This window comes from Paludibaculum fermentans (genome assembly GCF_015277775.1).
GTDB classification, from domain to species: Bacteria; Acidobacteriota; Terriglobia; order Bryobacterales; family Bryobacteraceae; genus Paludibaculum; species Paludibaculum fermentans.
Genome location: NZ_CP063849.1, coordinates 7,976,089 through 8,206,774 on the forward strand (window position 1 = coordinate 7,976,089; position 230,686 = coordinate 8,206,774).

Here is a 230,686-nt window from a genome sequence, read left to right on the forward strand (position 1 = left end):
GCCGGGTAGAAGTCCGGATTCGCGACGATATACTGCTGCTGCGTCGTGCCGTTGAAGCGGAGCGACTGCAGCGTCAGGTTGTCGCCTACACGGTCGTAGAACATGCCAAAGCCGGTGCGGACCACTGTCTTGGTCTGGGCCGGAGTCTTGCCCAATCCATAGGCAATGCTGATGCGCGGGGCCAGGTCCTTGTAATCGCTGATGTTGGACTGCGTTTCGTAGCGCAGGCCGTAGCTCAGGTTCAGGTTCGGCCGCAGGCGCCAGGTATCTTCCGCGAACAGGCCGATGTCGGTTTGCGCCACGTTCGTCAGGGGTGTGCCGCCGGTGAGCGTAAACTGGCTCGCGCCGCCGCCCAAGGCCCGGATTGTGGCCGCGGGCAGTCCCAGTGACTGGAAGTACAGCGTGCGGCGGTAGCGCTCCAGCGAGGTCACCTGCACCATTGTCGGCGACCCGTCGGCGCCGTTCACAATGTTGTTCGAGCTGTCCAGCAGCGGAGCCAGCCCGCCGGCGAAGGTATAGGATCCATTGAAGTTGGAATCCGAGGTGTCACCAATGCGGTCGTAGCGCACACGGCCGCCCAACTTGATCATGTGCGTCCCGTGTGTGATGGACGTGATGTTCTGCCACTCAAAGCGGTTCTCGCGGCTGCCTGAATCCTTAATCAGCGAACCGCCGCTGTTGAACGACTCCAGAACGTTCAACGCCGGCGTGCTGTTGTCGCCCATCATCAGCGAATTGCTGCGGTTGTACTGAAACCGGGTCTCGTTTACGGCATGAGTGCCGAGAATGGCCGTTTCAGTCATCTGCAGGATGTGATCGCTGCTCTCTGAACTGGTGGCGCGCGATGGAAGTGTGAACTGGCCTAACCCCTGATTCTGGTTGTTGTTGCGCGCTTCGCTATATCGCACGACGAGAGTATTGTTCTGGCTCAACTGGTAGTCGATGCGCGGATTGATCGACCAGTGGCGCAGTGGCGTGACCACCGTCTGTTGGAACGGAGTTGCCAGGAAGTTGCTGTCCAGGACGGTGGCCGAGATCACCGCATTCTCGTCGATCTCGCGCCGGTCGACGTCGATGAACCACGAGGCCTTCTTCGAGAGCGGGCCCCCGAGGTTGAAGCCGTAATGGCGCATGTTGTACGGCGCGCGGGTCGTGGCGAACGGATTGCGCGAGTTCAGGTTCTCGTTGCCGAAGTTGAAGAACGCCTGCCCGCGTAGCTTGTCCGTGCCCGGCTTCGTCAGAATCTCAATGCGGCCGAAACCGAGGCGGTCATATTCAGCCGAGAAGGGATTCTGGTTCACCCGGACTTCACGGATGGACGACTTCGGAGGCAGCTTGCCGCCGCTGAACCCATCCACATAAATGTCACCGCCATTCGGGCCGGCCGAGGGACCTGCCAGTGCCTGCAGGTCCGAGGCCAGGTCGTCCGGATCGTCCGAAAGTACGTCCAGATCCTCGCCGCGCAGCACGATGGCGCCGGCCACGCTCGAAGTCTCCACCGAAACCGAGGTGTAGTCCGCCACGGTCACCGACTGCGTCTCTGATGCGATCGCCAGTTGGCTCTTCAACGTGATCGGCTTGCCGCCTTCCAGGTTGAGGTTGCGCACTTCCAGCGGCGTGAAGCCTGTCGCCGCGACCCGCAGCTTGTACTTGCCGGGCGGCAGCGGCTCGAACTCATAGGTACCCAATTCATTGGTGGTGACGGTCTTTGTGTAGCCCTTCCCCCCGGAGAGCGTCACCTGAGCGCCCGGAACGAACGAACCCGACGGATCATCCACTTCCCCCTTGACCACCGTCGTGCTCTGCGCAGCCGCCACCAGGGCGAACACCATCGCGAGCAGGAAGGCTGTAAACACACCACGAGCGTAGTTGTTGTTCATACGGAATTCCTCGAGAAGAAAACGAAACTGATTACTGTCCCGGCATCGACATCTCGGTGCTCCAATTACCGAGTGCCTGGTTCACTTGCGCCGCCGATGCGCGCAACAGAAAATCCACTCCTGCTACCAGCGAGATTGCATTCGGGGCCGCGTTGCCCCCTGCCTTCGCTACGGAGACGATCACTGCATCGCCGGGCTTCACGTCAGCCAGGGTTGACGCCGGCAACCGGTCGAACATCTGACCCAGGTCCGGAGTGCGACCGCCCATGGGTCCGCCTGGTCCGCCTGGTCCGCCTGGTCCGCTTGGTCCGCGGCCGCCGCCCGCCGGCATTCCGCCACCGGGGGCGCCTGGACCGCCGCCGTTCATTCCGCCCGGCCGCATCATCCCGCCGCCACCGCCGCCGAAGTTCGGCATGCGCCGGATGTTGGTTTCAGCCGTCAGGTGGATCACGACCGGCTTCTTGGTCTGTACATCCTTCATCGTCATTTCGCCGCTTTCGGCCTTCACGGAAATGACCTCTCCACCCATCGTGCGAAACGAACCGGAAACAACCTGTTCGGCGGCGATCTTCGAGGCCGCCTCGTCCTTTGTGCCCAACACGCGGATCTGGTCGCCGGCTTCAATGTCGCCAATGGGCGCCACCTGGGCGTCGGCGAACTTGATGGAACCGTTGGCATACCGCCTGAGCACCGCCGTGGCCGGCACGCTGATAGTCCATTCCTTGGCCGAGCCATTGGTGCCTGTGGAGATCAGCAACTCACCGCCCGCCGCGTTCACCGACTTCACGACGCCGCGCACGCCGCGCGCCCGCCATTCAGCCTGTTCCTTCGCATTCTTTTCGGCCAGCGAGCTCTTGCTCATCACGACCAGCGTCGTTACTGTGAGCTTCTCTTCCGCCATCGTGCCGCGCGCGATCACGCGGTCGCCCGCGGTGATGCCCGACAGTTCCATCGGCGCAGCCTTGCTCAAGTCCTTTTCACCAGGTTCGACGCGCATCAGCCGGCAATTGTCGGCGATATGGGCCGCCACTGCCTTGCCGGCATCGGTCTGAATGGTCAGCTCCCTGTCGGAGGCTGTGACCACCTTCACTGCGCCGACGACCCGCTCCTGTTGCTGGGCAACGAGCAGACCGGCAGCGGTCAATACGAGAGTTATAAATCTTCGAATCATTCCAGAAAACCGCTCCCTCACGAGACGGCTATTGATTAAGTCGCGCTTTCCTCGCCCGATGGTTACGACAGGCAGTGATTTGGAAGGTAAAGAAGTGTGAAGTCAGGCCCCCAGGGCAGCCCCTGGCATCCTTCAGTGATCAACGTGATGGTTCCTGCTATGTCTTGTTTGGTCAATAGATTAGAGGTTGAAGTCGACTGGTGGGGGTGATCGGAAGAGAGGCGCGGACTCTGCCCGGTATCCACTTTCGACCTTGTCCAAAGACAGGCAATTTGGGGCTAGTTTTTAATCGAAACAATAAGGCGATTAGCGGACGAAAAAGGCGCTCTTGTCCAGCTTGGGGTCCACTGCTACATCGAAGAAACCAATCATCATCTCTTCCCAGGACTGCTCACCGTAGCTCACTTCCTTCAATGGGTCGGGATTGAACGGATTGGCGGGGGAGTTGTCGAACCAGCCTGTAAACCGCAGGTGGGTGCCCTTGCGCAGCAACCGCGGCTGCTCCAGTACGTAATTCAGTTGCCACTGGAACGAGTAGGGCGCCACTCGCAACAGAGTCTCCGCGTGCCCGCCTTCCGCCGTGATCTCGTACTCAAACGCCTTGCCGCGCAGGTGCATGTGCGGAAACATGCTCAAAAGCAGGGCGTCATTCGGCAGCGTGCCCCCGGCCGAGACTCGATAGTTGGGATCCCCTGGCGGGATATGGAACTCCGCGTTTCCGATCTGTAAGGTCAGTACGCGCTTCGTTGGCGGTTTTGACGTGAACACCATGCCCACGCTGGTCTGGTCCATCTCAGGCGTGCCGTTGGGTGTGTAGTGGAACTGCAGCACCAGTTCCGACCCCGCCGGCAGTCTCTTCGCCATTCCTTCCGGCGCCTGGAATGGGGCTTGCCCTGGCGTGTAGATCGCCAGAATGTCGCTGGTCGTCACACCCTGTGCCCGGAAAGCCTGGTTGCGCGGAGCATCCTTCAGCCACTCCGATCCTGGCTCCCGGATGTAGGCCACTATATGATGCACCGCCGATCGCGCGCCCGGGCGGATCTCCGCCGCTGTCACCCAGTGGTCCTCCATCGTGCGCAAGGGCAGGATGACGAACTGGTAGTCGACGGTACCGCTGGCCGGCACGGCGAAGGGTCGCTGGGCTGCCACGACGAGATCAGGCGAGCGGATATTCCAGCCATTCGTCCAATGCGCCGGCTGTGGCGCTTCCCTGGCCGGGCCGCGAGGTGCACCGGCTTCCGCCCACGCCGAGATCGTCTTAATCTCCTCCGCCGTTAAGGAAGGATTGTTATGGAAGGGGCCGCCGCCGACAGCAAACCATGGCGGCATCTTCTTCAGTTCCACCGCCTGCCGCATCGCTTTGGCCCAGGGACGGGCCTGCTGGTAAGTGAGCAGCGGCATGGGGCCGATCTCGCCGGGCCGGTGGCACGACTGGCACCGGCGCTGCAGGATGGGCTCGACGTCCTGGTGAAACGTCACGCTGGCGAGCAGGAGGAACGCCGCGATCACGACAACTGGAACCGCAGTAGATTCAGTGCCGTTTGCACGGCCATCTTCCGGACGCGATTCCGGCCGCTGAAGAACCGGAACATCTTCGCCTCCACCCCTTTCGGGGAGGCCAGTCCAATCCACACCACGCCGGGGTCGATTCCAGGCGTCTGCGACTCGGGTCCCGCTTCGCCGGTGATCGAAAGCGCATAAGTAGCGCCCGTCCGGTCCCGCGCCGAGTCCGCCATCGCCTTCGCCACGACTTCACTGACCGCGCCATGCTCGTCCAGCGTCTTCTGATCCAGGCCCAGCAGCCGCGCCTTCATCTCCGGGGCATACACCTGAAAGCCGCCCAGGAACCAGGCCGAAGAGCCCGGGACATCCGTGATCCGCGCGCCCAACATGCCGCCCGTGCACGACTCCGCCACAGCGACCGTCGCATCGCGGTCGCGCAGCATATGCCCGACGACGGTCTCCAGGGGGTCTCCATTCTGTGAGTAAACCCGGTTGCCCAACGTCTCCAGGATCTTCGCGCCCAATTCTTCCACCAGCGCCTCCGCTTCGTCGGGCGTGGAACTACGGGCGCGCAAATGGATCTGCACGTCCCCTTCCGCGGCCAGAATCGTCGTCACGGGGTTCAGGTAAGGCTTGTAGACGGGTGCAATCAGCGCATCCAGATCGGACTCGCCCATGCCGGCCACCCGGAAGAAGCGTTTGCGGATGGCCATCTGCGGCAACCGGGCCACCAATTTGGGACGGCAGGTGTCGCCGAACATGGGCACCATCTCGCGCGGAGGTCCCGGCAGCAGCATCAGCATGCCGCCCGGCAGGTCGATCCACAGGCCCGGCGCCGTGCCGTTCGGATTGCTCAGCTTCTCCGCGCCCTCGATCACGAACGCCTGGCGTTTGTTGATGTCCGCCATCTGGCGTCCGGCGCCGGCGAATCGAGCCTTGATCTCGTCGCAGATCTCCTGCGAGAACAGCAGCCTGCGGTGCAGTGCCTGGGCGACAGCCTCGCGCGTGATGTCGTCTTCCGTCGGGCCTAGTCCGCCGGTCAGGATGAGCAGCGGCACCCGCTGGAGGGCCTCCGCAATGGCTGCCGACAACCGGTCGCGGTCATCCCCCAGGATGGACTTTTGGGTGACCTCGACGCCCAGTTCGTTCAATTGAGCAGTGAGCCAGAGCGAGTTTGTGTCCGAGCGCTCGGGGGTGAGCAGTTCACTGCCGACTGCGATGATTTCAGCGTTCATGGAACTCCGAGTGGATTAAGGCAGCGGCCGGCCCTGAATGCCGGCGGGTACGCGGTACAGTGCACCCGTCGTGGTGACCATTAGGTCGCCGCCCGGCGCGAACGCGCAGCCAACGATGTTCGGCCCCGAGACAAACAGTGATGCCTCGCGCTGCGGGGTGATACGGACAATGCCCTTCCGCCCCTCCAGCGACCCCGCGACGTACAGATTCTCGTCGATGTCGAAAGCCATGCCCTGCGGGCGGCCCAAACCGCGATAAAACGTCTCGACCTCGCCCGCGGGGGAAATGCGATGCACGGCGTCGAAGCTGGAAGTCGTCGGACCGGTGACGTAGAGATAGCCTTCGGCGCCGAAGGCCAGGTGGTAGGCCGAAATCGAAGCTTCCAGTGTGGCGTAGACGTAGATCTGGCGCGACGGGCTGATCTTGAAAATCGTGCCCGAGCGGTCACCCACATACAGGTTGCCCTTGCCGTCAAAGGCGATACCCGTGGCCACACCCATGCCTTCGACGTAGACACCCATCTCACCGCTGCGGGTGGCCTGATAGACCACGCCATCAAAACGCGACGAGATCAGCAGCCGGCCCTCCTCGTCAAAAGCCAGGCCGGTGGCATTCATCAGGTCTGTGAGGAACGGAGTGATCACGCCCTCGGTATCCACCCGGTACACGGCCACTGGCGTCTTCTGGCCCCGCGAGCCGCTGAAGGTGACATAGACGTTTCCGTCCTGGTCCACCGCCGGGTTGGCTACCGGATGCAGGCTGTCGGCCAGTTGTTTCCCAATCGCCACACTCGCTGGCGCGCTGTCCAACTCACCATTGCTGACGATCACTTCGCCGCGGCCCGCGGCTTCGGGTACCCGCGCAATCACAAGTGAGTTCGATCCCACGATCAGCGGAGCGGCAACCCCGCCAATGGCCACGGAAGGACGCGGCGCGGCCAGGAACGACCTGCCGCGGATTTGAAAGTCACCGCCGGCAATCGCTGCCTGGGGCGTGACCGACTCGATGATAGGACGCTCAATGGCGCTGTTCTTGAATGACATCCGGGACGAATTTAGCTTCCATCTAGAATTGAACCACGAATCGAAGCACCACAAGCACTGCCGCTCCGTAGACTCCGGCGGCCAGGTCATCCGCTACGATCCCGGTGCCCGCCGGCAGCGACTCCAGTTTGCGCACCGGCCATGGTTTGGTAATGTCGAACAACCGGAACAGCAGCAGGGCCGCCGCAACATGGGCCAAGTCCAGGGTGGACGCTCCGGCCAGGGTAATCCACTGCCCCAGGACCTCGTCCACCACCACGATCTGCGGGTCCTTCAGTTGCCGGATCTCCGCTGTCCGTGTAGACGCCCAGATGCCCAGCGGTGTCAGCGCCACGGCGAGAAGCGCGAAGTGCCAGGGCTGCACGGGCAGCCAGGCAATCAGCGGCCAGGCCACCAGCAGCGCCCCAATCGAACCCGCCGTGCCCGGACCCTTCGGCCAGAATCCACAGCCAAACCACGTGGCGATGGCCAGCGCCACCTTATTCATCTTCTTCGTCTTCTGGCTTCTGCGTGCTCTCCGCCGACGGACCAGGAATCCTGTACTCTTCGGCCGACCACATGCCCAGGTCAATCAACCGGCAGCGCTCGCTGCAGAAGGGCATCTCCGGGTCGCCCAGCTTCACTTCTTTCTTGCAGATTGGACACTTCATAAAAGATAGGGAGGGAACCGCAGCTCCCGGTAGGGCGGACCGCTGCCCCCGACTCTTCTCGAGACCCGAGACCACCCTTCGCCGACTGTCTAAACTACCCTCCAGCAACCCATCAGTATAAGGCAAACGCCGGCTAAGCCTGCCGCTGCCGCCCGTTCAGTTCGTGCTGCAGCCAGGCCTCAGCAAACCGCAAGTCCCGGCTGACCGTATTGATCGAAATATCCAGCTCCGCCGCGGTCTCTTCCATGCTCAAGCCGCCGAAATAGCGCAACTCCACCACCTGCGTCTTTCTCTCGTCCAAACGGCCCAGCGCGTCCAGGGCATCGTTTAGGGCCACGAACTGCTCAGCATTCTCCAGTGAGTAATTGGCCGCCTCCGTCAAAGGAACCGGCTTGAGCCCCTGGCCCCGCTTGGCCGTCAGGTGCCGGCGGGCGTGTTCCACCAGAACCTGCCGCATCAGCCGAGCGGCGATGCAGTAGAAGTGGCGCCGGTTCTCCCAATCCGGATGGTTGGCGCCGGCCAGACGCATCCAGGCTTCGTTCACCAGGGCGGTGGGCTGCAGCGTATGCCCGGCCCGCTCACGCCGCATGTAGCCGCCCGCAATTTGCTTCAGTTCGTTGTAGATCTGCGGCAGCAGCGCGTCCTGTGCTCCGGGCACGCCGGCCCGCCAGGCCTGCAGCCGTTGGGTGATTTCGCCGGGATCCGGGTCGCGCTCAGGACCCTGCATGTTTCCTCAGATGATCGCACAGCCGCGGCAGTGCGCTCTTATTGGTGCTGATGCTGATGGCCCGCGTTGGTGGAAATGATGGGGAACGGATTCAATACGGGTGCCGGCTCGTTCGGCGGCTCGTCGATCAGGTCGCCCACCAGGTCGTAATCGTGAGCCTGTGTGACCCGCATCATCCGGAATTGACCCGGCCGCGGCTCCACATCGCCCACATCGCTCAGGTAGCAAACCCCGTCGATATCCGGCGCCTGATTCGCCAGCCGCGCCTGCCACAGCAGTTCGCTCTCTTCTGACCGGCCTTCAATCAGCACCGGCAGTTCCTGGCCCACCAGGCCGCGGTTGAGCTTCCGTGAGATCTTGCGCTGCAGCGACATCAGCTTGCGCTTGCGGTTATAGATCGAGCGCGCGTCCACCTTGCCGTCCAGGTGGTAGCTCTTGCTGGTCTCTTCATCGGAGTAGGTAAAGACGCCCAGCCGGTCGAACCGCGCCTCTTCCACAAACTGGCACAGCTCCTCGAAGTCCTTCTCCGTTTCACCCGGAAAGCCGACGATCATCGAGGTCCGGATCGACACGCCGGGAATCCGCTTGCGGATCTTCTCGAGCGTCTTGAGGAAGATCTCACCGGAAGCCCCGCGCTTCATATTCTTCAGGACGCCGGGCGCCGCGTGCTGCAGCGGCATGTCGATGTACTTCACCAGCGACTCGTGCTCCGCAATCGTATCCAGCAGCTTGTTGGTGATGCGGTTCGGGTAGCAATAGAGGAAACGAACCCACTTCTGGTGCGGCGTTTCGATCTCCGCCAGGCGTCCCAGCAGCAACGCCAGGCCGTCCTTGATACCAAGGTCGTCGCCGTAGGCGGTCGTGTCCTGGCCGATCAGGTTGATCTCCCGCACGCCTTGCGCGAACAGCCGCTGCGCCTCGACGATCACCGACTCAAACCGCCGGCTGCGGAACGACCCGCGGAACTGCGGGATCACGCAGAACGTGCACGGATGGTCGCAGCCCTCGTTGATCTTGATATAGGCGTAGTGGCGCGGCGTGGCCAGGATGCGCGGCGTCAGATCGTGGTAGAGGTAGGGCTCGAACGGATTCGCCTGTTTTTCGCCGCCTTCGCACAGCGCAACGATGGCGTCCAGCTCATTGGTGCCCAGCACCGCATCCACGTCAGGAATCTCCTGGCGGATGTCGGAGCCGTAGCGCTCCACCAGGCAGCCCGCCACGATCAGCCGCTTGGCCCTTCCGGTCTTCTTGAACTCGGCCATTTCCAGGATGGTATCCACCGATTCCTGTTTGGCCGGTCCGATAAACGAGCACGTATTCACAACGATGGCGTCGGCGTCCTCGGGCGAGCTGGTGAGCTCGTGGCCGCGGGCGTTCAACTGGCCCATCATGACTTCGGTGTCCACAAGATTCTTGGGACAACCCAGGCTGACAAATCCGATTTTCAAGGGTGTTTCCAGAGAAGAACTGGCGTGAACTTCCAGTTTATCACGCGCTCACTCGGCTTCCACCATCCGCATGACGCCTTTGATGTAGCCCATGGCGAAGGCCATTCCGGCGTGCCAGGGCGCCGCGCAGTTCATCTGCGGCGTGTGATCGGCAATGATCACCCCGTCGAAGCCGTTCTTTTTGTAGATCCGCAGGCATCGAGCGACGTCCACATCCCCTTCATCGATAAAGACTTCGTGGTACTTCGGCACCTTGCCGCGCACGTTGCGCATGTGGACGTAGGCGATCTTGCCCTGGGCGCTGTACTGGTCGATGGCCTCGTAGAGATCCCCGTCCGTCATCTCGGCAATCGTCCCCTGGCAGAATTCCAGCGCGTTGTTATAGCTCGGCACGATATCCAGGAGCTTCTGGTAAAGCTGAGGCTGGTTCACCAGCCGTGCCGTACCCCGGATCGACGGCATCGGCGGGTCGTCCGGATGCGCGGCCAGGCGTACGCCTGCTTCCTCGGCTACCGGCACTACCGCCCTGAGGAAGTCTTCCAACCGTCCCCAAAGCTGCTCCGTGGTGACCGTCCCCACAGTACCCGGAGCCGCGTCCGGATCATAGATCATGTTCCAGACTTGGCCGTTCGGGATGGGTCGTTCCGCCGGACCGTCCGGCCCCAGGAAGCCCACCGACGGCGCTCCGCCGCGCGCGTAGGGACCTTCCACATGGCCCCACACTCCAGCAATGCTGAAGTTGTAGCCCATCACCGGAATGCCGGCCTTGCCCATGTTGCGGATGATTGTCTTGATGTCTTCGAGTTGCTGCGGCTTCTTCGGACCGTCGAGCAGAATGTCATACCAGTGCGACGGGTCGAAGTTCTCGATCGCCGCCAGTTCCAGCCCCTCGGCGTTGACCGACCGCTTCAGTTCGGATAATTCCTCATACGTCCACAACTTACCGCGATTGTCGCTGACGCCCCAGCACGTGTCGCTGTCGGTTTCCGGGATCCTCGGACCCTGGCTGAAATAGTCCACCCAGTGCGCCACAATGTGCGTCGCCCCAGCCTGTTTCGCGAACCGGAAATTGTCCGCGGTGAGCATGTGCCGATAGAGCCCGAGTCCGAGTTTCATAACCGTTCCTTAGTGTATAGCCGCCTCGTGCCACACTGGCAAGCAGGCATGGGGCTGCGCGACACCTTCAAAACACCACCCACGGGGCTGTGCGAGAGCTGTGCCTGGGTACGGCGAATTGAGAACGACCGCGGCAGCGTCTTCCTGCTTTGCCGCCGCGCCCTGACCGACTCCGGCTATCCCAAGTACCCGCGTCTCCCCGTCCTCCGCTGTCCGGGCCATGAACCGGCCCCTTCTCCCGCCGCCCCTACAGAGAAGTGAAGGAAGCGTCGATTAGGTCATTGTTATCCGGCAGTTCCCGACAGCAGCCAACATGAAGATCCGAGTCCACAACCGAACCAAAGACACGCTGGTGGCCGACGCCGCCGACGTGGCCAACACGAGCGAAACCCGGAAGGAAGGGCTCCTGAAGCGGACGGGCCTCACCCCCGGCGAAGGTCTCTGGATCACACCCTGCGAGGCGGTTCACTGTTTCTTCATGAAGTTCACCATCGACATCGTCTTCCTGAACAAGGCGAAGCAGGTGGTGAAGGTGAGTCCCTCCGTCAAGCCCTGGCGCGTTGCCGGCTCCCTCCGCGCCCATTCAGTGCTGGAATTGCCCGAAGGCCAGATCCAGGCTACGGGTACGGCCAGGGGCGATCAGCTGGAGTTCGAGAAACTGCCGGCCTGATCCCTACCCGTTCCCCGCTTCGCCAGTCACCCCCAGATCGCCGACCCCTCGCGCCCCGCCACACCTCCTCCCGCTGATCGCCCATCTTCTGATGTGTTTCCGCCTCATTTGAGAAATATTTCTTGATCACGAGAAATTTCTATGGCTCAATGAGAATCACACATTGCTGGAACCGATAGTCTCCGCATTACCAATACATCGTGGGAAGGAAAGGGAACGTATGACTCGACTCCTTGTTTGCGTGCTTCTGTTTGGCCTATTACAGGCGGCTGAGCCGACCGGCACCTTGGCGGGCACAATTCTGGATCCCGCCGGAGCGGTGGTCCCGGCGGCAAAAGTATCCGTCGTTAACACCCAGACCGGCCTGAAGCGCGAGATGCCTAGCAGCACCGACGGGAGTTTTGTGTTCCCGCTGCTTCCGGTCGGTGGCTACAAGTTATCCGTGGAGGCCGGCGGCTTCGGCCGCTACGAGCAGACTGGCATTCAACTGGGGGCGGACCAATCGGCCACGCTGTCCATTCGCCTGCAACTCGGCACGACCAGCCAATCAGTGGAAGTATCAGCGGCGGCGGCCATGGTGGAGACCCGGTCCGGCGCGCTGAGCCAGGTGGTCAACCAGCAGAAGATTACCGAACTGCCGCTGGATGGCCGCAATGCCGCGTCGCTGGTCCTGCTGGCGCCCGGCGCGGTCGATCTTCGTGCGGGAAACTCGCGTGGCAGCGGCGATACCCTGCAGACGATTTCGTCACCTTCGGCGGTCTCCATTTCCGCAAACGGCGGGCGCGCCGATACGGCCAACTACAGCCTGGACGGCGGCAGCAACCAGGACACCTACACCAACGTCAACAATCCCTTCCCGAATCCGGACGCCGTGGAAGAGTTCAGCGTCCAGACGAACAGCTTCAGCGCGGAGTATGGACGCGGCTCCGGTGCGATCGTCAACGTGGTGACGAAGTCGGGCACGAACCAGTTCCACGGCAGCCTCTTCGAATTCCTGCGCAACGGAGATATGAACGCGCGCAACTTCTTTGCCAGCGAACACGACCTGCTGAAGCGCAATCAGTTCGGCGGGAGCGTGGGCGGACCGATTATCCGCAACAAGCTCTTCTTCTTCGGGACCTACCAGGGGACTCAGCTGCGGGACGTCCAGTCCGGTCTCTCCGCCACGGTCTACACGGCCGCGCAGCGCCAGGGCGACTTCTCCTCCCTCAGCCGCCAGATTGTCGACCCTGTGACCAAAGTGCCCTTCGCGGGCAACCGGATTCCTGTCAGCCGGTTCGATCCGGCCGGCGCGAGTCTGCTAACGCACCTCCCCGTCGCCAGCTCCGCGGATGGCCTGGTCTACTTCCAGCGGCCGGACAACGAACACGAGAACCAGTTCATGGGGCGTGTCGACTACCTCGTCGGCAGCCACCGGCTGTATGCCCGCTACTTCGATAACACTTACAAGAAGGATGCGGTTTCCGACGGCGCCTATCTCCTGACGTCGGGCCGCGGTGTGGACCTTCCGACGAAGACCACCTCATTCAACGACACGATGTCCCTGGGCCCGACGCTCCTGAACAGCTTCATTGCGTCCTACACCAGGAACTCCTCGGCTGTGCTCAGCGGAGCCCCCTTCGACTATTCGGCCCTCGGCATCAAGAACGTCGCCACCACGAATCCGGCGGAACTGGTCATCGCCGTTTCCGGCTACTTCAGCATCAATACCGGGCATCCGGGCACCTTCGCACGCGATACCTTCCAATTGGCCGACAGTCTCCACTGGATCAAGGGCAAACACGAGATTGCCGTGGGCGGCGACTATCTGCGGTCGCGTTTCGACGGCACCAATACTTACCGCCAGAACGGGCAGTACCGGTTCCGCGGTACGAGCTATTCGGGCAATCCGTTGACGGATACGCTGCTCGGGTTCGCCGACCGTTTCATTCAGGGCGGAGGCGAGTACCAGACACGGCGCGGCAACATGGCGAGCCTGTTCATTCAGGACAACTACCGGGTACGGCGGGATCTGACCCTGAGCTTCGGCCTGCGTTGGGATCCGTTCTATCCGTTCACTGAGAAGGACGGAAAGGTGGAGTGCTTCGCGCCTGGATCGAAGTCGAGCCGCTTCGTAAACGCGCCGTCCGGCTACCTGTACGCCGGTGATGCCGGATGTCCGCAGGGGGGCTTCGATTCGCGCACGGCGCAGTTCGCTCCGCGAGTGGGGCTGTCCTACAACCCCGATGGCGGCAAGACCGTGATTCGCGCCGGGGCCGGCCTCTTCTACCAGCCCCCGTTCCTGGAAGCCTTCAACAACATGTCGGACAGCGCTCCGTTCAGTCCGCAGGTTCAGCTGTTCCGGGTTCCGTTCTCCAATCCCTACGCCTCGGCCACCAATCCCTTCCCGGCCCAGTTCGCGCCCACCGTGCCGGGGGCGAACGTAGCCTTCGATCTGCCGATGAGCCTGGCGGTATCCTACTCCCGCGACTGGCGCCCCTCCCGCGTGCTGAACTGGAACTTCACCGTGGAGCGGCAACTCACCACCGACCTGCTGGCGCGGATCTCCTATGTCGGATCCAAGGGCACGCACCTGAACTACAACACCGACATCAACGCTCCGCTGCCCAGCCCGACCGCGACGGCCGACAACGAGGACGACCGGCGGCCCTACTCGCAGTTCCTGCAGTTTACGCAGAACATCGCCGGCGCCAACTCCAGCTTCAACGCGCTGCAGCTCTCGTTGGAAAAGCGGTTCTCGCGCGGCTTCACGCTGAGCGCCAATTACACCTGGGGCAAGAGCATGGATCCCATGTCCTATGCCACGGATCTCGACGGCATCAATGTGATCAATCCTTACAACGTGAATGCTTACCGGGCCGTCTCCGACTACAACGTGCCCCACCGCTTTGTGCTGAATTCACTGTGGCAACTGCCTTCACCGTCCGGCGGCGTGGCTAAACTCGTTCTGGGCAATTGGCAGGCGTCGGGCATCTTCAGCTGGCAAAGCGGGTTCCCGCTCAACTTCTCGACGGCCAACGACACCTCGTTCAGCCTGCCGACCGTGGGTGACGATCAGGCGCAGTTGTCGTGCAGCCCGCAATACACCGGCGGATCGCGCGGCGACCGCATTGCGAGCTGGTTCCAGACAAAGTGTTTCGGCATCCCACAGGACAACTCGTTCGGGAACGCCGGACGCAACATCATGATCGGGCCGGGCACTGTGAACCTGGACTTCGGCGCGCACAAATCGTTCCGCATCACCGAGAAGAGCCAGCTGCAGTTCCGTGCTGAGTTCTTCAACCTCTTCAACCATCCGTTGTTGGAAAACCCGGATACCACCGTCGGGGACACCAACTTCGGCCGCATCCTGGGCGCCCGGTCGCCGAGGACCGCCCAACTGGCCCTGCGCTTCAACTTCTAAGGGGCATGGGCATGGCAGGCAATACGCGGCGATCGTTTCTGGGGGGTGCCCTGGGCGCCCCCGCCCTTCTCGCACAAGCGAATCTGGGCCGTGCGGAAGCCGGGTCGGGACAGCCGTTCCCCGGCGCCGCTTACCACCAATACTCGCGCTGCCTGCCGGACTATCTGCGTGGGCTGGCCGCCTCGGCCCGCCGGACGCGAGAAGCCGCGCTCGCGAAACTGACAACCCCCGCTGCGATCCAGCAGCGCCAGCGCTGGGTGCGGCAGACACTGGTGGAACTGATCGGATCGTTACCCGAGCGCACGAACCTGAATGCGAAGACGGTGGGTTCGTTTGAGCGGGCAGGCTACCGGGTAGAGCGGCTGGTCTACGAAAGCCGGCCGGACTTCCACATCCCCGCCAATCTCTACATTCCGGCGGGCAAACCGCCGTTTCCGGCCGTGTTGTTCCAACTGGGCCATTCCGGCAACGGCAAAGCGTACGACAGCTACCAGCGCGCCTGCCAGGGCCTGGTGAAGCTGGGATTCCTGGTGCTCTCCTTCGACCCCATGGGGCAAGGTGAGCGCATCTACTACCCCGGCGTCCCCGGTCAGCGCACGCGGCTGGAGGGCGGTGCCGATGGGGAGCACACCGTGCCGGGCCGGCAGATGCTGTTGACGGGCACCACCTCGACGCAGATGCAGCTTTGGGACGCCATCCGCAGCCTGGACTATCTGGCGAGCCATCCATTGGCGGATGCCACACGCCTGGCCTCGACGGGCCAGTCGGGCGGAGCGACGCTGACCATGCTGCTGTGCGCGGTGGACGACCGCTTGAAAACCGCCGCCGTGTTCAGCGGCAACACTGAGAACGTGGCCTGCCGGAACTTCCTGCCGCCCGGATCCACTGACGATGCGGAGCAGAACTTCGTGGGCTGCGGCCCCTTGGGTTTCGACCGCTGGGACCTGTTTTACCCCTTCGCTCCGAAGCCCCTGCTGATCTCAGTCAGCGATAAGGATAGTTTCGGTACTTACTCTCCGAACTATGTGAGCGACGGCTGGGAGGAATACCAGAAGCTGGCCGCGGTCTACAAGACCATGGGTGCGGCTGGGTCCCTAAGTTGGGCGGATACGCCGCTGCCCCACGGTCTCTCCTACGACAGCCGCCTGCAGATGTACAACTGGATGCTGCGCCACCTGAAGGGGGACCCGCAGGGCGTCACTCAGGAGCCGGCGGTTGCCCCCGAGCCCGACTCCACCCTGTGGGTAACACCGGACGCGAGCGTGATCAGCAGCTTCGGCGGCGCCACGCCGTTCAGCCTGACCAGGCAAAGGGCGGGCGCGATTGCACCTGCCCGCACGCCGGTATCCCTGGAGAAGCTGCTGCGGCTGGAGCGGCCCACGCCCTCCGCGCCGGTTTCCCTCCGCAAGGTGCCTTCCGCGCGGGGCGTGACGATTGAGGCTCTGGAAGTCCCTTGCGTGCCGGGCGTCGTGCTGCCCGTGTGGCAGTTTCATCCCAGCCAGGACGCTGGGCCGGGCCCTATCCTGCTGCTGCTTCATCCGGGTGGGCGCAATCGGGCATGGCATGAAGGTGAGCTCTGCCACAGTCTGGCGCTGGACGGCATGACGGTGTGCGCGGCGGATGTGCGCGGCATTGGGGACATGGCCCCCGAGTTCAGCCCTGGCGCGCCAGGGTATATGCGCGAGCACCAGGAGGAAGAGAACTACGCGTGGGGCTCGCTGATCCTTGGCCGTCCGTTGCTGGGGCAGAGAACCACCGACGTTCTTGCCCTGGCCCGGGCCTTGCGAACGGGCCCCGGCGGGAGAGGGAGACGCCTGGTTGTCGCCGCCTATGGTGCGATGGCCGTGCCGGCGCTCTGCGCGGCGTGTTTGGATCCAGGGATTGAGCGGCTCTACCTCGCGGGCGGTCTTTCGTCCTTCCGGAGCCTGGTCGAAACCGAGGACTACCGGCACTCCCTCGCGGACTTCGTGCCAGGAGTCCTCGGCCAGACGGATCTGCCGGAGCTTGTGGCGCAGTTGGCGCCCAGGAAAGTAGTCCTTGGCGGGATGGTGGATGCGGCCGGGAAACCGCACTCGCTCGAGGCTGGGAAGACGATCTATGCGGCGGCGCTCCAGCGCGGGCATGTGGAATTTCGCGCCGAGCCCGGGTGGAGTCTGGAGACACTGAGGGCGGTCTGCCGGTAGTGCGGAAAACGCATCCTATACTAAGAGGCGGCTTGGGTTGAAAGACTCGGAGACCATGTGGGTCAACGCAAGGAGTGAAGCGTGAAGAAGAGGCCGTCCTTTCAGGAGTTGGCGCAGAAAGCCAACGTCAGCACGGCGACAGTGTCGCGAATTGCCCGCGGGCAGGTGAACGTTGACGCAGCCATCAAGGAACGCGTGCGGCTGGCGGCGGAAGAGCTGGGCATCGATCTCGATCAGAGACGCAACGAGAAGTCCACGATCATTGCCTTCCTCCTGGCGAACAGGGACATCCTCCACAACTTTCAGGCCCGGATTCTCTTCGGAGCGGAGAACTACTGCTCGGCGCAAAGCAAGGAGCTGCTGTTCCTGACCCTTCGCTACTCGCCCACTGTGCCATCCCGCGACCTGCACCTGCCGCGCATCCTGAACCAGCGTGCCCTGGTGCGCGCGGTCATTCTGGGTGGCACCAATTCGCCCAACATGCTGGATGCGCTGCGGGAGCGGGAAATTCCGTTCTCCGTACTCGGCAACAACGTTCTGGGCGAGTGGGCATCGAGCGAATTCGACGCCGTCTATTCCGACGACACACAGGGCGCCTTCGATCTCACCGGCCATCTGATCACGGAAGGGCATCGGGACATCTGGTTTATCGGCGATAACGATCTGCCCTGGTATGCGCGTTGCGCGACCGGCTATCGCGAGCGCATGACCAAGTCCGGACTAATGCCCAGGTTCAGCGAGATTCACTCCGACGACCGCCAGTTGGGCTACCTGGCGATGAGGTCGATCCTCTCGCGCCGCGAGCCCGTGACGGCCGTCATCGCCGGTTCAGATCAGATCGCGCGCGGTGTCTATGAAGCGCTGCAGCAGGCCGGGCTGCGCATCCCGGCTGATATCAGTGTGGCGGGCTTCAACGACAGTGAGGCGGCGCTGATGGATCCGCCGTTGACCAGTGTCCGCGAGTTTCCTGAGGAGTTGGGCAAACACCTGGCGGAGTTCGTCCTGCGCAGGGTCCAGGAGCCCGATCGCGAAACTCAACAACTGACGATCCCCACCCGCGTCGTGGTGCGTGCCTCCACGCGTGCCATCTGGTCGGATAAGCCGGTCCCCGAGAGCAACGGAGCCGGGCTCACTTCGAACGTATAAATCCATGAATCGCGACGGCAGGCAATGACACAGCAGATTGAGGCGGCTCCTCCGGAGCCGGTGGCGGCCAGTCCGTCCGGGCGGCGCTGGTGGATCGTATGGGCCCTCTTCGGCTCGACGGTCCTGAACTACTTCAACCGGCAGACGCTATCGGTGCTGGCGCCGTTGATATCGCAGCAGCTTCACCTGAGTCACAGTGAGCTCTCGCGCATCTTCGCGGCGTTTCAAGTCTCCTACGCCTTGATGTGGCTGCTGGGCGGGATTGCGCTCGACATCGTGGGGACGCGGCTCGGGCTGTCGCTCGCGGTGATCTGGTGGTCCGTGGTGAGTCTGGCGACCTCGTTCGCGAACTCCGTGGCTTCGTTTGGCGTGCTGCGATTCCTGCTGGGCATTGGCGAAGGGTTCAATTGGCCGGGCGCCAGTAAGACGGTCGCCGAAGTGTTTCCTCCGCAGGAGCGCGGGCTGGCCGTCGCGATCTTCGACAGCGGGTCGAGCGTCGGTGGCGCGCTGGCGGCCTTCTGCATCCCGTGGATTGCGCTCCGGTTCGGTTGGCGATCGGCCTTCGCATTCTCCGGGATTCTGGGCTTTGCCTGGCTCGCCTGGTGGCTGCTCGTCTATCCCCGGCCGGTGAAGACACTGCAATCGGGGGCAGGCGGCGAACAGGCGTTTCTGCGTTCGATGCGGCTCTGGCTTCCTACCTTGAAGCGGCGGGAGACGTGGGCCGTGGTGCTGGGCCGTTCACTCACTGATCCTGTGTGGTGGTTCTACGTCTTCTGGCTGCCGCAGTATCTGAGTGACGCGCGCGGCTTCAGCCTCGAACGGATCGCTCTGTTCGCCTGGATCCCGTTTGTTGCCGCCGATGCCGGCAACTTCGCGGCCGGCCTGGTTTCCGGCTGGCTGATCCGGCGCAAGATGCCAGTGATGCGAGCCCGCAAGCTGGTCTGCGTCGTAAGCTGCATCCCCATGTTGGCCGGCATTCCAGCGGCGTCGGTGCACAGTCCCTTCTGGGCGCTGGCCCTGATCTGCCTGGCGCTGTTTGGCTACGCGAGTTGGTCGACGATGGGCCTGACCTTGCCTTCGGATCTATTCCCGCCGGAGGTGGTGGGCTCCGTGACGGGCCTCAGCGGACTGGGCGCCGGTGCGGTTTCCACGCTCTTCACTCTGTTGATTGGCGCACTGGTCGATCGGTTTTCCTACAGCCCGGCCTTTGTTGCGGCAGGACTCATGCCCTTGTTGGCGACGTTCATCATCCTTGTCTTGATCCGGCCGGACCAGGCGGCCAGCGCGGAACGTACTTCCGCATAGTCATCGAACTCCAGGGAGGCTTCCTATGAGCAATACAGTGACGAGAAGAGGATTTGTCGCGGCGGCGGTCGCGGCGCTGCCCTCCACTGCTCTGTCCTATTCGCGCATTCCCGGCGCGAACGACCGCATCCAGATCGGCGCGATTGGTTGCGGCCACCGCGCGTCCGGTCATCGCAAGATGCTGAAGAAGTCGCTGGCCACCGATCCGAAATTCGACTTCCGCAGCGTGTGCGACCTGTGGTCGGTCAATCGGGAACGCGCAGCTGACAGCGCGAAGCAGTTGTTTGGCGCGCGGCCCAAAACCTATAAGTACTCCGAGGAGATGCTGGCCGACCCCGAGTTGGATGCCGTCATGATCGGGACAGGCGACCACCAGCACGCCCGGATCCTGGCCGAGGTGGTGCGGGCGGGCAAGGACTGCTACTGCGAGAAGCCGATGGCGAACACACTGGAGGACGCCATGCTCGCGCGTGAGGCCGTGCTCAGCAGCAAGCGCGTCGTGCAGATGGGCTCGCAATGGCTGAGCGACCCCTACCAGCAGCAGGTGCGCGACATCGTGCGCAGCGGCAAGCTGGGCAAGATCGTTTCGGTCGACCAGAGTTGGAACTTCAGCGGGCCGCGCTGGCATGTGCCAAAGAATCCCGACGTCGCGGCGCTGAAGGAACAGGACACCGATTGGAAGCGGTGGCTTCTGGGCCGGCCCGATCGGCCGTTCGACCCGCGCGTCTACTTCGAGTTCCGCATCTTCAAGGATTTCTCGGGCGGCATTACGGATCAATGGTACAGCCACGGTTCCGGGCTGGCTCACTTCTATCTCGACACCTTCATTCCTGACGACACGATGGCCAATGGAGGCATCTTCGCCTGGCACGACGTGCGGGAGAACCCCGACACGCTGCAGATGGCCTCGACCTTTAAGGAAAAGCAGGTGCTCTACACCTACAGCACCACCTTCGGCAGCAGTTATGGCGATCACACGATCATCCGCGGCACGCGCGGGTCGCTCTATTCTCCGGGTGGAGAAGGCAGCCCGCAGTGGTGGTACATCGAGGAGAATCGCAGTGCCTGGGGTTCGAACGTCGTGTTCGATCTGCACAACGGCAAGGCGAAGCCTCAATTAGTGACGATTCCGGGCAGCACCGACACGCCGCCTGTCGACCAGGACGACGACCTGAAGTACCACACGGACAACTGGCTGCAGTGCATGCGCAGCCGGAAAACCCCGAACGGCAGCATCGAGACGGGCTTTGCTCACGCGGTGGCTGTCGTCATGGCGAATCGCAGCTACCGCGAGGGCCGCAAGATGTACTGGGATCGAAAGAACGAAAAGATCCTCGATCATCCGCCCGCCGCCTGAGTCCGCGGGAGAAGTTCTATGTCCAGAGAATACAGCACCATCGCTAGAAGTGTGCCCCGGGTTGAGACACGCTTTCGCAGAATCATCACGGAGTTCCCGGTTCCGGAATCGCTACCCGTCCTGGAGCGGCTGCATGAGTATGAACCCGTGGCCATGCGCGGCCAGCCGCCCGTGGTCTGGGACCATGCCGAAGGCTTCCAGGTTTACGATGCCTGGGGCAACCAGTGGATTGACTGGTCCTCGGGCGTCCTGATCGCCAACGCGGGCCATGCCCGTCCCGAGATCGTGGATGCGGTCGTGCGGCAGGCATCCTCCCATCTGCTCACCAACTACTGCTTCCCCAGCGCAAGCCGGGCTCGCCTGGTGGAGACTCTCGCGCAAGTACTGCCCGCCCCTTTGAAGAAGGTCTTCCTGCTGACGACCGGGTCCGAGGCCGTCGAATGCGCCATCAAGCTGTGCCGTACCTACGGACGCAGCAAGGGTGGCGGGCGGAAGAGTGTCATTGTCTCGTTCGACAAGGCGTTCCACGGCCGCACGCTGGGCGCGCAGCAGGCCGGCGGCATCCCGGTGCTAAAGGAGTGGATCGGTCACCTCGATCCGGGGTTTGTGCAGGTTCCCTTTCCTGACGGATTTCGCACGGAGGACAGCTCCTTTGCGGGCTTCACCCAGGCGCTCGAAGCAAACGGAGTGGCGCCACGCGATGTCGCCGGCGTGCTGATGGAGACCTACCAGGGCGGCTCCGCGTGCTTCGCGCCCCCTGAATACATGCAGTCGCTGCGGCGCTGGTGCACGGAACACGACGCGCTGCTGGTATGCGATGAAGTGCAGGCGGGCTTCGGGCGGACCGGGCGGCTGTGGGGCTTCGAGCATTACGGAATTGTCCCGGACCTGGCTCTGTTTGGAAAGGGCATCTCGAGTTCACTGCCCATCTCGGCCGTGGCCGGACGGCCGGACGTGCTGGACCTGCCGGCCGCGGGCAGCATGACCTCCACCCACACAGGCAACCCGCTTTGCTGTGCGGCTGCGCTCGCGTCCCTCGAATTGGTCCTCCGGGAAGATCTGGCGGGCAATGCGATGAGGATGGGCGCGATTCTGCACGGAAAGCTGCAAGCCCTGCAGGCTCGGTTCCCGCAGATCGGACAGATTGCCGGGAAGGGCCTGGTCGCCGGCGTCGCCTGCGTTCACCCGGGCACGAAGGAGCCAGACGGCGACTTTGCCTGGAACGTGGTGGAGCGCTGTGTCGAGCAAGGCGTGCTGATGTTCAGCCCCGTCGGCTTCGGCGGTGCGACGGTCAAGATCTCCCCGCCGCTCGTCATCCACGAGGAGGCGCTGCTGGAGGGACTCACCGTGCTGGAAGGGGTGTTCTCCGAGCTCTCCAGCCGCACTGAATGAAGACCCGTCGAAGATTTCCGGGGCCGCTGCTGGAGACGCCGCGGCCCCCAATGCTATATTGAGAGTCGGCCCTGCCTACACTTCAGCCGGAGTGGCGGAACTGGCAGACGCACGGGACTCAAAATCCCGCGACCTTTACTGGTCATGTGGGTTCGACCCCCACCTCCGGCACCACCGCCCAGCCAATCGTGTACCCGCCCGGCTAGTCAAACTCCAGCGGTTTCGCCAGCTCCGGCATTGTCAGCGCCCAGTGGGTGTGGATGATCTTCCACTGGCCGTTCTTCCGCCGGTAGACCTCGGTCGTGTTCCAGCGCGTGATATGCCCTTTGACGTGGCTGGCGAAGTTGAAGGTCAGCACGCCCATGTCGCCCGAGACGATCACCCTGGGATTGATCATCTCCCAGCTATCAACCTGTACTTTCCCCTGCGACTTGCTATAGAGCGCGCGCAGCGCGGGCAGCCCAACCAACCGGGTCTCGAGAAACGGATCGAAGTAATCGACCTCCGGATCCGATGCCTCCAGGAATCCGTCCAGGTCGCCCTTCGCCCAGCGGTCGAAGGCGGCGCGCTCCACGGCCAGGATCGCCTGTGCATCCTTGTCTGCCTGCGTGGCGGGTGCGCCGGAACCGCCGCCATCACCGGCCTCGGCGCAGATGAAGAGCAAAGGGAGCATTGCAAATCGAGTCATAGAAAGTTCTCCATACCTGTTGTGACTCCAGCCGGAGCGGCAGTGTGACAATCCGGCGTTCAATTCGGCGGATCCAGCGAGACGCTGGCCAGAGCCCGGCGCACCAACTCCCGCGGCGGCTCGACGAACGGTTGATCCTGATACAGCGCGGCATACAGGCGGTCTGAAGCCTCAATCAGCTCACCGCCCCGGCTGGAGGCCACCTCGCGCACCTTGCGGAGATGCCCGGTCGCGAACTGCAGCTTGTCCGGTTTCAGGTAGCCGCGCTCCATGAAGCCCCGTATCTTCTTCGGGCAGCGGCACGGATTTGATTCCTTGACCAGTCCGCATTTGCCATCCAGGAACGTGTAGAGATCCCGCCTGGCGCGTGCCAGGATCTGGCGGAAGTTGGCCGGCGTGATGCCCACCACCTCGGCACCGACTGAATCGCTCACCCCAAAGATTTCGCCCAGCGTGTACACCAGCCGCTGGCGCCCGTCCAGGCACAACAGCATCGCCGCCGTACACGACATCTTGGCTTCTTCAATCAGGATCTCCACCGGAACCGGCACGGTCCGTGGATCGGGAATTTCGGACAGTCCTACGGCGTCCAGATCTCCAGCGAACCATTCGAATGAGTAACAGGGGTCGGCTGCGGCCCACTTCTTCTTGAAGCTGAGAATGTGGTTCGTGGCCAACCGGTAGAGCCATGTGCGGAACTTGCTCTCCCCGTGGAAGGTGTGGATACCCCGCACCACCCGCATCAGGATCTCCTGCGTTGCGTCTTCCGCATTCTCCGCAGAGTACAGCATTCGCACCGCGATATTGTAGATCCAGGGTTGGTGGCGTATCACCAACTCCTCCAGCGACTGCCGGTCGCCGGTCTGCGCTCGCGCTACCAGTTCACGGTCTGCATCTTCCAAGTAATCGTCAGAAAGAGGCCTGGATATCACGTTATCCAGACTTTAGCACGAGGTGCCTGGAGGTGGAGATGGCCGCGCCACTCCACCCAGGATGAGGCTATTGCCTGGTTACTCTCCCGCCGGCGGCAGCGGCAGAAACTTCGTGGTCGCCTTCGCGCTCCAACGGGCTCCTGTCGCCGGTGAGAAACCGCTCAGCTCGATGTAGCGGTCCGCCTGCGAGGGTTGCAGATTCGCCTTGATCGTCGCCTGAATTGACCCGTTCGCGGCCAGGTCCGTGCTGCCCAGCAGGTCCTTGATGTGGTCCGAGTAGATCACCCCATCGATCTTCAGGGAACTGATCCGCACGGCGAAGCCGGCTTTCTCCTCCACCTTCAACTGGAACTCGAAGTTCGTTCCGTCCCGGCCCGGGGTATGCGCCACCACCGGATTCGGCAGCACGGCGGCGGTCACCACCGGCTTGCGCGAGGTTACGGTCACCGTGGCGGCGACAGATACCGGAGTCACCGGCAGCGAGGCCACTGTCACCGGGCCCATCGCCACCGTGGCGGTTGTGCTGAAGGTCCCGGGCACGGGCAGAGCCGGCGGAGCCGCCATGAACTCCACCGTCACCGGCTGATCCGCGCTCACAGTGCCCGTCCACACCGAGGGTGTCAGCCACGGAGCACCCGTGCTGATCTGGAATCCACGTGGCGTCGCTGAATCCGTCGTGATCACAACAGATTGCCGCGACGGCTCCTGGGCTACACCGTCCGCCACCGCGAAGCTCAGTTTCGCTTTGCTGGCCTTCAACGCCGGCGCCGGCACTTCCTCCAGAAACTCCCGGATCGTCGGGTAGATCAGCGAGAACTTGCCATACGCCGAGGCGCCTGGGATATCGCAGTAGCTGCCGCCATCGGCTGGGATCAAGCCATACGACAGGACGCCCACTACCTGCTGGTTTTCGTTTAGTAGCGGTGAGCCCGATGAACCCTGCTGAACCCGGCCGCCCGTCTCGGCGAACTGCAGGAAATTGTCTAAGGGGAACAACTGGCTGTCCAAGTACATCGCCCCCTTCTGATCCGAGTCGCGCGTACCGAACGCAATCCGCTTCCAATTGTTCGGCGGCGGCCCCGGGTGATGGATCGCCGTTACCTTTGAGCCGACGGCCGGATCCGTGGCGCTCCATCCCAGGAGATACGCGCCGGCTGGGGCTTTGGGCAGCTGAATCAGGGTAAAGTCCCCGCCGATGGCGGCATAGCTCAGGAGCATCGTCCCGCCGCTGATTTGAGTCGACGCCGCCCGGTCCGGCACCGGAGCCTCGCACTTGGAAGTCTGATAGTTCCAGTAGGTCACCATCGACCGGACTTCGGTCTCCGTGCTCATGCAATGGTTCGCCGTCAGGAACAGCGGCGCAAAGGCCGACCTCTTCGAGTTGACCAGTTCGCCCGAGCAGATGTAGACTCCGCCGTCGTCGGCCACAAAGTCCAGATTCGCCACGGCTTTTGCGGCATTCGAGAACTCCGAGTAGCACGAAACATCCAGTTGGCAGTACATCGGATCGTCGCTGCTCGCCGCCATGGGCCATTGGTGCGACACACGGTCAATGCGGAATGCCGGCTGGTCGTCCTGTTCGCCCACCCATTCCACCTGCAGTTCCGCCCCTTCGGCCGGATCCGACCAGAAGTCGCCGTCCCCGTAAGGACCTTTCCCTGTATAAGGACCCCCTGCGACCGTTCCATCCCCCCGCCGCAGCCACACCTCGCCCTGTCCGGCGTCAAAGTTCGCGAAATGCACACGCAACTTCACCGCGCCGGCCGACTCCACCAGCAACCGGCCATCCTGCCTGCCGTCGGCGAGTACCGTCCAGTCCAGTTTCGCCGGATCCAGGCCGTCCACGGCCCGCACTACGCCGGATTGGCGCGCAAATCCGCGTGGCTTCAGCGCCTGCTCCTTGGCTGAAAGGATGTTCAACCGCAACGCACTGCGCTCCGCCGGAGGCGCCGCCAAAGCAGCCGGAGCCGCCGCCGCCTGGGCCTGGCGTGTCCCGCCGGCCTTCTCGGACACCGGGGCGCCCGGCATACTCTGCCCGCAAAGCAGGGAGGCCGTTCCGCATGCAACAGACATCAGGGCAAAATGGAAAACCCGCATGTCTGTCCATCGACCAGACCCGGCCTGTGCTCCACGGACGCCGATACAATTCCAGCCCGGATCAGGTGTTTGCCTGAGGCGCCAGGGACGCCCTACCCTGCCGGGCGCGCCCTGGCGTCACAAATCGGTTACTTCACTCTTCTGGCCAGAAACTCGCCCTCCAGCCGCCAGGTCTCTCCATCAGGCTGTAGCGCCTCCCCCAGCCAGTGGAAGGACTCCTGCGTGATCTCTGTAAACCGCCAGCGCGTCACCGTACCATCCGGCCGGATCCCGAACTGCACCACGTCCCGGCCGCTCCGCCGCCCAATCTGCTCCTGGAAGTGATCCTGCATCGGATTCTTCCACGAGATGCGCCACGCCTGGATGGAAGCGTCCCACACCCGCAGCGTTGTCCCGTACATGTTGTTCACCCGGTCCGCTGAGGCCCGCTCACCCGGGCCCGGCATGATCCACACATCCTGGATGGCCCGCCCCTCCAGCACCCACCCGAAGTGCGCTTCGCCTGGAATGGACACGGGCACGCCTCGGTAGTGCCGACATTCCAGGTTCCAACTGCCCACCAGCCACCCGTAGGCATCGGCCTCCTCGGGGATCTCGGGCGACCGGCCTTGCGCACGCAACAGACTCAGGAAGTTGTTTCCCCGTTCGACTGCCGTTGTCATAGGTGCCTGCTAACTCCGCGATGCGGGTGGCACCACTCCGGCCAGCCGCGCATACACCGCCAATTGTCCATAGTGCTCGCAGATATGCTCGACGATCCCCTGGGCCTGGGCCGCCTTTTCCGCATCCAGGCCACCATTCAGGTCACGCAGCGCCGCCACCGCGTCACTCGTGCTCTCCGTCAGGCCTCGGATCGCCAGCGTCTTTGTCCCGTACTGAGACTTCGGCAGCTCATTCGCCGATCCGTCTGCCTTCTTGCCCCGGACCGTCTCCGCCAGGTAGAGATTCCAAAACGCCACGTGACGCAGCACGTCTCCAAACGTACGAGTCCCAGCGGCCGGCACGGTCTCGAATTTGCCTTCCGGATACTCCCGGGCCAACGCGGCCAGCTTCTCTCCTGACTCGGCCAACCGGTTGGTCAGTATCACGGCAATCGCCTGTTTTTCGGTGTTTTTGGCTGTCATACTAGTGTTGTAAGGCGGCAGAGGGAGCCGGATCTTGGCGAAAATTGCGGTGAAATCCAATCCCGGTGTCACCCCACCCCAGGCGCAGGTGCTGGCCCGCGGCGACGGCTGGTCTGTCTCCGAAGTCGTCTGCACGCTCGGCCCGCGCGACCGCCCCTTCGAGGAGCGCCACTCGTCCGTCTCCATCGCGATCGTCGCTGCCGGCAGCTTCCTCTATCGCTCCCACGCGGGCCGCGAACTGCTGACCCCTGGATCGTTAATGCTCGGCAGCGCGGAACGCAGTTTCGAGTGCAGTCACGAACACGGCACAGGCGACCGCTGCATCTCGTTCTCTTATTCGCCCGATCGCTTCGACCGTCTCGACGCCGCACCGCGGTTCCGGGCCATGCGCCTGCCTCCGGTCCGTCCACTCTCCCCGCTCATCGCCCAGGCCTCCGCCGTTCTCGCCGGAGCCGCTGGCCCTTCCTGGGAAGAACTCGGGGTCGAACTCGCGGCCCGCGCCGTCCAGTTGGATCGTGGCCAGTCCGGTCCGCCCGCCAGCGCCGGGCCGGGCGCGATCGCGCGAGTGGCCCGCGTCCTCCGGACCATGGAAAGCGACCCCGGCGCGCCGCACCACCTCACCACCCTGGCCGGAGAGGCGCGGCTGAGCCCGTTCCACTTCCTGAGAACTTTTCAGGAGGTCACAGGAGTGACTCCCCACCAGTTCGTGCTCCGGCAGCGCCTGCGCCGTGCGGCCCTCCGCCTCAGCACCGAGCCCGCCAAGGTCGTCGACATCGCCCTCGAATGCGGCTTCGGCGACGTCTCGAACTTCAATCGCAACTTCCGGGCCGAGTTCGGGCTCAGCCCCCGGGCCTGGCGCAAGTTCGGCCGCACGGTCTCTCGAACTGCCTGACAGTTTGGAGGCTGTGCCGGCCTATCGTTTCCGGAATGCCGCGGTCAATAGGGCAAACAGGCAGAGCGGGAGGCCGGCCGCCAGGCACAGGATGGCACCCAGCAACGGTATGGAGAACAGCAGGTTGTTCGCAATCGCGCCCACTCCGCCATTGGGGTCGCGGTTCAAATTCGCTATTGCCCAGATCAGGAGAATGGAGCCCGGGACCACCAGGTACAGCCCGACGCGGAACAGCACCGATTCGCGGAAGGCCGCCAGAAGCCGTTGACGCACAGTACGCAATACCCTCCTGGCCTCCGAGTTTACCGAGGTTGGCCCGGATCGAGCATCCTGCTCCGCCCCTGTCAGCGGTAGATCCGAATTATACGTATCCGCGACGGCCTTCCATTGCCCTTTGAGCTGCTACTTTCAGACCTCCAGCAGCCTACTGTTCAGCAACGGACACGTCATGGAGAGGACCTCCCAGTCTGGCCGATCATCCTACCATGACGTGCTCGCCTCACGCCGTTCGCGCGGCCCTACCGCGCCACTTCCACCGGCCGCCACGGAGCTACGGCCATCTCATACTCCGTCGGGCAGCCGAATCCTTCCACCTTCACGCCCAGGTCCCGCAGGATGCCCAGCGCCGACAGTCTCCGGTACGTGTTGAAGGTGATTACATGCGCGAACATGCCACCAAACGTAAACGTCTCCGCCGGTTCGCACAGGGCATCGATGAAGGTATCGTCCCATCCGCCCCGGCTCCGCACTTCCGCCAGGGCTCTCAGGAAGTTGCCGTCCGCCTTCTCAAACCGCGCCAGCAGCGCCGCCGGAGTCAGGTCCTCCGCACTCTTCTTCTCCTCCGGAAACTCCCCGCCCAGCAGCGCGGCCGCCCAGACCTCCTTGGTGTACACCAGCCGCTCCAATACCGCCCGCAGGCTCTCCGGCTCTTTCTCCCACGGCAGCAGCTTCGCCGGGTGTCCCAGCCGCTTGTCCAACTGTGCATCCGTCAACGTCGCCGCCGCCTCCAGCAGCCTCTTCGTATGCCATGTATCTGTACCCGAGAATCGATCGAACAGGTCCATTGCCAATGCTCCTTCAGATTTGGATCCCGGCGCCCAGAAATGGAATCCATTCGGCGCCGGCAGGTGAATCGGTTGCGCCCCCATCCGCCGGTACAGACTTGGCGAGATGCGGAACGCTTTGCGAAAGGCCCGGGTGAACGCCTCCAGCGAGCCGTAGCCGGCTTCCAGGGCGATCTCCGTCACTGAGAGCGTCGTACGGCTCAACTGCCAGGCCGCCCGCTCCAGCAGCAGCCGCCGTCTCATCGCCTCCGGAGTCTCTTCGATCAGCGCCCGGAATAGACGATAAAACTGTGTTCTGCTGCGAAGCGCGCGCCGCGGCAACTGGCCTCGGACGCTCTCTTCGTCCAGGGACTCCAGGACGACGGCGGACAGACGTTCCGCTTCGCGTTTGTCTCTCTCTGCCATCTCTGCAAGTCCCTCTCTGAGGAGAAATCTAGCATCCAGGGTAACTGCAAAACCTGATCGCCAGTCCCATTCTTGTGGAGGATTTTGCGCGGATGCCGCCGCTAGCGCGCCGGACCCGGGGCCCGCCCAAACCACTTCCTCAGCATCAGGTGCGTCGGCCACCACACCAGCACCGGCAGCCCGATCATCAGCAGCGCAAACCACGCCGGCTCTGGCATCCACGTCTGAGCCTTCGTCTCGCTGGGCCCGTAGACGTAATTGATGTTCACCGGAGTCAGCGGCGTCGGCAGCGGATCCCCTGGCTTCGGCATCACGAAATAGCACAGCAGCATCAGCGCCCAGGCCAGGGAACACCAGTAGGGCAGGGCCTTCGGGTGATAGCCCAGCCGGTAAACCAGATAGACCAGCAGAAACGGCAGCCACCCGTGGAACAGCGACAGGCCTCGCAGGAACAATGAATGGCCCGCGTCGAACATGTAATCCGTCATGCCCACCAGGGAGAGACCTACCAGATGGCCCGCGAAATCGGCCACCCATACTACCTGCGGAAGCAGGATCCCCACCGTCGGGATGCTGACCAGGAGCGCGTTTTCCAGCCACATGCCTGCCAGGGTCATGAACAGACACATGTCGCAGAAGTAGAGGAAGTTCGTGGGGCCGTAGTCGTGCCAGTAGACGGGCACCAGCACGGCCATGAAGGCCGTATACACGAGCTTCAGCCACATCGGAATCCGCGCCTGGCTCGCAGTCGGGAAGGATAATGTTGCAGTCGTCATTGGAAGCCCCAAACTCGGCCCGCAAGGCCTATGGAATGGGATCAATCATAGCAGCACCAGTGTCGATTGCTCTCTACGCTCTGCGAGCCCATTCCAAACTTCTCAAAACCTCAGAACCCGAGCGTGTCCCCCCAGCCCCCACCCGCACACTTCGCTCCTTCGCGTCGAACTCCGCATACTCGGCCGTGGCGCGCTCCCGGTTGACCGCCACAATCACTCCGCCCTCAGCCAAAACCCCAGCAACAGGCCGCGCATGGAGCATGGAGCAATCGGGTTTCACAACCATATCTCCTGCACCATCCCAGTAAACGTCCACGTCCAGCCGGATGGCAACTTCCTGCAATCGGCTTCTGTGCGGCCTTCCAGGGATCCGGTCCACCATCCGCTTTCACCGCTCCAATCCCGCGCTTGACAGCGCGTGGCCCAGTCGCAATACTAACGGCAGCGTGCGACAGGGCACCACCGGCCCGCGGCAAGGGAATCACTCCCACCTGCTTCCGATTCAGCCTGAGTGCGTTGAATCTTCTTTCAGCCTGTATCAGCGGGTCACAGGCGCAGATGAAAGGAGATTGCCATGTCCACCTTCAAGCTTCCAGCCCGCCCCTCGCTGGAATCCCTGCGCAAACAAGCCAAAAAACTCACCCGCGACATCGCCGCCGGCGATCCGGTAGCAATCGCCCGGGCGCAGGCCCAGGTGCCTCATCCTCAATTCCCTCTATCCCAGCGTACTGCCCAGTTGGTGCTCGCCCGCGAGTACGGCTTCGCAGGCTGGAAGGACTTACTTGAGGAGGTAAACCAGCGCCTCGGCGGAGGGCTCGAATGGGCCGCAACCGAAGCCCGCCGCATCATTCACGACAACGACCTCGAAGCTCTGCGCCGGTTGTTGTCGGAGCACCCTGCCCTCTTGTCCTGGACGACGGAGGAGGACGAAGGCGGTCTCCTCGGCATGGCGGCCGGCTCCTATGGCGACAGCCTGGATCCGGTCAGCGAGGAGCACTTCACGCGTCTCGCCTGCGCCGAAGTCCTGCTCGATGCCGGCGCAGTCGTCGCGCCCTCGGTCTGCGATGGCCTCATCAGTTCCCGCGCAATCAGGATGATCGACCTCTTCCAGCGCAGGGGCCTGTTTCCACGAACGCTCAAGTTCCTCGCGGCCCTCGGCGACGTCGAGGGTGTCCGCTCAGCTCTGGTCCTGAATACCGAGGGACCGGCCGCGGTGAACGAAGCCTTTAAGTACGCATGTCATCTGCGGCACCCCGGCTCCGCGCTGCTGCTGTTGGATCGCGCCATTGCTCTCGACGCGGAGTTGGGCCGGCAGATCGATAGCGGCCCGGGACGATCCGCCTTTGTTCAGTACTTCATCGAGAATAAACCCGAAGTCCACTCCACCGATCCTTTCGAGCCGTGGAAGGATTTTGTCCGGCAACAGGTGGAGCACGCGATGCGCGACGGCGACACGTCAACCTTCCTGGAGATTCTGAGGCGTGAACCGTGGCTGCTCTCCTCCGCGAACCTGAAATGCCAGGCGCGCTGGATCGAGGTGGCCGTACTGAACGACCGCGCCGCGATCCTGAACGAGCTGTTTGACCTCAATCCCGCGATACTGCACGCGCGGGTGCCGCCGCCCTCGCAAGTCATCGAATTCGCCTTCACCTATGTCAAGACGCACCTGCTCCCACTGCTGCTACGAATCTGGCCGCTGCCCGGCGATCTGCCGCACGCCGCCGGCAATGGCGATCTGGATCGAGTGAAACGCTGGTTCGACGCGGAGGGTAAACTCGCCCTAGGCAACCTCACTGACCATTTCCCCGCGAACACCAGCCGCTATCGAAGAGACCTTCGCTCCTGGTTCGGCAGGAGCGAGCCCGACGCGCAGAGGATTCTCGACACCGCGCTCGCCTGGGCGGTCCTCAACAATCACTTCGACGTGGCGGACTTTCTCCTCGCGCACGGAGCCGACATCAACACGAACTGGTGCTCCCACGAGCCTGCCAGCATCCTCCACGAGCTGGTCTGGCACAAGAACTACGAAGCCATGCAGTTCCTCATCGATCGCGGCATCGACATGACCATCCGCGATTTCCGCTGGAACGCCACCGCCGAAGGTTGGGCCGCCTTTGCCGCCAACGACGAGCAACTGGCTCAATGGCTGCGCGACGCCAGGCAGCAGCGTGAACGGGGGTCGGCCTCGTAACCGGGAGTGGCTGTGTATTCGCCTTCCCGGCACAGCGGAGTTCCAGTTCTGCCAATGGGAAGGCTGGACATTGCAGGGGTATCCGGCCTGCATCGCGTTCTTACGAGAAGTGCTGCCTCCGGCTCACTGCCCCTTCGCGCCCAGTAGGATGGGGTCAGTCTCCAGAAGCTTGAGAGACTTCACCATGCCCTGCGTGGCCACCTTGTACTTCTTGAAATGCGGAGTCTCCAAGTGCGCCTGGTAGGCTCCGGCATGCGCGTATGTCTCGAGGATTCTCACCTGGTTGGGGTGATCCTTAAGCGCGACCGCGTACAGCGTCAAAACGCCCGGCTCCAGGCGAATGGAAGCCTCTATCTCTTCACGCAGGGCGGCCTTGTAATTCTCGATTTGGGCTGGGTCGATCTCCAGTTCCGCCAGTCGGACGATGCGGCGTTGCAGCCCTTCCTGGGCCGCGGCGCGCCAGCCCGGACTCAGCAGAAAAATCATCAACACCGCCGTTGTGAGGGTGAAGACGCGGCAAAGTTTCACGTGGACGTCTTCCTTTCTTTGGTCCCAGTCTAGCGGCGTCAGGAAGGCATTGGGATCAGGTGCTGCAAATCCGCGGTCACCCTGTGCGGATTCCTCTCTTCCGGCCGCGCAGCTTCCTGGCCCAGGATCGTTGCGACTCCTCCATGAGCCGGCGGATCCTGGAGCCGAACGTGGGCCGGCTGGGCTGCCGGGTTTTCGCCACAACCTGTGCGCGGGCAAACAGCTCACCCACGCGCGCCCGGGCCAGCGAATCACCGCTGCCAGGCCAACTCCTGACCGACCCCAACGAGCCGTTCGCTAACATTGAACAATGGCATTCAGTGATCGGAGCGGGCACACAGCAGGCGATGCCGGTTCGGTCGAATCCTGGCTGATCTCGGCGGGACGGGACCGGCGTCCGGGTTCGCCGCTCAACGTACAGCCTTGTCCGGCGTCGAACTTCGTTCTGGGCGATCATCGCGCCTATGCTCGCGATGACGGCACGCCGGGCTGGGAGGCGCTGGAAGAGATCACCGGTGGCCTCGAGGGCGGAGCCTCCGTCGCCTTCGCCTCCGGTATGGCCGGGATTGCCGCGATCTTCGATCAACTCCCAACCGGCTCGGTCGTGGCGTTGCCGGACGACTGTTACCAGGGCGTTGCGGCACTTGCCCAGGCAGGCCAGGGCCGGGGCCGGTGGACCGTTTGTCGAGTCGGTGTAGCCGACACCGCCGGCTGGATCGAAATGTGCGCCGTGGCCGACTTGATTTGGATCGAGTCGCCTTCCAACCCGCTGCTGGCGGTTGCGGACCTCGTCTCCATCTGCGCCGCGCCGCGCAAGCCTGGCGCGATTCTGGGCGTCGACAACACCTTCGCAACTCCTCTCAACCAGCGTCCCCTTTCGCTCGGTGCGGACATGTCCGTGCAGTCGGTGACCAAGTTCATCGGCGGACACTCAGATCTGCTGGGTGGCGTCGTCACCGTGCGTGACCCGAACCATTTCGCTGCCCTGCGGCACGCCCGGGAGCTCTTAGGCGCCACACCTGGCACCCTCGAGATGTTTCTCGCCGTGCGCGGAGCCAGGACTCTCGCCGTCCGGTTGGAGCGTGCGCAGAACAATGCGATGACACTGGCCCAGCGTCTGGCCCGCCATTCAGGTGTCACACTGACCCGCTATCCCGGCCTGCCCAGCCACCCGACGCACGAAATCGCACGAAGCCAACTCAAGGGATTCGGCACGATCATCTCGTTCGATGTGCGGGGGAACGCCGCCGATGCCGAGGCCGTTTGCGCCGGCCTGCAACTCATCCAGCACGCCACCAGCCTGGGCGCGGTCGAATCCACCCTGGAACGGCGGGCCGGCATTCCCGGGCAGGAGCACCTGCCGCCAACGCTCCTGCGGCTAAGCGTGGGCATCGAAGCCGTCGAGGATCTTTGGGCCGATCTGGATCGGGCTCTGCGCGATGGAACCGCGGTGTAGTCGAGGATGCTGGGCCGTTCGATTGGGCATCCTCGCGCCCGCAGAGTGAATGAGGAGTCTCTCAAGCAGAAAGGCAGGGAAGGATGAAGACGGACTTGCTGCGATTCGACGGCTCTGTCGAGCGGGAGCCCGCCATCGAAGAGTGGTTCGGCGAACATGCGGGTGAATTGGGAACCTTGGCGCGGCAGTGGTTCGAAGTGATGCGCCATTGCGGGGACGAGGTCCGGGAGTTGGTGCACGACGGCTGCCCGGTTGCCTGTCTGGGGGATGTGCCCTTCGCCTACGTCAATGTCTTCACGGCGCACGTCAACGTCGGGTTCTTTCAAGGCGCGTCGCTGCCGGATCCGGACCGCATGCTGCAAGGCACTGGCAAGTTCATGCGCCACGTGAAGCTGAGGCCGGGCTCACCCACAAACGAGGCGGCCCTGAACAGGCTCATCGAACTGGCTTGGTCGGACATCAAGGCACGCGTCGAACACGGTTAGTTGAGCGGCTGGAAATGTCCATGCGGCTGCGGAACCGTCCGGCCGCTCAGCGCCGCCGACAAACCCCACCGTCGGCCGGCATCTCTCACTGCTCTCGCAGCACAGTCATTGGATCGATCCCGGTGGCCCGCCGCGCAGGCAGGTAGCATGCCAGCATCGCGAGGCTGGCCAGCACGAACGGCCCCCCGGCCACCAGAAGTGGATCGCTGCCGCTTTGGCCGAAACTCCTCGCCAACAAGTCACTATATGCGGCGAAGAGACGCTCCAGGACAAGCGCGCCGCTGACGCCGAGCACTAGGCCGCCCGCCACCAGCACCGTCCCTTCTCTTAGCACCAGCCCCTGCACTTGGCGGGCCCGTGCACCCAGTGCCATTCGGATGCCAATCTCTTTGCGCCGCTGCGCCACCGCATACGCCGTGACTCCGCCCATGCCGATGCAGGCAAGCAACAAGGCGAAAACGCCCAGGATCACGTACATTGCCGAAGTCCATTGGGCGAGCGAGTTGAGCCGGCCAAGATCCTCCTGCATGGTGTGCACGTCGAATACGGTCAGGCCGGGATGAAGCGACGCCATCCGCTCGCGCACAGCCGCCATGGTGTCCCGTCCCGCCGTACCGCGCACCAGGACCGTGACCTGCTGCACCGGACTCTTGCCCAACCAATCGGAGCTAAGCGGCAGAAACACCGTGGCCATCGGTTTCGTCGTCAGGAAGCCAACCCGCATGTCGCGAACCAGCCCGGCTACCCGGTAGTCCCGGTCCTCGATGTGAAGGCGGCGGCCGATCGGATCCTCCACGCCAAAAAATGCTTGCGCGGCAGTCTGGGTCAGGATCGCGGGTCCATCCTGTTCCCGGTCGCGCTGGTCGAACTCCCGTCCGCGCGCCAGCGGCAAGCCCAGTGTGGCGAAGTAGTTTGCCCCGACGCGCTCACGGTAGGCCGTCTTCAGCACACTGCCGGTTCGCCCGTCGGCTGCTGGAATCGAGACGCTGGTTGCATCCGCGTGCGAGGGCAAAGCGCTGCCGGTCAGCGCGACGGCGCGAACCCCGTCCACGCGCGACAACTCGTCCGGCAACTCTGCAAACAGTTTCGCGACAGCCTCCCTGGCAAAGCCGTCACGGACAGGATCGAGTGAAAACAGGTGGAGATGGGCGACTTCGGCGCCGGTGTCGAGACGGGCCGCGCGCAGGAAGGCCAGGGTCACGAACCAGGTGACCAACAGCAGCATCAGCGAAGCCGCCATCTGGACCACCACAAAGACATTGCGGATGCCGAAGCGGCGATAACCGCGCAGAGGTGCCTGCGCGCCCTCCTTCAAAGTGGCGCCAAAGTTGACGCGGGTCAAAGACAGGGCCGGCGCCAGGCCGAAGCCGATACCCGCCGCCAGTGCAGCGGCCAGGGTAATGGCGAGTACATGCAGATCGATCTGGCAGTTGAACTCAAGCGGGATCTGCAAGGGGAGGGGCAGCGACGATATTGCATGTGTGATCCAGTAGGCCAGCAGGATGCCGGCCAGGCCGCCGGCGCAGGACAGCAGCACGCTTTCAGTAAGGAACTGCCGGACCAGGCGCGCCCGGCTGGCGCCCACCGAGAGACGGATGGCGATTTCCCGCCGTCTTTGGCTGCCGCGCGCCAGCAGCAGGCTGGCCAGGTTCGCGCACACCAGCAGCAGGACCAGCGCCCAAAGGACAACGTTGAAGGTCTCAACCAGCGCGCGCTGCTCCGGCCTGGCGTAGCCCACGGTGCCGGCCGGCATCAACCGCACCACCCGGCCTTGCGGATTGCGGCCTTGGTTGACTCCCGTCTCCTGGTCGAGCAGGCGCGTCATGCCGTCGAGAGCCTCCTCCGCCGCGGGCAGGGTCACTCCGGGTGCCAGCCGGAACACTACGCGGAAGATCGCCCGGTCGACCCGATGGAGCGGATCTCCGCTCAGTTCGGGGGCCAACACCGCGCCACAGGTCACGGGCACAAACAAGTCCGCCGGACTCTGCGGCCAGATCCCGAGAAAGGCCTTGGGACCGATGCCCACAATGGTGGCCAACGCACCATTCAGCCGCAGGCTGCGGCCCACGGCGTTTGGGTCCGCGCCAAGGTGCGTGCGCCAGAAACGGTCGCTGACGACCACCACCGGCGCCATCCCAGGCCTCTCGGTCTCCGGTCCGAAGACACGGCCCGCGGCCGGCGTCACACCCAGGGTGGTGAAATATTCCGGCGAAACCAGATGGCCGGAAACTCGCTCTGTCTGGGTTCCCCTCTCGCCCCCGAGCGTCACGGCGATGGGTACCGGCCCAATCAGGGCCGCAGCCGCGGACACCGTGCGGTGGGCATCCCGGTAGCGCTCGAAATACGGATAGGGAACTTGCCGCCAGATGAACGTTGCCAGCGTGCCAGGGTCGCGCAAGCCCGGAGCCGGCCCGATGATGGCCCGGCATTCGCTCAGCACCGCGCAGCAGATTCCGATTCCGACACCCAGGGAAAGCACCGCCACCAGGGCGAAGCCCGGCGCTTTGGCGAACACCCGCAACGCATACATCACGTCCTGGCGGAACTCGGCCAGATACTCGCCAGGGAGTCGTACGGCAATGTCGGCCAGCAGCCGCACGAGGCCGGTCAACCCGTAACGCCGCCATGCTTCCGGAACGGCGTCTTCCCCCTGCCTGTCCAGGTCGACTCCGTACAGCATGCGAAACTCCTGCGGATACGCGCTCGCCAGGCGTCGATAGATCGACAGGCAGAGGCTGACCCTTGGGTTCATTCGTAGGCCTCCTGCCGGCGCTTTCGCTGCATCATCCGAACCATCCCCTGCAGCCGCTCACACTCCAGCTCCAGTACGGTTCGTCCCAGTGGCGTGAGGCGGTAGTAGCGTCGTCGCGCGTCGTCGAGTTCCTCCACCGGCCGCTCATCGGACTCCTCAATCAGCCCGTCGGCGATGAGGCGTTTTAAGGAGCCATAGAGGGTGGCGGGCCAGATGCGGACCGCCCCATCCGTCCGCTCCAGGACCTCATGCATGATGCCGTAACCGTGCTGCTCGCTGCCCACCAGGGACAACAGGATGTGGAACCAGTTCTGGTGCAGCGGGAGGAAACGGCTGGGATCTTTTTCCTTCATCCTCCATGTATATATGCCTGCATATATATCTGTGTCAAGCCCTAGCCGCACCGCAAGCCCGCGCCGGCCTTCTCGGGCCGCATCCGCCTGGACGCCGGGATTCCCAATGAACCTCCGGCCCAAGGGGCTACGTTTGGAGCGGGGGCACGAGCCTTCCAGGTACGTCGGGATCCCCGCGCTCCGCAGATACCGCCCGTCCGTGCCGCCTAGCGCCATGCTGGGCACCGGAATCACACCCGGCCACATCGTGTCCGTAATACTACATTGGCCTTGGTTGGAATGGCGCCGGCAGCCGCGTCCAACCCCGCGCCGCTGCTCGATTCACCCAATGGTCACGCCGCTTTGAATCCTTGGTAACCTTCGTTTGGTAGCCTCCGGGAAAAGGTCTCACCCAACAAATGAAAAAGAATGCACTCCTGCTGGTAGTGTCGCTACTGGCCTGCTTCACCCCAGCGTGGCCGCAAACCGCAACGGGGACCATCATTGGCACTGTCACCGACGGCAGCGGCGCCGTGGTTGCGAACGCGAACGTTACAGTCACCAACGTCGGCACCAGTTCGAAATTGGAAGTCGTCACGAACGCGGAAGGCGACTACACCGCCCCGCTCCTTCCGCCCGGCAACTACGCGGTTGCGGTTGCCGCTCCCGGCTTCAAAGCTTTCTCCCAGACCGGCATTCGGGTCCAGATTCAGCAGCAGGCCCGCGTGGACGTGGCCCTGCAGGTGGGCGCGGTCAGTGAGAGCGTCCAGGTAAAAGGCGATGCCGCCGTGGTCGAGGCCACTTCCTCCTCCGTCGGCAAAGTCGTCGACAACAAGCGCATCGCTGACCTGCCCCTCAACACCCGCAACGTCTACAGCCTCGTCAATCTCACGCCAGGCTTGGCCGGCAGCATCGGCAATGCTCACAACGGCGTCAGCTTTAGCGTGAACGGCGCGCGGGGCGGAACCTTCGACGTGCTGGTGGACGGCTCCAGCGCGGCCTTCCCCACCGTGAACGGCTTCGCCGGCGTCTCCGTTTTCCCTTCCGTCGACGCAGTCGCGGAGTTCAAATTACAAGCCCAGAATTTCCCCGCCGAATTCGGCCGCAGCATGACCGCCGTCCTCAATCTCGTCTACAAATCAGGCGGCAACAACTTCCACGGCGGAGCCTTCGAGTTCCTCCGCAACTCCGTGCTCGACGCCAACAACTACTACGCCAACCAGCGCGGCGTAGGCCTCTCGAGCTTCAAGCGGAATCAGTTTGGCGGCAACCTTGGCGGGCCCATCCTGCGCAACAAGCTCTTCTTCCTCACCGCCTTCGAAGGCCTGCGCGAACGCAGCTTCTCTGACCGTCTCACCACCGTGCCCACAGCACTGGAGCGCGCCGGCGACTTCTCCCAGACCCGCGCCACCGCCACCCAGGGCATCACCATCTTCGATCCCTTCACCACCCGTTCCAACCCGTCCGGCTCCGGTTCCATCCGCGACGCCTTCCCCGGCAACCTCATCCCCTCCAATCGCTGGGACGCCGTCGCCCGCAACGTGATCAAGTATTACCCCACTCCGAACCTGGCCGGCGACTCCATCGGACGCAACAACTTCTACGGCACCGGCTCGGCGCAGTTCAACACCGACAACTTCGACGTACGTGTTGACCACAACCTCACAGACCGCCAGCGCCTCTTCGGCCGCTTCTCCTATCGCCGCTACTTCAACGGACCGCCCCAACTCTTCCCCGGTGCGACGGGCATCGCCGAAGGCCGCATCAACAACAACGACTTCGGACGCAACGTCGTCGTGGATTACACCAACACCGTCACCCCCACGGCCCTCCTCAACCTCCGCGTGTCCTTTGCCCGCAATCGCTTTCTCTACGACAACCAGGGCCTCGACTTCGTGCCCTCCAGCCTGGGCTTGCCCACCGCGCTCGATTCCGCGGTGGACCGCCTGATGTTCCCCCGCTTCGACGTCAGCACTCAAACCTCCCTCGGCGGCGGCGACCACCGCCAGAGCGGCTTCAATAACTACGGCCTGGCCGGCAGCTTCACCAAACTCTCCGGCAACCACACCCTCAAGGCCGGTTATGAAGGACGCATGCTCCGCATCAACGTCTGGGAAGCACGCGCCGCCGGTACCTTCGGCTTCACCGCGGCCATGACGCAGGGACCCAATCCCGCGGTCAGCAGCTCCTCCGCCGGCTTCGGCTTCGCCTCGTTCCTGCTCGGCGCCGGCACCAGCGGCAACTTCTACCAGAACTGGAAAAACGTCGCCGCCAACAGCTTCTACCACGCGTTCTACGTCCAGGACGACTGGCGCATCACTCGCAAGCTCACCCTCAATCTCGGCCTTCGCTACGACTTCGACACCCCGCGTACGGAACGCTTCAACCGCATGAGCTGGTTCGACCCATCCCTGGCCTCTCCTCTCGCCAATGTGAATGGCTACGCCAATCTCACCGGAGCGCTCCGCTTCGTCGGAGCCGGCGGCAACGGCCGCTCGCAGTACTCCGGCGACTACAACAACTTCGCGCCCCGCCTCGGCGTGGCCTACCAGATCAACAACAAAACGGCGGTCCGCGCCGGCTTCGCCCAACTCTTTGGACCCAGCACCCTGGCCGCCCAGGGCACTGTCGGCCCCTACGGCTTCCGGGTCGAGACCACCTGGATCACCAGTCTTGATGGCTTCACCCCGCTGAATCTGCTCAATAACCCGTTCCCGGGCGGCTTCCCGCCGGTCCCGGGCTCCTCCCTCGGCGCCAGGACGGCCCTGGGCAGCAACCTGGACGCGCCCCTCAGCAACACCAACACCCCTTACACGCTGCAGTACAACCTCACCGTGCAACACGAACTCCCCGGAGCCGTTCTCCTCGAAGTCGCCTACGTCGGCAACCGCGGCCGCCAGCTCTCGCGCGGCGGCGAAGGCGGCTTCACCCTGAACCAGCTCAACCCGTCCTACCTGAGCCTGGGCTCGCAACTGAATCAGCTCGTCGACAACCCGTTCTTCGGCCAGCCGAATGTCGGTGGAGTCATCGCGAACCGCCAGGTCGCCCGGGCCCAGCTTCTCCGGCCTTACCCGCAGTACGGCAGCATCTACCCGTTGTTCTCGCAAGGCGCCACCTCCGACTACAACGCCATGCAGGCAACCTTCAGCAAGCGTTACTCGAAGGGCGTCACGTTCGAAGGCAGCTACACGTGGGCCAAGGCCATGGACACCGGCACCAGCTATCAGAACAGCTATGACGTGCTCGGCAGCCGCAGCATTTCGAGCGTCGACGTCCCCCACCGCCTGGTCTTCGGCGGAGTCTACGAACTGCCGGTCGGGCGCGGCCGCCGCTTCGGCACGGGTATGTCCCGCGCGTTCGATGCCGTCATCGGCGGATGGCAGGTGAACGGCATCTACACCCTGCAATCAGGCAATCCGCTGGGCATCAGCGCCAACGGCACCGCGGCCCTGTTCAGCGAGGCGGCTCGGGCGAACAACAATGGCCAGCGCGCGTCCCTCAGTGGCGACGCCCATGCCCGCCTCGACCGTTGGTTCGACACCAGCGTCTTCAGCCAGCCGGCGCCCTACACCCTCGGCAACCTGAGCCCGCTCATCGCCGACCTCCGCAACCACCACACTAACAACCTCGATCTCTCCGTCTTTAAGCAATTCAAGCTGACGGAGAAGTTCTCCCTGCAATTCCGCGCGGAGGCGTTCAACTCCCTCAACCGCGTCCGCTTCGCCAGCCCGAACACCAACGTGAACGGCGGTGCGAACTTCGGCAAGGTCACGGCCCAGGCCAACGACCCCAGGCAACTGCAGTTCGGACTCAAGCTGCTCTTCTAGCAACTCAGCCAATCCACCGTAGGAGAAGGGAGCAGCCCGGTCTGCTCCCTTTTCCACGCCCCTTATCTCCGTCAAACGCATCCGAGCACTACGAACCACAACCGTAAGGGAGTGGTCCCCACCGCGCTGCGAACCGCGCCTGGCAAGGAGTCCCGCATGGCCATCCTGGCCGCCAGTGCTGAGGGAAGCTCCGCTGGACCGGAACACGTGGGACGGCGGACCCCCTGGTCGGCGGGCGACCCCCTGGTCGGCCCCGTGGAGGCTCATCGCCACCCACCCGCCTGACTTTCAACGGGGCGGGCCGCGGACACCCACGCGTCCACAAGGGAGCCCCCATGCCCCCACGGACCGCCAAAGCGGAGGAACCCCCAAACGGAGCCGCGAATGTAAATGAGCGGATAGCCCACCGGAAAGCGCCAATCAACAGCGCGACACTCTACCCGCCCGCCGTCAGTGGAGCAACCCCGCCCACTCGCATTACAGTAGAGGGATGCCCAAGATCCTGATCGTCACCGGCGACGCCGGCGAGTCCTACGAAGCACTCTATGCCGTGCACCGGTTCCAGGAAGAGAACTGGGACGCGGTGGTCGCCGCGCCCTCGAAGCGCCGCCTCCACCTCGTCATGCACGACTTCGAACCCGGCTGGGATACCTACGTCGAACGTCCCGGCTACGGCCTGGAGTCTGACCTGACCTTCGGCGAGGTCCGCGTCTCCGACTACGCCGCCATCCTTCTCCTCGGCGGCCGGGCGCCGGAGTACCTCCGCAACGACGCGAAGCTCCTCGACATCGTTCGGGAATTCGACGCACAGGGCAAGTGGATCTTCTCCATCTGCCACGGCATCCAGATCCTGGTCGCGGCCGGCCTGGCGCAAGGCAAACGCCTCACCTGCTACGAGCACGTCCGCTACGAAGCCGAGCAGGGCGGCGGAACCTTCGTCAATCAGCAGGCCGTTCGCGACGGCCGCATCATCTCCGCCCAGACCTGGCAATCCCACCCCGATTTCTACCGCGAGATCTTTGCGCAGTTATCCGCCAAGCCCGATGCCGCTCGATCCTGAAGTCGCGGCCCTGCTGGAACGCCAAAAGGGCCAGCCGCCTCGCTCTTCGCTCAGCGTCGCCGAGACGCGCCAACGGCTGCGGGATGCCGGAGCCCTGGCCGGCCCGCCGCCCCCGCTTGCCCTCGTGGAAGACCTCCACTTGTCCGGCCTGCCGCCGGTCCGGCACTACAGCCCCACGAAGGAGGCTGGCCAGCCCGTCGTCATCTTCTTCCACGGCGGCCGCTTCTTCAGCGGCGATCTCGAAAGCCACGACACCGTGTGCCGCCTCCTGGCAATCGCCGCGGCCTGCCGCGTCATCGCGGTCGATTACCGCCTCGCCCCCGAGCACCCCTTTCCCGCCGCCGCCGAAGACGCCTGCCGCACCCTAGAGTGGGTTTCCACTCAGGGCGTACCGGTCGCCATCGCCGGTGACAGCGCCGGAGCCAATCTGGCCGCGGTCGCTGCCTTGACCCACCGCACCCCGGCCCTGCGCTGTCAGGTCTTGATTTATCCCATGCTCGACCCGGAATGCAGTTCACCTTCCTACGCCGAGTACGCCGAAGGCTACGGCCCCGGAGCCATCGACATGCAGCGCGGCTGGTCCCTCTACCTGCCCCCCGCAACGGATCCGCGCGACCCCCTGGCGTCCCCACTCCATGCCCCGGACACATCAGCCCAGCCGCCGGCATTCATCCTCACCGCCGAATACGACACCCTGCGCGACGAAGGCGAGGCCTATGCCCGCAAGCTGATCGAATCCGGAAACAGCGTGCAACTGCGCCGCTACCCGGGCGCCATCCACGGTTTCTTCACGATGCCCGGAACCCTCAGCGTCGCCCGCGACGCGCTCTCCAACGTCGCCGCCTTCCTCCGTCTCCACCTCGGCCAGGCGCGCTGAGAGCCGCGGTCTGTCTTTCCATCGCCCGTCTCGACGCCCCCATCCCTTCCACAGCTTGCTCAGCGAGCGGTTCCAGTACATCAGGCAGCCCGTGACCGCCAGCAGCGGCAGCATCAACCCCAGCACGGCCCACAGGATCTTCACCGTCATGCCCAAATAGACTCCGAAGTGAAGCGGCCCCATCAGGGAGACGATGCAATCGCCCGGCCTCCAGTGAACCCGTCCGTTTCGAAGGGATCAGGCTGGCGGAGCCTTTGCCAACCGGCGGTCCCTCAGCGAGGGCCGTATCATCCCCGCCGATGTGTGGGTGCCCCTTCCCTCGTCCCATCCCGAGAGATCCTTGTGTCGGTCGCCAGTAAGGCGGATGTTGCTCGATTATCTAGCCGCCTCCAGGAGCCGACGCGGGCGACCCCTTCGCCCTCCTCCTCGCCGCTAAAAACGAAACCCTGCGCGATGAGGGCGAAGCCTGTCCCCGCAAGCGGCCCGAGTCTGGAAACCAGGTGTATCCGCCCCATTGCCCGGGTGACATCAGTAGCTCCTTCACCATGACCGGAACCCGAAATGTCGATCGACAGGCAATCGACAACGACGCCGCATTCCCCGTCGCCACCTAGCCTCGGTTCGGTGAGTGCCGCCAGAGGGCCTTGCGGGCCTCCTTGCCCGCCGGTGCCGGCCTGGGCCGGTCGGGTCAACAGTCATTGAGGCGCAGCTCAATCGGATCGGGAAGTCCGCAAGACAAAGACCTGCTGCTGGTTTCGATTTAATGAATAGTTCGTATGGATTGAGTCGGCTGGCAGCGTAAAGGCCAACAGGCCATCGGCCTGCTTTAGGATTCGATTGAAGAATCATTTCTCCATTGGATTCATTGAATTGGAGTCTGTCGACGGAATGCCGTGGAGCAGAGGTGTTGTATTGCTGTCTGCTGGCGTGATAGTTTCTGCCCATGCCTTCGCCGCACCTACGCCTCTGGACTTATGGAGCATTTCTATCGCTTCTACTCGGATTCTCTCCCCCGACGCACGCTCAATCCAGAATTCTCGGGCGTAAGGTGATCGCCGTCGTGCCCTTGGTAGGCAAGGGGACGCCTGACGACCCGCGGCGTCCGAAGTTCGTCGCGAGCCCTGCTGACAAGGTGCAGCGCGAAGTGCTGGACTACGAGTTTGTCGTGAGCGACGACGGGAAATGGGCCATCGCCGTCTTCAGTACCAGCTGGCCAACGGCCGCCGCATTGAAGCTTCTGGATGAGATCGAGTCCTCTCGTGAAGACGGGGCGGTTTCATTCGATACAGGAAAGTCCAATAAAACGGATCTGGAAACGGAGATCCGAAAGAAGAAAGCGGATTTCGATCTGGATGAGTTTCTCGGATTGTCAAAAGCGCGGGGGAAGAACCAATGAGGCGCCTCGCGTTGTTGGCCCTCCTCGCCGTGCCCGCATGGGCATATACGTACTACTATTCCGAGGTCTTTAACAATCCCAGTGGAGTCAATACTTCCTACTGGACCGTCGCCGGCTCGACCAGCACCTCGCAAGGCTGGCTGACAACCCCCTCGCCGGGTTTCGTGTTCGTGATGCTGGCCCCGGCAAGTCCAAACGAAGTCCACTCCACTCTGAAGTTGACGGCAAGCGACAGTATATATACACCGGGTGTTTACAGCCATCTGCACAGAGCATCGACTGACACTTCCCTGAACCAGTACAACCCACAGGGATCGTTCATCCAGGTTGCCCTGACCAACGTGGTGTTCAGCGGCAGCAACTGCTCGGCCACCATTGTGGTGAAGTCGTGAGATCAAGGCGTTCTCACGCAGCATGCCGCCAAATCGGTTGGCTGCCATGACGGCATGCAGATGAGGTCGGTAACAACGCAATCCGGGGTTCTGGTGTATCTGGACAATGTGTTGAAAGTGGGCCCGATCACCACGCCATTCCCGAATTATTACAACTCCGGGTTGGGGATTGACGGCATGGCCGGAACGGGCAATGGTTTCTACAGCGTCGATTTGGGTGCATTGGATGTCACAGCCCCGAATCCGGTGAGCGGCGCTTCGATTGTCGTCAGCGCACAGCCGACGTCCGTAGGGCTTTCGTGGGCTGGCGCGTCCGACTCCGGTACCGGAACGGCGCGCTACGTTCTCTATCGGAATGGTGCCTACCTGTCGGAGACACCGAGTACCTCCCTCACTGACACGACCGTTACGCCGACTGCCACCTACACCTACACGATCTATTCCGTCGACTTCCACAACAACTGGAGTACCGGAACCAGCAAGAGCGTCACCGTCCCAACGAACAGCGGACCCGAGTGGATGCGGCGCGGCCTGCGACCGACGAGTTCCTATTGGGGTGGCGAAGGCGAGAATATCGGACTGTTCAGCGGGAACCTGAACTTTTCCCTGCCTCTGATAACCGCCGTGGGCCGCAACGGCTGGAAACTGCCGTTGGGGCTGAGCTACAACTCCCAGAACTGGAAGCAGGACCAGTCAGGCACATACAACTCAGGCCAGGACATCGGTTACGGCTACGGTTGGATCATGACGCCCGGCAAGATCAAGCCGAGCTACAGCGACTCGGTGACGATCCACCACTACACCTACACCGACCCGAGCGGAGCGGAGTACCACCTCGATGTGAACGAAAGCGGGAAGTGGCGCACCAAGGAGGGCCCCCTGGTTCGATTTGAAGCGTCCACCCAGAAGCTCTGGTTTCCGGATGGCAGCTATTGGTGCTTCTATGGGCTGTCGGCCGGCAATGAGGCCGATGCGGGCACGATGTATCCCACGGATCTCTATGACCGCAATGGAAACCTGACGAAGATCCAGTACATGCAGGGGAGCCAGGCGCCAGCGGGTTCCACCAGCGGCAGGATTTCCACGATCGCTGATATTCGGGCCGCTCAGGACTTAGGCGCGGTCTTCCAGTTCGAATACAACACCGACGCGGTGCCGCACCTGATCCGCATCACGAACCTGATCGCCCCGGATCAGAAGTTCGAGTTCACTTACTCGACCGGGCAGACGCTCAAGTCGCCCTTCTCGCCCTATGGAACCTTCGGGACGACCACCCTGCTAACCACTGTGACCCACGTCGGGCTGGGCTTGAACCACACGTTTGCCTACGCCACGAACAACTCCGGCGAACTGGACAACGTGACGATGCCGCGTGGCGGCCGCCTGCGTTGGAGCTATACGGATATTCTCTACGGGAACCAACAGCGGTTCCGCGAAGTAAACAACCGCTGGCTGCGGATGTGCACGAGCTGCAGCGAATACTCGTATGAGATTTCCGCCCCAGGCTCGGTCCCGACAGCCGGCCACCTGTCGCGGACCATTGTGGATCCCGGCAACAGCCGCGCGAACGACCACGTCTGGTACTTCGACAATAGCGTCGCTTCTGCCTACTTCGGATTCACGACGAAGGAAGAGGAGCGGGTCCTGACCCCGTCGCAGCGGGCATTGGTCCGCTGGGATACCACCTGGACGGTGAATTCGAACCAGAACCCGTATGCCGGTGTGGTCACCACCAAACTCGACCCGGACACCGCCAACGAGAAAGTGTCCAAGGTGGAGTTCACTCGCGACGGGTATTTGAATGCCACCGAAGAGCGGCAATACGACTACGAAGATCTGACGACGCCGGCCCGGCGCGCCTGGAAGGTGATGGATACCACCATGGCGAGCCAGGGCATGTATGACCGGGTGTCTAGTGTGGGCGTGACCGCTGGGTCGCAAACGGTGACGACTGCTCAATTTAAGTACGACGGAGCCGCCAGCGCGGATTGCGGCAGTTCCAGCGTAGCTTTGACCGACGCTCCGAACATAACTTTCCATGACTCGGCCTTCGGAACATCAAAGACCGATCGTGGTCTGCCGACTTGGGTCTCCCAACTGGGCAAGCCCAATGTCTGCATGAGTTACGACATTGCCGGCAACGTGATCAAGTCGCGAGAACCGTTGACCTCGAAAGAGGTGGCGGTCACACTGAACGAGGCGACGAAGTACACCGTCCCGTCCATGACGACTCCGAACGGCAATTCCAACCTGGCGACCTCCTACCAGTGGAACCAGATGCTCGGTTTGACACAGACCACAGGGGCCAACGGCGCGACTTCGTCCTTTACGTACGATTCGATCCAGCGGCCGGCCACTACCACGAATGCCCACGGCGGGATGAGCACCTACAGCTATTGGACGAACTCCACGGCTGTGGCCACGGATGCCGGATCTCAGGTGACGGATTTCGACGGCTTCGGACGAACCGTTCAATCGCGAGTCGGCTCTCCGAGTGCTACCTTGTCGATCACCGACACCCAGTATGCGCCCTGCGCCTGCTCACCCACCGGCAAACTGAAGCGCGTGTCCAGGCCCTATGCGCTGGGTGGGACCCCAAAGTACACCGAATATACGTATGACGGCCGTGGCCGCACAACGAACGTGGCTCTCCCTGACGCGATGGGGCAGACCACGTATCTGTACGAAGGGAATACAGTAACAGTAACGTCGCCAGTTCGGGACTCAACGCGGCCGATTTGGAAAAAATACATAATGGACGCGTTTGGCAATCTGGCCCACGTGATCGAACCGAACCCGGCATACAAGGTGGGCGGCAGCGAGCCACCGGAAGTCATCACGGACTACACCTATAATCTCTTCAATCAACTGCGGACTGTGACGATGACTCGCGGGACGACGACGCAGACCCGCACCTTCAATTACAACTCTCTCTTCCAGTTGACAAGCGTGGTTCAGCCCGAATCCGGCACAACCTCCTACACTTACTGGACGGATGGACAGATCCGCACCAAGACCGATGCGAAGGGCAATGTAACCACTTACGTGAGGGATGGCTACGGACGGCTGGGCGCCATCTATCGCAAACCGTCAGGGGCGACGGTGGATGACCCTACCCAAACGACAACGTACGGCTACGATACGGGCGTGAATGCCCAAGGTCGACTGAGCAGCGTGGCTGTCGGAGCGGCCACCGAGACCTATGAGTACACAGTGGGTGGCCTCGTAAGCAAGAAGAGTGTGGCATTCCCGAATAACGACACTCCTCTGGAGGCAGTGTATACATATGACACTCTGGGCCGGATGATCTCGTTGAAGTACCCGGATGTCTACAACAGCAGTGGCGCCGTGGCCGAGGTGGGGCGGACGCTCGGGTACCAATACGTCGATCCGATGGGCCCGCAGAAGTTGACGGATTCCACATACGCCTCGCCTGGTTGGCGGGTGACGGCGCAAAGGAATGCCGCCGGCCAGTTAACCCAAATGGTGGTGTATCAGCCCAATGGGACCTCCGACACGGAGACGTTTTCCTATAACGGGCTCGGGCAACTGACGCAAGCATCAGGCCGCGGTTCGAACATCGAGTATCGCTACTCGACAACGGGCAACGACGGCCGGATTACGTCGAGAAAGGACAACATCAGCGGCGAGGAGGTTTCATACACCTACGATCAACTCGGAAGACTGATAGAGGCAGCAACCACCGGGCCGGAGTGGGGCCTGACGTGGGCTTACGATGGCTTCGGCAATCGCCTGAGGCAGGAAGTGACGAAAGGCGGGCGTGCCGCGGTGTTCAGCGTAGATCCGGCCACCAACCGGTTGAGCGGGGGCGGAGTAACGTATGATGCAAATGGCAGCATCGAGTCTTTCGGGACGGGTGCGGGCACGGCGGCTTACGACGTGGACAACCGCATGGTGTCGATGTCGCTGGATGCGAACAATGTCGAGAGGTATGCGTACTCGGCGGCGAATCAACGGATCCAGGTCACGCGGTCGAATGGAACGGTAGAGACCTTCTTCTATGGCTTGGCCGGCGAACTTCTGGGTGTATACCAACGAGGGACGAAGGCGAACGGGCATAAGTACTTTTCGTCTGCGTCGATTCGAGTGTGGTTCGGGGGGCGCCTGATCGGCAGTGGAGCGAACTCGGTGGTGACCGACCGATTGGGGAGCGTGGTGAAAGATGGGACGGAGGCACTGAGGTACTTCCCCTATGGGGATCAGAATCCGGCGAGCACTGCTGAGAATCGGGAGAAGTTCGCGACGTATACTCGGGACGGGTTTAGTGGGTTGGATTATGCTCAGAACCGGTATTACTCACCGCAGTTCGGGCGGTTTACCAGTGCGGATCCATATATGGCGAGCGGAGGCACCATGGATCCAGCGAGTTGGAACCGGTATGCGTACGTGGAGAATAATCCGGTTAGTTATGTTGATCCATCAGGATTGATGTTGCGGGCACCCAATAGCTTTCCTTGCGGCAACAATTGGATGTGGGATGCGTCGCTCTCGGGTCCCTGCTCCTCCTATGGGTGGGGCGACGAGTGGGGTGGCGGCGGCGGCGGTGGCGGTGGTGGCGGACGTTTTGTTGCGCGAGGACCGGAGGGAACTGGACCGTGGCTGTCACCCGCGCAGCGGGCCGCCAACGTGGCAATGCTGCAGTTACTTGGTATGGCGGCATCGGCGTTCGCGCAACGTGATGGAACGCCAAGTGTTGCATATCTTCTATTGGTCGGTGACTGCATAACGATGAAGAATTCCCGAACTGGAGCGCCAAGTCGTGACCGTACTTATCAAGCATATGATCAAAACAACAATGCGATCGGAGCAACGATCACAGAGCGTGTTCTAACATCGGAAGGGAATCTTGATTATGCATATGTTGATAACCCAGTGAGCAGCGGTAGTGGGGGCGTATTTAATGATCAGAATGGACTTGCCTCAACTCAGGTTGGGCTGAGAAAAGCGTACCAGTACTTTGTAACTTCACTGCCTGGAGGATACTGGACAAATGTTCCAACATTTGTGAGGACATCAAGTGGTGACTATATGGTGTTTTCGATCGATATTTCTGCGCAGTGGATTAACGGGAGGAAAATATATGATGTCTCATACAATGGAGATGCTGGTATGTGGAATCCTGATGGATCGCCGAGGCTCCCCTTATGCAATCAGTAGCTACCACATTCCTCTCTGTGGCGTGTATCTGTCTATCCGGCTGTCTTCCTCGGGTTGGGCTGGCACCGCCAGACTTTCAAATGAGGACGCTCGATCTGCCAATCGACGTCCAATTGGCGGATATCGTTGTCTTGGGGACGGTAACAGGTCGGCAAGATCTGGCGAGATTTTCTGCGGAATTTGAATGGAGGCCAGAACCGCTCAGAATTGTTGAAACAGAGGTGACGTTGCAGGTCGTGAGGATTATCAAAGGCGAATATGGCTTTCGTGAACTAAGGTTCCGTCACTATGATTCATATGGATACTCCGCGTCGGGGCCGCCATCTGGACCGTCTGGGCCACTGAGGACGATGGGCATCTATTTCATTCGTAGAGGAAGTGAGGGTGTGTTCCGTTCTACTGTAGATTTGTATCGTCCAGATCTACCTACCCCATGGCTCACTGAGGCGCCGAAATCACGTCTGTGTAGCAGACCTGCAGACTGTATAGCTCAGTTGTTGCTTCATTTTGAGCCCGGTTATGATGTCGATTCTTTCGCCGCGAGATTGCTCGCAAATACAGCAAATGCCCGTCAGCTTGTAGGGGTGACACATGCGTTTGTTCTTCTTCGGCAAATTACGTATCCCAATACACCCGACAAAGTAAAGCATGGCGCATGCAGGGAGCTGTCGAAGTGGTATGTGTTGGAGATGCCGGACGTATGCAAGAGTGTGCTTGTCGAGGAGCTTGGCCAGGAATACTCCATGCGAGTCACAAATCTAAGAAACGAGCTGCGGAATAAAGGGCTAAGCTGGATTTTTGATAGAATCAATTCAAAAGACGAAACGGATGTGATTGCGTACTGTGAAATCCTTAAGGCATCGGCTGACCCCGAGACACGTCAGTTAGCGAAGGGCCTACGAGGGTTGCTTCGCGCAGATGGGACGTTTCCGGCGCGCAAACAATGATGCAGGCACTGGGGCATCGCGGGAGCGGGGGGAGCGGGACAGTCTGACGTGCCCCCTTCCATATGATTATGAAAACAAGGAGCTTACGAATCGCTTTGGGGGTCTTCACTCGTAAGCGTCTCACCACCCCACCTTGACAAGCCCGCGGACGCGGGCCTATCTCCGCTTGGCAGCCCAGGCAATCGGTGTCAGTTCCGGCATCTTCTGGATGCTTACGTCGTTCAAGCCCGGTAGTACGGCAGCGAGGTATTCTCGGATCGGCACGCCCAGCCGCCTGCAGGTTTCTACCACCGACAGAATCGCCGCTACCTTTGGCCCCGCCGTAAGCGTCTCACCAACCCATCTTCGAATCCGTCCATCTGCATGATCCAGTAGGTTCATGCAAGACCAGCCACTGGTCGGACGAACGAGGCGTCGACGGACTCAGCCACATTCGCACCGCCACCGGTACCAGAATGGCAGCTCACGTGCAATTTCGAAGCCGCTCCGAAGAGAGTCGCCTTTTTCTGGGAGGAAGGCGGCGGCGGAGCGAACCCAAAGGGCGACAAGGGGTTGTGGCCCATGGCAGTGTCGAGCCGACCTCCGAGTGGCCGGCACTAGTTCGGCCGGCTCCTCGCGCCCTGGGCTCGCAAGCCCTTGCCGCGCGGCTAGCGGGACTTCCGCCAAAGACTGCTACCCGAAGTGATGCAGTGTGTGCACGGCCGGTACGCGCAGTATTTGAACGCTCGCCGGGGTCATTGTGGGCACCTTTGGCAGAACTGTTTCAATGCATGTCCGTTGGGCGCATCGCATCTTTGGGCGGCCTTGCGCTATGTGGAATTGAACCCGGTCCGGGCCGGACTGGTGACAGACCCTTGGTGCTATGAATGGTCCAGCGCTGAGGCTCATCTGTCGGGGGAAGATCGAGCGCGGATTGCGGACCTGTCGTTCTGGCGCGCGGCGGGTGCCGCTCCTGCTTGGGCGCGCCTGTTGAATGAGCCGGAAGTGGATATCGAGCTTAAAGCGCTACGCCGTGCGACACACTCTGGTCAGCCGTTTGGGGATCAGGCGTTTACGAAGGAAATGCACGCGCAACGGGCTGACCTGTGGGCAAAGGTGGCGGGAGAGTTGGCTCCAGCGAGAGAGGTCGAGGTACTCAGAGCCAGAGGGTGAATGAGGCGGAGCCACGGTGATCGGAAGTGGTCCCTTTGAGTAGAATACTGGACTGTATGGTCCGGAAAGATATATAGGAAAATCGAGAGTGACAGTCCAGGACGTCCGTGCGCCGGGATAAACCGGCATGCAGTAGGGAATGAAAGAGTCCCACAGGAAAGGAATAGCGAACCACCTGGCCTCGAGTCTTGCGGGGCGTGTCGTGAGGCGCGAGTCGAAGCGTAGACAGAGGTATCAGTGGGCTGGGTATTGAGCTTCGAGAATGAATTCTGGGATGCCGACCCTGTGGACGTTAGGGGAAGGCTACACGCCGGCAGTCGATAGCGCGAGACCTCCGGTGATCCCACGTAGTCGTAGACCCCAGGCACGCTGAGAAACTGCATGCACGAGAACCGGGAGACCTCGTCGCTGGCTGCACGGCAACGGAGCAGTCCGGCCGGTGAAGGCAATAGCCGCAAGACCGGCATGAACGGCGATGAGGAGTCGGATTGCGCCGTAGTATCGATGAACCCCTCGAACAAAGCAACGGAGCAACAGGCCGAAGCCGCGGAGAGGGAGGAGAAAAGGGCGCGAACCAAGGAGAACACTGACCCAGCCCACACACCACCGGCACAGGACGGGAGAGGCGTGTCACAGGGCTTGGCCGGTGTGCGCAAAGTAGCGAAGGAAAGGAAGCAGGAGCAGTTCACCACGCTGCTGCACCATCTGACGCATGATCTGCTACGGACGAGTTTTTACGCGTTAAAGAAGAACGCGGCGCCCGGAGTCGACGGGGTCACGTGGCAGCAGTACGAGGAAGGGCTGGAAGGTCGGCTTGCCGATCTGAAAGACCGGATTCACCGGGGAGCGTACCGGGCGCAGGCTTCAAGACGGATCTACATACCGAAGGCGGACGGGCGGAAACGTCCGATCGGCATAGCGGCGCTGGAGGACAAGATCGTTCAACAGTCCGTCGTGACCATTCTCAATGAAATATATGAGGTGGACTTTCGGGGATTCAGCTATGGGTTTCGGCCCGGTCGGAGCCCGCATCAGGCGCTCGACGCCTTGAGTGTGGGCATCCGCCGGAAGAAGGTGAACTGGGTTCTGGATGCGGACATTCGCGGGTTCTTCGACCAAATGAGCCACGAATGGACGATCAAATTCATCCAACACCGAGTCGCCGATACGCGCATTCTGCGCCTGATCCAGAAATGGTTGAAGGCTGGAGTGAGCGAGGAGGGCGAGTGGTCGGAAACGAAGGTAGGCACTCCGCAAGGGGCGGTGATCTCGCCGCTGCTGGCGAACGTGTACCTGCACTACGTGTTCGATCTGTGGGTGGAGGCATGGCGCAAGAAGGAGGCGGAAGGCGACGTTGTCGTCGTCCGCTACGCGGACGATCTTGTGGTGGGGTTTCAGAGTCGGGAGGAAGCCGAGCGATTTCTGGAGGACTTCCAGACAAGGCTGGCCAAATTCGGGCTGGAATTGCACCCGGAAAAGACGCGACTGATCGAGTTTGGCAGATTCGCTCAGAACAACCGGCAGCAGCGCGGTGAAGGCGAACCGGAGAGCTTCACGTTTCTGGGGTTCACGCACCAGTGCGGGAGCAACAGTCTCGGGCGATTCACTATCTGGCGGCGCACGGCGAGGAAACGCTTGGAGGCAAAGCTGCAGCAAGTTAAGCAGACGCTTCGCGAGCGGATGCACGAGCCGGTGCTGAAAGTGGGGGAGTGGCTCGGGCGAGTTCTCAACGGTTTCTACCAATACCATGCAGTGCCGGGCAACTGGGCGAGCCTGGACCGATTCCGCGAGCGCATCGGACGTTATTGGTGGCGCGTATTAAAACGGCGCAGCCAGAAAGCCCGAGTGAGCGCGGCGCGGGCAACTCGACTCTTCGAGCGCTGGCTGCCGCGCCCCCGGCTACTGCATCCACATCCAGCAGTGCGCTTTGACGCCAGATATCCAAGGTGGGAGCCGTATGCGTGAGCAGCGCCAGTACGGATCTGTGCGGGGGGCGACCAGCGATGGCCGTCCCTACCGCGACCCTTTTCCGGGAAGGCACATCCCGGAGACACACTTGAGGCGTACAAGAAGTACAATACTGATATCTTGAATGGATGCTTTAAATGAATGCGATGCGCGCTCTTTGCGTAATGTTCTCCTTTTTGATTGGCTTATCCGGTGCGGATTTCTGTTCGCTTAGGGTTGTTGTGACCTCGTCGGGCGGCGGAGAGCCCGATGTGCCGGTAATTGTCGAGCTGTCTAGTGGACGAGTTATAAAAAAACGATATCAATCAGGAGGCGTGGAGTTTTGTGACTTAGGCATCAGGCCTGTAAAGCTAGTCATTGGCAACGAGTGCAATAAAGTGACGCTTAGCAACGTTGTGTTGACTTGGGGTGAATTGAGAACGGTTCGGGCGATTTACGATTTCTGTCCGGTTCGAGAGCGGATGCCAGGCACAGCATGCGAGATCTTGTTGACGGCTCGGGGCGAGTCTGGAGAGCCCCTAGGCGGTGCGAAGATCCACTTCACTCAACCGGTCCCTGTTACGTACACCGCCGATAAGTATGGCCGGATTCTTACCGGGTTTGGGTTCGGCAAAGGAGTAGAGGGCGAAGTGTCAATAGATGGGCATGCTCCCGGAGTGTTTGCATTTCGATGCACACAAGAGAAGCCAACAATTGAGACCGAAATCCTTCTGAAGCGGCTTCCTTGAGATAGAACGCTGGAAAGGAACGGGGACCGCCTGGAACGGGGACATCAATGATAAGTAGTTGTCAAGGGAAAACACACTAATCCCTGCGCTCCCGTTGGTGGAACTTCCTTCGCCCTGCCGATCTCCCTGTCGACGTCCCCAGCTTCAGGTTGGACCATCGCCGAATGCCGGCGTGGACAGACATCCATTGGCCGCATCCGTGCCCGTCTCGGGCCTTCGCGGAAGTTTGAGTTTGGACTACCGGCCGGCCTCAAACAGCCCGTGTGGCGCATCCGAACCTTGCGGCCCATTGCGCAGTCCCGAGTTCCGGGAGGAACGGCCGGTGCTGGCTCTCATCTACAGGAGATTCTTTGTTCGTTCTTCAAGGGGTGTTATTGCGCGGGCATCTCAACCTGCTCCTCCGGCAGTCTGTGGCGGAAGTCCCGCTAGCCGTGCGGCAAGGGCTTGCGAGCCCAGGGCGCGAAGAGCCGGCCGAACTAGTGCCGGCCACTCGGAGGCCGGCTCGACACTGCCATGGGCCGCAACCCCTTGTCGCCCTTAGGGTTCGCTCCGGCGCCGGCCTTCCTCCCAGGAGAGGGCGGCTCTCTTCGGAGCGGCTTCGATATTGTACTGGAGCTGCCACTCAGGTACCGGCGGCGGTGCGAACACGGCTGCGCGACTTCCGCCACAGGCTGCCAGGCATCCGGTTTCTTTCTCCGCGATCGCGCGCGGCTGGAACTCCTGGCCGCTGCGATCCACCGCCAACAGGTAGGCCACCAGCTTCCGAGCCACGGCCAACGGGGCTCGGTTGGGATTGCCCCGGCCTTTTTCCCGTTCGTGCACCTGTTTGAGCTGTGGGTTCCACAGCGGGGCCATCTTGGCGGCCTCAATCAAAATCGTTAGTATTCGTTGGAAAGAGACAGCCTGACGTACGCCTTTGCGCAACCCGCTGAAAAACAAAGCCTTACCTCTCAGTTCGTCTTACAACGCTCCCCGCAGAACCTCGGAATACCACGCCCGCCGATCCCCTCCCCGTCTCGTAACCACCTCGGATGCAGCAACACCGCGACATTACCCCATCTCTCCTCCCGTCGCGGCGTACTCCAAAGTACGCATTCAATCAACCAAAACGGCCACAGCAACGGACCATCACCCGGGGCCCATCACAGGGAGTCCTCGATTCCCCAGCGTAGGCCGCCATCTTCGCCAGTCCCGACCGGACCACCGATTCGCTCCGCCCCTCCCTTGTTCCACTCCCGCACAGACCCCCTCCAAACCCGCATTAAGACTTTTTAGTTCACGGTTTCAAAATAAATCGGTGACCATAGAATCAGCGACTTGCGGGGATTCCACGCTCCTGGGCTACCAGCCGCCTCCCTATACTGGTATTAGCGAGCCGCCGGCCAACCGGCGGTTTTTTTATGCCCAAAACCCCGCTCTCCCCCAGGCGTCTGGCCGCGAATCGTGCCAACGCCCAGAAGTCCACCGGTCCTCGGACGGTGGAAGGAAAACGCAAAGTCTCCGCGAACGCCTGCCGCACCCACGCCTTCGCCCGCAAGCACCGCCTCTCCGCTCGCCTGGAGGAGCACATCCGCAACCAGGCCCTCCAGCACTCCGCCGCCATTGCGGATCCCCAACTCCGCGAACTCATGTTCAACTGGTGGATCTTTCAGGGCCACCTTGAGGTCTTCGAAGCCCGCGAACGCGCCCTCTTCAATGCGGCCTACGAGTACGCCGATGGCAACGAGGAAAAGGCCATCGAGTGGGTGAAACGCCAGGGGAGCTATCTTGAGTCGTTGCGCCGCTATGACGGCTGGATCCAGGCCCGTACCCGCGAAGCCGAGACCGCCATAGCCCGCTTCTACTATTCTGATCCGCCGCGCAACCCAGCCGAAGCCATAGCCATGCGCACCCTAGCACTGTCCGCCGCGCTCGAAGGAAGACTCACCCTCGCCAACCCTACCTCCGCCCCCGAGCCAGTCGCCGCCGATTCCGTTCCTGAGCCGCTCCAACCCGAATCCAGTGCCGAACAAACCCACCAAGGTCCGGGCCCCCGCCAGGGCGAAGGCCCCCTACCCAACCCCTTCGATCCCGCTGGCGAGCGCCAGCGACACGACCCATTTCCATGCACCAGTGCTGAACAAACCCACCAACACGCCGAGGAAGCCCGTGGAGACGCGACCCCCCGCACCCCCTTCGCTCTTTCCAAGGCGCCCCAGCGGCGCGACTCGCTTCCATTAGCCAGTGCCGAACAAACCCAAGCCCCCAGTGAGCCATCTCCGACCCCGACCCCCCCAACATCAGTGGAAGTCACGCCCGAGTCTCCCGCCCAGCATCCCCAGGCGCCAACGAACTACGACCGTAAGGGAGTCCCCATGGCCGTGCCGGCCGCCAAACCCGAGGAAGCCGCGAACGGAGCCGCGAACGTGAGTGAGCGGATAGCCACTGAAAGGCTCCACTCTGGCAGTATCGCGACCCTTTGCCAGCGCGTCGTCAACGGAGTCCCCATGGCCGTGCCGGCCGCCAAAGGCGATGAAGACGCGCCCTTGCTGACCTTTAGAATCAGTAACTTGGACCGCATCTTCAACGGAGTGGGCCCCACCGCGCAACCAACCGCAGCGGAGAAGGAGTCCTCCAAGGCCCCACGGTCCGCCAAAGCGAGGGACACCGCGTTCGGAGCCGCGACTAAAAGGAGCGGGGGAGCAATAGCAAGCCTCCAACCAACCAGCGAAAAGGGCCGAACCCCAAGTCGCGCGTCTTCAACGGCGCGGGCCACGGCCCCGCCAGCGTCTTCAAAGCACTCCTGCCCCGCCCAAAAGCGCCCCCAACCCGGCGAAGCCACCCACCCCGCCCCAGTCCCGGACCGTCAGCCGCGGGCGATCAAAGCGTCTCCGATGGACCCGAGGCGCTCCCGGAAAACCCCGCCGCCCTCACCAGATCCCGCCGGCCTCCTGCACAATCCAGGAGAAATCCAGCCGCGGCCTCCCCTCCACCCGCCGCCGGCCCACCCCGCTTTGTACACTGAAAGGAGACTGCCTCCACGCGCGACACCGCCGTCCGGCGGCGTTTGTCCCCCTTGGTTCCCGATGATCTCTTTCTCCAACGTCAATAAACAGTACGGCAAGCAACTCATCTTCGTTGAGGCCTCCTACCAGCTCAACCCCGGCGAAAAGGTCGGCCTCGTCGGCCCGAACGGCTCCGGCAAGACCACCCTCTTCCGCATGATCGTCGGCGAGGAGTTCCCCGACGAGGGCGAACTCTCCGTACCCAAAAAGCTCACCGTCGGCTACTTCCGCCAGGACGTCGAGGAGATGAACGGCCGCTCCGTCCTCGACGAGGCCATCGCCGGCAGCGGCCGCGTCGGCGACCTCCACCACGAACTCGAAGCCCTCAACCACGCCCTGGGTGACCCCGATCAGGCCGACGACATGGACCGTATCCTCAGCCGCTTCGGCGAGGTCCAGGAAGAGTATGAACACCTCGGCGGCTATACCATCGAAGCCCAGGCCCGCGAAGTCCTCAGCGGACTCGGCTTCTCCGAAGAGCAGATCGACGGCGATGTCGGAGCCCTCTCCGGCGGTTGGAAGATGCGCGTCGCCCTCGCCCGCGTCCTCCTCGGCCGGCCCGACATCCTGCTCATGGACGAGCCCACCAACCACCTCGACATCGAGTCCATCATCTGGCTCGAACAGTTCCTCAAGTCGCTCCCCGGCACCCTCCTGATGACCTCGCACGACCGCGAGTTCATGAACCGCATCGTCACCAAGATCGTCGAGATCGACGCCGGCGAAATCGTCTCCTACTCCGGCAACTACGACTTCTACGAGCGCGAACGCGCCATCCGCGAGGCCAACCAGCAGGCCGCCTTCACCCGCCAGCAGGCCATGCTCGCCAAGCAGCAGCGCTTCATCGAACGCTTCAAGACCCACGCCGCCAAAGCCGCCCAGGTCCAGAGCCGCATCAAGTCTCTCGACAAGATCGAACGCATCGAGCTCCCCAAGAAGCGTCAGGTCGTGAAGTTCGAGTTCCGCGTCCCGCCGCGCTCCGGCGATCAGGTGGCCGTCATCGAGAACCTTCACAAGAGCTACGGCTCGCGCACCATCTACCAGGGCCTCAACTTCACCGTCCGCCGTGGCGAACGCTGGGCCGTCATGGGCCGCAACGGGGCGGGGAAGACCACCCTCCTCAAGATGATCGCCGGAGCCCTCCAGCCCGACGAAGGCACCGTCCGCCTCGGAGCCAGCCTCAAGATGGGCTACTTCGCCCAGCAGTCCCTCGACGTGCTCGACTACGACCTCACCGTCCTCGAGCAGTTGCAGCGCGACTTCCCCCTCGACGGCATCGGCTCGCTCCGCACCCTCGCCGGGGCCTTCCAGTTCACCGGCGACGACGTCGAGAAGCCCATCCGCGCCCTCTCCGGCGGCGAGAAGTCCCGCCTCGCCATGGCCCGCATGCTCTACGATCCGCCAAACTTCCTGGTCCTCGACGAGCCCACCAACCACCTCGACCTGGCCACCAAGGAGATGCTCGTCGACGCCCTCAAGGAGTTCGAAGGCACCATGATCTTCGTCTCCCACGACCGCACCTTTCTGCGCGGCCTGGGCTCCCGCGTTCTGGAGCTCAGCGGCGACGAGAGCGACCGCAACCCGCACATCTATCCCGGCTCCTACATCGAGTACGTGGCCCGCACCGGCCACGAAGCGCCGGGCATCCACTCCTGATCCGCCGTGCCATGGCAGGGACAAACGACATGTGGAAACGCGCCGCCCCCCTCCTGCTGGCCATGAGCGCCTTCGCCCAGCCGTCGCTGCTCTCGCCGGTCCCGGCCCCCTGTGAGCCCGTCAACCCCAATGCCACGCCGGAGGCCCGCTCCCTCCTGCGGACCCTCTGCGCCCTCTCCGGCAAGTCCATCCTCTCGGGCCAGCACAACTTCCCCAACCACCGCTCCCAGCACAGCGACCAGTTGGCCGCCAAGGTCGGCAAATACCCCTACATCTGGGGCTCCGACTTCGGCTTCACCGGCGGCGGCGACAAGGACTCCATCGCTGGCCGCGACGCTATGATCGAGGAGGCCAGGAAGCAGTACGCCGCCGGCTCCATCATCACCCTGATGTGGCATGCCGTCCGCCCCATCGACGACGAGCCCGTCTCCGCCGGCAGCGGCTGGCGCGGCAGTGTCCAGGCCAAGCTGACCGACGATCAGTGGGCGGCCCTCACCACACCCGGCACGGAGCTCAACCGCCGCTGGCTGGCCCAACTCGACGTCGTGGCCGGCCACCTGAAGAAGCTCCGGGATGCCAGGATCCCCGTCCTCTGGCGCCCTTATCACGAGAACAACGGCACCTGGTTCTGGTGGGGCGGCCGCAAGGGCGAGACCGGCTACATCGCCCTCTACCGCATGACCTACGAGCGCCTGGTGAACTTCCACCGCCTCGACAACCTCATCTGGGTCTGGAACGAGAACGCCCACACCGGCCGCGCCACCAGCCCCTACTACGACTTCTTCCCGGGCCTCCAGTACGTCGATGTCCTGGCCACCGACGTCTACGGCGAGTTCAAGCAAAGCTACTACGACGACCTCGTCGCCCTCGCCGCCGGCAAACCCGTGGCGCTCGGGGAAGTGGGCCAGCCGCCTTCCGCCGAAGTGCTCAACAGCCAGCCGCGCTGGGTCTGGTTCATGGGCTGGTCCGGCATCTTCGACCGCCGGGCCGGCGATGCCCTTAAGGCTCTCTTCGACGACCCGCGCACCCTGTCGCGCGGTGCCCCCCTGCCTACGCCTTAGTTCCGCGCCATCAGCGTCTGCATCCGGGTGCGCAGCCCGCTGTGCATCTGCGACACCTGCGCCGGCGTGAAGCCCATCTGCCCCCGGCACATGGAGACATACTCGCTCCGCGCCCAACCCGCCTTCATGACGCCCGGCCCGTGCTCCAGGTTCTTCAGCAGCAGGTGGCCCAGCTCATGCGCGATGGCGTAGCCCAGCAGGGCCGCCGTGCCCGGGATATCCACATAGGAGTCGGCGAACTGCTTCAAGCGCGGGAAGAGGATCGCGGCATGCGTGCCCGCGCCCAGCATCGGGAAGGCAAAGCCCATCGCGCCCGAGCTGCCGGCTTCCCTTCTGTCCTTCGTCAGGATGTTCAGCACCAGCACCATCGGGTCACCCGTCTCCTTGCAGTGGCCGTCACCGGCCTGAAACTCGGGCCGGGCGCAATCGATCCACGTGACGCTGATTCCGGCGTCCTCGAACACCCGGCCGGCCACTCGTTGCGCCTCGGTTAGCATGGCGGCCGGGACGTGCGCCTGGTTGGACAGCATCACGGTGATCCCCGTCTGCGCGGCCGCCGCGCTCGCCATCCAGATCATCATTCCGGCCAAGGTGCCCAGTTTCATCGTCTTGTCCTCCCGGGCAGCGCTTCCAAATCGCTGCTCGCCGGACAAGGCGGGAACCTCGCGGGAAAACTCTAACGGGGGCGGCAAACTATTTTGGCCGTGCTACAATCGGCACTCCTGGGACGCGACATGGAGCCCTCAATCAACGTCACCGGCCTGCTCAACGCCTGGCGAGCCGGCGATCAGGCGGCGCTCGACCGGCTCATGCCTATGCTCTACGAAGAGCTGCGGCGCACCGCCCGCCACTACATGCGGCTGGAGCGCGCCGGCCATTCGTTCCAGACCAACGACCTGGTCAATGAGGCCTATCTCCGCCTGCTCGGTACGCACCAGATGGAGTATCAGGACCGCGTCCACTTCTTCGCCCTCGCCGCCCAGATGATGCGCCGCGTCCTGGTCGACCACGCCCGCTCGCGCGGCTACCAGAAGCGCGGCGGCGGCGTGAAACGCATCCCGCTGGAAGAGTCGATGGTCATGGCGCCCGGCCGCGAGTCGGAGGTCGTCCAGCTCGACGACGCCCTCACTGAGCTCGCTAAGCAGGATGCCCGCAAGGCCCGCATCGTCGAGCTGCGCTTCTTCGCCGGACTCAGCGTCGAGGAAACCGCCACCGTGCTGCAGGTCTCCACCCAGACCGTCCTGCGCGATTGGAAGCTCGCCAAGGCCTGGCTGCTGCGCCACATGAGCCAGGCGGACGATGAGTGACTCCGATCGCTGGCGCCGCGTGGAGCTTCTGTTCCACGCCGCCCTCGATGGCCCGCCCGGGCAGCGCGCTGCGTACTTGAAAGAGGCCTGCGCCGGCGACGACAGCCTCCTGCGCGAGGTCCAGTCGCTGCTGGGCTACGAGGGCCAGCGGGACTCGCTCCTCGAGGTCCCGGCCTGGGCCAATCTCACCGGCGGGGAGCCCCCGCCCTCCGCGGTCCTCGCGCCAGGTGACAAGCTCGGCTACTACACCATCGTGAAAACGCTGGGCGCCGGCGGCATGGGGCAGGTCTACCAGGCGCGCGATGAGCGCCTCGCCCGCGATGTTGCCCTGAAGCTGCTGCACCCCGCCCTGGCCGCGGATCCAGCCTATATGGCCCGCTTCCGCCGCGAGGCTCGCCTGCTCGCCCTGTTGAACCATCCCAACATCGCCGCCCTCTATGCCTACGAGATCCATGGCGACACCGTGACCTTGGTGCTGGAGTTCGTCCAGGGCCGTTGCCTGGCCGAATACCTCGGGCGAAGCGAACCGGACGAGGCCGAGGTGTTCCGCCTCGCCCTCCAGATTGCCTCAGCGCTGGAAGCGGCTCATGCCCGGGGCATCGTCCATCGCGATCTCAAGCCCGGCAACATTATGGTGCTGCCCGAGGTCAAGGTGAAGCTGCTCGACTTCGGCCTGGCGCGCCGCGACCTCAGCGATCTGGACGAGACACGCACCCGTTCCGGCCTGTCCCTGCGGACCACGGAAGGCGCCATCCTAGGCAGCATCCCCTACATGGCGCCGGAGCAGGCGGAAGGACGCACGGCCACGGCCCGGTCCGACATCTTCTCGCTGGGCGTCGTCCTCTACGAGATGCTCTCCGGCCGCCAGGCCTTCCGGCGCGAAACGGCCCTGCGCAGTCTCACTGCGCTCATTCGGGAGGAGCCGCCGCCGCTCGACTCCCTCCGGCCCGGCCTGACTCCGGGCTTGTCCGCCTTCGTGGCAGCCTGTCTGTCAAAGGCGCCGCAGCAGCGCCCCCAGACCATGACCGAAGTGGTCGAGACCCTGCACCGGCTCCAGCGGTGGCGTCACGAAGTGCCTTACCCGCGCATCATTCCGGGTCCGCCGCACCGCAAGCCGTGGTGGCCCTGGTTGCTCGCGCTTCTTCTGGTGGCGGGCGCCGGAGGCTTCTATCTCTCGAATCGCCACGGCCCGGTGGCGGCCTTCTCCGCTTACCCTGGCATCGAGACGGCCCCTGCCGTCTCACCAGACGGCGCAACCGTGGCGTTCGCCTGGAATGGAGGTGGCGACAGCCGTTTCCACATCTACCTCCAACCGTCAGCCGGTGGAGGCCCGCGGCGGCTGACGCAGCGCCCGGAATCAGAGACGAATCCTGTCTGGTCACCCGACGGCAAACGGCTCGCCTTCGACCAGTCGGAGTCCGGCATCTCCATCGCTGAGGTCACTGGCGCGGCCCGGGCACTCGTGTCCGGCTATTCCAGCGAGCTCCATCCGGCGTGGTCCCCGGACGGCTCCTCGCTCTACTTCACGACGGAGCAGAACGGCCAGCCCGCTATCTGGCGCGTCTCTGCCCAGGGCGGCACACCGGAACTCGTCCTGGAGCAGGCCGGCTATCGCGTCCGCTTCTCCCCCGACGGCCGTTTCCTCTACTACCTTAAGAGCCGGCAGGCGGGACAGTTGTGGCGTAGGCCCGCAGCCGGCGGACCCGCCGAACTCGTCCATCCGGATATCCGCAATCCCAACTTCGTGGTGCTCAACGGCGGCCTGCTGCTCCTCGACGCAACCAGCGACCCCAGCGCCCCGCCGCACTCCGCCCAGCTCTGCCTGTTCCGCCTCGATACCCGGGCGATGGAGTTCCTGCCGGTTCCGGAGGCTCCGGCCGTGCTGCGCGACGGCATCTCCCTAAGCCCCGATGGCCGGTCTCTGTTCTACAGCAAGGGCGGCGACCTCGTCCGCTCCGCTCTCCCCGCCAGGGCGTTGCCGCTACAATCAGGCAAGTGACCCGCCGCTCCGCTCTTCTTCTCCTCACCGCCGCCCGGGCGACACCTGCCCCCTTGTTTGATGGCGCCAGCTTCCGTAACTTCCGGACCCCCTCCGGCCTGACCGGTCCCGAGGTGAGCTGGCGCATCGAGAAGGGCGTGCTGGAGACCATCGCCGACGCCCGCCGCCAATGCGATCTGTGGACCGCCGCCGAGTACGATAACTTCGACCTGACCTTTGAATGGAAGGTCGCGCCCGGCGCCAATACCGGCATCAAATACCTGATCCAGGCCACGGCGACCGACAAGCTCCACGACGCACAGGGCGAGTTCCTGCACGAGACCTCGCTGGGCTTCGAGTTCCAGTTGGTGGACGATGCCTCGACCGCCGGCTCAGATCAGGCTGCGCATGCCTCCGGCGCGCTCTACAACTACCTGCCGCCGACTGAGCGTGCGGCCAGGCCGGCGGGAGAATGGAACACGGGCCGCCTGAAGGTCCAGGGCGAGAACGTGGAGCACTGGCTCAACGGCAGGCGCGTGCTGGCGTATTCGTTCCACTCGCCCGAATTGAAGGCCGCCCTGGCCGCGAAGAAGCTGAATAGCGCCCGCATGCTGGAGCGGCTGGAACACCGCAAGACCGCCATCGCCTTCCAGCACCACGAGTCTTCCGCCAGCTTCCGGTCCATCGACATCCAGGTGCTGCCGCCGGTGCGAAACTAGGGCATGATCCACGCCGAGAACACAGCATTGGTACTGCTCGACGCCGAGACCGCTGGGCAGGTGTTTCGTCCCGGCTTCGCCCGCAAGATCATCCGCACGAACGACCTCATGACCGTGGTCATCGACATCGAAGGTGGCCCATGGCCGGAGCCCGACCCGATGCACTTCCACTCGCACGAGCAGATCAGCTACGTCGCCGCGGGCGAGGTCCTCTTCCTGTGCGGCGGCCAACCGCCCCGCAAACTCGGCGCCGGAGACCTCTTCGCCGTCGCCTCCGGAGTGCCGCACTCCATCCAGCTCCTCTCGCCTACGGCGCGCCTGGTCGACACCTTCCACCCCATCCGCGAGGACTTCCTCTAGGAAGAAATGTCCGGCCCAGGGGTAACCGAACCGCCTCGAAATCCGCTACTAACTCCATGGCGGGTCTTCGTAACCCGCCGAGAGGGCTCAAATAAGGAGTAACGATGACGACTAAGACCTTATTGGTCAAAGGCTCCAGGGGATTTCTGTTCGTGGCGTGTCTGGCCGCCGCGAGCCTCTATGCGCAGCCTCCGGCACCGTCGAACCTGCAGGTGCTACCGAAAGATATCCCGCGGCCGCAGCTGATGAACACCATGCGCGCGTTCAACCAGGCGCTGGGGGTCCAGTGCGACTTCTGCCACGTGGCCCGCGAGTTCGCCAAGGACGACAAGGAAGAAAAGGTAGTCGCCCGAGCCATGCTGAAGATGGTGATGAACGTCCGCGAGAACGCGGATAAGTTCGCGCCCGGTGGCCGCGCCGAAAAGGTCGCCTGCTGGACCTGCCACCGTGGCCAGGCGGAAATCACGCTGCCGGAACCGCCCGCCCAGGGCCCGCCGCGCGGCGCTCCTCCGGCCAAGCAGTAGGCTTTCCCAGGGAAACGGTCCTCAGCGGCCGTTTCCCTCCACCTCATAGCCGTCCTTGATCCACCACTCCAACCCGCCGATCATCTCCTTCACCCGGAAACCCAGTGCCGCGAACCGCAGGGCGCCCTTCGTCGATCCATTGCAGCCCGGCCCGTCACAGTAGGTAATCACCACGGTCTCCTTGGAGATTCCGGCGGTGGTGTCCTCGCGCAGCGTCCGGTGGGGTAGGTTCAGCGCGCCCGGCACATGCCCTTCGGCGTAGCGCTCCGGGCTGCGCACATCGACGACCACAAAGCCCTGGACCCCTTTTGCCATATCGGCAAAGACGTCCGATGGATCGGTCTCCAAAGACAACTTGGCAGCGAAGTGACGGCGCGCCGTCTCGGGATCGGCCGCCGGGGTCTCGAGGACAGAGGAGAATCTGGGCGCGGTGGAGGTGCTCATGGGTATTTCCCAATCTAGCCCTGGAACCGCGCAATGAACAGAGCCACTTTGTACAGAATGAAGGGCCGGTGCGTGCGCAGATGGGGGTCGAAAGACGGTAGATTGGGTACTGATCTTGGGAGAACCCCCTATGAAACTCCACCATACCCTTCTGCTGGGCGCCTGCCTGGCCACGATCCTGTCCGCGCAGCAAACCGGCAGCAGCGGCATCGATCGTTCCAACCTCGACACGACCTGTAAGCCTTGCGACGACTTCTGGCGGTACGCCAACGGCGGCTGGCTCGATAAGAACCCGATTCCTGGCCGTTACCCGTCGTGGGGCACGATGTCGGTGATGAGTGAAGGGAACCGGGAGCGGCTCCGGACGATTCTGGAAGCGGCGGCGGCCAACAAGAGCGCCCCGGCCAGCTCGAACGAGCGCAAGATCGGCGACTTCTATGCCAGTTGCATGGACACGGCGGCCATCGAGTCGCGCGGCCTGAAGCCGATCCAGCCGCAACTCGACCGCATCGCGGCCGTGAAGGACGTAGCCGGTATGACCGCGGCCTTGAACGACTTCCAGCAGATGACGCCGATCGGGCCGTACTTCGTCATGAGCGGCCAGGACCTGAAGAGCTCCAAGGACGTCATCGCGAATATTGGGGTGGGCGGCATCTCCCTGCCGGACCGCGACTACTACTTCAAGACCGACCCGAGGTCGGTGAAGATCCGAGAAGAGTTTGTGACGCATGTCACCAAGATGATGGAGTTGCTGGGCGACAAGCCGGAAGTGGCGGCCGCCGAAGCGAAGGCTGTGCTTGAGTTCGAGACCGCCCTGGCCAGCTCGATGATGACCAACGTGCAGCGGCGCGATCCGGATGCCCGCTACCACAAGATGGACATGGCGGGACTGAAGGCGTTGGCGCCCGGGCTGGACTGGACGGGCCTGTTCAAGCAGTTCCACATTGCCGAGTCGACGGCAATCAACGTGGGCGAGCCGGAGACGCTCAAAAAGCTCAATGCGCAGCTGACCGCGGCTTCGCTGGCCGACTGGAAGACCTGGACCCGCTGGCGCACCGTGAGCACCGCGGCCGACATGCTGCCCAAGGCGTTTGAGGACGAGGATTTCCGCTTCAGCCGCACGGTGCTTTCCGGAGTGAAAGAGCAGCAGCCGCGCTGGCAGACCTGCACCAACGCCGTCGACCGCAACCTGGGCGAGGCGCTGGGCGAGGTCTTCGTGAAGAAGCATTTCCCGCCCGAAGCCAAGCGCCGGATGAACGAACTGGTGGAGAACCTGCGGATTTCGTTGCGTGAGCAGCTGCAGGCAGCCGACTGGCTGACCCCCGAGACCCGCAAAAACGCGGTGGCCAAGCTGAATGCGTTCGTGCCGAAAGTGGGTTATCCCGACAAGTGGCGCGACTACTCGGCCGTCAAGGTGGATCCCAAGGCCTACTTCGAGAATACGCGGGTGGCCAGCCTGAACAACCGCCTCTATCAATTGTCGAAGATCGGCAAGCCGGTGAACCGCAACGACTGGGGCATGACGCCGCCGACGGTGAATGCCTACTACAGCCCGCTGATGAACGAGATCGTGTTCCCGGCCGGCATCCTGCAGTCTCCGATGTTCGACCTGCAGGCCGATGACGCGGTGAACTACGGCGCGATTGCGGCTGTGATCGGGCACGAAATGGGCCATGGCTTTGACGACCAGGGTTCGAAGTTCGACGCGGAAGGCAATCGCAAGGACTGGTGGACGGTGGAAGACCGCCAGAAGTTCGACGCGAAGGCCGGTTGCGTGATCCACCAGTTCGACACGATGGATGTGGGCGAAGGCCTGCACCACACCGGCAAGCTGGTGGTGGGCGAGGCGATGGGCGACCTGGGCGGTTTGACGCTGGCCTACGAGGCGTACAAGCGTACCCTGAAGGGCAAGCCCGGTCCGGTGATCGACGGCTTCACGGCGGATCAGCGGTTCTTCCTGGCCTTTGCAAGAGTGTGGGGTTCGCAGTACCGGCCCGAGGCCATGCGGCTGCAGCTCAACACCAATCCGCACCCTCTGGCGAAGTTCCGCGCGAATGGGACGGTGATGAACATGCCCGCTTTCTACGAGGCGTTCCACTGCAAGCAGGGCGACCCCATGGTGCGCCCGGTCGAGCAGCAGTGTAAGCTCTGGTAATTGTCATAAAAACCGCCGGCGCCAAACGGGGGCGCCGGCGGATTTGACGCCAGCCCTCAGCAAGTGATAAACCCGTCCTTCATGCGCCATGTCGCCGCGCAGGAATGCAAGGAGATTCTGGGATGAATCTTGAAGATGTCGCACAGCGAGCTGGAGTCTCAACGGCCACCGTCTCCCGTGTGCTGAACAATATCGGAGTGGTGCGGGATGCCACTCGCGAGCGCGTGCTGAAGGCCGTCGAAGAGCTGAAGTACTATCCCAATATGCATGCCCGAGCCTTGGCCGCGGGCAGCAACCGGACCATCGGCATCATCGTTTCCAACCTGGAAAATCCATTCTTTCTCGACGTATTCCGCAGTTTGGAAGCCGAGGCGAATCGCAATGGCTATGAAGTCCTGGTGGCGAATACCGACTATCAGGTGGACCGCCTGAAGGCGAGCGTCCGGCTGATGATCGGGCGAAGATTGGGCGGCCTGGCGCTGGTTGTTTCGGAGATGGACGAAGCGCTGCTGGAAGAGTTGGCCGAACGCAAGGTGCCCACCGTGGTCTACGACGTCGGCACGCCGCGCGAGAGCATCATCAGCATCAAGATCAATTACCGGACCGCGGTGCAGCAGATCGCGCAGTACCTGTTTGAACTGGGCCACCGGCGGTTTGCGTTCATCGGCCACCACACCACGTTGGGACCGCTCAACGACAGGCGCCAGACCTTTGTCGAGGTGATGGAGCACTTCGCGCCGCAGGTGGAGTTCCGGACGGTGGCCGATCTGGACGGCCTGGCCGGCGGACGCAGCGCGGTGCGGCAGATCTATCAATCCGGCTTCCGGCCGACGGCCATCGTGTGCGTGAACGACTTCATGGCGCTGGGCGTCTTACGGCAATTGAAGGACCTGGGGCTGAGGGTGCCCGATGATGTGTCGGTGACGGGCTTTGACGGCCTGGATCTGGCGGATGTGGTTTCGCCGGCGCTGACGACGGCGCGCATCGCGCGGGATCTGATCGGACACCGCATCTTCGAGAGCTTTACAGCGGATGCGGCCCGCCTGGAGGAGATCAGGGAGACTCTGATCCAGCCCGAATTGATCATCCGCGAATCGAGCGGCGCCGTGCCCGTTCTGACGAACGTACACTGACAACGCCTAAACCTGAATTTGTAGTACTGATTCCAGCTACACTCACAGCATGTCCAGGCGCACGAAGTGGATCGTAGGGTCCGCGGTGGCGGCAGGCCTGATTCTGGCCGGGTTGTTTGTGGCTGGAATGATCCTGTCGCGCCGGTTTGAGCCGTTCCTGCGGGAGCAGACCATTGCGTACCTGGAGACGCGGTTCCGCGCCAGCGTCGCTTTGAAGACCATCCACATCGACCTTCCCTTGAAGTCGCCGCTGGACCTCCTGTTCCACAAGGGCAAGATGATCAAGGTGCGCGTCAACGGGGAAGACCTGGAAGTGCGGCTGAAGAGCATGCCTGCCGCGCCCTCCATCCTGAAGATGAGGAAGTTCCTGTTCGAGGTGGATCTCGACGCGATCTTGAATGGCAAGGCGCTGGTGCACCGCGTCAACCTGGAAGGTTTCGAGATCAACATCCCGCCGAAGGCAGACCGGCCCAAGCTGGCGAATAGCCTGCAGGCGCCCGAGCCGCAGGATGAGGCAGGGAAGCCGCAAAAGGTGGACGTGCTGATCGAAGAAGTGCTGGCCAGCGGCAGTACGTTAACGATTCTGCCAAAGGATGCCACCAAGGCTCCGCTGGTGTTCCGGATCCATACTTTGCGCCTGGAATCGGCTGGAACCGGCACGGCGATGAAGTATCAGGCGCAACTGACGAATGCCAAGCCGCCGGGGCTGATCCAGTGCACCGGAACATTTGGACCCTGGGTGGCGGATAGCCCCTCGGACACGCCGCTGACCGGCAAGTACACGTTCGACAACGCGGATCTGGGCGTCTTCAAGGGAATCGCCGGACTGCTCTACTCCACCGGCGATTTCAGCGGCACGCTGGACGAGATTACCGTGGATGGCGAGACACGAGTGCCCGAGTTCCGGCTGACCATGAGCGGCAACCGCCTGCCCCTGACGACGAAATATCACGCGATTGTGGACGGCACGAACGGCAATACGCGGCTGGAGCCGGTGCAGGGGGTGCTGGGCTCCACGGCATTCACAGTGCGCGGCAGCGTGGTGCGGAACGTGGGCGCTAAGGGCAAGACGGTGGACCTGAAGGCCGTGATGCCCAAGGGGCGGCTGCAGGACGTACTGATGCTGGCGATGAAGGGCGATAAGCCGTTCATGAAAGGCGGGATCAATCTCGACTTCCGGGTGGTGCTGCCGCCGGGCCAGGGCGAGATCGCCGACCGGCTGCGGCTGAAAGGGGCGTTCCAACTGGTGGATGCGCTGTTCAGCCGCGCCGACGTACAGGAAGGCCTTGATTCGCTCAGCCGGCGGGCGCAGGGGCAGCCGCAGAACGAGGAGCTCGGCGAGATTCCGTCGCAGATGTCCGGCGAGTTCGAAATGGGCGGAGGGCGGATCGACTTTTCGAAGCTGGGATTCGAGATTCCCGGCGCGGAGGTGGAGCTGACCGGCAACTATGTCTTCCACTCGCAGGAGCTGGATTTCCACGGCACGGCCCGCATGCAGGCGCGGCTCTCGCAGATGATGAAGTCGAGGTGGAAGAGGCTGGCGCTGAAGCCGGTGGATCCGTTCTTTGCGAAAGACGGCTACGGGGTGGTGGCGAAGATCAAGATTACAGGGACGCGGGAGAAGCCCTCGTTTGGCCTGGACCGGGGCAAGAAGTAGGGAAAAGGGCAGCCCTGGCGAGCTGCCCCTTTGTTTCCAGTCCTGAGCGGCGGCCTATTCGAGGCCGAGGATGCGGCGGTTGCGCTTGGCGTCGGAGGCGCCGCCGGCGAAGTCGTCGAAGGCCTTCTTGGGGACGTCGATGAGGTGGGCTTCGATGAACGGAGCGCCTTCGGCCGCGCCCTGGGCGGCGTCCTTGAAGCAGCATTCCCATTCGAGGACGGCCCAGCTCTTGTAGCCGGCCGCGGTGAGGCGCGAGAAGACCTGGCCGAAGTCGACCTGGCCGTCGCCCAGGGAGCGGAAGCGGCCCGGACGGTTCTTCCAGTCGGCATAGCCGCCGTACACGCCGGCCTTGGCGGACGGCACGAACTCGGCATCCTTCACGTGGAACGCCTTGATGTAGGGGCCGTAGGCGTCGATGAAGCCGACGTAGTCCATGCACTGCAGGACGAAGTGCGACGGATCGTAATTGATGCCGAGGCGGGGGTGGTTGCCGGTGGCTTCCAGCAGGCGCTCGAAGGTGAGGCCGTCGTGGAGGTCCTCACCCGGGTGCAGTTCGAACGCAAAATCGACCCCATGCTTGTCGGCGAAGTCGAAGATGGGCTTCCAGCGCTTGGCGAGTTCCTTGAAGGCTTCCTCGACCAGGCCGGCGGGCCGCTGCGGCCAGGGGTAGACGGTGGGCCAGAGCAGGGCGCCGGTGAAGGAAGGCGTGACGCTGAGGCCGAGGTTCTTGGAGGCCTTGATGACGAGTTTGAGCTGCTCGACGGCCCACTTGGCGCGGGCTTTGGGATTGCCGCGCACCTCCGGGGCGGCGAAACCATCGAAGAGTTCGTCGTAAGCGGGATGGACGGCCACGAGCTGGCCCTGCAGGTGCGAAGCGAGTTCCGTGATCTCCAGGCCGTTCATCTGGCCCTTCAGGTCCTGGCAGTAGGTCTTCGATTCGGCGGCCTTCTTCAGGTCGATCACCCGGCTGTCCCACGACGGAATCTGGACGCCGATATAGCCGAGTTCCTTGGCCCAGGCAGTGATATTGGGCAGGCTATTGAACGGCTCTTCGTCGCCCATGAACTGGGCCAGGAAAATGGCGGGTCCTTTTATTTGTGACATGATCGCCTCTCAGAGAGTAGTTGGTATCAACCCTCAACATCGTATGCCATCCGTGAGGATGTTGCACCATTCCAGGCGTTCCGGCGGAATCCCGCGCGGCAGCGGTGTCATCCATTGAACAGAAAGTATGAACTGGATCTGTTCGACCTGCGGAGCGCAGCAGGAAGCCAGTGAGCAGGCGCCGGAGTGCTGCCCTATTTGCGAGGATGCCCGGCAGTATGTCGGCTGGGCCGGCCAGCAGTGGACGACGCTGGAGGAGCTTAAGGGCCGGCACCGGAACGTGATCACCGAGGAAGAGCCGGGTGTCTGGTCGATTGTCACCGAGCCTACATTCGGCATTGGGCAGCGCGCGTTTCTCATTCGCACCGAAGAGGGCAATATCCTGTGGGACTGCATTGCCCTTCTGGACGACCAGACGGTGCGGGCCGTAGAGGAACTGGGCGGCATCGGCTGCATTGCGATCTCGCACCCGCACTACTACTCATCGATGATCGAGTGGAGCGATGCCTTCGGCGGAGCGCCGGTTTGGATCCACGAGGACGAGCGGGACTGGTTGCAGCGGCGCAGCGGCGCGGTCCGGCTATGGGTGGGTGATACGGCCAGCCTGCCGGGCGGGGCGACCCTGATCCGCTGCGGCGGGCACTTCAACGGCTACCAGGTGCTGCACCGGGCAGTCGCCTTGTTCGCCGGTGACCAGCCCCAGGTGGCGATGGATCGGCGCTGGACTAGCTTCCTGTACAGCTATCCGAACATGGTGCCGCTGGGGGCCGAGGCGGTGCAGCGCATCGTGGCCGCGCTGGAGCCGTTTGAGTTCGAGCGATTGTACGGCGCATTCCCGGGCAAGACGATCCGCGAGGATGCGAAGGGCGCGGTGCGGCGTTCGGCCGAGCGCTATCTGCAGGCGATCGGCTCGTCGCTGACCGACTTCACGGAGAGTCCGCAGCAACTGGTGGTGGAGCTGTACGTGCGCGATGTGCGCGCGTCGACGGAGTTCTACCAGCGGCTCGGCTTCCAGGTGGAGCGGGCGGAAGAGCACTTCGTGGCGTTGAACTGGGAGCGGTCGAGACTGCTGCTGGAAGAGATTCCAGGACAGCCGGAGCCGCCTTCGACCGTGGTGGCGAACATGCGGATCCTGGTGCCCGACGTGAATCATTACTGGACGTTGTGCCAGGAGCTGGGGCTACGCGTGATCAAGCCCGTGGACGACCGCTACTATGGCCTGCGCGACTTCACGGTCGTCTCGCCGGACGGGCTGGGGTTGCGCTTCGCCACGCCGATCTAGGCCCGCCACGGCAGGAAGATGGTCTTGCCGTTCTTCTCCATATTGCCGCCGAACGCGTGGAGCGTGAACGCGCCGCCCGCCTTGCTGAGGCGGCTTTCCACCCAGCCCACCGGCTCCGTGTCGTTGAAGTTGTAGCCGACGGCGGGCAGGTTGAGCAGATGGATGCCTTCCCACGCTTCGTACTTGTAGGCGTGCGAGTGGCCATAGAGCACGGCCTTCACTTTGCGGTGGGGTTTGAGAATCTCGAAGAAGCGCGGTGCGTCGAGCAGCGAGGTGTCGCCGTCGTCCAGCGTGTGGTGGACGAAGAGGATGGTGGGCAGGTCGCTGGACGTCTTGAGGAACTCGGAGAGCCACGTGCGCTGAGCCTTGCCGAGCAGGCCTGGCGTCGAGTTGGCCTCAATGAGGGAATCGAGCACGATGACGCGCACGGCGGGCCCTTCCACCACCAGCACATGCTTCTCCTGGACGCTCTGGATGCCGGCCTGTTGCTTGCCGAAGACGCCGAGGAAGTTCTTGCGGTGGTCGTGGTTGCCCAGGGCCATGGCGACCGGCACCTTCGAGGAGAGCGGCTTAAGCAGGCCCTGGACCGCCTGGTAATCCGCGGGCAGGCCCTGGAGCCGGGCGACATCGCCGCAATGCAGAACCGCCTCGGGCTGGGCCGCCTCGACCTCCGCGACTACACGCTTGAGATTGGCCACGGGATTGAAGCCACGATAGGTCTCCGAGGCGTCGGCGGGGATGTGGGTATCCGAGATCAGCGCCCAGTGCATCTCCGGTTCGGCGGAGCGCAGCAGCGAGACACCCGCGCCGGCCATGGCGAGGGCGAAGGTGCGGCGGGAGAGGGAAGGGATCGAGGCGTACGGCATCTTACCCCACAGTGTACCCAGCGCCCGGCATGGCGCGCTGTCTCAGTGAGCGGCGGGTTTCGCGTCCAGCGCCGCGACGGCGGCCGACTGCTCGCGGCCATAGGTGAAGCGGTCGATGTCGCTGACACCGGATTTGGCGTAGTCGCGGGCCGTCTTGCCGTCGCTGTTGCGGACCTTTGGATCGGCGCCGTACTTCAGCAGGGAGCGGACAATGCCGTCATAGCCATAGCCGGCCGCCATCATGAGCGGAGTCATTTTGCCGTGGGCGAGATTGGGGTCGGCTCCTTTGGCCAGCAGCAGGTCGACGGCTTGCGGCTGGTTCTTGTGGATGGCGTGCTGGAGGACGGTCCAGTTGTTGACTCCGGCCGACTGGTTGACGCCGGCGCCCTGATCCAGTTGCTTGTTCATGGCGGCGAGGTCGCCTTCCCGGGCAGCGCCGATCAGGGTGGAGGTATCGTGGGCACCGCCGCAGCCTGCGAGCACGGTAGCGGTCAAGAGGAGGAGAAGGAGGCCGCGGCGATGCTTCATGCAATGATTGTACGAAGAGTACTTTGAATTGTAAAGTACAAACTGATTACTGGCTCCAGCGGCCGGCTTTGGCGGACTGCTCCAGCAGCGCGGCCGGTTTCCAGAACGGGCCGAACTCGTCGTAGAGGGCGCGCATGCGGTCGGCCACCCGCTGCAGGCCGAGGGTCTCGGCGTAGTGCATGGGGCCGCCGCGCCAGGCTGGGAAGCCGTAGCCGTTTACGTAGACGATGTCGATGTCGACAGGACGCAGGGCGACGCCCTCCTCCAACAGCCGGGCGCCTTCGTTGATGAGGGCGAAGAGTGTGCGCTCGAGGATCTCCGTGTGGGCGAAGGTTCGCTGGGGGATGGCCTGGCAGGCGGCGTATTCGCGGACGAGGCGCTCGACTTCGGGGTCGGGTGAAGGTGCGCGATTCGCGTCGTAGAGATACCAACCGGCGCCGGACTTCTGGCCGTAGCGGCCACGGGTGTAGAGTTCGTCCTCAAACGACGCCGGCTGGATGTGCGGGATCCCCAGGCGGATGGCCTCCTGGCGCACCCGCCAGGCCACGTCGACGCCGGCGAGATCACCGACGGCCAGGGGGCCCATGGCCATGCCCCAATCCGTCAGGGCCTGGTCGACCTGCCCGACGGAGGCGCCCTCCTCCACGAGCCGGATGGCTTCGTGGCGGTAAGGGCCGAACATGCGGTTGCCGATGAAGCCGAAAGCGTTGCCGGACAGGACGCCCACCTTCTTGAGGGTTTTGCCCAGCTCCATTGCCGTGGCGATCACCGCCGGCGATGTTGCTTTGCCCCGGACCACCTCCAGCAGCCGCATGACATTGGCGGGGCTGAAGAAGTGGGTGCCGACGACCCACTCCGGCCGGTTGGTGGCCGAGGCGATCTCGTCGATGTCGAGTGTCGAGGTGTTGGTGGAGAGGATGGCTCCGTCGCGCACGACCGCGTCGAGGTCGGAGAAGACGTGCTTCTTGAGGGCCAGTTCCTCGAAGACGGCTTCGACGACGATATCTGCTTCGTCGAAACCCTCGTAGCGCAGGACGGGCTTGATCAGGTCGAGGCGCTGCGCGGCGGTTTCGGCGGAGAGGCGGCCGCGTTTCACCGAGTTTTCGTAGTTGCGGCGGATGGAGTTGAGGCCGTGATCCAGGGCGCTCTGGGTCGTTTCCTTCAGGACCACCGGGATCCCCGCATTGGCGAAGCACATGGCGATGCCGCCGCCCATGGTGCCCGCGCCCACGACCGCCGCCCGGCGCAGCGGCAAGGGTTGAACTTCCTTGGGCAGGCCAGGGATGCGCGCGACGGCGCGTTCGCCGAAGAAGACGTGGATGAGGGCTTTGGACTGTGTGCCGAACAGGCATTCGCTGAAGAGTTTGGCTTCGTACTCGAGGCCGGCATCGAAATCGAAGCGGGCGGTGGCGGCGATGGACTCGAGTGCGGCCAGCGGAGCGGTCTGGCCCTTGAGCTTCCTGCGGCAGGAGTCCTGGAACAGTGCCTTGAGCGATTCCGCGGCGACCGCGCCGACGAGCTTGGCGGAGAGGTCGCGGGTGCGGCGGACCGGCGGATGCTCGTTGGCAAAGGCGATGGCGCCGGTGAGCAGGTCGCCCTCGATGAGACGGTCGACGATGCCGCTACCCAGGGCCTCGGAGGCGCTGACGGGCTCGCCGAAGGCGCACATCTGCATGGCTGTTTCGACGCCTGCGAGCCGGGGCAGCCGCTGCGTACCGCCGCGCCCGGGATGAGTCCGAGCTTCACTTCGGGCTGGCCGACCTTGGCCGACGGCACGGCGACACGGTAGTGGCCCGCCATGGCGGTCTCCAGTCCGCCGCCGAGCGCGGTGCCGTGGATGGCCATGATCACCGGCTTCGGCGAGTCCTCGATTTCCGAGAGGATCCCGTTCAGGTTCAGGGGCGGCGCTTCGCCGGAGACGATGCGGCCGAATTCACGGATATCGGCGCCGGCGATGAACGTGCGGCCCGCGCCGATGACGACCACGGCATGGATCGTGTCGTCGGAGGCGGCGGAACGGACCGCGGCGGCGATGCCCTCAGGCACTCCGGGACTCAATGCATTCACGGGCGGATTGTTGATGGTGACTACCAGGACGGAGCCCTGCCGGGAGGTCGTAACGAGATCGCTCATAGAGTTGTCCTACACTGAAATTTGAAGCCCCAGCCTCTGAACGCCAAAGAGCTCAACGAGCTCATCCTCAAGATGCCATTCAATCACCATTTGGGCCTGCGTGTGACGCGTGTGTACAAAGATGGGCTGACGCTGGAGTGCGAGGTGCGGCCCGAGATGACAAATGGGCTGGGCACGCTGCACGGCGGAGTGACGGCTTCGCTGGTGGATGCAGCGGTCGGCATTGCCGTCATTGGCGCCCGCGGCGGAGCGCCGGCGACGACGGTGGAGATGAAGCTGAACTACCTGCGTCCGGCAACGCACGGAAAGGTGCGGGCGCGGGCGCGGCTGTTGAAGGTGGGCCGGACACTGGCGGTAGGCAGCGTGGACGTACACGACTCACATGGGCACGCCATTGCGACGGCCCTGCTGACGTACATGCTGCTGTAGGGCGCCTGAAAGCGCTTAGTTATAGAACGAGAGGTCGGTGCTCGCCTTGCCGGCGATGCTGGCCACCTGGCTGAAGGTCTGGCCGTTCAGGACGATGGTGCGTCGGATGGAGATGACGGATTCTCCGGTACGGTCCTGGTAGCGGCAGTAGGAGTTGGGAATCGCCTGGGGCAGGCGTTCGAGGACCGCGCGGTCGTGGATGACGAGCGTGGCGACTTCGAACTCGGAGATGGTCGTCTGGCCTCCGCTCTCCAGGACTTCCTGTACGCGCACCTGATCGAGAGTGGTGCAGTCCTCCGACAGGGTGCCGGACATGTAGATGGACCGGCTGCGGCCGCCGTTGCCGCGGATGCGGCCGCTGACGGTGAAGGTACGGCCGCTCCACTCGACCGGCAGCGCGGGCGCGGTGTGGTCGGTGGCCATGCTGTTGATGTGGATACTGGGCGACTCCCGCTCTTTGCGGTTCTGTCCATTGGCATCTTTGAGGGATGGGAATTCGACGACCAGTCTGGCGGAGACACTAGCGGCGATCGACTTCACACTTCGGAAGAAGGCCATGGGATCGGCCTTGGTGGTCAACTGCAACGGGGACTCCTCTGTGGGTTCCATGGGTGGCTGGCCGCGGGTGGGGCACCGGCGGGTGAAAACGCAAAGCACGCGGGCTCCCCCGAGGAAACCCGCGCGCTCCCTTCTACTGAGGTGATTTGGATGTCAGGTTAGGCGCTACGCACCTCCAGGGCTTCCAGTTTTCCATCGCTGCGGAGCACCGCGACGATTTTCACTTCCATGCCGGGCTTCAGACTTTTGAAGCTCAGTCCCCGCGAGTAGCGGGTGGAGGAGGTGGCCACGATCGGCACACTGGTGCCTTGAACCTGGACCACACTTTGGTCCTCGTCCACGGCCTCAATCTTGCCGGTCACCTCCTGCTTCTCCGCTGCTTGGGCTTCCTGGTGAGTGGGCCGGGCACCCCCCTCCGATTGAGCACCAATGGTGCCCACTGGGGTGTTCCCAATTGCCAAAGCACTCACCAGGAGAACTGAGGCCGCGGATCCTAATGTCAGGCTTAGTTTCATCGGCTTGCTCCTGTTCTTCTGTGTGCCGCCACCGCACCGGTTCCCGCCGGCGGGGCACTTTCCAAGCGGTTTGCCGAGAAGGAGAGCCGGGCGCAATGTCGGTTCTCCGGGTGATTTCCGCTCATGCCGAATAGGTTGCAGGAAGGCGGCCAAATCGCTAAGTGATAGAAAACAAGCGCATCTGGATCGTGTTACAGGTCTGCGGGGCCGGTAGCATCTACGCAAACGCGCGGCTGCGTGGGTACTTTTTTCCGTGGAGCTTTCTTTGGATGGAATAAAAGACGAAGAAAATGGCCGAAATCTTCGCGAAGATTTTGCCGAACAATCCCATCCGCTCTTCGTTATAGAGTGCATGCGCCTTCAGGCGCGTCCGAGAGAGAGGGATGCCCATGCTCGAAGACCTGCGGTTTGCCATCAGGATGATCCGGAAGTCACCCGGCTTCGCGTCGATCGCCATCTTCACCCTGGCTTTGGCCATCGGAGCGAACAGCGCGATTTTCAGTGTCGTGAACGGGGTCCTGTTGAAGCCGCTGCCCTACAGCGAAACCGAGCGCCTGGTCGGCGTTTGGCACACCGCGCCGGGCCTGAACTTTCCGCTGTTGAACGCGTCGCCTTCCACCTATTTCACTTACCGTGAGGAGGGCCGCGTTTTTGAGCAGATCGGGCTCTACGACAACGACTCGTTGACGGTGACAGGGCTGGGCGAACCCGAGCAGGTGGACGCCATGGAATGGACCGAGGGCGTGCTGCAGGTGCTGCGGGTTGCTCCGGCGCTGGGGCGGGCGTTCACCGCGAAGGATATGCAGGTGGGCAGTCCGGATACGGTGATGATGTCCTACTCATACTGGCAGCGCCGCTTCGGTGGTGCGGCGGATACGGTGGGCCGGACATTGACTGTGAACGGGCGGCCCTTTGAGATCATCGGCATCCTGCCGCAGAACTTCCGCTTTCTGGACGAGCGGGCCGATCTGTTCACCCCGTTGCAGTTCAAGCGCGAGGCGCTTTTCGTGGGCAACTTCAGTTATGAGTCGCTGGCGCGGCTGAAGCCCGGCGTGACCCTGGAGCAGGCGAATGCCGACGTGGCGCGCATGCTGCCGCTAATGATGGAGAAGTTTCCCATGGCTCCGGGCATCTCCAAGCAGATGTTCATTGACGCGAAGTTCGGACCGAAGGTCCGGCCGCTGAAAGAGGACGTCGTGGGTGACGCCGGCAATGTCCTGTGGGTGCTGATGGGCGTGGCCGGCGTGGTGCTGGCGATTGCCTGCGCCAATGTGGCCAATCTGCTGCTGGTGCGGGCCGAAGGACGCCAGCAGGAACTCGCATTGCGGACCGCGCTGGGCGCGCACTGGACGCAGATCGCCCGCAAACTGCTGGTGGAGAGCATGACGCTCGGCATCATCGGCGGAGTGCTGGGCCTGGCAGTCGCGTGGGGCGGCGTGAAACTGCTGGTCAGCAAAGGTCCGGCCAACCTCCCGCGGCTCGATCAGATCTCCATCGATGGGTACGTGCTGCTCTATACGCTGGGGATCGCGCTGCTGTCGGGGCTGCTGTTCGGGTTGATTCCCGTCTTCAAGTACGCCACGCCGCACCTTTCGCTCGCCCTGCGCGATGGCGGACGAGGTTCCAGCGAGGGCCGCGAGCATCATCGGACGCGCAAGATCCTGGTGGTTTCCCAGGTCGCGCTGGCGCTGGTCTTGCTGATCAGTTCCGGCCTGATGATCCGGACGTTCCAGAGCATGCGGGAAGTCCAGCCCGGCTTCCAGAACCCGGCCCAGGTGCTGACGATGCGGATCACTATTCCGGAAGCGCAGGTGAAAGACCCGGTGCAGGTGCTGCAACTGCAAGAACGGCTGATCCAGGGGATCCAGGGCGTACCGGGTGTCGTGTCGGCCAGCATGTCGAACAGCGTCACCATGGACGGGAGCAACAGCAACGATCCAATCTTTGTGGAGGACTTCCCGTCGGCGGAAGGGAAGCTGCCGCCCATCCGGCGCTTCAAGCACATCGCGCCGGAGGCCTTCAAGACGATGGGCAATCCGCTCATCGCCGGGCGGGATCTCACCTGGAGCGACATGTACCGGATGGTTCCGGTGGTGATGATCAACGAGGCGCTGGCGCGCGAGTACTGGAAGGACCCGGCCAAGGCGCTGGGGCGTCGGATCCGCGAAACGCCCACCTCCGCGTGGCGCGAAATCATCGGAGTGGTGGGCAACGAGTACGACAACGGAGTCCACAAAGAGGCGCCGAAGATTGTGTACTGGCCCAGCCTGATCCCGCAATTCTGGGGCGAGAAGATGAACGTGCGGCGCTCGATGACCTTCATCGTCCGTAGCCCGCGGGTGGGTTCGGCGGCCTTCCTGAAGGAAGTGCAGGCCGCGGTCTGGGCCGTCAACCCGTCGCTGCCCACGGCCAATGTCAGAACGCTGCAGGCGATCTACGACCGGTCGATGGTGCGCACCACGTTTACACTGTTGATGCTTGCCCTGGCGGGCGGTGTGGCGCTGATCCTGGGCGTGGTGGGCATCTACGGCGTGATCGCCTATGCGGTGTCGAGAAGGACGCGTGAGATCGGCATCCGCATCGCTCTCGGAGCGCAGCAGGGACAGGTGCAGGGGTTGTTTCTCCGCGACGGGGCGGTGCTCATCGCGATTGGGCTTGTCCTGGGGCTGGCCGCTTCGGCCGGTGTCACCCGCACGCTGTCGACTTTGCTTTTTGGCGTGAAGCCGATGGATGCCGGGACGTACGCGGTCGTGTCCGCTGGCCTGGCCGCCGCGGCCCTGCTGGCGTGTTACCTGCCCGCGCGGCGGGCGACGTCGGTGGATCCGGCCAGCGCGCTGCGCAGCGAGTAGCGGCGCCAGCGGAGTTGCAACTCCAGAAATCCCTTTGGGATACTCGCTGCCAGGACCGCCGGCCCGTGGCGGCGGCCTGGAGCCACTCATGTCCATCGACCCTTCCGGCCTCGCGCCGGCCAAGATTGACGCAGCACAATCGCGAGGACGGGTGGGCGTATTCGGCATCGGGCTGGCTGCCTACTGGCCGCAGTTTCCGGGCCTGCGTGAGCGCTTGTGCGGCTACCAGGCAGAGGTGGAAGCGCACGTCGCCGGGCTCGGCCTGGAGGTGGTCTCGGCCGGGTTGGTGGATTCGGCCACAGGCGCACAGGACGCGGCGCGGCTGTTCGCGGCATCCGATCTGGACCTGATCCTGTGCTACGTCGGCACCTATGCGACGTCCTCGCAGGTGCTGCCCGTGGTGCAGCGGGCCAAACTGCCGGTGCTGGTGCTGAACCTGCAGCCTGTGCAGGCGCTCGACTACGAGAACGTCGACACGGGCGAGTGGCTGGCCAACTGCTCCACCTGCTGCGTGCCGGAGATCTCGAACGCGTTCGCCCGGGCGCGGGTCCAGTTTCGAGTGGTGTCGGGCACGCTGCGTGACGACCCCGAAGCCTGGGGCGCAATCGAGGAGTGGTGCCTGGCGGCGCGCGCGGCGGCGGCGCTGCGGTCGAGCCGCATCGGATTCCTCGGCCACACGTACCCAGGCATGCTCGACATGTATTCCGACTTCACGATGGTCAGCGCGCAGACTGGGGCGCATATCGAGATCCTTGAGATGTGCGACCTCGACCGCTGCGTGCGCGAAGCAGCCGCGGAAGAGGTGGCGGATAAATCGAGGGTCGCGCGAGAGATGTTCACGCTGGAGAACGTGTCCGAGGGCGATCTCGAATGGGCGGCGCGCGTGGCGGCGGGGCTCGACCGCCTGGTGGCGGGCTTCTCGCTGAACGGTCTCACCTATTACTACCGCGGCCTGGACGGCAATCCGTACGAGCGGCTGGGCGCGGGCGTGATTCTCGGGAATTCGCTGCTGACCGCGCGCGGCATTCCGGCCAGCGGCGAAGGCGACCTCAAGACTTGTCTCGCGATGATGATTCTCGACCGCCTGGGCGCCGGCGGCTCGTTCACCGAGTTTTACGCGATGGACTTTCGCGAGAACTTCGTTCTGATGGGGCACGACGGGCCGGGCCACCTGGCGATCACTGACCGGAAGCCGGTGCTGCGCGGGTTGGTTCTCTATCACGGCAAGCGCGGCAGCGGCGTCAGTGTCGAGTTCAACGTGAAGACGGGGCCGGTGACGCTGCTGGCGATGACGCAGACGGCTGAGGGTTCGTTGAAGATGATCACGGCGCAGGGCGTCTCGGAGCCCGGCCCGACGATGAGAATCGGCAACACGAATTCACGGCTCCGCTTCCCGCTGGGACCGCGTGAATTCGTGAATCGATGGTGCGCCGAGGGTCCGACACACCACTGCGCGCTGGGCGTCGGCCACGTGGAACGGACCATCGCAAAACTAGGTGAACTGCTGCAGATTCCCGTGGTCAGTGTGTGCTGAACGGCCCGCGCCCGCCCGGCCTCGACTTGAGATAAGCTTACGAGGCAAGAAGCGAGGAATCGCCATGAGTGAAAACCAAACAGACACCACTTCCCGCCGCCAGTTTCTGAGCAACACCGGCCGCACTGCCGGCGTTTCCGCCCTGGCCGGCATCGCGCTGCCGCACGTACATGCGGCGGAGAACAACACGATTTCCGTGGCCCTGGTTGGCTGCGGCGGCCGTGGCACAGGAGCCGCGGTGAATGCCCTGTCGGTGACCAACGGCCCCGTCAAGCTCGTGGCCATGGCCGATGTCGTGCCAAAGAAGATGAGCGACAGCTACGACAAGCTGAAGACTCAGTTCGCGGGCCAGGTGGACGTTCCGCCGGAGCGGCGCTTCCTGGGCTTCGACGCCTACAGACAAGCGATGGATGCCATGAAGCCGGGCGATGTGGTGATCCTCGGGACGCCCCCCGCGTTCCGCTGGGTTCAGTTCACGCACGCCATTGACCGCGGGCTCCACACGTTCATGGAGAAGCCTGTGACGGTGGATGGCCCCACGACGAAGCGCATGTTGAAGCTGGGCGAGCAGGCCAGCCAGAAGAACCTCAAGGTGGGTGTCGGCCTGATGGTGCGCCACTGCCGCGCTCGGCAGGAACTGCTCGACCGCATCAAACAGGGGCAGATCGGCGAAATCGTGGCGATGCGCGCATACCGCATGGGCCAGGGCGGCGGCACGGCTCCGCCGAAGCCGGAAGGCATCAGCGAGCTTACATACCAGATCTCCCGTTTCCACGCGTTTCTCTGGGCGAGCGGCGGCGTCTTCAGCGACTACTACATCCACCAGATCGACGAATGCAGTTGGATGAAGGGCGCCTGGCCGGTAGAGGCGCATGCCGTCGGCGGACGCCACTACCGCGGCGATTCGCTCGATCAGAACTTCGACGTTTACTCCGTCCAATACACCTTCCCTGACGGCACGAAGCTGTTCTTCGATGGCCGGAACATGGCGGGCGCCCGTGACGAGTTCGCCAGTTATGCCCACGGCTCGAAGGGCTCGGCGGTGATCTCCACCATGTCGCATACACCCGGCATGACAAGGATTTACAAGGGTCAGAAGATCCCGACAGTCACTTCCAAGAAGGATCTGCCGCTGCCGGAAGATCCCAATCTGGTGTGGGCCTATCCGCAGCCGGAAAAGAGCCCGTATCAGTATGAGTGGGACGACCTGATGGAAGCGATCCGGAAGGACAAGCCCTACAACGAAGTGAAGCGCGGCGCTGAAGCGAGCCTGGTGGCGTCGATGGGCCGCATGGCCGCGCACACGGGCCAGATCATCACCTTCGACCAGATGATGAACTGCCCGCACGAGTTCGCTCCGGATGTAGACAAACTGACAATGGACGGGCCGCCTCCGCTGCGGCTGGGACCGGACGGCAAGTATCCGGTGCCGGAACCCGGTATCAAGAAGGACCGGGAATACTAGATCGCGGCGGCGTCCGCCAGCAAAAAAGCTCGAAATTGCTGATGGACTACCAATTCAGTGGGGAGTAGACTTCCGAACTGAGATAGCCTGGATATCTCAATTCTTGACATGAAAGTGTTGGAAGGCAGCTCCCCCATACCTGCCTCAAGTTGGGGGCATACAAGGCCGGCGGAGCGCTGGGTGGCTCCGGCGGCCGGCCCTGCGTCAGTTCATTCGTGGATCCTGGCGCTCCTGCTGGTTGCCGGCGCGATGGCTGCCTTCGCGCAGGACCCGCCGCTCTCCACCGACTACGTTGTCAGCAACTGGCAGACGGAACAGGGCTTGCCCGAGAATTCCGCCACTTCCCTTGTCCACACCCCCGATGGTCACCTCTGGTTCGGCACGTTCCGCGGGCTGGTGCGCTTTGACGGGCATAAGTTCACGGTCTTCGACCAAAGCCGGATCCCGGCACTGCCCGATCCGGGCATTGTGAACCTGCATCTTGACCGTGCGGGCGAACTCTGGATCAGTACCGTATCCGGGCTGGCCCATGGGCATGAGGGGGCGTGGACCGTATTCGGCCCGCAACAGGGCTGGACCGGAACGTATATCCGGCACTTTGCCGACGCGGCTGACGGCTCAGTCTTCCTGATCACTTTCAAGCAGGAGATCTTCCGCTTTGCCGGCGGCCGGTTCACCCAACTCTCCGCTCCACCGGGACGATTGGATCCGACATTTATCTTTGCGGACAAGGGCGGCCAGGTGCGAGCGGTGAACCGCGATTTCAGCAGTGTGTGGACATCCGGCGGGTGGCAGAGCGTTCCGCTGCCGAAGGAGATCGGGCAGGGCGCCCTCCCCTGGTGGGGTGTAGCCCAGGACGGGCTGCTGTGGGTTCTGAAGCACGACACTCTGTACAAACTGGATGGTGGCCGGATTGTGTCGAAGGTGCACCTGAATCAGCCCATCGTCGACCTGTGGTCCCTGACGGAGGACAGTACCGGTTGGTTGTGGGGCTGCTCCTCGCGGTTGGGGTTATACCGGATCAGCGCAGATGGGCAGGTGAACCGCTATTCCACAGCCACCGGACTGCCCAGCAACGGGGTTCGCTTTGTCTATGAGGACCACCGCGGCAACCGCTGGATTGGGACGGATGGCGGCGGCCTGGTGCGCATCCGGGAGAAGCGGCTGAAGACCATCAGCACGGAGAGCGGGCTGCCGGACTTTCCCGTGAAGGCCGCAGCGCCCGCGCGCGATGGCCGCGTCTTCATCGCAACCTTCGGGGCGGGCCTCTATCAGTTCAAGGACAACCATCTGACACGGCTTACCGTGCCGGATGACACGGAACTTTATCCGCAGACCCTGCTGGTCGACCACTCGGACACGCTCTGGTTGGGCGCCTTTGATCGTGGGCTTTACCAGTGGCGGAGCGGGCGCATCCGTCAGGTGCTGAAGCCCGCCGACGGGTACCAGAACATCGAGAGTATCTTCGAGGATTCGCAGGGACGGGTGTGGGTCTCTGAGACGCACGGCCGGACGGCGCGGTTCAGCGGCGAAACTGTCACCGAGTATGCCGCGCCGGCTCAACGCAGGGGCATTCCTATCCGATGTGTCGCGCAGGACCGGGTTACCGGGGCGATCTGGGCCGCCGGCGATTCCGGCCTGTTTCAGTTCGTGGACGGGCAGGGCTTTCAGCCCGTCAGGGACGCGCAAGGCAAACCGCTGCCGCCGCTGGTGACGATCTTCCCCCTGGACGGGCAGGGCGTGTGGGCGGCCCCCTCCACTGGCGGACTGCTGCTGTGGAAGGACGGCAAGGCGGTACCGCTGGATTCCGGCCAGATGCCCGCGGCGATCGTCGGGGGCATGCTGGAGCAGGGCGGTCATATCTGGATGGCTACCAATCGCGGCGTCTGGCGCTTTCGCAAGGCCGATCTCCTGCTGGCCGCCAACGGCGGCACGAAGCCCTGCGAGTGGCAGCAGTTTGATCGCGACGATGGCCTGCCCAGCCTCGAATGCTCCTTCGACCATCAGCCAGCCATCCAGTCTGACGGGCAGGGCCGCATCTGGGTACCTACCCTGAAAGGCGTCGCCATCCTGGATCCCCTGCGGCTGCGATTGCGGACGGATCCCATACCTGCCCGGATCGAGGAGGTCGTCTATCTGACGAGGGACGGCGCGCAGCATCGCATCCCCGTAACGGGCGTGGAGCCGGTGCGCATCCCGCCCGGCAGCCTGGATGTCCATGTGTTGTACACCGCCCTGGATCTCTCCAACCAGGACAAGATCCGCTTTGCCTATGCTCTCTCGCAGGATGGCACCGAGGTGGCTTCCGGCGAGCGCACTGAGCGGGAAATCGTCTTCGCCAAGCTGCCGCCGGGTGAGTATCGCTTTGGCTTACGGGTGCGGAACTCCGACGGCTATTGGAATCCCAACGCGGTGGAGATCCGGTTGATCCGGGAGCCTTTCCATTGGGAAACCGGGTGGTTCCGCGCCCTAATTGCCCTGTTCTCCTTTACGACTGTCATCGGAGTCGTCCTTTTTGGAGCCCGGCGGCAGTCCGTCAAGCAGTTGCGGCGGCTGTCGAAGGAGAAACTGCGCGCCGAGACAGAGGCGCGGTTGCTGCACTCCACTCGCATGGAGAGCATCGGACGCCTCGCGGGCGGCGTGGCCCACGATTTCAACAATCTGCTCACCATCGTCAACGGCTATTCCGAAATGCTGCTGCTCGAAGTGGCTGGGGACGAGGGGAAGCTGGCCAAGGTGCAGAGCATCCGGGCGGCCGGCCAGCGCGCGGCCGAGTTGACGCAGCAGTTGCTGGCTTTCAGCCGGAGCCAGGCCGAAAACCTGGTCCCCCTGGAGCTCAACGCCGTGGTCCGTGATACCGCCAAGCTGCTGCAACGGCTTGTCGGCGAAAGTGTCCGGTTGGAGCTGCAGTTGGAAGAAGGGCTGGGTTCCATCAACGGGGACAGGACGCAACTGGGCCAGATACTGCTGAACCTGGTCGTGAATGCCCGTGATGCCATGCCCGACGGCGGCGCCGTGGTGATCCGGACGAACCGGGAACTGGTGGCGGCCGGCTCTTCCTCCACAAATCCTGGATTGGAGCCCGGGCCCTATGCCGTGCTCAGCGTGGAAGACACCGGGGTAGGCATGGATCTCGAGACGATCCGGCACGCGTTCGAACCCTTCTTCACGACGAAGCCTCCCGGCAAAGGAACCGGCATGGGGCTGGCGATTGTCTACGGCGTCGTGAAGCGGGCCGGAGGACGGATCGACGTGGAGAGCAGCGTGGGCCGGGGATCGCGGTTTGTGATTCACTTCCCGGTGGTCAGCACGGCTGCCGCCGAACCTGAACCCGAACCGGAGCCCGAAGCCGCACAACCCGATTGCCGCTATGCGACGATCCTTCTTGTGGAAGACGATCCCGGGGTGCGGAGCGTCGCTTCGCGGATTCTCAGCTCCAACGGATATCGCGTGCTGGAGGCCGCCGGAGGGGCTGAGGCGCTGGCTTTGCTGGAAGGGCAGGCCCCCGCGCCGGACCTGATGCTTTCCGATATCATCATGCCGGGGATGTCGGGCTATGTCCTGGCTGACCGCGTGGCCTTGCTCCGGCCGGAACTCAAGGTGATCTTCGTCTCAGGCTACTCGGGTCCGGCTACCGAAGGGGCAACCGCGAAGCAGGATGAAACACCCACGCTGCGTAAGCCGTTCACCAGCGCCGCGCTGCTGGCCTCGGTGCGGCAGGCGCTTGCCAGCAACGAGACGCTGAGCGGGGACTAGGCAAAGAGCCCGTCGACCGCGTGGCCCTTGGCATCCTTGGTCACGTAGAAAGGCCGCTTCTCAAAGACTTCGGCGTAGTCGTGGGGAATGCCCAGCGACTTGTAGATGCTGGCGTGCAGGTCCTCGATGGTGACCGGATCCCTGACCACCTTGCAGGGCCGCTCCTCTGCTGTCTCTCCATACACGGAACCTTTCTTCATCCCGCCGCCGAAGAGCAGGACGCTGGATGCTTCAGTGAAATGCCGGTGCATGCCGTAGTGCTTCGGCTCCGTCATCAGGTCGGGCTGTTTCACCTGGTCCTGCACCGTGTTGCCGGGCTTGCCCTCAGTGACCATGTCGCGGCCGAACTCGCTGGCCAGCACGATGAGCGTGCGATCCAGCAGGCCGCGCTCTTCCAGGTCGAGGATGAGCTGAGATACGGGCCGGTCGATGGTCTCCTTCATGCCCTGTGCGCGGGTGTGGCCGTTCTCATGCGTGTCCCAGTAGCGGAAGGGGATGTACTCGGTGGACACTTCGACGAAGCGCACACCGGCCTCCACCAGGCGGCGCGCCAGCAGGCAGCCCTGGCCGAAGCGGCTGGTGTTGTAGATGTCGTACTTGGCCTTCGGCTCCAGGTCGAGGTCGAAGGCCTTCGCGGCCGGCGACATCAGCAGGCGGTGGGCGTTCTCGACGGAACGCAGCAGCGATTCCTTCTGCGCATCGCTGCCGGAGGCCATGAGGCCATTGCTTCGCATCAGGTGCTGGTAAGTCTCGAAGCGGCGCTTGAAACGCAGTTCGCTGAACTCCTTGGGCGGGCGCACGGCTGAGACCGCGTCAGACGGGTCCGGGATGTTGAAGGGAGCGAACTCGCTGCCCAGGAAACCCGAGGTCGTATACGCCTTCACAGAATCGCTCTCGGCCCCGATCTCCAGGTTCTGGCCGATGTTGACGAAGGCCGGCACGTCCGGCTTGCGCGGGCCCAGGATCTTCGCGATCCACGAACCCATGTGCGGCACGGGTACGGGCTGAGGCGGAGCATAGCCGGTGTGCCAGTGGTACTGATGCTTGGAGTGCAGGATGAAGCCCAGGTCGCCCACGCGGTGCGACCGCAGCAGCGTGCCGCGATCCATCACCTTGGCGAGGCGCTCCAGCCCTTCCGAGATCCGCACGCCATCCACGCTGGTGGGGATCGAGCCGAAGGTGCTCAGCACTTCGCTCGACGGGCGGCCGGGTTCAAACTCCGTCTTCCGCTTGGGATCGAAGGTCTCGGTCTGCGCCATGCCGCCCGCCATCCAGAGCAGGATCATGCAGTCCGCTTTGGCCGGCAGCAGCTTGTTGCCGCCTTGTCCGAACGCCGGAGTGACCGCGGCGGCGGCCGCGCTTGCCAACAGTTCTCGTCGCGTCATCATGGTGGAGCCCCTAACGGATGAACTGAAACTCGGGTGAAAGCAGCACGGTCCAGAGCAGGTCCTGCAGTCCTTCGCGATCCACCCGGCCGCTTTTGGCGACGAGCTCGGCGGCGATGCGCAGTTCCTCTGGCGCGGGCTGGCGGCTGAGCGCGTGTTCGTACACCTGCCCCACCAGGCCCTCGGGCGTCCGGGCGGCCTTGGGGCGGGGCAATGGCGGTTCACCGGTGGCCGCCACCAGTTTGCGCGGATTGGGGGCCTCGTCGAAAACGAACCCGCGGACGGCGGGCGAGATGTCCGATTGATTCGAGCTGGGATCCACAGTCAGCAGGGCCTGGAACCGCGTATAGCCCTTGCCCTTGAGGTCCAGCAGCGTCTCTTTGCCCAGCACAACATCGCCCGGGACCGGCGCCGCCCCGCCCGGTCCGATGAGTTGGGCGTCCCGCCAAACCAGCTTCACACGGGACGGATCGTAGGAATCGACGTCGGTGACCAGCAGATGCAGCTCGTTTCGGCCGGTAATGTCGATGTCCACCTTGGCCTTGCCGTTGCTGCGCAGGGTGCCGCTGTCGAACAGGCTCGCCGGGGCCGGATCCGGCTGATCGGTCAGCCGTTTGGCGCCGTCGCTCAGCCAGTCGTTCAGGACGCGCCCGTTGGTCAGTTCCAGCGCCTGCAGGGTGGTGGAATCGGTCTGGCGCTCCGTCACCGCGCCGTCGCGGGTCGGGCGGCCCAGCGCCCGGGTCATCGAATTGGCTTTGAACCGCCACTCCCTGGCATACTGGCCCGGCGTTGGGCGGTTGTCCACGCGGGTGCGCCACTCGCCGGTGAGGGTAGCGATCGCGTCGGCAAACTGCTCGGCGGTCATGCGCCGCGGCCAGGGGCCTTGGAACACGTAGCTTGCGTCGCGCAGGTTGCCGCCCGCCACGCTCGGGCTCTGGTAGGCCTTCGAGAGCATCAGCGTGCGCAGCAGGTGCTTCATGTCATAGCCGTGCGCGACGAAATCCGCGGCCAGCCACTCCATCAGTTCTGGATTCCAGGCAGGTCCTTCCATCTCATCGATGGGCTCCACCAGTCCGCGGCCGAACAGTTGCCGCCAGATGCGGTTGACGATCGTCCGGGCGAACAGGCCGTTGTCTTTGGAAGTGAACATGCGCGCCGCGGCCGCCCGCTTCTCTTCCACGGCCGCTTTGGCGTCGATCCCGCCCAGTTCCGGGAACAGGAAGGTCGTCTCGGCCATCTTGCCCGTCGCCATGTCGCACTTCACGATCTCCAGCGGTTCGTTGGTGAAGAAACTGGCCAGCGCATAGGCCTCGCGCAACTTCCAGTGGCTGATGAAGCTGTCGTGGCAGGAATTGCACTTCAGGTTGATCCCCAGGAACACCTGTGCGGAGTTCTGGGCGGCCTGCATGGCCGGAGTCTGCGACGCGTTCACCGTCCCGCGCCAGGTGACGCCGCGCACAAACCCGGCCGGACCATCCTTGCCGGCGGGTGCGAGCAGCGTACGGACGAACTCGTCGTAGGGTTTGTTCTCCTCCAGCGACTTCAGCAGCCACGGAGAGATGGAGGCGCGGTCGCCGTGATAGATGACGCCTTCGTCGTTGTGCAGCAGGTCGTTCCAGAAGCTGATCCAGTTCTCGGCGTAGTTGCGCTGGTTGGCCAGCAGTTCCTCCACCAGCCGGGCGCGCTTATCGGGCCGAGTGTCGGCCAGGAAGCGGCGCTGCTCTTCGGGTGAGGGCAGCAAACCCCAAAGGTCCAGATAGACGCGGCGGGCGAATACGGCATCCGGAACAACGCCGGGCGCAGCCGCCTTGTGGGCGCGGTAGTAGGCGTCCATCAGGGTGTCGATTCCGCCGGCGGCAGGCGGCTTCAGGGCCAGTGAGAACTTCGCGACGGGCGCCGAGGCCACCTCGCCGCGCGCTCCTTCGTCCACCCAGCGGCGGATCGTGGCGATCTCGCGTTCAGACAGTGGCGCGCCGCCCATGGGCATGCGCGGGCCTTTGGTTCCGTCGATCCGCTGCAGCAGCAGCGACTTGGCGCTTTCTCCGGGGACAATCGCCGCGCCGCTGGTTCCGCCGCGCAGGATGTCAGACCGCATGGCCAGCGACAGGCCGCCCTGTCCGCGAGCACCGTTGTGGCAAGGCAGGCACTTCTCCGCAAAAACAGGGTGCACCTGTCGAGCAAAGTCGACGGTTTGCGCGGAGAGCGCACAGCACATGCCCAGTCCCAGAACAGCCCAGCTGTACAGCATGAAGTGCATTTTAGTACGTCGCGGGTCCGGGGGTGGGCGAAAGCGCGTTCGCCTCGCCGCTGCGCGTACCATGAAGACATGCCCTGGTCCGCAATCGCATCCCTTCTGCTCGCCCTGGCCGTCGCGCTGGGCGCCTTTGGAGCCCATGGGCTCAAGGACCGCCTCGACGCCTACAGCCTGGGGATCTGGGAGAAGGCCGTTTTCTACCACTTCCTCCACGCCCTGGCGCTCCTGATCGTGCCGCTGTTCACGAAAGTGGGCTCCCTGCCGGAACCCGCCGCCAACCGGATCAGCCTGCTGCTCGTGGCCGGGATCCTGCTCTTCAGTGGCAGCCTCTATATCCTGGCCCTGACAGGAGTTAGGACCCTCGGTGCGGTGACACCCCTGGGCGGAGTGGCTTTCATCGCTGCCTGGCTCTATCTCTGCGTAGCGCTCTTCCAGGCCCGCTGATTCGGACCATCCGATAGAATCGACGCGAATTTGTCAGGATTCCTACGATAAGAACCCTTTCCGCATGATCACACGAAGACACCTGCTCCGCGGCGCGTTGGCGGCCATTCCGGCGGGTGGCTGCTACCCCGTCCTGGTGGAGCCGCGCTGGCTGGAGGTCACTCACACCAAGGTGAAGGTGAAGACGCCGGTCCGGCAGCCCTTGAAGATTCTGCAACTGACAGACCTGCATTGGTCCTGGTGTGTGCCCACCTCGCTGATTGAGGACGCGATCGAGCGCGGCCTGGCGAACAATCCCGATATCGTCTGCCTGACGGGCGATTTCATTACGCGGGAGAACGACGTCGACCAGGCCGCCTATTTGCAGCGTCTCCGCCGCCTGGCCCTGGCCCGCCCCACGTTTGCGGTGCTTGGCAATCACGACAGCGGAACCGTCGGGCCGCTCAGGTCGGGCTTCACGAGCCATCGTTTCGTGGAGCGGCTGCTGGAGGACGCGGGCATCCATCTGCTCCACAATCGTTCCCAGTCCATCGACATCCGTGGGCAAAAATGGTGTCTCGCCGGCATCGGCGACCTCTGGTCGGGCGAAGCGGAGCCGGAAAACGCATTCCAGGGTGCCGGCCAGGACATGCCGAGGGTCTTGCTGGCGCACAACCCCGACAGCAAGGTGGTGGTGCAGCCCTACCGGTGGGATCTGATGATCTGCGGCCACACGCACGGCGGCCAGGTGATGGTGCCTTTCGAGGGGCCGCGCTACGCGCCTGTCCGCGACAAGCGGTTTGTTGCCGGACTCCGCCCGTGGGACACACGGCAGATCTATGTGTCCCGGGGCGTCGGCAATCTTGGCGGAATTCGCTGGATGTGCCGGCCGGAAGTCACCCTGCTGGAACTCAGCCAGGGTTGACGGGCCGGTACGGCGGGCAGGTCTAAGCTACCGCGGCTTGGCGGAGCGGCTGAGGCGCAATTCGCTGGTTCCTGGCTGCTTGCTCCCGCATGACGAGCTGGACAAATGCGGGTGCCTTGCTCTGACAGTTGGAGTCTGGATACATGGCCGCGAACAACTGGCGAATCATACCGCTATCAAGGGATCCGGCGATTTGAACTAAATCTCGTCCGGATTGGGAAATACAGGTCTGGCACGACAGCGACACTTCCCGACAGTGTGCTAGTTGCTGGTCGGCCCTCGGTCTCCCCACAGGCATCGGCTATCTCTCCCCAAATGCATTCAACAGCTCTGCACGCTCTTTGTCGTGCTTGGCTTTTCGTCTGCCGCTTTTGTAAACGGGACTCTCTAACCTTACGTGAGGAAAGGCCTTACAAACAGCCGACAGGCGAGGGGGGTGACAAGGTCATGTGAGGGGGGTATCGTACCCCTACTATGAGGGGGTACCAGGGTAGTACTTCCCAGCATCAGGACAGCTCATACAACAAAGGCACATGGACTGGCGAAATTGCCAGCCATGTGCCTGAAAATAAAGGGATATCGTATAAGTTAAGCGAGATGGTTCTGAATCGCGGCGAATACTTCGTCCGGGGCGCCCAGACCCTCGACTTTGTAGTACGTACTGGTACTGTAATGATCGATCAAGGGGGCGGTGCTCCGCACGTAGGCGGAAAGCCGGTTCTTTACCGTATCCTCGCAGTCATCGGCACGTTGCTGAAGGTCGATATGGCAGTTGTCACACTTGCCCGGTTCGGCCGGCGGGTGACTTTGGATGTTATAGATGCTGGAGCACTGCGGGCAGTAGCGGCGATTGCAGGTGCGGGCAATGAGATGCTCGGCCGGCACGTCGATGTGCACCACAGTCGGTTGGGGGTAGCCCAGTTCTTCCAGCAGGCCAGCGAGGTATTTGGCCTGTTCCACGGTCCGCGGGTAGCCATCCAGCATGAAGCCGCCCTTGCAGTCTTCCTGGCCAAGGCGCGAGCGGACGATCTTGTTCACCAGGTCGTCGCTGAGCAGGCCGCCCGTGATGGTCACGCCCGCGGCGATGCGGCCCAGTTCTGAGCCGGCGCGGATCTCGGCCCGGATCATCTCGCCGGTGGAAATGGACGGGATTCCGAAGTGCTTCGCGAGACGCTCCGCCTGTGTGCCCTTGCCGCATCCGGGCGGTCCCAACAGGAGAAGAATACGGGTGGTGGCTGGGGCCTGGATGTGGGGTTCGGTTGCGGTAGTCATTACTGCCTCTAAAGGCAGTCTATCGCCTAGTTTCTGTTTAAGTCAATAAGGTCCCAATATACCGGTAAGGCGCTGCAAGGCGATCTGGAATGCGTCTGGATCGGGCAGCAGGCTGGCCACCAGGAAGCCCTCGCGCTGGAAGTCGTAGAAGTATCCTGGCTGCAGCCAGATGGAGTGGTTTTCCAGCAGCATGAGAGCCCATTCCTCGTCGCTGTGAATGCGCGGCACTTCCAGCATGGCGCACCAGCCGCCTTCCGGTGTCCGGACGCGGCAACTGCTGCCGGCGCTGACCGCCGCCTGGAGGCTGGCCAGGTTTTCAGCCGTGCGGGTCCGGATGGAATGCTGGATTTGCGGGGTCAACTCCAGCCACCGCGCGGCCGCATGCTGGATGGGCGCGCTGACGGGTAGGTAGCTGTCCGCGATCCATTCCAGCCGTTCCAGCGCTTCCGACCTCAACTGGCCCGGTCCAGCCACATGGATCCAGCCGAGCTTCATCTGCGGCAGGCCTGAGATCTTCGACAACCCGCTGAGCGTGAATGTCAGGGCCAGATGCGGCCCTTGCAAGGAGGAGACCCGGCGCGGATCCGCCCTCCAGGCATAGTCGAAGAAGACCTCGTCGGAGATGATCGCCAGGCTGCGGTAAGCTGCGAACTCCTGCAATCTCAACCAGATGTCGTGCTTTATGTAGGTACCGGTGGGATTGTTGGGATTGACCAGGATGATCGCCCGCGTCTCCGGCCGCACCAGGCGGTCCAGTTCGGAGAGGTCGAGCCCCCATGCCAGTTCTTCGACCAGGGGATACTGCACGACGCGTACGGAGTCCAGTTCGGCCAGGCATTCGAACAGGGGATACGAAGGCCGTGGAACCAGCACCGCGTCGCCCGGTTCGCACAATAGCTTGAACAGCCAGCCGTAGGCCTCGCTGGTGCTGCCCGCCAGGATCAGGCTGCCGGGATCCGCCGTCGCGCCCTGGCCGGCGTGCCATTCCGCGATGGCCTCGCGCGCCTCCAGCAACCCGCGCGCGGTGGGCTCGTATGTCAGGGATCGCGCATCCTGCAGGGCGGCCAGGATCTCTTCCCGCGGGTACGCAATGCCTTCGCGCGTCGGATTCGAAACGGTGAGGTCGAGAATGGGCGCACCAGCCGCCTTCAACTCCGCCAAAGCACGGGTGAGGCGATTGGGCGAGAGGCTGGCAGGGGTGCGCCCGGAGAACAACTCTAGCCTTCCGCGACCACAGGATTCCGGAGCGAACCCAATCCCTGCACGGTGACCACCGTTTCGTCGCCTGCCTTCAGCCAGCGCGGCGGCTTGTGGCCGAAGCCGACGCCGGCCGGAGTTCCGGTGGTGACGATGTCACCCGGCTCCAGCGTGAAGACACTGGACAGGTATTCGATGAGTTGCGGGATGTTGAAGATCAGGTTGCTGGTATTGGAGTTCTGCAGCGTTTCCCCGTTGATCTCCATGCGGATGTCCAGGTTGTGCGGGTCTTCGATTTCGTCAGCGGTCGTCAGCCACGGTCCGGTGGGGGCGAAGGAGTCGAACGTCTTGCCCATCAGCCATTGCGAGGTCGCCATCTGGAAGTCGCGGGCGCTGACGTCGTTTACGCACATGTAGCCGTAGACATGGTCGCGCCACTGGGCCGCCGGAATGTGCCGGCCGCCGACGCCGATCACAAAGGCGAACTCCGCCTCGTAGTCCGGCTTCACCGAGTTCTTGGGGAGAATCACCGGCGCCCCGGGTCCGATGATGCAGTTGGAGAACTTGCTGAAGATCGTTGGGACGGAGGGGATCTCCATCTTCGATTCCGCGGCATGGTCGCGATAGTTCAAGCCCACGCAGATGAACTTGGGCGGGCGCGGCACCGGAGCCAGCAGGACCACGTCGGCCAGCGGCTTTCCGGCGTTGGCCGGCAGCGACTTGAGGTAGCCGTCAATGGCTGCGCGGGCGGCGGCTCCGCCCGCAATCACGCTCAAAACACTGGTAAATCCCAGCGGCTGCAGGCTGATCACCTGTTCCCCGGCCACGACGCCGGCCAGCGCCACTTCGCCGGGGCTCATATAGGTCACAAGACGCATGGACTCTCCTTACCACGAGTGTAGCTAAGCCTACCGGCGGCGGCTCAGAATCTCCAGTATTCTGGACGCTTCGAGGAAGTTGGGCCGCGGGCTTCGGCCGGCGGCCCGTGCCGCTCTAGAACAGCCCGGCGGCCTTCAGGTCGATCAGGGCGATCACCTGCTTGGTATGGCCGGTGTTGAAGAGAACATGGCGGCCCGAGTGGTCGAACGACGCGTGGGCGTGGCTCGGCCTGACCCCTTCGCGCAAACCCGAGGCCAGCAGGCGGCGGTTGTCCGTGGCCGATTCGATCAGCCACAGGTTGCCTTTGTTGTCGTCCGCTACAAGGAACTTCCCGTCGGGCCGGGCGTGCACGTGCCAGTAGTCGCCCGGCAGCAGGCGACTCTTCCCGTCGACATCGACAATGACGATTCCGACTTTGTCCATGATCATGGTCATTTCGCCGGTCTGCGGGACCCACGACTCGTGCGTCATCCATTCCTTCAAAGGGGTGACCCACTGCTTGGGATCGGTCGACGCATAGAACGGGCGGTTGGCGGAGCCGTCGTCGTTCACCAGCCAGCTGCGCTGCGGGGCGTAGCCGCCCGTCTCCCAGACATAGAAGATCAGCGGCAGGGTGGGGTGATGCTGGATGTGGCCGATGCGGAAGCCCTGGGTAATCACGGTCTTATAGCTGCCGGTGGCGATGTCCATCAGGCCGATCTCCCACGTCTTGGCGTCGCGCATCTTGCTGACGACCAATGACTTGAGGTCTGCCGTGAAGCTGGGCTGCTGATGCCCGCCCACATGCGGCATCGGGATGTCGCCGACGCGCCGCTCGCGGTTGGCGGCCAGGTCGAGCTCGGTCACCTGGGATCCGCGCATGTAATAGAGAAGATTGGCGTTCTTGGGATGAGGGCAGGCGGTATAGGGGGAAACGCCGTCGCCGGTGGTGACCTGGTGGACGGTGCGGGTCTTCATTTCCAGGCGGAAAATCTGGCTGCCGCCGGCGAAGATGACGTTGGAGTCGTCGGCCGTGAAGTTGGAAAAATGATAGTAGAGATTCATCGAGAGGACGCCGGGCGCGGCGAATTCGAAGATCTCCAGGGAGCTCCTTGGATCCTTATAAGTCTGTGCAGATAATAGGGTTGAGGTCGCTAGCAGGGCGACGATTAGAGTGCGCGTTGGCATAACGGGTCTTATCAGTGTATAATTCTTGGAAGGGATTCCCTGCATTCCCCGCCACATCGTAATCGGAGATCGAAATGTCCAAGTATTGCCCTGTCACAGGTAAGAAGCCCGTCAGTGGGAACAGGGTGTCTCACGCCAACAACAAGACGAAGCGTGTGTTCGAACCGAACATGCACGAGAAGCGCCTTTGGTCGCCGGCTTTGGGCCGGTTCATCCGGCTTCGCGTAAGCGCCCGCGGTCTGAGAACCATCGACAAGCTCGGCGTGGACACCGTTCTGGCCAACATGAAGAGCCAGGGCATCAAGTTCTAGGAGAATCCCATGGCGCGCATCATCATCAAGCTCGTATCCACGGCTGGCACGGGTAGCTTCTACACCACCACGAAGAACCCGAAGACCAAGACCGAGAAGATGCTCATCAAAAAGTTCGACCCCAAGATCCGCAAGCACGTTGACTTTAAGGAAGCCAAAGTCTAGCTGGCTTTCTTCGACGTTTCCTCCGCAACCAAAAAGGCCGCCCCGGTGGGCGGCCTTTTCGTATCTGGCCCCCCTGTCCAACTGCCCGCGCGGGCATTGCCCCTTCGCAAGACCTAGAATGAGGGTGTAATGTACTGTTCGCCTCCACTGCTCGCCGTGCTGCTGTGTTCCGTCTGCCTGGCGCAGGACTCCGCCAGCCCGCGGGACCAGATGCAGGCTCACTTGGACGCCGGCCGCTACCCGCAGGCGATTCGGGTGATCCAGGCCGCCATCGCCAAGGATCCAAACAGCATCGGCTGGCAGTTCAATCTGGCCTACGCGCTCACCATGAATGGCCAGGACAGCGAAGCCATCGCAGCCTATAAACGCGTCCTCACCATGAACGATCCGCCCAAAGTGGATCTCTCGCCCGCCCGGGCGAACCTGGCGCAGTTGCTGGTGAAGACCGGAGCCTTTCAGGAAGCCTTGCCGCTGCTGGAAGAGATGAGCCAGAAGCGGCCCACCGATCCGAAGCCGTTCTATCTGCTGGGCCGGGCCTACGCCGGGCTCGGCGACTGGGCGAAATCCACACCGGCCTTCGAGAAGGCGATCGAACTGGATCCCAAAGACACGGCCACCATGCTGGAACTGGCCGACGTCTACGAACGTTCGAAGCAGCTCGAGAAAGCCGCGGCGATCTATGCCAAGCTGCCGGACGACCCGGCGGCGCAGGAGCGGCGCGGCGTCCTCCTGCTGCAGGCCGGCGACCTGCCGGGCGCGATCCAGAGCCTGGAGGCGGCCCGCGCGAAAAGCCCAACCACGGCCGTCCAGTATGCCCTGGCCACCGCCTACCTGCGCGCCAAACAGCCGGAGAAGAGCCTCCCGCTGGCGGAGCAGATCGTGGCAGCCGAGCCCAATAACTTCGACATGCGCATGTTCTATGGCCGGTTGCTGCGCGACCAGAAACGCTATGACGATGCCGTGAAGCAGTTCTATGTTGCGGTGAACGCGAAGAAAGATTCCCTCGAAGCCTGGAACGAATTCACCGCGATGCTCATCCTTCTGAAGAAGTACGATGCGGCGTTGACTGCGCTGGAGCAGGTGAAAGCCATGAACGGCGAGACACCGGCGTATTATTACTTCCGGGCCACCATGTTCGACGCAATGGCGCAGCACAAGCCGGCTTTGGAGAACTATCTGAAGTTTCTGTCGATCAGTGAGGGCAAGTTCCCGGACGAGGAATGGAAGGCCCGGCAGCGGGCCGATGCGCTCAAAAGGGTGGTGAATCGATGAGAGGGCGGTTGTGGTTGACGGCCATTCTGTTGGTGGGGTCCTCGCTTTTGCGGGCCGATGTGGAGGAGCTCAAAAAGGAGCCCGACCTGATCAAACGGTTTGATCGCTCGATCGAACTGGCTGAAGCCGAGGCAAAGACCGCGAATACGCTGGTGAAGGAAAACGGCAGCCGGACCGAACTGATGCGTGCGCTCACCGAGATCGGGGCCGCTACGAAGCTGGCGCTGGAGTCCCTGCGGGAGACCGGCAAGAAACCGGCCAAGCTGACCAAGCAGTATAAGAAAGGTGAGCTCAAGACGCAGGCGGTGATGCGGCAATTGAAGGATTTGGTGCTGGCGCTCGGCTTCGAAGACCGGCCGGCCGCCGAGAAGATCCGCGACGAAGTGACGGTGACGCACGAAGAGTTCCTGCTCGGCGTCATGACCGGGAAATGAGGAGGGACGAGGCATGCGATTCCTATTGGCCCTGCTGCTGTTGGCCGCGCCGCTGGCGGCTCAAAAGGACTTTCTGACCGCCGATGAGACGGACCAGGTCCGCATCGTGCAGGATCCCGACGAACGCCTGGCGCTGTATGTGAAGTTCGCCCAGCAACGGATCTCGCTCTTGGACCAGCTCTTCGCGAAGCAGAAGGCGGGCCGCAGCGGCCTGATCCACGACACGCTAGAGCAGTACACCGAGATCATGGACGCCATCGACTCCTACATCGACAACAGCATCCACAAGCAGAAGCCCCCGACGTCCATGGGCCTGGTCGCCAAGGCTCAAAAGGAGATGGTCGCCCAGCTCGAGAAGTTTGCTGAGCTCGATCCGCCGGACAAGGGCCGCTATCAGTTCGCGCTCGATCAGGCGATTGAAACCACCAAGGACAGCGTGGAGATCAATGAGCAGGATCTGAAGACCCGCACCCACGATGTGGAGATGCGCGAAGCCGAACTGAAGAAGCAGCGCGAAGAGTTGCTCACTCCGCAGGGCAAGGAAGAGGCGCAGAAGCAGCAGACGCGCATCGCCTCGGAGAAGGAGGGCGTCGCTCCGGGCAAGAAGAAGCCGTCGCTGCTCAAGCCGGGCGAGAAGCTGGGCGAAAGCATCCCCGATCCCAAGAGCTCGAAGGACGACAAGGACGGCAAGAAGAAGTAGCCCCGCCCGGCTACGGTTCGACGTTCTTGAGGATGTGCTCCGTCAGCAGCCGGTCGCTCAACTGGTGCGACCCGCGCACGCCGAAATTCGTGGTGGTGATGACCACGACCATGTCGAGGGAGGGGAAGACCGCGACCTTGTTTCCGCCGTTGCCCTGCATCAGGAACGCGCCATATTTCTTCGTGCCCACCGGGAATGCCTTCACCCACCAGAGATAGCCATACTCGGTGTCGTCGTCCACCTCGGCATGAGGTTTGGTGGAGGCGGTCACCCACTCTTTGGAGACGATCTGCCGGCCGTTGGCCTGGCCCCCATGCAGGTACAGCAGCCCGAGCTGCAACAGGTCGCGGCTCCTCAGTTCCAGCCCGCCGCCGGTCTGCGCAATGCCCATCGGTGAAAACTGCCACTCCGCCTTCTTGATGCCCAGCGGAGCGAACAGATTGGCCTCCGCAAAGGCGGGTACAGTGGAGCGCGTCGCCCGCTCAATCACGCCGCCCAGCGTTGTCACCCCCGCCGTGCAGTAGCTGAAACTGCGGCCATACGGCGAGTCCTTGGGCTTCTTCACCCAGGCCGGGAAGCCGCGCACCGGCAGGTCGAGCGTAAACTTGATCCAGTCTTCGATCAGGTACATGCGCTCCTCGTTGCCGCGGGAATACTGATTCTCGTCACTGCACTCCAGCAGCGAACTCATCGTGAGCAGATCTTCCACCGTGATCTTCTCCTTGCGCGGATCGGGGTTGGCCACCGGGTGTTTATCGGGGAAGAACGCGAACACCGGCGCGTCCACGCCCGAGAGCAGCTTCCTGTCGATGGCGATGCCGATCAGCATGCTGGCGACCGTCTTGGTGGCCGACCGCGTATTCCGCAGCGCCTCCGGTCCGCCTTTGTCGAAGTACTCTTCATAGACGATGGAGCCGTGCCGGGCGACCACCACGCTGGTGATCTCCTTGAACTCGCCGGCCCGGATGGCCTGCGTCATGGGGGCGAGCGCCTGGGCCGATGCGATTCCAGCGGCGGCCAGCACGAGTAGGAAGCTGCGAAGCATGTCCTGAGTATTGGCCGGAAGGGCGGGTTCTGTCTTGTACCAGCGGAGCGGATTGGTCAGCGGGCAACATGCGCGCGGCGGTATTCGCTCGGCGACACGGCGAACGCCTTGCGAAAGGCCTTGGAGAAGTGGCTTTGGTCCGCGAAGCCCGCGTCCAGGGCAATCTCCGCGATGGGCTGTGCGTGACGCCGCAGCAGCCCGGCCGCGTGCTCCAGCCGGCAGTGCCGCAGATAGTCGCCAGGCGTGCACTGGTAGAACTCCCGGAACGTCCGGGCCAGGTGGACGGGATGAACACCCACGGCCTGGGCGATCTCCGAGACGCCGATGTTCTCGGCACAACGATCGTGGATCAGGTCTCGCGCGGTCTTCAGCCACGAGGGTGGTTGACGGTGCGGGCGGTCCGCCGCCCGCGCCATCTCCGCCATCAGCTCCAGGCACAGTCCTTCGGCGGCCAGCGGAGAAACCTGGTCCCACTGGCGGCACTCGTGGAACAAACGCTGCGCCAGTTGCAGCGGCGGACCTGACCGGAAGGCGGTGGGCTGGTCCAGGGGCTCCAGGAACTGCCGGATCCGCTGCAGGCTCTCGCCGGATACCGAGATCGTCAGAAAGCGCCCGTCCAGCGCGTGGAAGCGGTCCCGGTGCGTGGTCCCAGGCGGATTGTAGATCAGCAGCGGCGGCCGGCAGAGGGGCGGGGCCTTGGCCGCGGTGGAGATATACGTGCCATCCAGCAGCAGCACGAGATGCGCGTCTTCATGGGTATGCCGTGCGACCTCTTCCGCCGGCACGGTGGGCGTCAGTTCAGAGAGCGCGAACCCGCCAGCCTCTCGCTTCGAGGCACAGGCGCCAAGAAACTGGCCATGCGGCAGGACGAACGCGGCTCGTGGATCCATGAAGGGTATACGCGCCCGCGGACGGCGTGGTTCAACCCGCGCTAAGCCTGTTTGATCTCGAGCTCGACCATCGGCTGCGTATACTCCTCGCGCAGCATGCGGAAGACGGCGATGGCGACGGAGAAAATCACCGGTCCGGCGAACAGGCCGATGAAACCGAAGGCTTGCAATCCGCCCATCAGGGCGAAGAAAACGACCAGGGTATTCATGTCCGTGCGCCCGCTCAGCACCATGGGCCGCACGATGTTATCGGACATGCTGATGGCCAGGATGCCCCACAGCAGCATGAACAGCGCCTTGCCCCATGCGCCGTGGGCCAGCAGGATCAGCGCGGCCGGCGCCCAGACGATGGCGGTACCGGCCAGCGGCAGCAGCGAGCAGATGGCCGCAACGGAACCCCACAGGAACGGCGCGTGCAATCCGGTAAACCAGAACGCCAGGCCCGTGAGCACGCCCTGGACGACGCCAACGGCCACGAATCCATAGACGTTCGCCACGATGGCGTCCGAGATCGTCTGCAACAGCTCTCTGGTCCGCGATTCCGGCAGGGGCATCCATCGAAGAATCCCAGCCCAGATCGCATTTCCTTCCAGGAACAGAAAGAACATGACGAAGATGCTCAGCACCAGGTCGCCCAGCGTGCTGGTCAGGTTGCCCAGCAGCGAGCCGCTCCATTGCAGCAGCGAGGAGCTCATGGTTTGCATGCGCTGCAGGACCGCCGCCTGCACGTTGGGTGCCGGCATGCCCGTCTTCGCCGCCACCCACTGCACCGGCGGATCCAGCAGATCGTTAAGATACTGGCCCCAGCCGCCCTTTTCCGCGCTCTGCTGGGCCAGTTGATTGTAGGTCGTGCCCGCCTCGTTGATGATGGTGACGGTCAGCATGGCCAAGGGCACCAGAACGGCTGTGATCATCAGGAACGTGGTGAGAATCGCCGAAAGGGCAGGCCGCTTCAACCGCGACGAGATGGCGTGGTACAGGGGTTGAGCGGCGATCGCCAGCACGAGCGCGAAGAAAATGGGATGCAGGAACGGCAGCAGCAGCACATATACGAGAGCCGCGGCGGCAACCGCCAGAGCGGTCAGGGCGATCAGCGATCGACTCGGGCCGGAAGACTCAGTCATCTGCTTCAGGGTAGCTCAGTGACCGTCAGGACACGCGTTTCTTCCTCGATGGCCTCGATCCGGATCTCGATCCGTTCCGCCGGCAACAGGGCCGGGAAGCGCTCCGCCCATTCCAGCAGGACGACCGCCCGGCGCGAGAAGATCTCCTCCAGGCCGAGCGTCTCCACCTCCTCCATCGTGTCCAGGCGGTACAGGTCGATGTGATAGAGATCCCCCTCCTCGCCGTATTCGTGGATCAGCGGAAACGTCGGGCTCGAGACGTCGTCCGCCCTGGCGGAGCCCAGCCCTTCGGCAATGCCCTTGGCCAGTGTGGTCTTGCCCGCCCCCAGATTGCCGATCAGCAGGACGATGCACGGCCGGGGCCAGCGGGCGGCCAGCACGCGGCCCAGTTCAATGGTCTCTTCCTCGTTCGCGGTGGTGTAGCGTGTGCTGGTCATGCCTGTGTTTCGCGGATGGCGGCCGGCAGATACCGGATCAGGTCCGTCGCCGTCAACGACTGTTCAGTCAGCGCCGCCGCGCCCAACTCGCCGGATCGCCCGTGCAGCCACACCGCGGCCAGCACGGCCTGTTCCCGCCGGTCGGGCCACTGCGCCATCAGGCCGGCAATCAGGCCGGTGAGGATGTCCCCGCTGCCTGCCGTGGCCATGGCGGGCGTACCGCTGGGGTTGAGGAAGGCCCGTCCATCGGGGAAGGCCACCACCGTGCGCTGGCCCTTCAGCACCAGCACCACATTCCTTTCCATCGCGAACTTGCGCGCGACGCCCACGCGATCTGCCTGGATGTCCGTCGTCTTGCAGCCGGCCAGCCGCGACATCTCACCCGGATGCGGCGTCAGCACGCGCCACGGTCCCGGCCCATGAAACGCAGTGCCGGCCAGCGCATTGAGTCCATCCGCGTCGATCACCAGCGGCAGCGCGGATTGTGCGAACAAACGCTGCGCGACCCCCGCCAGATCCGGTTCCTGGCCCAGGCCCGGCCCAATCGCGAGCACGTCCTTACCGCCCGGATCCTGCCCGATCGACTGGGTCATCAGTTCCGGAGCCAGCGCCGTCACCGTCCGCCGCTCTTCTTCCGCCGTTGCCACGGTCACCAGCCCCGCGCCGATCTTCAAAGCAGCCAGGCCGGACATCGCCGCCGCGCCGCCTTTGCCCGGGGCGCCCCCAATCACCAGAACATGCCCGAAATCACCCTTATGCGAACCAGCAGGCCGCGGCTCGAACAGCCGCCGGAACTGACGCGGCTCCACGACATTCAGCCAGTACTCCGGACTCTTGTCCATCAGCGACAGAGGAGTGCCAATCTGCACCACATGCAGCCGGCCCACCCGGTCGCAGGTGGGTGGCACCACCTGTTCCAGCTTGGGCGCCGTAAATGTGACCGTATCCGCGGCCCGCACCGATTCACCGCCGTCGAACAAACCCGAAGGCACGTCCACGCTCACCACCGTGGCGCCCGGGAAGCCGCCGTTGATCTCGCGAATCCACTCCAGCGCCGGACTGCGCGCCGGACCCTGCAGGCCAGTGCCCAGCAGCGCGTCGATGACCAGCGTCGCCGCGCGCATCCGCGGCTCCAGCGTCCGTGTCACGCGCGTGCCCGTCACCTGCAGCATTTTCCAGTTGGTGGCCGAGTCGTCCTTGAACTCCGTCGGCGGATAGGCCAGGATCACGTCCAGCGAACGCGGCTTGAAGCGGATGCTCAACTGCCGGGCAATCACCAGCCCGTCACCGCCATTGTTGCCCTTGCCGCACACCACCACGATGCGATGCTGGTCCAGCGGGCCGTAGTTCCGTTCCAGGAACTCCACAAAGCGGCAGCCCGCGTTCTCCATCAGCACAAGACCGGGAATGCCCGCTTCCATCGTGAGACGGTCGATCTCACGCATCTGTGCGCCGGTGAGTACTTTCATGGTGTCCTCAGCCTTACGAGGCAGCCCCCGTCACACGGCTCTCCAAACGCCGCAGCGGCTCGTTCTCGCCCATCACGATGAGGTAGTCCTGCACCTCGATCAGCGCGTCCGCGGGGGGATTGAACACCATCTTACCGTCCGCGCGGCGGATTGCCAGCACAATCACCTTCAGTTCACTGCGGATCCGCAGGTCGGCCAGCGACTTGCCCACCAGGTCGCTGCCCGTTCCCACTTCCAACTGTTCAATGCCGACATCGAGCCCGATATTGGTGGTGGCGAAGTCGAGAAACTGGCGGACGTGCGGCTTCAGCAGCGACTGCGCCAGGCGCGTGCCGGTCATAACGTACGGCGCGAAAACAGCGTCCGCGCCCACCTGCCGCATCTTCCGCTCCGCCTCTTCTTCCGCCGCGCGCGCAGCCACGCGGATCTTTGGATTCAGCGTCTTGGCCGAAATCACGGCAAACAGGTTGTCGGCGTCCGTCGCCAGGGCTGCGATCAGGCCACGCGCGTGCGTCACCCGGACCTCGTAGAGCGTCTCGTCGCGCGTGGAATCGCCCAGGCACGCCAGGTAGCCCGCGCGCATCGCCCAGTCCACACGGTCTTCCCTGCGGTCGATGATGACGAGCGGTACGCCGGCCTGCCGCAGTTCCGCCGCCGAGCCCCGCCCCACACGGCCAAAGCCGCAGATGATGTAGTGATTCTCCAGCTTGTCGATCATCTTCTTTGCGCGCCTCTTCACCAACAGGTTGCCGAACTGCAGTTCGATGATGGTCTGCGTCATCACGCCCAGGGCCAGCAGCAGCATGCTGACGCTCAGCAGCATGTAGCCCGTATTGAACACCCGCGCCGCCTGGCTCAGCGGCCGGATCTCGCCATAGCCCACCGTGGTCATGGTCATGACGGCCATGTAGATGGCGTCCAGCACCGGGTAATCGGCGATGAAGATATACCCCAGCGTGCCCACGGTCACCGTGCCGGCGATGGCGGCGGCGACAAACCAGATGCGGCGAAACTGCGGGGTCACGATCTCAGACCTTTCGCGCCAGCAACAACGTCATATCGTCCTGCAACTCCGACGAAGCCGTCCACTTCGTGACTTCCTCCACGATCCTGGCCGCGATCTCGGCCCCGTCTTTGTCGGCATGCGCCAGCAGCAGCGCGATCAGGCGATCCTCGCCAAACATCTCGCCGTATGCGTTCTCCGGCTCCGTGATGCCGTCCGTGTAGCACACCAACAGATCGCCCGCTTCCAGCTTGACCCGGCTCTCGCTATATTCCGCAAACGGAAACGCACCCACCACCAGGCCGTTCGAATCCAGCAGCGTCGCCTTGCCGTCACGGACCAGGATGGGCGACAGGTGGCCGCCGTTCGTATAGCTCAGCGTGCTGGACACTTCGTCATAGACGCTGAAGAAGAACGTGGCGTACTTTTCCGGAGCCGTCGACAGATAGAGGTGCTGGTTCAGGTTCGACACCAACTGCGAAGGAGACACCCTCGGGGCCGCATAGCCCTCGCCCATCCCCACCGCGGCCGCGGTGGCCATCTCGGTGGAGTGGCGCAGTTCGCACCGCAGCGCCGATTGCAGCGTCGCCATCAGCAGCGCCGCCGAGATGCCTTTGCCCGCGACATCCCCGATCACCAGCGCGAGCTGGCTGTCGCTGATGGTCTGGTAGTCGAAATAGTCGCCCGACACCATGCGCGCCGCCGTGCAGAAGGACGTCACCCGCAGCGAACCCAAGCCCGACATCGGCTTGGGATGCAGTTGATCCTGCACCTCGCGCGCGATCTCCAGCTCCGCCTGCATCTTCTGCCGCTCCTTCTCAGACTGCAGCAGCCGTTCCAGATTCCCCGCCATGATGTTGAATGACGTACCCAGTTCCGCCAACTGGTCGTTCCCATTCACCTGGATCCGGTGCGTCAGGTCGCCTTCGCGGATGTGCACCGTGGCTTCGTAGAGCTCGTGCACCGCCAGCGTCATCGTGCGCGACAGCGAGACGCCGATGTAGAACGAGATCACCTCCACCACCAGGAAGACGATGCCGCAGAAGGTGAAGAACACCAGCAGCGAAGGCACGTCTGTCCCGGTATCGGCGCTGAAAACGATCTTCATCGGCCCGGAGATGCGCGTCACCACCCCCAGGAAATTGGTCCGGCTGACACCCGGCTTCTCCCACACCGGCACGCCCAGCCGCACGCCCCATTTCAGGCGGAAGTCGAGGAAGCTGGTGGGACTCGGGACGCCCGTCGCCGCGACGGTGGCCGCATTGACTGCCTCCTCCGGCACCGGTGGATGCAGGCGGTAGTCGAGTTCCCGCGCCTCTTCCGCGGTCAGGCCGATCGGCGCCAGTTGGATATCGCCCAATTGCGGCACCAGTGACTGCAGAAACGTCCGCGTCACCGGCACCAGGATGACGACCTCCGTCTTCGGCCCACCGGTATGCGCCCACAGGAAGAACGTTTTGTCCCGCACCACCAGCCCGGCCGATTCCAGGTGGCCCGGCGGCGGCACTTCGAGTCTGGCGTCCTCCGGATAACGGACTTCTTTCCCGTCCTGGTCGTGGACCAGAATCTGCAAGCCGGGATAGCGGTCGTGGAAGATGAACCCGGATCGCTTCACGGCCTCCGCCCTCGATTGGGCCGAGACTCTCGCCAGCGAGACCGCCGTCTGCCGCAGCGAGTTCACCCGCCGGTCCATCTCCATGTTCAATAGATAGGCCGCAATCTGGCCCGAGATCATCCAGGCGCCCGTAATCGTCAGCACGGCCAGCAGCAGGATCGGGACCACCGCGATGAACAGATAAGCGACAATCAGCCGGTTGCGCAGCCGCCAGATGGCCCGCCGCACCAGCCGGACGCCTACTCTCCAAATCGTGGCGAACCCGAAAAAGACCGTAACGAGCAGCAGCAAAAGGCCCGGCAGCGAATCGAGACCACCCCGCCAATATAGGATGGCGGAGAGCGTAAAAAATACGGCAAAGAGCCTCTCGATCCAGCCAAGCGAACGGATGGGATTCAGCCAGCCTGAAAAGGCCATTCGGGTATCAGATTACTAGATTTCGGGCCTGTGGTCTTTGTGCTAGGCAACTGAGCCTGGATTCCACTCAAATGCGCGACTTCGCGATATCCGGCATCTCCTCCAGCGCGCGCACCTGGTGCGGCTGCAGGTAGTTCCGGCTCAGGAAGTCCTTCAGATGGTCCAGGGCGGTGTGCGGATCGTCCACGAAGTCCATTAGCTTCATGTCTTCCGGAGCAATGACACCGTACTTGGCCAGCGCGTCGAAGTTGATCACTTCCTTCCAGAACTCGGTGCCGTACATGATGATCATGATCTTCTTCTCGAGCTTCTGGGTCTGGACCAGGGTGAGGATTTCAGTCAGCTCGTCCAACGTTCCGAAGCCGCCCGGGAACACCACCAGCGCCTTGGCCAGGTAGGCGAACCAGAACTTGCGCATGAAAAAGTAGTTGAACTGGAAGTTCAGCTCGGGCGAAAGATAAGGATTCGGGTACTGCTCGTGCGGCAGCGCAATGTTCAGGCCGATCGTTTTTCCGCCGGCATCGCGCGCCCCCCGGTTGGCCGCCTCCATGATGCCCGGGCCCCCGCCCGTACAAACGACGAAACGGCGCGTCGGCGGCTCCATCGCGTCCGACCATTGCGTGATCAGCCGCGCGAATTCCCTGGCGTCCTTGTAATACTTGGCCAGCGGACCCTCTTCCTGGATCCGCGCCGACCCGAAGAACACCACCGTGTCCCGGATCTTCTCCTGGCTGAAGCGGTCGAGCGGCTCCAGATACTCCGACAGGATTCGCAGGGAACGTCCGTTCCAGCTATCCAGGAATGCCTCGTTCTTGTAGGCGAACGGAGCCCGGTTTTGATGTGCGCTTTTCTTCATTCCGACTTTCCGGTCAGCGTGGATTCCAGTTCCTTGACGCGTTTCTCCAATTGTCTCACCGTCTTGAGGAGCTCCGGCAGTTTCGGGTAGGCCGTGATCGCGCGGCGCCAGTCGCCCGCATCGAACGCCGGCGAGCCCGACACAATGCTGCCCGCCGGTACATCGTGCCCAATGCCGCTCTGCGCGTACACAATCGCGTTGTCGTGAATCGTCAGGTGGCCCGATATCCCCACCTGCCCGGCCAGCAGCACGTTCTTCTTGAGGATGGTCGACCCGGCCAGGCCCGTCTGCGAGCAGATGATGTTGTCCTCGCCCACTTCACAGGCGTGCCCGATCTGCACCAGTGAATCGATCTTCGCCCCGCGCCGCACCCGTGTCTCCCCCACCGTCGCTCGGTCCACAGAGGTCAGCGTCTGGATCTCGACATCGTCCTCAATCACCACCGGACCCGACTGCACGATCTTGAAATGCGTTCCATCCTTGCGCTTCGCAAAGCCAAACCCGTCGCCGCCGATGATCACCCCGTTCTGCAGGATTACCCGGTTGCCGATCCGGCAGTGCTCCCGCACCACGCAATGCGCATGTCCAAGAAAATCATCGCCGATCTCCGCGCCTTCATAGATGACTACCAGCGGGTGGATCACCGCGTTACGCCCGATCTTCACGTGCTCGCCGATCACCGCTCCGGCCCCGATGGAGGCGTTCTCCCCAATCGTCGCCGTCGCTGCGATCACAGCCGCCGAATGAATGCCCACGGACGGCTTCGGCGGCTGATAAAACAACGCCAGGGCGCGCGCGAAGTCGAGATAAGGGTTGTCGCTCACCACCACGGGGATGGGCAGTTCCGGCACCGACGCCGCCGCAATGATCGCCGCGGCCTGCGTATTCTTCACCTTGTGCGCGTACTTCGGATTCGCCAGAAACGTGATCTGCGACGGGGACGCATACTCCATGCCGGCTACGCCGCTGATCTCCACACTGCCGTCTCCGCGCAGGTCGCAGCCTAACTGTTCCGCCAGTTCCTGTAACTTCATTCAGCCTCAGGGTAGCGCAATGGGCAGCGTGCCAGCGTTCCAGGATGGGCTACGATTTGAATGTTGGCATTTGAAATAACTTTACATCGAAAAGTACTTTACAACGAGGCGAACAGCGGGCATACTGGTCCCATCATGTTCAAACGCCTGGCCGCCATCGGCTTCATCTTCATCTGCACCTCCATTGCGTGGGCCATCCTCGCCGCCACCATCTACAGCCGCAGCAGCGCCTCCGGCTCCAGCCTGCGTGGCCGCGTGCAATCCGTCTGGGGCTCGGAACTCACGCAGCAGCCGCCCGTCGCCTCCGTCGATTCCGTCAACTCCACCGGCGGCGTCGAGACCCACGTCCTGCCCCTGGAGCGCAGTGACCTGCGCGTCAAACTGGCCCTCCAGCCGCGCCAGAAAGGGCTGCTCTGGTTCAGCACCTACACCGTGAACTTTGAGGGCGTTTATGCCCTGACGAACGATACCGGCCGCGCCGTCCGGGCCAAGCTCACCTTCCCCCTGCCCGCCCGCCAGGCCGTCTACGATGGCCTCACCCTGCTGCGGGACGGCCAGCCGCTGGCAACCGAAAACCGCGACGGCGCCCTCTTGACCCATGTGGAACTCGAGCCCGGCCAAGCACTCAACCTCCAGGTGGCCTACCGTTCCCAGGGGCTCGACAGCTGGCAATACCGTTTTGGCGAGGCCACCGGCCAGATCCGCAACTTCCAGTGCAAGGTGACGACGGATTTCCGCGACATCGACTTCCCCGACAACACCCTTGCGCCGACAGCAAAACGGGATGCCCCGGCCGGTTGGGATCTCCAGTGGAACTACTCCAGCCTCGTTTCCGGCGTGCCCATTGCCGTGACAATGCCCGTCAAAGCTCAGCCTGGCCCCCTGGCCGGCGAAATCAGCGCCTTCGCCCCGGTTTCGCTCTTCTTTTTCTTTTTTCTCATGCTGGTCATCACGACGATGAAGCGCATCGACCTGCATCCCATGAACTACTTCTTCCTGGCCTGTGCCTTCTTTGCTTTCCACCTGCTGCTGGCCTATCTCGTCGATCACATCTCCATCCACGCGGCGTTCTTCATCAGCTCCGCCGTCTCCGTCCTGCTGGTCGTCAGCTACTTGCGCACCGTGGTCGGCCTGCGCTTCGCCCTGGTCGAAGCCGGACTCGCGCAATTCGCCTACCTGGTGCTCTTCTCGTATGCGTTCTTCTTCCCCGGCTACACCGGCCTCGCCATCACCATCGGCTCCATCTGCACGCTTTTCGCGGTGATGCAATGGACCGGCCGCGTCAAATGGTCGGAGCGTTTCACGCCGGCCCCAATTCAGCCCGCCGCGTAGTAGTAACGTAAAGAAATCATGTTGTACCGCCGAGCGTTCCTCTGCTCATTCGGACTGGGTTTGTGCGCCTTTCCCGTGGAAGAAACACCTGATTTTCGGGGTACCACATTAAAAGGCGAGAAGTTCACCAAATCCTCGCTGAAGGGCACTCCGGTCCTGATCCAGTTCTGGGCCACCTGGTGCGGAGTCTGCCGCCGCGACCAGCCCGCCGTCGATGCATTGGTCGAAGAATACGGCGATCGCCTGACAGTTCTCGCCGTCAGCGTGAACGAATCGGAACGAGTTGTACGCAAATACCTGGCGAACAGCCCGCGTAAGGGCCGGATTGTCCTGGGCGGATCCACCAACCTCCCAGCTATCTTTGGAGCCAACGCCTTTCCCCACTATGTCCTGCTGGATGCCGAATCCCGGTTGAAAGCAGACGTGGAAGGCGGCATCGGTGACGCCGGCCTGCATCAACTGCTGAAACGAGTGAATCTGTGAGGAAGCGTCCAGCACGGTAAACTGGTATTTGGTACTTAGACGGAACAGTTCGTGGATGGCCGCTCTAATTGCGTCCGCAGCCGTGCTGCAAGGCCAGAACGCGCCGCCCGCCAAACCCGCCAGCGAACTCCAGCGGGCCGTCGAGGAGTTCAAGGTCCTGTCCCGCGACCTCGGCTTCCGCGAGGACAGTCCCAAGAAAGCCTCGAAGAGCGGCGCCAGCCGGCCGCAGTTCCACGGCCGCCTCTCTGAGAACTTCCGCAACGACGTCCTCGACGCCGTCCCCCACGAAATCGCCCAGCGCGGCGGCGACAAAAACCTGCTGCGCCGCAATCAATGGGGCTTCAACGTCAGTGGACCCGTCATCATCCCCAAGCTCTACAACGGGGGCCGCAAAACCTTTTTCTCTCTCAGCTACGAAGGCGTCCGCGAACGCATCGGCCGCAGCTCCCTGCGCACCGTCCCCATCCTGAGTGAGCGTGAGGGCGACTACAGCCAGGTGGTCGACAGCGCCGGCGAACCGCAGGAGATCTACGACCCCTCCACCACGCGCCTCAACCCCAACTACGACTCCTCGCAGGCCGTCTCGCGCGACAACCTGCAATACATCAAGGATCCCTACCCCAACAACCGCATCCCGGTCGACCGCCAGGACCCCATCGCCCGCAAGATCCTTGCCTTCTACCCCAAGCCCAACTCCGATGCCGGCCCGTTCTTCCGCAATAACTACTTCGCCGTCGCGCCCGAAACCAATACAGCCAGCGGCATGATCGCCAAGGTCGATCACTCCTTCCTCGAGAAACACCGCCTCGCCGTCAGCTACGCCTTCACCAACGGCTTTGCCGGCAGTGCGACCTTCATTCCCAATGCCGCCGACTCCGCCGCGCCCGACCGCAATTACGTCAACCGCCGCGGCTCCATCGAATACGTCTACACCGCTTCGCCGCAGAGCGTGAACACGCTCACCCTGGAAGCGCACAGCGACATCAACGAGAACGTCAGCGATACCGCCGACTGGCCGTCCCAACTGGGTCTCACGGGCGTGCCCGGCAAGGCTTTCCCGCGCATCGAGCTAGGCAGCTACCTGGCCATGGGCCGCAACAGTCCCCAGGCGCGCAACGCCCGCAATACGTTCGTCCTCACCGACGCCCACTCGCTGCGTGTCGGCAAGCACAATCTCCGCATGGTCGGCCAGTTCGTCCGCTACCAGGTGAATACGTTCAACCCCGGCCTGCCTTCGGGCGGCTACTACTTCTCGTCTTCGCTCACCAGCCTGCCCGGCATCGTGAATACGGGCCAGAGCTTCGCCAGCTTCCTGCTGGGCGGTGTCGACACGTCGGACTACAGCGACGTGCCTTCGCCCTCCTACTTCCGCAACTGGACCTTGATCACCGCGCTCCAGGACACCTGGGAGTACCGCCAGGGGCTCACCTTCAGCTTCGGCCTGAACATGCAGACCTCCGCCCCGCGCACTGAGCGCTACAACCGCCAATCCACCGTCGACCTCTCTGTCATCAATCCTTCCAATGGCCGCCTCGGCGCGCTGGTCTTCGCAGGAAAAGGCGGCTACGGTGCCGCCTTCCAGCCCGTGGCCATCAAGCCTCAACCCAACTTCTCCCTGGCCTGGAACCCGCGGGGCAATCGCAAAGCCGTGCTTCGGCTCTCTTACGCCATGAGCTACCAGGCGTATCCCATCTACAACGGCCAGTGGGGCACGCGCGGCTTCACCGGGCACCCCAACTACTACGCCGCCAACTCGCAACTCGTGCCGGCCTTCACGCTCAGCCAGGGCGTGCCGCCCGCGTCCAAGCCCATACCCGACCTCACGCCCACCGCCGCCGACGATACCAACGCCACCATCCTCGAAACCGGCGGCCACCTGCCGCGCTATCAGTCCGTCGGCGCCAGCTATGAGAGGGAACTCACCGGCGGCTTTGTGCTGACCGGTTCTCTCGGCGTCTCCTGGGGCAAGGACCTCTTCGTCGGCAACTACGCCGTGAATCCCGATGCGCTGCGGCCGGAGATGATGTCCTATCGCGACCAGTTGAACGACCAGGCCTTCAACCGCTCGCTCCGCCCCTACCCGCAGTTCATCGCCACCGACGTCTTCAGCCAGTGGCCCGACGGCCGCTACCGCCGCGAAGCTGCCTCCGCCCGCGTCGAAAAGCGCACCGCCCAGGGCCTCTCGCTCACCGGGACTTACGAATACTCCCGCCAATACGACGACTACTCCGGCCCCTACGGCAAGCAGGACTTCTTCAATCGTCACAATGAGTGGGGGCTCACCGCCGGCAACAATCCGCACCGCCTCTCGCTCACCTACATGTACGAGCTCCCCATCGGCACCAGCAAGCCCTACCTCGTCTTCCCGGACTGGCGTCGCTACCTCACCGATGGCTGGTCCATCAGCGGCATCTCCTCCGTCTCCAGCGGCGACCCGCTCTCCCTCCGCGCCCAGTTCAACAACACCGGCGGCGTCCTCCAGACCGTCCGCGTCAATGTCGTGCAGGGCGTGGATCCCCTCCCCTCCAAACAGGGCCCGGACATGTGGTTCAATCCCGCCGCCTTCAGCCATCCCGATGATTTCCAGATGGGCAGCGGCCCCCGCACCCACCCCACCCTGCGCAACCCCATGACCCAGAACCACGACCTCTCCGTGAGCAAGCGCTTCGCCATCGACCAGGAGCGCAGCATGGAGTTCACCGCCTCCGGCTTCAACTTCATCAACAACGCCAACTGGAACCTGCCCGACACCGTCATCGGCACCGAGAGCTCGCCCAACGTGAATGCCGGCAAGATCATCGGCTCGCGCGGCGGACGCGTGGTCCAGCTAGGCTTGAGGTTTAGCTTCTGAGCCCGGGGATTAGGCACTCAGGATGATGCGCCGGTTTTCCATACCCGTGTTGGCCGCGCTCGTGGCGGCACAGCTCTTCGCCAGCACCACGGCCGCGCCGGCGGTCCACGTGCGCCGGGTCACCGCCTGGTCCTCCACTCCCGAGTTGAAGGATCTCAAGGCGAAAGCGGAAGGCAAGGACGCCCGCATCACCCGCATCAAAGGACCCGAAGACGGCCTGATCCTGCTCGTCGTGCTCGACGTCACCGGCGACCTCACGCTGGTCGACGCCGCCCGCGCAGCCATGGCCACGGAGATCGAGAAACTGCCGCCGAACATCTGGCTCGGCGTGCTGCGCTCGCAGGACGGCCTGCGCGTCGTCACCGATCCCACGGCCGATCGCCCCTCCGTCACCACCACCATTCAACAGTCGCCCGTCTCCGGACGCGCCGGCCTGCTCGAGACCATCGAACCCGCTGAACGCCTGGCCACCAGCCTGCTGCGCAAAACCCCCGTCCGCACGGCCATCCTCTACATCACCGACTCGAACATCTACAACTACCGCGAAGACTACACGAATCCGGTCATCAATATGAGCGACTCCCGCGACCTCAGCCGCCGCTTTCCCGAGGCGCTCATCCGGGAAAAGACGGCGAAACTCAGCGCCACCCTGGCCGAGGCCGACGCTCCTGTCTTCGTCACCCACCTCGCCTTCCTGCGCGATCGCCTCAACGACGCCTATCAGACCGGGCTCCAGCAGATGGCCGAGGCCACCGGCGGCCAGGCCATGTTCTGCCGCACCCAGACCGACATCGCCATCACGATTACACAGGCCTTTGAGAAGATCCGCTCCATGTGGGCGGTCGATGTCGAAATCCCGCAGGGGACCCCGAAGAACTTCACCATGCACCTTTCCGCCGAAGGTGCTGATCTGCAATACCGGACGCGCTTCTCCATGCGGGCCGGCGGAAAGGAGTAAGATCCCGTCATGCACAATCGCGTACAAGCCGTGTTGCTGGTTCTGCTGGTGCTCTCCCTGGGGCTCAGTGGATGGCTGTATGTCAGCCAGCAGCGGAGTGGACCGGCATTACAGGCACGCGTGGGTGAACTGGAGAAGTCGAACCAGGCCGCCGCGGACAAAGCCACGGCACTGGCCAAGGAAAACGAAGCGCTCCGGGCGCAACTGGCGGAACGGGGTATCGAACCCGCTGCCGCCGCGCCTGCGCATAAGTCCGAAGGCGACGGCCGCCGTCTCGACGCGATCCGCGACCTCGCACAGGCCCAAACCCGGCTGGCCGCGGCCACGGCCACAAATGCCGACCTGCAGAACAGGGTCCGCGACCTCGAGTCAGCCCGCGAGACCCTCTCGCTCGAAAACAAGAAGCTGGCGGCCACTGAAGCCGGTGTCCGCGACGATTTCGAATCCACCCGCCGCGTCGTGCAGGCCATGGAAGCCGAGCTCAAAACGAAGAACGAACGCCTCTCGCAGTTGGAAACGAACCTGCGCCATTCGCGCGACGAACTCGCCGGCCTGCAGAAGAAATTCGGCACATCCGGCGATACGGCCAACAGCCTGCTGGAAGTGAACCGGCGCCGGGAGACTGTGGTGAACAGTCTCCAGCGCCGCTATCGCGAACTGACAGACCAATTGCGGGCTTTGGCCGTCCGGCTCGATACCCAACGCGACAGTCCGGTGACGGCTGCGCCCGACATCTCCAGGATCCAGACGGCGGTGCAGTCCGCGGAAGACGACCTGCGCCAGCTCCTCAGCCTGAATACGCAGGCTCAGTCGCTGACGCAGAAACTGGGACAGAAATAACGGTCAGTTGGCCGATTCCAGCACGCTGACGGGCTCAGTATCCTCTACCCGCGTGGCGCCCTTCGACAGCAGGTTCTTGCCGAAGCCGAAGCCGTTCTCGAATGCATCCAGGTTCAGCTTCCTGAACTTCTCCGGCACGCTGTCGACCACCGCCTTCTTGCACGCATCGTAGCTGACGGCCTCCGTAATGGCGCAGAAGAAGCCCACCATCACCACATTCAGCACCATCTTCTTGCCCAGCTCTTCGGCAATGCGGGTGGCCGGAATGCTATAGACCCGGATGTGCTGCGGCACATTCTCCATGCGGACCAGGTCTTCTTCCACAATCAGCACGCCGCCCTCTTTGAGGTCGGGCGTGTAGCGTGTGAACGCTTCCTGCGACATCACGACGAGAATCTCGGGATTGGATACGTAGGGGAACAGCACCGGCTGATCACTGATCACCAGCGCCGCACTGGCCGCCCCGCCGCGCGCCTCAGGACCGTAGTTCTGGGTCATCGTCGCAAAGCCGCCCTCGTGAATGGAGACGGCCCGGCCCAGAATGTGCGCGGCCAGAATGACGCCCTGCCCGCCGAAACCTGCAATACGAATCTCTTTCAGCATGATGAGCAGCACCCCTCCTGTTCTTCTTCCTCGGGCTGCGGCGGCAGTTCACTATAGTTCGTGCCAAGCTGGCGGCGCATGCGGGTCAGGTAGTCTTCCCGCTCGCGGTCGACAAACTCGCCCACGACGATCTCCCCGCCGGGCACCAGCGCTACTTCGTACGTCGGCGCGCCGTTCTTGATCTTGCTGCGGTTCTTGTAGTCGACCATCGCCGCCAGGCCGTCGCCCATGTTGTTCCGCCGCTGGTACAGCGTCGGGCACGGCGTCAGCACCTCGATGAACCGGAAGCCCTTCTTCTTGAGCGCCTTCGACATCGTGCGCTCCAGTTGCTTCACGTGGTACGCCGTCCAGCGCGCCACAAACACCGCCCCCGCCGCATCCACCAGTTGAGGCAGGCAGATCTCGGGTTCGAAACTGCCGAACGGGCTCGTGGTCGTGATCGAGTTGCCCGGCGTCGTCGCGGCCGCCTGGCCTCCGGTCATGGCGTAAATCATGTTGTTCACGCAGACCACCATGATGTCCATGTTGCGCCGCGCCGCATGGATCAGGTGGTTGCCGCCGATGGACGTCAGGTCGCCGTCACCGGAGTAGACAATGACAGTGAGCTCCGGATTCGCCAGCTTCAACCCCGTGGCGAAGGGGATCGCCCGGCCGTGCGTGGTGTGGAACGAATCCAGCGCCATGTAGCCGCTCACTCGACCGGAGCACCCGATGCCGCTCACGATCACCGTCTTCTTTAAATCGATGTTCTGGCCCAGCAGCGCCGCCGCGAAGCTGTTCACCGTCGTTCCGATGCCGCAGCCTGGGCACCAGATGGTGGGGATGCGCTCTTTGCGCAGTACGTCCTCCACCGGATTGTGGATGTGCAGGTCCGCCGCCGTGCTCATTCCGCACCTCTTTCAATTGCCGCCAGGATGTCCGCCGGTTTGTGTACCGTGCCGCCCGGATGGGGCACGCTGATTACCTTGCATTGGCCGCCGGCGCAACGCTCCAGTTCAATCACCACCTGGCCCATGTTGAGTTCCGGCATGACCAGGGCCTTCACCTTCGGCGCCAGCTCCCTGATCAGCTTCTCGGGGAACGGCCATACGCAGATCAGCCGCAGCTTGCCCACCTTCAGGCCCTTATCCCGGGCCATCTCGATCGCCCGCTGCGCTACCCGCGACGTGATGCCGTAGCTCACCACCACTACATCGGCGCCTTCCAGACCCTCGGCCTCTACAATTGTCAGTTCATCGGCCGCCCGGCTGATCTTCTCGAACAGCCGCGGGATCAGCTCCTTCTGCGAAGCCGGATTCATCAGCGGATACCCGCGCTTGTCGTGCGTCAGGCCCGTGACATACACCTTGTAGCCCTCGCCGGCATGCGCGATCTCGGGCACCAGGTCCTCACCCGGCTCGAACAGGACAAACTCGCCCGGCGGCTTGGAGGCGTGCCGGCGCGGGGTGACTTCAATCTCTTTCGCGTCGGGGATGACCACCTTCTCCGTCATATGCCCCACGCACTCGTCCATCATGAACATCACCGGAACCCGGAACTGCTCCGCCAGGTTGAATGCCTTCACCGTCAGGCTGAAGCACTCCTGCGGCGAGTTCGGCACCAGCGAGATCGTGGAATAGTCACCATGCGACCCAAACCGCGCCTGCATCATGTCGCCCTGCGCCGGCAGCGTGGGCAGTCCGGTGGAGGGTCCGCCGCGCTGGACATTCACGAACACGCAAGGGGTTTCGGTCATCGCCGCGAAGCCGATATGCTCCATCATCAGCGAGTAGCCCGGTCCGGAGGTCACGGTAAACGACTTCGCCCCCGCCCAGACCATCCCCTGCAGGGCGATCGACGCGGCCAACTCGTCTTCCATCTGGATGAAGATGCCCCCCACCTTGGGGACACGGGCGGCAAACCGCTCGACTACCTCAGTGGAAGGAGTGATGGGGTAGCCTGCGGCAAATCGCGCACCTGCGGCAAGCGCACCCTCGCAGCAGGCGGCGTCGCCATTCATGAAGTGTGTGCCCGTCAGGACACAGTTGGGATCGGCGTGCATCATGCTTCCTTCTTCTGGCTCTTCGCGTCCGGGAACCGGTAGCCGAAGATGGCGAAGTCTGGACAATACATGCCGCACAGGTTGCAACCCGAGCATTTCTCGGCATTTATCATGTGCGGCGGGTGGTAGCCTTTGGCGTTAAAGGCATTCGAGAGTTCCAGCACGTGAGTGGGGCAGAACTCTACACAGAAGCCACACCCTTTACAGCGTTCGGCCGTGACGGCAACGGAGCCTTTTGGCATCGAGCCCCTCCTTGACCAAATGGTGTATGCAATTGCGCGGCCAATTTCAGATGTTGAACTCTTCTACACTTTGGCCCGAATCCGGCGTCCAACCGTGTTACACCGAGCCCCGCCCTCCCAACTTCACTCAACGGTCGATTGAGCCCTGCGGGATTCTACGCACCCCTGCATCGCCAGCCCGCCAAACCGCTACTATCATGGGAAGGCCCATGAACCCGACCCTCACCACCGGCGCCTTCGGTCTGCGCGTACCCCGCGGATTCTTCACCCGCCTGTGGCTGCTGGTCGCCCTGCTGGCGGCCCTCGTGAATGCCGGCAGCATGGTGAGTATCGACCCCGTCCGCCGCCTGCAGCAGACCCGTGCCCTCTGGACCTCCGAGCCCGAAATCCGCCCGGAGGAAGCCAATCTCTTTGGAACCCTCGCCTATGACGGCAAGCGGCACGCTTACTTCGGGCTCGGCCAGCCGCTCGTCTTCCTCCCCTTCGACATCGCTGTCACCACCACCCTCGATCCCGCCCGCCGGCACGTACCCGTCTCATCCCAAGTCCTCGACGCCCTCCGCCTCATCCTCATCGCCTTCTTCTCCCAGACCCTGGTCTGCGGCTTGGCGGCCTGCTTCGCTTACCTGCTGCTCCGCCAGCTTAAGTTCGCGCACGCCCCGGCCGCCCTCGGGACCCTCAGCCTGCTGCTGGCCACGACGTTCCTCCACTACATCCAGAACTGCCAGGAAAACAGCTTGATGCTGGCCATGGCGCTGGCCGGAGGCTTCTTCACCCTGCGCTGGTTCGACCACCGCCAGTGGCGCGACGCTGTCTGGGCGGGCGCGGCCTTCGGCTTCAGTTTCCTCACCCGCCTCACAACCCTGGCCGATGCGGCCGGCATCGTGCTCTGCCTGCTCCTGCTGCTGCTTTGGGACACCCGGAACATGAAGACCACGGCAGCCGCCCTGCTCGCCTACGCCAAGGCCTTCACGCCTGCCTTCGCCGTGTTCCTACTCATCGAACGCCTCTACCAGTACCACCGCTTCTGGACCTTCCGGGGCACCTACTACACCCCGTTCCTGGAGCCGCCGCCCTCCACCGACAGCAGCGGCAACATGTTCAACAATCCCCTGCTGGCCGGCGTCAAAGAGGCGCTCTGGACCCCGCAGAACTCCATCTTTCTCTTCGACCCCCTGCTGGTGATCACGCTCCTCGCCCTGGGCGTGCTCTGGCGCCAACTGGAGCCTCGGGTTCGAGCCTTCGCCCTGGGCGCCGCAGCCACCCTGACCGTCTACATCTACTTCTACGCCACCTACATGTCCCCCACCGGCGAGATCTCCTGGGGCGACCGCTACACCGAAACCCCCGTCCTCCTCCTCTGCCTCCTCGCCGTCCCCCTCCTCTGGACCAGCCGCCATCGGATCTCCACGGCCTGGCGCGGCCTCGCCATCGCCGTCATCTCCTGGAGCGTCATCCTGCAGATCGCCTCTATCCTGCTCATCCCGTCCATTGAAGTCCTCCAGTGGCGCCGCCTCAACCTGCCCTGGAGCATCCCCCGCCGTTTCATCAACATCTGGCTGGCCATCAGCGGCCAGGGCCCCAGCATCCCCTACCACGGACCCCTGCCGCCGGAATGGCAGCAATTGAGCCTCCTGCCCTTTCAACTGGGCCTTCGCTTTGGAGCCCTCCAGCCCTACGCCGTCGGAGCCTGGTGCGTCCTGCTGATAATTGCTTTAGTCCTTCTGGGGCAAATCGTGCATCAATGTCTCCGGGAGGACCGGGCATGGGCAACGCACTGACGCTTGTGGAATTGCTCGCCATGAGCCTTTGGTTGGGCGGCCTGGTCCATGGCCTGTTCACGCGCACGCCGGGTGGCCGCTGGCAGTGGGCATGTGTCGGCTGCAGTCTCGCGCTGGCCGCGGTGCAAACCGCGCGAGGTCTGCTCTGGACTTGGGACGGCATGACCCGCCCGGCCCTCATCCTCTTCAGCACCCTGGCTGTGGTCTGTGCCCTCAGCCGGCGCGCCGCGGCCAGCGCCGTGATCCTGCTGCCGCTGGCCGGCTATCTCTACTGGGTCTCGATGCGCGGGTTCTGATCAGCAGCACTTCGCGCGCTGGTACTTCTGCCGCATGCGCTCTTCCGAGAACGTCCGCCACTCCGCGCCGCAGTGCGTCCGGCCGTGCGCCGCCAGGTGCCGCTGATACGCGCTCTCGTCGCCGATCTCCCGCAGGATCCCCATCAGGATCCGGTACAGCGATTTCAAGCCCCTCATAGCTCCTCCGCCTGAAGCTGGGTCAATACGAACGGAGCCTCACTGCTCTTCGCCGTCTTCGATCCATTCATAATGCCCACCCAGTTCCAGATCGAATCCACCAGGATCGTCGTCACCAGCACCAGGAAGATGCCGCACAGCGCCGCATCCAGCCGGTTATTGAAGATCAGCTGTTTGGTCGCCACGGTCGCCGGAGCCGCCTCCAACTGCGTCGCCTGCGCCAGGAACCCAATCCGCGGAGCGTCGCTGAAGATCTTCTGCCACGCCGCCGTATACGTCACAATCACCAGCCACGACAGCGGCAGCAGCGTGATCCACGCATACCTCATGCGGTGCATCTTGATCAGGATCGTCGTCGCCACGCACAACGCCACCGCCGCCAATAGCTGGTTTGCGATCCCGAACAGCGGCCACAGCGAGTTGATGCCGCCCAGCGGATCCAGCACGCCCTGGATCAGGAAATACCCCCAGGCGCCCACCACCAGGATGCTCGTGAACAATACCCCCGGCATCCACGACGTCCGCCCTAACGGTTTATACAGATGCCCCAGGAAATCCTGCAGCATGAACCGCCCCACGCGCGTCCCGGCGTCAATCACCGTCAATATGAACAGCGCCTCGAACATGATCGCGAAGTGATACCAGAACCGCAGCACCGTCTCGTTGCCGGCGATCCGCGAAAAGATCCCCGCCATGCCCAAAGCCAGCGAAGGAGCCCCACCCGTCCGGTAGAACAGCGACTCCTCGCCCACATGCTTCGCCAGCGTGGCCATCTCACCCGGAGTGACTGGGAACCCCCACGACGAGATCGTCGCCGTCGCCGCCGCCGGAGTCGTGCCCACAATCCCGGCCGGCGAATTCACGGCGAAGAACACGCCCGGAGGCAGCGCGCAGGCCGCCACCATCGCCATCATCGCCACGAAACTCTCCAGCAGCATCGACCCGTACCCGACCGGCAGAATATGCCCCTCGCTCGCAATCATCTTCGGAGTCGTGCCCGACGAGATCAAAGCGTGGAACCCGGAAATCGCGCCGCACGCAATCGTGATGAAGCAGAACGGGAAGATCTTGCCCGCGAAGATGGGACCCGTGCCATCCACAAACCGCGTAAACGCCGGCATGTGCAATTCCGGCCGCACAAACAGAATCCCCACGCCCAGCATCAGCACCACGCCCAGCTTCACAAACGTGCTCAGGTAATCCCGCGGAGCCAGCAACAGCCACACCGGCAGCGCACTCGCCAGGAACCCGTAGATGATCACCGCGATCGCCAGCGCCATCCCGCCCAGCGTGAACATCGGCCCGAACGTGGCATGATGCGCCACCCACTCGCCGCCGAAGATGCTCGCCACCACCAGCAGGAATCCGATCACCGAAACTTCCAGCACCCGGCCCGGCCGCCAATACCGCAGGTACAATCCCATGAACACCGCAATCGGCATCGTCGCCGCGATCGTGAACGTGCCCCACGGGCTGCCCTTCAACGCATTCACCACCACCAGCCCGATCACCGCCAGCAGGATCACCATGATCAGCAGCACCGTGATCAGCGCCGTGCCGCCGCCGATCTTGCCGATCTCTTCCCTTGCCATCTGGCCCAGCGACTTGCCGTCCCGCCGCACGCTGCAGAACAGGATGATGAAATCCTGCACCGCCCCGCCCAGCACCACGCCCAAGATGATCCACAGCGTTCCGGGCAGATACCCAAACTGCGCCGCCAGCGTCGGTCCCACCAGCGGGCCCGGGCCCGCAATCGCCGCGAAATGATGCCCGAATAAAATCCACTTGTTCGTCGGTTCGAAATCGTGGCCGTTGCGCAACCGCTCGGCCGGAGTCGCCCTGCGCTCATCCAGCGCCATCACCTTGGCCGCGATGAATGCGCCATAGAGCCGGTAGGCCGCCAGGTAACTGCACACCGCGGCAGTCACCAGCCACGCACTGTTGATCGACTCCCCTTGCTTCAGCGCGATCCCGCCCAGGCAGAACGCGCCCACCACGCCAAGTACAATCCCGGGCAAAACTCCGAACCGTTTGCTCATAGTGAAAGATTGTATCGGTTCGCGGGGGTCATACAATAAATCACGCGGGCCGCCCGATGTTGTATAGTCGCCGCCGCATCCCGCCGCACTGCCTGTGACCAGCCTGATCCACGCCCTGGCGCTCGTCTTCGGAACCGCGCTCTACGTGTATCTCTTCGCCGTCCTCAGCTCCCAACGCCGCGCCGGACCGCCCGGCCGCATGCTGCTCGCCCTAGTCGCTTCCTCCGGACTCTGGTACCTCGGCTGGCTCTCCGTCTTCTATCTCCGCCTCACCATCGGCTCAGGCGATTCCGCCCTCGTCACAGCCGTCGCCGTCCTGGCTCATGCCGGAGGCTGGGCCTCCTGGCCCGCCGGCATCGCCGTCGCCTGGTTCGCTTACAGGCAAGGCGAACTCCACTTCTACTGGTCGCTCCTCGCCGCTGGAGCCATCTCCGGCATCGCCTCCGGCGTCTGGACTCTCGGCAGCCTCCAGATTGTCCTGGCCACTCTCCCCGTCCCGTTGGTCATCATCTTCTTCCTCTATCGCGAACAGATCTTCGGCCTCCTCCTGCCGCGCAGCGCCCTGCTGGCCGCCGCCCTGGGCGGAGGCGCGGCCCTCTATGTCCTCGCCGTCCCGCTGGCCGCCGCACTCCTGGAATCCAGCTTCGGAGCCATGCCCGAAGGCGTGCGCTCCCTCCTGCTGCTCGGCGGCGTCATCGCCTTCCTGCCCCTCTACAACGCCGTCCTCGCCTATGAAGACCGCCGCCAGGCCGGCCGCCGGGAGTGGGTCCGCGAAATCGCCCGCGATGCCGCCGGCCTTTTCGAATGGGAGCACCGCGCCCGCTACTTCGAACAACGCACCGCGGCCCACCTCGGTCTGAGGTCCGTCCACATCGCCCTCGAAGGCAGCGTCGAGCCCAACTCCTTCACCCACCGCTGGCCGCTCGAATCCGAAGGCCGCATCTGGGGCTGGCTGTTGATCGACGCCACACCCCGCCGCCGCCTCGACGACGACGCCCAACTCCTGGAATCGCTCGCCCAGGAGATCGCCCACTCCCTCAGCACCCTCCGCCTGCTCGACGACAAACTCGGCCTTGAACGTGAACTCGTCCGGCAGGAACATCTGGCCAGCCTCGGCAAAGTCGCGGCCGCCGTCGCCCACGAGATCCGCAACCCCCTCAGCGCCATCAAGAGCATCACCCAGGTCATGCTCGAGGACGAGGAGATCTCCGGCATCCACCAGCGGGACCTCCGCTACATCCTCTCTGAAACCGAGCGTCTCGCCTCCTCGGTCAAACAGCTCCTGGGCTACTCCAAACCCGTCGAAGCCCTCGAAACCGGCGTCGACGTGTCCACACTCATCGAAGCCGCCATGGCCGGCCTCCAGCATCAGGCCACCGGCATGCAACTGCGCCTCACCGTCAAAGTCGAGCCCGGCTGGCGTCTCCCCAAAAGCAACCCGGACCTCCTTTCCCAGGTCGTCCTCAACCTCGTGTTGAACGCCTTACAGTCCGCTCCGCCCGGCAGCGAAGTCGTCGTCGAACTGCTCGCCCTCGGCACGGAGCTCCTCTTTACCGTCACCGACAGTGGCCCCGGCATCCCGCCCGACATGCACGAGCGCATCTTCGAGCCCTTCTTCACCACCAAGGCCAAAGGCACCGGCCTCGGCCTCTCCATCGTGCGCAAGGCCGTCCACCACCTCCACGGCGCCGTGCGCGTCGAAAGTCCGGCTGGCGCCGCCGGTGGAGCCCGCTTTCTGGTCACCTTGCCCGGAGCGGAGCGGGCCTCATGAAGCTCGGCGCCCTGTTCCTGCTCCCTCTAGCCTGCTTCGCCCTCGACCCCGGCCTGCGCCTCTCCCAGTACCACAAGAAGGTGTGGCAGATCGAGGACGGCCTCCCGCACAACTACGTCAACGCCATCCAATACGCGCCCGACGGCTACCTGCTGGTCGGCACGGGCGAGGGTCTGGCCCGCTTCGACGGAGTCCGCTTCACTCCGCTCGCCGGCGCCGCTTCCATCGAGCGCCAATGGATCAGCGCCCTCGCCCCAGCGCCCGGCGGCGCTTACTGGATCAGCACCTACTACCAGGACCTCTACCGCCTGGAAAACCGCAAGCTGCGCCGCATGCTGCACGGCCAGGCCAGCATGATGGGCCTCTTCACGGACTCCACCGGAGCCCTCTGGATCAGCGCCAACGGCATCCTCCGTCTCGATGCCAAGCGCGCCGCGCCGGTAGGCATCGGCAGCTCGGCCGGCAACTCCTGGCACGTCTTCGCCGAGGACACGCGGCATCGCATCTGGATCACGGCCGGGGGCGGACTGCACTGCTACGAGAACGGCAAGGCGCGCCTGGTCGTCAAGGACGGCGGCCCGCACGGCAGCATGCTCAGCGTCATGGCCGGACCCGATGGCGTCATCTGGGCTGGAGCCTCCAACGGCCTCTACCGGGTGCGCGAGTCCGGCGCCACAGTCACCCTCGAACGCCAACCCGGCGTCAACGGACCCGTCGTCAAAATCCTGCGCGACAAGGACGGCATCCTCTGGGCCGGAACCTGGGGCCAGGGCCTCTACCGCGTCACGCCCACAGGCGCCGAACACTGGTCCACCCGCGACGGCCTCTCCGACGACTTCATCCGCACTCTCTTCGAGGACCACGACGGCAACCTCTGGATCGGCTCCCGTAGCGGCGGCCTCAGCCGTTGGAAGAATCCGCTGGTCGAGCCCTTCGGCGTACCGGAAGGACTGGGCGGCAACTTCGCCTCGGCCGTCATGGAAGCCGAGGGCGGCGGCCTCTGGATGGGCACCTGGCGCAGCGGCCTCTTCCGCCTCCAGGGCGGCGTCTTCCAACCCATGCCGACGCCCCTGCCAGCCCTCGACCTCGGCATCCGCTCGCTAGCCGGCGACGGCCGCGGCGGCCTCTGGCTGGGCACCTGGGAAGGCCTCCATCACTTTGACGGAAAGACCTACGATCCGCGCATCTTCCTCCGAGGCTCCGTCTCCGCCATCCTGCGCGACCGCAAGGGCGGCCTCTGGGTAGCCGGAGCATCGCTTCGCTACTTCCCCACCGGCAACCCAACAGCCGCCATCGGAGCCGCGTTCGGAGCCGCGTTCAGAGCCGCCGCAAATAGAGCCGCGAACGTAAGTGAGCGGATAACCCCCCGTAACGCCCCAACCAACCCACCAGCGCGGCCCGCCGCGTTCGGAGCCGCGTTCAAAGCCGCGACCGCAAGCAGCGGGGGAGCCCCCGATACTCTCCAACCTGCCAGTGGACCCGTGCGTCAACCGAGCGCGCCCTCCCCCGACCCCGGCCAACTCCTCCTCCCCGCCACCAATACCAACTGCCTCCTGCAGGACCGCCAGGGCCGCGTCTGGGCCGGCACGGACTCCGGCGTGGCCGTCTTCGAGAATGGCCATCTCACCTGGATCCGCCGCGAACAGGGCCTCGCCGACGACTACATCACCTCCCTGACAGAGGACACCCAGGGCCGCATCTGGGCCTCCACCCGCGGTGGCTACCTCGCTTACCTGCACGGCGCCCGCGCCACCTCCCTGGGCCCCCGCGAAGGCTTGCCCGGCCACTCCCTCTTCAAACTCCTGGACGACCAGTCCGGCAGCCACTGGATCAGTTCTTCCCGAGGCATCCTCCGCATCCCGTCCACCCAACTCGACGACCTCCTCGCCGGACGCCGCCCGTCCCTCGACGTCACCCTCTACGAGCAGGAGGACGGCCTCCGCACCATCGAATGCCATGGCATCTCCCAGCCCTCTGGCTGGCGCGACTCCGAAGGCAGTCTCTGGTTCCCCACGGCCAAGGGCTTCGTCCGCATCCGGCCCGGACGCACGGCCAGTCCACCCGCGCCGCCGGTCCGCATCGAGGAGATCCTCGCCGGCTCACAGCCTCTGTCCGCACCGGTCGAACTCCAGCCCGGAGCCCGCGACCTCGAAGTCCGCTTCACCGCCCTGCGCTTCTCCTCCCCCACCCACCTCCGCTTCCGCTACCGCCTCGAAGGCAACGATCCCGGCTGGGTCGAGCGCAACGCTGAACGCTCCGCCCGCTACACCACCGTCCCGCTCGGCCTCCACCGCCTGCTCGTCGAGGCGCGCGAACCCGGCGGCCCCTGGAGCCAGCCCGTCTCCGTCACCATCCGCCAGTTGCCCCGCTTCTACCAGACCGCCTGGTTCTTCACCGCCGTCCTGCTCGCGCTCGCGGCCCTCGGCTACGCCTTCTACCGCTGGCGCATGTATGTCCTGCGCGGCCGCTACAAAGCGGTGCTGGCCGAACGCAACCGCATCTCACGCGAATGGCACGACACCCTGCTGGCCGGCTTCTCCGCCATCTCCTGGCAGCTCGACGCCACACTCACTCGTCTCAAGGAACAGCCCGCCCGAGCCGCTGAGGCCGTCGACGTCGCCCGCCAGATGGTGCATCACTACCGCGCCGAAGCCCGCCGCGTCATCTGGGACCTGCGCGAAAACGACCCCGTCTCGGAAAGCCTGCAGGACGCCGTCGCCCGCACCATGGAACAGATCACCGCCGGCACCGGAGTCGCCACCAAACTGGAAGTCAGCGGCTCGCCCGGCGTCATGTCCAGCGACCTGCGCCAGAACGCCCTCCGCATCTGCCAGGAAGCCACGGCCAACGCCGTCCGCCACGGCAAGGCGGCGAACGTGCTGGTGGGCATCCAGTACACCAGCGAAGCGGTGAAATTGCGCATCCGCGACGACGGCGCCGGCTTCGATCCCAAGCGCACCCTCAGCACGCCCAGCGGCCACTTCGGCCTCATCGTGATGCAGGAGCGCGCCCGCCGCTTCGGCGGAGCCCTCCATATCGACAGCGCGCCCGGCAATGGTACGATCGTCGAAGCAGACCTTCCGCTTCAGACGTCGAAGCCCGCATGACAGACCCGATTCGCATACTTCTGGTTGAAGATCAGTACTTCGCCCGCCTTGCCCTGCACACCGTTATCGAGGCCATCCTGCATTGGGCACTCCGCCTGCCTTACCACGATGGACGGGGCAGCACACACAAGTGATCGCGTGATTGTACCCAAACCGTCCGCGCCTCGCCGTCTGCCTGCCGCCGCAACTGAGTTCGTCGACCCACATGGGATCCACATTGGATGCTCTGGAGATCTTCCGTCTCCGAAAAGGGCTGGCGCATTGGCCCCGTCATTGGAGTCGGTGGTGTAAGGCAATCACTAGATGCATTGCGAAGTTCTCATGATTCTGCCGGGAATAGCTGGAGAAGCCGCCAAAAAGCTGAGATGGCTAACTGAACTAAAGAGCCATGTTTGTGGAGGATCTGCTCACTACAGGATGCCTGGCTGTCTGTGGCAGGATTTCCACTCCGCGTCTTCTGTTGCAGGTTGTTAGGGGGGGCATTGCGGAGTTTGCGGCGCGTCAGTCTAGTGCTTTTTCGTGCGGTATGGTGATGGGTTGGGCTTAGTACTCGCATTTGAGAGGTACTCATCGTTGCATTAAAACGAAAGAAACCGTCGCACGCTTCTGGCGTTTATGTGGGAAATGAAGTTGTATTTTTCTTGGTGTATGGCGGCGACTCGCTTATACTCGCTATCAGTACTGAGGTCTTCAGTCGAGGATATTGGCGCAATAGCAGTATCGGTGTCTGTCCTGCTCCCACCTAGGTGTGGGTAGGAGTCGATCTGCCGAGAGGTCGCGCCGTTAGCGAGGACGCACATGAAATCAGGGTTCTGTCCTGGTCAAAAACCACGCGCAGCATGTGCTGCGATGGCCGCCTGGATTCTAGTTGGCTTGTCTATCTCCCCGTCGCTTGCTGGTTCACAGACGGATGCTCAGCGGCGCGATAGCCCGAGCCGTCGCTTCGTGCATTCTTCACTTAAAAGGACGCCATTGCCCGCCGGTTTCCCTCGGAGAGTGAATCGCAATGCCGCCGTGCAGTCGGCCAGTGGCACCTGTCACACGTCGACTGACACGTTGATCTCTACTGATCTCTCGCTTGCACGTCCATCGGGCGCTGGCTCGTGGACGTGTTATGACATACTCGTGGTACCCGAGGGTGTGCCGTACGCAGCGGTCTACTTTCTCGTCACTCCGGCGACTGTGCTACCGACCTGCGTGAGCAGTTGGTCCACTTCGATCGTATCTTCGTCTCATGGGCTCTTGTTTTCTGATGGAGGCCAGTGGCTAATATCAGAACAGTCCGATTCCTACGTGATGGAGCTGCCGCCAGGCCAAGGTCAGTTCGAGATTACCGTGACAACCACAATCGCCGGACCTGATGCTGTATCGGGCCAAATTTGTGGGGGCGCTCAGAATGGCGCGATTCAGGCAGGGGCCTCCTTTGGTGCTGTCCTTCGATTGACCGGAACGCCTTATTCGTATCGTCCAATGGACGGGTACGACAGCGCTTCAGGATGTTCGAATGCGAATCCGTCCTCGTCAGGGCAGGGCTGTCATAGGAGCTACACGGCGACCTTGATACCGGCTGCACTCGCTGGCAAACCGGATCTCTTCGGTTACAGTACAGGGAGTCCTGCAAGAACTATTTTCCGGCTGCAAGACGTTTCAAGTCATCCCGGACGGTCTACAAACCAATGCTCTTCCCCAGCCTGCAACTCGGCCCAGGACACTGGACCTGACTACATCTTCGATGCTACACGACAAGTGCAAAGTAGCTCGCTTTCTAGCCCGGAAGATGAAGGACGCAGTATCGCCACAATTCCAGGGACTACAAATGCAACTGTTGTTGTCTCGTCCCGTGATTATGGGGGCAGTGCATCGCTTCAGGCCGTCTTGCAGTTTCAGCTGGAGGATGGAACGTGGAGCGATGCATTCTACTCGTCAGAGGTCGATGAAGTTGGTCGTTTTACCGGATCGGCTTCGACTGGACTCCCGCTCGACGGCAACCAAAATGGGATCGCCGATAGTTGGGAGGCCCAATACAGTGCGAATGGGGACCCGATAGATCCAGACTCTGATCTCGACTGTATGTCGGGCTGCGGCACGATGAAGACCGGCGACGGCTTCACTGCGTTTGAAGAATACCGGGGGTTTCACTATGTCGATCGTACGAATGGCTATCAGATCAAGTGGCGCTCCACAGATCCTGCGCGCAAGCGAGATCTGTTTGTCTATGATTATTCTGGACTATTTGCCGGCGATCTTCAGTTCTTTCGCGGGCAATTTCCTGATATTGAGTTGCGAGAGGTAGATCAGCAGACAGCGGAGTTGGACGACGATGCGGCACCAATTGAAATCAAGCGCCTAAATGTGAACAGTCTCTCTTCAATAGATGTATTCCCGTTGCTGCTATTGAATGCTAGCCTCCCGGGAAATTGCGATCCAAGCCATGGTCCGATCGACGCCGAACTTGGCCATGCTCCGGATGAACCCGCAGCGACGGGGCCCGATAGTCGTGCGATTATGCTCGACAACGCGAAGATTGTTGAGTGTGGCCAGCAGTTGGGGTTTCCCTTAGCGGACTGGCGTCAGATTTTGGTCGCCCACGAAATCGGACATAATTTGAACTTACGCCACCCAACTCAACTTCGAGGCTTCGCTCCAGTGGCGTATACAAATAATCCGTTACTGCTGCAAGCGTTGCCCCTCGACAAGTACACATACGACCATTCTCCAAGTAGCGAGATATTTACCTGGCTAATGGAATATAACTACTCGGCCCCTGCGCAAGGACTGTCTTCATTGTGGAGATTGGAGAGAGTGTATCCAGGATTAGGCGTGTTAGGATCTGTGAAAAGCGTGACCGTCAGCTCTCCATATTACACGAATTCTGGAGCCCCTCAGCGGAGTTTGCGCAAAATTGAATTTGAAAATGAGATCACGGCGCAAAACGTGCTGGTGGTCTTGAGTTGGCTGTGGAATGCAGGTCCGAGCGGCGCTTTAGCGAACGTTATGAATTGGACCCCGCGCTTTGACCCGCAGTATCAATCTGTCAGTGCCTACTCCTTTAGTGATACGGATAAGCAGACTGCCTGTACGAAGAAAGTGTGTAATTAAAGTAGGTGATAAATATGTACACAAAAGTCATATTGGTTGGGCTATTGTACGCGGGCTGTCTCGCAGGTCAGCCACCAATGATGCCAGGCGAGGATGAGTATCGGCGTATTGTTCGAGGGATGAAAGCGTCATTGCGAAGCAATGTGGCCCTCGACCGCCGTGAATACTTGCCGGGCGAACGCATCTGCGCCACCGTGACCGTCGAAAACTCGTCGAGCCATGCTGTGATGGCATTTGCTCCTTTCCATTCGAAAGAGAGCAAGTTCACCTTGTGGGCTTTGAACAAAAGTGGCGAATGGGAGCCTACGTCCGACTGGACGCCAAGGGTCGTTTCGGAACCGACGAATCTCATGGCGGATCGGCGGTTGGAGACCTTTGTTGCCGGGGAAAAGCGATCGGCGTCGATATGTCTCACCGAAAACGATCTGGTGGGCAACCCGATTCGTCATAGGGCGGCTTGGATCTTTCCACCTGGGCAGTATAAAGCGCGATTCGATTTTCTCCAGTCCGCGGAAGCGGAGTTCACAATCCTGCCAATCGACGAGGTCGCGGCCATGGTGGCCCGGCCACTGCCAGAAGCCGAACTTTATCGAAAAGATGGAGGCAGGATTAGGCCGGGCTGTCTAGGTATGGTTGCGGCTGCGTTTCGAAGCGGGGAGCGCACAATCCTCGTTCGTTCCATGTCCGGGATGAGGGATACGTGCTCACGACTCACCACACAGGATGCATTGGTGCGGACGATGCACCCTTCAATTCGCATCGCGGAATCTGCTGGGGCTGTGGAGTCATTCGATCTGACGCCACTCGCCGATGGTTCTGTGGAGGCGACATGGTCCAGTGCCGGAGGGCCGCATCGGGAAAGGATCGCCCGGCCGGTGTTCCCCGATCGACGAGAACGATGAGCCGACTGGCTTCCCTTCTGGGGTGCCCGCACGGAGTCGCGAGGAGCCGGCGCACCCCATGGCTCACCAGCCGCCAGAAAGGTGGAATAACCTTCGTTGCCCATGGCGGAGGGACAGCGCCAGGCGAACTGTGTCGGCAGTGCTCTGCATCTGGAGCGCGCCCGGCAATGGTACGATCGTCGAAGCAGACCTTCCGCTTCAGACGTCGAAGCCCGCATGACAGACCCGATTCGCATACTTCTGGTTGAAGATCAGTACTTCGCCCGCCTCGCCCTGCACACCGTCATCGATGCGCGGGAAGACATGCAGATCGTCGCCGAGACCGACAAGGGCGCCGAAGCCATCGGCCTCTACCGCGAACACCAGCCGGACGTCACCATCATGGATCTGCGCCTGCCCGGCATCTCCGGTTTCGACGCCATCGCCGCCATCCGCAAGAGCGACCCCAAGGCCCGCATCGTCGTCCTCACCAACTACGAAGGCAGCGAGGACGTCCACCGCGCCCTCCAGGCCGGAGCCATGGCCTACCTGCTCAAGGACTCCAGCGCCGACGATCTGTTAACTGCCATACTCACGGTCAAGTCCGGCAAACGCTACCTCCCACCGGTGATCTGCGGCCTCCTCTCCGAGCGCATGTCCGGCTCCGAACTCACCGATCGCGAGCTCGATGTTCTCCGTCTCATCACCGAAGGTCTCAGCAATCGCGAAATCGCAGACCGCCTCCACATCGCCGAGAAGACCGCCAAAATCCACGTCAGCCATCTCCTCGACAAACTCGGAGTCGTCGACCGCACTCAGGCCGCCATCACCGCCATTCAACGCGGCATAGTCCATTTAGACTAGATTCCTCTAGGCCCTACGACCTACAAATAATCAATCCAAATGGCAGACGCGCCCAGGCAACGAAAAGGCGCATAACTAACATGGTCCCTGGCGGACCGGACTACGATGTCATTTTCCCGACGCTCTCTTCTCTCCCTGGTGGCCGGCTCCGCTGGCGCCTCTTTTGCCCAGTCCCTGACGCCGGCTTCGGCGAACATTGGATTCAAGGCCGACACCATCCCTGAACGTTCTGAATGCGGCATCGGCGCCCTCATGCCCTGGGCCGATTCGCTCTGGGCCATCACCTACAACAGCCACATGCAGGGCACCGGCTACGGCCTCGGGCTCTATCGCATCGACGAGCAGTTGAAGAGCGAACGCGTCCACGTTCACGACGGCACTCACGCCAACCGCCTCATCCACAAGGAATCGAACCAGTGTTTCATCGGCCCCTACGTCATCGACGCCAAGGGCAACTGGAAGCACATCCCCGAGTTCGACAAGCACCGCATCACGTCCACCATGCGCCATCTGACGGATCCGGCCAACCGGGTCTACTTCCAGACTATGGAAGGCGTCTTCGGCGAGATGGATGTCAAGGATCTCAAGCCCCGCCCGCTGTTCGACCTCGTGAAGCAGATGGGCCTGGCCAAGCGGCCCCACTTCAAGGGCGGCTTCACCGCGCAGGGCCGCGTCGTGGTCGCCAACAATGGCTTCTATGAGTACGGCGAAGACAGCGCCGGCCTCTTCGAGTTCGACGGCAAGGCCTGGAACCGGCTCTCCGGCAAGCCGCACATGGACGTGGCCGCCCGTCAGGATATGGGCTCCGTCATGTTCGCGACGGGTTGGGACGAAGCGTCGGTCCTCTTCTGGGCGCTCGTGCAGGGCAAGTGGCAGCGCTTCCGCCTGCCCAAGGCCAGCCACTCCTTCGAGCAGGCCTGGCAGACCGAATGGATGCGCATCCGCGAGGTGGAAACCGAACACTACCTCATGGACATCCAGGGCATGTTCTACGAACTCCAGCCCATCGCCTTCACCGGCCATATCTGGGGCGTCAAGCCCATCTGCCAGCACCTGCGCATCATCCCCGACTACTGCGCCTTCCGCGGCCTCTTCGCCGTGGGCGGCAATCAGACCACACCCAACCGCGACAACAACGCCGTGGCCGGACAGCCGCAATCCGGCCTCTGGTTCGGCAAAACCGACGATCTCTGGAGTTGGGGGAAACCCGCCGGTTGGGGCGGACCCTGGTGGAACTCCCAGATCAAAAAGGACGAAACGTCCGACCCGTATCTCATGACCGGCTTCGACCGCAAAATGCTCCACGTCAGTGCCGACAAGCCCGTGGTCATCGAGATCGAGATCGACTTTATGGGCACAGGCGCCTGGATGCCCTATGGACGCGTCAGTGTGGGAGCTGACGGCTATCAGAAGCACATCTTCCCGGATGGCTTCTCGGCGCATTGGGTGCGGTTGAAGTCGCAGGCGGATTGCCGCGCTACGGCTGCATTCTTTTATTCATGATCAGGGGCTGCCCCGTCGCAAAAGGTCTTTTGAGGTGATTCCATGTTGAGATTCGCTTTGGTTTTTCTGCTTTCCCTGGCCCTTCCGCTGGTTGCCCAGCAGGGCCGCGGAACCGTAATAGGAACGGTGACGGATGTCTCCGGCGCGGCTGTGCCCGCCGCCGAGATACGCGTCATCAACACCGGCACCAATGCCGCTTTCACTGCAACCACGAATGAGGAAGGGCAGTTCACGGCGCCCTCCTTGCCCGTCGGTTCCTACACCGTCACCGCTGAGAAGCAGGGCTTCAAGAAGGGTGTCCGCAGCGGCATCACCCTGCTCGTCGATCAGCGCGCCGAGGTCAATATCCGCATGGAGGTCGGCCAGACCTCCGAATCCATCGAAGTCGTCGGTGAAGCCTCCCTGGTGGACACCAGCAGCGCCACCGTCGGTAAAGTGGTCGAGAACCGCCGCATCGCCGACCTGCCGTTGAACGGCAGAAACGCCCTCGCGCTCGTCATGCTGACGCCTGGCGTCAAGTCCCAGGCCGGCCCCACCAACAGCGGCTTTGTCGATCGCGGCACCGCGCTCTCGGCCATCAGCATCAACGGCGGCCCCAGCTCGATGAACAGCTTCATCGTCGACGGCGGCAACAACAACAGCGCCTTCCTCGCTGACATCAACGTCAACCCCACGGTCGACGCCGTCCAGGAATTCAAGGTGCAGTCCAACGTCATGTCCGCTGAATTCGGCTTCACCGCCGGCGGCGTCGTGAACATCGTCACCAAGTCGGGCACCAACGATCCCCACGGGTCGCTCTACTACTTCGCCCGCAACGACGCCTTCGACGCCCGCAACGCCTTCGCCGCCACCAAGTCGCCCTTCCGCTACCACCAGTACGGCGGCACCATCGGCGGGCCCGTGGTTCTGCCCAAGATCTACAACGGCAAGGACAAGACGTTCTTCTTCTTTAACTACGAAGGCTGGCAGAACCGCCGCTTCGCGTCTAACATCCTCAGCGTGCCCATCGAAGAGCAGCGCAACGGCAACTTCTCCAACCTGCGAGACGCTTCCGGCAAGCTCATCCAGCTCTACGATCCCAGCACGACGAAGCAGAACCCGAACGGTTCCGGCTTTGTCCGCGATCCCCTGCCCAACAACATCATCCCCACCAATCGGCTCGACCCCGTGTCGCTCAAGATGATGCAGTTCTACCCGCTGCCCAACCGCACCCCCACCAACGCCTACACCTTCGCCAATAACTGGATCGGTCAGGTACAGGAAGAGCGTCACATGAATCAGTGGACCGCCAAGGGCGATCACCGCTTCAACGACAAAAACACGCTCTCCGGCCGCTGGGCTTACTACAAGCACTTCAACAACAACGGCTTCGCGGGCTCGCTGCCCGACCCCAACGTCCGCCAGCGTCTCGACAACTACCTCAACTACAACGGCGTCATCAGCGACACGCACAGCTTTACGCCGACCATGCTGAACGAATTCCGCATCAGCGCCGCCCGCCAGGCCTTCCCCTTTACCGCTTACAGCTATGGTCAGGGCTGGCCCGCCAAGCTCGGCCTGCCCTCCAGCGTTCCCGGCGACACCCTGCCTCGCGTCGACAACGGCCTGCCCGGCTTCGGCGCCTTCACAGTCGGCCTCCGCGGCTCTACCACCTGGCAGTTCGTCGATTCGCTCACCAAGATCGCCGGCAGCCACACCATGAAGTTCGGCGTGGACTTCCGCCTGCAGCAGGCCAACAACTACCAGCGCGAAGTGCCCTCGGGGCAGTTCAACTTCTCCGCCGGCCTCACCCAGAACCCGCAGACGCCTGTCGGCACCGGCAGCTCCTTCGCGACCTTCCTCCTGGGCAGCGTGAGCAGCGCCTCCCTCATCCGCTACGGCGGCGAGTCCGAGAAGGCTTATTCCACCAGCTTCTTCTTCCAGGACGATTGGAAGATGTCGCGCAAGTTCACCGTGAACCTCGGCCTTCGCTACGACTACCAGCAGTGGCCGCGCGAGCGCAACAACGGCACGTCTAATTTCGATCCCTTCGCCGTCAACTCGCTCACGGGCCTCCCTGGCCGCATCGAGTACGCCAACATCGACTACGGCAAGACGTTCACGGATCCGATCTACACGAACTTCGGACCCCGCGTCGGCTTCGCCTATGACGTGTTCGGAACCGGCAAGACCGTCCTGCGCGGCGGGTACGCCATCTTCTATCCGCAGACGTTCTACCGCGATTCGTTCGGCAACACCGCCGGCTTCGCCAATACGTCCACCGCTTACAATCCCCCCAACAACAACACCAACCTGGCGGCCTTTCAGTTCAAGGATGGCTTCCCGACTCCGGCCATCGAACCCCTCGGTCCGAAGCTCGGCCCCAGCGCCTTTCTCGGCCAGGGCGTGAGCTGGGATCAGGGCGGCCAGAAGGTCCCCATGTCCCAGCAGTGGACCCTCTCGCTGCAGCAGCAACTGCCCGGCAAGTGGATGGTCGATGCCGCCTACACGGCCAACAAGGGCACCAACTACTACGCCAGCTCCTTCGACTACAACCAGCTCGACCCGCAGTACAACGCGCTCGGTCTGAGCCTGCAGGATCAGGTCCCGAACCCCTACGTGGGCAAGGTAACCGGCTCTCTCGGCGGGTCCACCATCGCCCGCTCCCAGTCGTTGAAGCCCTACCCTTACTACACCGCCGTCACCGTCCGCCTGCCTCACCTGGGCGGCTCGAACTATCACGCCCTGCTCGCGACCGCCGAACGCCGGCTCGACAATGGCTTCGCCATCCTCGCGTCCTACACCTTCGGCAAGGTCATCAGCGACAGCGAAGTCGTTCCCTCCAACTTCGGCGCGGTCGAAGTCGGCGCCGACAACGGCTACCAGAACGGCAAGTACAACCGCAAGGCTGAACGCTCGCTGGATCCCACCGATGTCTCGCAGCGCCTCGTGCTCAGCGGCATCTACGAACTGCCCTTCGGCAAAGGCAAGCGCTTTGCCTCCAACAACGGCTTCACTGACCGCATCATGGGCGGCTGGCAGTTGAACGTCATCTCCACCCTGCAGGGCGGCTTGCCGCTGGCCGTGCGCGGAGCGAACAACTTCCTCGCCAACCGGCCCAATTCGACCGGCGTCAGCGCCAAGCTCGACAACCGGACGTCGGACAAATGGTTCGACACCACGGCGTTCATCAACCCGCCCAACTTCACCTACGGCAACGTCAGCCGGACCTTGCCCGACGTTCGCGGACCTGGCATCGTCAACTTCGATCTGTCGATGATCAAGGACACCCGCATCGCCGAACGAGTCCGGCTTCAGTTTCGCGCTGAGGCTTTCAACTTCGTCAACCACCGCAATCTCGGCAATCCGAACGTCAGCTTCTCTCCGGGCACCAACGGCCTGAACATCAGCTCGACCTTCGGCATCATCACTTCAGCCCGCGACCCGCGCATCATGCAGTTCGGGATGAAGTTGATGTTCTAATTTGACGGTGTTTGGCACACTAAAATTACTTGACTCCGTCAAGTAATTTAGTTGCTTCGGTCAAATAACCGCTCACCCATGGCTCTTGTCCTTCGGAAGGGCAGGAGCCAGGTGGGCGGCGGTCTTCGCCGCTTCTTCGATCGCCCTCGCCAGCACGGACCGGATCTTCCCGTCTTCCAGCATCAGCAATCCCGCAATCGTACACCCCGCCGGAGTCGTCACATCGTCCCGCAAGGCCGCCGGATGCCGCCCCGTCACCTGGACCATGCGTGCGGCTCCCAGCATGGTTTGAGCCACCAAAGTGAGTGCCAGTTGGCGTGGCAATCCGACCCTAACCCCTGCATCCGCAAGGGCTTCCATGACCAGATAGAGATAGGCCGGACCGCTGCCGCTCAGCGCCGTGATGGCATTGAAGTGGTTCTCGTCCACGGTGACGCAGCGCCCGACTGCCTCGAAAATCCGCTGTGCCCGGGCGAGATCGACGTCGGTGGAATGTGTGCCGCCGCATACAACGGTCATCCCCTCGCGAACGACGCACGGAGTGTTGGGCATCGCCCGTATCCACGGGTTCGCGGTGCCCAGCATGGCTTCCAGTTGAGGGGTGCCCACCCCCGCCATGATCGACACAAGAAGTGTTTCCGGCCTTACACCAGACTGGCGAATCTTGTCGAGCACCTTGCCCGACTGCGCCGGCTTCACGCAGAGCAGCAGCAGGTCCGCCCCGGGGACGCGAGCCGAGTAGTCCATCTCCACAGGAATGCCCAATTCGGCCGAGACTTTGGCGCAACTGGCCTGTGTTTTCGCCGAGGCCCAGATGCGATCGCGTTCAATGACGCCGCTCTCGACCAAGCCCTGAATCAGGGTGCGGCCCATGACTCCGGCGCCAATCACACCCAGTGTGCGGCCCTTGGCCACGATGCCCTTTTTGTAGTCCGTGCTCATGCTGCCTCAACTTTAACTCAGCCGGTCATCCTCGACTCATTCACTTTATCGATATAGTTACTACATGGCGACGCGCATGAAGGACATTGCAGTGGACCTGGGCGTCTCGCTGATGACAGTTTCCAAGGCGCTGCGGAACCACAGCGATATCAGCGAGGAGACCCGGGCCCGGGTGCTGAAGCGTGCCCGGGAGCTCAACTACGAGCCCAATTGGATCGCCCGCAGCCTCGCTACGCGGCGGACATACATGGTCGGAGTGGTGATCCCGGACCTGATGCACTCGTTCTTCGCCGAGGTGGCCAAGGGCATTGCGCGGCACCTCGATCCCCTGGGTTATCAGGTGGTCATTTCGAATACAGACGAGAACCCGGCTGCCGAGCGGCGGCAGGTGGATCTGCTCGTCGCGCGCCATATTGACGGCCTGATCATCGCCACCGCGCTGCCTAGCTGGAAGCTGAATGCTCACCCCGCCTTTGAGTCCAGGGCCACGCCCTACGTGTTGATCGATCGCCTGCCGGCGGGGCTGGAGGCCAACTATGTTGGGGTGCGCGATGAGGAGTTAGGCGAAATGGCAACGGCCCATCTGCTGGCCCAGGGGTGCCGGCGCGTGGCGCATTTGCGTGGGCCGGCCACGGCCAACAGCGCGGGCCGGGTGCGCGGCTACAAACGCGCTTTGAGCAGGGCGGGCGTCGAGTTTCACCCAGAATATGTGGTGCAGGCAGGCGGCGGCGACATGTCGGGCTTCACCGCAATGCAGCATCTGTTGTCGCTGCCGAGCCGGCCGGATGCGGTGTTTTGTTATAACGATCCCGTAGCGGCGGGGGCGATTCAGGCGGTGCTGGAATCGGGCTTGCAGGTGCCCGCGGATGTGGCGATTATCGGGGCGGGCAATGTCCACTATTCCGATCAACTCCGGGTGCCGTTGTCGACCATCGACCAGAGCAGCGGGCTGCTGGGCGAGGAAGCCGCCGGCCTGCTGGTGCAGTGCATCGAAGCGAAAACACCCGCCAAACACAGCCACATCCTGATTCCGCCGCGGCTGATCGTGCGGGACTCCAGCCGCAGGGCCGCATTACGAACGTAATACAGGTTCTTCGCTATAATTGCGGGCTTGGTATGCGGCTATCCGCAACAAACATGACGTTTGGCGAGGCCTTTTCATCCTTCCATGCCAGTTACTGATTCGCCCCTCCACGATGAGACAAACCAGGTGGATGCGGCCGCGCAATCGGCCCGCTCGCGCTATGTGGCGCGGATCGCTTCCACCGCCGCCCAGGATCCCTGGTGGGACGCGGTGGTGGTCACCGCGGGCTCTGCCCGGCAGGCGGAAAAATACTCAGAGGAGATCGTGCGGCGGCGCATGGAAGGCCGGCTCCCCGCCGGGGTGCTGTATCTCACTGCGCCCGATCTGGATGACAGCCGATTGGGGAGCGGCGGCGCCACATTGAATGCGCTGCGGATCCTGGCGGAAGCGACGCTGGTGCAGGAGCAGCCGTGGAAGGATTCGTTGGAATCGTGGTGGGGCCGGCGGCGGGTTCTGATCATCCAGGGCGGAGGCGACCCACGCCGGCTGCCGCAGTATGCGCTGTCGGGACGCCTGTTTGCGCCGCTGCCGGCGCATACGCCGTGGGGCGGACCGAGCACCGCGTTTGACGAAATCCTCGCTTCGTCGACGGCCTGGGCGGCACGAATTCGCAGCGGCCTGGTGGTGTGCGCGGGCGATGTGCTGATCGATCTCGACGACAGCGCGCTGTCGTGGGACCGGCCAGGGATCAGGGGCGCCGCAATCATTCAACCCGCGGAGCGGGCGGCTGAACATGGCGTCTATTCCATTGACGAATCCGGGCGGGTGTACGCCTTCCTGAGCAAGCCGACGCGGGCGGAGATGGCGGCGGCCGGCGCACTTACGCCGGACGGACAAGCCGCGATCGATACCGGCCTGCTGGCTTTCGACGCGGCGGCCTGCGCCCGGTTGAGCGAGTTGGCGGGCGTCCGGTACAGTTTCGGGCGCTGGCTGGCGGATCAGGGTATTCTCACGGCGATTGGCGGAGAGCGGCCGTTCATTGATCTGTACCAGCACGTGACCACGTCGCTGACGGGGCAGTGGGCTCCGGCAGCCAACGCTCCGGCCGCGTTGCGCCACCTGGCGCTCGCGTTGCAGGGTTTGCCATTTCACTGCTCGCTGGTGCCGGGGCGGCTGCAGCACATCGGTTCCGATGGCGCGCTGCAGGGGGTGGCGCTGCGGGATGCCGGGCTGGCGGGCGTTTACTCCGGGCAGCGGCGCACGGGTTCGATTGCTGCGTCGGGTGTCGAGTCGGCGGGTGTCGTGGTGGACAGTGTGTTCAGCGCCGGGTGCCGGCTGGATTCGGGCGCGATGGCGATCGAGTGCAACCTGGATGTGCCGGTGCGGGCTGCGCAGGGTGCGGTGTTGCGAGGGTTGACCGGGCTGAGTTCGGCGATCGAAATCCCTGAAGGCGTCATTGTCCACCAGATCCCGGTGACGCGTGCGGGCGGGGCTTCGTGCGTTGTCTTTCAGGTTTACGGCGTGGCCGATCATCCGGAGCGGCTGATCACGAATGGGTCGGCGACCTGGTTTGGGCGACCGATGGGGCAGGTGCTGGCGGACCTGGAGCTGGACACGGAGCTGGTGTGGGCTGATGTGCCCGTGGGGGCTCGGAGTTTGTGGAATGCGGGGCTGTTCGGCTGCTCGGACCTGGAGTCCGCCTGGACGTGCGCGCAGTGGCTGATGGGCCTGCATCCGCCGGGGTTCTCGGCTGTCGGGTGGAAGGCGATGGCGAAGCTGTCGCTCGAAGCCAGCGAGCAGCGGGCCGATGCCGCCGCGCTGGCCGAGGCGCGGGTGGCGCGCATGCAGACGGGCTGGCGGCGCACGGCGATGGAGCTGGCGCGCGATGGTTCGGACATCCGGCCCATGCTGGCGCTATCGCCAGGGATTCCCGCTTTGGCCGCGACGGGCCGCGCGCTGTGTGCCGATGCGCTGTCGCTGGAAGACGGGAAACTGACCGAGGCGGCGAGCCGGCACTTCCAGGCGAGCCTGTTCCTGGGGCAGGCGGGCTTGGCGGAAGAGGCGGGGCAGGCGCATGCGGCGGCGTTCCGGTGCGTGCGGTCGGCCGTGGAAGCGGCGACTCCGGCGGGGGGCGTTCCGCTGTTGACCGATGTCGAGCCGCGGTATCGAGAGGTGCGGGTGGCGGCGCCGCCGCGGATCGATCTGGGCGGCGGCTGGTCAGACACGCCTCCGTTCTGCTTTGACTGGGGCGGGACTGTGCTGAACATGTCGCTGGCGCTGGACGGCAGGTATCCGATCCGCACGTCGGTGCGCGTGCTGGATGAGCCCGTGGTGCGGTGTTTTGCCGATGGGGCCCTCGTCGAGTACCAGAGCGTGGATGAGGTGCGGCAGCCGCCGGCTCCGGGGGATCCGTTTTCGATTCCGCGTGTAGCGCTGCGGATGCTGGGGTGGAACGGGCTGGGTCTGGAGATTCGCACATCGGTTGATTTGCCGATGGGGTCGGGGTTGGGGACGAGCAGCATTCTCGCCGCGACCGTGCTGCGCGCGTTGGCCGAGTTGGCCGGGCACACACCCAGCGATGCGGAGTTGAGCGACCAGGTGATGACGCTGGAGCAGCGGATGACGACGGGTGGCGGCTGGCAGGACCAGGCCGGCGGGATTTTTCCCGGCGCAAAGCTGATCAGTACCGGGCCGGGGTTGCGGCAGAGGTTGCGGGTTCAGCCGGTGGGGTGGAGTGCTGAGCGGCAGCAGGAGTTTCAGCGGCGGTTTGTGCTGCATTATACGGGGATCCGCAGGATTGCGAAGGGGCTGCTCACGCAGGTGGTGGGCGGGTATCTGGCGCGAGAGGTGGCGGTGGTCCAGGTGCTGCACAGTATCAAGACGCTGGCCGTGGAGATGGCGTATGCGCTGCGGGAGGGCGAGTGGGGGTATCTGGGCGAGCTGATGCAACGGCACTGGCTGCTGAACCAGCAGTTGGATCCGCATACGACGAATGCTCCGATCAATCAGATGCTGGGTGAGTTGCAGCCGTATCTGGCGGGGGCGAAGCTGGCGGGGGCCGGCGGCGGAGGGTTCCTGATGCTGCTGGCGAAGGATGAAGAGGCGGCCGGGCAGGTGCGGGCGTTGCTGGGTGGGGTCGGCGGGCGGGTGTATGAGTATGAGATTGCGGAGGAAGGGTTGCGGGTGGAGAGGGGGTAGCGTGTCCGGGTTCGCCCGGCTCGCTTGGTGGTTGGGTGGGGCTCGCTGGAGGGATTCCGGGTTGGCGCTGGTAGTGCCTGGTGTTGGCGGGAGAGTTTTGGATGGTGCCCGCTCCCTTACGGTCGCGGCTCAATTCGCTGTTGGCGGTTCGGTTCGGGGGTAGGCTGAGAAGATGTTGCGACGCACTTTCACCGCGGGGTTGCCGGCTGCTGCTGCTGCTGCCCCGGCTGCTGCGGGGGGTGGGCTGAAGTTTGCCGTTTTGATTTCCGCTAACGCGGAGTGGGGGCCGGTGCGGCGCTTTTTTCCCCAGGCTCCGGTTGCGAAATCGCCTTTTGGCGAGTTCTTTTCCGCTAGGGTGGGGGCTCATGCTCCGCTGTTTGTGCATGGGGGGTGGGGGAAGATCGACGCGGCGGCGTCGGCGCAGTACGTCATCGATCGGTGGGCGCCCCGGTTGCTGCTGAATCTCGGGACTTGCGGCGGGATGCAGGGGGCCGTGGAACGGGATCAGATCGTTCTGGCCGAGCGGACCGTGGTCTATGACATTGTCGAGCTGATGGGCGATGCCGAGGAGGCGATCTCGGATTACACGACCCGGATTGACCTGGGGTGGCTGGGCTCGAAGCACCCCGGTCCGGTGGTGCGGTCCACGCTCGTTTCCGCGGATCGGGATCTGGCCGTTGCCGATATTGCGCGGTTGCGGGCCAAGTATGGCGCGGTGGCGGCGGATTGGGAGTCCGGCGCGATTGCCCGGGTGGCCGCGCGGAATGGGCAGAAAGTGCTGATCTTGCGGGCAGTCAGCGATCTGGTGGGCTCCGGCGGCGGGGAAGCGTATGGGCAGCCGGGCTTCTTTGAGCGACGGTCGGAGGAGATTATGCAGGGGCTGCTGCGGTCGTTGCCGCTGTGGCTCGACCATTGCGTTGGGCGGCTCAGTTAGCTCGCGGGCTATCATTAAAAATACCGCCCGCATGAGCAAAACATCCCTGGACAAGAGCAGAATCAAGATCCTGTTGCTGGAGGGCCTGCACCCCAGCGCCGAGGCCGCCATCCGCGCCGATGGGTACTCGTGGATCGAATCGCACCCCAAGTCGCTTGCGCCGCAGGATCTGGCTGCGGCCATGAGTGACGCCTACTTCGTGGGCATCCGCTCGGCTACTCAGCTTACGCGCGAGGTGATCGAGCAGGCACCCCGCCTGACCGGCATCGGCTGCTTCTGTATCGGCACGAACCAGGTGGACCTGGAAGCCGCGCTGGAGCGTGGGATTCCGGTGTTCAACGCTCCGTTCTCGAATACGCGCAGCGTGGCGGAACTGGTGATGGCGGAGGTCGTGCTGCTGATGAGGGGCATTCCTTCGCGAAACGCGGCTGCGCATCGCGGGGAATGGATCAAGACGGCCACGGGCTCGAATGAAGTCCGCGGGAAGACGTTGGGCATCATCGGATACGGGCACATCGGGACGCAGGTGGGCCTGCTGGCCGAGGCGCTGGGCATGCGGGTGCTCTACTACGACATCGAGACGAAGCTGGCTTTGGGGAATGCCCGGCCGGTGTCCACGCTTGAGATGTTGCTGCAGGCTTCCGATGTGGTGACACTGCATGTGCCGGAGACTCCGCAGACGATGGGGATGTTCGGGGCCGCGCAGATCGCGGCGATGAAGCCGGGCTCGAAGCTGATCAACAACGCGCGCGGGACGGTGGTGGATATCGATGCGCTTGTAGTGGCATTGCAAAGCGGCCATATCGGCGGGGCTGCGATCGATGTGTTTCCGGAAGAGCCGAAGACGGCGGGCGAAGAGTTCCGGTCGCCGCTGCGCGGCTTGGATAATGTGCTGCTGACGCCGCATGTGGGCGGGAGCACGGCGGAGGCCCAGGAGAACATTGGGATCGAAGTGGCGGAGAAGCTGATTAAGTACAGCAACAACGGGTCGACGCTGAGCGCCGTGAATTTTCCGGAGGTTGCGCTGCCGGAGCATCCGGGGTTGCACCGGTTGCTGCATATTCACCGGAATCAGCCGGGCGTGCTGTCGGCAATCAATGCCGTGTTCTCGAAACAGGAGATCAATATCGCCGGCCAGTATCTGCAGACGAATCCTCGGATGGGGTACGTCGTGATCGATGTGGAGTCGGATGAGAAGGCCGAGACGCTGCAGTTGAAGCAGCTGCTGGATGAGGTGCCGGGGACGATCCGGACTCGGGTGCTGTACTAGGGCGGTGGGGATGAAGGGATGCGCTGGATGGCGGCGCGGCGTTGAAGAGGCGACGGCAAAGGGTTGCGATCCTGCCTGAGTGGAGGCTTTCGGGTGCTATCCGCTCATCTAGATTCGCGGCTCTATTTGCGGGCTGAGTACGGGGTGGCGACCACTCCGTTGAAGACGCCCGCGTAGCCCGTCGCTGCGCTCCGGGACTGGGGTTGTGGGGGCGGCTTCGGGCGCGTGGGCGGCACGTGGGGCCATACTGGGACTCCCTTACGGTCGTGGTTCGTTGTGGGGGGCGCGGGTTAGTCCATGCGTAGGGCTGACATCGGGTCCAGACGGCCGGCTCGACGGGCTGGGAGATAGGCCGCCAGGAGCGCTACCGCGAGCAGGACCGCCGGGACCACCGCGAAGGTGGCCGGGTCGCGCGGCTCCACTCCGTATAAGAGGCCTTGCAGCAGGCCCGCTAAGGCCAGGGCTCCCGCTATGCCGGCCAGGGTTCCGGCTAGAACGAAGCGGGCACCGGCGGCTACGATTTGCGCCGTGATCTTGGCCGGGCCCGCGCCCAAGGCGAGGCGGAGGCCGATTTCGCGGGTTCGCTCAGTGACGGAGTAGGCCAGGACTCCGTAGACTCCTACCGCTGCCAGGAGCAGCGAGAGGATCGAGAAGCCCACCAGCAGCAGCGCGCTGAAGCGCTGGCGCGCGAGGGTTTCGCCCAGGACTTCGTCCATGGTGCGGGCTTCGGCGATGGGCTGCGCGGGGTCGAGTTCCTGGACGATGCGGCGGGCGGGCTCGATGAGGGTGCGCGGGTCCGACTGCGTCTTCAGCAGGAGGGTCATGCCCGGGTAGTTCAGGCGGGCGTGCGGATAGTAGATCGTGGGCTCGGCCGGTTTGTCGAGCGCGCCTTCCCTGACATCTCCGACGACGCCCACGATCTGGCCGTAGGGATTTGTCGCATCCATCAATGCGTTGATGGAGGTGCTGAGGGCTGGGGTGCCTGCGAGGAACTTCTTCGCGTACGCCTCATTGACGATGAAGCGCATGGGCGATTTTTCTTCGTTGTCGGCGGCCGTGAAGTCGCGGCCCTGCTGCACGGGGATGCCCATGGTCTGGAAATAGCCGGGCATCACGGTACGGATGACGGCGAGCAGTTCCTCGCCTGGGCGCGGAGCGGGCCGGCCTTGGATTGCGGTGTAAGTGCCGGCCGCGTCGCCGTCGAAGGGGAGATAGCTGACGGCGCTGGCGGACTGCACACCGGGCAGTTGACCGAGGCGGGCGAGCGCCTGTGTAAAGAAGCGGGTGCGCCGGTACTCGGGCTTATACTTCGCGGCCGGGAGTGAGACGCGAAACGTCAGCAGGTTGGCCGGGTTGAGGCCGGAGGAGACGGATTGCAGGCCGGTGAGGCTTTGGAAGAGGAGTCCGGCACCTGTCAGGAGGATGACGGAAAGGGCGACTTCGGCGCCAACGAGCCAGGCGCGCAGGGATCCGCGCCGCGAGACTGTGCCACCGCTCTGCCGCATCACTTCGAAGAGGTTGAAACGGGTGGCGGTCCAGGCGGGGGCGAAGCCGAAGAGCAGGCCGCTGAGTGTAGACAAGCCGACAGCGAAGACGATGATGCGCAGGTCGATGCGGATATCGGCCATGCCGGTGAGCGCTTTGGGGGCAAGGATGAGGAGGCCGAGGACGAGCCAGCGGGCCAGCAGGATGCCGGAGGCGCCGCCGATTAACGACAGGACAACGCTTTCCGTGAGCAATTGCCGCATGACTCGCCAGCGTCCGGCGCCCATGGAAGCACGCACGGCCATTTCCCGGCGGCGCGACGCGCAGCGCGCCAGCATGAGGTTGGCAACGTTTGCGCAGGCGACGAGCAGGAGCAGGCCGACGGAGCCGAGCAGCACGAGCAGGGAGGAGCGTGTATTGCCCACGAGTGAATCGCGTAAGGATTCGACGTTCACGGTCCAGTTCTTGTTGAAGCCGGGATTGGCGGCCTCCAGTTGGCTCGCAATGGCGGTCATCTCGGCGTGGGCCTGGTCGCGTGTGACTCCGGGGTTGAGGCGGCCGGCGACCATGATGTAGCGGCCGGAGGTCTGGCGGTAGTTTCTGGCCGGATCGATGCCGAACGGCTCCCACAGATCCGTTTCGCGATTGCGGAAGTAGAAGCCGGGGGGCATGACGCCGATGATGGTGCGCGGGGTGGAGTTGATCATCACCTTGCGCCCCAGGATGGACTCGTCACCGCCGAACCAGGACTGCCAAAGGCGGTGGCTGATGAGGATGACGGTGTCGCGGCCTGGGCGGTCTTCCTCCTCGGTGAAGAAGCGGCCGCGGTAGGGCTGGACTCCGAGCATGGGGAGCAGGTTGGCCGTCATGGCCTGTTTTTTCAGCTCTTCGGCGCGATGGCCGTCGGAGAGGACGGAGTTCAGGTAGCGGAAGGCGGCGATCTGCTGGAAGGTGCGGGTGCGGGCTCTCCAGTCGAGGTAGTTGCCGGGCGACACCACGTTCTGAGTGGAATCGACATGTTTGTGGTTTGCCTCCCAGATCATCATCAGGCGGGCGGGGTCCCGGTAGGGCAGCGGCCGGAGGAGCACGCCATCGGCGACGGTGAAGATGGAGACGCTGGCACCGATGCCGAGGGCGATGGAGAGGGCGGCGGTGGTGGAGTAACCGGGATTGCGGCGCAGGCTGCGGAGGCTGTAGCGGAGGTCCTGCCCCCAGGTCTCGAGCCAGGCGAGGGTCCAGCGATCGCGCATGGATTCCTTCAGGGGTTCGACGCCGCCGAGCTTGAGCAGCGCCTCGCGGCGGGCTTCGGCTTCGGTCATGCCGGCGCGGAGGTTATCGTCGATGTGCATCTGGAGGTGGGCTTCGAGCTCCTCCTGGAATTCGCGCTCACGCCGGGATTGGCCGAGGAAGTTGCCGAGACGGAGGAGAAGGACTCGAAGAGCTCTCACAGAGTTTCGCCTCCGGGTTCGAAGAAGCGGGCAATGATGTCGGTGGTCTCCTGCCACTCGCGCTGTTCGCGGGCGACCTGGCGTTTGCCGGCGGCGGTGAGCTTGTAGAACTTCGCCTTGCGGTTGTTCTCGGAGACGCCCCATTCCGAGGCGATGTAGCCTTCCTGCTCAAGCTTGAGGAGGGCCGGATAGATGGTGCCGTAGTTGAGCACCAGGCGGTCGCCGCTGGTCTGCTCAATGCGGCGGGCCACGCCGTAGCCGTGGAGTGGGCCCAGGCCCTGCAGGGTCCTGAGGATCATGAGGGCCAGGGTGCCCTGCCAGACTTCGCTTTTCGCTGGTTTCCTGCCCATATGGGATGCCAATACAAAGGTACGGCAGGACCTATGGCCTGGCAATAGGAAGAGGCGAAGTTTACATGCCGGACAAGCAAAACCGCGCCGGACCCGGGTGGGGTGCGGCGCGGTTTTGCGGTTGGGCGGAGGGTTAGTTGGGGATCTGGAGGGTGAAGGGGTCGGCTCCGATGGTGCCCACGAGTTCCTCCAGGTATTCGGGGGCGCTGACGCGGGCCAGTTGGACGCGGGCCTCGGCGAGGCGGGCGTCCACGTCGAACTGCTGGGCGACGGCGCGGGGCAGGAAGGCTTCGAGCTCCTGGACATGGCGTGTCCAGAGGGCGACGTCGCGCTGCTGCTTCACGGCGAGGCGCTGGTGATACCAATCGCTGGCCAGGAGGGACTCGCGCGTGAAGAGGGCGCGCAGGCGGGGATCCTGGATGGTCATGCCTTCGAAGTGGCCGTGGACCAGGACGTGGAGGAGGGCCTTGAGCGGAGGGCAGGCGGCGTCGACGCTGCCGTCCTCGAAGTAGTTGAGGGCGACGCGCTGCTGGGCTTCGACGATGGCGTGGATGCCGGCGGCGAAGTCTTCCGGCCCCTGTTTTTCGGGGCGCAGGAGCTCCTCGGTGAAGACGGCGTCGGGGGTCTCGAAGATGCGGCCGAGGAAGCGGTCGACGAAGAGGGAGGTGACGCGGTAGCCGAGGCGGCTGGCGAGGACGACGCGGCCGTCGTGCTCGAAGTCCTCGAGCTTTTCCAGGTAGCCGTTGTCGATGAGGAATTTCGGATCGCGCTCGTCGACGCGGATGCGGCACCAGACCTCGGGCACGAGCATGCTGACGTCGTGGTCGACCTTGTATTTGGGGCCGACATAGCCGGCGGCGGTGGTGAAGCCGGCGTACTCGGTGAGGATGAAGGAGACGAGGGCGTTGTTGAGATCGACGACCGGCCAGACGGCGTTGAAGGGTCCTTTGGTGAGCGCGCCTTCACTGCCGAAGCCCGTGGTGGAGGGCGATTTGCCGGTGAGGCTGCAGATGAAGTCCATGAACAGCTCGGGCAGTTCCTGGTAGTGGATGGGGTTGTAGACGGCCAGGGGCGGGACTCCGATTTTGGGATCGGAGGGATTGCCGCGGCGGCCGGCGAGGACGGCGTTCACGGGGAAGTGGACGGGCTCGGTCGAAGGCACGGTGCGGTTGAGGCGGGCGCAGACTTCGGCGAGATAGGCGTCGCGCGGATCCACACGGTTGGGCACCTGCTGGAGGTAGCGCGGGTTCTTCGACGGTTTGCCGTCGATGACGCGGGCGTGGGCGGAGGAGACGATGAAGCTGCCTTCCTTGCTGTTGACGAAGTCAAACAGGAGGCGCTTCATGGGCAGGGTGTACTTGTCGAATTGGACAACGTGATCGACGAGTTCGCGGGCTTGGCCGCGGGTGATGGGCTCGAAGTTGGAGATGAAGGTGTTGGGGGTGGCGAGGTCGGCTTCGGCCTGGGCGTCGAAGCCGCGGATGACGGCGTCGTCGGGGCGCTGGAAGAGGAACGACTCGCAGTTGGTGACGAGCTTGGCGCTCTGGTTGGGGTACTTGGTGTCGAAGTCGGGCAGGGAGTTGCGCGGGACGACGACGGAGGCGGTGATGTCGTCTTCCACCTGCACCTTGTCGGCGGGGTGGAAGTCCGGGCGGAGTTTATAGATGCGCCAGGAGCCGTCGGGATCGAAGCCGACGCGGAGGTAGTTGCCGACTAATTTCTGGTTGCGGTATTTGAGTTCGTGGCCGAGGAAGCCGTTGATGCGGTCGACGGTGAAGAACTCGCGCCAATTGGAACCCCACTCCTGGCGGTAGTAGCGTTTGACGGTGAAGACGAGCTGGCGGATGGTCTGGGGCAGGCCGCGGAGCCAGGCGTTGTGCGCGTCGCTGTATTCGGAGGAAGGCGTGAGGAGGCGGATGACGGAGCCGAGCGAACGCTCCGGGCTGAGGATGGGGCGGTTGGCGCGGCTGTCGGGCTGGGGCAGGGCGAAGATGTTGGAGAAGTCCATGGCGAGGATGCGCTCGACTTCGTCCATGTCGTGGTGGTAGTCGCGGACGAAGACGGGTCCTTCGAGCTGGGCGTTGGCGATGGACTTCGAGATCTCCGATTTGCCGCCGCCGGAGACGGTGCAGGGCTTGTGGCAGAGGGTGCCGTGGGCGACGACGCCGACGAGGCGCCAGGCTGCGCCTTTTAACTGCTTCTCGAGGCGCAGGCGGTAGCCGGAGGGGAGGACGTAGGTTTCGCCGACGCGCAGGGTGAGACGGTGTTCGCCGTCGTCGCGGATCCATTTGACGTAACCGCCCTGGACGTTGAACTCGGCGTGCTCGGGCAGATAGAGGATTTCGGGGTAGCGGACGTCGACAGCGTAGCCTTCGGGCATGGCGCGGGCGCGGCCGTCGAGCAGGCGGAGCACGTCGTCGATGGTGCTCTTTTTGAGTTGGACGGCGCGGTCTTCGCTGAACTCCTGGCCGACGACGTAGGCGGGGAAGGCGATGGCGCCGCCGGCGTGTTCTTCCTCGGCGAGGCCGTAGAGGTTGGCGGCGAAGCTGACCTGGGTTTTGACTTCCTTCTTGCAGTAGCCGAAGTAGTTGTCGGCGATGATGGTGACCATGACGCCGCGGTGGTCGCGGCAGGCGATCTTGAAGGCGCGGCCGCCGTTGTAGGGCTCGTCTTCGGCGCGCCAGCACATCTCATCGCGGCGCTGGCGATCGGTGGCCTGGTCGTAGTGGGGCAGGCCGAGGTACTTCTTGCTGAGGCCGACGAGGTGTGGGGCGAGGATGACGCAGCCGGAGTGGCCGGTCCAATGATGGACGTCGAGGGCGGCGTTGTTCTCGGGCAGATAGGGGTCGCCGGCGTTGCCGAAGATGCTTTCGACGAAGTCGAGGTTGCTGACCAGGCTGGCGGGCGCGAAGAAGCGGATCTCCATCGACTTCTGGGGATCGCGTCCGGTGGCGGGGCAGACGATGGGGCGGAGCAGCAGGGAGACGAAGAGGCGGTCCTTATCGTCCTGGTTCGCGGTGAAGGGCAGTTCCAGGACTTCGGACGGGGGGCGGAGGGCTTCGCGCAACAGAGTGGCAAAGGCCTGTTTTGGGGCTTCCAACTTGTCGGCGGGCACGGGCAGGCCGCCTTCGACGATCTGGAAGAGGCCCTGGGTGGTGCGGCGGTCGCTGCGCGGGTTGTGGAGAACGCCCTGGGCGATACGGTAGGACTGCAGGTAGGGGGACGAGAAGGAGTCCGCGTCGACGGGCAGGGACATGGCGCGCGCGAGTCCGGGGCGGTCGAGGACAAAGGTGTTGGCCGGCAGCTTAGGCGCGCCACCTGGGCAGATCTCGGATAAGTAGGAATCGAGGAACGCCTGGATGCGGGTGTCGGCCTGGCAGAGCTGCCCGCCGAGGAGCTGATCCTTCTGATAGTAGTTTCTGAGCAGGGGGCCCGCGAGTTCGAGGAAGTAGGGGTCCGCTGCGGATTTACTGGTGGGCTGGCCCAACGCTGCCAGCTTGAGATTGATATACCGGATTAACTCGACGTCCACTCTCTGTTGGGATCGATCAGATTGACTTACATCGCTACCAGAAAAAGGCATTATGCCAGTTGTAGCATGACGGGGGTATGGTTCAGCGGGGCCTGCGGCTGTGGGTGTAACCGCTCTCAGTCACCCTGCATACTCTGCCGGGTCTCCAGGTCACATTGGAGGACGACGTCATGGGTGGCGGTCTCGTAGAGATCGCCGAGGGTGGGGTAGTTGAAGCAGGCGCGCTCCAGCAGTTCGGCGCCGCCGTCAGCGAGCATCACCATCATGCCGGTGTGGGCGAGTTCCGAGGCGAGTTCGCCGATGACGTGTACGCCGAGGAGCTTCAGGTCGGACTTGCGGAACAGGAGCTTGAGGAAGCCTTTGCAGTCGCCGATGATCTGGCCACGGGCGTTCTCTGAATAGTTGGCGCGGCCGACGAGGTACTCGATGCTCTTCGCCTTGAGGGTCTCCTCGGTTTCGCCGACCATGCTGATTTCGGGGATCGTGTAGATGCCGGTGGGCAGCAGGGCGGCCATGCGCGACCTCTCGAGAAAGCCGAACGCATGGCCCATGGCGAGACGGCCCTGGGCGGCGCTGGTGGAAGAGAGGGCAGGGAAGCCGACGACGTCTCCGGCGGCGTAGATGTGGGGAATGTTGGTCTGGTATTGCTCGTTCACGGGGATGATGCCGCGCTTGCCGAGGGTGACGCCCGCCGCCTCGAGATTCAAGCTGGCGGTGTTGCTGCTGCGTCCGGCGGCGACGAGCACCTGGTCCACTGAGAGCTTCAGGCCCGACGCGCATCCCAGATGGATCTGGCCGGGCTGCTCCGAGTCGCAGCACTTCACCATTTCGTTTTTGTGGAATTGGATGCGCAGGTCCAGGGAGAGGGCCTTTTCCAGCGCGAGCGAGATTTCGCGGTCGAGAAAGGGCAGGAGTGAATCGCGACCGTCCAGCAGATGTACGTCGCAGCCGAGGGCCGCGAAGGTGCAGGCGTACTCGGTGCCGATGACGCCGGCGCCGATGACTGCGAGCGACTTGGGGATCGACTCGATCTCCAGCAGTTCGTCGGAGTCGTGGATGCGGTCGTCTTCGAACTTGAACTCCGGCGGACGGAAGGGGGAGGAGCCGGTAGCGATGAGGATCTTTTCGGCGCGCAGTTGGATGCGGCCGGTTTCGATGGTGTTGGCGTCGAGGAAGCGGGCGGCTCCGGCATAGAGGTCGACGCCGCGCTGGCGGATGTTGTCGAGGACGCGGGCACGTTCGCGCGCCTTCACCTGGGTCTCGTGATACATGACGTCGCGGATGTTGGCCTCGCGACGCAGCGAGAGGTCGACGCCGTAGAGGTTGCGGGCGCGCATGCCGGTCAAGGCGAGTGCCGTTTCCCGCAGCGTCTTGCTAGGCAGGGTTCCGGTGTTGGTGGAAGCGCCACCGAGGGCCGTGTTTTTCTCGATCATGGCGACACGCTTGCCTAGCGCCGCCGCGGTGGCCGCTCCTTTTTCCCCAGCCGGACCCGAGCCAATTACGATCGCGTCGTACTCTTGCATCCTCAGTCTCTCCTTTGGCCCGAGCGCCTGATCCCCGGCGGGCCGCTTTTTCGAGTGTAGCGGGAACTGCCTCTTGGCACGGCGCTGCGCTCGGAGGATAGGCCTTTACGGGTCGAGCGGTTCGGTGTTATCTGCCTGCAGGGAGTCGGTCAGGGGGAGGAACTCGAGGTCGAAGCGCGAGACGCGTTTGATGACCCGGTGGGGGACGTAGCCAAGTTCCAGCTTGCAGCGGGCCGTGAAAACAGGGCTTTCGATGGAAGCGCTCTGGAACTCATCGGTGGTGATGAGAGCCGGTTTTCCAAACGGGATGCCGTAGCGGTACATGAGGCGGGCCGCGTTGCGAAGGTTGGTGGTGGTGTGACGCGCGTGCGGATCGATGAGGATTGCGCCGGCGGGGATGTGGAGTTCCTCCACCAGCAGGCGCTTCATCTCGATCGCTTCGGCCCACGGGGTCTGGTTGGGGTGGACATAGCCGCCGGAGACCAGGATGAGCGGGGCTTTGTGGTCGAGGTAGCGTTTGGCCGCGAGTTCGCAACGCATGCGGCCCGCGGGGGACATGCGGACGCTGACGCTCTCAGTGCCGGAGCCGGGCACGACGATGACGGTCCAGGGGTACTTCGCCCAGGGGATGGTGCGGATACGGGCGAGGGCAGCGCGGTTCTCGCCGAGGTCAAGAGGCTCGTGCCGGCCGGCCTCGTCGCGGCGGTGGAGGCGGAGGACCTCGAGGGCGAAGTCGAGCGAGGGTTGGAAGAACAGTTTCGACTCGGGCAGGCGGTCTTCGATGACCAGGGAGGCGGCGGTTTGGATGAGGCGGCCGAAGGCGGCGGACTTGACGTCGTAGGCAGCGGAGTCGATCTGGGCATAACGCGGTTTCTGGCCCAGGGCGTAGAGGTCGAGCATGCGGTTGATGCCCTGGGCGCAGTCCTGCCAGGCGGAGGCGAGCATGTCGGGTCCGGGGTTGGATTGATACTTCTGGTAGAGGCCGCTGCGGCGCAGGGTGGTGCCGGTGAAGAAGCGGAGATATGGGTTGGCGGCGTAGAGGGCGCGTAACGCGGTGGAAACCTGGTCGATCTCAGCGGGGGGCCACCGCATCGGCTGGGCGTAGCATTCGGCGGCCGCGGTGGGGGTGGCGGGGCAGGCCTTGTCCGCGGCCCGGAGCGCCTGCTGTTTGCTGTCCAGCAGTTGTTTGAGGACAGGGTCAGCGGCTATGGCCTCGCGAGTACGGGCGTCCCTTTCGAGGGCGGAGAGCAGCCAGAAGTTTTTGTCGCGGACGGGATCGGCGCCCATGGCGAGCGGAGTCTTGGCGGCGGTGACGGGCTCCAGCGCGTAGAGCGGAAGGCAGCCGAGGATCAGGCCAAAGATCAGGGATCTGGGTTGCACGCGACTCATTCTCGCACGGCAGGCAGTTGGAAACTCGTGAGCTGAAAAGCAGAACGCCCGCCGGCCCGGTTGGGGCTCGGCGGGCGTTCGAATGAACAGGACTGGCCAGAGTCTAGAACACATACCGCAGCGACAGGATGGCGCGGCGGCTGTTGTACTGCGTGCCCTGGATGGTGCCGAAGGCGGAGTTGGTGTTGACGCCGGTGGTGTAGTTGCGGGTGATGGTCATGTTCGGGTTGGCCGGATTGAAGTGATTCAAGGCGTTGATCGTCTCGATCTTGAATTCCAAGCGCTTTGCTTCGGAGAAGCGGAATTCCTTCAACAGGGACAGGTTGAACAGTTCGAGGCCCGGGCCGTAGGTCAGCGTTGGGGGCATGTTGCCCTGGATGCCGCGGCCGGCGAAGGTGGAGTTGATGGTGGGCAACACGAAGTTGTTGACGTTCATCGGGTACCACAGCTTGGGATCCGCGGTGGAGCCCACATCAGACGGCTTGGCGCCGCTGGGCAGCCAGACGCCGTTCATGGTGGCATCCGTCATCTGGCAGCGGAACAGGACGCCGCCGGTGGGCGTGCCGTTGGGCCAGCCGACAGGGTTGGCGGTGTAGCCGCAACTGGGCGCCATGGCGGCTCCGGAGAAGATCTGCGCGGTGCCGGTGAAGCGCCAGCCATCGGTGATCTGCTTCACCAGCCGGCTGGCGCTGGGCAGGGTGGGCAGCGAATAGCCGAAGTTGGCGTTGAAGGCGTGAGGGCGGTTGCTGGTGACGTTCTTGGTGAGTGCGTCGTCAGTGAACTGCTGGTGCGCATAGAGCAGTGTCTTGGACCAGGTGTAGTTCGTACTGAAGGTCAGTTTGCGGCCGATGCGGCGGTTGACCTGCAGTTGCAGCGAATTGTAGTTCGAAGCGCCGACGTTCATGAAGACCGGAACCTGGCCCACGCCCTTCAGGCCGGTCATGGAGCGGATGAGGTTCGTGCTGTAGAGAGCTCCACTGGAGCTCGTCGGATCGACGAACGTCTTGTTGGTGCCGCCCTGCGGAGTCCAGGTGGTGAAGGGCCGAACTGCGTTCAGGTCTTCCCAGTTGTAGTTGTAGCCGTGGTGGTAGGAGTTGCCTACATAGGCGACGTCAAGAATCAAGCCCCAGCCGATATCCTGCTGGATGCCGAAGCTCCAGTTGTAGGTGGTCGGCGGCAGGTGATCGGGGGAGCCGCCCTGGATGTTCTGCGGCGTGAAGAGGCTCTGTTGCCCCTGCATGGCTGAGAAGGTGGTGTTCAACAGGATGGGGGCGAGGAAGTCGGGCGGAGCGGCCAGTGGGCCGGTGCCGACGCCCTGGGCGCCAATGTAGTCGACGGTGTAGGCACGGTCGTAGAAGATACCGAAGCCGCCACGGACCGCCATCTTGCCGTTGCCGAACACGTCGTAGGCGAAGCCGACGCGCGGGCCCAGCGTGATGGGCGGCGTATTCCAGAAGCTGCCTTTGTAATCCTTAACGCCACTGAATGGAGACCCGGAGAAGCTCTTCGGATCGAAGGTGCCTTGCAGCACGTAGGGGTAAACCGCGCCGGTGGACGGGTTGATGGAGACCTTCTTGCCGTCCTGCATCGCCGGGTAGAGGGGCTGGCCCGCTTTGGCCGCGCTGTAGACGGAGGTGTCGAACAAGCCCAGGCGCTGGCCGTCGGTGTGGAGGGCCCCCATCCGCTGGAAGCGCATGCCGAGATCGAAGGTCAGGCGGGAGGAGACCTTCCAGCTATCCTGAATGAACCAGTCCACCTGGGTATAGCGGGAGTGGTTGACCTGCTTCACGCTGTCTTCGCCGTATGCGAAGAAGGCGCCGGTGGCCATGTTGGAGTACGGATAGTTGGTATCCACTGGGCTCGCCGTGTCGGAGCCGAAGTAGTAGGTGCCGGCGATGTTGTACGTCGAGTAGACGCTGACATTGCGCGACATCCGTTCGAGGTAGATGCCCATCTTCAGGTTGTGGCGGCCCTTGACCCAGGTGAGGTTGTTGCTGATGGTCTGCAACTGGTCAGTGCCGTCGAACGGCCAGCGGCTGTCGAACCCGTACTGCGGACCGTTGGTAATCGCGAGGCCGGCCGACTGCGCATTGAAGGAGTTCGGGAAGCCCAGGTTGATGGCGGGCCGCAGGTTGAGGTAGTTCGAAGCCGACAACCGCGTGAGCGGGATGGTGCCCGCGGCATCAGTGAACGGGAGTTGGCTGTTCTTGTAGAGTTCCGGATCGGTCGGCGTATTCATCTGGTGGCCGCGGTTGATGCCCCAGCTGGTTTCGTTGATCAGATTCGGACGGAAGGTGTGAATGATGGCGGCCACGGCGCCAGCCGACGGGATGTCGTAGCCGTGTGGGAACTGCCGCCAGCCATCGCCCAGGGCGCCGAGAATCTGGCCGTAGCCGTCGTTGCCAGTGTAGTCCTGCAACAGACGGACATAGGACGTGGTCTTGGAGCTGATGGGATAATCGACGCGCAGGATGCGATCGTGCCGCGGCTGGGTGAAGGGGTTGACGAACTCCGCGTTGTACTGGCGCTGTCCGGTGGGATCCGTGGTGTTCGGCAGCGGGAAGAGATTCATCATCGCTAGACCGGTGCGGTCGAGACGCGAGGAAGGAATCTTGTTGCCGGGGAACTGTGCGCCGGAGAGCGGGTCCTTAATGGGGATGACCGTGCCTGTGGTGGTGGTGGTAGCGGAGAAGTCGCCTGTGCGTTCCAGGGCCGTAGGCATCGTATAGCGGTTGGGTGCCGTGACGTTCTTGGTGTGCAGGTAGTCGTAGGAGAAGAACCAGAAGAGTTTATTGTGGTCCTTATTGAAATTCGTGCCCGGGATGATGAACGGTCCGCCGATGGTGCCGCCGACGTTCTGATAGCGGTAACGTGGGCGGGCGACGCCGGTCTTATTGTTAAAGAACTCGTTGGCGTTCAGTTTTTCATGCCGCAGGAAGGCGTAGCCTGTGCCGTGGAATGAGTTGGTGCCGCTCTTGATCATGACGTTCATCTGACCGCCGGAGCGCGCGCCGTACTCGGCATTGAAGTTCGCCGTCAGCACCTGGACTTCGCCGATGGCGTCGACGCTGGGTGCGATGTAGCCGAAGTCACGGTTGCCCGAATCCTGGGCCGCCGCGCCGTCGAGCGTCAACATCTTCTGGCCGGACTGTCCGCCCATGATGGTCGGACTGCCGGTGCCCCATCCGCGTGAGTCATTCTGGTTCAGATCCTGGACGCCGGGCAAAGTGCCCATCAGCGCCATGTAGTTTCTGCCCTTGGTGACCGTATCTTCAATCTGGGTGGTGGTTACGCTGACACGGCGATCGGAACTGTCGGTTGCCACGTGAACCGCCTGGGCCTGCACTTCCACCGACGTGCTGACATCGCCCACTTGCAGTGCGATCTCCGGCAGCGCGACCCTTTCCAGGCCGGCCACGTTGAGGCCCTTCTGCTCGTAGGTTTTGAAGCCGGGCTGGGCTACACGCAGACTGTAGTTGCCCGGTACGACGTTGGTAAAGATGAAAGTGCCGTTCGAATCAGTGCTGAACTCACGCACTTGTTTTGTCAGGTCGTTGGCGAGCTGAACTTTTGCGCCGATGATGACCGAACCGCCCGCATCCACCAGGCGGCCAGTGATCTGACCTGTGATCGTTTGGGAGTATGCGAATGGCAACACTGCCATAAGCAAGAACGCTACTAACGCCACAACACGATAAGACTTCATGAGGTACCCCTGTTTGTCCGTATTCTCGGACTGACTCATTGCATACCGGTCGGATTTGGGGCGGCGGTTGTGTTGTCCCGTCGACTGACGATGAAGGAAGCAATCGAACGTAGCTTGATCCAACTTCCCAACCTCAGGACCCGCTCATCCCCCAGACCCGTAACTCGCCAGAGCATAGTAGTACAGCGTTTTAAGGATTTCAAGGCAAAAAGGACTGCAGAGAAGAGCGGCTCGCCACTGGTGGCCAACTGCCCCGGCGAGCCTTCGAAAGCCGCAATTTTAAAGGGTTCCGGGCATGAGCCAAGCCCCAGGGAGGAATTGGCTATCCTCCGTCGCAATATTCCGACATGCGGAATATGCAGCAATGCGAGTGTGCGTAGTGCTATTGGTCTGACATGCGACAGCTCGAGTGTAAGCGCTTTCGGCGCTGCATGTTCGGGTGGGCAGCCGTTATTAGCGCCTGGACTAATTAAGGGTATGATTGTCCACAATAAACAGGAGGGACGAAGAGAAAGAGAATAAGATACCGGCAGCTTTCGGGTAGCCTGCTACTGGCCGCCGCAATCGGGAAACATGATCTGCGCGGTTTGGTGGAGGTAGCGCCGCCAGTTGGCCCATTCGTGGCCGCCGGAGCTGAGCACCCAGAAGTTGCGAATTCCGTTCTGGTTGAAGAGCGCCATCACCTTCTGGCCGTTTTTGAGGGCGATGTCGGTCTCGCCGGCGGCCATGTAGTACGGCACGCGGAACAGGTCGTTGGTGGCCGGATCCTTCAGGACCGGCGCGAAGTTGTCCTCGAACTGTTTGAGGGTGGACTCGTTGATGTGGCCGGAGCTGTAGACATAGAGTTCGCTGAAGGTGTCGAGGTGCGGCATGCCTGTGTGCAATACCACGAAGCCGCCCATGGAGAGGCCGGCCAAGGCACGGCTGGCACGGTGGGCGCGGGTGCGGTAGCGGGCGTCGATCATCGGAATAATGTCCTTCAGGAACTCCTGGGTGCAGGCGTCGTCTTTGCCGGGGGCCGATGGAGTGGCGCTGGCGCAGCCCCGGGTGCTGGGCATCACGACGAGCATTGGTTTTGCCTTGCCCGCTGCAATAAGATTGTCGAGGATGAGATGGGCACTGCCGCCGCTTGCTCCGGTGGCGGACCATTTGGAGTCGTCGCCGCCGCCGCCGTGGTTCAGGTAGAGGACGGGGTAGCGCGTTGTCGGGTTCTGCTCGTAGCCGGGCGGCAGGTAGACGTGCAGGCGTTTGTCGGCGGCGGCGAAGTTCTTGTACTGCACTTGCTCCACCTTGCCGTGGGGCACATCCTTCTGCGCATAGAACGAGGCGTCGTCCATGGCAGGCAACGCCGGGAGGATAGGCAGGGGGCAGACTCCTGCTTTCGGTGGCGCCATGCGGACGGGCGGCACTGTCTGGCCCGGCACCGCCGGCGTCTGTGCGGACGCCATCATCGAAGCTGCCGCCAGGGCGGAAGCGAGCCAACCGGAGATCCTGCGCATACAACTGACTCCAGCGCCCCGCTCGGGCCGGGGCAAACCGCCTCCTATTCTATTGAAAAGGGAGGCGGGCGGTGAGGCCGCTTTGCCGGGTGCCGGCCCAACCGGGTCAGGCCGAAGGCCAGCCGGCGCCTGCCTCAGCCTGACCCGGCTTCCTCTCTACCCCGGTGGACTTCTTCAGCACGGCGGTGAACGTCCCTGACGGAACTTCACTCGCCATGGTGCCGCGCATGCGGTTGGCGGCCCCCAGCGTGCCCTCATAGCGGACCGTCACCTCAGGATGCTTCGGCGGACTGAGTGAGAACTGGATCCTGCCGCATCGCGTTGTAGGCGGCGCAGCTCCAACGGATCATCGGATTCATCAGCGCGGCTCCGCGGTCCGGAGGCTCATCGACCTCGTTTTCGCCAAGGAGGCCGCCATGCGGTCCAACTCCAAGCGGAGGGCCGCGCTGCCGTCCGTTGTGACCCGGTGGTAGCGCCTGCGGCTGTCGGCGTCGTCGGGACCTTCCACCTCCTCAGTCAGGCTGTGCTCCAGCAGCCGCTGAATGGTGGTGTAGAGCGTGGCCGGCACAGGGTTGGCATCGAGTATCTGGGCGAGACGAGATGTTACAGTCTCTGCCCGGAAGGCCGCAGATTTCGATTGATCCAAAACAAACAGACGTAGTAGTATAACAAGCAGAATTAGTAGGAAGCATGCCGTCGCCAAAACTCACCAAGCTGGAACTTCGAATCATGGAAGCGCTCTGGAGACTCGGGCCTGTCTCCATTCGCGAGATTCAGGAAGACTTCCCGGAAGATGACCGGCCCGCTTACACGACCATCCAGACTACGGTCTACCGCATGGAAGACAAGCAGGCCCTGCGGCGTGTCCGGAAGATCGGCAACGCGCATATCTTCGAGCCGATGGTGGAGCGCAAGTCGGCCCAGAAGAACCTGATCGACGAGTTGCTGAGACTGTTTGGCGGGCGGAGCCAGCTCATCATGTCGCACCTTATCGAATCGGGGAACCTGACGCTGGAAGACGTACACGAGGCGGAGAAGACGTTACTGAAGCTGGCAAAGAAGGACAAGACGAGATGATCAGCGAAGTCCTGAACCTGACGAAGGGTGCGGCCTGGCCGGCCCTGGCGCATCACCTGTGGCAGTCGACGGCTTGCCTGGGACTGGCTGTGCTGCTGACTTCCGCGCTACGGCGGAATCGGGCTTACATCCGGTATTGGGTATGGCTGGCGGCCTCCGCGAAGTTTCTCCTGCCGTTCTCGGCGCTGGTCTATCTCGGAGAACGGCTGGGCTGGAGGTTGACTCCGGTGAGCTCGCCGTTGATCTACTGGTTCCTCGAAGAGAGCTCCGCTGGTGCCTCCTCGATGGTGCCGGCATTGCCGCCCGCGCTGCAGGGGGCTGGTGCGCCGATCCTGCCGCTTGTGTTCACAGGGATCTGGCTGCTGGGCGCGGTCTGCGTGCTTGCCCGGTGGCGGTCTGAGTGGAGGCGGAGCCGGATGGTTGTTCGAGAGGCAGTCCTGTTGCGGACAGGGTCCGAGTGGGATGCCCTGCAGCGGTGCCGCTGCCTCACCTCCATGTCGCGGTCGGTTGAGCTCGCGATCAGCCGGTCGGCCATCGAGCCGGGCGTCTTTGGAATCCTGCGTCCAACGATCATCCTGCCGGAGGCGATTCTGCGGCGTCTGACGGTGGAGCAACTGGAGGCGATTCTCTCTCACGAGTTGGCGCACATCCGGCGCCGCGACAACCTGCTGGCCGCGATGCATCTGTCGGTGGAAGCGGTGTTCTGGTTCCACCCGCTGCTCTGGTGGGTGCGGACCAGGCTGCTGGTGGAGCGGGAACGCGCGTGTGACGAAGCGGTGCTGCAGTCCGGCCGCGATCCGCAGGCCTATGCCGAGGCGATCCTTGTGGTCTGCCGGTTCTGCCTGGCTGCTCCGGCCGCCTGTGTGGCCGGCGTGACAAATGCCGATATCCGCCATCGCGTGGAGAGAATCATGAGCAACACGATTGGGGAAGGCTTGAACCTGGCCAGGAGGGCGATGCTCACGGCGACGGCTGCCGTTACGCTCCTTGCGCCGATCGTCATTGGGCTGCTCACCGCACCACACAGCCGCGCTCAATTGCTGGCGGCCGATGCCTCCATCCTGCCTGCCTTTTCGTTCGCGACCATCAAGCCAAGCGGCCCGGAAACTCGCCTGAAAGTGGATTTCGGACCCGGCGGGCGGCTGGTGATCAGCCATGCCACGCTACGCTTCCTGATGAAGATCGCCTACGACGTGGGCGACAACCAGATTCTCGGCGGGCCGAAATGGCTGGAGTCGCGCAGGTTCGATCTGGAAGCCAAGCCGGTGCCGGCCCTTGGTGGGGATCCTCGCAACATGACGGAGGATGAGCGCCGGGCCATGCACGAGCAGGTGCGGCTGAGGTTGCAGCGCCTGCTCTCAGATCGCTTTCATCTGCGGGTCAGGACCGAGGCGAAGGAGATGCCGATCTTCGCCCTGGTGGCGGCCAAGAGCGGTGCGAAGCTACGCGAGAGCCAGTCTGCCGGGCAGCCGGAGATGAAGTCCGGCCACGGGCAGTATACGGGCATGCGGGTGAGTCTGGAGCAGTTTGCGCGGTTTCTGAGCGAAGGACAGACGGGCCGGCCGGTTGTCGACATGACGGACCTGAAAGGTGTGTTCGACATTCACCTGCAGTGGTCTCCCGATCCCGGGCAGTCGCTGTCTGCCCTGGATGCAACGAATGCCACGCCGCCGCCGGCCGATAGTGGCGGGGTCACCATTTTCACGGCCCTGCAGCAGCAGTTGGGCCTGAAGCTGGAAGGCCGGAAGAGCCCGTCGGACTGCCTCTTCGTCGTCAGTGCCGATCTGCCATCCGAAAACTAGACCGCTCTTCAATTGAACGGCCAGCATCCAGGAGTCCTCGCTTCCCATGCCACACGTGTCGTTGCGCTATTGCCATTGCCTGGCGGGGCTGCTGGCGGCCTCATTGGAGCTCTTTGCCGGCGAGCACCGCGGGGTGGTTCGCATCGGCGGCACGGCAGTTCCAGGTGCGCAGGTGGTCCTCAGCCGCGACGGCCGAAGGGCAGTGGCTATGACGAACCTGAAAGGCGAGTACACCGTTGCCGATATCGGGGATGGGGTCTGGCTGGGGCGGGTCGAGATGCGCGGATTTGTGCTGCTGGAGCGCGAGGTGCGCGTGGCGGCGAATCAGGAGGCGAGCGTCTGGAGTCTCGAAATGTTGCCGCTCGCCGCGATTGTCGGCAAGCCAGTATCGCTTGTTGTTGCGGCGCCTGCGGCCGTTGCGGCGGATCCGGACAACGGCGGTACGACGGATGCGCCGTCTCCCATGGCTGCTGACCTGCTGATCACCGGTAGTGTCAACAACGGGGCCGCTTCGCAGTTCGGACAGTCCGCTGCCTTCGGCAATCACCGGTCGACGTTGCGTGCCGCGTATAACGGCAGCCTTGGACTCATCGCCGGGCATTCCGCCTTGGACGCCCGTCCTTTCTCGTTGACTGGGCAGGAAACGCCCATGCCCGCCTACAGTCACTGGAAAGGCATGGCTGCCTTCGGTGGTCCACTGAGGATCCCCCATCTGTTGTGGCAGAACGGCCCCAACTTCACGCTGAACTACCAATGGACGCGGGACAGAAGCGCCGATGTTCAGGCGGCGCGCGTGCCCAATCTGGCGGAACGGGCCGGCGACCTCTCTGGTTTGACGGACCGACCCTTCGACCCGGCCAATGGTGCGCCTTTTCCCGGTGGTGTCATTCCGGCGACCCGCCTCAGCCCGCAGGCGCAGTCGTTGTTGCGCCTGTACCCCGAACCAAGCTCCGCGTCAGGCGCACGATACAACTTTCAGACGTTGACTCCCGGCGGGATGCAGGAAGACTCGTGGCAGTCTCGATTCACACAGTCCTTGAATCGCTCAAATCAGCTCGTGGGCTCCTTCTCCGGACAAAGCACGCGGGCCACTGCATCGAATCTTTTCGGATTCCAGGATGGGACCGGCACGCTGGGGCTCAATGCCAGTGCAGCCTGGCGGCATCTCGTTTCCACGCGCCTCTCGATCGTGCTCGGGTATCAATATAGCCGGCTGTCCGCCCGGACCACGCCGTTCTTTGCGGGGCGCTCGAATGTCTCAGGAGACGCCGGCATTTCGGGCAACAACCAGGACGCCGCAAACTGGGGGCCGCCCAAGCTGAATTTCTCCGGAGCCACGCCCTCGCTGGTAGACGTGAACGCCTCGTTCACACGTAATCAGACCAGCGGCGCATCGTTCAGCGGACTCTGGAACCGCGAGCGGCACAACTTCGCGTTCGGCGGAGACGTGCGCCGCCAGCAGTTCAACCTGCTCGCCCAGCAGGATGCGCGCGGCACGTTCGGCTTCACGGGTGCGGTGGCAGGGTCTGACCTGGCCGGGTTTCTACTGGGTTTGCCGGATACCAGTTCCATCGCGTTCGGCAACGCCGACAAGTACCTTCGCGCCGGCCTGTACGACTGGTTCTTCACCGACGACTTTCGTGTCTCACCTGGCTTCACTCTGAATGTCGGCGTGCGCTGGGATTACGGTTCGCCCATCACCGAGAAGTACGGCCGGTTGGTGAACATGGAGGTGAGCCCTGGCTTCGGGTCCGGTGCGCCTGTGGTCTCTTCCAGGCCCGTCGGCTCGCTCACCGGGCGGAACTTTGGTGACTCGCTGCTTCGTCCTGACTATGCCGGGCTGCAATCGCGATTGGGTCTCTCCTGGCGGCCAGTAGCGGCATCCTCGCTGGTGATCCGCGCCGGATCTGGAGTTTACGACAACACGGCGGTGTATCTGCCCATCGCCTCTGCCCTGAGCCAGCAGCCGCCGCTTTCGACGAACTTCAGCGTTCAGAGCACTCCCAGCGCGCCGCTGACCCTGGCTGACGGATTCCATGCTCCGGCTGGGGTGGCATCGAATACCTATGCCGCCGATCCGGATCTCCGCGTTGGCTACGCTCACGTCTGGAACATATCTCTGCAGCGGGATCTGCCGGCAGGGCTTGCGATGACCGCATCCTACCGGGGCATCAAAGGGACTCGAGGGCTGCAGCAGATCCTGCCGAATACCGTGCCCACGGGAGCCGCCAGCCCATGCCCTGGCTGCCCGGTTGGATTCGTGTACCTGGAATCGAACGGAAACTCGTCGCGGCATGCGGGCCAGTTTGAGTTGCGCCGGCGGTTCCACGATGGACTCACTGCGCAACTGCAGTATGTCTACTCGAAGTCGCTCGACAACTCCGGGCTCGCCGGCGGTTTCCAAGGCGGCCAATCGATCGCGCAAAACTGGCTCGACCTGAAGTCGGAGCGCGGGCTCTCCAGTTTCGATCAGCGTCATCTGCTGAACCTGTCGGGCCAGTACACCACGGGCATGCGCAAGAGGCGCGCCGCCTGGCTGCCGGCGTGGGGCGATGCGCTGGCCAACGATTGGAATCTGGCGGCGCAGTTGAGTGCCGGCAGCGGGCTGCCCCAGACGCCAATCTACTTCGCGGCGGTCCAGGGCACCGGCGTAACCGGCAGCCTGCGGCCCGACTTCACAGGAATCCCCGCGACTCAGGCGGCGCCTGGCTTGTTCCTGAATCCCTCCTCGTTTCGTACGCCTGCCATTGGGCGATGGGGCAACGCCGGGAGGAACTCGATCACCGGCCCCGTGCAGTTCAGTATGAACGCGTCGCTTGGCCGGACCTTCCGCGTGGGCGAACGACTAAGTCTCGACCTGCGCATTGAGGCCGTGAACGCCCTCAATCACGTCACCTTCACTGGTTGGAACACCACGGTGACCAGCCCGCAGTTCGGTTTGCCGTTGGCCGCCAATCCCATGCGCGCGGTCCAGACGACACTGCGGCTCAGGTTCTAGGACACGGAAGGACGCCCGATGACACAGTTCCGCACCGGCCTTTGCCTCCTGCTGATGAGTTGCACCCTGGGCGCGCAGCAGTCGCCGGATGCAGCACCCACCTTCACCAGCAGCGCGCAGCTTGTCGTGCGGACGGTCTTCGTCAAAGACAAGGCGGGCCGGCCGGTGCAGGGGCTCACCGCGAAAGACTTCACGATCACGGAAGACGGTAAGCTTCAAACCGTGAGCCTATGTGAGTTCCAGACTCTTAGCGGCCCACCCGCGGGGACGGAGCCGGCGGCGCTGCCGCAACCCCGCCCGGGCGCCGCACACAGCGCGTTTTCGCAGCCCGCCGGATACTACCGAAACCGGCGGCTGCTGGCGATGTACTTCGACATGACGGCCATGTCCGTAGCCGATCAACTGCGCGCCCTGACAGCGGCCCGCAAGTTCGTGGAATCCGGGATGGACCGCGCCGACCTAGTCGCTCTCATGAGCTTCGCCGGCGGCGCGGTGCGGATTGAGCAGGACTTCACGGACGACCGAGGGGTTTTGCTCAAGTCCATTCAATCCCTGGTCGTTGGGGAAGGGCAGGGCTTCCAGGGGGATCCAAACGATGCCAGTTCGCCGGCCTCCGGCGCGGCCTTCGGGCAGAACGACGGCGAGTTCAACATCTTCAATACAGACCGGCAGTTGGCGGCGCTCCAGACAGTCACTTCGCTCATGGCGCACCTGCGCGAGCGGAAGTCGCTGCTGTATTTCGCTGGCGGGATCCGCATGGACGGCGTGAACAACCAGGCTCAACTCACGGCTACGATCAACGCGGCCGTGCGGGCCGGCGTCGCGTTCTGGCCGATTGATGCGCGGGGCCTGCTCGCCCAGGCGCCGCTGGGGGATGCCTCAACGGCGGCGCCAGGCGGGACGGCGGTGTACACGGGAGCGGCCGCCCAGGCGGTTGCGGCCAACTTCGATCGCTCGCAAGACACGCTTTGGTCCCTGGCCGCCGATACTGGCGGTCAGGCGCTTCTTAACTACAACGACCTCTCGCGCGGAATCATTCAGGTCCAGCAAGCCATGTCGAGCTACTACGTTCTCGGCTACTACACCGCGAATCAGGCTCGGGATGGACGCTACCGGCGCGTTAGGATCGCAGTTGCTGCGCCTGCCGTGGCGAAAGTGGAATACGAGCCCGGCTACTATGCCGGCAAGGAATACAGGAATTTCACGCTGGCTGATAAGGAGCGCCAACTGGAGGAGGCCCTGATGGAGGCCGATCCGGTGACGGAACTTACTATGGCGCTGGAGGTGAACTTCTTCCAGTTGAATCGCGCGGAGTACTTTATCCCGGTCACGGCCAAGCTGCCCGTGCAGGAACTAGCCGCGGGGCGCGGCAGCGGTTCCAGCCGCCTGCTCATCGACTTCATCGGCGAGGTCCGCGACGAGTTCGGGGCGACGATTGCGAATCTGCGCGACAAGGTGGAAGTGCGGCTGGCCGGCAGGGATGCGCCGGAGTTGGCCAATCGCTCGGTCAACTATGATGCGGGCTTCACGTTATTCCCTGGCCGGTACACGATCAAGATCCTGGCACGAGATGCTACCAGCGGCCGTATTGGAACCTATCAGACGAAGTTCCTGGTGCCCGACCTCAACCAACCCGGTCCTGGAGTTCCCATCAGTTCCGTTGTGCTCAGCAGTCAATTGGCTGAGTTGGGCAGCGCCGCGTTCAATGCGAAAAAGGGCTCCAGTCCGGCTGCGGATCCGCTAGTGCAGGGTACGCGGAAACTCATCCCGAGTGTGACCCGCGTGTTCCATCGGCAGAGCCCGTTCTATGTCTATCTGCAGGCCTATGCGCGCCCAAGTGGGAACCTGCACCCTTTGGCCGGCTTCGTGACGCTTTATCGCGACCAGGCGAAGGTCTTCGAATCCAGCGCGATTGCGGCCTCCGAAGTCTCGACAGCGAACGGAAGGGCGATCCCCCTGCGCTTCGATCTGGCACTGGGCGCGCTTTCGCCGGGCCAGTACGACTGCCAGGTGACGGTGCTGGATCCCAGCCAGGGGACTGCTGCTTTCTGGCGGGCGCCCGTAATACTCGGGCCTTAGCCGCCCTGCGACGCTGTTTGCCAACCCACAACGGCCATTCTCGACAGCCTGCTGCTTCCTCCTCATCGACGCACGGTCAGTTCGCAGCATTTCCGGTGTCAACTAATGCAGGATGAGGAACGACGTGGCGCTGATCACCGATCCGAGGGCGGCACTCGTGATGCCCGAATACCAGAAGAGATGCTTCCTGGTGAGAATCGCCAGCGATGAGAAGACGATCGCCATCTCCAGGAAGATTTCGCCGATGTGGAGGCGCAACGCGCGGCGGCCGGACAGGGCACTCTCCTTGCTCAACTCCTGCGCCTTGTCCTTGATCTCTTCTCCCTCCTTCTCATAGCGGGTCAAATTGGATTCGTATTTGGCCGCCTCCGCCACTGCCCGGTCGCCCGGCGTCGCCTTCAAAATGTCCCGGGCAACCTCCGACTGATACCTCCGCAGGGACTTCGCCTGGAAGAACGCCCACTGGTCGGACGCTTTCTGCTGGGCCAACAGTTCCTCGGTCGTCATCAGGTGACCGTAGACCGCGACCACAGCCAGCAGTGCGGCGATGATCGCCATGCCCGCGCCTGCCTTGCGGCTGAAATCGTCGTGCGCGTGCTCGGCGTGCTCGCGGAGTTCTTCGTTGACTGACATATCTAGTTGGATGCGCCACACGGTGCAGCGTTGCGGCGCGGGTACCGCTCTTTCGCCTTGTATATTGGGCGGCCCACTTACGGAACGAGGGGCCGGTGAGGAGCCGCGTCGAGGGATAGCTATCGAGGGTCCACGAATGTCCTGCGTCAGATGTTACAAGGTAGTCGCGGCTTTCTGTGGTGTTGCCACAGGAGTTATGACATTCTCATGTGTGAATACCACATGAGTGCCAAGCAACCCGACCGGCTAGGCCTGCTCCAGGGCACCCTGGATGTGATGGTCCGAGTGTTGATCCATGCCGCGGAGGAAGGAAAGTGATGCAGACGTTGCACGAGCTCATCGCACGCATCCGATCGGTTCTCCAACGGCGCAGCAGGGATGAAGACTTCGACGCGGAGCTGAATCAGCATCTGGAACTGGCGATCGAGGACAACGTGCGTCAGGGAATGCCGCCTGATGAGGCGCGCCGGCTGGCACTGGTGCGACTGGGTGGCCTCCAGCAAACGCGGGAGCTGCATCGGGAAAGCCGCGGACTGCCGCTGTTGGAGACTGTGCTACGGGACCTCCGCTACGCGCTTAGAACCATGCGGCGCGATGCGGCTCTCACGACGTTCGCCATCCTCATCGTGGGCCTTGGCGTAGGGGCCAGCTCCACCGTTTTCTCGGTACTCGACACGCTGCTCCTGCGCCCGCTGCCCTTTTCCGATGCCGGACGCCTTGTCTGGATCGCCAATGGAGAATCCGCAAATCTTTCGGCTCAAACAGTTCAGGTGGACAACCTGCAGGATCTGCAGGCACAAACCCAGTCGCTCTCCGATGTGGCCGCCTACTCGCCCTTCTACGGCGCAGGCGACCTGCAACTGACGGGCGTGGGCGAACCGGAGCGCCTGACAGGTGTGCCCGTGACGGAAGACTTCTTCCGGTTGCTGGGCGTGCGGCCTCGGATGGGCCGGTCGTTCACGGCGGAGGAGTGCCGTTGGAATGTAGCTAAAACCGTTGTCCTGAGCCACGCTCTGTGGAAGCGCCGGTTCGCGACAGACCCGCATGTGGTCGGGCGCGCGATCACACTGGACGGGGCGCCTGCCACCATCGTGGGCGTGCTGCCGAGTACCTTCGATTTCGCCGCAACCTTCGCGCCGGGCACCCGCGCCGATCTGTTTGTGCCTTTCCCGCTGAGTCCGGAAACGAACCGGCGGGGTAATACGCTTGCGTTGATTGGACGTTTGAAGCCAGGAGTGGACCTGCGGACCGCACAGGCGGAGGCGGCCCTGATTGCAGAGCGCCTGATGGCGGGGCGTTCCAAAGATTCCCGCCGGAATGGCTTCCAGCCGCGCTTGAGCATGTTGCGCGACCACATCAGCGGCCGGTTCCGCTACGCCCTGTTGGTGCTGGCTGGATCCGTGGGCTTCCTGATGCTGCTGGTCTGCGCCAACCTCTCCAACCTGCTGCTGGCGCGTGCGTCGGCCCGGCGGAAGGAGATGGCAATTCGAACGGCCCTGGGCGCGGGCCGCGGACACCTGATCCGGCAACTGCTGATCGAAAGTGTTGTGCTTTCCTGCTGCGGGGCGGTATTGGGTCTTATACTGGCTGTCGCCGGAACGAGCCTGATTGCGCAGGTGGAAGGCACCAGCATCCCCTTGCTGCAGGCCATCCGGGTGGACGCCGCCGCGCTGTCCTTCACTGCCGCGATGGCGGGATTGACCGGACTGCTGTTCGGGCTCGCTCCGGCGCTTCAGGCTTCCGCGCCGGCCCCGCAGAGTGCCTTGAAGGAGACCGGACGTGGAGCCACCGGAGGCCGGGAGCGCGGCTGGCTGCGAGATTCCCTGGTTGTGTGCGAAGTGGCGCTGGCGTGTGTCCTTCTGACCGGTGCCGGCCTGCTGGTGCGCAGCTTCGTGCGTGTGCTCGACGTGGAGCTCGGATTCGAAACGAACAACGTGCTGGCATTGCGGATCGATCCTGGCCGCGCCTACGAGACCTATCAGCGGAAGCTGAACTACTTCGACGGCGTGCTGGAGCGCGTGCGTTCCCTGCCTGGCGTCGAACAGGTGGGCCTCACGGATGCGTTGCCGCTGGGCGACAACTATGGCTGGCGCTTGTGGGGCGTGGGCGATGCCGCGCGCACCTACCAGATGGGCGAGCGGCCGACTGCGCTGGTCCGCATTGTCGATGATGGCTACCTGCCGGCGATGAAGATCGCTCTTCGTTCGGGGCGGGCCTTCACGGCTTCCGACAATTCCTCTTCGGAACAGGTGATCCTCATCAATGAAATGCTGGCGAGAACGCTCTGGCCGGGCCAGGATCCCGTCGGACGGCAGGTTCGAACTTTGGGGCCGAATCCCTGGCGAGTGATCGGGGTGGTGGGTGGCGTGCGGTACTTCGGACTCGAGACGGAGTTCGCCTCCGAGATGTACCTGCCCATCCGGCAGACAGGGGACTTCAGCTCAGTGGATCTTGTGGTGAGGGGATCGCGCTCGCCGGCGGAGCTCGCGCCGGAAGTGCGCAGGGCGCTGAGGGCTTTCGATCCCAGGATGCCGGCGGCGGAGTTCCGGACCATGCAGCAGTTGGTCGATCACTCGGTCTTCTCCCGGCGGTTCGTGGTGTTGCTGCTGGTGGGCTTCGCGGTGTTCGGATTGGTTCTGGCGTCGCTTGGCATTTACGGGGTGATTTCGTATTCGATCAGCCAGCGGCGGCAGGAGATTGGCATCCGGATGGCGCTGGGTGCCTCCGCCGGTAACTTGCAGTTGAGCATTCTGTGGCAGACCGTCAGGCTGGCGCTGGTGGGGCTGGCAATGGGGGTGCCGCTGTCCTGGGCGGCTGCTCGCACGATGCGAGGGCTGCTATTCGGAGTACCATTTGCGGATCCGCTCACATTTGGAGCGGTTCTTGTGTTGCTGGCCGCCGTAGCGGCCCTGGCGGGATATGGGCCTGCTCGAAGAGTTTCCAGACTAGATCCGAGTTGCGCGTTGCGGAGCGAATAGCCGAGCGGGCAGGATAGCCGGTTCCTTCGTGCGGAGCCCCTTCGCAACGAGACTGGAAGTGCGTCCATTCGGTCAACTGAGGGGGAGGGTCCTGGCCTGAGGTGTCAATGCACCGATGACCATTAGCGGTCAGATGACCGCGGCCCGTCTCATCCCAGCGCCAGCCCGCCGCTGTTACCGGGCGATCCATCCCAGCGAGTGACCTTCGAGTGGCTCCCGGCGGCCGCAATTGCGGACGAGCCCTGACTTCACTTGGGTTTGGCACGCCGAGTGCACGAGAGAGGGGAGGCCAGCGGAAAACCCGATGGCCGAAGGAGCAACCAGGACCATGATGGAAACAGCATCGCCTCTCGGCGGGAAACTACAGGACACGCTGGAGCAGGTTGGTTCGCTGCGCCGTGCGGCGGGCAGGAAGTTCACGGACGCCCGGCGCGAAACGGCGAACGCGATCAAAGACTCGGCATCTTCCGTTCGGGAAGCTGGAGAAGCCCTGGATGAACTGGCTGAGCAGGCAGCTGCCCGGCTCGACCGCAGCGCAGCCTATGTCCGCAATTACGATCTGAACGGCTTGGTTCCGAACCTGCGGCAGGCCATTCGCCGCCATCCGGCCGGCTTCGTGGCCGGGGCCATCGCGGGCGGACTACTCATCGGGTTGGTGATCCGGGGGAAGGCCGGCAGTTGCAGTATCTGTGGGAAACAGCGGGATGCGGCCGGCCGCAAGTTTGCCGAGGAAGTCGAGGCATAGAGAGTGCTTCGAGATGATGCGGCTGGCGTTCAGATTCAGCAGTGTCCAGACTGAGCCCGGAATCGAAGCCGCCAGCGTATTCACGCGGGGCTCGCGCTCGGAGCCACCTGGCTTTCCAAGTCCTCCATGAGATGCTTCCGGCAAGTGTACAGCCTCCCCTCGGGGGAACTCGCAGCCCTGATTGGGGCAACCTTCCGTAGTTGGCAGGAAGACCGCGCCCCGCGGATGGGCGCGGCCCTTGCCTACTACCTGGCCATTTCCCTCGCCCCGACGGTGGTCATCATCCTGGCGGTCGCCGGCTGGGCGTTTGGATCGCAGGCCGCGGAAGGCCGCCTGGTGTGGCAAATACAAGATCTGGTGGGGCTGGAGGGCGCCAAGGTCATTCAATCGATGATCGATGGAGCTCACCAGCCGCTACGCGGGGTGACGGCCTCCCTGCTTGGACTCATCACCCTTTTCTTCGGAGCCACGGCCGTCGTCAGTGAACTGCGGGATTCCCTCAATACCATCTGGAAAGTGCCCGACGATGCCACCTTCAGCACAGGCCGCACGTTGCTGGAGTTCCTGAAAGCGCGCATGGTCTCGTTTGTCATGGTTCTGGGGGCCGGACTCTTTTTGCTGGCGTCCCTGATCCTGAACGTCTGGATCTCCTTCGCCGGTGAGTATCTGCGTTCCGTCGCCGCGCCGCCTCCGGCGCTGATTCGAATCGCCGACTGGGTTATCAGCTTCACCGTGATCACTGCGCTGCTGGCTTTCATTTTCAAGGTGCTGCCGAATGTGCAGTTGGAATGGTCCGATGTCGCCGTCGGCGCGGTGCTGACGTCGCTGCTTTTCGCCGCGGGGCGTTTCCTCTTGAGCGTCTACCTGACCAAGGCGGGCTTCAAGGACAGTTATGGAGCCGCCGGGTCGCTGGTGGTCCTGCTCGTCTGGGTTTACTACTCCGCCCAGGTGCTCTACCTGGGAGCAGAGTTCACTCGCGCCTACGCTCGCCGCTATGGGTCGATGGTGGTCACGGGTTTCCAATCCTGAACAGCGCGGTTCGTTGGAATGGCCCCTCCCCTCGCTTCCCGCCTCACTCTGACCTCTCCGCCTCCGTGGGATATCATCACCCAATGCCGATTTCCCGCCGCCATCTGCTTTCCTCTGCCGGTCTGCTCGCCTTCGCCGGCTCCACTTCCGCGCAAACACGCATTGGCACGGCGCGGCGGGCCGCCGAGTGGCAGTTCTCTTCCGGTAAACAGTACCTGGATCCCTTCCCGGTCGATGTCGATGTGGTCTTCGTGGACAAGGCAGGCAAGCAATCTGTGGTGCCCGCGTTCTGGTCTGGTGACCAGACGTGGCGTGTTCGTTTCGCGGCTCCCAGTGAGGGCCGTTACCAATGGCGCACGGTCTGTTCCGATACCGCTGACCAGGATCTGCATGGTGTACGCGGCACCCTCGACGTCGAGCCGTATCGCGGCGGCAATGCGTTGTTGAAACACGGCGCCATTGGCGTCGGGCCCGACCGCAAGCACCTCCAGCACGCCGACGGCACGCCCTTCTTCTGGCTCGGCGACACCTGGTGGATGGGGCTCACCAGCCGCCTGCGCTACCCCGAGGATTTCCAGGCTCTCGCCGTTGACCGGCGCCAGAAGGGGTTCAATGTCGTCCAGATCGTCGCCGGCCTCTATCCCGACATGCCGAGCTTCGACCCACGCGGATTCAACGAGGCCGGCTCCGCCTGGGAGCCCGAGTTTCGTTCCATCCGCCCCGCCTACTTCGACATGGCGGACGTCCGCATCCAGCACCTGGTGGACTCAGGGATCGTGCCCTGCATCGTTGGCTGCTGGGGCTACTTCCTGCCGCAGATGGGCATGCAGAAGATGAAGCAGCATTGGCGCTACCTGGTTGCCCGCTGGGGTGCGCTGCCTGTCGTCTGGTGTCTCGCCGGCGAAGGGACGATGCCCTATTACCTTTCAAAGACGCCCAAAGAGGATACGGTCGCGCAACGGTCCGGCTGGACCGAGATCGCGCGGTATGTCCGCCAGGTCGACCCGTATCACCGCATGGTGACCATTCATCCCAGTTCCACCGCGCGCAACTCCGTCGACGACCCGGCGGTGCTCGATTTCGACATGCTGCAGACCGGACATGGTGATCGAGACAGCATTCCGAACACCGTGGATAAAGTGACGGAGTCGGTCGCCCGCACGCCTCTGATGCCTGTGATCAATGGCGAGGTCTGCTACGAGGGGATATTGGAAGCGAGCCGGCAGGAGATCCAGCGCTTCATGTTCTGGAGTTACGTCCTCAGCGGCGCGGCGGGACACACGTACGGCGCGAACGGCGTCTGGCAGGTGAATACGCGCGAGACGCCCTACGGGCCCTCGCCGCATGGCCGTTCCTGGGGTGATACGCCCTGGGATGTCGCTGCTCAACTTCCGGGCTCGCGGCAACTCGGCCTGAGCAAGCAGTTCCTGATGCAGTACCCGTGGCATCGCCTGGAGCCGCACCAGGAGTGGGTGGAGCCGCACTCGGCCAAACCGAACTACATGCGGCCGTACGCGGCGGGCATTCCCGGTGAGCTGCGCATCGTCTTCATGCCGCCCATGTGGAACCCGCCGAAGGTGAAGCTGCTGGAATCCGGCAAGGCGTACAGCGCGCTCTTCTTCAATCCCAGCGATGGCCGTGTGCACAAGCTGGGCGAAGTGAAGCCTTCCGCGGAGGGGGAATGGCCGGTGCCCAATCCGCCCACCTTCCAGGATTGGGTGCTGGTGCTGCAGGCGGTGTGAGCGGCTTGGCTGCTACGTCCGCCCGCCGCCTCTGGAGATATTGAGGTAAAGGCGGGTTTGAAGGCGCGAAAGGGTTTCTGGTTTCAGGCCTTCGCCGCACGGGGTTACGGGGAAATACGGATCGACTGCCGGGGTTGCAGCCGGAATATAATTCTGGCAGATGCATCGTGGGAGTGCGAAATCAATGCTGAGAAGAATGGCAGAGGGTGCCCTTCTGCTCGCATTCGCTGCCGGGACGGGTTCCTGCTTCGCGGGGAGCCTCGCGATCTCCTTGATCGATCAGTCGGGCGCTTCGATTGCGGACGCAATTGTGCTCCTGCAGTCGGAATCGGACTCGAGCCGCCGGTACCTCGGCCGGACAAATGGAGTTGGAACCTACAAATTCCTCAATCTCCCGGAGGATACCTATCGGCTTGATACGATCACCAGCATGTTCCGAGACCGGCCCATTCGCGCCCTCCACATTTCTGCCGAAGAAGAGAGGGCACTGGCGCCCCTTGAGTTGGAGGCTGGACTATCCGCTGGCTGCGATGCTCTCTCGCTCGATCTGCGGGATGGAATCCTTCTGGCCGCCGGAACGGAGGCCGGAGCTCTCGCCGGTGCAGTCGTGAACAGAAAAGACAAACCCATCGCAAACGTTGCCGTTGAACTGTCATGCGAGGAAGATCGGATCTGTGGACAGACGAGGACGAATGCCAAAGGGGAGTTTCTCTTTCGCGGCCTCAAACCCGGCCACTACTCTGTGATCGCGAAAGGGGCCCGCCATTACTCATTGACCAAGGAAGGCTTTGTAGTCCGGGCCGGTCTGCGGTTGGTCTACGGCTCCATCGAACTGGAGTCGTGTGGATGGGGTGACTGCAATCCGGCTCACCGGCGCAAGGACCCGAAGTTCCTGGGGCAAATCTGCGAAGACTGAAAAGATTCCCATCCTGGCGCCGGTGCTTGCGGAAGGATGGCCCATGGCGGTCGAAGCCTGACGGCGTCGATCCCGCGGCGCGATGTCGGAGGATTCCGGTTCCAGCGGCTGCCCGCGCGTTGTGAAGGAATACGAGCGATTCATCCTCAGATCCACTGACATCCAATTGGTAAAACTTTCCGGTTGCCTGAAAAGAGTTCCGATATTCCGGGCCGGCCCGGGGTTCAAGCCGGCCGGAGATGGTGTTGCTCCAGGGGGCCAAGCTCCAGCCGCGGCCCCTGGTGCACCCCCACTGGCATTCACGCCTTTGGCCCCGGTACTGCTTTCGTTGCGGAGCTGGTTGCCGACTCGCTGGTGAACTCGTGCCAGGCATCGGCCTGGGTCAAAAGGCGAAAGTCAGGGCGAGAGTGTGTCAACACTGGCATTTCCCGCCAGTGGAAGCCCAAATGCAGCCCAAGTGGTCACAATGTCCACCGAAAAGGTTGCAGCCGAATCAACCAGCGAGCAAATCCACTTGCTCATCCGGAAAGCCGCCGCTCTCCGCATCGACTCTGTCCGGGCTACTACCGCCGCGGGCAGCGGCCATCCCACAAGTTGCGCCTCGGCCGCCGAAATCGTTTCCACGCTCTTCTTCGCGGTCATGCGGTTCGATCCCAAAAACCCGCAGGCCGAGCAGAACGACGTCTTCATCCTCTCGAAAGGTCATGCCGCACCGCTGCTGTATGCGGCTTGGGCTGAGGCCGGCGCATTCCCTCGGGAGCGGCTGTGGACGTTGCGCAAGTTTGGTTCTGAACTCGAAGGCCATCCGACGCCGCGTCTCCCCTTTGTGCCGGTGGCTACCGGTTCCCTCGGCCAGGGACTGCCCGCCGCCGCCGGCATCGCCTACAACGCAAAACATCTGGAGCAGACGGGTCAACGAATCTACGTCCTGTTGGGTGACGGTGAGGCGGCTGAGGGCTCCGTCTGGGAGGCTGCTGCATGGTCGGCCTTCCACCAGTTGGACAACCTCTGTGTCACGGTCGACGTAAACTGCCTGGGCCAAAGCCAGCCGACGATGCTGCGGCACAACATGGATGCGCACGCGGCACGCTGGTCCGCCTTCGGGTGGCACGTGGCGGTGGTCGATGGGCACAGCCCCAGCCAGCTTCTGGGCGCGTACCGGGCGGCGCTCAAAACCCGAGGCCGTCCCACGGTGGTGCTGGCTCGCACCATCAAAGGTAAAGGCCTACCGGGTATCGAGGGTGACGAGCATTGGCATGGACGCGCACTCGACTCTGCCAGGGCGGAGAAGGTGATCCACGAACTCACCCGCCAGATGGGCGACTCATTGGCTGAGTGGGAGCCCAGCATCCGGATTGAGGCGCAAGCCACCGTGCCGCCACCTGTCCGCACCCTCCGGCCGGACGTGTACACGCCGCCTTACGATCCGAGACTTGACTCTGTCTCCACGCGCCAGGGTTTCGGCAGCGCGCTGGCCGCCATCGGCGCGCGGAACAAAGCGATCGTCGTGGTCGATGGAGACGTCAAGAACTCCACGTACACAGAGGAGTTCGAGAAGCTGGCGCAGCTCCGCTTTCTGCAGGGTTACATCGCGGAGCAGAACATGGTTGGCATCGCGATGGGCCTGGCCGCCCGCCGCAAGGTTCCGTTTGTGGCGACATTCGCCTGTTTCCTGACACGCGCGTTTGACTTCATACGCATGGCCGCGATCAGCGGCCTCAATATCAAAATTGTCGGCACCCATGCGGGCGTTTCCATTGGAGAGGATGGCCCCTCCCAGATGGGCCTGGAGGACCTGGCCATGATGTGCGCGGAGCCTGGTTTCACCGTCCTCTATCCTTCTGACGCCACCAGCGCCTGGCGGGCGACCGCTTTGATTGCCGCCCATGACGGACCGTGCTACCTGCGGCTGGGCCGTCCGGCTGTCCCCGTTCTCTATGGTGAACAAGAGCCTTTTGCCATCGGACGGTGCAAGGTCCTGAGGAAGAGTGATCAGGACCGTGCGTTGATTGTGGCGGCGGGCATCACTGTTTTCGAGGCCCTGGCCGCCTATGAGCAGCTTCAGGCAGAGGGCCTCATCGTCCGCGTCATCGATCTCTTCAGCATCCATCCCATTGACGGGGAGGAACTCGTCGCGTCGGCCAGGGATTCAGGTGGAATTGTCGTTACAGTGGAGGACCACTACCGCCATGGTGGGCTCGGCGACGCAGTGCTTTCCGCGTTGGCACGCCATGAAATGCGCGTCTGCAAGCTGGCTGTGTCGGAGATCCCGCGCAGTGGCACCAGCCGGGAACTCCTGGCCGAAGCCGGCATCTCGGCTGGCGATATCCGTGATGCGGTTAGATCGGCGCTCAATGAGTTCCACTCGCATGATGCCCAATGAGAATAGTGTGCACCCCGCCTTCCGGGCTCAAACCGGGCCGCAAGACTCAGTGCCGCCCTGTAGGCACACTCGCCGTTCAGCGGCGAGCGATACCCAGGCCGCCAACGGTTCCAAGGGCGACAGTTGGCAGTCCACCTGAGCGACTGCTTCGCCAAACTACCAGCAGCGGGAGTTCCGGCCCAGGGGCGCGGAAATGGAGCCTGCGCGTGGTTCGCGGCCGGGCGAGTTCTCCCACCAACCGGCCCATATGCCTCGTCACCATCGCCTCCGTGTTCGAGAGGAGAGACAGGGGCCAACTGGCACTGGCATTCAATGCCAGGATGGGCGGCTCCGTTGCTCGATCAGGACACCCAGCTGTTTGCAGGCATCTCCGTTAGCTGCCCTTCACATGGCACTTGTTGTTGGTGCAGTTGCCCTCGGATGCAAACGCGGCGCCATCAGCCCGGTGGCAGGCTCCGCAGGACGCTTTGGCATCCTCGCGTTTTTTGTGAGGTGACGAGAACTCGATGGGCGCCTTTCGATCTCGGGTGAACAGCCTGGGATGACAGATGAGGCAAGCATTCATCTCCCGCTTTGCGTGCCCGGCGTGGTCGTAATTGACATCTCCCGCCGTCGTTTGAATCACCAGTCTGGATGGCGGTTTCTTATCCTCGCCCAATAGCAGGCTCGACCCCAAGAGCGAGAAGAGAAGCAAACCAAAAAGAGGTTGTCGCATCTCAATACCCTAATACAAAATTGTCTGCGATGCAGCGGTCTGCCCTGCCCGGATGGGACTGTGAGTTTGCCTAAGCGACAAGGAGTTGGGCCTTAAGTTACACGGTGGAAACTGCTGTTTTGCACCCGCCCGGCCGATCAGGAATCGCGGAGCGGAAATACTAGTTTTGAGATGGAACAAAGAAGAGAGGAGGCCCTTCTTGTGATTCCAGAGGGTCCGGATGGGCGATTGTACTGTGCGAGTCAGTAGTTGAGCATGGACCCGAGCTTCACAACATGGCTCATGCAGGCCGGGCGATCTGGGCGGCCGGGACTGCTGCGGATACGGGTTTGGCGCGCGCCCGGGCCATCCTCAGTCCTGCCGGCCAACCGTTCTCCGCAGTGCGATTGGCAGGAGAGATTGAACTGTCGTGGCCATCGCCATCTGCTGAGAAGTGTGTATCCGAATGAGCTTCTGAATCCGCCAGCATTGAAGAGCCGCCAGCCGGATTCATAAAAGATCCTTAACAGAGCGTATACTTCGCTCTGTCGAATATCGATGTAGATTCTTTCATTTATTTCCGAAGAACCGACTGGCTGAGGCTGCACGTGCGATGATGCTGCCAGATTAAGAGATCATCATGATCGAAGAGGTTTCCGTCGCTTTCCGGGCGCGCGCAACTCCGAATATCAAGTCCCGCCATTTAGTCTTACCTGTCGGGCTGTCAATTAGGCGGGGAGGATGATAGGGTTCCACTGAGCTGACACGGCGGGTGATCGCAACGTGATTTAGGCTGGCCGCGGTGCGCGCGGCCAGCCCTCAGGCCACCAGCCACTTCTGCGCCAGCTCTTGCGGATCCGCGCTTAGGTCCACAGGCTCCGTACAGACCTCTTCGCCACCCTCTACCCACACAGCTTGGATGCCATCGGCTTCCGGACGTAACTCCAGCCGCCGTCCCTTTGCCTCCAGCACCAGCGTCGTTCCAGACCAGCGGAAGTCCACAAAGGTTCGCTGCCCGTGCCCGATTGTCCGGCAAGCCGTCAGGAATTTCTGCGTGTAGGGACTCGTTTTCAGCGCGTCCGCATGCGGAGCCGCCCTCAGCGCAGCCTCCCGCTCCGCCGCTTTGGCGTCCAGTTCCCGTTTGATCTTCTCCGGATCCCGCTCTTCCCGCGACTCCAGCGCTTTGAGATTATTCTCCAGATTGTCCAGATAGCTCATTCCCTCCAGGATAGCGGAGCCTCGCTCTATCAGGCCCGCGGGCTGGCCGTTGTATAATTGCCCTCATCTGGATGGCGCGATCCTGCGCCCGTGTTCGCTGGGGCGATGCAATGAAACTATGGGCCTTTCTGGCCGTCGCTGGACTCCTGGCCGCCGCCGAATACCACGGCGACACCGACAAGGACCGCGCGCGCATCCTCGCCCGCCGCAACTGGTGGTCGTTCCAGAAAGTGGTCCGCCCGGATCCGCCCAAACTCAATAATCCCTGGGTCCGCACGCCCATCGACGCATTCCTCCTGGAGGCGCTCCAGGCCAAGTCCCTTAAGCCCTCGCCCGAAGAGAGCAAACTGCGCCTGCTGCGCCGCGTCACGCTGGATGTTACCGGCCTGCCGCCCAAGCCTGAAGAGGCTGCCGCCTTCCTGAATGACAAACGGGCCGACGCCTACGACCGCCTGGTCGACCGCCTCATGGCCTCCACTCAATACGGCGAACGCTGGGCCCAACGCTGGCTCGATGTCGCCCGCTACGCCGACACCAACGGCTTCGAGCACGATCTGGAGCGGACCCATGCCTGGCGCTACCGCGATTACGTGGTCCGCAGCTTCAATGCAGGCAAGCCGTACGACGTTTTTCTAAAGGAACAGATTGCTGGTGACGAGCTCTGGCCCGGCCAGCCGGACCCGGTGATTGCCGTTGGCTTCAACCGCGCAGGTCCGGAGCACCTCACCGGCGGCAACCAGGACGTCGAGCTGAACCGGCAGGAGGTTCTGGTGGAGATGACCGCGGGCGTCAGCAACGTCTTCCTCGGTCTGACCATGAACTGTGCGCGCTGCCACAACCACAAGTTCGACCCCATCCTGCAGACCGACTACTACCGGCTGCAGGCCGTGTTCGGCGGTACTGAGGGCAAGGACGTGCCGCTCGCCAGCGCCGACGAAAAAGCCCGCTACGATGCGGCTCGCAAGGCGTACGAAGCGCGGCTGAAACCCGTTCAGGACCAGATCACGGCCATCGAGAAGCCCTACAAAGAGGCCCTCATCGCCGAGCGCCGCGCCAAGCTGGAGCCGGCTGTCCAGGCTCTGCTCGATGTCCCCAAGGACAAGCTCTCCGAAGCCGACCGCGAGAAGCAGAAGAACGCCAAGGACCAGATTTCGCCTTCCTGGGATGAAGTGCTGGCTCGCGTCCCCAAGCCCGAATTGGAGCGCCGCTCGGGCCTCCGCCGCCAGTTGCACGCCATTGAACTGGACGAGCCCGCCCCGCCCGCCGCGGCTTACGCGGTGGTGAATCGCGAGAAGCCCGAAGACACTAACGTCCTCAAGGTCGGCGACCATCGCATGAAGCTCGGCACGGTGCCGCCGGGCCTGCCGCTGGTGCTCACGGCCAACACGGCCAGGCCGGTTCCGCTGGAAGCCGCCGGCCGCCGCACGGTGCTGGCCGAGTGGCTCGCCCAACCAGAGCACCCGCTCACCGCGCGCGTCATGGTCAATCGCATCTGGCAGTTCCGCATGGGGCGCGGCATCGTCGGGACGCCCAACGATTTCGGTATGATGGGCGAACGGCCCACGCATCCCAAACTCCTCGACTGGCTGGCCGCGGAATTCGTCTCGAGTGGTTGGAACGTCAAGGCCATCGACCGGCTGATCCTGACCTCCAGTGCTTACCGCCAGGCCTCCGCCCGCGATGCGGCCGGCGAAGCCGTGGATCCAGAGAACAAGCTCTACTGGCGCATGAACCGCCGCCGGCTGGAAGGCGAGGCGATCCGCGACTCCGTCCTGTCGGTCAGCGGCATGCTGAACCTGGAAGTGGGCGGGCCGCCCATCCGGGTCCCCATCGAGAAGGAAGTCTACGACTCCATCTTTACCGAGTATGAGAACGACAACCTGTGGCCGCTGCCCAAGGATCGCGCCCAGATCTATCGCCGCTCCCTGTACCTGCTGAACAAGCGCACGGTGCGGCTGCCGATGCTGGCGAACTTCGACCAGCCCGACGCGATGACCTCCTGCGCTTACCGTCCTGTCTCCACGCATGCGCTGCAGGCGCTCTCGCTCATCAATAGCGACTTCATGGCCGAGCAGTCGGCCGCGTTTGCCAGGCGCGTCGAACAGGCTGGAACGGGCGTTCCTGTCCGCGTCCAGCGTGCGTATCAGCTCGCGCTGGCCCGTCCGCCGAAGCCCGCCGAAATCACCATGGCCCGGGACTTTTTCACCAAGGGAGGCACGCTCCAGGAATTCTGCCTGGCGCTGTTGAACCGCAATGAGTTCATCTACATCCCCTGATCCTCGCGGTCATATCCCTGTCGCGCGAACGCGCCGCAACGTGCTGCTCGACGCGGCCCATGGCTTCGGCGCGATCGCCTTGCAGAGCCTGCTTGCCCGCGAAGGGAAGGCCGCGCCGCGCATCAATCCGCTAGCGGCCAAGCCGCCGCACTTTCCCGCGAAGGCTAAGTCCGTCATTTTCCTGTTCATGGTGGGCGCGCCCAGCCAGATCGATACCTTTGATCCCAAGCCGGGCTTGAAGAAGTACGATGGCCAGCGGCTGCCCGAGAGTTACGGCAAGATCCAAAGCCAGTTCACCGATGGCAGCACGCCGCTGCTCTCGTCGCCTTGGGCCTTTCAACAGCATGGCCAGTCCGGCGCGTGGGTCTCGACCCTGATGCCGAACCTCGCGCGCTGCGTCGACGACCTGTGCTTCGTGCGCAGCTTTCATACCGACAGCGTCGTGCACGCGCCGGCGATGTATCACGTGCACTCCGGCCGTATCCTGATGGGCTACCCGTCCCTGGGCGCGTGGGTCACTTATGGGTTGGGCACCGAGTCCGACAACCTGCCTGCCTATGTCGTGCTGCCGCAGCCTGAGGGTACTCCCGAAGGTGGGACGCCCTGCTGGGGCGCCGGCTTCCTGCCGGCCGTGCACCAGGGGACCGTACTGCGGCCGGGCGCGACGCCCATTCTGAATCTGCAGCCTCCCCCGGGCGTCACCCAGCAACGTCAGCGCGCCACGCTCGATCTGCTGCAGAAGATGAACGACCTGGATACAGATCCGACTGATTCGGAAATGGGCGCCCGAATCGCCTCTTATGAGCTGGCGTTCCGCATGCAGCGCTACGCGCCGGAGGCGGTGGATCTCTCGAAGGAGCCCGAACATGTGCGCAAGCTCTACGGGCTGGATCAGAAGCGCACCGCCGACTTTGGTTCCCGCTGCCTGCTGGCCCGCCGCATGGTGGAGCGCGGTGTCCGGTTCGTCCAGCTCTACTCCGGCGGGGGCCCCGTTTCCACGCAGTGGGACGCGCACAAGGATCTGGTCGAGAATCACGAGAAGATGTGCGGCATGACGGACCAGCCTATTGCCGCCCTGCTCACCGATCTCAAACAGCGCGGGTTGCTGGATTCCACCCTGGTCATCTGGGGTAGCGAATTCGGGCGTCTGCCCATGACGCAATCCGGCAACGGCCGCGATCACAATCCGCACGGCTTCACCATGTGGTTTGCCGGCGGGGGCGTGAAGGCCGGGCGCACCATTGGTTCGACCGACGAATTCGGGTTGCGCGCGCAGGACGACCCGTATTCCATGCGCGACTTCCACGCCACGATCCTCCACCTGTTGGGCCTCGACCAGAATCAGCTCTGGTATCTCCACAACGGGCGTCAGGAGAAGTTGACCGACTTCGGCGGCAACGTCATCCAGCGCGTGGTGGCGTGATCAGGCATACCCGCCCGTGGCGCGATGCGCCCGCAGCAGTTCATCCAGCACCGACTCCGGCGAGCCCGTGAAACCGGGTGGCAGTTCATTGGACGCCTGGACCTTCAAGAAAATCTGGTGCGCCATCTGACTGCGCAGGTCGGCTGGCAGGTCGGAACGCCGCGCCACAAACGTCTCGATGAGGGTGGCGTGGGTCGGTGACAGGCGGTATCCGGCGAAGGCGCCGCCCGCCGGAGCGGACTCCTCGATCTCCTGCCACATCGACTCCTGCTTCCGTTCCCTGATTACGATGGACCCGGCCACAAAGTCGCCCAGCCGCTTGCTCTGCGCATTGAACAGTGCGGTGAGGATGCCCACGGCGTAGATGCCCGGCAGTTGATCCACAATCCGCAGAAGGTTCCGTCCGATCGTCTCCGCCGGTGCCAACGGCCGCCCGCTCTCTTTGATCACACGGATCCCGATGATGCGCTTGCCCGGAGTCTGGCCGCGCCAGGCGATCTCGAAGATTGTGAAGTAGCCGTAGTACAGGACGAAATTGAAGCCGATCACTACGGCGGTCCACCACTGCTGGGGCACAAAAGCAAACACCATAAACAGCCGCGCCCCGGTGACGGCTAAAATAAGGAGCCCGGCCAGGAACGCCACAAATTGGATTGTGGTATCGATGGCCAGGGCCAGAAAACGGCTCCCGATGCCGGCGAGCTGGAAATGAAGGCGCGTCTGTTCCGGCGTCTCGATGGAATGCACGTCGATCAGCGCGGGAGCCGGCGGCATCGGATTGGATGGAGTGGGCGACATGGTTTCTACTGCCTGGATCAAAAAGCGGCAACCTCACTGGAAACGGCTGGAACGGCTTGTCGAAGTTGCATCGGGCGGACTCTCCAAACTCAATCATGCCGAACTGCGGGAATTCGGGCTGCTTTACCGGCAAACCGCGGCTGACCTCTCGACCGTAGTCGAAGATGCCTCCAGCTCGCAACTATCCAATTATCTCAACCATCTGCTGGGGCGAGGCCACAATCTTCTCTACATGGGGCAGCGGCCGAAGATCTCGGGTATTTTTGACTTTTTTTCGTCGACCTACCCTTCCATCTTCCGCCAGACCCTGCCCATGACCGCCCTCGCCACGGCCATTTTCTGCCTGGCGGCGATTGTGGGCTGGGTGGTCACCGCGTACGACCCTTCCTTTGCGCACAGGATTCTCGGACCGCAGATGATGGTCAGCATCGAGCGCCATGAGATGTGGACTCATTCCGTGGTGGCCATGAAGCCGGTGGCCGCCTCGGAGATCACTACGAACAATCTCAGTGTGGCGTTCGCTGCCTGTGCCGGCGGCATCACCGTGCTGGGGCCGGTCTACCTGATGGTCTTTAACGGTTTGCTGCTGGGCGTGGTTGGCGCTGCCACGCAGGCCGCCGGAATGGCCCTGCCGCTGTGGAGCTTCGTGGCGCCGCACGGCGTGCTGGAACTCCCGGCCATCTTCATCGCCGGAGGAGCCGGGCTGGAGATCACGCGCGGGCTGCTCTTTCCAGGGTTGCTGCCACGCCGCGCCTCGTTAGCCCAGGCCGGCGCACGTGCGATTCGACTGATGTTGGGGGCGGTGCCGATGCTTCTGGTGGCCGGGTCCATCGAAGGGTTCTTCTCGGCTACCAGCACACCCGTCGCGATGAAGTTCCTACTGGCCGGTGTGCTGTTTGCCTGCCTGCTTGTCTATCTGTTCGGCTCCTGGTCTACAAAAGGCTCCGGTCCTTCACCCGCAAATACTCGTTGAGCAGGGACGTCGACAGATTGCCCGGATGGAGGTCCAGCGCCAGGATTCCCCGTTGACGCAGTGAGCGCATCATCACCTCACGCCGCTGTACGATTTCGAGCGCCGCGGTGTGGCGGTACATCTCCTGTCTGGTCTGGGGCGTCTGCGCCGCCAGCATGGCGAGGTCGGGCTGGCTGAGCGCGGCGAACACGACCAGGTGCCGCTGGCTGAGCTGGATCGCATGCTCGATGACGTCGGGCGTGCCGGGTGTCTCAGCGAAGTCTGTGATCCAGACGACCAGCGAGCGGCGGCTCTGGGCCTTCAACAAGGCGCGGGCCGCGCGGCCGTGCTGGGCTTCCAGCGCTTCGGCTCGGACTTCGGCGATGGATTCCACCAGCGCGCGCAAGTGCAAGGGGCCCCGGCTGGGCGCGATGGATTTCTGCACGGTGCGGCCGTAGGCGAGCAGCCCCACTTTGTCGCCGCACTGGCTGGCGAGTACGGCCAAAGTGAGGGCGGCGTTGGCCGCATGGTCTAGTTTTGTCAGCCGCAATGAGGTGCCCGGCTGCTCCACCAGGGTTCTTGATAACCGCCCTGCGTCGAGCACCAGCCAGATCGTTTGGCTGCGCTCCGCTGTATAGGTGCGTGTCACCAGATGATGCCGGCGGGCCGTGGCCGTCCAGCAGATATCGCGCAGGTCGTCGCCTTGCCGGTATTCGCGCAGGGTCTCGAACTCCCGCCCGAGCCCGCGCAACTGGCGGCGGCGCTGCTCGACTTCCACCTGCTTGTGGCGGATCACGATGAGGGCTTCGGAGCGCGCCAGGGGCAGGTCCGGCAGCACCCGCACAGTCTGCGTCAGAGGAGCCGCGGCCCAGCGTTCGGCGAGTCCGAGCGGCGATTGGTAGCGAAGGTAGACATCGCCGGCTGCGTGGTCGCCGCGAGCCCGGCCCACGACACCGTATTCCGCCGAGGCAGTCCGCGCCGGCGCGGTTTCGATCTCGAATCGCGAGACGTCTTCCGCCAGGCCGGGCGGCACGACATCCACGAGTTTTGCCCGCACCGTGCAGTTGCTGGTGTTCTCCAATGTTATGGTGACCTTGGCGCCGTGGGCGAGGAAGAGCGGGCCCTCCCAGGAGCGGGTGAGCCGCAGTTGTCCGGGCGCTGGCAGCCGCAGGAGATCGTAGAGCCACGCGGCCACGATCAGGGCGTCCCAGATCCAGAGTCCGGCCACGGCGCCGGGCCAACGCCATGCGGGCACCAGCCAGAGCAGGCCCGGCAACAGGGCCAGGAAGAAGCGTTGGCCGAAGCCGAAAGGCAGGCGCCGCCGCGGCTCTGCTGGAGCCTGGATGGCCGGCGGTGCAAGCGAGCCTGTCATTTCTTATAGACCTGGGGGATGTCGACGGATGAGAGCACCTGCTGAACCACCAGATCCGGGGTGAGCCCGTCGAGGGTGGCGTCCGGCTTCAGCATCAGCCTGTGCCGGAGCACCGGCAGTGCCGCAGTCTTGATGTCATCCGGCAGCATGTAATCGCGGCCGTCCATGGCCGCCAGGGCGCGGGCCACGAAGAAGAGCCCGATCGCGGCGCGGGGACTCGCGCCTAAGGCAATGGCCGGCCAGTCGCGTGTGCGGCGAACGATGGAGACCGCGTAGGAGCACAGCGTTGGTTCGACTTTCACTTCCGCCACCTCGGCGCGCGCCGCCGATAGCAACCCTTCCGGCAGCACTTCCAGCGGCATCGACTGCAGGCGCCGCGGATCGAAGCCCTGGTCGTAGCGCGAGAGGATCTCGACCTCCTGCGCCTCGGACGGGTATTGAATGCGGATCTTGAGCAGGAAGCGGTCGAGCTGCGCTTCGGGCAGAGGGTAAGTGCCCTCGAACTCGATCGGGTTCTGCGTAGCCAGCACGGTGAAGCTGGGCGGCAGGTGGTGGCAGACGCCATCGATGCTGGCCTGGCCCTCTTCCATGGCTTCGAGCAGCGCGGACTGTGTCCTGGGCGGGGTACGGTTGATCTCGTCCACCAGGAGGAGATCCGTAAAGATGGGCCCCCTGTGCAGGTCGAAGCTGTTGGTGCCGAGGTTGAACACGTTGGTTCCGGTGATGTCGGCCGGCATGAGATCGGGCGTGCATTGCACACGGCGGAACTCCAGGCCGCAAACGCGCGCCAGCGCCTTCACCGCGAGGGTCTTGGCGAGGCCCGGCTCGCCTTCGATCAAAGCGTGACCGCTGCAGGCCAGTACGAGGAGCAGTTGGTCGACCACTTCCGCCTGGCCGATCAGGACTTTGGACAGTTCGCCGCGGACATGGGTGCAGAGATTGGAAAAGTGCTGCAAGGCTATCGGGCCTCCAAAGTAAGTTTCGTACGGGCGCTGAGGCGCCGGCTGTAATCTTCCAGTTGCTGGACCAGTGCCAGCGCTTCGCGCGGCTCCAGGCGCTCGATGTGCCGCGTCTCGGCGGCATGCCGCAACGCCGCGGCCAATTCCGACTGGCTCCAGCCCAGGCGTCGCGCGGCGGCTTCCGCCAGGCGGGCATCCTCGATGGTGCCCGGCAAGGCCAGCCGCTGGGTGAGTTGCAGGCGCAGTTGCCGGTAGGCGGCGCCGACACCGAGCGAAGCCGCGCCCGCGCGTTCGTACAGCGCACCGAGGGTGTCGACGAACTCCAGCGGAGAAAGCCTGGATTCGATGATGGGCTGCACCACCGGACCCGAGCGGCGGCTGAAGGCGAGCAGGGCGACGAGGGCCGCAAACGCACACTGCCAGAGCACCCAGCGGGCCGGGGTGCGTTCCACATAGCTCCAGAGCGACCCGTGCTGGCCATGGAAATACTCGTCCCAATAAATGCGTGGTTTGCCGGTGCCATCGGACGGCGCGACGGCGTTCAGGAACACGCGCAGGTTGGAGGCTCTGAGGATGCCGTCGTTCGTCAGTGGTGTGGCGGCGGACCACCAGACAATCTCTCCGCGCCCGGCGCGCCACGCTACGGCGACAGGCTCCTGTGCCGATCCATACAAGACGACGACCGGCTTGTCGAGCGCCTCGAGTTTTGCCCGCCGTTCCAGTTCGACGGTGGGTGCGCCTTGCGTGTAGCGGCCTGGCCAGGCGGCGTGAAAAGGGCGTGGGACCAGGGACCAGTCGAGCTTGGTTGCGGGCGCGCCTGGGAGGAAGCCTTCCGCGCCGCGTCCGCAGAAGAGAACGCGTCCGCCGGTTTCAACGAATCGGGCGAGCGCCGCGCGGTCGGCAGCGGTGGGCGTCTCGGAGGGTTCCGCCAGGATAAGGACGGAGCCCTCTCCCGGCGCCTGGAGACGTTCCAAGGGCTCTTCCCTTCGCTCGACGCGATGGCCGAGATCCTGCAGTAGCAGGTAGGCCGCCTGGGCACCGCCGGGCAAGGTGGAATAGGTGGTTGGGATGGCGCTGCTGCCTTGTGCTTCCTGCGGTTCCAGGATGGAGATGGCGATGGTTGACACCACCGCGATGACGCCGCAGGCGATGAGCAGGCGGCGGTCCGTCCGGCTTAATCCACTGCGCATCCGAGTTCCTTCAGGGCGCCAAAGCAGGTGGTGAGATCCTGATCGTCAGGCGTGGCGCGGGCGTACCAGCAGCGCTCCAGGCGAGTGCAGAGGATACTCAGCGCGGCCCTCAACTCCTGCTGGCCGGCCAGCAAACGGAGGTGTTCGCGCGGTGTGTGGGCGAAGTGCGGCGGCAGGGTCCCCGCCTCCTGCAGGTGTGTAACGCCCGCCCAATAGCAGCACTGGATGGACCCTGCGATGTCGCCCTTGCGCCGGGCGGATTGGGCGGCGGCGATCCACGCTTCTGAGTTCAGGGAGGGATCCGGCAGTCGTCCCGGAGAGAGGGGGCTCGCCCGCGTTTCGTGGCGCCACGTGTGCATCAGCAGGTAGACGAGCACGCCGCTGGCGCCGACCAGCAGGGCCCACAGAAACAGTTGGATGCTGCCGGGGTGCCTGCCGGTAAAGCCGAAGAGTTTGTCCAGGAGTGCTTCGACCCAACGTCCAAATTCCTTCCAGAACAGCTCCCACTCGCTGGGCGGATTGGGCGGCCGGAATTCGGGGCGTGCGAGGATGCGTTTCAGCTTGACGGCGGCGGAAGGGTCGGACTCGGCCGTTGTGCCGGAGTCCAGGGAGGCCGCCAACAGCTCGAGCCACGCGCGAACCTCCGCGCCCTGCTGCTTCTTGGGTCCGGACTGGAAGTATGCTCTCAGCGGCGCCGTGGAGATGGTAAATGTCTCGTCCGAGACGTCAACCGACCACTCCGCCGGAAGGGTAGCCGCGTCGACGGTTGTGCCTGCTTCCATCGTGGCGCTCCACCGCCGTAGCTCGGCCGCGAGATCGGCCGGCCTCTGCTGGGCCGGCAGTACCGTCACAGCAAGCAGCAACCAGAGGTGGGACCACGGCCGCATCTAAGGAAGAAGGGAGAGTCCGCGATCGGATGGGGTGGACCGCTCGCTGTCGGGATTCATCATGAATTGCAGGTCGAAGCCTTCCTTGCGGACTCGCAGGTCGAAATAGAAAACAGAAATGGCAATCGCCAGGATGGGCGTTGCGATGGATCCAATCACGAAGCCGCCCAATTGGAGCAGAATTGTCGCCAACCGCATGGTGGCCGGATCCTTGCTGACCAGGCCCGGCCCGGCGGCAACCAGAATCGCCATGCCGATCCAGAGGCTATAAGTAATGACGATGTAGAGCAGCAGAATGATGAAGCTCCGGCCGGCGAAGCCGCTGGTGAGGTTCTTGCTGCGGGTGATGGAGTCGCCTGGACCTCGCTTCTCGATCAGGCCCGCCGGCAGGCAAACGAGCAACCGGCAGGCGAAATAGATCCCCGGAATTACCAGAAGAACCACGCCCAGTAAGACCGCCAGGCCATTCAGCCACACAATGCCGACGACACTCCAAAACTCGGAGAGTACGTGCCTGACAGATTGAGCCATGGAAGTGGCGCGGCCGAGATGAAGATCCGCGACGGCATAGACGATGCCGGCCATGGCAACGGTGTAAGACAGGGACGACAGGACGTAGGAGACGAACGCCGAGAGTCCCCACATTGCTGCCGCAAGAGGCGACTGCGCAACGGTCGCGCCGGCCACGAATGGGTTGGGTAATAGCACCGATCGCGCCAGCTCAAAGACCAGGACGATCGCGCTGGGAATGGCCGAAATGCCCGCAAAGAGCAGAAACTGCCGCCGGTAGAGGGAAAAGGTCCGATCGAGAATCTCCCCTAGCGAGAGCGGCCGCAATTCCAATCCGTTCACAATAAACCCCAAAAGAGCTGAGAAATAACCGGTAAGCCCGCAATCATAGCAGACCTGCATGGAGGATGGATGAAAGCCGCGGCGGCGGCTCGCCCTGGAAAGGCAATGCCGAAGACTTGCAGCGCCTCCAACTGATATGATCCGGACGATTGAGCAGGCCGGGCGCCTGCCTGGAGGCTTCATCCATGACTCAGCGCACCCCATTTCTATTGATGTTCGCTTGTCTCGCCCTATCGCAGGCTCATGCCCAGAGCATCGTAATTCAAGTGGATGCGGGCAAGCCGGCAGGGCCTCTGAAGCCTGTGTGGAGCTTCCTGGGTTACGACGAACCGAACTACACCTACATGAAGGACGGCCGGAAGTTGCTGTCGGAGTTTGCCGCCGCCAGTTCAGTGCCGGTTTATGTGCGCGCTCACAGCTTGCTGGTGACCGGCGATGGCGTGGCCGCGCTGAAGTGGGGTTCCACGAACGCTTATACAGAGGATGCCAACGGCAAGCCCGTCTACGATTGGACGATTGTCGACCGCATCATCGACACCTACCTGGAACGCAAGATGAAGCCGCTGGTGCAGATCGGCTTCATGCCGCAGGCGCTCTCCACCAGGCCGGAGCCGTACAAGCACAACTGGAAGCCGGGCGATAACTACAACGACATCTATCTGGGTTGGGCTTATCCCCCGAAAGACTATGCCAAGTGGGCGGAGTTGGTCTATCAGTGGGTGCGGCACTCCGTGCAGAAGTACGGCAAGTCCGAAGTCGATACCTGGCTGTGGGAGGTGTGGAACGAGCCTGACATCAGCTACTGGAAGGGCACGCCGGAGGAGTATCACAAGCTCTATGACTATTCGGCCGATGCCGTGAAGCGCGCGTTGCCCAGCGCCAGGATCGGCGGCGCCGATTCCACTGGGCCTGGCAATGATCGGGCCAGCAAGTGGATGCGCGACTTCCTGACGCACGTGGTCCACGGCAAGAACTATTTCACCGGCAAGGTGGGTTCACCCATCGACTTCCTCAGCTTTCACGCGAAGGGCCGCCCCAGGTTCGTGGAGGGCGGCGTGGTGATGGGGATCGAGAATCAACTGCGAGACCTGGACAAGGGCTTCGAGATTATTGCCTCCTTTCCTGAGTTGAAGGGCAAGCCGATCGTGATCGGCGAGTCGGACCCGGAAGGCTGCGCCGCGTGCTCTTCGCGCGTATATGCAAACAACTCATACAGGAATGGTGTGATGTATTCGAGCTACACGGCAACGGTGATGCCGCGGCACCTCGAGTTGGCCGCCAAGCACGGCGTCAACCTGTTGGGCGCCGTGACGTGGGCCTTCGAGTTCGAGGATCAACCCTATTTTGACGGGTTCCGCGATCTGGCTACGAACGGCATCGACAAGCCGGTGCTGAATGTCTTCCGGATGCTGGGCATGATGACGGGGCAACGAGTCGCCGTCACGAATCCGGCGGCGGCCTCGTTGGCTTCGATGCTGGCCAGCGGCGTGAAGACCACGCCCGACGTGCATGCCTTTGCCAGCCGGGACACGAACTCGGTCACCATCCTGGTCTCGAACTATCACGACTCCGAGAAACCCGGTCCGGCGGCGCAGATCGACTTGAATATCACGGGTCTGCCTGCCGGACGCATCCAGATGCAGCACTACCGTGTGGACGACGAGTTCAGTAATTCGTTCGAGGCCTGGAAGAAGATGGGGTCTCCACAGCAGCCGACCCCGGAGCAGTACACGAAACTGGAGCGGTCAGGACAACTGCACTTACTGGAGTCGCCGAAGTGGATCCAGGCGAAGGCGGGCAAAGCGCAGCTGGAATTTGGCCTCCCACTGCACGGCGTCTCTCTGATCCGGCTCACCTGGTAGTGGCGAGGCAGATTTCCAGTGCCGGTGCAGGAGGTCCGTATCCAACCGAACCTGTGGCGGATCGCGCTGCTGATTGCGGTGGCGATCGCCATCAGCTATTTGGATCGTCAGACGCTACCGGTGGCAATCGCCGCCATCCAGCGGGATATTCCCATCTCGAATACGCAGTTCTCGCAACTGCAGGCCGCGTTTCTTGTGGCCTACGCAGTGATGTATGCGGGTGGCGGCAAGCTGATCGATGTGCTGGGCACGCGGCGCGGCTTCGTCTGGATCATGACGACATGGTCCCTCGCCTGCGCGAGCCACGGCTTTGCGACGGGCTTCCGGTCGCTGGCGGTCAGCCGGTTCCTGCTCGGGCTGGGCGAAGGCGGTGGGTTTCCGGCTGCTACCAAGGCGATTGCCGAGCGTTTCCCGGTGGCGCAGCGATCGACGGCTATGGGCATTATCAACTCCGGCACGGCCGTGGGTGCAATGGTCGCTCCGCCGGCGATTGCGGCGATTCTCGGGGCGACGTCGTGGCGCTGGGTCTTCTTTGTCACCAGTCTCCTGGGCCTCCTTTGGACGCTGTGGTGGCTGCGGGACTATACGCCGGTTGGGGCGGTGCAACACGGTCCGGCGGAGCCTCCGATCCCGTGGTTGAGGCTGCTGACGTTTCGCGAAACATGGGGGCTGGTGATGGCCAAGTTCATCAGCGACGCCGCCTGGTATTTCTATCTGTTCTGGCTGCCGAAGTACCTCTACGATGTGCGCGGGTTCGATACGAAGAGCGTGGGCTACTATGCCTGGATCCCCTATGCGCTGGCGGGTGTGGGGAGTCTGACAGGCGGATGGTTTTCCAGCCGGTTGTTGACGGCCGGCAAGTCGTTGAATTTCTCGCGTAAGCTTACGCTCGGCTTGAGCGCGGCACTGATGCCGATTGTCGCCCTGGTGAGCAGTTCCCCGGTGGAGATGGCGATCGCGCTGTTCAGCGTGGCGTTCTTCGGGCAGCAGTCGTGGTCGACGCTGGTGATGATCCTGCCGGCGGACCTGTTCCCGCGTGGCGCTGTGGGTTCGGTGGCGGGGCTGGTGGGCTTCGGTGGATCCATGGGCGGAGTGGTCTTCAACCTGGCTACCGGATTCCTGTTGGATCACGGCTTCGGATACGGCTTCGTGCTTGGACTGGTGAGCACGTTCCACATTGTGGCGTTCCTGATTATCCTGCTGACCGTTCGCGATGTGAAACCGCTGGCTGTCGAGCGAAAGCACTGATGCGGCGAAGGGTTTGGGGTTGATGATGGAGAAGCACTCGCACAAGTTATGGGAGGTGATGGAGTGAGCATTCGACTGGTGCAATTGGAATCGGGCGGCGGCCGTTGTGTCGCGCTGGTGGAGGGAAACCACCTTCAGGTATTGCGGGGCTTCGCCTCGGTCTACGAACTGGCCCAGGCCGCCATCGGGCGCGGAATGCGGCTGGGCGCGCTGGCTGCGGAGAGCGTCTCCGGGCGGACTGAAGACTATGATGCCGTTTACGCTGGGCGCTCGGACTGGCGGTTGCTGCCCGCGGGCGATCATCCCACGGAACCGGCGCGCTGCCTGGTTTCGGGGACTGGACTGACGCACCTGGCGAGCGCGAGCCGCCGGGATGCGATGCACGCAAATACGGCGCAACTCACCGACAGCATGCGCATGTATCTGTGGGGCGAGGAGGGTGGACGGCCAACAGCGGGTCAAGCGGGCGTGGCTCCGGAGTGGTTCTACAAAGGCAATGGCACCATTCTCAGGGCGCACAACCAGCCGCTGCTGGTGCCGCGATTTGGCGAGGATGGCGGCGAAGAGCCGGAAATCGCGGGTGTCTATCTCATCGATGCGGAGGGTGTGCCCCGCCGGCTCGGTCTGACGATGGGCAACGAATTCTCCGATCACAAGCATGAGCGGCGCAACTATCTGTACCTCGCTTCGTCGAAGCTGCGGACCTGTTCCATCGGGCCGGAACTGGTGGTGGATGCTGAATTTGGAGCGGTGGCGGGTCAGGTGTCGATTCTGCGCGGGGATCAAGTTTTGTGGCGGCACGACATCGGCTCGGGTGAGGCGCGGATGTCGCACACGCTGGCTAACCTGGAGCACCATCACTTCAAGTACGAGCAACATCGCCGGCCGGGCGACGTGCATATCCATTATTTCGGAGCGGATGCCTTCAGCTTTGGCGATGGCCTTGAACTGGCGGAGGGCGACGTGATGCAGGTTCAATTTGAGGGATTCGGGCGGCCGTTGCGAAATCCGGTTCACATCGACCGGTCCCCGGACGCACTGGTGGCGGTAATGCCTTGCTAGGCCGGCACTGCGGCAAGTCGAAGAAGGATTTGAATGCGTGCGGGCCGCGCGGACAGGCTACGGTTTGGCGGGCTTGCGGGCCGACCTGGCTTTGCCCTGGCCACCGAACTCCACAGGCGCCTGCTCGAGAGCGTCGTTCAGGGCGGCTGTGATTTTTGGATCTCCGGGCGCTAGTTTCAACGCCTCGCGCAACTGGTCGAGCCCTTCCACCCAGCGTCCCAGGCGGAGCGCAGCGACCGCGTAGTTGACGCGAATGCCGACGTGGCTGGGGTCCAGGGCCACCGCCGCCTGGTACTTGCTCACTGCTTCGGGAAGCTTTCCGGACTTTTCCAGCTCGGCGCCCTCATTGTTGAGGCGCAGCGCATTGAAGGCGTTCTGGCTCTCCCCGTCGATGCCGTGCAGCACCTCGGTCAGGCGCTGCTTGACGCGCTGGGCTTCTTCGGCCTGGCCGTCCTGGCGCAGGGCCAGTTGCAAGCTGTTCAAGGTCGCCTGGTCGTTCGGCTTGAGCCGGTCAGCTATTTTAAGAGGCGCGACCGCTTCGTGCGGGTGGCCTTGCCGCAGGTACTCTGAGCCGAGGCGGAGCTGGGCGATCGCGTTCTCCGAGTCGATGGCGACAGATTTCTGGAAGGCAGCCAGGGCGCCGGGCTCGTCCAGCAGCGTCTTGCGGGTCTGGCCGAGGTCGGACCACGCTTCAGCGAATTGCGGCTGCAGGGCGACCGCCTCCTGCAGCAGCGCCGCGGCTTTCTGCGTCTCGGTGTTCTCGGTGTGGATCTTGGCGCGCAGGTAGCGAGGGAAGGCGGAATCGGGCTTACGGCCCAGCAGCACGATCGCCCGGTCGAGGTGGACCGCGGCGCCCTTGAAGTCGTTGGACTCCAATAAGACAAGGCCGAGGTCGATGCGGGCCTGGGCGAAGTTGGGGTTGAGCGTGACGGCCCGCAGAAACTCGACCCGCGCTGGTTCCGGCTGGCCGAAGTTCTTCAGCGCCTCGCCCAGGGCATGATGGGCTTCCGCGGATTGGGGCCGGAGTTTCACCCCCTGCCGGAGATGCTCGAGCGCTTCAGCCGGCTTGCCCTCCTCAGCGAGCAGGCTGCCTAGCATCAGGTGGGCGTCCGCATTGGCGGGGGTCGACTTCAGAACTGCTTCGAGGATACGGGTGGCGCCGGCCCTGTCGCCTTTGGCGATGAGATCCCAGGCCTGATCCAGCGGCTGGCGCTGCGCGAACAGCAGCGAGGAGAGGACCAGAAGTGGAAGCAGTTTCGACATGGATCAGCCTTGCTTGAACTTCTGGGTACGAGTGATGCCTGAGCCCTCGGTGACGTGGATCAGTTGGTCGCAGGGCACGGCGGCGAGCTTCTCTACGAGGCCGAGCGGCCAGCGAATCTCAAGGTCCACGGTCTGCGCCGGGCCGAGTCCGAAATGAAGCCTCGTGTCATTCACAGACAGGTAGGACGATTGGCTCAGCACCTCCTGCACCTGGACCTTGCCTCCATAGCGGGCCGTCACCCGGGCTCCGATCGCGCTGCGGTTCGACTTCACGCCCGTCAGCTTCACCTTCAACCAATGATGGCCGCTGGTGACGTCGTTGCGAAGCAGGGACGGCGGCTCGTTCTGATTGACGATCAGGATGTCCATGTCGCCGTCGTTGTCGAAATCCCCGAAAGCGCAGCCGCGGCTGGCGTGAAGGGCGGCGACCCCGGGTCCCGCTTCCGCGAAGAGTTCCTCGAACTGGCCCTGGCCGAGGTTGCGGAAGAGGACTCGCGGGGTCTTCAGCGGTACGTTCGGGAACTTCTTTTCGACTTCGGGATAGATGCTGCCGGTCACCCAGAAAATGTCGGGCAGGCCGTCGTTGTCGAAGTCGACCAGGCCCGTGCCCCAACTGACGTATTGCGTCTCGACACCAAGTCCGGCTTTCAGCGTGACATCGCGGAAGTTGCCCTTGCCGTCGTTCTGGTAAAGAGCGGGCGTGTCCTCGCGAAAGTGCATCTTGAGGATGTCGAGATGGCCGTCCAGGTTGTAGTCGCCGATGCCGAGGCCCATGCCGGCCTGTTCCATGCCGTCCTCGCTGAGGGCGGCTCCGCAGTCGAGGCCCTGTTCGGTGAAGGTGCCGTCGTGGTTGTTGCGGAACAGCAGGCTGGGCGTGGAGTCGCAGGCGACGTAGATGTCGGGCCAGCCGTCGTTGTCGAAGTCCGCCGCGACCACGGTCAGGCCGAAGCCCCCGGCCACCTTCGAGATTCCGGCCTCCGCTGTGACGTCTGTGAACGTGCCGTCGCCGTTGTTGCGATAGAGCAGGTGATGGCCATAAGGCAGCCCTCGAGGGCCGCAGTTCACGGCAACATTCATGTAGTTGCAGGCGCCGGTGTCGGTGGGGCGCGGCACGGTCTTCATGTCGAATTCGAGGTAGTTGGCGACAAAGAGGTCCAGGCGGCCGTCCCGGTTATAGTCGACAAAGGCGCAGCCCGAGCCGAAGCGGGGCGTGGGGCTCAGCAGCCCGGCTTCCTTTGTGACATCCGTGAACGTGCCGTCCCCATTGTTGCGGTAGAGGACATTCTGGCCGTAGTAGGTGAGGAAGAGATCCTCGAAGCCATCGTTGTTGTAGTCGCCGACAGTGACGCCTTGCGCGTAGCCTGTGCGCAGCAGACCGGCCTTCTCGGTGACATCGGTGAAGGTGCCGTTGCGGTTGTTCCTGTAGAGGCGATTGGAGGCGGCTGGCGGCGGGTCTGCGGTTCGGGATCCGCAAAGGACCAGGATGTCGAGCCAACCATCGTTGTCGTAGTCGAAAAACGCGCAGCCGGCGCTCATCACCTCCACAATATAGTCGGCGCGGTCGCGGTGGCCCGCGACGGTGATGTGCGTGAGTCCGGCCTGGGGTGCAACGTCAGTAAATCGGGCAGGGAAGGGGAGGCCGGAGGGTTTCCGCCGCGGCGAGGCTTTGACGCCGCGGGAGGCCATGCCCTGGATCTGGGCGCGTACATTGGAGGCGGACAGCGAGAGCAGGCTCAAGGCGGCCCGGCGGGTGAGAGAGGCCATGTCGGGTGCTAGCTGTGATCCAGTATATCGGTGGCGGGCAGGAAAAACCCGCGCGGAGTGCCGAAGTTGAGCTTCGACACCCTGCGCGGGACAGGGGGCCAATGGAATTGGCGTGAGAGGGCTAGAAGATGATCTTCAAGCCGACTTCCACCTGGCGGCCGGACACGTTGCCGAGTTCCTGGGTCTGGGGTCCGAACTGTGCCGCGGGGGTGCCTTGGTACAGAGCCTGGCCAAACTGCGAGCTGGTGACATCCGTGTTGGGGTTGCCGAGGTTCAGGCGGTTGATGGCGTTATAGGCGGCCATCTTGAGCTGCACACGGACGCGCTCAGTGATGTTGACGTCCTTGGTGAGGGTGGCGTCCAACATGTAGTACGCGGGACCGGTGAGGTTGTCGAACTGCAGCGGATTGGCCCGGATCACGTAGGTGCCGGACGGAATCGCTGAGAAGGCCGAGGTATTGAACCACTTGTTCATGCCCGGATTCGAGATCGTCGGATCCGTGCCGTTGTAGTTCATCTTGCCGAAGCGCAGGATGGCGCCGGTGGAGTAGGTGGAGATGCCCGTCAACTTCCAGCCGCCTGCGATGTAGTTGCCGATCTTGCTCTCGCCCAGGAAGGGCTTGCCCTTGCCGAAAGGCAGGTCATAGCTGCCGGCCATCGTGACGCGATGGCGCGGCTGATTGCTGTTCTGGTAAGTCAGGCTGTTTGTGAATGTGTCGAGTTCATTGAACAGCTGCTCGGTCTTTTCACGAATGAACACATAGGCGAACAGGAAGTGGTAGCCGTGGCTGTAAGCTTTCTGGGCCTTCAGTTCGAGGGAGTGATAACGTTCGGCTGCGCCGCGCGTGCCCACTTCGTAGAGCCCGCCGTACTGCGGGTAGGGCGCGAGGAGGCTGGACAGTGTCACAGTCTTCTGATTCCGGAGCGAACCCGGGAAGAGGGTCGGCGTGAGGTAGTTGTAGAACGGGTTGTCCACGTTCACGTTGATAGCGCCCTGCTGGGCGACCTGGATGCGGGGATCCCAATTGTTGAGAGCCTTGGTGTAGTGCTGGTTGCCAAGGTTCAGGAAGTAGGTGGCCGAAACCATGACCTGACCAGGCATCTGGCGCTGGAAGTTGACGTTGAAACGGTCGTTGTAGGCCTTTTCGAACTTCCGGGGGTACCAGAGCAATGACGTGCCGCCACGGCCCAGGTTGGTGCCATATGCTTTACCGTTGATCGGCAGCAAGGGGTTGCTGGCCGGATAGGGATCGGAAATCGTCTGCTGCGGGATGCCCTGCAGCAGGCCGGCCGTATTCTGGTAGCCCTTGACGCCGAAGTAAGGCGGCTCCAGGAAGCTGACCGTTTCAAAGCCGGACACGGGAGCCTGGCTGAGGTTCATTTCCGTCGGGATGACGTAGCGGGCGTAGCCGACACGAAGTACGGTGAGGTCGTCGATCTTGAAGGCGGCGCCGGCGCGAGGTGCGAGGGCGAGCTTCGGTGCATCCCACATGCCGGGATGATCGCTGGAGGTCCAGAGCCACTGGCCTTTGTTCTGGTAGTAGTTATTCCCCACCAGGGCGAGAGCGGAGGCCGGCATGGCGGCCGGGCTGGCTACCATTTCCGGTACGGGAGCTGACATGTCCAGGCCCTGCGACATGAAGTGATTCGGGTCCGACCAGGCAGACTCGTACTCATTGCGGAGGCCAAGGTTGAGGGTGAGGCGGCGGCTGACCTTCCAGTCATCCTGGAAGTACATGCCCCAGAACTGGACATGCGGATCGGGGGCGGGACCGCCGATCATCTGGGAGGAGCCGTCCAGTGAGCCAAGCAGGAAAGTAGCAAAGCCGTTGCCATAGTGCTTGGTGTCCGGGTTGTTATAGGTCTCAGCCGTGACGTTGGCCGGGAAGTAGAAGTTCGAGGTGTTGCCCACGAACGACACGCCATAACCGCGACGGGTTTCGACGCCGGCCTTCAGGTAGTGAGAGCCGCGCTGCTGGGCGATCTTGGCGCTGTACGCCATGCCTTCGGGGCGCTGATCCCAATAGAAGCCGCGGCCGCCGAAGCCGTTGCCGCCGATGTTCAGGCCGGGGAAGTAGACGGGCACTCCGGGGGAGGCGTCCATATAGGTCTTGTACCAGGAGTTGCCGGGCCAGAGCTTGCCCCAGCCTTCCGAACCCATGCTCGTGGAGACGTAGGCGTCAATTACCTTGTGCCAGTCGCCGTGGAAGTTGACCACGGTGGTTGGGGTAGCGGTCCAGATGGCGTCGCCGGAGAGCTGATGAGCGGCTCTCAGTGTGCCGGTGGGGGTATAGAGCTGCGACTGGTTCGGGGTGGCGTTCGGCGAAAGGTCGTCGGTGTGATACCGGCCGAAGCGGCCATAGACCTTCCACTTGTCGTTGATGTTGTAGTCGACGCGGTCAGAGAAGTTGTAATACGTGTAGTTCTCGACGTAGCCGGCCTTGAAGTTGTTGACACCAGTGATGTTGTCACCACCGCTGTTCGCATCCCAGAAGTTGCCCATCAGGCTGGAGGCCAGGGGGTCGAAGCGGCTTTTGGGGATGACGTTGCCGGCGAAGGGCGTGCGGGTCACGACACCCGCTGCATTCTGGACCGTGGTGTAGGGATCGAAAACGGTACGCAGGCCGCCGTCGATATTGAGCGATTTGGAGAAGTCGCCGCCGCGTTCCAATGCCGTCGGGACAGTGGTGGTGTAGCTGCTGGGGTAGCCGACCTTCCAATACTCGAGAGAGAAGAAGTTGAACAACTTGTTCTTAATGATCGCGTTGCCGAGCGTGCCGCCCAGCATGTGCTGGCGGGTGGCGTTCTTGGTGAAACGGGTGCGGTCTGCTTCCGCGTTCAGCCAAGGGTAGCGGCCCAGGTAGAAACCAGTGCCGTGATACTCGTTGGTGCCCGACTTCAGCGTCATGGAGATGAGGCCGCCGGCGCTGTGGCCGGATTCCGCGTCCACGCTGTTCTGCGAGACGACGACTTCCTGCACCGCGTCGGTGTTCGGGGGATAGCTGTTCTTCTGCCCCATGCCGATGGGGCTGCCGTCGACCTGGAGGTCATTCTTCAGGTTCGTGCCGCCGCCGAGGTCGACGCTGTTCGCGGCCCAGGAGTGATAGGGGGCCATCTCACCGCGTGTGTTAACGGCCGAGGGAGCGAGGAGGGTTAACTTGAATGGGTTGCGGTCGATACGGGGGATGTCCGCGGTCAGCTTAGAGTCCAGCGTGAAGTCCTTGTTACTGGAGTTAAACTGGACGGCCACGGGTGTTTCCGAGACTGTGATGCTCTCCTGGACGGCGCCGGGCTTGAGGCTGGCGTCGATAGTCACGTCGCCGCGCATCTGGACCGTGATGTTTTCCTGGCTGTATTTGCCGAAGCCAGCCGCTTCGACGGAGATCGTGTAGGTGCCAGGATCCACTAAATCAAAGAGATAAAGACCTGTATCGCTGGTTTTGCGAGTTGCCTTGACGCCGGTGGCGACATTCAGCAGGGTAACGCTGGCACCCGCGATGACAGCCTGGGTCTGATCGGTCACTACGCCTTGGACTCGGCCGCGATAGCTCTGGGCAAAGGCGCTAAAACAAAGGATTGAAATCAACAGGAACGCTGTTGCGATGCGGATCGCAGATCGGTGCAATCTCATTCATGAACCTCCCAACAATATGACTACTAGCGAGACGTTGAACGGGGTTGGCTGCAGGCAGAGAAGTCACCGGGCTGGGGACGGCCCGCGCGAGCGGGACCGGGATTTGCCTGGTGTTCGCCGAGGGTGTCCGATCTGGCCGATCTATCGCGGCTTGTGGATCAGGACAACCGCCCTGCAGTTCCCTTAGGACCTAGGACTCCTTACGGCGCAAACACCGGTGGGATCACGCGGGATTCCGGCGCGCCAGTTCATCCATGCTTTGATATACTACCGGTCGGTGAACTTGATTAATATTGTCCGACTACCGTACTAGGAGATCAAGGTAAGTCATAGTGAATTCACTCGCCGGTTCACTAGTGAACGAGTGAAAGTAACACACTCGGTCGAGTATGAGCGAAAGTCACTCCATGCTGGTGGCGGCTAACGAAAAGCAACTCGCAGGCGATGCTCGCTGGGCTCTGGCCCTGCGGGTTGCGAGCAGCAAAGGGTTCGCGAAAGCGGCCCACCTGCGGGAACTGCTGCTCTACCTGGTGAAGCGCACCCTCACGGCGCCCGGTGTCGAAATTACCGAGCAGGAAATTGGCTGCCAGGTGCTGGGGCGCCGGCAGGATTACGATACCCAATCGGACAATATAGTAAGGGTTCAAATCCGCCACCTTCGGCAGAAATTGGAAGAGTATTTCGCGACCGAAGGCGGCACCGAGCCGCTGGTGCTCACGGTGCCCAAAGGCAGCCGGGTTCCCCACTTCGAGATACGTTCGGAACCCGAAGTAAAGACAGTCCATTCCGATCCCGCGGTGGTGGTGGAGACGGCGCCGGCCAGAAGCCTGCGATCCCGCATCCCACGGTTCGTCCAGGTGGCGTTGCCAGGGTCTGTACTGGTGCTTGCGGCCTTCCTGATAGGGCGGGTTTCGGTCCGTCAGGATGCCGCGAACCAGGCCCTGGCAAATCCAGGCTCCAACAGTCCGCTGTGGAGCCGCCTGTTTACCCCAGCCGAACTGACGACCATCGTGATCGCCGACAGCAGCTTCGCCCTGCTTCAGGACACGCTGCGCAGTGCTTTGACTCTGGACGAGTACACAAAGGGTGGATTACGGAAGCTGATCGAGGCGGAGCCGGACGAGCGGCTCAAGACTATACTGCGGGATATGTCGACCCGGCAGCACACCAGCCTCGCGGACGCCACAATCTCCAGCAAGCTAAGGGTGATCGGGAAGCAGGCCGGCGGCAGGGTTACCGTGCGTTACTCCCGCCACATGGGCGTGAGGGACTTTGCAGCGGGTAACTTCATTATCATTGGTAGCAAGCGCGGAGTGCCGTGGGTGGAGCTGTTCGAGCAGGATCTCAATTTCCGCCTGAAGCACATTGGACCGGATTGGCGGTTCGGGTTCGCCAACCTGAACCCGCAGGCTGGCGAAAGTGCCAGCTACTCCACCATGGTGCCCCCCAACACGCCCACTGAAAGCTACGCGACGGTCGCCTTTGTTCCGAATACGGCTCGGACAGGTGATGTGCTGCTGCTCGACGGGCTGATGATGGAAGCGACCGAGGCCGCCGGCGAGTTCTGCATGGGCGGCGGTCTGAACAGACTGCTGGCTGAGAAACTGCACTTCACTACGAGCGACAAGCTTCCGTACTTTGAGGTCCTGCTTAAGATCCGGGTCGTCTCCGGCGCGCCGCACAACGTGGAAGTCGTGGCCTGGCGCCGGCCGGCGATCCTTTAATCGTCCAACCTTCTGTTCTTTGAGCCGGTATGCCTGCCGCCCGATGCATGAGAAAAGGAGCGCCGGGCCCAACCGGGAAGGCCGCCGCTTGCCTGTCACGGCCGGCGAGGTAGAATCCGCCCGCCAACGCGCTGGCGCCTGAGTCGTGCGAGCACTGCCCGGCGCTCACCCGCGCGGCCCGCGATCAGGAGCCAGGCATTGCTGTTCTGTAGCGAGTGATGAGTCAGCGGGCTGCATCCCTGATTGCGAAACGAAATCAGCCAGGTACCCTGCATAACTATCGGCGGATGGACGCCGCGAAGAGATAGCGAGATTAGTGATGGTTCATGAAGATTCGTTAAACATTATCATTCTTGAAAGTTTATTATCCAGCGGACAGCCATAATGAAATTCTTACGGTTTTGGTACCATTAGGGCCAGATACATAAAGAGCGCCCGCCTCCATGGTTGCCTTTCAAAATCGATTGACCCCTTGGCGGTCACTACTGCTGGCGTTCTTCTCTATCTCCCTGTCCGCGCAAACCGGCCCAAGCTGGCGATTCTGGTCCTCACTGGACGGAATGCCCGAATCGTGGAGCTTTGACGTGACCCGCGGGCCTTCCGGTCGAATTATTGTCACGCACGGAGATGTTAAGAATCTTTCAGTTCTTGATGGGTACAAATTCCAGCAGTTGCCATCTCCCGGCGTAAATCTAACCGTTCGTGAAAGTCCAGACTTACGCCTTTGGGCATTATTGCCTTCGCTCGACGGGTTTCAGCGCCTGGAAAAAAATGGCTGGGTCGCTTATCCGCTGCGCGGCGTAAGTATTCTGGCCGACCATGATCATCGCAGCTATTTTCTCCCCTGGACCTCCGCGCAGATAGTCTTTCTGGCCCGTGATGGACTATATGAATATGACGCGGATCGAGCCGCGGCCCGCGTACTGAAGCGGGACGCCGACGCCGGGTTGGGGCCGCTGACGGTGCTGGTGCCCTCTAGCAATGGAGGCGCGTGGGTATGCGGACGGGAGGGCGTGGGGCGAGTCAGCAGAGTCTCGTCGGGATCAATCGATTGGTCGGTTCTGCGTTTTCCCCAGTCGGCCGGTGAATGCCGGTCGGTGCTGGAAGGCGAGCACGGCGAGTTGTTTGTGTCCACGCTGGCCGGCACCACCGGGGGGCAGCGGCTGTTGCACTACGACGGGGCGGCTTGGACGACCTTGGCCACTTCCGAGTCGGGTCGTTCCCTGGTTGGATGGCCGGCCGGTGACGGCAGCGCCTGGGTGGCCGAGATCAGCCGCACTACTTTTGAATTGAGATCGGGCACCGGCAGCCGCGAGAGCCGGTCTAGAGCGCTGTCCGGACGGTTCCTATCTGTTCTCTATGAGGGCAGGGGTTGCTTCTGGGTGGCAACCTCTCTAGGGCTGGCACGGTTTGCGCCGCCCGTTTGGAGAACGCCCGGGGCGCTATTGGACAAAACCGGCCAGGCGTCTGCCATTCTGCGCACCAGGGCGGGCGGCCTTTACCTGATCCACGGCAGTGAGTTGCTGGAGAGAAAAGGCGGTCGCTGGTCCACATTCCTGCTGCCTGGAGGATTTGACCCCGATCCGTCAACCCACTCCCTCGTGGAGTTGCCGGACGGGCGATTAGCCCTGGCCAGCGGCCCGGGCCTGCTTGTATTCGATCCCATCCGGTCGTCGTTTACCACCATCCGGCACCCGGACGGCAGGAATGTCTCCGTGCTCGGCCCGGGCCGGAATGGCACGGCTTGGGTTCTGGCCTCGAAGGATGGCCGGAGCCACCGTCTGGAACGGTTCGATGGCAACTCCTTCTCCATTCAGTACGACGCCGCCGAACGTTGGGGCGAGACAATTCCCCGGGCTGTCCAGGAGACAGGCGACGGGACGCTATACATCGTTCCACAGCCGCAGGGGATTGGCGTCCTGAAAGACGGGCACTACCACTCATTGGGTGCTGAGCAGGGCTATCCGGGCCGGAGCCCGCTGGCCGTGGCGGAAGTGGCTCCGGGTAAGCTATGGTTCGGCGACCGCAACAGTGTCGTGGAGTATGACGGCCGCGGTTTTGTGACGATTCGGGACAATCTGCAGACCGTCCGCTCCATTCTAAAGGCGGGCGACGGTTCCATCTGGGTGGCTTCCGGCCGGGGCCTCAGCCGGTTTTGGAACGGAGAGTGGATCAACATTGCCAACACCGAGGGGCTGCCGGATGCCGCCGTGTACGGAGTTGCGGAAGATGCCGAGGGCCGCATCTGGGCTACTACCACCGCGGGGATCTCCCGAAGCGACCCTGGCGCCGACACGGAGCCCCCTCAAACCCTGCTCGACATGGACGCCAATCCGCGCCACGTTCCGCCGTCCGGAGAGGCGCGCTTCGTCTTCTCCGGCATGGATAAGTGGAAGTACACGCCGGAAGCCCGTCTCCTCTATTCGTGGCGGCTGGATGGCGGGCCATGGTCCAGGTTCGCCGCGTCGGATTCGGCCGAGTTCCAGCATCTGGAGCGTGGAAAGAGCCACGTTCTGGAAGTGCGCGCGGTCGACCGGAACGGGAATGTGGATCCCGATCCTTCCTCGCTTGCCTTTGACGTTCTGCTTCCGTGGTACCTGGAGCCCGGGTTCCTGGCCTCCTGTTTTCTGGGTTTGTTCGCATTGACCGGGGCCGGAGTGCTGACGCTGGTGCGGCAGAGGCAATTGGCCACACTGGTGGAACGGAGAACGTCGGCGCTGGCCGCCCGCAACAAGCAGTTCCAACAGGTTGCGGCCGCCGTGCCGGGCGTCCTCTACTCTTTCCGAATGACGCCCGAGGGGCAGTTCTCCGTCCCGTATGCCAATCAGCGAATCTTCGAAATGGCCGGCGTCAGAGCCGAGGATCTCGTGGCGGAGGCCGGACCGCTGTTTGACACGATTCATCCTGACGACATGAGGAGGGTGAGTGAATCGATTGCCGCGTCAGCCGCCTCGCTGACCCTGTGGCATGACGAATTCCGTGTGGTGCGGGCGGGGCAGCCGGTTGTCTGGATCGAAGGACGCTCCATCCCCTCAAGGGAACCGGGCGGAAGCATCCTGTGGCACGGCTTCATGTCGGATGTCACGGAGAGGAAGCGGTTGGAGGAGGCGGCGCGCCGGGAGACGGAACGAGAGATGGTTCTCCTGCAGACCCTGGTTGCGGAGGCGCCCTACGGCTTGGCCATGCTCGATCGCGGATTGCGCCAGATCCAGGCCAGCGAGCGTTGGCTGGCCGGTATTGGGCTCAGCCGCGAACAGTCGAGCGGACGCACGATCAGCGAACTGCTCCCCACGCTGGAGGATCGTTGGATGGATGCCTGCCGGCGCGGCCTCAGGGGTGAAGTTGTGTCCGAACAGGATGATCATTTCACGCGTGCGGACGGTTCCGAACGCTGGGTCAACTGGACGGTTTGTCCGTGGGGCGACTCGGGTGAGGAGACCGGTGGCATCATCATCTATACAGAAGACATAACTGAGAGGAAGCAGGCGGAAGAATCGGCCAGGGAGACGGAGATCCGGTTCAGCGAACTCTTCGTACACATGAGTGAAGTGCTGATCTATGGCCGCATGCTGTATGCAGACGGTGTCCCGTACGACTTTGAGTACCTTGCCGTAAACGAAAGTTACCGGCGATTGAATCCTGCGCGCCCTGCGGTGGTGGGGAAGCTTGTCTCCGAGGTTCTTCCGGGCCTGCGGCAATCGGATCCCGCTGTACTTGAGTTCTACGGGCGGGTGGCTTCGACGGGCAAACCGGAAAGCACTGAGCTGTTCGTCCAGGCAACGAAATCGTGGTACTCCATCTCCTCCTACAGCCCCAAGCCCGGCGAATTTGTCGGCATCTTCAGTGTGATTACTGGCCGCAAGCGGGCGGAAGAGGAGTTGCGGCGCAGCCAGGCGATGCTGCATTCCATCATTAACTCCGCGCTCGACGGACTCATCGCCATCGACGGCGAAGGCCGGACTGTTCTGTGGAACCCTGCAGCGGAACGGATTTTCGGATACACTGCCGCAGAGGTGGCGTCGGAGCCGCTGCACAAGCTGATCGGGTCTACAGGCATCAGTGAACTGTTCTCGCAGGGGTTCGAACTGATCGGGGCATCTGGCCAGACACCGTTCGTCGGCCGGACAGTGGAGATGACGGCCGTGCGCAAGGACGGGACGGAGTTCCCGGTGGAACTGAGCGTGGCGCCCGTCCACATGTCGGATTCGTTCCGCGCCGTTGGCGTCGTACGGGATGTGACGGCCCGCAAGTTGGCGGAAGCTGAAAGGGAGCGGCTGCAGAATCAGTTCCTGCAGGCGCAGAAAATGGAGACGGTCGGCCGGCTGGCCGGCGGGATCGCCCACGACTTCAACAACCTCCTGACCGTGATCGGCGGCTATTCCCAGATGGCGATCGATCAGTTGCCGAAGGAGAGCCCGGCCCGTCCCAAAATCGATGAGGTTGTCAGGGCGGGCGAACGTGCCACGGGGCTGGTCCGTCAATTACTCGTATTCAGCCGCAAGGAGGTTCCCAGATTGGAGGTAGTAGATGTCAACTCAACTATTGCCGAGATGGAAAAGACGATCTTCTACCTGGTTGGGGAGGACATCAGTATCGTTACCAGCCTGGCGTCTGAGCGCGTGTTGGTGGCGGCAGACCGGCACCAGTTCGGCCAGGTGCTGATGAACCTCATAGTCAACGCGCGCGATGCGATGCCGGGAGGCGGATCCATCACGATCACCACCCGTGTCGCGGACGCCGGTGATGCGGCCGCGGTGAGTGCCGGCATTCCGCCGGACATTGGCACCGTTTGCGTGAGTGTTTCGGACACCGGTACTGGCATGGACGAGGAGACCAAGCAGCATCTGTTTGAGCCATTCTTTACCACCAAGCCGGCGGGGAAGGGCACCGGCCTGGGCCTGTCGGTGGTTCACGGCATCGTTTCGTCGTGTGGCGGCCGGGTGGCGGTTGAGACTGTGCCGGGCTCCGGCTCGGCGTTTCACGTCTACCTGCCGGCGGTCACGGCGGAGGTGCCCGGAGACACGCCGGCCGCCCGGCGGGTGTCTGGCGGGTTGGAGACAGTCCTGCTCGCTGAGGATGAGCCTGAGGTCCGGCGCTATGTTTCCGCCGTCCTGGCTCACTTCCACTACCAGGTTATTGAATGTCAGGATGCCGAGGACGCCCTGGAGATGCTCAAGACCCAGAGGGTGGATCTATTGTTGACCGACGTTATCATGCCGCGCATGAGCGGCCGGGAACTGGTGCTGCGCGCCCGGACTTTGAATCCTGATTTGAGGGTGCTCTTTATGTCGGGCTATCCGGGTGACGCCCTGGATGGACTGGAGGACATCATCGGAACCAGCGCTTTCATCCAGAAGCCGTTCAGCCCGAAAGACCTGGCTGCCCGGATCCGTGAATTGCTGAGCAAGCCGGGCCGGTCCTAAGGGCGAGGCTGCGCAATCGCTGTGGCGGTGCCGGAAACGCCAGGGGATGAAATGTGATCCCCCTGGCGTGGATCGGATTGCGGCGTATAAGGCACAATACATGGAGAGTCGACTGGGGCCGCCGGTAGTTGGGCGGGAATCCTTGCGAACTTCGAGGGGAAGATGCCCGGAAACCGCGAGTTTGCCGCAAGATTCTACAACTGTGGCCGCCTGCCGCCTGAGCTCTGCGGAATAGCGGAGGGTGCGCGGTGACGGCTGAACGCTGGGCGCGGGTGAAGGCCATTTTCGGACACGCCCTGGAGATACCGCCGGCTGAGCGGAGCGCCTACATCGAGGAGTCGAGCGAGGACCCCGAAATCCGCGAGGAGGTCGAGTCCCTGCTGGCTGCAGCGGACGAAGCCGGCGCCTTCATCGAGCAACCCGCGCTGGCGCCGCCGGCGGCATCCGCAACGGAATTCCCGGCTCCGGGTGATCGGGTGGGCATCTATTCCATTATCCAGAAGGTCGGCGAAGGCGGCATGGGCTCGGTCTTCCAGGCCCTGCGTGACGACGGTGAGTTCCGCCGCCTGGTGGCGGTGAAGATCCTCAAGCGCGGCATGGACACTGACCATGTGCTGCGCCGCTTTGAGAACGAGAAGCAGATTCTCGCCCACTTCGACCATCCGCACATTGCAAAGGTGCTGGATGCGGGTGTTACCCCCGATCAGCGGCCGTTCTTTGTGATGGAGTTCTATGCGGCGCAGCCCATCGACACCTACTGCCACGAGAAGCGGCTCTCCATCGATCAAAGGCTGGAACTCTTTCAAAAGGTCTGCGGCGCGGTGGAGTACGCCCATCGCAACCTGATCGTCCATCGCGACCTGAAGCCGGGCAACATCCTGGTGACCGCCGAGGGCGAGCCGCGGCTGCTGGACTTCGGCATCGCCAAGGTTCTCACCGACGAGGGCAAGATGACACGGGCCGGCGTTCACCTGATGACGCCGGAATATGCCAGTCCCGAGCAGATTAAGGGCGATCCGGTAAACACGGCCACTGATATCTACTCTCTCGGCGTGATGCTGTATGAGATTCTGACCGGCGCCCATCCGTTCCCGGGACGGCGCAATGGGACCTTCCCGCTTGCCCCGGCCGATTTGGACCAGCCGCCCAGGGCGCCCAGTACGAGAGTGAAGACCCATGCCGGCCGGGCACACGACGAACAGGCCGAACCGCCGGCGCTGCCCGGAGGCATGTCTTCGATCCAGCGTTGGAGCGGCTCGCTTCGAGGGGATCTCGACAACATAGTTCTTAAAGCGCTGGATCCGGATGTTTCGCGCCGCTACCCTTCGGTAGAGCAGCTTTCGGCCGATATCGACCGCTATCTGCACGGCCTACCGGTGAGCGCCGCCGGCGACAGCTTCCTGTATCTGATGCGGAAATTCGCGCGGCGGAACTGGCTGGCGGTGAGCTCGGCGGCACTGGTCGTGCTGGCGCTCGCCATCGGCCTGACCGTGGCCAGCTATCAGGCCCGTGTGGCCCGTCGGGAGAGGGCTCGGGCCGAGCAACGGGAAGGGGAAGTCCGCCAGCTTGCCCAGACGCTCATCTTCGATTTGCACGACGCCATCAGGAACCTGCCCGGCGCGACGCCCGTCCGGCAGGAGCTGCTGAAGAAGGCGACGCGCGCCCTGGACAGCCTGGCCAAGGGCGCGACGAACAGCCTGGATCTGCGGCTGGAGCTGTCGGATGCTTACGTGCGGCTGGGTAGTGTGGAAGGCTCGCCCAGCGAGTCCAACCTCGGCGATAGCCGCGCGGCGCTGCAAGGCTACCTCAAAGCCAAGGAACTGCTGGATGCGATCCCGGAGAAGGACCGCAACCCCGAAGTGCTGGGCCGGCTGGCCGATGTCTACGACCGCATTGGCGAGGTATTGCGGAATGTAGGTGAGCGGGCGAACGGAAATGATCACTCGGCCCGCTCGATCGCTTTTCGGGAGAAGGCAGCGGCGCTGCAGCCCACCAGCATTCCGGCGCAGCGCTCCCTGGCCATCGCCTACTTCACCGGCAGCCGGCTGGCCGTCGACACAGGTCAATACGAGGAAGCCGAACGCCTCGCCCAACAGGCCCTCAAGACATTTCAGGTGGTCTACGATTCCAACCGCGCCAGCGAGCGGGGCCGTTACAATCTGGCCTTGTCGCTGAAGTCGCTGGCCGCGCTACGGTCGCACGCCCAGAATCCCCAGGGCGCGCTGGAGCTCTCTAAACGCGCGATCGAGCTGGATAAGTTGCAGGTGCAGGCCAAACCAAACGACTTGTCGGCGAAGCTGGACCTGGCGATCGACTATAGCGAACTGGCCGAGGCGGAGGCCAAGCTGGGACAGAACGAGCAGGCCGTGCGCGACTACGAGCAGTCGCGGACCCTCCGCGAAGAGCTGCTGAAGCGCGATGTGAAGAACGCCCGCCTCAAGGACCGGACCGCGTTCATCAACAGGCAGGAAGGGCTGCTCCTCATCGATCTCAATCGGCGGCCCGAGGCCTTCAAACTGCTGCAGCGGGCGCTGGCCTTGCAGTTGGAACTGATGGCGACTTCGAACGATGTGGAGGGCCGCACCCGGCTGGCCGAGTCCAGGGGCGCTCTCGGCATGTGGTACTGCGCCGATGGCCAGAAGGCAGAGGGCCTGCCGATGCTGAAGGGCGCTGTAGCGGAGTTCCAGGCGGTGGACCAGTCGCAGCAACTCTCCTCGCCCGATCAAGCCATGCGGCGCCATCTGGAGGAGCGGCTGGCCAACTGCTCCAAATCCGGCAAATAGCCGTCAGGCGGATGGTAGTTTGTCGGGATTGGCGACGATGTAGATCTCCGAGATGAGATCCCCTTCCAGCCGCACCTGCGCCATGTAGACCAGCTGGTCTCCGGCATAGCCCAGGACGGCGGGCTGCCCATTCACACTCTTGATGCGGACGGTCACGCCGGGCTGCCCCTTCCCTCTAACCCCCAGGAAGAACCGGCTGATGGCATCCGCTCCGTGAATAGGGTTCAATGCCGCGCGCACCTTGCCGCCTCCGTCACTGTACATTTTTGCGTCGCGCACCAGCATGGCCGAAATGGAGTGGAGATCGCCGTCCGCGCAGGCCTGGGCGAACGAGCTGAGAAGGGCCTGGTGGCGCTGCTCGGGGATCGGGAAACGCGGCCGCCGCGCGTCGATATGGGTTCGCGCGCGCTTCAATAACTGGCGGCAATTGGCCTCGGTAGTCTCCAGCATGCCAGCGATGTCGACGTACTCGTAGTCGAAGACTTCGCGCAGCAGGAAGACGGCGCGCTCCGCCGGAGAGAGGGTCTCCAGGACGACCAGGAAGGCGAACGAGAGGGATTCCGCCTCGATGGCAGTGTCGGCAGGAGTGGAGGTGAGGACGGGTTCCGGCAGCCAGGGTCCGGCGTACTCTTCACGCCGGACCCTGGCCGATTTCAGTGTGTCCAGGCACAACCTGGCCGTGATCGTCATCAGGTAGGGTTTGAGCGACAGGATAGGCGCGGTCTCCTCGGCATAGCGCAGGTAGGCCTCCTGCACGATGTCTTCCGCCTCATGCGCCGAGCCCAGCATCCGGTAAGCCAGGCCGAAGAGTGCGGACCGGTGCTGCTCGAAATCAGACGCCGGGTGCATGTACCGATGATTGTACCCGGGCCGGCAGCAGGCAGTAAGCGCCCTCGCTGAAGCCCTGCGGCTCCAGTTCCAGTGCGTGGTTGAAGCGCGCGCGGTTGTTCTCCCAGGCGATCGCCGCGGTCAACTCCACGATCTGGGCCGGCTTGAAGTGCCGGCGCACGGCGGCGAAGACCTCGCCGGTCACCCGGATCGGCGTCGAACACATGGCCACGCTGTAGCGGATGGCGGCGCGTTCCACATCGCTGAACGCCGTGCTGGTCTCGAAATCCATCAGCTCCAGGATCTGGCGTTCCGGCACGCCCTGAAGGCGGGCGACGGCCGGGCCAATGTCGATGCAGTAGGCGCAGCCGATGGTGCGCGCCGCGGCCATGGAAGCCAGGCACTTCAGGTTCTGCGGCACAGACCGGCAGGACGAAAGCGCCTGCTCCATTCCGGCGGTGCCGAATAGGAGTTTGGGCTGCAGGGCCGCCACGGTAATGGGCTCCGGCAGGACGGCGGAGCCGGTGATCTTGCCAGTGATCTTCACCGCCAGGCGGTAGATGAGGCGCAGGAAGAATCCGGCGCGTTGGGGGGCAATGCCTTCGATTCTGCTCATGGTGTTCACTCGCCCGGTGAGACGAGGCAGCGAGCCACCCTGTGACAGCCGGTGTAAACAAACTGTCTTTCGTTGGGATTGATCCGCTTTTCCGGATTGCTGCGCGTGAAGTGAGTGAAGGAAGAGGAAACACCATGAAAACCTGGACCAGGATCGTCTCAGCAATCGCCTCGGTGTCCGCCGTCGTGGCGGGTACAACCGCGCTTTACTATGGACTCTATCTGCCGCGCAGCACGCAGCCGCGCGCCGGCAGCGTTACGATGAGTGCCGACCGCATCGCCCGCGGCAAGTATCTCTTTGAAGTGGTTGCCGACTGCGACGGCTGCCACTCTGAGCGCGACTATTCGCGGTTCGGCGGGCCCGTCGTTGTGTCAGGCCGGGGCAAGGGGCAGATTATCCCGGAGAAGGGTCCGGTGAGTCCGCTGGTCACCGCCAACATTACGCCCGACAAGGAGACGGGACTCGGCAACTGGACGGACGGGGAAAAGATCCGCGCCATCCGCGAAGGCATCAGCCGCGACGGCCGGACTCTGTTCCCCATGATGCCGTACAAGAACTTCAGCAAAATGAGCGACTACGACGTCGAGTCCCTGGTGGCTTACATGAATACGCTCGCTCCGGTGAAGAGCAACCTGCCAAAGATGAAGATCCCGTTCCCCATCAACGTCCTGATGAAGACCTATCCGGAGCCGGTGGCGAGGGTGCAGTCACCCGACCGCGGGCGCAATGCCGAGTACGGAGCCTATCTGGCGACCCTGGGCCATTGCATGGATTGCCACACGCCCGCCGACGGGCATAATTTGGACGAAAGCATGAAGTTTGCAGGCGGACGCGTCTTCGATACGCCGCTGGGCAAGGTGGTGAGCGCCAACATCACGCCGGACCCGGATACCGGAATCGGCCGCTGGTCGGAAGACTACTTCGTCCAGCGTTTCACGCTGCAGCGCACCTACGCCGTCAACGGAGCCCCCAAGTTGCAGCCGGGCCAGTTCACGCTGATGCCCTGGCTGAACCTCTCACAGATGGATCCTGACGATCTTTCGGCGATCTACCGCTACCTGCAGACACAGTCCACCATCCCTAATAAGGTGGACAAGCATCCCGGCGCGACGCAGACGGCGGGCTTCTGATGGGCTGGTTTTCTCTCAACAAGGCGGAAGACTGCCGGGGCGTTCGCTTCGCCCGGGCCGTCTTCCTCGGCGCCGGCATCTGGGGTCTGCTGCTGCTCACCCCGATGTACTTCACCGAACTGCTGGTGAGTCCGGCGGAATCGCCGGCCCAGAGTCATCCGGAGTTCTTTTACGGGTTTGTCGGCGTCGGGCTGGCCTGGCAGGTGGCGTTTCTGGTCATCTCGCGTGATCCGAAGCGCTACCGGGCGCTTATTCCGGCGGCGCTCATCGAGAAGTTCTCCTTCGGGCTGGCGGTGTTGGTTCTGGGCGTGTACGGGCGTGTGCCGGCCTCGGCGATCGGATTCGGGTTGATTGACCTCTTGCTGGGCGTTTTGTTCGCGATCAGCTACCAGGGGTTATAGCCGTCCGGCGGACGCATGGCGGCGGGATGGGATAAGCTTGCCTAGTAGGCAGAAAGTCTGCCGGATGGCGATGGGGCGGCGAGCCGCGACGCAAATGGACGGCCAAACGCGCGGTTCGGATGCGGAACTGGCCGTGCCCGCTCCAAAAAAACTCTCCGGCTAGAGTAAATTCTGGAACTTAACCCAAGTCCGACCGTTATAAAAATAGATGAAGGTTCTACACGCTCGCGGTGAGGCCCCACGCCTCCTCTCAGTATTCCTGTGCGCATCGCTGCTTGTCGCCCAATCCGCTACGGCCCAGACGGCAGTGAGAATCGACCCTGCCACTGGACGATTCGGGCGGCTCATGGATCCATACCGGACCCGCGATGTGCCCGCCATCAACTTGGCGAATTCGTCCAGGTTGGACAGCCTGGTGCGGGCGGGGAACCTCTACCTCACGGCGCAGGACGTAGTCGCGCTGGCGATCGAAAACAATATTGACGTGGAAGTACAGCGCTACGCGCCGCTTCTGGCACGGGAAGTCCTGAAGCGCGCCCAGGGCGGCGGCGTTCTCCGCGCGGTGGGTTCGGGCGTGGCGGCGGGACCGCAGAGCGTAAGCCTGCAGGGCGTCAGCCTGACCGGTGGAAGTGCCGGATCGGCCGGCAGCGGCGTCAGTTCCGGCGGCGGCATCCTCACCCAGTTGGGGCCGAGCATCCCGACCCTGGACCCGACCATCTCTGCTTTCGCAAACTTCCAACACACGACGTCTCCCCAGAGCAATACAGTTCTCACTGGTACGAATGCCTTCGTTGCTGACACGCGGACCTACCAGGCCTCCTACTCGCAGAACTGGCTGTTTGGCCTGGGTGCCACCATGAGCTACTCCAGCCAGTACACCAAGGTGAACAGCAACTTCTACACCTTGAATCCTTACACCTCCGGCAATCTGGATCTGCAGTTAACTCAGAACCTGCTGCAAGGGTTCGGTTCCGCGGTGAACGGACGCAACATCCGCGTCCAGAAGAACAATCTAAAGGTCACAGACCTGCAATTCAAGCTGCAGCTCATCACCACCATCTCGGCGGTGCTGAACCTGTATTGGGACCTGGTCAGCTTCCAGCAGGACGTCCAGGCGCGCGAGCAGGCGGTGAAGACGGCCCAGCAGTTGTACGACGACAACAAGCGGATGGTCGAAGTCGGCACGCTGGCTGAGATCGAAGTGACGCGCGCGGAATCGCAACTCTATGCCGCCAAGCAGGATCTCGTGATCTCCCGCACCAACCTGCTGCAACAGGAGACGGTGTTGAAGAACGCACTCAGCCGCTCCGGCGTAGCGAGTGCGGAGCTGGCCTCGGTTCATATCGTTGCTCTCGACCGCATCGCGCCGCCTGACGCGGCTGAGATCGGGGAACTCGAGAAGCTGGTTGCCGAAGCCGCGGAAAAGCGGCCCGAGATTCAGCAGAGCCGGATCAACCTGGAGAGCAACAACCTGAACCTGGTGGGCATCAAGAATTCGCTCAAACCCACACTGCAGGCTTTTGCCGAGCTGACCAACAACGGCTTGACCGGCGACCTGACGGCGCTCGGGCTGGCGGCCGGTGCCGCCGGTTCACCCCTGGTGGGCGGTTACGGCAACCTGTTGGGCCAGATCGCGCGGCGCAACTATCCTAACTACTCGGCCGGGTTCTCCCTGAACATTCCGTTGCGCAATCGTGCCGCCCAGTCGGATTACGTCACCAGCCTTATTGAAATCCGCCAGAACGAGCTGAACCTGCAGAAGACCCTGAATCAGGTGCGGGTGGATGTCCAGAACGCCATGATCGGTCTCGAACAGGCCAAGGCCCGCTACGATGCGGCCAGGACGTCGCGTACGCTGGCGTTGCAGACGCTGGAAGCCGATCAGAAGAAGTTCTCGCTGGGCGCCTCCACTTCCTTCCAGGTAGTGCAGGACCAGCGCGACCTCGCCAACGCGCAGAGTTCGGAAGTGCAGGCGATGGCGAACTACACGCACGCCCGCATCTCTCTCGAGCAGGCGTTGGGCCGCACCCTGGATGTCAATCACGTGTCGGTGGAAGAAGCCATGCGCGGCAACGGCGGGCCGGCTTCCAAAGGGCCCGATGCGGGGCAGGTGAAGCAATGAACGCTCGCATGGCCGGCAGATTCTTCGCGATCCGCCGCTACCTGGCGGCGGGCTTGTGTGTCCTTTCCCCGGTGACGCCCATGCTGGCGCAGCAGCCCATTGCGCCGGTCCGGTCGACGGCGGCCTGGGGCATCCGTACCTATTCCACTCCAACCGTGCCTCCGGTGCGGCTCAGCAATTCCGACCGCCTGGCCAGCATGGTGCGCGCCGGCAAGCTCTATCTGACGGTGCAGGACGCCATCGCCCTCGCCCTCGAAAACAGCATCGATCTGGAAGTGGCCCGCTATGGCCCACTCATGGCGGAGTGGCAGTTGAACCGCGCGAAAGCCGGCGGAACGCTGCCGGGTGTCCCCAGCGGTGCGTCTCAGTCGCAGTCCGTGGCGAGCGGCCAGGGTGTCCTGGGCAGCCAGGCGGCGGCCGGCGTCAGCGGCGGCAACAGTGGAGCCACCAGTCGCGGCGGCGGCAACGCCACCATCAGCCAGGTGGGCCCGGTCACGCAGAACCTCGATCCGACGATCAAGGGCGCCTTCACCTACAGCCACCGCTCCATACCGCAGCCCAACAGCGTTCAGAGCATCACGTCGGTGCTCGTCCAGGATCAGCGCGTCTACAACGCGTCGATCCAGCAGGGCCTGCTCAGCGGCGGCAGCGTCACACTGAGCTACAACAGCAACTACCTGAATGAGAACTCGCCCAGCAACGTCCTGAACCCGTCCGTGGCGCCGCGCCTGGCGCTGCAGTTCCAGCACAACCTGCTGCGTGGTTTTGGAGTCGCGGTGAACTCGCGCAATATCACCGTGGCCCAGAACGGCGTGAAGAACTCCTCTCTCACGTTCCGGAGCCAGGTGACGGCAGTCGTGGTCCGGGTGTTGAATTCCTACTACGCCCTGGTGGGCAATCACGAGACACTCAAGTCGACAACGGCCGCCCTGGATGTGGCCGAACGGCTGGTCACCGACGGCAAACGCAAGATCGAAGTCGGAACCTTGTCGGAAGGCGACCTGATTCCGGTGCAGGCGCAGGCCGCCACCGCCCGCCTCGACCTGGTGAACGCGCAGACTGCGCTGCAGCAGCAGGAGTTGCAGTTGAAGAGCCTGCTCAGCCGCAACGGCGTCCGGGATCCGATTCTGGCCTCCGCGCAAATCATCCCCGTCGACAGGCTGGTCGCGCCCGATCAGGCTGCCCTGCCGCCGCTCCAGGAAATGGTGGAGAAGGCGATCGCCCAGCGCCCGGATATCGCGCTGGAGAAGGCGAATCTGGTCAACTCGGAAATCAACAACCTGGGTACGAAGAATGGGGTGCTCCCGTCGCTCCAGGTGTTCGGCAGCACGACGAACTCCGGCTTGGCCGGTACGGCCCGCAATGTTCCGGGCAGCGCTCCGCCTGACGCATATTTCGAAGGCGGCCTGGGGACAGCCGTGGGCCAGGTGTTCCGGCGGAACTTCCCTTCGCAGGCTATCGGCGCCTTCGTTCAGTTGCCCATCTACAACCGGCAGGCTCAGGCCGATTCCAACATCGGCAATCTGCAGATCCGGCAGAGCCAGCTGGCGCTGCAGAAGGACGTGAAGCAGTTGCAGGTGGACATCATGAACGCCACGGTGGCGCTGGAGCAGTCCAAGGCCCGCTATGAAGCAGCCCTGAAGAGCAAGTCCCTGGCGGAAGAGCTGCTGAAAGGCGAACAGCGCAAGTTCGAGTTGGGCGCTTCGACACCCACCGACGTGGTCCGCCAGCAACGGGATCTGACCACGGCCCAGACGGCCGAGGTTTCCTCGCTGATCAACTACACCAACGCCCGCGTGCTGATGGACCAGACGTTGGGCTCGGTGCTCGAGGCCAACCACGTGCAGTTGGCGGAGGTCAGTGCCGGCAAGTTGACCGCGGCGCCGTCCGTGCCGCCGGTCTCCTCGGATCAGAAATAGGGCCGCTTCCCAGTCCCCGGCTTAGTCGTTCTCTGAGTTGTACAGCACTTCCTCGCCGAAGCCGCCGTTGTGCGTAGGCTCGTGGTTCACCGAGGCGGGGGAGCGCAGGACGCGGATGGGCCGCGCTCCGGCCTGGATCGAATCGCGAATGTCGCCATCGGAGTCGCCGTAGCTCACCTGCGCCTTGATGTCCTTGAACGCCTTGGTCTTCGGCTGGCGGCTGGTGAAGATCACGGCCGGAGAGTCGGCGGGCAAGCCGAATTCGCTGCGCAGCAGACCGGTCAGCTTCTCGCTGCCGGTGTAGATCCGCTTCGTGACGAAATAGATCCTGTCCCCGCGCGACTTGTGCAAGGCGATCAACTCGCTCGCGATCCACTTCTTCACGCTGTACTGGTCGAGCTCGTTGTTCATCTTCGTCCAGAACTCGCGGTACTTGCGGCGGTCTTCATCGGACGGCAGGTCTTCCTCGCGTACTGAGACGCCGGCCGAGACGATCTGCGGGCCGTAGGTGCGGGAACCCCACTGGAACCCCGGCGAGGTGAAGAGCACCGTATCATCGACGTCGAAAACGACGTTGATGGGCTCCTTGGGCAGGCTGCGGGCCAGCTCCTCCAACGTAATGGTGCGCGGCGTTTCCGCCAGTGCGCACGGTGCGAGGCACGAAACAAGCAGGGCGGAAACGGTCAGGGCAAATCGGGAGATGCGGTGGATGTGCATAGGGGGTCTGTAGTCAGGGGGCTTCTGGTTCTTCGTGAGGGCGTAACTGGCCCCAACTGATTAAGGCGCAATTTGGTCCTGAATACGATCACCGGCTGCGATCGATGACCAGTTACGGCTCCGCATCTCCGCCGATGAGGCCCTTGGAGAAGAACTCCGCTTTCAGCTTCTCTGCTTCCACAATCGCGCTTCGCAACTCCGTCAACAGTGGGTTCCCGTCGCCTGGGTAGGACTTCCACAGGTTGAGCCCATGGATGCTGAAGAAATAGACATCCTCACGGTCGGTCATCTCTTCGACCAGGCCGGGTAGCAGGTCCTGCGGAATCAGCCCGCCGCCGCGCCCCTGGTTGTTCTGCCACCAGTACTTGTTTTGAATGAACTTGAAACTAGTGAGCGGGCCCTTCAGTTCAAACGCGCCATCCGGCATGCGCATATGGTTGACCGGCAGCACCAGTTGGAACTGCTGCGGCCGGCCGTTGTCGATGGTGTAGCGCCAGGTGCCGTGGCGGGTCCATTGGCCCACAGTGGCGGGCGGAAACCCGAGTTCCTTCAGCGCGGCCGACAGGAGTTCCAGGTTGCGGGCCGCCTCGGCAGTCCGGCTGTTCGTCTTGTAATCCCGCAGCTTCTCGAAGTACGCGGCCCGCGTCGGCGCAACTGTGATAGTGCTTCGCAGGTACTTCAGGTTGGCCCGCGCCTGCTCGACGGTGTACTGCTTCTGGTAGCCGAGCCAGGTGATGACGATCCCGGCCTCCGCGTCGGTAAGCCGCAGGTAGTGCGCCGGTTCCTTCACGGGGTCGCGTTCGTAGACCGTCTGGAAGATCTCCCATTGCAGCGGCCCTTCCGTGCTGGTCGCCCCGGTGCCTGACGCCTTCGTCACATCGAAGAGGCCTTGCCGGCGTTGGGCCTCGAAGGTCGCGCGGTCCAGGTCCGGCGCGGCGATGGTGATCACCATCGTCTCCGCGTACGAGGTCTGGCCGTTCAGGTGGGTGTCATTGACGCGCCGGAACTGGAATTGCGCCGTATCTCCGCTGCGTTGCACGGGTTCGGCGTCGTAGCGCAGGTCGCTTGGGACTTTCACGGTGGCCAGGCCGTCGAGGTCGACGGTGGTCTGTTTCAGGTCCGCCCAGTTGCGCGCTTTGCGAAACAGAAAACACGCCGAGGTTCCCAATGCGACGGCGAAGATAAGGCTAACCAGGAGAGCTGGTTTCATGCAATTTTTCGATTATCGCAGAGAGATCCTCTGTTCGCCTCTTTCGGTTCCCGAAAAACGCGCTGGATCCAGAGGGTTGGAGATTTCCCGCACACCGCGGGCTCAGGACCCGGCGTTCCGGAGTAAGCTCGGAACTGAGATGCGGCAAATTACCTGTGCGGTGATCGTCCTCGCGGCCGGTTTGGCGGTCCGGGGACAGGAGTGGCGGCAGTGGTCGCCGCGGCCCGAAGTGGCTCCGAAGTACAGCCGGACCGGCGCGGAACTCACCTTGGAAGGGGCAGGGAACCCCGGAGTCTTCGGCGGCTGGGAGCAGGTGCTGCCCGCTATTCAGCCCGGCCAATGGTACCGGCTCACCGGCCAATACCGCGCCGCCGGATTGGGTTACGAGCCTCTGCAGGTGCCCGTGAAGTTGGACTGGCAGAACGCCCAGGGCCATAGGGCCGGCCAGCCGGACTACGCCTGGCGTGTCGAAAGTTCAGGTGAATGGCGGTCGGTTTCGCTGGAAGCTCCGGCTCCGGAAGGCGCCGTGTCCGCCCGGCTCCAACTGCTGCTGCAGAATGCCCCACAGGGGCGCGTGTCCTGGAAAGACTGGAAGCTCGAACCCATCGCCGCGCCCAAGGCCAGGCCGGTCAAAGTGGTGGCGGTTCGCCTGAAACCGCGCGGGCCGGACCCGGTCGCGCGTTTCGTGGAGATGTCCGGCGCAAAGGCTCCGGCGGGGACCGACGTGATCCTGCTGCCCGAAGGCATCACCGTGGTCGGCACGGGCAAGACCTACGCAGACGTGGCGGAGCCGGTGCCGGGTCCGACCACGAAACGGCTGGGCGAACTGGCGAAACGCAAAAGTTCCTGGGTCGTGGCCGGCCTCTACGAGCGGGAAGGCGCCCTCATCTACAACACGGCAGTGCTGATCGACCGCACCGGCAAATACGTCGGCCGCTACCGTAAGGTCTACATCCCCCGTGAAGAACTGGAAGGCGGCATCACGCCCGGCAGCGACTTCCCCGTCTTCCAGGCCGACTTCGGCAAGGTCGGCATGATGATCTGCTGGGACGTGCAATACGCCGATCCGGCGCGCGGCCTGGCGCTGCGCGGAGCGGAACTGATCCTCATGCCCATCTGGGGCGGCAATGAGACCCTGGCCAAGGCCCGCGCGATCGAGAACCACCTCTTCCTCGCGTCCTCGGGCTACGATTTTCCCTCGCTGATCATCGACCCGGCCGGCGAAACCCTGGCGCGTACTGAGGACGACGGCACCGTGGCCCTGTCCACCATCGACCTGAACCGCCGCTATCTCGATCCCTGGCTGGGCGACATGAAAGCGCGCTATTTCCGCGAGTTGCGCGGCGATGTGACCGTCGATCCCGTGGGCCGCAAGTAGCGCGCCCGCGCCGTGCTGTATGCTCGGTGAAGCGAGCACTTATGTACGATCCCTCACAGACCAACCGGCGAGCCTTCCTGCGCCAGGCCGCTGCCGGCTTAACGGCTCCATTTTTCATCCCTAACCTCCTTTCCGCTCCGCGCGACGGCCTCCGCCTGGCCAGTTTCGGAGCGGCCAACATGGCTTTCGCCACTCTGGATGGCATAGCCACGCACCCCAAGGTCAAACTCGTCTGTGTTGCCGAGGTGGATTCCGCCCTTCTGGGCGGCGTGAAGAAGAAGTATCCCGATGCCAAGGTCTATGTGGACTGGCGCGAGATGCTCGACAAAGAGCACAAGAACCTGGACGCCGTCTGCGTCGGCACGCCCGACCACATGCATGCGCCCATGGCCGTCAGCTCCATGCAGCACGGCTTGCATGTCTACGGGCAGAAGCCGCTGGCCCACGACCTCTATGAAGTCCGCAAGATGACCGAAATGGCGCGCAAGAAGAAACTGGTGACCCAAATGGGCATCCAGATTCACTCCGCCACCGAATACAAAACGGCCGTGCAACTGATCCAGGGCGGCACCATCGGCAAGGTCAAGGAAGTCTACGCCTGGAGCGGCAAGAAGTGGGGCGATCCCGAGCCCCGGCCCGACCGCACCGATCAGGTTCCATCCACGCTGAATTGGGATCAGTGGCTCGGCGTGTCGGCCGAACGCCCCTATCTGAAGGGCTACTACCATCCCGGCGAGTGGCGCAAACGCATCGATTTCGGCACCGCCACCTTCGGCGACATGGGCTGCCATATCTACGACCCCATCTTCTCGGCCCTGCAACTGACGTCGCCCATCTCCGTCCGGTCGGAAGGCGCGGCGCCCAACGCCCACAACTGGTCCGTCAACGCGGTCATCCACTACGTCTTCCCGGGGACCCGCTTTACCAGCGACAAGACCGTCAACGTGACGTGGTACGACGGCGACGAACGTCCTCCGCGGGAGATTCAGGCCATGGTCGGCGGCCAGCGGCTGCCCGGCACCGGCTGTATCTTCATCGGGACCAACGGCGTGATGCTGCTGCCGCACATCAAGATGCCTCTGCTGTTCCCGCAGGCTCAGTTCAAAGACTTCCAGATGACCAAGGTCGAGGGCGTGGATCACTACCACGAGTGGGTGGACGCGATCCTCGGCAAGGGCAGCACCTCGACGCCCTTCAGTTACTCCGGACCTCTCACCGAAGCGGTCCTGCTCGGTCCCCTGGCCACGTTCTTCCCCAAGACGACGCTGGAGTGGAATGCGAAGAAGCTGAAGTTCAAGAACTCCCCCGAGGCGAATGGCCATGTGCGGCGGGCCTATCGCGCGGGTTGGAAAGTGAAGGGCCTCAGCTAAACGCCCGGAGCTCGGGCAATCAGGCCAGCGGCTTCCCGCCCGTCCAAAGTGAGGTCGGGCGGGAGGTCAGCGGGTTGGAACATCCAGGAGCGCTCCACGATCAGGCCGGAATTCGTGGCCGCGCGCGCCAGAATCTGATCGTCCAGCAGGTGGACCGCGGGTGGCATCTGGCCCAGTTTACGGTGCTGGGAGTAGACGCTCACCTTGGGAATCCAGCCCGGCCACCTTACCCCCTCCTGCAGCCGCCTCTCATACTCCGTCCGGAACAATTGGAACGGCGCCAGGTAGGGCGTCACGACTTGAGCGAAAAGCCGGCCGCCTGGTTTCAGCCAGCGGGCAATGGCCCGCAGGCCGCGCTCCAGTTCGCGCCCACTCAGAAAATGCAGGACGTTGCAGGCATGCACGGCGCTCAGGCTTTGATCCGGGAAGTGGATGACGCGGGGAAAGTGGCCCGCCCGCAGGGTTAACCGGTGCCGGTCTTCCGGCCGGGCTGACGCTTCCGCTTCGTCGAGATGACGCTGGTCCAGATCGTTCAGGATCACCCACGCGCCGGCCTGCAACGCCGCGAGACCCACCAGTCCGTACGCCGCGCCCAGGTCCAGCACCGGCGCGTCCGCCCCGCCGATCGAACCGCTGCGGCACTCCTCCACAAACAGGGCGCTCACATTGTGCACTTCGATCGCCGCCCAGCCCATTCGATTGCGGGTGAGCAGGCGGCGCCGGACCGGTTTGGGCTTCGCTTCCATGTGGATCTGTCAGGGCCTGACGGGCAGCGGTTCCGCCTCGGCCAGGGTCTCCACGTGGATCGGTCGGACTTCACCGTCCACCCCGCCAATCGTCTGCGCCGTGTGCTGGTACGCGATCACGTCGCCCGTGACCAAATGCAGGATCCCCCCGATGCCCGGCAGTTCCGGATCCTCGATATCCCCGATCGCCGCGGCGACCGTGGCGGCCACCGCCTGTGCGCTGGAGATCACATTTACCGACGGGCCCAGCGTTTGCTCAATGATCGGCCGCAGCACCGGGTAGTGGGTACAGCCGAGGATGAGCGTATCGATCTCCGGCCGGTCGGCGAAGTAGTGGCGCGTGAGCAGCGCGGCTTCCTCGGAATCGGACAGGTTCTCTTCCACCAGGTGGACGAACATGGGGCAGGCGCGGGCCCACACGCGCAGCCCCAGTGCTTCCAGACGGCGCTGGTACGCTCCGCTGGCGATCGCGCCGCGCGTCCCGATCACGCCCACCGAGCCCGTCTTCGAAGCCTCAAACGCCGCGCGGACACCGGGCTCGATCACGCCCCACACGGGTACCGGCAGCTCCTCGGCCAACGCCGGCAGCGCCGCGGCAGTGGCAGTATTGCAGGCGACGACGATGGCCTCGACATTCTGGGCCAGCAGGAAGGCCGCGATCTCGCGGGCGAATCCAGCGACCATGGAGCTCGGCTTGCGGCCATAAGGCACGCGAGCGGTATCGCCGACATAGAGAAAGTCGGCCTGCGGCATCGTCCGGCGCATGGCCTTCAGCACGGTGAGGCCGCCGACCCCGGAGTCGAAAACGCCGATCCGGCGGCGGACGCCGGGCCGGTGGGCGGGAGGAACAGGCGCGAAGCGAGGGAGTTGCATGAAGCAGTGGCCGGAGGCGTCGGAACGCAACCGGCTACTACCAGTTTAGGCGAGCGGCTCCGGGCCGGTCCTGGGCGGGGCAAAATTGCGCCGGCAGGGCGAAACAACGTAAATTGGAGGAGGAGGAATGGCCGAGTGGTTGAAGGCGGCGGTCTTGAAAACCGTTAGCGGGGTGACTCGCTCGGGGGTTCGAATCCCTCTTCCTCCGCCAGTATTTCCAGTTGATTCCGCGTGGGCGTCCTGACGAATCACTTCGCCTGGTAACGACGCCCACTCGCAACCCTCCCGGCTGACGCTCCCGATCGATTGCACTTTCCGTCTACGCGGCTCGCCAAGCAGCTCTCCAGGTCGTTCGTTCGACCTTCAATGCTCTCTCGACTTGGGCACCACCAAGCTCGCGTCAGGAGTGACCTGCCTTTGAGCGACGAAAACCTGCCTCATCCGGTCAAACTCAACCTGCTCGTGAATAGCGCAATCGCAGCCGTGTCCAGGCTTCCAGGTATAATCCCATTTGCCAGGGCGAACGGGTTGAGCGTGGAAGATCTTGGGAGCCCACCAGGCGAGTTCGGGCTTCTTGCCTTCTTCGATGATCTCCACCTGATACTGAGCCGCCTGATCTCTCCTGCTGCTGTATCCGAACACGCTGGTTCCTGTGATGCCGCATGCCATAAAACTCGCCAGCACGAACTGTCCCGCGACACCCTCTCCCGTCAAGTCCCTCAGGCTCAGGATGAGCGGCGCTCCTTCCCCCTGGCGGTCAACGCGAGGAACCTCATATGCGACTTTCGAGACGAGGAAGGGGATGGCAAATGCATCACCTGATTCACCGTCGGTCATCAGTAGATCCTGCACTTCAATGGTGTTAATCAGGGACTTGCGCCCTGCATCCAACAGGCTCAGCCTGGTTGGTCCATACCAGTGGTCTCCGTACACATCATCGATACAGGTCAAGTCTTCCCTGTCTCTTCTAATCTTCGTCGGGTGCAACATCCACAAGACGAGGCTTCTTGGCTGTCCTTTGCTCGTCTTCACGTCGGCGGTCTCGATGATTCGGGCCTCGGGCGGCAGGAGTCGCTGAATCCACTTCGCCTGCGCCGAAGGTTGAGCATGTATGCAGGCTGAAAAGACAAACCATGCCAACATGCCCAACGGCCCGCGGAGTCTGATCATATCGTGATTATATTGATGAAATGAGAGGCCCCAACGTCAACCGGCCCATCTATAGGCCCGACACCGTTTGCTTTCAATGACGGTTCTGAGGCCTTGGAACTGTCCGCTCTCATTGAAGACAGGAGGCAACGCCCGAGCGTGCGCCCCTGCCAGCCAGGCACATCTCCCGCCTCCGCCCTATCGAACGCGGTCAGAAAATGATGGGGTTTCCAGTCGCCACGCTTGCTTCGGCAAGTTCGATCAGGTCGACCGCAAACTCCTTCACGCAAGGGTCGGATGCGCTTTCGAGCAACAGCCGAATTTCTTTCGCCAATATTGCGGCGTCTCCAGGCGAAATTGAATCACCACAGTGCGTTCCGGAGTAGACCACTCTCTCCCGAAGGAGGGGGAAATAAGTGGGGGGCAGTAGCTCGATGTACGCCCTGACGTGCGCGATAGAACTGACATTTCCGAGACGCTTCGACACAATGTAACCATCCACGTGCGGACAGGCAGCTTTGCACCACTGGTCGTGCATCGCCCACTGCGATTCGCTGATGCCTTGCTCCGACGCCAGGTGCGGTTCACCGTCTTCGTCAAATCGCAAGAGTTCGGGGAGAGGATGACACGCTGCGCGGCCCTCTTGTATGCAATTACATCGAACACAAGCGTCCAAGCCCATTACAGAATAACGCCGTCCTTCGCCGAGAGTAGAATTGTCTTCCTGGCTCCTCCCAGCTCTTCCTCCACTTCGATGGTCAAAAGACCTTTTGCACACTGAGTCAGTTGGGCATCATAGCCACCAAGATCGCTTTGGGTCCAGATCTGGCGCCTGTCCTTCCCGAAAGCAAGAATACTCGTCGAGGTGGCAACGAAGCGCATCCCGTGTTCCTCCTCCAGAATAATGTCGTCAACTAGATTTTGCGAATCGAGAGTAACATAGCTGTCCGGACGGCCTGCGTCCACAAGGTAAAAGCTATCCATTGCGAGGACGGCAATAGAACCGGCTTCCGGCCAAAGCGCGACCTTTGCGCTCCAGTCCTGTAAACCCTGGAAGTTGCCCACCCATGAACTTCCATCGGCTTTCCAGAATCGCACGACCAAGCCCTCGGCCAAAGGTGATGGGTGCCTGGGATGGAAGTGGCAGGGAATTGGGCCGTCCCCCGGCAGTCCCTTCAAGACTTCCCAACGAACGGCCATGCTCGTGCTGCTTTCGTTCACTCGAGTTGAGCATAGCAACCGTTCTCATTGCGATGAAGTGCCGGGCAGGTTTTACAGACTGCGCCGTAGAACCTGGCGGCGCGACGCTCGGTACGCGGAGTATGATGACGGACGTGATCGGATCCCACACGATCGCCGCCCTTTGCTTCGCCTTGCTGCCGGTCGCCTCCCTCGCCCAGTCCACACCCAGTAGTCCGGCTCGCCCCATTCCTGACACGACCAACAACAACGTGAAGCCCCTCACGGTCTGCGAAGCCCTGGCCAATTGGAAGCAGCTCATCGGCAAGCCCGTCGCCATCGTGGGCCGCATCGATTGTGGAGCCAGTCTCATCGACCACAATTGTTTCCTGGTGGAAGATCGATGCGACCGGCCTGTATCCTCTGAAGGCGGCGTTTGGCCGAACCAGGTGTACATCATGAATGCCTGGGAGGAGGGGATGCTCAAGCCGCCTTCCTCATGGCCAAAGTTCGACGAGGCTGTACTCGCGCAGAAGTTGTCGCTGATCGGCGGGAGTACTACCCTCGGCATGCACAGATCACCACGCTTCAAAACGGATGGCAGCGGACTCAAGTACGCCGGATCTGTCGAGGTGAAGGACGAATGGGGCATTGCCTACGGCACTTTCTTCACCGCAACCCGCTTGCGAAAGCCTGGATGCGATGAGGAAGTCGGATGCGGCGGTTTTATTGGAGCGCCAGCGGCCCTCATCACCCTGCCGCGGGGTCTACTCCCGATCACACGCGACGGAAAGGTAGCCGGGAAATGATCGCCGCCGAAGCGGACCTGCTGTGTAGGTTCTGGGTTCGTTACTACCGCTGAGACTGGCCGTCCCGCGCGCAGTTCCGCTCCGATCCCCGTTACAATGACGATGAATCCCGGCCATCGTGACGGGAGTCCCGTACCGAAACCATGCAGGCAGCAAAGCTTCTATGACGCACCACAGGCGAGGCGCTTGGACCGCCGTCAGACGCTCGTGGGGCATGCCGTTCGAGCCCTTTGCGCCCTGCCGCCAGCACCCGTGAAACACGACGCGCCCGCCTTCCTGCAGTTCTGCCTCCGGCTCTACTCCCACGCCGGCATGCGCGAGGTCTGCCTCCACCTGCAGAACTCCGCCGGAGCCAACGTCAACTGCCTCCTGCTGGCTGCCTGGGCCGCTCGCGCCGGCTACTCCATCGACTCCGCCCTTTGGGCCGACCTCCAGCAGCACACCGCCACCATTCGCGAAACCGCCGTTCAGCCCATCCGCGCCCTGCGCAAGCAGATCAGCAAGGAGCCCCGGCTGAACGAAGACCTGCGCGGTCCCATCAAGCGCCTCCTGCTCTACGCCGAACTACGGGCCGAACAGGCCGAGGAACACGCCTTGCACAACCGCATGGCCGGCCTCGCTGCCCGCGCTCCGGCCGGCGAGGCGCTGTTCCGCCAGAACTTGGACGCCCTCGCCATCGACGCACCCCAGGTAGAGTCGTTCTACCACCTCACCCTCGAATCCGGCCTGCTGAACCCGCGCTCCTGACAGAATCCGTCAGGCCTTGCGCGCCAGTTCCATCTCGGCCAGGTGCGAATTCCAGTACCAGTCCAACTTCAGCCCCGTAGCCTCCACCAGCGGCGCAAAGCGCGGAGCGGCATAATTCCCCGTGACAAACTGGGCCCCATGATTCGGCAGCGTATAGCCGCCCGGCACGGTGGAACAGTCCAGCGTGAACAGGCAGCCGCCGCCCTCAGCCATCCGCAGGCACAGGGCAAACTCCTCGCGGGTGCTCACAAAGGGGCGAACATCCGGGAAACGCACATTGTGCAGCGC

The 230,686-nt window shown here is 63.3% G+C and carries 170 protein-coding genes, 2 tRNA genes and 2 pseudogenes (2 of these 174 running past the window's edge); 89 read left to right on the plus strand and 85 right to left on the minus strand.

Annotation, left to right across the window (positions count from 1 at the left end; translation table 11 throughout):
• The 10 genes from IRI77_RS31655 to IRI77_RS31700 all read right to left on the minus strand — a co-directional run.
• A protein-coding gene (locus IRI77_RS31655) for a TonB-dependent receptor (protein WP_194448945.1) crosses the window boundary here: on the minus strand, nucleotides 1-1,880 show its 5' portion. The gene continues 1,111 nt to the left of window position 1, outside the view; 1,880 of the gene's 2,991 nt are visible here — the first part of the coding sequence; it begins with the start codon at nucleotides 1,878-1,880; its stop codon lies off the left edge, out of view.
• Nucleotides 1,881-1,911: 31 nt separating this feature from the next.
• Nucleotides 1,912-3,051, minus strand: a complete 1,140-nt coding sequence (locus tag IRI77_RS31660) for a hypothetical protein (RefSeq protein WP_194448946.1) — start codon at nucleotides 3,049-3,051, stop codon at nucleotides 1,912-1,914.
• Between the two features lie 306 nt (nucleotides 3,052-3,357).
• Nucleotides 3,358-4,560, minus strand: coding sequence for a cytochrome c (locus IRI77_RS31665; RefSeq protein ID WP_228486423.1), 1,203 nt, complete (start codon nucleotides 4,558-4,560; stop codon nucleotides 3,358-3,360).
• Nucleotides 4,557-5,789, minus strand: a complete 1,233-nt coding sequence (locus tag IRI77_RS31670) for a competence/damage-inducible protein A (RefSeq protein ID WP_194448947.1) — start codon at nucleotides 5,787-5,789, stop codon at nucleotides 4,557-4,559. The genes IRI77_RS31665 and IRI77_RS31670 overlap by 4 nt, the downstream gene beginning before the upstream one ends.
• A gap of 15 nt (nucleotides 5,790-5,804) precedes the next feature.
• Nucleotides 5,805-6,833, minus strand: coding sequence for an SMP-30/gluconolactonase/LRE family protein (locus tag IRI77_RS31675; protein ID WP_194448948.1), 1,029 nt, complete (start codon nucleotides 6,831-6,833; stop codon nucleotides 5,805-5,807).
• 22 nt (nucleotides 6,834-6,855) lie between these two features.
• Nucleotides 6,856-7,320, minus strand: coding sequence for a phosphatidylglycerophosphatase A family protein (locus tag IRI77_RS31680; protein WP_194448949.1), 465 nt, complete (start codon nucleotides 7,318-7,320; stop codon nucleotides 6,856-6,858).
• Nucleotides 7,313-7,483 carry a DNA gyrase inhibitor YacG gene (locus IRI77_RS31685; RefSeq protein WP_194448950.1) on the minus strand — a complete coding sequence of 57 codons (171 nt, stop codon included), beginning with the start codon at nucleotides 7,481-7,483 and terminating at the stop codon, nucleotides 7,313-7,315. The genes IRI77_RS31680 and IRI77_RS31685 overlap by 8 nt, the downstream gene beginning before the upstream one ends.
• A gap of 133 nt (nucleotides 7,484-7,616) precedes the next feature.
• Entirely contained in the window at nucleotides 7,617-8,210 is a 594-nt protein-coding gene (locus IRI77_RS31690) for a sigma-70 family RNA polymerase sigma factor (protein WP_194448951.1), read from the minus strand.
• 38 nt (nucleotides 8,211-8,248) lie between these two features.
• Nucleotides 8,249-9,658, minus strand: coding sequence for a 30S ribosomal protein S12 methylthiotransferase RimO (rimO, locus tag IRI77_RS31695; RefSeq protein WP_194448952.1), 1,410 nt, complete (start codon nucleotides 9,656-9,658; stop codon nucleotides 8,249-8,251).
• 48 nt (nucleotides 9,659-9,706) lie between these two features.
• Complete coding sequence (locus IRI77_RS31700) at nucleotides 9,707-10,774, minus strand: mannonate dehydratase (protein WP_194448953.1); 1,068 nt, start codon at nucleotides 10,772-10,774, stop codon at nucleotides 9,707-9,709.
• A gap of 27 nt (nucleotides 10,775-10,801) precedes the next feature.
• Between IRI77_RS31700 and IRI77_RS31705 the strand changes: the two genes are divergently transcribed.
• From IRI77_RS31705 to IRI77_RS31745, 9 genes are all read left to right on the plus strand, one after another.
• Entirely contained in the window at nucleotides 10,802-11,035 is a 234-nt protein-coding gene (locus IRI77_RS31705) for a hypothetical protein (protein WP_228486424.1), read from the plus strand.
• 52 nt (nucleotides 11,036-11,087) lie between these two features.
• Nucleotides 11,088-11,444 (plus strand): DUF192 domain-containing protein, encoded by a 357-nt coding sequence (locus IRI77_RS31710; RefSeq protein WP_194448954.1) that lies wholly within the window; start codon nucleotides 11,088-11,090, stop codon nucleotides 11,442-11,444.
• Between the two features lie 220 nt (nucleotides 11,445-11,664).
• Nucleotides 11,665-14,847 (plus strand): TonB-dependent receptor, encoded by a 3,183-nt coding sequence (locus tag IRI77_RS31715; RefSeq protein WP_194448955.1) that lies wholly within the window; start codon nucleotides 11,665-11,667, stop codon nucleotides 14,845-14,847.
• An 11-nt stretch (nucleotides 14,848-14,858) separates the two neighbouring features.
• Nucleotides 14,859-17,030: an alpha/beta hydrolase family protein gene (locus IRI77_RS31720; protein ID WP_194448956.1), complete on the plus strand. Its 2,172-nt coding sequence runs from the start codon at nucleotides 14,859-14,861 to the stop codon at nucleotides 17,028-17,030.
• An 81-nt stretch (nucleotides 17,031-17,111) separates the two neighbouring features.
• Complete coding sequence (locus IRI77_RS31725) at nucleotides 17,112-18,176, plus strand: LacI family DNA-binding transcriptional regulator (RefSeq protein WP_194448957.1); 1,065 nt, start codon at nucleotides 17,112-17,114, stop codon at nucleotides 18,174-18,176.
• 24 nt (nucleotides 18,177-18,200) lie between these two features.
• Nucleotides 18,201-19,481 carry an MFS transporter gene (locus IRI77_RS31730; RefSeq protein ID WP_194448958.1) on the plus strand — a complete coding sequence of 427 codons (1,281 nt, stop codon included), beginning with the start codon at nucleotides 18,201-18,203 and terminating at the stop codon, nucleotides 19,479-19,481.
• Between the two features lie 25 nt (nucleotides 19,482-19,506).
• Nucleotides 19,507-20,838: a Gfo/Idh/MocA family protein gene (locus tag IRI77_RS31735; protein WP_194448959.1), complete on the plus strand. Its 1,332-nt coding sequence runs from the start codon at nucleotides 19,507-19,509 to the stop codon at nucleotides 20,836-20,838.
• An 18-nt stretch (nucleotides 20,839-20,856) separates the two neighbouring features.
• On the plus strand, nucleotides 20,857-22,230 hold the full coding sequence (locus tag IRI77_RS31740) for an aspartate aminotransferase family protein (protein WP_194448960.1): 1,374 nt from the start codon (nucleotides 20,857-20,859) through the stop codon (nucleotides 22,228-22,230).
• An 85-nt stretch (nucleotides 22,231-22,315) separates the two neighbouring features.
• Nucleotides 22,316-22,404: transfer RNA gene (locus IRI77_RS31745), tRNA-Leu, on the plus strand.
• Between the two features lie 28 nt (nucleotides 22,405-22,432).
• Here the strand turns inward: IRI77_RS31745 and IRI77_RS31750 are convergent.
• The 5 genes from IRI77_RS31750 to IRI77_RS31770 form a co-directional block, all read right to left on the minus strand.
• A complete protein-coding gene (locus IRI77_RS31750; RefSeq protein WP_194448961.1) occupies nucleotides 22,433-22,918 on the minus strand; it encodes a YybH family protein in 486 nt (161 codons plus the stop codon).
• A gap of 59 nt (nucleotides 22,919-22,977) precedes the next feature.
• Nucleotides 22,978-23,820: an RNA polymerase sigma factor gene (locus tag IRI77_RS31755; protein WP_228486425.1), complete on the minus strand. Its 843-nt coding sequence runs from the start codon at nucleotides 23,818-23,820 to the stop codon at nucleotides 22,978-22,980.
• Nucleotides 23,821-23,928: 108 nt separating this feature from the next.
• Nucleotides 23,929-25,878, minus strand: coding sequence for a trypsin-like serine peptidase (locus IRI77_RS31760; protein ID WP_194448962.1), 1,950 nt, complete (start codon nucleotides 25,876-25,878; stop codon nucleotides 23,929-23,931).
• Between the two features lie 197 nt (nucleotides 25,879-26,075).
• Nucleotides 26,076-26,609, minus strand: a complete 534-nt coding sequence (locus IRI77_RS31765; protein ID WP_194448963.1) for a hypothetical protein — start codon at nucleotides 26,607-26,609, stop codon at nucleotides 26,076-26,078.
• A gap of 9 nt (nucleotides 26,610-26,618) precedes the next feature.
• On the minus strand, nucleotides 26,619-27,071 hold the full coding sequence (locus IRI77_RS31770) for a DinB family protein (protein WP_194448964.1): 453 nt from the start codon (nucleotides 27,069-27,071) through the stop codon (nucleotides 26,619-26,621).
• A gap of 34 nt (nucleotides 27,072-27,105) precedes the next feature.
• On the opposite strand from IRI77_RS31770, the gene IRI77_RS31775 reads away from it, so the two are divergent.
• Nucleotides 27,106-27,963 carry a helix-turn-helix domain-containing protein gene (locus IRI77_RS31775; RefSeq protein ID WP_228486426.1) on the plus strand — a complete coding sequence of 286 codons (858 nt, stop codon included), beginning with the start codon at nucleotides 27,106-27,108 and terminating at the stop codon, nucleotides 27,961-27,963.
• Between the two features lie 21 nt (nucleotides 27,964-27,984).
• Here the strand turns inward: IRI77_RS31775 and IRI77_RS31780 are convergent, their stop codons facing one another.
• The 3 genes from IRI77_RS31780 to IRI77_RS31790 all read right to left on the minus strand — a co-directional run bounded on the left by IRI77_RS31780 (nucleotide 27,985) and on the right by IRI77_RS31790 (nucleotide 30,208).
• Nucleotides 27,985-28,236 (minus strand): hypothetical protein, encoded by a 252-nt coding sequence (locus tag IRI77_RS31780; protein ID WP_194448965.1) that lies wholly within the window; start codon nucleotides 28,234-28,236, stop codon nucleotides 27,985-27,987.
• 245 nt (nucleotides 28,237-28,481) lie between these two features.
• A complete protein-coding gene (locus IRI77_RS31785) occupies nucleotides 28,482-29,432 on the minus strand; it encodes a helix-turn-helix domain-containing protein (protein WP_194448966.1) in 951 nt (316 codons plus the stop codon).
• 101 nt (nucleotides 29,433-29,533) lie between these two features.
• Complete coding sequence (locus IRI77_RS31790; protein WP_194448967.1) at nucleotides 29,534-30,208, minus strand: hypothetical protein; 675 nt, start codon at nucleotides 30,206-30,208, stop codon at nucleotides 29,534-29,536.
• Between the two features lie 574 nt (nucleotides 30,209-30,782).
• Between IRI77_RS31790 and IRI77_RS31795 the strand changes: the two genes are divergently transcribed.
• Nucleotides 30,783-32,399, plus strand: a complete 1,617-nt coding sequence (locus IRI77_RS31795) for an ankyrin repeat domain-containing protein (RefSeq protein ID WP_194448968.1) — start codon at nucleotides 30,783-30,785, stop codon at nucleotides 32,397-32,399.
• A 123-nt stretch (nucleotides 32,400-32,522) separates the two neighbouring features.
• On the opposite strand, the gene IRI77_RS31800 is transcribed toward IRI77_RS31795, so the two are convergent.
• The gene (locus IRI77_RS31800) at nucleotides 32,523-32,927 is read right to left on the minus strand and encodes a putative quinol monooxygenase (RefSeq protein ID WP_228486427.1); all 405 of its coding nucleotides are present in this window, start codon (nucleotides 32,925-32,927) and stop codon (nucleotides 32,523-32,525) included.
• A gap of 310 nt (nucleotides 32,928-33,237) precedes the next feature.
• Between IRI77_RS31800 and IRI77_RS31805 the strand changes: the two genes are divergently transcribed.
• Together IRI77_RS31805 and IRI77_RS31810 are read left to right on the plus strand one after the other, a co-directional pair.
• Nucleotides 33,238-34,383 (plus strand): trans-sulfuration enzyme family protein, encoded by a 1,146-nt coding sequence (locus IRI77_RS31805; protein WP_194448969.1) that lies wholly within the window; start codon nucleotides 33,238-33,240, stop codon nucleotides 34,381-34,383.
• Between the two features lie 83 nt (nucleotides 34,384-34,466).
• On the plus strand, nucleotides 34,467-34,868 hold the full coding sequence (locus IRI77_RS31810; protein ID WP_194448970.1) for a DUF1801 domain-containing protein: 402 nt from the start codon (nucleotides 34,467-34,469) through the stop codon (nucleotides 34,866-34,868).
• Between the two features lie 85 nt (nucleotides 34,869-34,953).
• On the opposite strand, the gene IRI77_RS31815 is transcribed toward IRI77_RS31810, so the two are convergent.
• Both IRI77_RS31815 and IRI77_RS31820 read right to left on the minus strand, forming a co-directional pair.
• Nucleotides 34,954-37,620, minus strand: coding sequence for an ADOP family duplicated permease (locus IRI77_RS31815; protein WP_194448971.1), 2,667 nt, complete (start codon nucleotides 37,618-37,620; stop codon nucleotides 34,954-34,956).
• The gene (locus IRI77_RS31820; RefSeq protein ID WP_194448972.1) at nucleotides 37,617-37,973 is read right to left on the minus strand and encodes a PadR family transcriptional regulator; all 357 of its coding nucleotides are present in this window, start codon (nucleotides 37,971-37,973) and stop codon (nucleotides 37,617-37,619) included. The genes IRI77_RS31815 and IRI77_RS31820 overlap by 4 nt, the downstream gene beginning before the upstream one ends.
• Nucleotides 37,974-38,371: 398 nt before the next feature.
• Here IRI77_RS31820 and IRI77_RS31825 point away from each other — a divergent pair, with 398 nt between their 5' ends.
• The 3 genes from IRI77_RS31825 (at nucleotide 38,372) to IRI77_RS31835 (ending at nucleotide 43,716) form a co-directional block, all read left to right on the plus strand.
• Nucleotides 38,372-41,779: a TonB-dependent receptor gene (locus IRI77_RS31825; RefSeq protein ID WP_194448973.1), complete on the plus strand. Its 3,408-nt coding sequence runs from the start codon at nucleotides 38,372-38,374 to the stop codon at nucleotides 41,777-41,779.
• 490 nt (nucleotides 41,780-42,269) lie between these two features.
• Nucleotides 42,270-42,839, plus strand: a complete 570-nt coding sequence (locus tag IRI77_RS31830; RefSeq protein ID WP_194448974.1) for a DJ-1/PfpI family protein — start codon at nucleotides 42,270-42,272, stop codon at nucleotides 42,837-42,839.
• Nucleotides 42,823-43,716, plus strand: coding sequence for an alpha/beta hydrolase (locus IRI77_RS31835; RefSeq protein WP_194448975.1), 894 nt, complete (start codon nucleotides 42,823-42,825; stop codon nucleotides 43,714-43,716). Before IRI77_RS31830 ends, IRI77_RS31835 begins: the two co-directional genes overlap by 17 nt.
• Nucleotides 43,717-43,794: 78 nt before the next feature.
• Here the strand turns inward: IRI77_RS31835 and IRI77_RS38755 are convergent.
• A pseudogene (locus IRI77_RS38755) lies at nucleotides 43,795-43,917 on the minus strand (PepSY domain-containing protein); the annotation flags it as partial.
• Nucleotides 43,918-44,764: 847 nt separating this feature from the next.
• Here IRI77_RS38755 and IRI77_RS31845 point away from each other — a divergent pair.
• The 4 genes from IRI77_RS31845 (at nucleotide 44,765) to ltrA (ending at nucleotide 54,746) form a co-directional block, all read left to right on the plus strand.
• On the plus strand, nucleotides 44,765-45,112 hold the full coding sequence (locus tag IRI77_RS31845) for a hypothetical protein (RefSeq protein WP_194448976.1): 348 nt from the start codon (nucleotides 44,765-44,767) through the stop codon (nucleotides 45,110-45,112).
• The gene (locus IRI77_RS31850; protein ID WP_194448977.1) at nucleotides 45,109-45,504 is read left to right on the plus strand and encodes a hypothetical protein; all 396 of its coding nucleotides are present in this window, start codon (nucleotides 45,109-45,111) and stop codon (nucleotides 45,502-45,504) included. The genes IRI77_RS31845 and IRI77_RS31850 overlap by 4 nt, the downstream gene beginning before the upstream one ends.
• Before the next feature lie 60 nt (nucleotides 45,505-45,564).
• Nucleotides 45,565-50,682, plus strand: coding sequence for an RHS repeat-associated core domain-containing protein (locus IRI77_RS31855; RefSeq protein ID WP_194448978.1), 5,118 nt, complete (start codon nucleotides 45,565-45,567; stop codon nucleotides 50,680-50,682).
• 2,564 nt (nucleotides 50,683-53,246) lie between these two features.
• Entirely contained in the window at nucleotides 53,247-54,746 is a 1,500-nt protein-coding gene (ltrA, locus tag IRI77_RS31860) for a group II intron reverse transcriptase/maturase (protein ID WP_194448979.1), read from the plus strand.
• A gap of 1,268 nt (nucleotides 54,747-56,014) precedes the next feature.
• Here ltrA and IRI77_RS31865 read toward each other — a convergent pair.
• The gene (locus IRI77_RS31865; RefSeq protein ID WP_194448980.1) at nucleotides 56,015-56,332 is read right to left on the minus strand and encodes a hypothetical protein; all 318 of its coding nucleotides are present in this window, start codon (nucleotides 56,330-56,332) and stop codon (nucleotides 56,015-56,017) included.
• 2,210 nt (nucleotides 56,333-58,542) lie between these two features.
• Between IRI77_RS31865 and IRI77_RS31870 the strand changes: the two genes are divergently transcribed.
• Nucleotides 58,543-60,177 (plus strand): ABC-F family ATP-binding cassette domain-containing protein, encoded by a 1,635-nt coding sequence (locus tag IRI77_RS31870; protein WP_194448981.1) that lies wholly within the window; start codon nucleotides 58,543-58,545, stop codon nucleotides 60,175-60,177.
• Nucleotides 60,178-60,206: 29 nt separating this feature from the next.
• Nucleotides 60,207-61,238, plus strand: a complete 1,032-nt coding sequence (locus IRI77_RS31875) for a glycosyl hydrolase (RefSeq protein ID WP_194448982.1) — start codon at nucleotides 60,207-60,209, stop codon at nucleotides 61,236-61,238.
• Here the strand turns inward: IRI77_RS31875 and IRI77_RS31880 are convergent.
• The gene (locus tag IRI77_RS31880; RefSeq protein ID WP_194448983.1) at nucleotides 61,235-61,843 is read right to left on the minus strand and encodes a hypothetical protein; all 609 of its coding nucleotides are present in this window, start codon (nucleotides 61,841-61,843) and stop codon (nucleotides 61,235-61,237) included. The genes IRI77_RS31875 and IRI77_RS31880 overlap by 4 nt on opposite strands.
• A gap of 129 nt (nucleotides 61,844-61,972) precedes the next feature.
• Between IRI77_RS31880 and IRI77_RS31885 the strand changes: the two genes are divergently transcribed.
• The 5 genes from IRI77_RS31885 to IRI77_RS31905 all read left to right on the plus strand — a co-directional run bounded on the left by IRI77_RS31885 (nucleotide 61,973) and on the right by IRI77_RS31905 (nucleotide 66,126).
• Nucleotides 61,973-62,545, plus strand: coding sequence for a sigma-70 family RNA polymerase sigma factor (locus IRI77_RS31885; protein ID WP_194448984.1), 573 nt, complete (start codon nucleotides 61,973-61,975; stop codon nucleotides 62,543-62,545).
• Entirely contained in the window at nucleotides 62,538-64,544 is a 2,007-nt protein-coding gene (locus tag IRI77_RS31890) for a protein kinase domain-containing protein (RefSeq protein ID WP_194448985.1), read from the plus strand. The genes IRI77_RS31885 and IRI77_RS31890 overlap by 8 nt, the downstream gene beginning before the upstream one ends.
• Nucleotides 64,541-65,242, plus strand: coding sequence for a 3-keto-disaccharide hydrolase (locus tag IRI77_RS31895; RefSeq protein ID WP_194448986.1), 702 nt, complete (start codon nucleotides 64,541-64,543; stop codon nucleotides 65,240-65,242). The genes IRI77_RS31890 and IRI77_RS31895 overlap by 4 nt, the downstream gene beginning before the upstream one ends.
• A gap of 3 nt (nucleotides 65,243-65,245) precedes the next feature.
• The gene (locus IRI77_RS31900) at nucleotides 65,246-65,602 is read left to right on the plus strand and encodes a cupin domain-containing protein (protein ID WP_194448987.1); all 357 of its coding nucleotides are present in this window, start codon (nucleotides 65,246-65,248) and stop codon (nucleotides 65,600-65,602) included.
• A gap of 104 nt (nucleotides 65,603-65,706) precedes the next feature.
• On the plus strand, nucleotides 65,707-66,126 hold the full coding sequence (locus tag IRI77_RS31905) for a c-type cytochrome (RefSeq protein ID WP_194448988.1): 420 nt from the start codon (nucleotides 65,707-65,709) through the stop codon (nucleotides 66,124-66,126).
• A gap of 21 nt (nucleotides 66,127-66,147) precedes the next feature.
• Here the strand turns inward: IRI77_RS31905 and IRI77_RS31910 are convergent, their stop codons facing one another.
• Nucleotides 66,148-66,570: a rhodanese-like domain-containing protein gene (locus tag IRI77_RS31910; RefSeq protein ID WP_194448989.1), complete on the minus strand. Its 423-nt coding sequence runs from the start codon at nucleotides 66,568-66,570 to the stop codon at nucleotides 66,148-66,150.
• 130 nt (nucleotides 66,571-66,700) lie between these two features.
• Here IRI77_RS31910 and IRI77_RS31915 point away from each other — a divergent pair, with 130 nt between their 5' ends.
• The 3 genes from IRI77_RS31915 (at nucleotide 66,701) to IRI77_RS31925 (ending at nucleotide 71,515) form a co-directional block, all read left to right on the plus strand.
• On the plus strand, nucleotides 66,701-68,725 hold the full coding sequence (locus IRI77_RS31915; protein WP_194448990.1) for a M13 family metallopeptidase: 2,025 nt from the start codon (nucleotides 66,701-66,703) through the stop codon (nucleotides 68,723-68,725).
• A gap of 122 nt (nucleotides 68,726-68,847) precedes the next feature.
• Entirely contained in the window at nucleotides 68,848-69,858 is a 1,011-nt protein-coding gene (locus IRI77_RS31920; protein WP_194448991.1) for a LacI family DNA-binding transcriptional regulator, read from the plus strand.
• Between the two features lie 49 nt (nucleotides 69,859-69,907).
• A complete protein-coding gene (locus tag IRI77_RS31925) occupies nucleotides 69,908-71,515 on the plus strand; it encodes an AsmA family protein (RefSeq protein ID WP_194448992.1) in 1,608 nt (535 codons plus the stop codon).
• A 54-nt stretch (nucleotides 71,516-71,569) separates the two neighbouring features.
• Here IRI77_RS31925 and IRI77_RS31930 read toward each other — a convergent pair whose 3' ends face one another.
• Entirely contained in the window at nucleotides 71,570-72,619 is a 1,050-nt protein-coding gene (locus tag IRI77_RS31930; protein ID WP_194448993.1) for a sugar phosphate isomerase/epimerase family protein, read from the minus strand.
• A 127-nt stretch (nucleotides 72,620-72,746) separates the two neighbouring features.
• Between IRI77_RS31930 and IRI77_RS31935 the strand changes: the two genes are divergently transcribed.
• Nucleotides 72,747-73,901 carry a VOC family protein gene (locus tag IRI77_RS31935; RefSeq protein WP_194448994.1) on the plus strand — a complete coding sequence of 385 codons (1,155 nt, stop codon included), beginning with the start codon at nucleotides 72,747-72,749 and terminating at the stop codon, nucleotides 73,899-73,901.
• On the opposite strand, the gene IRI77_RS31940 is transcribed toward IRI77_RS31935, so the two are convergent.
• From IRI77_RS31940 to IRI77_RS38760, 4 genes and pseudogenes are all read right to left on the minus strand, one after another.
• Nucleotides 73,898-74,767 (minus strand): metallophosphoesterase family protein, encoded by an 870-nt coding sequence (locus IRI77_RS31940; RefSeq protein ID WP_194448995.1) that lies wholly within the window; start codon nucleotides 74,765-74,767, stop codon nucleotides 73,898-73,900. The genes IRI77_RS31935 and IRI77_RS31940 overlap by 4 nt on opposite strands.
• 42 nt (nucleotides 74,768-74,809) lie before the next feature.
• The gene (locus IRI77_RS31945; RefSeq protein WP_194448996.1) at nucleotides 74,810-75,295 is read right to left on the minus strand and encodes an ankyrin repeat domain-containing protein; all 486 of its coding nucleotides are present in this window, start codon (nucleotides 75,293-75,295) and stop codon (nucleotides 74,810-74,812) included.
• A gap of 46 nt (nucleotides 75,296-75,341) precedes the next feature.
• Nucleotides 75,342-76,970 carry a 3-hydroxyacyl-CoA dehydrogenase NAD-binding domain-containing protein gene (locus IRI77_RS38435; protein ID WP_407674125.1) on the minus strand — a complete coding sequence of 543 codons (1,629 nt, stop codon included), beginning with the start codon at nucleotides 76,968-76,970 and terminating at the stop codon, nucleotides 75,342-75,344.
• Nucleotides 76,947-77,428, minus strand: a pseudogene (locus IRI77_RS38760) (enoyl-CoA hydratase/isomerase family protein); the annotation flags it as partial. The pseudogene IRI77_RS38760 and the gene IRI77_RS38435, both read right to left, overlap by 24 nt.
• Nucleotides 77,429-77,449: 21 nt before the next feature.
• Here IRI77_RS38760 and IRI77_RS31955 point away from each other — a divergent pair.
• Nucleotides 77,450-77,857 (plus strand): PaaI family thioesterase, encoded by a 408-nt coding sequence (locus IRI77_RS31955; protein ID WP_194448997.1) that lies wholly within the window; start codon nucleotides 77,450-77,452, stop codon nucleotides 77,855-77,857.
• A 15-nt stretch (nucleotides 77,858-77,872) separates the two neighbouring features.
• On the opposite strand, the gene IRI77_RS31960 is transcribed toward IRI77_RS31955, so the two are convergent.
• Both IRI77_RS31960 and IRI77_RS31965 read right to left on the minus strand, forming a co-directional pair.
• Nucleotides 77,873-78,466: a hypothetical protein gene (locus IRI77_RS31960; protein WP_194448998.1), complete on the minus strand. Its 594-nt coding sequence runs from the start codon at nucleotides 78,464-78,466 to the stop codon at nucleotides 77,873-77,875.
• A 107-nt stretch (nucleotides 78,467-78,573) separates the two neighbouring features.
• Nucleotides 78,574-78,777 (minus strand): DUF5666 domain-containing protein, encoded by a 204-nt coding sequence (locus IRI77_RS31965; protein ID WP_194448999.1) that lies wholly within the window; start codon nucleotides 78,775-78,777, stop codon nucleotides 78,574-78,576.
• A 536-nt stretch (nucleotides 78,778-79,313) separates the two neighbouring features.
• On the opposite strand from IRI77_RS31965, the gene IRI77_RS31970 reads away from it, so the two are divergent.
• The 4 genes from IRI77_RS31970 to IRI77_RS31985 all read left to right on the plus strand — a co-directional run bounded on the left by IRI77_RS31970 (nucleotide 79,314) and on the right by IRI77_RS31985 (nucleotide 88,534).
• Nucleotides 79,314-81,779, plus strand: a complete 2,466-nt coding sequence (locus IRI77_RS31970) for an ABC transporter permease (RefSeq protein WP_194449000.1) — start codon at nucleotides 79,314-79,316, stop codon at nucleotides 81,777-81,779.
• A gap of 88 nt (nucleotides 81,780-81,867) precedes the next feature.
• Nucleotides 81,868-83,313, plus strand: coding sequence for an L-fucose/L-arabinose isomerase family protein (locus tag IRI77_RS31975; protein ID WP_194449001.1), 1,446 nt, complete (start codon nucleotides 81,868-81,870; stop codon nucleotides 83,311-83,313).
• 64 nt (nucleotides 83,314-83,377) lie between these two features.
• A complete protein-coding gene (locus IRI77_RS31980; protein WP_194449002.1) occupies nucleotides 83,378-84,778 on the plus strand; it encodes a Gfo/Idh/MocA family protein in 1,401 nt (466 codons plus the stop codon).
• Nucleotides 84,779-84,886: 108 nt separating this feature from the next.
• Nucleotides 84,887-88,534 carry a hybrid sensor histidine kinase/response regulator gene (locus tag IRI77_RS31985; protein ID WP_194449003.1) on the plus strand — a complete coding sequence of 1,216 codons (3,648 nt, stop codon included), beginning with the start codon at nucleotides 84,887-84,889 and terminating at the stop codon, nucleotides 88,532-88,534.
• Here IRI77_RS31985 and IRI77_RS31990 read toward each other — a convergent pair.
• A complete protein-coding gene (locus IRI77_RS31990) occupies nucleotides 88,531-89,922 on the minus strand; it encodes a DUF1501 domain-containing protein (RefSeq protein ID WP_194449004.1) in 1,392 nt (463 codons plus the stop codon). The genes IRI77_RS31985 and IRI77_RS31990 overlap by 4 nt on opposite strands.
• Nucleotides 89,923-89,932: 10 nt before the next feature.
• Entirely contained in the window at nucleotides 89,933-92,167 is a 2,235-nt protein-coding gene (locus tag IRI77_RS31995) for a DUF1549 domain-containing protein (protein ID WP_194449005.1), read from the minus strand.
• Nucleotides 92,168-92,245: 78 nt separating this feature from the next.
• On the opposite strand from IRI77_RS31995, the gene IRI77_RS32000 reads away from it, so the two are divergent.
• Both IRI77_RS32000 and yaeI read left to right on the plus strand, forming a co-directional pair.
• Nucleotides 92,246-92,617, plus strand: a complete 372-nt coding sequence (locus IRI77_RS32000) for a DUF423 domain-containing protein (RefSeq protein WP_194449006.1) — start codon at nucleotides 92,246-92,248, stop codon at nucleotides 92,615-92,617.
• A 64-nt stretch (nucleotides 92,618-92,681) separates the two neighbouring features.
• Entirely contained in the window at nucleotides 92,682-93,521 is an 840-nt protein-coding gene (gene yaeI, locus IRI77_RS32005) for a phosphodiesterase YaeI (RefSeq protein WP_194449007.1), read from the plus strand.
• 588 nt (nucleotides 93,522-94,109) lie between these two features.
• Here the strand turns inward: yaeI and IRI77_RS32010 are convergent.
• The 4 genes from IRI77_RS32010 to IRI77_RS32025 form a co-directional block, all read right to left on the minus strand.
• On the minus strand, nucleotides 94,110-94,793 hold the full coding sequence (locus IRI77_RS32010; protein ID WP_194449008.1) for an adenylate kinase: 684 nt from the start codon (nucleotides 94,791-94,793) through the stop codon (nucleotides 94,110-94,112).
• Nucleotides 94,794-94,835: 42 nt separating this feature from the next.
• Entirely contained in the window at nucleotides 94,836-96,008 is a 1,173-nt protein-coding gene (locus IRI77_RS32015; protein ID WP_194449009.1) for a pyridoxal phosphate-dependent aminotransferase, read from the minus strand.
• A gap of 2 nt (nucleotides 96,009-96,010) precedes the next feature.
• Complete coding sequence (locus IRI77_RS32020) at nucleotides 96,011-96,868, minus strand: fumarylacetoacetate hydrolase family protein (protein ID WP_194449010.1); 858 nt, start codon at nucleotides 96,866-96,868, stop codon at nucleotides 96,011-96,013.
• 115 nt (nucleotides 96,869-96,983) lie between these two features.
• Nucleotides 96,984-98,036 carry an oligogalacturonate lyase family protein gene (locus IRI77_RS32025; protein ID WP_194449011.1) on the minus strand — a complete coding sequence of 351 codons (1,053 nt, stop codon included), beginning with the start codon at nucleotides 98,034-98,036 and terminating at the stop codon, nucleotides 96,984-96,986.
• A gap of 74 nt (nucleotides 98,037-98,110) precedes the next feature.
• Here IRI77_RS32025 and rpmB point away from each other — a divergent pair, with 74 nt between their 5' ends.
• The 5 genes from rpmB (at nucleotide 98,111) to IRI77_RS32050 (ending at nucleotide 100,918) form a co-directional block, all read left to right on the plus strand.
• Nucleotides 98,111-98,347 carry a 50S ribosomal protein L28 gene (rpmB, locus tag IRI77_RS32030; RefSeq protein ID WP_194449012.1) on the plus strand — a complete coding sequence of 79 codons (237 nt, stop codon included), beginning with the start codon at nucleotides 98,111-98,113 and terminating at the stop codon, nucleotides 98,345-98,347.
• 9 nt (nucleotides 98,348-98,356) lie between these two features.
• Complete coding sequence (gene rpmG, locus IRI77_RS32035; protein WP_194449013.1) at nucleotides 98,357-98,512, plus strand: 50S ribosomal protein L33; 156 nt, start codon at nucleotides 98,357-98,359, stop codon at nucleotides 98,510-98,512.
• 129 nt (nucleotides 98,513-98,641) lie between these two features.
• On the plus strand, nucleotides 98,642-99,784 hold the full coding sequence (locus tag IRI77_RS32040) for a tetratricopeptide repeat protein (protein WP_194449014.1): 1,143 nt from the start codon (nucleotides 98,642-98,644) through the stop codon (nucleotides 99,782-99,784).
• The gene (locus IRI77_RS32045) at nucleotides 99,781-100,218 is read left to right on the plus strand and encodes a hypothetical protein (RefSeq protein ID WP_194449015.1); all 438 of its coding nucleotides are present in this window, start codon (nucleotides 99,781-99,783) and stop codon (nucleotides 100,216-100,218) included. The genes IRI77_RS32040 and IRI77_RS32045 overlap by 4 nt, the downstream gene beginning before the upstream one ends.
• Before the next feature lie 13 nt (nucleotides 100,219-100,231).
• Nucleotides 100,232-100,918 (plus strand): hypothetical protein, encoded by a 687-nt coding sequence (locus tag IRI77_RS32050; RefSeq protein WP_194449016.1) that lies wholly within the window; start codon nucleotides 100,232-100,234, stop codon nucleotides 100,916-100,918.
• 10 nt (nucleotides 100,919-100,928) lie between these two features.
• Here IRI77_RS32050 and IRI77_RS32055 read toward each other — a convergent pair whose 3' ends face one another.
• The 9 genes from IRI77_RS32055 to lpxD all read right to left on the minus strand — a co-directional run bounded on the left by IRI77_RS32055 (nucleotide 100,929) and on the right by lpxD (nucleotide 110,808).
• Nucleotides 100,929-101,963: a serine hydrolase domain-containing protein gene (locus IRI77_RS32055; RefSeq protein WP_228486428.1), complete on the minus strand. Its 1,035-nt coding sequence runs from the start codon at nucleotides 101,961-101,963 to the stop codon at nucleotides 100,929-100,931.
• Between the two features lie 56 nt (nucleotides 101,964-102,019).
• Nucleotides 102,020-102,853, minus strand: a complete 834-nt coding sequence (locus tag IRI77_RS32060; protein ID WP_194449017.1) for a helix-turn-helix transcriptional regulator — start codon at nucleotides 102,851-102,853, stop codon at nucleotides 102,020-102,022.
• A gap of 41 nt (nucleotides 102,854-102,894) precedes the next feature.
• Nucleotides 102,895-103,977: an AI-2E family transporter gene (locus IRI77_RS32065; RefSeq protein ID WP_194449018.1), complete on the minus strand. Its 1,083-nt coding sequence runs from the start codon at nucleotides 103,975-103,977 to the stop codon at nucleotides 102,895-102,897.
• Between the two features lie 5 nt (nucleotides 103,978-103,982).
• The gene (gene tsaE, locus IRI77_RS32070) at nucleotides 103,983-104,414 is read right to left on the minus strand and encodes a tRNA (adenosine(37)-N6)-threonylcarbamoyltransferase complex ATPase subunit type 1 TsaE (protein ID WP_194449019.1); all 432 of its coding nucleotides are present in this window, start codon (nucleotides 104,412-104,414) and stop codon (nucleotides 103,983-103,985) included.
• Nucleotides 104,411-105,883 (minus strand): NAD(P)H-hydrate dehydratase, encoded by a 1,473-nt coding sequence (locus tag IRI77_RS32075; protein ID WP_194449020.1) that lies wholly within the window; start codon nucleotides 105,881-105,883, stop codon nucleotides 104,411-104,413. The genes tsaE and IRI77_RS32075 overlap by 4 nt, the downstream gene beginning before the upstream one ends.
• Nucleotides 105,884-105,896: 13 nt before the next feature.
• Nucleotides 105,897-106,907: a potassium channel family protein gene (locus tag IRI77_RS32080; protein WP_194449021.1), complete on the minus strand. Its 1,011-nt coding sequence runs from the start codon at nucleotides 106,905-106,907 to the stop codon at nucleotides 105,897-105,899.
• 4 nt (nucleotides 106,908-106,911) lie between these two features.
• Nucleotides 106,912-108,918, minus strand: coding sequence for a PP2C family protein-serine/threonine phosphatase (locus tag IRI77_RS32085; protein ID WP_194449022.1), 2,007 nt, complete (start codon nucleotides 108,916-108,918; stop codon nucleotides 106,912-106,914).
• A gap of 67 nt (nucleotides 108,919-108,985) precedes the next feature.
• On the minus strand, nucleotides 108,986-109,774 hold the full coding sequence (locus IRI77_RS32090; protein ID WP_194449023.1) for an LOG family protein: 789 nt from the start codon (nucleotides 109,772-109,774) through the stop codon (nucleotides 108,986-108,988).
• On the minus strand, nucleotides 109,771-110,808 hold the full coding sequence (gene lpxD, locus IRI77_RS32095) for a UDP-3-O-(3-hydroxymyristoyl)glucosamine N-acyltransferase (RefSeq protein WP_194449024.1): 1,038 nt from the start codon (nucleotides 110,806-110,808) through the stop codon (nucleotides 109,771-109,773). Before lpxD ends, IRI77_RS32090 begins: the two co-directional genes overlap by 4 nt.
• Before the next feature lie 135 nt (nucleotides 110,809-110,943).
• On the opposite strand from lpxD, the gene IRI77_RS32100 reads away from it, so the two are divergent.
• From IRI77_RS32100 to IRI77_RS32120, 5 genes are read left to right on the plus strand one after another with little or no spacing between them, the layout of a single operon-like run.
• A complete protein-coding gene (locus IRI77_RS32100; RefSeq protein WP_194449025.1) occupies nucleotides 110,944-112,140 on the plus strand; it encodes an inner membrane CreD family protein in 1,197 nt (398 codons plus the stop codon).
• 18 nt (nucleotides 112,141-112,158) lie between these two features.
• On the plus strand, nucleotides 112,159-112,623 hold the full coding sequence (locus tag IRI77_RS32105) for a TlpA family protein disulfide reductase (RefSeq protein WP_194449026.1): 465 nt from the start codon (nucleotides 112,159-112,161) through the stop codon (nucleotides 112,621-112,623).
• A 55-nt stretch (nucleotides 112,624-112,678) separates the two neighbouring features.
• Nucleotides 112,679-115,474, plus strand: coding sequence for an outer membrane beta-barrel protein (locus IRI77_RS32110; RefSeq protein ID WP_194449027.1), 2,796 nt, complete (start codon nucleotides 112,679-112,681; stop codon nucleotides 115,472-115,474).
• Nucleotides 115,475-115,496: 22 nt separating this feature from the next.
• Entirely contained in the window at nucleotides 115,497-116,432 is a 936-nt protein-coding gene (locus IRI77_RS32115; protein ID WP_194449028.1) for a vWA domain-containing protein, read from the plus strand.
• Nucleotides 116,433-116,441: 9 nt separating this feature from the next.
• Entirely contained in the window at nucleotides 116,442-117,272 is an 831-nt protein-coding gene (locus IRI77_RS32120) for a coiled-coil domain-containing protein (protein ID WP_194449029.1), read from the plus strand.
• Between the two features lie 3 nt (nucleotides 117,273-117,275).
• Here IRI77_RS32120 and IRI77_RS32125 read toward each other — a convergent pair whose 3' ends face one another.
• From IRI77_RS32125 to IRI77_RS32140, 4 genes are read right to left on the minus strand one after another with little or no spacing between them, the layout of a single operon-like run.
• Nucleotides 117,276-117,875 (minus strand): 2-oxoacid:acceptor oxidoreductase family protein, encoded by a 600-nt coding sequence (locus IRI77_RS32125; protein WP_228486429.1) that lies wholly within the window; start codon nucleotides 117,873-117,875, stop codon nucleotides 117,276-117,278.
• Nucleotides 117,869-118,762, minus strand: a complete 894-nt coding sequence (locus IRI77_RS32130; RefSeq protein WP_194449030.1) for a thiamine pyrophosphate-dependent enzyme — start codon at nucleotides 118,760-118,762, stop codon at nucleotides 117,869-117,871. The genes IRI77_RS32125 and IRI77_RS32130 overlap by 7 nt, the downstream gene beginning before the upstream one ends.
• Complete coding sequence (locus IRI77_RS32135; protein WP_194449031.1) at nucleotides 118,759-119,919, minus strand: 2-oxoacid:acceptor oxidoreductase subunit alpha; 1,161 nt, start codon at nucleotides 119,917-119,919, stop codon at nucleotides 118,759-118,761. The genes IRI77_RS32130 and IRI77_RS32135 overlap by 4 nt, the downstream gene beginning before the upstream one ends.
• Nucleotides 119,916-120,158 (minus strand): 4Fe-4S dicluster domain-containing protein, encoded by a 243-nt coding sequence (locus IRI77_RS32140; RefSeq protein ID WP_194449032.1) that lies wholly within the window; start codon nucleotides 120,156-120,158, stop codon nucleotides 119,916-119,918. Before IRI77_RS32140 ends, IRI77_RS32135 begins: the two co-directional genes overlap by 4 nt.
• Nucleotides 120,159-120,367: 209 nt before the next feature.
• On the opposite strand from IRI77_RS32140, the gene IRI77_RS32145 reads away from it, so the two are divergent.
• Both IRI77_RS32145 and IRI77_RS32150 read left to right on the plus strand, forming a co-directional pair.
• A complete protein-coding gene (locus IRI77_RS32145) occupies nucleotides 120,368-121,939 on the plus strand; it encodes a glycosyltransferase family 39 protein (protein WP_194449033.1) in 1,572 nt (523 codons plus the stop codon).
• Nucleotides 121,924-122,235, plus strand: coding sequence for a hypothetical protein (locus IRI77_RS32150; RefSeq protein WP_194449034.1), 312 nt, complete (start codon nucleotides 121,924-121,926; stop codon nucleotides 122,233-122,235). The genes IRI77_RS32145 and IRI77_RS32150 overlap by 16 nt, the downstream gene beginning before the upstream one ends.
• Here the strand turns inward: IRI77_RS32150 and IRI77_RS32155 are convergent, their stop codons facing one another.
• Both IRI77_RS32155 and IRI77_RS32160 read right to left on the minus strand, forming a co-directional pair.
• Nucleotides 122,236-122,412 carry a hypothetical protein gene (locus tag IRI77_RS32155; protein WP_194449035.1) on the minus strand — a complete coding sequence of 59 codons (177 nt, stop codon included), beginning with the start codon at nucleotides 122,410-122,412 and terminating at the stop codon, nucleotides 122,236-122,238.
• Nucleotides 122,409-124,451 (minus strand): carbon starvation CstA family protein, encoded by a 2,043-nt coding sequence (locus IRI77_RS32160; RefSeq protein ID WP_194449036.1) that lies wholly within the window; start codon nucleotides 124,449-124,451, stop codon nucleotides 122,409-122,411. The genes IRI77_RS32155 and IRI77_RS32160 overlap by 4 nt, the downstream gene beginning before the upstream one ends.
• Before the next feature lie 94 nt (nucleotides 124,452-124,545).
• Here IRI77_RS32160 and IRI77_RS32165 point away from each other — a divergent pair, with 94 nt between their 5' ends.
• The 7 genes from IRI77_RS32165 to IRI77_RS32195 all read left to right on the plus strand — a co-directional run bounded on the left by IRI77_RS32165 (nucleotide 124,546) and on the right by IRI77_RS32195 (nucleotide 139,138).
• Nucleotides 124,546-126,222: a sensor histidine kinase gene (locus IRI77_RS32165; RefSeq protein ID WP_194449037.1), complete on the plus strand. Its 1,677-nt coding sequence runs from the start codon at nucleotides 124,546-124,548 to the stop codon at nucleotides 126,220-126,222.
• Nucleotides 126,219-129,329 carry a sensor histidine kinase gene (locus tag IRI77_RS32170; RefSeq protein ID WP_194449038.1) on the plus strand — a complete coding sequence of 1,037 codons (3,111 nt, stop codon included), beginning with the start codon at nucleotides 126,219-126,221 and terminating at the stop codon, nucleotides 129,327-129,329. Before IRI77_RS32165 ends, IRI77_RS32170 begins: the two co-directional genes overlap by 4 nt.
• A gap of 1,746 nt (nucleotides 129,330-131,075) precedes the next feature.
• Complete coding sequence (locus IRI77_RS32175) at nucleotides 131,076-132,428, plus strand: hypothetical protein (RefSeq protein ID WP_194449039.1); 1,353 nt, start codon at nucleotides 131,076-131,078, stop codon at nucleotides 132,426-132,428.
• Nucleotides 132,429-132,442: 14 nt separating this feature from the next.
• On the plus strand, nucleotides 132,443-133,330 hold the full coding sequence (locus tag IRI77_RS32180) for a hypothetical protein (protein ID WP_194449040.1): 888 nt from the start codon (nucleotides 132,443-132,445) through the stop codon (nucleotides 133,328-133,330).
• A gap of 216 nt (nucleotides 133,331-133,546) precedes the next feature.
• The gene (locus IRI77_RS32185) at nucleotides 133,547-134,173 is read left to right on the plus strand and encodes a response regulator (protein ID WP_194449041.1); all 627 of its coding nucleotides are present in this window, start codon (nucleotides 133,547-133,549) and stop codon (nucleotides 134,171-134,173) included.
• 105 nt (nucleotides 134,174-134,278) lie between these two features.
• Complete coding sequence (locus tag IRI77_RS32190; RefSeq protein ID WP_228486430.1) at nucleotides 134,279-135,676, plus strand: hypothetical protein; 1,398 nt, start codon at nucleotides 134,279-134,281, stop codon at nucleotides 135,674-135,676.
• A 42-nt stretch (nucleotides 135,677-135,718) separates the two neighbouring features.
• Nucleotides 135,719-139,138, plus strand: a complete 3,420-nt coding sequence (locus tag IRI77_RS32195; protein WP_194449042.1) for a TonB-dependent receptor — start codon at nucleotides 135,719-135,721, stop codon at nucleotides 139,136-139,138.
• A 72-nt stretch (nucleotides 139,139-139,210) separates the two neighbouring features.
• On the opposite strand, the gene proC is transcribed toward IRI77_RS32195, so the two are convergent.
• A complete protein-coding gene (proC, locus tag IRI77_RS32200) occupies nucleotides 139,211-140,080 on the minus strand; it encodes a pyrroline-5-carboxylate reductase (RefSeq protein WP_194449043.1) in 870 nt (289 codons plus the stop codon).
• A 76-nt stretch (nucleotides 140,081-140,156) separates the two neighbouring features.
• On the opposite strand from proC, the gene IRI77_RS32205 reads away from it, so the two are divergent.
• The 4 genes from IRI77_RS32205 to serA all read left to right on the plus strand — a co-directional run bounded on the left by IRI77_RS32205 (nucleotide 140,157) and on the right by serA (nucleotide 146,506).
• Nucleotides 140,157-141,164 carry a LacI family DNA-binding transcriptional regulator gene (locus IRI77_RS32205; RefSeq protein WP_228486431.1) on the plus strand — a complete coding sequence of 336 codons (1,008 nt, stop codon included), beginning with the start codon at nucleotides 140,157-140,159 and terminating at the stop codon, nucleotides 141,162-141,164.
• Nucleotides 141,165-141,248: 84 nt separating this feature from the next.
• Entirely contained in the window at nucleotides 141,249-144,302 is a 3,054-nt protein-coding gene (locus IRI77_RS32210; RefSeq protein ID WP_194449045.1) for a bifunctional fucokinase/fucose-1-phosphate guanylyltransferase, read from the plus strand.
• A 259-nt stretch (nucleotides 144,303-144,561) separates the two neighbouring features.
• Nucleotides 144,562-145,236: a 5'-methylthioadenosine/S-adenosylhomocysteine nucleosidase family protein gene (locus IRI77_RS32215; protein WP_194449046.1), complete on the plus strand. Its 675-nt coding sequence runs from the start codon at nucleotides 144,562-144,564 to the stop codon at nucleotides 145,234-145,236.
• Between the two features lie 31 nt (nucleotides 145,237-145,267).
• Complete coding sequence (serA, locus tag IRI77_RS32220; protein WP_194449047.1) at nucleotides 145,268-146,506, plus strand: phosphoglycerate dehydrogenase; 1,239 nt, start codon at nucleotides 145,268-145,270, stop codon at nucleotides 146,504-146,506.
• 290 nt (nucleotides 146,507-146,796) lie between these two features.
• On the opposite strand, the gene IRI77_RS32225 is transcribed toward serA, so the two are convergent.
• The 9 genes from IRI77_RS32225 to IRI77_RS32265 all read right to left on the minus strand — a co-directional run bounded on the left by IRI77_RS32225 (nucleotide 146,797) and on the right by IRI77_RS32265 (nucleotide 162,006).
• On the minus strand, nucleotides 146,797-149,439 hold the full coding sequence (locus tag IRI77_RS32225; RefSeq protein WP_194449048.1) for an ABC transporter permease: 2,643 nt from the start codon (nucleotides 149,437-149,439) through the stop codon (nucleotides 146,797-146,799).
• Nucleotides 149,436-149,789 carry a PadR family transcriptional regulator gene (locus tag IRI77_RS32230; RefSeq protein WP_194449049.1) on the minus strand — a complete coding sequence of 118 codons (354 nt, stop codon included), beginning with the start codon at nucleotides 149,787-149,789 and terminating at the stop codon, nucleotides 149,436-149,438. The genes IRI77_RS32225 and IRI77_RS32230 overlap by 4 nt, the downstream gene beginning before the upstream one ends.
• 133 nt (nucleotides 149,790-149,922) lie before the next feature.
• Nucleotides 149,923-153,321, minus strand: coding sequence for a hypothetical protein (locus tag IRI77_RS32235; RefSeq protein ID WP_228486432.1), 3,399 nt, complete (start codon nucleotides 153,319-153,321; stop codon nucleotides 149,923-149,925).
• 116 nt (nucleotides 153,322-153,437) lie between these two features.
• On the minus strand, nucleotides 153,438-154,844 hold the full coding sequence (sthA, locus tag IRI77_RS32240; protein ID WP_194449051.1) for a Si-specific NAD(P)(+) transhydrogenase: 1,407 nt from the start codon (nucleotides 154,842-154,844) through the stop codon (nucleotides 153,438-153,440).
• Nucleotides 154,845-154,949: 105 nt separating this feature from the next.
• Nucleotides 154,950-156,224, minus strand: coding sequence for a YdcF family protein (locus IRI77_RS32245; protein WP_194449052.1), 1,275 nt, complete (start codon nucleotides 156,222-156,224; stop codon nucleotides 154,950-154,952).
• 112 nt (nucleotides 156,225-156,336) lie between these two features.
• Entirely contained in the window at nucleotides 156,337-159,897 is a 3,561-nt protein-coding gene (locus IRI77_RS32250; protein WP_194449053.1) for a TonB-dependent receptor, read from the minus strand.
• A gap of 590 nt (nucleotides 159,898-160,487) precedes the next feature.
• On the minus strand, nucleotides 160,488-161,438 hold the full coding sequence (locus IRI77_RS32255) for an alpha/beta hydrolase (protein ID WP_194449054.1): 951 nt from the start codon (nucleotides 161,436-161,438) through the stop codon (nucleotides 160,488-160,490).
• A 106-nt stretch (nucleotides 161,439-161,544) separates the two neighbouring features.
• Entirely contained in the window at nucleotides 161,545-161,709 is a 165-nt protein-coding gene (locus IRI77_RS32260) for a hypothetical protein (RefSeq protein ID WP_194449055.1), read from the minus strand.
• Between the two features lie 87 nt (nucleotides 161,710-161,796).
• On the minus strand, nucleotides 161,797-162,006 hold the full coding sequence (locus IRI77_RS32265) for a hypothetical protein (RefSeq protein WP_194449056.1): 210 nt from the start codon (nucleotides 162,004-162,006) through the stop codon (nucleotides 161,797-161,799).
• A 122-nt stretch (nucleotides 162,007-162,128) separates the two neighbouring features.
• Here IRI77_RS32265 and IRI77_RS32270 point away from each other — a divergent pair, with 122 nt between their 5' ends.
• The 4 genes from IRI77_RS32270 to IRI77_RS32285 are packed head-to-tail and all read left to right on the plus strand — an operon-like array spanning nucleotide 162,129 to nucleotide 169,394.
• Entirely contained in the window at nucleotides 162,129-162,515 is a 387-nt protein-coding gene (locus tag IRI77_RS32270) for a BlaI/MecI/CopY family transcriptional regulator (protein ID WP_194449057.1), read from the plus strand.
• Nucleotides 162,512-164,317, plus strand: a complete 1,806-nt coding sequence (locus tag IRI77_RS32275) for a M56 family metallopeptidase (protein WP_194449058.1) — start codon at nucleotides 162,512-162,514, stop codon at nucleotides 164,315-164,317. Before IRI77_RS32270 ends, IRI77_RS32275 begins: the two co-directional genes overlap by 4 nt.
• 46 nt (nucleotides 164,318-164,363) lie before the next feature.
• Nucleotides 164,364-167,315, plus strand: a complete 2,952-nt coding sequence (locus tag IRI77_RS32280; RefSeq protein WP_194449059.1) for a TonB-dependent receptor — start codon at nucleotides 164,364-164,366, stop codon at nucleotides 167,313-167,315.
• Between the two features lie 18 nt (nucleotides 167,316-167,333).
• On the plus strand, nucleotides 167,334-169,394 hold the full coding sequence (locus IRI77_RS32285) for a VWA domain-containing protein (protein ID WP_194449060.1): 2,061 nt from the start codon (nucleotides 167,334-167,336) through the stop codon (nucleotides 169,392-169,394).
• Nucleotides 169,395-169,496: 102 nt separating this feature from the next.
• On the opposite strand, the gene IRI77_RS32290 is transcribed toward IRI77_RS32285, so the two are convergent.
• On the minus strand, nucleotides 169,497-170,027 hold the full coding sequence (locus IRI77_RS32290) for a DUF4337 domain-containing protein (RefSeq protein ID WP_194449061.1): 531 nt from the start codon (nucleotides 170,025-170,027) through the stop codon (nucleotides 169,497-169,499).
• Between the two features lie 317 nt (nucleotides 170,028-170,344).
• Here IRI77_RS32290 and IRI77_RS32295 point away from each other — a divergent pair, with 317 nt between their 5' ends.
• The 6 genes from IRI77_RS32295 (at nucleotide 170,345) to IRI77_RS32320 (ending at nucleotide 179,820) form a co-directional block, all read left to right on the plus strand.
• Nucleotides 170,345-173,005, plus strand: a complete 2,661-nt coding sequence (locus IRI77_RS32295) for an ABC transporter permease (protein ID WP_228486434.1) — start codon at nucleotides 170,345-170,347, stop codon at nucleotides 173,003-173,005.
• Nucleotides 173,006-173,333: 328 nt separating this feature from the next.
• Nucleotides 173,334-173,750, plus strand: coding sequence for a hypothetical protein (locus IRI77_RS32300; RefSeq protein WP_194449062.1), 417 nt, complete (start codon nucleotides 173,334-173,336; stop codon nucleotides 173,748-173,750).
• A gap of 144 nt (nucleotides 173,751-173,894) precedes the next feature.
• Nucleotides 173,895-174,779 (plus strand): YihY/virulence factor BrkB family protein, encoded by an 885-nt coding sequence (locus IRI77_RS32305; RefSeq protein WP_194449063.1) that lies wholly within the window; start codon nucleotides 173,895-173,897, stop codon nucleotides 174,777-174,779.
• Between the two features lie 83 nt (nucleotides 174,780-174,862).
• A complete protein-coding gene (locus IRI77_RS32310; protein ID WP_194449064.1) occupies nucleotides 174,863-176,521 on the plus strand; it encodes an apiosidase-like domain-containing protein in 1,659 nt (552 codons plus the stop codon).
• Nucleotides 176,522-176,951: 430 nt separating this feature from the next.
• Nucleotides 176,952-177,437: a carboxypeptidase-like regulatory domain-containing protein gene (locus IRI77_RS32315; RefSeq protein WP_194449065.1), complete on the plus strand. Its 486-nt coding sequence runs from the start codon at nucleotides 176,952-176,954 to the stop codon at nucleotides 177,435-177,437.
• A gap of 466 nt (nucleotides 177,438-177,903) precedes the next feature.
• Nucleotides 177,904-179,820, plus strand: a complete 1,917-nt coding sequence (locus IRI77_RS32320) for a transketolase (protein WP_194449066.1) — start codon at nucleotides 177,904-177,906, stop codon at nucleotides 179,818-179,820.
• A gap of 373 nt (nucleotides 179,821-180,193) precedes the next feature.
• Here IRI77_RS32320 and IRI77_RS32325 read toward each other — a convergent pair whose 3' ends face one another.
• Both IRI77_RS32325 and IRI77_RS32330 read right to left on the minus strand, forming a co-directional pair.
• The gene (locus IRI77_RS32325) at nucleotides 180,194-180,535 is read right to left on the minus strand and encodes a cytochrome c3 family protein (RefSeq protein WP_194449067.1); all 342 of its coding nucleotides are present in this window, start codon (nucleotides 180,533-180,535) and stop codon (nucleotides 180,194-180,196) included.
• Between the two features lie 798 nt (nucleotides 180,536-181,333).
• Nucleotides 181,334-181,732 carry a hypothetical protein gene (locus IRI77_RS32330; protein ID WP_194449068.1) on the minus strand — a complete coding sequence of 133 codons (399 nt, stop codon included), beginning with the start codon at nucleotides 181,730-181,732 and terminating at the stop codon, nucleotides 181,334-181,336.
• A 110-nt stretch (nucleotides 181,733-181,842) separates the two neighbouring features.
• Between IRI77_RS32330 and IRI77_RS32335 the strand changes: the two genes are divergently transcribed.
• Nucleotides 181,843-184,008, plus strand: coding sequence for a DUF1549 and DUF1553 domain-containing protein (locus tag IRI77_RS32335; protein WP_228486435.1), 2,166 nt, complete (start codon nucleotides 181,843-181,845; stop codon nucleotides 184,006-184,008).
• Nucleotides 183,986-185,431 (plus strand): DUF1501 domain-containing protein, encoded by a 1,446-nt coding sequence (locus tag IRI77_RS32340; protein WP_194449070.1) that lies wholly within the window; start codon nucleotides 183,986-183,988, stop codon nucleotides 185,429-185,431. The genes IRI77_RS32335 and IRI77_RS32340 overlap by 23 nt, the downstream gene beginning before the upstream one ends.
• On the opposite strand, the gene IRI77_RS32345 is transcribed toward IRI77_RS32340, so the two are convergent.
• Nucleotides 185,432-186,229: an RDD family protein gene (locus IRI77_RS32345; RefSeq protein ID WP_194449071.1), complete on the minus strand. Its 798-nt coding sequence runs from the start codon at nucleotides 186,227-186,229 to the stop codon at nucleotides 185,432-185,434.
• Between IRI77_RS32345 and IRI77_RS32350 the strand changes: the two genes are divergently transcribed.
• Nucleotides 186,228-187,202, plus strand: coding sequence for a stage II sporulation protein M (locus tag IRI77_RS32350; protein ID WP_194449072.1), 975 nt, complete (start codon nucleotides 186,228-186,230; stop codon nucleotides 187,200-187,202). The two genes, IRI77_RS32345 and IRI77_RS32350, sit on opposite strands and share 2 nt — an antisense overlap.
• Here the strand turns inward: IRI77_RS32350 and IRI77_RS32355 are convergent.
• The 5 genes from IRI77_RS32355 to IRI77_RS32375 form a co-directional block, all read right to left on the minus strand.
• Entirely contained in the window at nucleotides 187,162-188,553 is a 1,392-nt protein-coding gene (locus IRI77_RS32355) for a DUF58 domain-containing protein (RefSeq protein WP_194449073.1), read from the minus strand. The two genes, IRI77_RS32350 and IRI77_RS32355, sit on opposite strands and share 41 nt — an antisense overlap.
• Nucleotides 188,550-189,509 carry an AAA family ATPase gene (locus IRI77_RS32360; RefSeq protein WP_228486436.1) on the minus strand — a complete coding sequence of 320 codons (960 nt, stop codon included), beginning with the start codon at nucleotides 189,507-189,509 and terminating at the stop codon, nucleotides 188,550-188,552. The genes IRI77_RS32355 and IRI77_RS32360 overlap by 4 nt, the downstream gene beginning before the upstream one ends.
• A 2-nt stretch (nucleotides 189,510-189,511) precedes the next feature.
• Nucleotides 189,512-190,702, minus strand: coding sequence for a DUF4350 domain-containing protein (locus IRI77_RS32365; RefSeq protein WP_194449074.1), 1,191 nt, complete (start codon nucleotides 190,700-190,702; stop codon nucleotides 189,512-189,514).
• The gene (locus tag IRI77_RS32370; protein WP_194449075.1) at nucleotides 190,687-191,484 is read right to left on the minus strand and encodes a DUF4129 domain-containing protein; all 798 of its coding nucleotides are present in this window, start codon (nucleotides 191,482-191,484) and stop codon (nucleotides 190,687-190,689) included. Before IRI77_RS32370 ends, IRI77_RS32365 begins: the two co-directional genes overlap by 16 nt.
• Before the next feature lie 105 nt (nucleotides 191,485-191,589).
• A complete protein-coding gene (locus IRI77_RS32375; protein WP_194449076.1) occupies nucleotides 191,590-192,441 on the minus strand; it encodes a hypothetical protein in 852 nt (283 codons plus the stop codon).
• Nucleotides 192,442-192,626: 185 nt separating this feature from the next.
• Between IRI77_RS32375 and IRI77_RS32380 the strand changes: the two genes are divergently transcribed.
• The 3 genes from IRI77_RS32380 to araD1 all read left to right on the plus strand — a co-directional run bounded on the left by IRI77_RS32380 (nucleotide 192,627) and on the right by araD1 (nucleotide 196,613).
• Nucleotides 192,627-194,303 (plus strand): GH39 family glycosyl hydrolase, encoded by a 1,677-nt coding sequence (locus IRI77_RS32380; RefSeq protein ID WP_194449077.1) that lies wholly within the window; start codon nucleotides 192,627-192,629, stop codon nucleotides 194,301-194,303.
• 18 nt (nucleotides 194,304-194,321) lie between these two features.
• Entirely contained in the window at nucleotides 194,322-195,551 is a 1,230-nt protein-coding gene (locus tag IRI77_RS32385; RefSeq protein WP_228486437.1) for an MFS transporter, read from the plus strand.
• Nucleotides 195,552-195,620: 69 nt separating this feature from the next.
• Complete coding sequence (gene araD1 / locus IRI77_RS32390) at nucleotides 195,621-196,613, plus strand: AraD1 family protein (protein ID WP_194453883.1); 993 nt, start codon at nucleotides 195,621-195,623, stop codon at nucleotides 196,611-196,613.
• Nucleotides 196,614-196,670: 57 nt separating this feature from the next.
• Here the strand turns inward: araD1 and IRI77_RS32395 are convergent, their stop codons facing one another.
• The 3 genes from IRI77_RS32395 to IRI77_RS32405 all read right to left on the minus strand — a co-directional run bounded on the left by IRI77_RS32395 (nucleotide 196,671) and on the right by IRI77_RS32405 (nucleotide 203,271).
• Complete coding sequence (locus tag IRI77_RS32395; protein ID WP_194449078.1) at nucleotides 196,671-197,876, minus strand: tetratricopeptide repeat protein; 1,206 nt, start codon at nucleotides 197,874-197,876, stop codon at nucleotides 196,671-196,673.
• 3 nt (nucleotides 197,877-197,879) lie between these two features.
• Nucleotides 197,880-199,640, minus strand: a complete 1,761-nt coding sequence (locus IRI77_RS32400) for a CRTAC1 family protein (protein ID WP_194449079.1) — start codon at nucleotides 199,638-199,640, stop codon at nucleotides 197,880-197,882.
• 121 nt (nucleotides 199,641-199,761) lie between these two features.
• Complete coding sequence (locus tag IRI77_RS32405) at nucleotides 199,762-203,271, minus strand: carboxypeptidase-like regulatory domain-containing protein (protein WP_194449080.1); 3,510 nt, start codon at nucleotides 203,269-203,271, stop codon at nucleotides 199,762-199,764.
• A gap of 392 nt (nucleotides 203,272-203,663) precedes the next feature.
• On the opposite strand from IRI77_RS32405, the gene IRI77_RS32410 reads away from it, so the two are divergent.
• The 3 genes from IRI77_RS32410 to IRI77_RS32420 all read left to right on the plus strand — a co-directional run bounded on the left by IRI77_RS32410 (nucleotide 203,664) and on the right by IRI77_RS32420 (nucleotide 213,204).
• Nucleotides 203,664-204,998 carry a helix-turn-helix domain-containing protein gene (locus IRI77_RS32410; protein WP_194449081.1) on the plus strand — a complete coding sequence of 445 codons (1,335 nt, stop codon included), beginning with the start codon at nucleotides 203,664-203,666 and terminating at the stop codon, nucleotides 204,996-204,998.
• 734 nt (nucleotides 204,999-205,732) lie between these two features.
• Nucleotides 205,733-210,421 carry a PAS domain S-box protein gene (locus tag IRI77_RS32415; protein WP_194449082.1) on the plus strand — a complete coding sequence of 1,563 codons (4,689 nt, stop codon included), beginning with the start codon at nucleotides 205,733-205,735 and terminating at the stop codon, nucleotides 210,419-210,421.
• A gap of 248 nt (nucleotides 210,422-210,669) precedes the next feature.
• Nucleotides 210,670-213,204 carry a serine/threonine-protein kinase gene (locus IRI77_RS32420; RefSeq protein ID WP_194449083.1) on the plus strand — a complete coding sequence of 845 codons (2,535 nt, stop codon included), beginning with the start codon at nucleotides 210,670-210,672 and terminating at the stop codon, nucleotides 213,202-213,204.
• Nucleotides 213,205-213,207: 3 nt separating this feature from the next.
• Here the strand turns inward: IRI77_RS32420 and IRI77_RS32425 are convergent, their stop codons facing one another.
• The gene (locus tag IRI77_RS32425) at nucleotides 213,208-214,053 is read right to left on the minus strand and encodes an RNA polymerase sigma-70 factor (protein ID WP_194449084.1); all 846 of its coding nucleotides are present in this window, start codon (nucleotides 214,051-214,053) and stop codon (nucleotides 213,208-213,210) included.
• A complete protein-coding gene (locus IRI77_RS32430; protein WP_194449085.1) occupies nucleotides 214,037-214,648 on the minus strand; it encodes a carboxymuconolactone decarboxylase family protein in 612 nt (203 codons plus the stop codon). The genes IRI77_RS32425 and IRI77_RS32430 overlap by 17 nt, the downstream gene beginning before the upstream one ends.
• Before the next feature lie 134 nt (nucleotides 214,649-214,782).
• Here IRI77_RS32430 and IRI77_RS32435 point away from each other — a divergent pair, with 134 nt between their 5' ends.
• From IRI77_RS32435 to IRI77_RS32450, 4 genes are all read left to right on the plus strand, one after another.
• Complete coding sequence (locus IRI77_RS32435) at nucleotides 214,783-215,778, plus strand: c-type cytochrome (protein WP_194449086.1); 996 nt, start codon at nucleotides 214,783-214,785, stop codon at nucleotides 215,776-215,778.
• Nucleotides 215,778-216,179 (plus strand): hypothetical protein, encoded by a 402-nt coding sequence (locus IRI77_RS32440; protein WP_194449087.1) that lies wholly within the window; start codon nucleotides 215,778-215,780, stop codon nucleotides 216,177-216,179. Before IRI77_RS32435 ends, IRI77_RS32440 begins: the two co-directional genes overlap by 1 nt.
• 346 nt (nucleotides 216,180-216,525) lie before the next feature.
• Nucleotides 216,526-218,301: a TolC family protein gene (locus tag IRI77_RS32445; RefSeq protein ID WP_194449088.1), complete on the plus strand. Its 1,776-nt coding sequence runs from the start codon at nucleotides 216,526-216,528 to the stop codon at nucleotides 218,299-218,301.
• Between the two features lie 8 nt (nucleotides 218,302-218,309).
• Nucleotides 218,310-220,220 carry a TolC family protein gene (locus IRI77_RS32450; RefSeq protein WP_194449089.1) on the plus strand — a complete coding sequence of 637 codons (1,911 nt, stop codon included), beginning with the start codon at nucleotides 218,310-218,312 and terminating at the stop codon, nucleotides 220,218-220,220.
• Nucleotides 220,221-220,241: 21 nt separating this feature from the next.
• Here the strand turns inward: IRI77_RS32450 and IRI77_RS32455 are convergent, their stop codons facing one another.
• Together IRI77_RS32455 and IRI77_RS32460 are read right to left on the minus strand one after the other, a co-directional pair.
• Nucleotides 220,242-220,937: an HAD family acid phosphatase gene (locus IRI77_RS32455; protein WP_194449090.1), complete on the minus strand. Its 696-nt coding sequence runs from the start codon at nucleotides 220,935-220,937 to the stop codon at nucleotides 220,242-220,244.
• Between the two features lie 112 nt (nucleotides 220,938-221,049).
• Nucleotides 221,050-222,147 (minus strand): hypothetical protein, encoded by a 1,098-nt coding sequence (locus IRI77_RS32460; protein WP_194449091.1) that lies wholly within the window; start codon nucleotides 222,145-222,147, stop codon nucleotides 221,050-221,052.
• Nucleotides 222,148-222,286: 139 nt separating this feature from the next.
• Here IRI77_RS32460 and IRI77_RS32465 point away from each other — a divergent pair, with 139 nt between their 5' ends.
• On the plus strand, nucleotides 222,287-223,525 hold the full coding sequence (locus IRI77_RS32465) for a carbon-nitrogen hydrolase family protein (RefSeq protein WP_194449092.1): 1,239 nt from the start codon (nucleotides 222,287-222,289) through the stop codon (nucleotides 223,523-223,525).
• Nucleotides 223,526-223,566: 41 nt separating this feature from the next.
• Nucleotides 223,567-224,895, plus strand: a complete 1,329-nt coding sequence (locus IRI77_RS32470; RefSeq protein WP_194449093.1) for a Gfo/Idh/MocA family protein — start codon at nucleotides 223,567-223,569, stop codon at nucleotides 224,893-224,895.
• Here IRI77_RS32470 and IRI77_RS32475 read toward each other — a convergent pair.
• Nucleotides 224,892-225,641, minus strand: a complete 750-nt coding sequence (locus tag IRI77_RS32475; RefSeq protein ID WP_194449094.1) for a class I SAM-dependent methyltransferase — start codon at nucleotides 225,639-225,641, stop codon at nucleotides 224,892-224,894. The two genes, IRI77_RS32470 and IRI77_RS32475, sit on opposite strands and share 4 nt — an antisense overlap.
• Nucleotides 225,642-225,650: 9 nt before the next feature.
• Nucleotides 225,651-226,514 carry a glutamate racemase gene (gene murI, locus IRI77_RS32480; protein ID WP_194449095.1) on the minus strand — a complete coding sequence of 288 codons (864 nt, stop codon included), beginning with the start codon at nucleotides 226,512-226,514 and terminating at the stop codon, nucleotides 225,651-225,653.
• A gap of 121 nt (nucleotides 226,515-226,635) precedes the next feature.
• Here murI and IRI77_RS32485 point away from each other — a divergent pair.
• A tRNA-Ser gene (locus IRI77_RS32485) sits at nucleotides 226,636-226,725 on the plus strand.
• Between the two features lie 152 nt (nucleotides 226,726-226,877).
• Here IRI77_RS32485 and IRI77_RS32490 read toward each other — a convergent pair.
• The 3 genes from IRI77_RS32490 to IRI77_RS32495 form a co-directional block, all read right to left on the minus strand.
• Nucleotides 226,878-227,684 carry a hypothetical protein gene (locus IRI77_RS32490; protein ID WP_194449096.1) on the minus strand — a complete coding sequence of 269 codons (807 nt, stop codon included), beginning with the start codon at nucleotides 227,682-227,684 and terminating at the stop codon, nucleotides 226,878-226,880.
• Nucleotides 227,685-227,874: 190 nt separating this feature from the next.
• Complete coding sequence (locus tag IRI77_RS38440; RefSeq protein ID WP_267239357.1) at nucleotides 227,875-227,997, minus strand: hypothetical protein; 123 nt, start codon at nucleotides 227,995-227,997, stop codon at nucleotides 227,875-227,877.
• 347 nt (nucleotides 227,998-228,344) lie between these two features.
• Nucleotides 228,345-228,761: a hypothetical protein gene (locus tag IRI77_RS32495; protein WP_194449097.1), complete on the minus strand. Its 417-nt coding sequence runs from the start codon at nucleotides 228,759-228,761 to the stop codon at nucleotides 228,345-228,347.
• Between the two features lie 224 nt (nucleotides 228,762-228,985).
• Here IRI77_RS32495 and IRI77_RS32500 point away from each other — a divergent pair, with 224 nt between their 5' ends.
• A complete protein-coding gene (locus tag IRI77_RS32500) occupies nucleotides 228,986-229,651 on the plus strand; it encodes a hypothetical protein (protein WP_194449098.1) in 666 nt (221 codons plus the stop codon).
• 186 nt (nucleotides 229,652-229,837) lie between these two features.
• Nucleotides 229,838-230,398, plus strand: a complete 561-nt coding sequence (locus tag IRI77_RS32505) for a TIGR02444 family protein (RefSeq protein WP_194449099.1) — start codon at nucleotides 229,838-229,840, stop codon at nucleotides 230,396-230,398.
• Nucleotides 230,399-230,407: 9 nt separating this feature from the next.
• Here IRI77_RS32505 and IRI77_RS32510 read toward each other — a convergent pair whose 3' ends face one another.
• Nucleotides 230,408-230,686 carry the end of a radical SAM protein gene (locus tag IRI77_RS32510; RefSeq protein WP_194449100.1) on the minus strand. It continues 783 nt past the right edge of the window, so 279 of the gene's 1,062 nt are visible here — the last part of the coding sequence; the start codon falls outside the window, past its right edge; its stop codon occupies nucleotides 230,408-230,410.

Bases quoted from the DNA above. Each gene is read 5' to 3' on its own strand.
- IRI77_RS32335 (WP_228486435.1), top strand. From the start codon at position 181,843: ATGAAACTATGGGCCTTTCTGGCCGTCGCTGGACTCCTGGCCGCCGCC.
- IRI77_RS32085 (WP_194449022.1), bottom strand. From the start codon at position 108,918: ATGGCCTTTTCAGGCTGGCTGAATCCCATCCGTTCGCTTGGCTGGATC.
- rpmG (WP_194449013.1), top strand. From the start codon at position 98,357: ATGGCGCGCATCATCATCAAGCTCGTATCCACGGCTGGCACGGGTAGC.
- IRI77_RS32410 (WP_194449081.1), top strand. From the start codon at position 203,664: ATGAGCGAAAGTCACTCCATGCTGGTGGCGGCTAACGAAAAGCAACTC.
- IRI77_RS31730 (WP_194448958.1), top strand. From the start codon at position 18,201: ATGACACAGCAGATTGAGGCGGCTCCTCCGGAGCCGGTGGCGGCCAGT.
- IRI77_RS31670 (WP_194448947.1), bottom strand. From the start codon at position 5,789: ATGAACGCTGAAATCATCGCAGTCGGCAGTGAACTGCTCACCCCCGAG.
- IRI77_RS32055 (WP_228486428.1), bottom strand. From the start codon at position 101,963: ATGCTTCGCAGCTTCCTACTCGTGCTGGCCGCCGCTGGAATCGCATCG.
- IRI77_RS31870 (WP_194448981.1), top strand. From the start codon at position 58,543: ATGATCTCTTTCTCCAACGTCAATAAACAGTACGGCAAGCAACTCATC.
- IRI77_RS32090 (WP_194449023.1), bottom strand. From the start codon at position 109,774: ATGAAGAAAAGCGCACATCAAAACCGGGCTCCGTTCGCCTACAAGAAC.
- IRI77_RS32190 (WP_228486430.1), top strand. From the start codon at position 134,279: ATGTCATTTTCCCGACGCTCTCTTCTCTCCCTGGTGGCCGGCTCCGCT.
- IRI77_RS32210 (WP_194449045.1), top strand. From the start codon at position 141,249: ATGCCAGTTACTGATTCGCCCCTCCACGATGAGACAAACCAGGTGGAT.
- IRI77_RS32430 (WP_194449085.1), bottom strand. From the start codon at position 214,648: ATGAGCAGAATCGAAGGCATTGCCCCCCAACGCGCCGGATTCTTCCTG.
- IRI77_RS32330 (WP_194449068.1), bottom strand. From the start codon at position 181,732: ATGAGCTATCTGGACAATCTGGAGAATAATCTCAAAGCGCTGGAGTCG.
- IRI77_RS31740 (WP_194448960.1), top strand. From the start codon at position 20,857: ATGTCCAGAGAATACAGCACCATCGCTAGAAGTGTGCCCCGGGTTGAG.
- IRI77_RS32050 (WP_194449016.1), top strand. From the start codon at position 100,232: ATGCGATTCCTATTGGCCCTGCTGCTGTTGGCCGCGCCGCTGGCGGCT.
- proC (WP_194449043.1), bottom strand. From the start codon at position 140,080: ATGAGCACGGACTACAAAAAGGGCATCGTGGCCAAGGGCCGCACACTG.
- IRI77_RS31920 (WP_194448991.1), top strand. From the start codon at position 68,848: ATGAATCTTGAAGATGTCGCACAGCGAGCTGGAGTCTCAACGGCCACC.
- IRI77_RS31980 (WP_194449002.1), top strand. From the start codon at position 83,378: ATGAGTGAAAACCAAACAGACACCACTTCCCGCCGCCAGTTTCTGAGC.
- IRI77_RS32365 (WP_194449074.1), bottom strand. From the start codon at position 190,702: ATGCGCAGTGGATTAAGCCGGACGGACCGCCGCCTGCTCATCGCCTGC.
- IRI77_RS31945 (WP_194448996.1), bottom strand. From the start codon at position 75,295: ATGAAGCATCGCCGCGGCCTCCTTCTCCTCCTCTTGACCGCTACCGTG.
- IRI77_RS32275 (WP_194449058.1), top strand. From the start codon at position 162,512: ATGATCAGCGAAGTCCTGAACCTGACGAAGGGTGCGGCCTGGCCGGCC.
- IRI77_RS32270 (WP_194449057.1), top strand. From the start codon at position 162,129: ATGCCGTCGCCAAAACTCACCAAGCTGGAACTTCGAATCATGGAAGCG.
- IRI77_RS32115 (WP_194449028.1), top strand. From the start codon at position 115,497: ATGATGCGCCGGTTTTCCATACCCGTGTTGGCCGCGCTCGTGGCGGCA.
- IRI77_RS32010 (WP_194449008.1), bottom strand. From the start codon at position 94,793: ATGACTACCGCAACCGAACCCCACATCCAGGCCCCAGCCACCACCCGT.
- IRI77_RS32155 (WP_194449035.1), bottom strand. From the start codon at position 122,412: ATGAGGGGCTTGAAATCGCTGTACCGGATCCTGATGGGGATCCTGCGG.
- IRI77_RS32150 (WP_194449034.1), top strand. From the start codon at position 121,924: ATGGGCAACGCACTGACGCTTGTGGAATTGCTCGCCATGAGCCTTTGG.
- IRI77_RS38435 (WP_407674125.1), bottom strand. From the start codon at position 76,970: ATGCAGATGTGCGCCTTCGGCGAGCCCGTCAGCGCCTCCGAGGCCCTG.
- IRI77_RS31850 (WP_194448977.1), top strand. From the start codon at position 45,109: ATGAGGCGCCTCGCGTTGTTGGCCCTCCTCGCCGTGCCCGCATGGGCA.
- IRI77_RS32255 (WP_194449054.1), bottom strand. From the start codon at position 161,438: ATGCGCAGGATCTCCGGTTGGCTCGCTTCCGCCCTGGCGGCAGCTTCG.
- sthA (WP_194449051.1), bottom strand. From the start codon at position 154,844: ATGCAAGAGTACGACGCGATCGTAATTGGCTCGGGTCCGGCTGGGGAA.
- IRI77_RS32435 (WP_194449086.1), top strand. From the start codon at position 214,783: ATGAAAACCTGGACCAGGATCGTCTCAGCAATCGCCTCGGTGTCCGCC.
- IRI77_RS32145 (WP_194449033.1), top strand. From the start codon at position 120,368: ATGAACCCGACCCTCACCACCGGCGCCTTCGGTCTGCGCGTACCCCGC.
- IRI77_RS32100 (WP_194449025.1), top strand. From the start codon at position 110,944: ATGTTCAAACGCCTGGCCGCCATCGGCTTCATCTTCATCTGCACCTCC.
- IRI77_RS32440 (WP_194449087.1), top strand. From the start codon at position 215,778: ATGGGCTGGTTTTCTCTCAACAAGGCGGAAGACTGCCGGGGCGTTCGC.
- IRI77_RS32340 (WP_194449070.1), top strand. From the start codon at position 183,986: ATGAGTTCATCTACATCCCCTGATCCTCGCGGTCATATCCCTGTCGCG.
- IRI77_RS32025 (WP_194449011.1), bottom strand. From the start codon at position 98,036: ATGCCAACGCGCACTCTAATCGTCGCCCTGCTAGCGACCTCAACCCTA.
- IRI77_RS31825 (WP_194448973.1), top strand. From the start codon at position 38,372: ATGAAAAAGAATGCACTCCTGCTGGTAGTGTCGCTACTGGCCTGCTTC.
- IRI77_RS31690 (WP_194448951.1), bottom strand. From the start codon at position 8,210: ATGCAGGGTCCTGAGCGCGACCCGGATCCCGGCGAAATCACCCAACGG.
- IRI77_RS31820 (WP_194448972.1), bottom strand. From the start codon at position 37,973: ATGAAGGAAAAAGATCCCAGCCGTTTCCTCCCGCTGCACCAGAACTGG.
- IRI77_RS31715 (WP_194448955.1), top strand. From the start codon at position 11,665: ATGACTCGACTCCTTGTTTGCGTGCTTCTGTTTGGCCTATTACAGGCG.
- IRI77_RS32130 (WP_194449030.1), bottom strand. From the start codon at position 118,762: ATGAGCACGGCGGCGGACCTGCACATCCACAATCCGGTGGAGGACGTA.
- IRI77_RS32380 (WP_194449077.1), top strand. From the start codon at position 192,627: ATGACTCAGCGCACCCCATTTCTATTGATGTTCGCTTGTCTCGCCCTA.
- IRI77_RS32040 (WP_194449014.1), top strand. From the start codon at position 98,642: ATGTACTGTTCGCCTCCACTGCTCGCCGTGCTGCTGTGTTCCGTCTGC.
- IRI77_RS32455 (WP_194449090.1), bottom strand. From the start codon at position 220,937: ATGCACATCCACCGCATCTCCCGATTTGCCCTGACCGTTTCCGCCCTG.
- IRI77_RS32405 (WP_194449080.1), bottom strand. From the start codon at position 203,271: ATGAGATTGCACCGATCTGCGATCCGCATCGCAACAGCGTTCCTGTTG.
- IRI77_RS32475 (WP_194449094.1), bottom strand. From the start codon at position 225,641: ATGGAAGCGAAGCCCAAACCGGTCCGGCGCCGCCTGCTCACCCGCAAT.
- IRI77_RS32320 (WP_194449066.1), top strand. From the start codon at position 177,904: ATGTCCACCGAAAAGGTTGCAGCCGAATCAACCAGCGAGCAAATCCAC.
- IRI77_RS31795 (WP_194448968.1), top strand. From the start codon at position 30,783: ATGTCCACCTTCAAGCTTCCAGCCCGCCCCTCGCTGGAATCCCTGCGC.
- IRI77_RS31785 (WP_194448966.1), bottom strand. From the start codon at position 29,432: ATGGCAGAGAGAGACAAACGCGAAGCGGAACGTCTGTCCGCCGTCGTC.
- IRI77_RS32325 (WP_194449067.1), bottom strand. From the start codon at position 180,535: ATGCGACAACCTCTTTTTGGTTTGCTTCTCTTCTCGCTCTTGGGGTCG.
- IRI77_RS32450 (WP_194449089.1), top strand. From the start codon at position 218,310: ATGGCCGGCAGATTCTTCGCGATCCGCCGCTACCTGGCGGCGGGCTTG.
- IRI77_RS32230 (WP_194449049.1), bottom strand. From the start codon at position 149,789: ATGGGCAGGAAACCAGCGAAAAGCGAAGTCTGGCAGGGCACCCTGGCC.
- IRI77_RS32075 (WP_194449020.1), bottom strand. From the start codon at position 105,883: ATGAAAGTACTCACCGGCGCACAGATGCGTGAGATCGACCGTCTCACG.
- IRI77_RS32045 (WP_194449015.1), top strand. From the start codon at position 99,781: ATGAGAGGGCGGTTGTGGTTGACGGCCATTCTGTTGGTGGGGTCCTCG.
- IRI77_RS31900 (WP_194448987.1), top strand. From the start codon at position 65,246: ATGATCCACGCCGAGAACACAGCATTGGTACTGCTCGACGCCGAGACC.
- ltrA (WP_194448979.1), top strand. From the start codon at position 53,247: ATGAACGGCGATGAGGAGTCGGATTGCGCCGTAGTATCGATGAACCCC.
- IRI77_RS31865 (WP_194448980.1), bottom strand. From the start codon at position 56,332: ATGGCCCCGCTGTGGAACCCACAGCTCAAACAGGTGCACGAACGGGAA.
- IRI77_RS32020 (WP_194449010.1), bottom strand. From the start codon at position 96,868: ATGCGTCTTGTGACCTATATGAGCCCCGGCGAAGTGGCGCTGGCCGGC.
- IRI77_RS32170 (WP_194449038.1), top strand. From the start codon at position 126,219: ATGAAGCTCGGCGCCCTGTTCCTGCTCCCTCTAGCCTGCTTCGCCCTC.
- IRI77_RS31790 (WP_194448967.1), bottom strand. From the start codon at position 30,208: ATGACGACTGCAACATTATCCTTCCCGACTGCGAGCCAGGCGCGGATT.
- IRI77_RS31880 (WP_194448983.1), bottom strand. From the start codon at position 61,843: ATGAAACTGGGCACCTTGGCCGGAATGATGATCTGGATGGCGAGCGCG.
- IRI77_RS31765 (WP_194448963.1), bottom strand. From the start codon at position 26,609: ATGACAACGGCAGTCGAACGGGGAAACAACTTCCTGAGTCTGTTGCGT.
- IRI77_RS31885 (WP_194448984.1), top strand. From the start codon at position 61,973: ATGGAGCCCTCAATCAACGTCACCGGCCTGCTCAACGCCTGGCGAGCC.
- murI (WP_194449095.1), bottom strand. From the start codon at position 226,514: ATGCAACTCCCTCGCTTCGCGCCTGTTCCTCCCGCCCACCGGCCCGGC.
- IRI77_RS31905 (WP_194448988.1), top strand. From the start codon at position 65,707: ATGACGACTAAGACCTTATTGGTCAAAGGCTCCAGGGGATTTCTGTTC.
- IRI77_RS31815 (WP_194448971.1), bottom strand. From the start codon at position 37,620: ATGAACCCAAGGGTCAGCCTCTGCCTGTCGATCTATCGACGCCTGGCG.
- IRI77_RS32300 (WP_194449062.1), top strand. From the start codon at position 173,334: ATGATGGAAACAGCATCGCCTCTCGGCGGGAAACTACAGGACACGCTG.
- IRI77_RS31855 (WP_194448978.1), top strand. From the start codon at position 45,565: ATGAGGTCGGTAACAACGCAATCCGGGGTTCTGGTGTATCTGGACAAT.
- IRI77_RS32125 (WP_228486429.1), bottom strand. From the start codon at position 117,875: ATGCTGAAAGAGATTCGTATTGCAGGTTTCGGCGGGCAGGGCGTCATT.
- IRI77_RS31915 (WP_194448990.1), top strand. From the start codon at position 66,701: ATGAAACTCCACCATACCCTTCTGCTGGGCGCCTGCCTGGCCACGATC.
- IRI77_RS32445 (WP_194449088.1), top strand. From the start codon at position 216,526: ATGGATCCATACCGGACCCGCGATGTGCCCGCCATCAACTTGGCGAAT.
- IRI77_RS32425 (WP_194449084.1), bottom strand. From the start codon at position 214,053: ATGCACCCGGCGTCTGATTTCGAGCAGCACCGGTCCGCACTCTTCGGC.
- IRI77_RS31835 (WP_194448975.1), top strand. From the start codon at position 42,823: ATGCCGCTCGATCCTGAAGTCGCGGCCCTGCTGGAACGCCAAAAGGGC.
- IRI77_RS32490 (WP_194449096.1), bottom strand. From the start codon at position 227,684: ATGATCAGACTCCGCGGGCCGTTGGGCATGTTGGCATGGTTTGTCTTT.
- IRI77_RS32135 (WP_194449031.1), bottom strand. From the start codon at position 119,919: ATGATGCACGCCGATCCCAACTGTGTCCTGACGGGCACACACTTCATG.
- IRI77_RS32470 (WP_194449093.1), top strand. From the start codon at position 223,567: ATGTACGATCCCTCACAGACCAACCGGCGAGCCTTCCTGCGCCAGGCC.
- IRI77_RS32120 (WP_194449029.1), top strand. From the start codon at position 116,442: ATGCACAATCGCGTACAAGCCGTGTTGCTGGTTCTGCTGGTGCTCTCC.
- IRI77_RS31770 (WP_194448964.1), bottom strand. From the start codon at position 27,071: ATGACAGCCAAAAACACCGAAAAACAGGCGATTGCCGTGATACTGACC.
- IRI77_RS32065 (WP_194449018.1), bottom strand. From the start codon at position 103,977: ATGACTGAGTCTTCCGGCCCGAGTCGATCGCTGATCGCCCTGACCGCT.
- IRI77_RS32205 (WP_228486431.1), top strand. From the start codon at position 140,157: ATGAAGGACATTGCAGTGGACCTGGGCGTCTCGCTGATGACAGTTTCC.
- IRI77_RS31875 (WP_194448982.1), top strand. From the start codon at position 60,207: ATGTGGAAACGCGCCGCCCCCCTCCTGCTGGCCATGAGCGCCTTCGCC.
- IRI77_RS31935 (WP_194448994.1), top strand. From the start codon at position 72,747: ATGAACTGGATCTGTTCGACCTGCGGAGCGCAGCAGGAAGCCAGTGAG.
- IRI77_RS31680 (WP_194448949.1), bottom strand. From the start codon at position 7,320: ATGAATAAGGTGGCGCTGGCCATCGCCACGTGGTTTGGCTGTGGATTC.
- IRI77_RS32395 (WP_194449078.1), bottom strand. From the start codon at position 197,876: ATGTCGAAACTGCTTCCACTTCTGGTCCTCTCCTCGCTGCTGTTCGCG.
- IRI77_RS31810 (WP_194448970.1), top strand. From the start codon at position 34,467: ATGAAGACGGACTTGCTGCGATTCGACGGCTCTGTCGAGCGGGAGCCC.
- IRI77_RS32310 (WP_194449064.1), top strand. From the start codon at position 174,863: ATGCCGATTTCCCGCCGCCATCTGCTTTCCTCTGCCGGTCTGCTCGCC.
- rpmB (WP_194449012.1), top strand. From the start codon at position 98,111: ATGTCCAAGTATTGCCCTGTCACAGGTAAGAAGCCCGTCAGTGGGAAC.
- IRI77_RS31995 (WP_194449005.1), bottom strand. From the start codon at position 92,167: ATGCTGTACAGCTGGGCTGTTCTGGGACTGGGCATGTGCTGTGCGCTC.
- yaeI (WP_194449007.1), top strand. From the start codon at position 92,682: ATGATCACACGAAGACACCTGCTCCGCGGCGCGTTGGCGGCCATTCCG.
- IRI77_RS32500 (WP_194449098.1), top strand. From the start codon at position 228,986: ATGATGACGGACGTGATCGGATCCCACACGATCGCCGCCCTTTGCTTC.
- IRI77_RS31990 (WP_194449004.1), bottom strand. From the start codon at position 89,922: ATGATGACGCGACGAGAACTGTTGGCAAGCGCGGCCGCCGCCGCGGTC.
- IRI77_RS32250 (WP_194449053.1), bottom strand. From the start codon at position 159,897: ATGGCAGTGTTGCCATTCGCATACTCCCAAACGATCACAGGTCAGATC.
- IRI77_RS31720 (WP_194448956.1), top strand. From the start codon at position 14,859: ATGGCAGGCAATACGCGGCGATCGTTTCTGGGGGGTGCCCTGGGCGCC.
- lpxD (WP_194449024.1), bottom strand. From the start codon at position 110,808: ATGAAGTTACAGGAACTGGCGGAACAGTTAGGCTGCGACCTGCGCGGA.
- IRI77_RS32060 (WP_194449017.1), bottom strand. From the start codon at position 102,853: ATGGATCCACGAGCCGCGTTCGTCCTGCCGCATGGCCAGTTTCTTGGC.
- IRI77_RS32355 (WP_194449073.1), bottom strand. From the start codon at position 188,553: ATGACAGGCTCGCTTGCACCGCCGGCCATCCAGGCTCCAGCAGAGCCG.
- IRI77_RS32400 (WP_194449079.1), bottom strand. From the start codon at position 199,640: ATGGCCTCTCTCACCCGCCGGGCCGCCTTGAGCCTGCTCTCGCTGTCC.
- IRI77_RS31760 (WP_194448962.1), bottom strand. From the start codon at position 25,878: ATGCCGGGCGCCCCGGTGTCCGAGAAGGCCGGCGGGACACGCCAGGCC.
- IRI77_RS31940 (WP_194448995.1), bottom strand. From the start codon at position 74,767: ATGCCGTACGCCTCGATCCCTTCCCTCTCCCGCCGCACCTTCGCCCTC.
- IRI77_RS32140 (WP_194449032.1), bottom strand. From the start codon at position 120,158: ATGCCAAAAGGCTCCGTTGCCGTCACGGCCGAACGCTGTAAAGGGTGT.
- IRI77_RS32195 (WP_194449042.1), top strand. From the start codon at position 135,719: ATGTTGAGATTCGCTTTGGTTTTTCTGCTTTCCCTGGCCCTTCCGCTG.
- IRI77_RS32295 (WP_228486434.1), top strand. From the start codon at position 170,345: ATGCAGACGTTGCACGAGCTCATCGCACGCATCCGATCGGTTCTCCAA.
- IRI77_RS31700 (WP_194448953.1), bottom strand. From the start codon at position 10,774: ATGAAACTCGGACTCGGGCTCTATCGGCACATGCTCACCGCGGACAAT.
- IRI77_RS32000 (WP_194449006.1), top strand. From the start codon at position 92,246: ATGCCCTGGTCCGCAATCGCATCCCTTCTGCTCGCCCTGGCCGTCGCG.
- IRI77_RS31910 (WP_194448989.1), bottom strand. From the start codon at position 66,570: ATGAGCACCTCCACCGCGCCCAGATTCTCCTCTGTCCTCGAGACCCCG.
- IRI77_RS31710 (WP_194448954.1), top strand. From the start codon at position 11,088: ATGAAGATCCGAGTCCACAACCGAACCAAAGACACGCTGGTGGCCGAC.
- IRI77_RS32345 (WP_194449071.1), bottom strand. From the start codon at position 186,229: ATGTCGCCCACTCCATCCAATCCGATGCCGCCGGCTCCCGCGCTGATC.
- IRI77_RS32290 (WP_194449061.1), bottom strand. From the start codon at position 170,027: ATGTCAGTCAACGAAGAACTCCGCGAGCACGCCGAGCACGCGCACGAC.
- serA (WP_194449047.1), top strand. From the start codon at position 145,268: ATGAGCAAAACATCCCTGGACAAGAGCAGAATCAAGATCCTGTTGCTG.
- IRI77_RS31660 (WP_194448946.1), bottom strand. From the start codon at position 3,051: ATGATTCGAAGATTTATAACTCTCGTATTGACCGCTGCCGGTCTGCTC.
- IRI77_RS31970 (WP_194449000.1), top strand. From the start codon at position 79,314: ATGCCCATGCTCGAAGACCTGCGGTTTGCCATCAGGATGATCCGGAAG.
- IRI77_RS32185 (WP_194449041.1), top strand. From the start codon at position 133,547: ATGACAGACCCGATTCGCATACTTCTGGTTGAAGATCAGTACTTCGCC.
- IRI77_RS31750 (WP_194448961.1), bottom strand. From the start codon at position 22,918: ATGACTCGATTTGCAATGCTCCCTTTGCTCTTCATCTGCGCCGAGGCC.
- IRI77_RS31675 (WP_194448948.1), bottom strand. From the start codon at position 6,833: ATGTCATTCAAGAACAGCGCCATTGAGCGTCCTATCATCGAGTCGGTC.
- IRI77_RS31890 (WP_194448985.1), top strand. From the start codon at position 62,538: ATGAGTGACTCCGATCGCTGGCGCCGCGTGGAGCTTCTGTTCCACGCC.
- IRI77_RS31930 (WP_194448993.1), bottom strand. From the start codon at position 72,619: ATGTCACAAATAAAAGGACCCGCCATTTTCCTGGCCCAGTTCATGGGC.
- IRI77_RS32460 (WP_194449091.1), bottom strand. From the start codon at position 222,147: ATGAAACCAGCTCTCCTGGTTAGCCTTATCTTCGCCGTCGCATTGGGA.
- IRI77_RS32285 (WP_194449060.1), top strand. From the start codon at position 167,334: ATGACACAGTTCCGCACCGGCCTTTGCCTCCTGCTGATGAGTTGCACC.
- IRI77_RS31830 (WP_194448974.1), top strand. From the start codon at position 42,270: ATGCCCAAGATCCTGATCGTCACCGGCGACGCCGGCGAGTCCTACGAA.
- IRI77_RS32465 (WP_194449092.1), top strand. From the start codon at position 222,287: ATGCGGCAAATTACCTGTGCGGTGATCGTCCTCGCGGCCGGTTTGGCG.
- IRI77_RS31925 (WP_194448992.1), top strand. From the start codon at position 69,908: ATGTCCAGGCGCACGAAGTGGATCGTAGGGTCCGCGGTGGCGGCAGGC.
- IRI77_RS32180 (WP_194449040.1), top strand. From the start codon at position 132,443: ATGTACACAAAAGTCATATTGGTTGGGCTATTGTACGCGGGCTGTCTC.
- IRI77_RS31960 (WP_194448998.1), bottom strand. From the start codon at position 78,466: ATGGAACCCACAGAGGAGTCCCCGTTGCAGTTGACCACCAAGGCCGAT.
- IRI77_RS32280 (WP_194449059.1), top strand. From the start codon at position 164,364: ATGCCACACGTGTCGTTGCGCTATTGCCATTGCCTGGCGGGGCTGCTG.
- IRI77_RS32110 (WP_194449027.1), top strand. From the start codon at position 112,679: ATGGCCGCTCTAATTGCGTCCGCAGCCGTGCTGCAAGGCCAGAACGCG.
- IRI77_RS31805 (WP_194448969.1), top strand. From the start codon at position 33,238: ATGGCATTCAGTGATCGGAGCGGGCACACAGCAGGCGATGCCGGTTCG.
- IRI77_RS32105 (WP_194449026.1), top strand. From the start codon at position 112,159: ATGTTGTACCGCCGAGCGTTCCTCTGCTCATTCGGACTGGGTTTGTGC.
- IRI77_RS31685 (WP_194448950.1), bottom strand. From the start codon at position 7,483: ATGAAGTGTCCAATCTGCAAGAAAGAAGTGAAGCTGGGCGACCCGGAG.
- IRI77_RS32160 (WP_194449036.1), bottom strand. From the start codon at position 124,451: ATGAGCAAACGGTTCGGAGTTTTGCCCGGGATTGTACTTGGCGTGGTG.
- IRI77_RS32315 (WP_194449065.1), top strand. From the start codon at position 176,952: ATGTTCCGAGACCGGCCCATTCGCGCCCTCCACATTTCTGCCGAAGAA.
- IRI77_RS32350 (WP_194449072.1), top strand. From the start codon at position 186,228: ATGGTTTCTACTGCCTGGATCAAAAAGCGGCAACCTCACTGGAAACGG.
- IRI77_RS31975 (WP_194449001.1), top strand. From the start codon at position 81,868: ATGTCCATCGACCCTTCCGGCCTCGCGCCGGCCAAGATTGACGCAGCA.
- IRI77_RS31735 (WP_194448959.1), top strand. From the start codon at position 19,507: ATGAGCAATACAGTGACGAGAAGAGGATTTGTCGCGGCGGCGGTCGCG.
- IRI77_RS31985 (WP_194449003.1), top strand. From the start codon at position 84,887: ATGAAAGTGTTGGAAGGCAGCTCCCCCATACCTGCCTCAAGTTGGGGG.
- IRI77_RS32370 (WP_194449075.1), bottom strand. From the start codon at position 191,484: ATGGAAGCAGGCACAACCGTCGACGCGGCTACCCTTCCGGCGGAGTGG.
- tsaE (WP_194449019.1), bottom strand. From the start codon at position 104,414: ATGACCAGCACACGCTACACCACCGCGAACGAGGAAGAGACCATTGAA.